Origin of the sequence: Salinicoccus sp. ID82-1 (genome assembly GCF_021991715.1) — a bacterium.
GTDB lineage: Bacteria > Bacillota > Bacilli > Staphylococcales > Salinicoccaceae > Salinicoccus > Salinicoccus cyprini.
The window spans coordinates 576,715-807,400 of record NZ_JAGFLY010000001.1; the positions used below are offsets into that span (position 1 = coordinate 576,715).

Consider the following 230,686-nt stretch of genomic DNA (forward strand, 5'->3'; position numbering starts at 1 on the left):
CCCTGTCGGCAAAATCGATTGTCGAAGCTGGAGAGAAGGATGATGCGCTGGCACTCAAGGTCATCGATGAAGTCGCCCACTATATTGCAGTGGCACTCAGCAGCCTATCAGCGGTGACCAATCCAAAGTACTTTATTCTTGGTGGTGGTGTCAGCCGTGCAGGTCGCATGCTGACAGACAGGATAGAGGCATACTACCGTCCGATTACATTCCCACCAGCCTATGAGAATACTGAAATTGTCATGGCCGAACTTGGTAACGATGCAGGCATCTACGGTGCTGCACGGCTGGTCAAACAGTTTCTGGCATGAAAGAAGGCGTACCTTGAGGTACGCCTTCTTTCTATAGGAAATCGCTGACACTGTAGCTTTCCGAGAAACCGAAGTTGTCCGATATGAGAATGCGTTTGGCGATATAGGCAACAGTCTCAGCCGGATAGAGCCGGTTTGAAGATTTGTAGTCTTTGAACTTGTCGATATCCGGGAAGTCTTCCGGATCAGCTGAGCGTATCTCTCCCTGCATGTCGGTATCAATGACACCCGGACGGTAGGTCGCAGAGAGTATCGGATAGTCCAGCCGGTCCATCTCCTGGCGCAGTACGTCACTGACCATGTTGACAGCGGCCTTCGAACTGCAGTAGGCTGCCCATCCTTCCATCGGGTTGAGGGCCGCACCGCTCGATACGGTCAAAATGCGTTTGGCAGCCTGCAGTTCACCAAAGGCAGCAACAAAACCCTTCATCAGGAGGGCAGGGGCAAGTACGTTGATTTTATAGTTGTCGAGAAATCCTTTTGCGTCCATATTGGCAATCGACTTGACCGGATTGACTGCACCGGCATTATTGATCAGGAAGATTTCATCTCCTTTTTCCGGCCGTATGGAGCTGAATATTTCAGGAACAGCATCTTCCAGAGCCTGCTCATCCAGAAAATCGACATGGAACGTCTTGTACAGTTCAACATCCGTTTCGACTTCGGATCTCGAAATACTGATGATGCGATCTTCCTTGAAAATATCAAGCAGGGCGTTTCCAAGCCCCCGGCTTGTGCCTGTAATGAATACATATCTCATGCTCATCTCTCCTCATGTTTAGTCCATGTACAATTATAATTAAACCTTGAATTACTGTAAAATAAAAAACATGCATAAAAATGAATAAATATACTTGTAATGGACACTTTATAGTGCTATCATTCTAATCATTATAATTATAACATTACAGAGGTGAATGGAATGGAAAAGAAAGAAAAAGTGGTACTTGCCTACTCAGGTGGTCTCGATACAAGCGTAACAATCCAATGGTTCATAGATAAAGGGTATGACGTCGTTGCAGTGTGCCTTGATGTTGGTGAAGGAAAAGATCTGGATATCGTCTATCAGAAGGCGCTCGACATGGGTGCGATCGAATCCCACGTCATCGATACGACAAAAGAGTTTGCAGATGATTTTGTTGCCTATGCAATTTATGGAAATTCCATGTATGAAGGAAAGTACCCACTCGTTTCTGCACTCAGCCGCCCACTCATTTCCAAAAAGCTCGTCGAGATTGCACAGCATTCCAATGCAGACTATGTTGCGCATGGATGCACTGGGAAAGGAAACGACCAGGTGCGTTTCGAAGTTGCAATCCAGGGGCTCGATCCAAGTTTGAAAGTCCTCGCTCCGGTACGTGAATGGACGTGGAGCAGGGAAGAGGAGATCGACTACGCAAAAGAGAAGAACATTCCGATTCCGATCAATCTGGATTCCCCTTATTCAATCGACCAGAACCTCTGGGGCAGAAGTAATGAATGTGGTGTACTGGAAGATCCATGGAATACACCACCTGAAGGTGCATATGATCTGACAGCCAACATAGTGGATGCACCGGATGAGCCGGAAGAACTTGTTCTTTCATTTGAGGCCGGACTGCCTACCGCAATCAATGGCGTCTCCTACGACCTTGATGACCTGATCATCAAGCTGAATGATATCGCAGGTGCACATGGTATCGGCAGAATCGACCATGTTGAAAATAGACTGGTCGGCATCAAATCCCGTGAAGTATACGAAACACCAGGAGCGAAAGTCATTCTTACAGCGAAGCACGACCTTGAAACCATTACACTGACAAAGGATATTGCGCACTTCAAGCCATTCATCGAGCAGCAGTTCACAGAACAGGTCTACAATGGCCTGTGGTTCTCACCACTATCTGATTCCTTGAGAAAGATGCTCAAGGATATGCAGCAGCCGGTCAATGGCGAAGTCCGCCTGCAGCTCTACAAAGGCAATGTTACTGTGACAGGCAGACGTTCAGACAACAGCCTTTATGATGAAAAACTTGCGACATACACGAGCGAGGATGCCTTCAATCAGGACGCTTCAGTCGGTTTCATCGAAATCTTCGGTCTGCCGACGAAAGTCAAATCCATGCTTGAAAGCGGTGTGAAACTCTATGACTAAAAAAGCATGGGGGGGCAGATTTCAGGGAGAAGCAATAGAATGGGTGGATGCGTTCAACGCATCCATCCATTTTGACCAGGTGCTGATTGAAAAGGATATCGCCGGCAGTATTGCCCATGCGACAATGCTTGCAGCAAAGGATATCATTACAGAGGATGAAAAGCAGCAGATGATAGACGGCTTGAGTGCAGTACTCGACGACTACCACGAAGGCAGACTCGAATTTTCTGTACAGCATGAGGATATTCATATGAACGTCGAGCACGCACTCATCGAGAAGATTGGAGATGTCGGCGGAAAACTGCATACCGCCCGCAGCAGAAATGACCAGATTGCGACCGATATGCACCTCTATGTAAAAGAGAAGGCATATGAAATCATCGAAAGTATCGAAACACTGCAGGAAGCCATTCTTGAACTGGCCGAGGAGAACATCCATTGCATCATGCCGGGCTATACACATCTGCAGCGTGCGCAGCCCGTCCTTTTCTCACACCATATCATGGCGTACTTCTGGATGCTGAAGCGCGACAAGGACCGCTTCAATGACGCACTGCCGCGCATCGATATGTCACCGCTTGGGGCAGGAGCCATCAGTGGCACGACTTTCGATATCGACCGTGAAATGACCAAGGAGCTGCTCAACTTCACAGACATCTACCAGAACAGTATGGATGCTGTGAGCGACCGTGACTACATCATAGAGACACTCTCCAACATCAGCCTTGTGATGGTGCATCTTTCCAGGCTCTCTGAAGAAATCATCTTCTGGATGAGCGAGGAGGCGAATTTCGTCCAGCTGTCCGACCAGTTCACGACAGGCAGTTCGATGATGCCGCAGAAGAAGAACCCGGATATGGCGGAACTGATCCGTGGCAAGAGTGCACGTACAACCGGTGCGCTGACAAGCATGCTGATGCTGGTCAAAGGACTGCCACTCACCTATAACAAGGATCTTCAGGAAGATAAGGAAGGCATATTCGATGCGGTGACCACAGTCAAGGGCTCTCTCCGAATCATGACGGGCATGCTTGAGACAATGACCATCAATGAAGCTGTACTTGAAAAGACGGTTCAGAATGATTTCTCGAACGCCACTGAACTGGCCGACTATCTGGTACAGAAGGGCGTACCATTCAGGAAGGCGCATGAGGTGGTGGGTGAGCTTGTATTGAAGTGCATCAATGAAGGCAAGTACTTGAAGGATCTTTCCCTTACGGAGTATAAAGAACATCATGATTCAATAGAAGAGGACATCTACACAGTACTGTCTCCGCAGGTCGTCGTCGACAGGAGAAAGAGTCTCGGTGGTACGGGAACTGAGGCTGTCAGACATCAGCTGCAGATAGCAAGAGAAACGATGAAGAAATAAAAAAAGGCAAACCCTACTCGGGTTTGCCTTTTTCTTTCAGACGGCAGGATCTAGTGGCCTAGCTCCGGATAACCGTATGTAAAGATTGTTGCGATTGCGAAGAATCCAAATGTAGCAACTGTTGCCACACTGAAAAGTACAGCAAGCAGATTTCTGTTTTTAATAGCAGCCACAAGGCCCCATATGCCGACTATAGTTATCATCAGCATGAGCAGGGACAATGCATTGACCCCGATATGGATGGAAATGCCGCCAATTTGAAATAACTCACCAGTATCGATGAATGGCATCTTGCTCAACCTCCCGATAGTTCTCTTTATTCTCATATATATTGTATAATTAAAAAGTAGCTTTGTCGAGGGAATTTTAAGGAGGGCACATAATGGAAATAAAAGTACTCCCACTGGGACCATTGGAAACCAACTGCTACATACTGAAGCAGGAAGACGAAGTACTGATCGTTGATCCTTCAGGGGAAGCGGATAGGATCATTGATACAGTACCAAAAGACAGCAGGGTGAAAGCCATATTGCTGACACATGCACATTTTGATCATATCGGTGCACTGGATAAAGTCGCCAGTCATTTCGGAGTCGATACATGGATTGGCATCGAGGAGGAGGACTGGCTCGGTGATCCATCAAAAAATGGGTCGGCCAAGTACAGCAATATGGGAATCGAAGCAATCGAATCATCGATAACACCTGAAATCATCAAGCCAGGCGAACGCGAGATCGGGAAGTTCCATTTCGAAGCACTGCATACCCCGGGCCACTCCCCAGGCAGCATGAGCTTTCTATTTCAGGATTTCATCATTTCAGGTGATGTGCTGTTCAACGGCGGCATCGGCAGAACGGATCTATACCAGGGAGACCACGAAACACTGATCCGCAGCATCAGGAAAAAGCTCTACACGCAAAGAAATGACTTGACGGTCTATTCGGGTCACGGACCAGAAACGACGATAGGCAGTGAAAAACAGACGAATCCGTTCATCAGAGGATGAATATAAAAAGACCAGGCAGATTGTATCTGCCTGGTCTTTAGTTTCTAGTGGTGACCGCCGAAACTCGGCTCGAGAAGAAATGTTGTGAAGTATGTAAATCCTACAAAGAAAAGGACCAGATACGCAGCAAATACATACATATACATTCTTTCAGTAAGTTTCATATAACCCAACAGAATGAAGAATCCCGTTTGGGCGATGAAGAATAGCGCCATCATCATCATGTCACCGACATAGAAAAGGATTGCAAACATTGCAGTCCAGAATCCAAGTGTTTTGAAAACTTTATCCATAGGAACAGTCCTTTCGTCCTTACTTACCGTATCGTTATCAATTATAAATAATAATCATATCAAAGTAAATACTTATAAAGATAAATGTCTTGGCATCTCTTACCATTAATTCCTATTATACATGAAAATAAACGCCGAAATATAAAAAACGATAATTTATTTCAGAAAAGATCAAAACACCTTTTTTTCACCATATATAGTGTAGGAGGTGAATGATGAAACAGCAAGTAGAAGAAATCATCAAAGATGCCATGCGTCATGATGCAACAGATATACACCTGACGCTTGAGAGTACAAAGGGACTTGTCAGAGTAAGAAGCAGAGGGGAAATGCTCACCCTTAAAGAGATCGGTATGGATGACTATAGGAAAACCGTCAATTTCCTGAAGTTCATTGCCGAACTTGACATCAATGAACATAAGCTGCCGCAGAGTGGCCGAACGATGCTCAGCATCGAAGATCAGAAGTTCAATGTCAGAATCAGTACGCTGCCCATTTCCCTGATGAACGAAATCATTGTGATCCGCATGCTCAACGGCATGGAAGACCGGCCTTCATCATCACTTTTCCACCAGCCTCGGGACTACGATTTTCTTCTGCCTTTCATGGCACGGAAACAGGGATTGATCCTTTTTACCGGGCCGACCGGCTCGGGCAAATCGACGCTCATGTATCGGCTGATACAGGAAAGGATAGCGTCCGGGAGGCAGCAGATCATAAGCATTGAGGATCCGGTGGAATATGAACTGGATGGTCTCGTCCAGGTAGAGATCAATGAAAAGGCGAATATCGACTACGAACCCCTTCTTAAAGGGGTTCTCAGGTGTGACCCGGATATCATCATGTTCGGTGAGATCAGGGATGCAAACATTGCTTCCCAACTACTGAAAGCAAGCCTTTCAGGTCATCTGGTGCTCAGTACATTCCACAGTAAATCCGCTGTCAGCACAGTAAGCCGGCTGAAAGATTACGGACTTTATGACGAGGAGATCATCCAGAGCATTTCACTCATCATCAACCAGCGGATTCTGTACACAAGAAACGGCAGTTTCATCATCTATGAAACACTGGACAACGCTCAGATTGCCTCCTATCTGAAAACCGGTCGTGCCGAACACGGGACACTTGAAGACAAACTGTCGGAACTTTTTCGGACAGGAGGAATTGATGCGGATGAATATGCCATCCATGTGGAGAAATTCAAATAGACTCGGAAAATATGATGCACACTTCCTGGTAAAGATTGCAGACCTGCTGGAAGTCGGGTTCACACTGCAGCAGTCGCTTGTATTTCTGCTGGAACAGTATGATGTTCTGACAGAGAAAGACCGTCTGGTATACCTCAGCATGGTCCAGGAAGGTGCGAGTCTCAGCAGCATACTGAAGGTGATGGGATTCGGGAATGCCATTGTCATCCAGGTCTCGTTTGCAGAAATCCACGGCGAAGTGCTGACAAATCTGAGAGAATCGGCGTCGTATCTGGACAATGTCCGTCAGACTACTTCGAAACTCATCAAATCACTGCAGTATCCACTTCTGCTTGTAGCAATTTTCATCACCATACTGATCACTTTGAACTTTACAGTGATTCCCCAGTTCAAAAGCCTTTATACAGCAATGGGGACAGAATCCAAAGGCATCGTAAGCGTGCTCATTGCCATGCTTGAATCGCTGCCATACGTGCTTGGAGCATCTCTGATGCTTGTTGTCATCTCAGCAGTTGGCATGTTCTGCATCTTCAACATGAAGCACATTGAACAAAAATGCAGCGTGCTGTCCCGCATCCCGATTTTCGGTTTCTTTTTCAGGGGCTATCAGACATACCGCTTCTCGAGGGAATTCGGCTACTTCCTGAATAATGGACTTGAAGTCAAAGAAATACTCGATCTGTTCATTCATCAGGAGATCAATCCCTACCTCAGGCTCGTTTCGCAGAAAATCGAAGTATCCCTGATGAACGGCGACTCGCTATCCGGTGCATTGGCACAAATGGATATGATTGATGAAAAGCTCAGTGTCTTCGTCAGTCATGGAGAACAGAACAGCAGCGTCGGCAAAGAACTGATCATGTTCAGCGAGTATACGCTGGAACGTCTCATCATGCGGCTCGAGAATATGACCAGAAGAATTCAGCCTGTCATATTCCTGATACTCGGCATACTGATCGTCTGCCTGTACTTGATAATAGTTCTACCTATTTTTCAAATGATGTCTGAAATCTAAAAACTCAGGAGGATTCCAAATGAAAAAAATATTCAAGAAGAAGTTGAAGAATAATGATGATGGTTTTACGCTGATAGAAATGCTGCTCGTTCTGCTTGTCATTTCGGTGCTGATCATCCTCATCATACCGAATATCGCCGCACAGAGTGCCAACGTTCAGGACACCGGGTGCGAAGCCCAGGTACGCATGGTGCAGAGCCAGGTCGAAGCCTATACGCTGAATGAAGGGTCACCGCCTGCGACAATCGACGTGCTCGTTCCGGACTACCTCACTTCTGATCAGATATCATGCGCGAATGGCGACACAATCGTCATCACTGATGGCCAGGCGATCCGCACTGAATGATGGCTTCACCATGCTGGAGATGATGCTGACACTGAGCATCATCAGCATTCTTCTGCTGATCAGCGCAGCCAGCATTCCGGTCGATGATGATAGGCGCATCAATCAGGAGATCGATGCAATCGGATATTTCTTTCAGAGTGCGCAGACGGATGCCATGAGCACTGCCACACAGCGGATTGTCAGTATGGACCCGATCAGCCAGCAGATACAGGTGCGCACCCACGAAGGGAAGATCATCAGAACGTATCTGCTGGATACATGTGCATTGAAGCAGGGTGGACTGCAGCGGATCATATTCAAGCCTGATGGTGATACAGATAAGTTCGGTACCATCAGCTTCGACTGCATGGGGTCATCTGTAAGCTTTATTTTTCAAATACAGAGAGGAAGGTTCCGAATTGAAAGATGATGGTTTCATGATGCTTGATAGTGTACTGACGATGCTGATCTTCTCCATCATACTCAGTGTGCTGGTTCCTGCCATGATCATGCTGAACCAGACGGTGTCGGATTCGGCCGGAACTCTTGAATTTACCCGCAGACTCTACATCGACATGCTGGCATATGAAGACTATGAATCCTTCATGCTTGGCAGTCACAACTATCGCATCGAAGCACACCGTATATGCGATAAGAATGATGCAAAGCTGTGTGTCCATATTGAATGATGCAGGGTTCACCTATATTGAAGCACTCATTTCCCTGTCCATCGCAGCGTTCGTGATGTCGCTCATGCCTTCCATTCTGATGCAGTTTGAGGATGCCCATTCACCGCCAGTGGATTTTGAAATTGATTTCTTCATGATCGATATTGCAGAAACATATGAGGAGAGTACGGAAGTCCGGCATGATGCCCGTACGCAGTCGATTGTATTCACCACCGGCAAAGGAGATGTCGAGTACCGGAAGCATGGCACCCGTATTATTAAAAGTATCGAGCAGACCGGCTACGTGACCGTCATGTTCGATGCCGATGTATTTGAACTTGAGGAGACGGCCACCCATGTGCATATTTCGGTATCAGGAGAAGGGGAGGGGAACGATGAAACTGCCGCTTTCGCAAAATGATGGATTTTTCAGCTTTTCTGTATACTTCATATTGCTATATCTGGTGGCCTTATATTACCATTACTATAATAAGGTCTTCATGATACTGGAAATACAATCGAATTTTATAGAAATTTATCAGCTCCGCATCCAGGGGCTGGTGGACTAGGAGTGATGGAATGATTCTGATCGGTTTCATGGGGAGCGGAAAATCCACAGTGGCCCATAGCCTGAGTGACAAAATGAATCTGCCGTTAATCGACCTGGATAAGGAAGTCGTCAGGATGGCCGGCATGGAGATTCGTGAGATTTTTGAAACAGAGGGCGAAGCTGGGTTCAGGAGAAGGGAATTCGAAGCATTGGATCAGGTTGGTGATTCTGAATGCATCGTCGCTACCGGCGGCGGGGTCGTCACATATGCACCCTCACGCAGGCTGCTGCAGAATATGAATGTACCGGTCGTCTACCTTCATGCAGATTTCGATACCCTCTATACCAGGATCAAAGATGACAGCAACCGGCCGCTTGTCAGGAGCCGCGAGCAGGTAAACGCCCTGTATGAACAGAGGCTCCATATATACCGTAGTGCAGCCGACCATGAAATCGACTGCAGTGCATCCGTTGAAGCGGTTGTTTCAAAACTTCTTGCTATTTCTCAAATTCGCAGGGTATAATGAACTCGAATTGATAATTGAAAATTTTGCGAATGAACAATGCTCGAGAGAACGAGTAATCGTCGCCGAAGGAGCAAACCCCCGCCGGGTGAATCTCTCAGGCAAAAGAACGGCATTGGGACGCATTCCTGAAGGCAACTCAACAGGGCAGCTATTACAGCTGTCCTGTTTTTTTTATTATAAGGAGGTAAATCATGTCAGAACTTAAAAAGACACCACTGTATGACTACTACCAGGAAGCCGGAGCAAAGGTCATCGACTTCTCAGGCTGGGCGCTGCCAGTACAGTTCAGCAGTATAAAGGAAGAGCACACTGCGGTCAGGGAAGCTGCAGGAATCTTTGATGTCAGCCATATGGGAGAGCTGCTCGTCGAAGGCAGCGAGGCAGAGGCATTTCTGAACTACGCGCTGACGAATAATGTGTCGAAGCTCACTGAAACAAAAGCCCAGTATACTATGCTGTGCAATGAACAGGGCGGTGTCATCGATGACCTCGTCATATACAGGCTCGGGGAGAACAAATACCTGCTTGTTGTCAATGCCGGCAATACCGATAAGGACTTCGAGTGGCTGAAGAGCATTTCAGGTTTTGATGCGACAATTACCAACATATCTGCAGAATACGGACAGATTGCCGTCCAGGGTCCTAAAGCACGTGAAATCGTTCAGAGTCATGTAGACGAGGATATCAGCGAAATGAAGATGTTCCGGTTCAAACAGAATATAACCATTGCAGGATGCAATGTCATCCTATCCCAGAGCGGCTATACAGGAGAAGATGGTTTTGAAATCTACTGCGATGCTGAGGATACGGAAAAACTGTGGAAGCTTTTCACGGATTTTGGAGTGGCACAGTGCGGACTGGGCGCACGCGATACTCTGAGACTTGAAGCAGCGCTGCCGCTGCACGGACAGGATCTGACAGAAGATATCACACCAGTTGAAGGCAATATGGGCTTTGCTGTCAAGGTCGACAAGGAAAACTTCATCGGCAAGACGGTACTCAAGGATCAGAAGGAGAATGGCGCGCCAAGAAAAATGGCAGGATTCGAGCTTCTCGGCCGTGGTATTGCACGCACAAATTACGAAGTGACTGACAGCGAAGGCAACACGGTCGGCCACGTTACAAGCGGTACGCAGTCACCGCTGACGAAACGGTCCATCGGTCTTGCGCTCATCGACAGCGACTTCCATGAACTTGATAAGGCATTCAATGTCCGTATCAGAAACAAGGATGTAGAAGCAAAGTTCGTCAAAACCCCGTTCCACAAAAACTAACAGTATAAGGGAGTGTATGAATTGAGTCATCGCTATTTGCCATTAACTGAAAAAGATAAGAGGGAAATGCTCGACACCATCGGCGTCGAGAGTATTTCCGAACTGTTCGATGATATTCCAGAGAGTGTCCGGTTCAAAGGGGAACTCGATCTCAAAAAACGTAAGAGCGAAACATCACTGCTGCGTGAACTTGCAAATATTGCAAATAAGAACATCACTTCCGAAACACATGCCTCCTTCCTTGGCGCAGGTGTTTACGATCACTATATTCCGACAGTGGTGGACCATGTCATCTCCCGTTCGGAATTCTATACCGCCTACACCCCTTACCAGCCGGAAATTTCACAAGGAGAACTGCAGGCGATATTCGAGTTCCAGACGCTGATCTCGGAGCTCACTGCAATGGATGTTGCCAATTCCTCGATGTATGACGGTCCCACTGCCTTCGCTGAAGCGGCGACCATGGCATCCGGTCAGACGCGCAAGAAGAAAGTCGTCGTATCGAAAGGTGTCCACTTCCAGGCAATCGAGGTGCTTCGTTCCTACTGCATGGCACAGAACATCGAAGTCGTAGAAGTGGACCTTGACGGCACCTATACCGATCTTGGGAAGCTCGATGCAGCTTCCGACGAAGAAACTGCAGCTGTGATGGTCCAGTATCCGAACTTCCTCGGTTCAGTTGAAGACCTTGAAGCGATTGAAAAGATTGCACATAAGCATAAGGCGCTGTTTGTCGTAAACAGTAATCCGCTCGCGCTCAGCCTGCTGACACCACCGGGCGAATTCGGTGCAGACATCGTTACAGGGGACACGCAAGTGTTCGGCATTCCGGCACAATTCGGCGGTCCGCACTGCGGCTACTTTGCAGCGTCCAAAAAGCTTATGAGAAAAATGCCGGGCAGACTGGTCGGCCAGACGCAGGATGACGAAGGCAACCGTGGATTTGTACTGACACTCCAGGCCCGTGAACAGCACATCAGACGGGACAAGGCGACGAGCAACATCTGTTCAAACCAGGCACTCAATGCACTTGCATCTTCAGTCGCAATGAGCGCACTCGGCAAGAACGGTGCTGTAGAGATGGCGGAACAGAACATCCAGAAGACATTCTATATGAAGAATCAGCTGAAGCATGCAGGTTTTACTGTACTCGATGGACAGTCCTTCAATGAATTTGCTGTAGAACTGTCGAAGGATATCGATGAAATAAACGACGAACTGCTGGATCACGGCTATATCGGTGGATACAATCTCGGCAAAGTGGACCCAGGCTTTGCAAACCATATGCTGATTGCTGTTACAGAACTGCGTACGAAAGAAGAAATTGACGGATTTGTCGAAAGGTTGGGTGACTACAATGCATAAGGGATCCAGTCCTCTGATATTTGAAAGAAGCACAGAAGACCGTTTTGCCTATTCGCTTCCGGAACTTGAAGTGGAACAGCACGATCTTGAAGATATTCTGGACAGCAGGTTCATCCGCAGGACGAAAGCTGAACTGCCGGAAATCAGCGAACTCGATCTGATGCGCCATTACACGGAACTGTCCAATAAGAACCATGGTGTGGACTCCGGATTCTATCCACTGGGCTCATGCACGATGAAGTACAATCCGAAGATCAATGAGAAAGCCGCAAGAATGTCCGGTTTTGCTCTCAGCCACCCGTTGCAGAGCGACCGTACAATCCAAGGGTCGCTTGAAATTGTCCATGACATGCAGGAACATCTGAAGGAGATTACCGGCATGGACGAAATCTCCCTACAGCCTGCTGCAGGTGCACAAGGCGAGTGGACCGCACTGATGATGATCAAAGCATTCCACGAAGATAACGGCGACTACAACCGTACGAAAGTCATCGTTCCGGATTCCGCGCATGGCACAAACCCTGCAAGTGCAGTCGTTGCCGGTTTCGAAGCAGTGACGGTAAAGTCGAACGACAGGGGACTTGTCGATATCGACCATCTGAAAAGTGTAGTAGGGGATGACACGGCGGCCATCATGCTGACCAATCCGAATACGCTTGGTCTCTTTGAAGAGGATATCATCGAAATTCGTGATATCGTCCACGAGGCAGGCGGCAAGCTGTACTACGATGGAGCGAACCTGAATGCGATCATGGCGAAAGTCAGACCGGGTGACATGGGGTTTGATGCCGTCCACCTCAACCTTCATAAGACGTTCACCGGCCCACATGGTGGAGGCGGACCGGGATCCGGACCAATTGGAGTCAAATCCGATCTCGCCAGATTCCTGCCGAAACCACTTGTCGTCAAAGCTGATGACGGCACTTACAAAGTGGAACATGATGTACCGAAAAGCATCGGCCGGGTGAAGCCTTTCTTCGGCAACTTCGGCATCTTCCTCCGTGCCTATACGTATATTCGTACGATGGGGCCGGATGGTCTGAAGGAAGTCTCCGAAATCGCCGTGCTGAATGCAAACTATATGATGAGACGCCTCGAGGGCACATTCGAACTGCCGTACAAGCAGCACTGCAAGCATGAATTCGTCATCAGCGGATCGAGACAGAAGAAGATGGGTGTACGGACTCTGGATATGGCGAAACGTCTGCTCGACTTCGGCTACCACCCGCCGACCATCTACTTTCCGCTGAATGTCGAGGAATGCATGATGATCGAGCCGACGGAAACCGAATCCAAGGAAACACTGGACGGCTTCGTCGATACTTTGATCAGCATCTCGAAAGAGGCGGAGGAGAATCCGGATATCGTCCTGGAAGCACCGCATACGACAGTCATCGGACGTCTGGATGAGACACTGGCCGCGAGAAAGCCGATCCTGAGATTCCAGCGTGAAGATATTCTGGAAGAGAAGTAGACAAAAGGAGATCCGGGTCAAGACCCGGATCTCCTTTTGTCATGCTATTTGTTTTTGGATTTTATTTTACCCGTCCATTTGCTGATACCGTTCTTCAGCATATAGATATCATTATAGCCTGCTTTTTTGAGCATTCTGCCGGCTCTGATGGACAGACGTCCCGTCTGGTCATAGAGGTAGATCGGCTGGTCTTTTCGAAGTGAATTCATCTTCATCGAAAAGTTCATCATCGGAATGTTCCTTGCTCCCATGATATGGCCATATTCATACTTTTCCTTTTCTCTCAGATCTACAAGCTGTACGCGTCTCAAGTCTTTTTTGAACTCTTCCTCAGGCAGCGATTTGACGCTTTTCATATTTCTGAAGCCATTGAGCACCAGAAGAAGAAGGACAACGACTGCAGCCAGTAGAATGATCAACCATGTATCCAATCTGCATCTCTCCTTAAAAATTTCACATAAGTTTATTATAGAGATGTTTGGTATAATTTGAAAGAGAAAAAGACAGGAGTGATCACTATGGTACAAAACAGATGGTTCTATCTGGAAAGCGGCAGAAATGATGCTTTCCATAACATGGCGCTGGATGAACTGCTGATGGAGAAGGTCAGACAGGGGGAGATACCTGCTGCCATAAGACTGTATGAATGGGAGACGCCGACTTTGTCGATCGGCTATTTTCAGAAGATGGAAAAGGAGATCGATATAGACCGCGTGGATGAATACGGCTACGAACTGGTGCGTCGTGCAACAGGCGGCAGGGGCGTACTGCATGATAGGGAGCTGACATACAGTGTCGTACTGCCTGAGAACTATCCCGACATGCCTGATTCGGTCACTGAAAGCTACCGCATTCTATCACAGGGACTGCTTGAAGGGTTCAGAAACCTTAGTCTCGACGCGCACTTCAGCATTCCGCGGACAAAAGAGGAAAAGAAGGAATTGACGAATATCAGAAGCAGCGTGTGCTTTGATACGCCAAGCTGGTATGAGCTGGTCGTCGAAGGCAGGAAGATTGCCGGCAGCGCGCAGACCAGGCAGGGCGGCGTCATCATGCAGCACGGTTCGATCCTTCTTGATGTCGATATCGATCATCTTTTCGACATGTTTACATATACGAACGAAAGATTCAAAGAAAAGATGAAGACCGCCTTCAAGGAGAAGGCAGTCGCAATCAATGAAATCAGCGACAGAAGATTTACAGTGGAGGATCTCTATCCTGCTTTCAAGGAAGGTTTTGAAAAAGGGCTCGATATTACAACCGAGCCCTATGTACTGACGGACAGCGACAGAGTGCGACTTGAAGAAATCAGGAAAAAGTATGCATCCGATGAATGGAACTATAGAAGATGAAAAAAACAGGCCGCACACGCGGCCTGTTTTCTATTTTTTTCTATTTTTGTATTTTCTTTTGGATTTTCGCAATGCCCTCTTATACTTCCTCTGGCTCTCTGTCAGAATGAAGAAATAGTAGATGCCGTATAGAATCAGACCAATCACTACCAGAAATACGAGGGAGTTGACGATCATGTTCAGAAAGTATTCCATGTTGGTGACCAGACCGAGTGCTGCGATGGCGAGCACCAGGTATAGTACAAACTTTTTCATTATCAGACGCTCCTTAATAATTTGTTGAATGATTTGATGGCGACCTCGACCTGATGGCCATCCGGCTGTTTTGTAGTCAGCAGCTGGAGCATAAGCCCCGGAATTCCGAGCCATTTGAGCACCGGTACATTCCTCACCTTGTTGGTGAACTGCAGAAATTCAAACGACAGGCCGATGACCACAGGAATCAATGCGATCCGGTTGAGTATCCTGACGTAGAATGGATCGACCGGAACGAACATGTATACGACAAAACCGACAAGTACGGTAAACAGGATGAACGAGCTTCCGCAACGGTAGTGCAGTCTTGAATGCTTCTGGACATTGCCGACTGTCAGTTCATCTCCATTTTCAAAAGTGTTGATCACCTTATGCTCGGCGCCATGGTACTGGAACAGCCTTTTTATCATGGGGGTCATGGAGATGGCATAGATGTAGACGAGCAGCAGAATCAATTTGAAGACAGATTCCAGAAATACCTGCCCGACATGGGAGGTGACCACACCTGAGAACACTTCGGCAATAAATACCGGAATCAGCGTAAACAGGAATTTACCGACCAGAAAGGAGAGTATGCCGACAATGATGGTGGACATGACAATCCTTGCCGTATTGGCATCCTGCTTTTCCTGCTCGATCTTCACATCGTCTGCCGGATCCCTTTCATAGCGGTCTGTAGCGAACTCCATATGCTTCATGCCATATATACTTGATTCGATGATGGCCACGTTGCCCCTGAGAATCGGAATCTTCTTCAGTTTCTGTACCCATGCCTTCTCCGGACGGTCCATCTCGAAATATTCGATATCGTCATTGCTTCTGCGGATTGCTGTCACCATTTTGTCTTTTGACTGGAACATGACACCTTCGATTACTGCCTGTCCACCGAACTTCGGTTTATCCATTTTTTCGACGCTTCCTTCTTTCAATAGTATTCATGTGCATTTCTCAGCTGTACAAGCCCCTGGTCAAGCAGATTCTGATCCGACGCGGAAATGCCATTTCCGATCGAATCGAGAGCGGCAAGGATATCTTCGTTGGCGAGCTGTATCGCACTGTGCCGACGGACAAGATATTCGTCGAGTTCCACACTCGTGGCACCATCACGGTACGCTTCAATCGCCTCTGCCAGGCTTTTTTCTATCTCCTCGAATGATGCATTCATGGTCGAAAGGTCCTGTGCATCTGCATTATCGGACAGCAGCGTATCCAGATCCGAGAGGCCCTGCTTCATGGCGTCGGAATAGTCTGTGACAATATCGACATAGGCATCTATGTCAGGATTGCTGATGACAGACTGCATTTTGGAAATATCCTCTTCCAGTGCCTCAAGACGCTGGGTGTTCTTCTGGAGTGCGACTTCCTCGGTCTGGAGGATGCTCTGAAGCTCCTCATTGCGGTCATTCGCACTTGCCAGTTCTTCTTCAATTGATGGGTCTCCGCAGGCACTTAGACCAAGTGCAACAAGCGGAATATATATCATACGCTTCATATTCTCATTCTCCTGTATCTCATTGTGTTATTTTATCATGTTATATTAAAAGATGATATTCATTTGCAATACATCAGCTGCTGCGCAGTACTTATTTTCCTATTATCTCAAATTCAAAGCAGGCATTACTGAAATTGCAGTGGATTTAATGTAATATGTATTTGAAAGGTGGAGTAGATGCACATGATAAAATTTGATAAAGTCAACGCTTTGATTGAAAAGAACAACATCGATGCCCTGCTTGTACTGAGTGACTACAACCGTCGCTACCTGACAGGCTTTACAGGTTCGAGCGGTGCAGTGGTCATCACGAAGGACAGCAGATATCTGATATCCGACTTCAGGTACAAGGCCCAGGCAGCAAAACAGGCAGACCAGTTCGAGTTCGTCCTGCAGAATAGAGGACTGCTCGACTTCATAGCTGAATTCCTTGAACAAAAAGGCCTCCGCACTGTGGGCTTTGAAGGACAGCATATAAACTATAATACTTATGAACAGCTGAACAGGCAATTCGACCTTGTACCGCTGACCAATGAAATCGAAACCATCCGCATGTACAAGACGTCAGAGGAAGTTTCACTCATCCGGAAAGCGTGCGACATTGCAGACGAAGCATATGACCACATACTCGGGTATATCAGACCCGGGCAGACGGAACTTGAAGTCAGAAATGAACTTGAAAACCATATGCGCAAGCTTGGTGCCGCAGGCTCAAGCTTCGACATCATCGTAGCCAGCGGGTACCGCGGTGCACTGCCGCACGGTGTCGCATCGGATAAGAAGATCGAGTCCGGTGACATGGTGACACTCGACTTTGGCGCCTACTATAATGGGTATGCGTCCGACATTACGCGCTCGTTCGGGGTCGGGTCGGTAAGTGAAGAGATGGAAAAGGTGCATGCGATTGTGTTAACATCACAATTGGCCGCATTGGAACAGATCAGAAGCGGAATGACCGGCAAGGAGGCGGATGCCATCGCCCGCGATATCATTACAGAGCATGGCTATGGTGAAAATTTCGGCCACTCGCTCGGGCATGGACTCGGACTCGAAGTCCACGAGATGCCGGGACTGTCGAAAGCAAGCGGCATGGTACTCGAGAAGGACATGTGTGTCACAGTCGAACCCGGCATCTATATCGATGGTGTCGGCGGCGTCCGCATCGAGGATGACTGCATTGTTACGGAAAGCGGACTCGAGAAGCTTTCCAACAGCAGCAAGGAACTTTTCATCATCTGAATATATCAGTGGAACAATAGGAGGAATAGTATGATTTCAGTCAATGATTTTAAAACAGGCCTTACAGTGGAAGTGGATGGCGGAATCTGGAGAGTTGTTGAATTCCAGCACGTCAAGCCGGGCAAAGGCGCAGCATTTGTCAGAAGCAAGCTCAGAAACTTGAGGACAGGCGCCATCCAGGAAAAGACATTCCGCGCAGGTGAGAAGGTCGGTCGTGCACAGATCGACAACAGAAAGATGCAGTATCTCTATGCTGATGGTGATACACATGTATTCATGGACAACAACACATTCGACCAGGTGGAACTCGATGCTTCAGCCCTGAAGGACGAACTGAAGTACCTTCAGGAGAACATGAACGTCTCCCTGATCATGTATGAAGGGGAGACGCTCGGTGTTGAACTGCCGAAATCAGTGGAACTGAGAGTTGTTGAGACCGAGCCCGGCATCAAGGGAGATACGGCGAGTGGCGCGACCAAGTCGGCAACACTTGAAACCGGCCTTGTGCTTCAAGTACCGCTTTTCGTCAACCAGGATGACGTACTGGTGATCAGTACGGACGACGGCAGCTACGTATCCAGAGCATAGAAATAAAAAGCAGATTCCGATCTGCTTTTATTTTTTCCTTGAATTGGTATGACCACTTGCGTAGAATATAAGAGAGAAATTTTGAATGTTAAGGAGCAGTAGACATGAAACTGGAGTATATTGATGAACTGATTAGCAAAATGGAAAAGGCATCTTTGACAGAACTGTCATATAAGGACGGGGAAGTGGACATCGTGCTGAAGCGCGACAGCATGAATGTGCCTCAGCAGACAGCTGCACCAGTCCAGGCAGCACCCGAGTTCGCCCAGCCGGTACAGAGTACTGAAGCCGCACCACAGGAGGAAGGCAAGGTCATCAAGGCACCGATGGTCGGCACATTCTATAAAGCCTCTTCCCCGGAAGTGGATCCTTATGTCAAGGTGGGCGACAAGGTGGAAAATTCAAGTGTCGTATGCATTCTGGAAGCAATGAAACTGTTCAACGAAATTCAGGCGGAAACTTCCGGTGAGATCACAGAAATTCTTGTCGAAGATGGAGAAATGGTTGAATACGACCAGCCATTGTTCAGAGTCCGATGATTAAGAAAATACTAGTTGCCAACCGTGGGGAAATTGCCGTTCGAATCATCAGAGCCTGTACTGAACTAGATATAGAGTCGGTCAGCATCTATTCTGAAGCAGATGCTGACAGTCTGCACCGCAGACTTGCGACAGAATCGTACTGTGTCGGCCCCAAACTGTCGAAAGACAGCTATCTTGACATGATCAGCATCATAACAATCGCCAAGAAGACCGGCTGTGATGCCATTCATCCTGGATATGGGTTCCTTGCAGAAAATAGTGACTTCGCCGAAATGTGTGAGGCATCGAACCTCATATTCATTGGACCGATGCACGAGACGATTGCACTCATGGGTGTAAAGGACGTCGCGAAGGATACGATGAAAAAAGCAGGCGTACCGACTGTGCCGGGTAGCGAAGGTGTTGTCGAATCCGTTGAAGACGCGAAGAAGATCTCTGAGGAGATCGGCTATCCGGTCATCATCAAAGCAAGCTATGGTGGCGGCGGAAAAGGCATCCGCGTTGCCCGTGATGAGGAATCCCTCGTCCAGAACTATAAGATGACCGAGCAGGAGGCGGAAAGTGCCTTCGGCAACAAGAGCCTCTATATCGAGAAATACATCGAGAACTTCAGGCACATCGAAATACAGGTTCTCGGAGACTATCATGGCAATGTCGTCCACCTGGGCGAGCGTGATTGTACAATACAGCGCCGCATGCAGAAGCTTGTCGAAGAGGCACCGAGTCCCATCCTGTCGGAGGAGAAACGCAAGGAGATGGGTGATACGGCAGTCACTGCCGCCAAAAGCATCGACTACATCGGCGCCGGCACAATCGAATTCATCTATGACCTGAATGAAGACCACTTCTATTTCATGGAGATGAATACCCGCATCCAGGTCGAGCACCCTGTAACGGAAATGATTACAGGCATCGACCTTGTCAAGATGCAGATCAGAGTGGCCAGAAGAGAAGCGATTCCTTTCAGGCAGGAGGACATTGAATTAAAGGGGCATGCTGTTGAACTTCGCATCAATGCGGAGAACCCCTACAAGAACTTCATGCCATCTGCCGGCAAGATCAAAGAATTCATCACTCCTGGTGGATATGGTGTCAGACTGGATTCCGCCTGCTACTCCGGCTACGTCATTCCACCGTATTACGACTCGATGATCGCCAAGCTCATCACCCATGCAGACACAAGGGAAGAAGCGATCCATACTGCACTCCGTGCGCTTGGAGAATTCAAGATCGGCGGCGTCGATACGACCATTCCGTTCCATACGAATCTGCTCCAGCATGAAGCATTCAGATCGAACGACTATAATACCAACTTCCTGGCGAACAACGACATCATGAACTGATGGTATGAATATGGAAAGGGGACATCTTCACTGATGTCCCCTTTCTATGTGGCTCTCCAGGATTTCCCCGGGGGCCATCCCTATGGTTGACAACGATATTTGCACACCATAATATGATAACTAACGGAATGGTGATTGATGGCCGTCATGCACAGACCTTGGAAAGATCTCCGGAATCGGGGGGTTCATTTCATGCCGGGACTGGCAGAAACGTCATCCAATTTCCTGTCGAATCATGATATAATGAATTGACGAGGTGATGAACATGATAATTCAGGAAGACAAAGCAAATCTTGGACAGATAGAGCTATCACCGGAAGTACTTGAAGTGATCGCGAGCATTGCGGTGACTGAAACTGAAGGTGTGCATGCGCTGCAGAACAACTTTGCCAGCGGCAACTTTGAGAAGATCGGCAAGAAGTACAGGGGCCGGGGTGTCAAAGTGGATGCAAAAGACAACGAAGTAAGGATTTCCATCTATGTTTCTCTTTCCACACGCCGTAATATCCATGAGACCGCAGAACTTATCCAGAAGAATGTCAACCAGGCCATCCGGAATATGACGGATCATGATGTCAAAGAAGTCAATGTGCACATCGTCAATATTAAATAATAGAACAGTAGATGGGTGTTAATAATGAACAGACACGAGCAGCGAAAAAAAATATTCCAGATCATCTTTCAGCAGGATCATGGTCTGGTTGCATTGGAAGAGACTGCGTTTTACGATCTCTACAGGGAGTATGACTATATCAGCCGGATTGTAGACTACTACGGCGGCAACAGCGAGTCGGTGGACGGGGACATCAGAAACCATCTCACCAACTATACGCTTGAAAGGATTCCTAAAGTGGAACGCAACATCCTGAGAACAGCGATTTCTGAACTGCTTCATGGCGATTCCCCACAGCGGGTGGTCATCAATGAAGCGATCCTCCTTGCCAAGCTCTATGGTGAGAAGGACAGCTTCCGATTTGTCAACGGCGTCCTGAAAAACTTCATCACGGAAACGGATGAGCAGCAAGATGGAGAACAGTAGATATCTTTCCGTCGGCGCACTGACCAGATACCTTAAATATAAATTCGACCAGGACCCGTATTTGACACGGGTCTTTCTAAAAGGTGAACTTTCCAATGTGAAGCGTCATACGAGTGGGCATATTTTCTTTGCCATCAAGGACGAGCAGTCGGTCGTACGGGCCATCATGTTCTCAAGGAATGCCGGCAGTCTCAAGTTCAATCCCGAAGAGGGGCAGAGTGTCCTGATCGAAGGCCGGGTCAGCATTTTTGAATCCAGCGGACAGTATCAGGTCTATGTGGAAAAGATGGAGATGGATGGCATCGGCATGCTTTTCGAAAAGCTTGAACAGGACAAGAAGCAGCTTGCTGAAAAAGGCTACTTTGATGTGCAGCATAAGAAAACGCTGCCCCGCTACCCAAGGACCATCACCATCATCAGCTCTGAAACCGGGGCTGCTGTGCGGGATATGATTACGACATTGAGCAGACGCTATCCGCTGGTGTCCGTCACAGTCATCAATACGCTGATGCAGGGGCCGAGGAGCCGGCAGGCCGTGGTTGAAAACCTCGAGTATGCCGATAGGCTGGGCAATGATATCATCATCCTTGCCCGCGGCGGCGGCTCGATAGAGGATCTGTGGACTTTCAATGAAAAGGATGTCGCATTGAAGATTTTTGATATGAAGACACCGGTCATTACAGGCATCGGTCATGAAACCGATACGACACTGGTGGACTTCGTTGCTGACGTGCGCGCAGCGACGCCCACAGCGGCTGCCGAAATGGCAGTGCCCGACCAGCAGGATATATTTGAAAGATTGCGCCAGTTCGAAAACTATGCTTCCCGCAGGGTGGCACAGAAGCTTGAATCGGGCAGAAGCCGACTGGATGCACTTGGTTCCTACTACAAGCTTAGAAATCCGGATCTTCTCTATGACCAGCAGGCAGAAAGGCTCGCCAATCTGAAGGACATACTGGATGATAGAATGCACCATGCAATAAAAGACAGCCACTACCGGCTATCCGTCCTGAAGGAAAGCGTCAGATACAATACTCCAGGACCTGAAATAAAAAGGAGCGCCGGAACACTGATGGAGCGGAAAGGACAGCTTGATCGTGCCATGCGGGTCAGAACAGGCGACTCGAGGAAAAGTCTCGCAAGAGTAATCGAGAGTCTCAATTCGCTGAGTCCGACCAATGTACTGCTGCGCGGCTATTCCTTCACTACGCATCAGGGTGTAATCGTCAAGGATGCGCATCAGCTCGAATTGGGCGATGAAGTCCAGTCGACGTTTGCCGATGGCAGCATCGTATCAAAAGTGACAGAGGTGAATCATGATGGCAGAAACTGAAAATGAAACATTCGAAGAGAAGATGAAACAGCTCGAGCAGATCGTCAAACAGCTGGATGAGGATGAAGTCTCTCTCGAAGCGTCGCTCAAACTCTACCAGAAAGGTGTCGAGTTGACTGCAGAATGCGAAAAGATACTGAAAGATGCAGAACTGAAAGTTGAAACATTAAACCGTAAGGGAGCAGATGATGAACAATAATATGCAGCATTATCTCGAGGCGACCGAATCTTCCATACTTGCGCACCTTGGACAGAATCATGTTTCACCAACAATCAGAAAAGCGAGCAGCTATTCGATAGAGGCGGGGGGAAAGAGATTCCGCCCCTATCTTCTATTTTCAACGCTAGACGCCCTTGGACATGATCCGATGAAGGGTGTACAGGTGGCGGCAGCCATTGAGATGATCCATACATATTCTTTGATCCATGACGATCTGCCGGCAATGGATGATGATGATTATCGCCGGGGGAAACCGACGAACCATAAAGTCTACGGTGAGGCGGCAGCCATTCTGGCAGGGGATACACTATTGACCGAGAGTTTCAGTATTGTGGCCCAGGATGACACGCTGCCTGCTGACAAGCGGGTCGCGCTGATTGGGCATATTGCGGCGAAATCGGGCTTCAACGGCATGATTGGCGGCCAGATGCTCGATATCGAGGCGGAAGGACAGGATATCAGTCTCAGCCAGCTTGAGAATATCCACCAGTACAAGACAGGACAGCTGATTGTACTGCCGGTCCAGTGTGCATGCATTATTGCAGATGCTACAGATGAAGTGACAGCGCAGCTGATCCGCTTTGCCGAGGCGCTCGGCATCCTGTTTCAGATCAGGGATGACATACTCGATGTGGAGGGTGACATTGCTGTAACTGGAAAATCATCAGGCAGTGATGAAAAGAACAATAAGACCACCTATGTGAGCACCTATGGCTTGAGTGGTGCACATGATGAACTCGAGCAGCTCGTCGAAAGTGCAAAACGGATACTCGATGATCTGGCAGCAGATATCGAAACAGAGCAACTGTATAGCGTGCTGCAGAGGTTTGCAGTAAGAAACCAATGATAATTCATAATACGTGGATTATCATTTTTATTTTAGCCTAAATGATAAAAGTGGTATAATTGGCAGTAGAAAATTTGAAGGTGGGTGCTATATGAATCTATATAGTATAGAAGACCCGTCATTTTTGAAGCAGAAAGATGATGAGGAACTGAAGGAACTGGCACAGGATGTAAGGGAGTTTCTGATCCAGTCATGCTCGAGAACAGGCGGCCACATCGGTGCCAACCTCGGCGTAGTGGAACTGACGATCGCCCTGCATAAGCATTTTGATTCACCAGAAGATCGGCTTTTGTTCGATGTTGGACATCAGGCATACATTCATAAGATCCTCACTGGACGCATCAGTGAGTTTGAAACACTCAGACAGTATAAAGGCTTGTGCGGATTTCCCAAGATGCGTGAATCCGAACATGATGTCTGGGAGGCAGGACATTCATCCACCAGTCTATCAGCAGCCATGGGGATTGCCAAGGCACGGGATATCAAAGGCGAGGGTCACCACGTCATCCCGATCATCGGAGATGGCGCGCTGACAGGCGGAATGGCGCTTGAAGCACTGAATCATATCGGCTCCGACAGGACGGATATGACCATCATCCTGAACGATAATGAAATGAGCATAGCACCAAACGTGGGCGCCTTGCACCACATGCTCGGCCGCATGCGGACGAATACGCAGTATAATCGCGTCAAGCACGATATAGAAGACTTTCTGAACCGTCTGCCGCAAGTCGGGTCGAGGCTGCGAGATATGGCGGACAGAATAAAGGACAGCATGAAATACCTCGTTGTGGACGGCGTCTTTTTCGAAGAGCTCGGCATCAAGTATATCGGTCCCGTCGATGGGCATGATTTTGCTGCATTGTCGAACGCCATACAGATTTCAAAAGACTACAAGGGACCGGTCGTCATCCACGTCATTACGAAAAAGGGCAAGGGCTACCATCCGGCAGAGGATGACAAGCTCGGCAAATGGCATGGTCTTGGTCCGTACAAGATGGATACCGGCGAAGTGCTCGGCAGCAAAACCACGCCATCATGGAGTGAATTCATGTCGAATACTGTCCTCGATCGTGCGCTCGAGGATGAACGCATCGTCGCTCTGACACCGGCCATGCCGGTCGGCAGCAAGCTGACAAAATTCCAGAATACACTGCCGGAACGGTTCTTTGACGTCGGTATCGCCGAACAGCACGCGGTCACCATGGCAGGTGGACTTGCTGCAAGCGGCATGAGGCCGTATCTGGCCATCTATTCGACATTTCTGCAAAGGGGCTATGACCAGCTGCTGCATGATGTCGATCGCCAGAACCTGAATGTTTTCCTCGGCATCGACAGGAGCGGACTTGTCGGAGCGGATGGTGAAACACACCAGGGTGTATTCGATATCAGCTTCATCTCCCCGCTGCCGAACATGACTTTGATGATGCCTAAAGACGAGCTTGAAGCAGAGCAGATGATCGATCTTGCATTCAGCCACGAAGGGCCGGTCGCCCTCAGATATCCGCGCGGCAACATCAAAGGAGTGGAGCAGAGTGGAAACGCCAAGCCGCTCAAGTATGGCCAGTGGGAAGAACTGGTCGAAGGGGAAGATATGACGATCATCTCTTTCGGTCCGACACTCGATCTTGCGATCAATGCAGCTGTCGCACTCAAGGAGAATGGTGTCAGCGCCAGAGTCATCAATGCGCGTTTCATCAAGCCGATGGACGAAGCAATGCTCCAGTCTCTCGGGATTGAAGGGAATCCAATCCTTACAGTTGAGGAATCCATGCTCACAGGTGGGCTCGGCAGTATGATTGCAAGTTTCATGACCGACCATGGCTTCACCAATCCTCTCAGAAGAATTGGTATCGACAATGAATATGTCGAACATGGTGACGTCAACAGGCTGCTTGAGGATATCGGCATCACAACCGACAATATCATTCTGCAGTCCCGAATACTACTGGAGCAGAACAATGAAAAAGAAATCAAGAATTGATGAATATCTCCACGACAACTTTAATCTCGGCACGCTGGAAGCGGTCAGGCGGATCATCATGGCCGGAAAAGTACTGAACAGCAACCAGCCGGTATACAAACCTTCTGAGATGATAGATATCTCGAAGGCGGATATCCGTTTCAAAAATATAAAGCCTTATGTTTCAAGGGGCGGCGTCAAGCTCGACTATGCCTTAAAAGCATTCGGGATCGATCTTGACAGCAGTATTGTCACCGATATCGGCAGTTCAACAGGCGGATTTACGGACTGTTCGCTTCAGAAAGGTGCCATACATGTTTATGCAGTGGATGTCGGTACCAACCAGCTCGACTACAGGTTGCGTACAGATGCACGCGTGACGGTGATGGAGCAGACGAATTTCAAGGATACAAAAGTGGCGGATTTTCCCATGCTGCCTGATGTGCTTACCATCGATGTTTCTTTTACCTCCATTGTCCCGATACTGAGGCATATTACCGAACTGTTCGATCATGAGTATGAAGTGATTGCCCTGATCAAACCCCAGTTCGAGTCCTATCTGGAAGAGCGGGAGGAAAGTGGCATCATCACTTCGAAAGCGACGCATGAAAACGTCATCCGCCGTGTACTTGAAGCATGCAGCAGCATCGGCCTGCATGGCACGGGACTCGACAGGTCTCCGATTACGGGTACTAAAGGGAATATCGAGTATCTGCTTCATCTCACATCCTCCGATATTTCAGCTACTGCAGTACAAGAAAAGGACATTCAGCAGATCGTCTATGGCTGATGTCCTTTTTTTCGTGTTGCTGGCATTCATTCTATGATATCATATGTATAAATATACAAAATGCGAAAACGAGGAGGAACATCATGTCGAATAAATCGATACGACAGATCAAAATCAGGGAAATCATCACCAACAGCAAGGTGGAAACACAGGAGGACCTGGTCGAAAGGCTGAATGAATACAACTTCAATGTGACACAGGCCACGGTATCAAGGGATATCAAGGAACTGCAGCTCATCAAAGTGCCTACACCAAGCGGTTCATACGTCTACAGCATGCCGAAAGACCGGAAATTCCATCCACTTGAGAAGCTTGGGAGGTATCTGATGGACAGTTTTGTTAAACTGGACTATACGGACAACCTTCTGGTATTGAAGACACTGCCCGGCAATGCCCAGTCCATCGGCGCAATCATCGACCAGCTGGAATGGGAGGAAGTTGTGGGCACCATATGCGGTGATGATACGTGTCTGATGATATGCCGGAGTGAAGATGCACAGAATGAGATTAGGGACCGGATATTCAATCTGATCTAAATTGGAGTGTTTAATTTGCTGATACGTCTGAAAATCAAGAATCTGGCTGTACTGAAGGATATCGAACTGGATTTCGACAGTGGGCTGACCGTCATTTCCGGTGAATCAGGTGCCGGTAAATCCATGATCATCGAGGCCATAAGATACCTCTACGGGAAACGGGCTTCCATCGAAGATATCAGATATGAAACCGAGGGTGCACTTATCGAAGGCGTCTTCGACTTCCCGCAATCGGATACAATCCGGGAACTGCTTGCTCAGAATGATATCGAAGAGGATGAGCTCTACATTGTGAGAAGGGAAGTCATGCAGAACCGCAAAAGCATCATCAAAATAAACTCCCGCATGATCACCCTCGGTGCACTGAAGGACATCATGGATGAGGTCGTCAGTATCCACTCCCAGTCCTCCCAGTCGGAAGCCCTCGAGCACGGCAAGCATATTCTGTACCTGGACCGCTATATTGACGTAGCGGACAGGGCGTCATTCGGAAAATATCAGGAAAGCTTCGAAGAATTCAGAGCTCTGGAAGCAAAAATCAAGGAGCTTGAATACAAGGATAAGAATCGGGTTCAGCAGCTGCAGATGTACAAGCACCAGTTCGAGGAACTCGAAGCCATGGCGCTCGTTCCTGATGAGGAGGAGAGGCTCGAGGAGGAGATCAGCTACCTCGACAACTTCGAAAAGATCAGCAATACACTCTCATCGATCCAGGCACAGCTCAGTTCCGAGTATGCCCCGCAGAACATGCTCTATGACATCCATAGCCATATCGACACACTGTCGAACTTCGACGAGAACTACAAGCAGTATGGGGATACCGTTCTTGAAGCGTACCATCTGCTCGATGAGCTCGGCAGCAGAGTGGGGAGCGACCTGTCCGCACTCGACTATGATGAGGAAAGCCTGAATGTGAAGCAGTCCCGGCTGTCGGACATCAACTCCCTGAAACGAAAATACAACAAGACGCTCGATGAGCTGATCGAATACAGAGATGCCCTGGCAGAGGACATCGAACAGCTCGGCAACATTGCACAGTCTTTCGAAGCACTGCAGAACAGACGTGCACAGGCTCAAAAGCGGATGGAGCAGTACGCAAAGGACCTGCATACCTTCAGGCTCGAGCAGAAGCACTTTCTTGAGAACAGGATCAAAAAGGAGCTCAACGACCTTGATATGCCAGGGGCCGATTTTGAGATCAGTGTGCGGGAAGGTGCATTTGCCCCGCGCGGCTACTCGGACGTCGAGTTTCTCATCTCCACCAACGCAGGGGAACCGCTGAAGTCGATGAACCGTATTGCCTCAGGGGGTGAAATCGCCCGCGTCATGCTGGCATTGCGGACGATCTTTACGGAATCCGATGCCCAGAGCCTGCTGATTCTCGATGAGATCGATACAGGCGTCAGCGGCCTTGTCGCCACACGCATGGCTGAAAAAATGCAGCTGCTGTCAAAATCACGCCAGGTCATCTCCATATCCCACCTGCCGCAGGCAGCTGCGCTTGCCGATCATCACCTGTATGTATCAAAGAAGACTGCAGACCAGCGCACTGCATCTGTTGCAGCATATCTTGGCGCAGATGATCATGTGTATGAAATCGCCAGAATGCTCAGCGGTTCCGATATTACAGAAGCCGCGCTCGAAAATGCAAAAACACTGATTGAAGCCAAAAATAGAGATACGAACTAGGTTCGTATCTCTATTTTCTATTTTCATCTTCTGTTTTATTCGCCTGCTCAAGAAACTGTGCCTGCATTTTTTTCTGGCGCTGTTCGCGATGCAGTATATAGCCGCCGATGAACCATACACCTGCAGCTGTCAGCAGCAGGCCGACGATGAACTGGACGACGGTGAGGGTGAATGGGTCGTTGACGATGCCGAAAACGCTGTCCCTCATATACTTTATGCCAAGCCCTGCCAGGAAAACCGGTATGACCAGTATGGCGAGTGCAATAATTTTCTTCATAATATCACCTTGAATATCTGGATATGTTCATTATAACCGAAGTGAAAAGAGGAATAAAATATATGTCTTTTGAAAACCTTCAGAATTTTCCAAGTTTGACCAAATTCATGTAATTTAAATTCCGAATATGTATAATAAAAAGCATAGGGGAGGTACACACATGAAATTTGATGAAATTTTCAAAGGGGACAATAATAAAATGATAGCGCTTTCAGTATGCCGGGCGGCTGATCCGGAAGTGCTGGAACCGATTCTTCGCATTATTGATGAAAAAGGCGTAAGATGTCATCTTGTAGATGACAGGGGAACTCTCGAGACCATGCTGGCTTCATATGGAGACGATCATCTCTCTGATGGACGGATCACCATCCATCATGCACAAGATGACCACTCGGCTGCTGCAGTCTCCCTCGAGCTGATCAGTTCGGGACAGGCAAATGTACTGATGAAAGGGCTGATTTCAACATCGGTTCTGCTGAAGGAAGTTCTGAACAGAAAATACGGACTGATACATAACAGCCTGCTCAGTCATGTTGCACTGTTTGATGTGCCGCACTACCATAAGGCCATCATGCTCAGCGATGCCGGAATGAACATTTCACCTTCGATTGAAGACAAAAAGAAAATCATAGACAATACACTCGAATGTGCCAGTCAGCTTTCGGCTGACGAGCCGAAAGTGGCGCTGCTCGCTGCAGTGGAGAAGGTTTCCGAAAAGATGCCTGCCACCGTTGATGCAGATGCACTGGCACGTATGGATGTTAAAAATTTTAAATATAGTTGTACAATAGAAGGACCACTGCAGTATGACCTCGCCATCTCGGAGGCGGCGGCCCGCCACAAAGGACTCCAGTCCACTGTGGCTGGGGATGTGGACATCCTCATCGCCCCTGGCATCGAAGCAGGGAATATACTCTACAAGTCACTGGTCTACTCGGCAGGTGCGCGCGTTGCTTCCATCATCATGGGGGCAAGTGTACCGATCGTACTGACCTCAAGAGCAGACAGCGCCGAAGATAGATATAATTCCATAAACCTGGCAATGAAGATTTCCAAATAACAAGATGGAGTGATGAAAATGATATTTGAAAAAATGGAGAAATACGGATACGAGCAATTGATTTTCTGTCATGATGAAACAAGCGGATTGAAAGCCATCATCTGCATCCATGATACGACACTCGGACCGGCACTCGGTGGCAGCAGAATGTGGCAGTATGATTCGGAGGAAGAGGCGATTGAAGACGTGTTGCGCCTGGCGAAAGGCATGACCTATAAGAATGCTGCAGCCGGACTCAACCTTGGCGGCGGCAAGACTGTCATCATCGGTGATGCTTCCAAAGACAAGTCGGAAGCTTTCTTCAGAGCACTCGGCAGATATGTCCATAGCCTTGGTGGCAGGTACATAACAGCGGAAGATGTCGGCACAACGGTCGAAGACATGGACCTCATCTACCAGGAAACGCCGTACGTATGCGGCATCAGCGAGTCCTACGGTTCAGGCGGCAATCCGAGCCCTATGACTGCCTACGGCGTCTACGTGGCGATGAAGCGTACAGCGAAGGAAGCATTCGGTGATGATTCGCTTAAAGGCAGGACCATTGCCGTACAAGGTGTCGGGAACGTATCCTACAGCCTGTGCAGGCATCTTCACGAAGAAGGTGCCAAACTGATCGTTACAGACATCAACCAGGCGTCCATAGACCGTGCAGTGAACGACTTTGGTGCCGAAGCAGTCGGCATCGAGGAGATCTATTCGGTCGATGCGGATATTTTTGCCCCTTGTGCACTTGGTGGTGTGCTGAATGACGAGACGATTCCGACACTCAAAGTGAAAGCCGTCTGCGGCAGTGCAAACAACCAGCTGCTTGACAGTGACAAGCACGGGACAATGCTTGAAGAGAACGGCATCGTCTATGCACCGGATTATGTCGTCAACTGTGGCGGCGTCATCAATGTTGCAGATGAACTGCAGGGATATAACGCAGATCGTGCGAAGAGCAAAGTGGAGGAGATCTACAAGCAGATGGATAAGATCTTCTCGATTGCGAAGCGTGACGGTGTCACACCTGCTGTTGCTGCCGATCGACTGGCTGAAGAGAGAATCGACAGCATGATGCGCGTCAGAAGCACTTTCTCACAGAATGAAATGACAACGCTCAGCAGGAGGTAGGACGAGCGATGACATATACCATTCTCGTCGTCAATCTTGGTGGAACTTCCACCAAGGTGGCGCTTTATGAAAATGATGAAAGTATTGTCGTTGAGACATTGAGGCATCCGACAGAAATCATCATGCAGCCATTCCATGAACAGATCGAATTCAGGTTCAAGGCGATCATGAGTTTTCTTGAGCAGTGCGATGTGGACCCTCAGGATATCGATATTGTCAGTGCACGCGGTGGCGTGCTGAAGCCGATCCAGGGCGGCACCTATGACATCAGCCGGGAGATGGTCGAAGATCTCAGGGAAAACAGGCATGGCCAGCATGCTTCAAACATGAGCGGTGTAATTGCAGACCGGTTCCGGGCTCGTTACGGTTGCCAGGCGGTCATTACGGATCCGGTCGTGGTGGATGAACTGATCGACGAAGTCCGTCCGACAGGTCTGAGAGGTATAGAAAGACGATCGGTCTTCCATGCACTCAACCAGAAGGCGGTCGCACGTAAATATGCTGAATCCATCAATAAGAGCTATTCCGATATCAACGCCATCGTCTGCCATATGGGGGGCGGCATCACAGTCGGTGCCCATAGGCATGGCAAGGTCATCGATGTCAACGATGGCCTGTCCGGCGAAGGACCGATGAGTCCGACAAGGACGGGTTCACTGCCGAACGATCGTCTTGCACGATACATTCTTGAAAATGATATGGATTATGACAGTGTCTATGACGTGCTCACCAAAGAGGGCGGCTTCATTTCACTCGCCGGCACCCAGGATGCCATCGAACTCGAAGAACGGGCACTGGCCGGGGATGGAGCAATCGAAGCAATATTCAGAGCGCTCGCAGCCCAGGTTGCCAAGGAGATCGGTTCACGTGCAGCAATACTGAAAGGGAACGTCGACCAGATCATCTTTACAGGGGGGCTCGCCTACAGCCAGTATCTCATGGATCTTATCATCCCCTACATCTCCTTCATTGCGCCCGTTGCAGTATATGCGGGTGAAGCGGAAATGCAGGCACTTGCAGAAGGCGCCTATCGTGTACTGACTGGACAAGAAGAAATGAAAACCTATGTGTAGGAGTGGATATAATGGCATACGAATATGATCTGGTCATCCTTGGTGGTGGTACTGCCGGCTATGTGGCAGCCATCAAGGCAAGCCAGCTCGGTTTGAAAACTGCAATCGTGGAGAAGGAGAACCTTGGTGGCACTTGCCTGCATAAGGGCTGCATCCCGACCAAGAGCATGCTCAAATCGGCGGAAGTGGCCTACTCGATGCGTAATGCAGACCTGTATGGCATCAGTTCCGTAGCACCTGAAATCGACATGTCGAAAATACAGGGCCGCAAGCAGGAAGTGGTGGACCGGATGCATGGCGGAGTCAGACACCTCATGAAAAAGTACAAGGTGGATATTTTCCGAGGACACGGACGGATACTCGGTCCTTCCATCTTCTCACCGATGGCCGGTACAGTGGCAGTGGAGCATCCAGAAGACGAAGAGGCGGAAAGTGAAATACTGGTCAACCAGCATGTGCTGATAGCAACAGGTTCACATCCGCGTCCACTTCCGTTCCTGCCATTCGATCATGATGTCGTGCTGTCAAGCGATGACATGATGTCACTCGACCACATACCACCCAGAATGGCGATCATCGGGGGCGGTGTCATCGGCCTCGAGTTTGCCAGCATGCTGACCGATCTCGGGTCTGAAGTGACTGTCATCGAAGCGGGTGACCATATCATTCCGCTTGAAGACAAGGATATCGCCACGCAGCTGAAGAAATCTCTCGAAGCCCGCGGCGTCATCTTCAAAATCGGCAGTGCCCTTGACGAATCACGCATTGATCGACAGGAAGCGTCCATCACGCTGAAGCTCGATGATGGTGATGCATCATTCGACAAAGTGCTTGTCGCAATCGGGCGTGCACCGAATACCGATGATCTTGGGCTCGCAAATACGAAGATCAGACTCGATAACGGCTATATAGAAACCAATGAATATTATCAGACAAAGGATGCACACATGTATGCTGTCGGCGATGTCATCGGCAATCTTCAGCTCGCCCATGTCGCGACAAAGGAAGCTATTGCTGCAGTCGAGCATATGGCAGATGAAAATCCCTATCCGCTGGACTACAATGGTGTACCGAGATGCATCTATACCTATCCTGAGGTTGCTGCCATCGGCATGACTGAACAGGCACTCAAGCAGCAGGGCATCGATCATTCTGCTCATAAGGTGCCTTTCGCAGCTGTCGGCAAGGCAGTAATTTCCCATGGAGACAAAGGGTTTGGTAAAATACTTATAGACCCGAAAACAAAAGATATACTCGGAGTTTCGCTGATCGGCCCTGGCGCAACCGAACTGATCAATGAGGCAGCCCTGGCAAAATTCCTGGATGCTTCAGCACTCGAACTCGGCAGCGCCATCCACGCACACCCTTCAATCGGAGAGGTGCTGATGGAACTCGGCCTTGATGCGGAAGGAAAAGGGATCCATGTATAAGGAGGATACGACATTGTTGGACTATAAAGAAGCAGGCCTCGAGTCAGAGGACCTGAAGAATATGTATCGTACGATGTATCTTGCAAGAAAGCTTGATGAAAGAATGTGGCTGCTCAACCGTGCAGGCAAACTGCCTTTCGTCATTTCCTGCCAGGGACAGGAGGCGACACAGGTGGGTGCCGGATATGCACTTGACCGTGAGGTGGACATCATCAGTCCATACTACAGGGATCTAGCGCTTGTCACCCATTTCGGCATGACAGCAGAGGAGACGATGCTGTCCGCTTTTGCCAAGAAAGGGGATATTTCAAGCGGCGGCAAGCAGATGCCTTCCCATTTCAGTAAGAAATCATGCAACATCATGACACAGGGCTCGAGTGTAACAACCCAGCTGCTGCATGCTGTCGGTGCGAGTTTCAAATTCAAGATGGACGGTGAGAAGCGGGTGGCACTGACAACGCTCGGGGAAGGCTCTTCAAACCAGGGGGACTTCCACGAGGGACTGAATTTCGTCGGTGTCCATGACCTGCCTTTCATCTGCATCATCGAAAACAACAAATACGCCATCAGCGTACCGCGCGAGCTCCAGTATGGTGCAGACAAGTTGTCCGACCGTGCACTCGGATACGGCATGCACGGCGAGCATATCGACGGCAATGATCCGATCGCAGTCTACAAGGCTGTCAAAGAGGCGCGGGAACGTGCAATCAACGGAGAGGGCGGTACACTGATCGAAGCGATGTCCACCCGGCTGACTGCCCATTCATCGGACGATGATGACAGCTACCGTGAGAAGGAAGAACGTGAATCCATGAAGGAGACAGACTGCCTGGTCAATTTCAGAACCTATATTCTGGATAAAGGCGTAGCAGAGGAAGCATGGTTCGAAGAACTGGAAAAAGAAATCAAAGCGATCGTCACCGATGCGACAAAGGCAGCGGAAAAAGCCCCCTATCCGGATGCACGGGAAGCATTGACGCACGTGTACGAGGAGGTTCAGCATGGCTAAAATATCCTATCTGCAGGCAATCCATCAGGCACTCGACTTTGAGATGGGCCAGGATGACAGTGTATTTGTCCTCGGAGAGGACGTAGGCAAGAAGGGCGGCGTCTTCAAAGTGACCGCCGGACTCCAGGAAAAGTACGGAGAAATGCGCTGCCTGGACACCCCTCTGGCAGAATCGAACATTGTCGGCACCAGCATCGGTGCAGCAATGATGGGGAAAAGACCAGTGGCCGAAATCCAGTTTGCGGACTACATTCTGCCCGCAACCAACCAGATACTGAGTGAAGCGGCGAAGATCAGATATCGTTCCAACAATGACTGGAACTGCCCGATCGTCATCCGTGCGCCATTCGGCGGCGGCATTCATGGTGCACTCTACCATTCCCAGTCGGTCGAGACCCTCTTTACGTCGACACCGGGATTGAAAGTTGTCGTACCTTCCACACCTGCCGACGCCAAAGGACTGCTCATTTCAGCAATTCGTGACAATGATCCTGTACTGTTCTTCGAGCACAAGAAGGCCTACCGCCTGCTCAAGGAAGAAGTGCCGGAAGGCGAATATACCGTTCCGATCGGCAAGGCCGACACCAAGCGGGAAGGCGATGACATCACGGTCATTACATATGGCCTCTGCGTCAACTATGCCCTTCAGGCAGCCGAACGTCTGGCGAAGGACGGCTACGAAGCGGAAGTCCTCGACCTCAGAACCATCTATCCTCTGGATAAGGAGAGCATCATCAAAGCGGCTTCAAAAACAGGCAAAGTACTGCTTGTGACGGAAGATAACCTCGAAGGCAGCGTCATCAGTGAAGTTGCTGCGATCGTCGCGGAGAACTGCCTGTATGATCTCGATGCCCCGATCATGAGACTCGCCGGTCCGGATGTACCATCCATGCCGTATGCACCTCCTATGGAGGACTTCTTCATGGTCAATCCGGACAAGATCGAAGCTAAAATGAAAGAGCTTGCTGAACATTAAGGAGGACAAGAGTTATGGAAAAAGTGCTGATGCCGAAGCTCGGTGAGAGTGTAACGGAAGGTACTATTGAAAAATGGCTGGTCCAGCCAGGAGATGCTGTTGAGGAATACGATCCCATATGCGAAGTGATCACCGATAAGGTGACGGCTGAAGTTCCTTCAGTCTTCAATGGCACCATCAAGGAACTGCTTGTCGACGAAGGGGAGACTGTTGAAGTCGGCACACCAATCTGCATGATGGAAACGGAAGACACGGGCGAAGCTGCCCAGACAGATGAGCCTGTAGCAGAAGACGAAGCAGAAAAGCAGGAAGAGGTGCCGGCTGAAAAAGAACCAGCTCCACAGAAATCGAACGCCGGCAAAAGTACAGGCCGCATTTCACCTGTCGTCATGCGTCTTGCTGAAGAGAATGGCATCGACCTGTCGACGGTATCCGGATCCGGTTTCGAAGGTAGAATAACGAAGAAGGATATTCTGCAGACGATTGAAAACGGACCATCGGCACAGAAAGAAGAACAGACCAATCATTCGATGTCAGCAGAACCAGCGAAGACAGAACAATCCACACCGACAGCAGCTCCGGACACTCAGGAAGCAGTCGTTGCTGGAGAAGAGATTCCTGTCAAAGGCGTCAGAAAAGCCATCGCCGACCGCATGGTGCAGTCCAGCCTGGAGATTCCACATGCCTGGCTGATGATGGAAGTGGACGCGACGAACCTTGTCAACGTCAGAAACAGCCACAAATCGGATTTCAAGAAACAGGAAGGATACAACCTTACCTTCTTCAGCTTCTTTGTCAAAGCGGTCGCTGAGACATTGAAGGAATACCCGATGCTGAACAGCTTCTGGCAGGGGGACAGGATCATCGTCAATAAGGATATCAACATCTCCATTGCGGTGGCCGGTGATGATAAACTGTATGTTCCGGTAATCCGCAATGCCGATGAACTTTCCATCAAAGGCATCGCCAGACAAGTCAGTGAACTCGCCGACCTCGGTCGCAGACATAAGCTGACCAGTGCCCATATGGCAGGCGGCACATTCACTGTCAACAACACCGGGGCATTCGGTTCCGTGCAGTCGATGGGGATCATCAACCAGCCGCAGGCAGCCATACTGCAGGTGGAATCCATCGTCAAAAAACCGGTCATCATCGATGACATGATCGCCGTCAGACATATGGTCAATCTATGCCTTTCCATCGATCATCGCATACTCGACGGTCTCATTGCAGGACAGTTCCTGAAGTCGGTCAAAGAGAAAATTGAAGCCTATTCATTGGAGCACACTTCAATCTATTAGACTTTACAAAAATCTTTTCCCGCTATAAACTTAGGTGGACAATAGCAAGTGGCAATGTGATGAACAGTTGCCGCCGAGAAGGAGTTTTTATAATGAATATGGATTTCAATATGTACATGAATGATATTGTCAGCCAGGCAAGAAGTGAAATCAGGGAAGCCGGCTACACGGAACTGACGACACCTGAAGCTGTGGATGAATATTTGAATAAAGAGGGAACCTCCCTTGTCATGATCAATTCGGTCTGTGGTTGTGCCGGCGGCATTGCCCGTCCTGCTGCCAAGCATGCACTGAACTATGACAAGCTGCCCGATCAGCTACTGACGGTTTTTGCCGGCCAGGACAAGGAAGCGACTGAACACGTACGTGAAAAAGCAACGGACTTCCTGCCATCATCACCATCATTTGCTCTATTCAAAGATGGCAAAATTGTCGATATGATCGAGAGGCACGAAATTGAAGGTCACGAGACAATGAGTGTCATTACGAATCTGCAGGCATGGTTCGAGGAGCACGGCAAGGAAATCTAGGAAAAGAAAAAGAGGTCCCGAGGGACCTCTTTAATTTGATTACATCGTTGTCAGCATGCTGACGCCGAACAATACTCCTGAAATGACAATCAGAAATATCATAAACCAGATTACTGCCTTTTGAAATTTTCTATTGTTCATGAAATCATCCTTAAATTATTACTCTTTACATTATAATATACGTCAAAGTGACAATCAACTCAACAACTGGAGGAAATGACCAATGAATCAGGACAGACTTGTCAATCAATTTATGGAAATGGTTAAAATAGATTCCGAAACCGGCTATGAAAGGGACATGGCAGACTACCTCCTTGCAACATTCAAAGAAATGGGCATTGAAGCAAAAGAGGACGATACACAGGAAAAGACCGGCTATGGCGCAGGAAATATACTTGTAAGACTTGAAGGGGATGCTGCCAAGGCACCTGTCTATTTTACCGTCCACATGGATACCGTAGCACCTGGAAAGGGCGTCAGGCCATCCGTTGAAGGAGACTACATCGTCAGCGACGGAACAACCATTCTCGGCGCCGATGACAAGGCCGGCATTGCTGCACTGATAGAGGCTATCCATACATTGAAGGAGTCCGGCATCACACACGGTGATGTGGAAATCGTCATCACTGTAGGAGAGGAGTCCGGACTGGTCGGAGCCAAGGCATTTGATGCCGGACAGCTCAAAAGCAGATTCGGCTATGCCATCGATTCTACCGGAAAGGTCGGCACAGTGGTCACTGCAGCACCGACACAGAGCAGGATTGAAGTGAATATCCATGGCAAGAAGGCTCATGCGGGTGTGGCACCGGAGACAGGTGTCAGCGCCATCAATATCGCAGCACGTGCCATCAGCCAGATGAAGCTCGGACGGATCGATGAAGAGACGACAGCCAACATCGGAAGATTCGAAGGCGGCACTGCAACGAATGTCGTAACAGACCACGTCCATCTGCTCGCTGAAGCCAGAAGCCTGGATAACGCCAAGATGGAAGCCCAGTCCAATCACATGAAGGAAACATTTGAAAATGTTGCCCGCGAGATGGGTGGGCGTGCAGATGTCGATGTCGAGGTCATGTATGCTGCCCTCAGTGCATCCAATGATTCCGAAGTCGTCCGTACTGCCGTCAGAGCGATTGAAAACATCGGCCGGAATGCGGACCTGATCAGCCTTGGCGGAGGCAGTGACGGTAATATCTTCGCAGGCGCGGGCATTGAAACGGCAATACTTGGACTCGGCTATGAAAATATCCATACAACAGAAGAGAAGATGCCGATTGAGGAACTTGCAAAGATTACAGAACTCATTGTTGAAATCATCAGAGTGCAGAATGACAAGGAGGTTGAAGCATGATATACGATATTGGAGTTATCGGACTCGGGGTGATGGGCACGAATATTGCCAAGAATATGTCGCGCAATGGCTTTGAGGTCATCACATTCGATTTTTATGATGACGTCAGGGAAAACCGTATGAATGAACTCAAGGAGGAGAATGTCGACATTGCCTCCTCGCTGGAAGCCTTCATCAACAGTCTCAAAAAACCGAGAAACATCCTTCTTCTCGTCAAGGCTGGTGAAGTGACGGACATGACAATCGAACGGATCACCCCCTACCTTGAAGAAGGCGATACACTGATCGACGGTGGAAACGAGCAGTATGAGAATACACGCCGCCGCAACAAGACACTGACCGAGAAAGGTGTCAATTTCATCGGCATGGGTGTCAGTGGCGGTGAAGAGGGTGCCTTGAATGGGCCTTCACTCATGCCCGGCGGTCAGCGGGAAGCCTACGATAATGTCAGCGATATCCTGGAGAAGATCGCCGCCAAAGCGGATGATGGCAAACCATGCGTCACCTATATCGGCAGTGATGGCAGCGGCCACTACGTAAAAATGATCCATAACGGTATTGAATACGCCGATATGGAGCTGATTGCAGAGAGCTACTATTTCATGAAGCACGGTCTTGATATGTCGAACGATGAAATGAGCAAAGTGTTTGATGAATGGAACAAAGGCGATCTGAACAGCTATCTGATTGAAATCACCGCGCGCATTCTCGAGTTCAAAAATGAGGATGGCAACTATGTGCTTGATCTGATACTTGATAAGGCCGGGCAGAAGGGGACAGGCAAGTGGACAGGCATCGAAGGTCTGAAACTCGGCATCCCTCTATCCCTGATTACGGACAGTGTCTTCGTAAGATGTCTCTCAAGCCTCGTTGAAGAGCGCAGACTTGTCAGCGAAGCCTACAACAGCCCGATGAAATCCATTTCAGCAGATGACAAGGCAACGATTCTTGAAGACTTGAAAAATGCACTCTACATCAGCAAGCTGATGTGCTATTCCCAAGGTTTCAGACTGCTCAGGGAAGCAAGTGAAATCTATGACTGGAATTTGAAACTTGGAGAAATTTCCATGATCTGGAGGAAAGGCTGCATCATCCGAGCCCAGTTCCTTGAAGAGATCAACAGAGCATACGAGAATGCACCGGATCAGAGCAATCTGCTGCTCGACGACTACTTCAGGAACGTTGTGCAGTCGAATCACCCGAGTCTGAGAAAGATCGGCATTCTTGCCATTGAAAATGAAATACCGATGCCTGCATTCCTGAGTGCACTATCCTATTTCGACAGCATGAAGCAGGAGAGGGTTTCAAGCAATATGATCCAGGCTCAGAGAGACTACTTTGGTGCGCACACATATGAACGCATCGATCAGCCCGGCATCTTCCATACTGACTGGCAATAGAAAAAACTGCTCATCATTTCTGATGAGCAGTTTTTTCAGTTTTCTGCATAAAGTGCCTGCCATACCTGGACTCTTGATTCATCCGAAGTGAAGTCACGCTGGCTTTTGAGCACCTCGATGGAGAAGTTGCAGTTGAGATCCCTCGATTCTTTGAGGTGCCATCTGCGGAATATATACTGGTATATTTCCTGTGCTGTTACGGACGGGATACCTTGTGATTCGAAGATGACGAATTCGCTTGATTCCGTGTACGTCTCCTGGAAAGGGGATTCCAGAGATGAGGCCACACCAATCGTCAGTTCCATGTCGCCATCTATATACCGTTCGTGCATGATGATGCCCTTTGTGCTGCCGTTGTTATATCTCAGCAGTTCATCAAGAATATTATTTCTTTCAAGATAGGCAAGAAATTCATATTTCATTCTGCTGTCATAGTCCTGAAGCGAAAAGGTCCGGACAGCACCTGTAATTCTGAAGCTTTCAATACGTGCATATCTGGAGGGGTACTTGGGCCGGTCGACAGGCACCACTTCAAACGAAATGCGTTCGGTCAGGTCCAGTGCATCCATCTGCCGCTCGGTTTCATAAGGCGAAATGCCGAAAGCTTTCTGATAGGCCCGCTTGAAGGCGTCGACATCGTAATAGCCGTAGTACTTGGCAATATCGATCAGTCTTCTATGGCCGGCCTTCAGTTCGTAGGCTATTTCGGTCATTCTCCGCTTCACCTGATACTCATAGGGTGTCATGCCTACAAGGGAGGTGAAAATCGTAATGAATGATTTCGGTTCAACTCCCATATCATCGAGTACTCCATCGTAGTCGATATTGTCACGGATATGATCTTCAATGTAGATGATGAATTTTTCTATGAAATTTACAGTTTCCATGAGTATCCTGCTTCTCCGATCATACGTCCCACCACTTGAAGCCGTCTTTCGACAGCAGCAGGCTGCTTTTGACGGGACCATTGGAGCCGGATCTGTAGTTCGGGAACGATGCAAGGTCATTTTCCCACACTGCGTTTACCGGGTCGACGAATGACCATGCATTCATCAGTTCCTCATAGTGGGTGAAGTTTGTTGCATCACCATCCAGACAGTCGAATATCAAGTTTTCATAGGCATCGACAGTACGGGCGAGATCTGTCGGATCAACCGAGTAGGAGAGTTTGATCTCCTTGGTGTCCTGCTCACCGGCATAATCCTTCACATTCAGGTGCAGCGTGATGCTTTCATTCGGCTGGATGCGGATGACCAGCAGATTTTTGGCAAGACGATCATCGGATTCGTTCTGATAGTACAGATTCATCGGCACTTCCTTGAATTCGACAACAATTTTGGTTTCTTTATTCTTCATGCGCTTTCCTGTACGGACGTAGAAAGGGACGCCAGCCCATCTGAAGTTATCGATGAACAGCCTGGCTGCGATGAAGGTCGGTGTGTTCGAGTTCTCACTGACGTTCTCTTCCTCCCTATAGCTTTTGACATATTCACCATCGGCTGTGCCTTCATCGTACTGTCCGCGTACAAAATACTTTCTGACATCCTCTGCTTCGACTTTTCTCAGGCTTTTCAGCACCTTGATCTTCTCTTCTCGGATGTCGTTGCTGTTCAGGCTGACCGGCGGCTCCATTCCGAGCAGGGAAACGACCTGCAGCATATGGTTCTGGAACATGTCACGTACTGCACCGCTTCTTTCATAGTATTCCGCACGATCGAGCACGCCGAGTGATTCGGAGGAGGTGATCTGGACATTCGATATATAATGATTGTTCCAAAGCGGCTCGAACAGACTGTTGCTGAAACGGATCACTTCTATATTCTGGACCATCTCCTTGCCGAGGTAATGATCGATACGATAGATCTCGTGTTCCTGGAATGATTTGGATATTTCCTCATTGAGCTTGTAGGCACTGTCATAATCCTTGCCGAACGGTTTCTCGATAATCAGCTTTTTGGACCCTTCAGTTTCGGTGATGCCTGATATTCTCAGATTGTCGGTAATATCTGTAAAGTACTGTGGTGGCATGGCCAGGTAGAAAAGTCTGTTGCCGCCTGTATCAAGCGTACGCTCAATATCCTCGAACTTATTCTTCAGTGATGAATAGGTATCACTTTCCGTTATGGACAGTCTCACGTAATGGACGTGCGTAAGAAACAAATCCAGACCTTCCAAAGTTTCAAGCTTGCCATTTTCACTGATGGCGTTTCTGGCGATTTCCCTGAAATCATCATCGGTGATATCGCGTCTTCCGACAGCAATCAGTGCAAAATCATCTTTAAGAGAGCCTTCCTGGAACAGGTGAAAGATGGAAGGCAGGAGTTTTCTTCTTGATAGGTCGCCGGTCGCACCAAACAGGGCGATTGACACTTTAAATGGGTGTGTAGTCATATCCAACAAGTCCTTTAGTCAAAATTTTTCTTTTATCATTATTCCACTGTATTCCTAAAAATACAACTCATTGATATGATATACTGAATCAACATTTAAAAACAGGTGATAGAATGAAATTCAAAGTCCTAGGTTCTGGTGCAGGCATACCTTCCAGAACAAGAAATACACAGAGTTTCGTGCTGGATGTCGTCGAGGAGATCAACCAGTATTTTCTGATTGATGCTTCGGAAGCACTGCAGCATAGAATACTCGACACGACAATCCGTCCATCAAAGATCAAGCACATCTTCATTACCCATCTTCATGGAGATCATATATTCGGCCTGCCCGGATTCCTCTCCTCCCGTGCACATCAGGGCGGAGAAGGCATCCCCCTCGTTGTCCATGGACCGAAAGGACTCGAGGAGTGGGTGGAAGCGACATTCCGTACGAGCAGTTCACATCTCAACTATCCGATCCAGTTCAATGAAGTCGGCCATGGTGATGCATTTGATGTGGAAGGCTTCACAGTAACAGTACGGCTGCTTGATCATGCCATAGACAGTTTCCTGTATGTATTCGAGGAACCGGATAAGCCAGGGGCACTGAAAAGCGAAAAACTGCGCGATATCGGCATCAGACCCGGCCCTGTCTACAAGGAGATCAAAAGTTCGGATACTTTCGAGCATGAAGGCATCATCTATGAAACTGCCGATTTTCTGAATGCTCCATCAGATGGCCGGAAGATTGCAGTCCATGGAGATACACGGGTGATCCGCGACAAGGAGTACCTGGCCCTGCTGGACGGCGCCGACCTTATTGTCCATGAGGCCACATACCTTCACGGTGAACAGGAAAAAGCACACCTCTATTTCCATTCGGAAATAGACGATGTGCTTATGAACCTTTCACAGATATCCTACTGTCAGCTGCTGTTCAGTCATATCAGCAACCGCTATGATGCGGAGATGGTCCAGCAGGTCGAAGGACAGCTTGCGGAAAATATCAGGATTGCCCATGATTTCCTGGAAATTACCATCCCACGTGATTCGCGATGAAACTTGCTACGACCTTGCGGTACTTCTCGGGATTCCTGTTATAGCTCTCAACATGTCCGCCACGTTCAGGATACCAGGCCGCCTTTGGCGGCTTTTTCTTTTTGTACAGCTGGGTGGTCTGTGTGTAGGGGATGAACTTGTCAGGCTTTGAATGGATGAAGAGCACCGGCTGCCTGATCTGATCCACTACACGGATCGGAGAAACTTTGAATAGTGAAAATCTGCTTCTGATACGGAAGAATATATTTGTAAAGAACAGCACGAGCGGAGAACCGATCTTCGTGTACTGGCTGAATATATTCGTCAGCTCATCTCCGAAAGTGGAGAAGGAAGCGTCCGATATATAGAATTTCGCACGGTTGGATAGTTCACCGGCATAAAGCAGCATCGTTGCAGCCCCCATGGACTCACCATGGATGCCGACTTCGATATCCGGGCCATAGTGGTCGAAAAGGTAGTCCACAACAGTCTCGAGATCATACTTTTCATAGAAGCCGTATGTCGAGTGGACCCCCCCGGTGTTGCCGTGGCGTCTGGCATCGTAGATGACACAGTTGTATCCCATGCCAGTGAACATGTTCAAGTATTTGATCGAGCTGATCTTGTTTTCCGTGACGCCATGGCACAGCACCATCCATTTGTCCGTCTCATTCGGGTGGACAAAAATGGCATTGATGCTGTAGTCGAACCTGGAAGGAATGAGGATATCATCCTGGGGCATGCTCTGGAAAACTTCCATGTTGAGCCGCTTGGCACGGGTCTCACGCCTTTTGATGACCTCCACATCCCTCAGCTTGAAGAACAGTATCTGGCTTGATGCATAGTAGCCGAGTGAGATGAACAGTACAATCAGTGAGCCGACCAGCGCAATCATCCATGCAGCAAATGATTTCATGCTCTATGCGCCTCGTATTTCATCAGTCTGACTGCACTCATGATACGGTCATGGTCCTCCTGTGACAGCTCGGGCATGCGGTTGTAGCTGTCGATGTTCGACTCGAGCTGGGAGAGGCTGCTGACACCATTGACGATGGCTGCATCATGGTGGCGCAGGAACGCGTAGGACAGCGCAGTCAGGTCGGAATGGACTTCACGCAGGGCGCCGATCGTCCGCTTCAGCTCGTCATGCGAGTATTCCAGTACGCCATCCGTAAATTTATTTTCCAGCACCTTATCGGCATTGTTGCTGAGGAGCCCCTTCATTACAGGACCACGGGCCAGGACGCGAACGTCACTGTTCAGACCATCCAGTATTTCAAGGGGTCTGTTGTCGATCGGATTGAACTGCATCATCAGTGTCGCGATGCTGCTGTGCTTCATGTAGTAGTCGATGACGTTCGGGCGGATCGAGGAGATGCCGTAGCTTCTGATGAGGCCTTCCTGCTTCAGATCTTCAAATGCCCCGATTGTTTCGTCCTTGTTGTCCTCGATGGTCCCGCCATGCAGTTGGTAGAGGTCGATCGCTTCGACACCAAGCCTTGAGAGCGACTGCTTGATGGATTCTTTTATATGGGATGCCGAAGGGTTCCAGCCGATCTTCTCCTTGCGGGCTGCATCAAATTCATTTCCCGCTTTTGTACCGATGGTAAAGCTGTAGTCGCCCCGGAATTTCCCGAGCGCCTCACCGACAGCTTTTTCATTTTCACCGAACTGGTACAGATCCGCTGTATCGAAATGGGTGATACCCGCTTCGAGTGCACGTCCGATGATCCTTTCCATTTCATCACTGTCATGAAGTGGCAGATTCATGCATCCGAGTGAAAACTCGGACAGGCTGATATCATCTTTCAACTGAATATTTTTCATATATGTCATGCCTCCATTGATTAGTCATTTAGAATTATACCAACCTCGGGCACGTTCTTGCATCAATTTGCTTGTCGGACCACTTCATAATCACTATATGATTGGGCTTTGCTATGTTAATATACTAACAGTAGGAACAAAAGTTCAGTTAAAGGAGCGGGCATATGAATACAGGGAATGATGACTATTCACACCTCAAGGAGGAGATCACTTCTTCCGAGAGGGTATTCGACGGCAAGGTGATCAAGGTCGACAATAGTACGGTACAACTGCCTGACGGCGGGAGCGCCAGCAGGGAAATCGTATACCACAGGGGTGCTGTATCACTCGTTGCAGTTGCAGGTGATGAGATGTATTTCGTCCGCCAGTACAGGGTGGCGACGGATGACTTCCTGCTTGAAATCCCGGCAGGCAAGATCGAAGTGGGGGAGGCGCCCGATGAGACAGCTGAAAAAGAGCTTAAGGAAGAGATCGGCGGCGTCGCGGAATCATTGCGGAAGATTCATGGCTTCTACGTCTCGCCAGGCTTCTCGAACGAGTACGTCCATCTGTATGAAGCGGATAATATGACGATCGACAAGCAGGCACTCGACGATGACGAGTTTCTGGACATCGTCAAGATCAGACTGTCGGAACTTCCTGCACAGCTTGATAATGGCGCCTTCCAGGACGCCAAAACAGTGATTGGTGTACAGTACGTCATCGCAAAGTATAATTTATAATGATTATAAATACCTTTTAATCATGCGCCAAATTAGTTATAATGTTTGTGATTATCAAACAAAGTAGGTGAACACGTGGAAAACAGGATTCAGAGAATCAAAGAAGCACTTCAGGAGGCCCAGTACAAGCTGACACCCCAGCGAGAGGTGACAGTCAAGGTCCTGCTCGAGAATGAACGTGACCATCTGAGTGCAGAAGACGTCTTTCTCAAAGTGAAGGACAAATATCCCGAAATCGGATTGGCTACGGTCTACCGCACACTCGAGCTGCTGAGTGAACTGAAGATTCTCGATAAAATCAACTTCGGCGATGGGGTCAGCCGCTATGATCTCAGAAAAGAAGGCGCCAAACATTTCCACCATCACCTTGTATGCATGGAATGCGGAGCAGTAGAGGAGATTGAAGAAGACCTGCTGGAAGATGTAGAGAAGATTGTAGAAAAGGAATATAACTTCAAGGTAATGGATCACCGTCTTACTTTTCATGGCATATGCGGCGACTGCCAGAGCAAGAAGGACTAGGTCATGAAAATTGAAGATCATACAGAGGAATATCTCCTTTTTCTGAGTGTTGAAAAAGGCCTGAGCCAGTCATCCATCAGTTCCTACCGTCAGGATCTCATGCAGTATGCGGCTTTTCTTTTGGAAAAAGGAATTGCCGATGCCTCCCTTATCGAAACGGAAATACTGATTGACTTCCTGAAGGATATGCGGGAGTCGGGCAAAAGTGCCAAGACCATTTCACGCATGCAGTCCACATTGAAGAACTTTCATCAGTTTCTGGTCAATGACAACATCGTGAATCATAACCCTGCGCTCAGACTCCATTCGATCAAAGAAGCCAAAACGCTGCCTGTATACTTGACGGTGGAGGAGATGGAGCGGCTGCTGTCCACTCCGGATGCTTCGACTGCCGGCGTGAGGGACAAGGCGATGATGGAACTGCTCTATGCTTCAGGGCTGCGCGTCAGTGAACTGATCGACATCAGGATTACGGACCTGAATGCTGAAATGGGCTTCATCCGCATCATGGGCAAAGGGAATAAGGAGCGGATTGTTCCCATCACGGACTATGTTGGAAGACTGCTCAGAGACTATATTTCAGAAGCGCGGATGACGCTGCTCAAGGAAGACAGCACGGATGTCCTTTTCCTTACGAACCGGGGCAGGGGATTCACACGGCAGGGGCTGTGGAAAACAATCAAGAAATACGAGCTGCAGAGCGGCATCGGCAAAAACATCACCCCGCACACATTCAGGCACTCATTCGCCACACACCTTGTGGAGAATGGCGCCGACCTCCGGGCGGTCCAGGAGATGCTTGGCCACTCGGATATCAGCACGACTCAGATCTATACTCAGATTTCTGCTGTCAAGATCAGAGAAATGTATAAAAAATTCCATCCAAGAAAGTAGGAGATTCATATGTTCAAAAGAATACATCTGATTGTGCTCGATTCAGTGGGTATCGGTGCACAGCGTGACGCTGCCGACTTCGGCGATACTGGTGCACATACACTGAAGCACACACTGGAGCACCATCCTGTAGCGCTGCCGAATCTTGAGCGCTTCGGACTCGGCTGCATCGATAAACTGCCGGGTGTCGGATGTCCCGACCAGCCGGAAGCCTTCTACAGCAAGATGAGTGAAATTTCACAGGGCAAGGATACGATGACCGGCCACTGGGAAATTGCCGGACTGAACATCAAAAAGCCATTCAAGGTCTATCCCGACGGCTTCCCGGAAGCACTGCTCGATAGGATCCGTGAAGCGACCGGCCGCAATATTGTCGGCAACAAGCCGGCAAGCGGTACGGAAATCATCAAGGAGTATGGTGAGCATCAGATGAAGACGGGCGATCTGATCGTCTATACATCGAATGACCCAGTGCTCCAGATTGCAGCACACGAAGACATCATCCCTCTGGATGAACTCTATACAATATGCGAGAAAGTCCGTGCAATGACGACGGATCCGGACTTCCTCGTCGGCCGTGTCATCGCAAGACCATATGTCGGGGAGTCGAAAGAGACTTTCGAACGGACGGAAAACAGGCACGACTATGCGCTGGAACCATTCGGAACGACGGTGCTGAACGCACTTCAGGATAATGGCAACGATGTCATCGCCATCGGCAAGATCGATGATATCTTCACAGGATCCGGTGTGACGGACGCTGTACGGACGAAAAACAACAGCGACGGAGTAGACAAGCTTCTTCAGGTGATGGACCGGGAATTTACCGGACTGTCATTCCTGAACCTGGTCGATTTTGATGCGCTCTACGGCCACAGAAGAAACCCGGAAGGCTACAGCGATGCACTGAAAGCATTCGATGACCGTCTGCCTGAGATAGAATCGAAGCTCGCTGAAGATGATCTGCTGATCATTACAGCAGACCATGGCAATGATCCGACATTCGAAGGCACCGACCACACGCGCGAATTTGTACCGCTTCTGATCAGAAGCGGCGGCAGTTCAAATTACGGACCACTCAGGGATTCCGACACATTCAGCGACATTGCAGCAACAATCGCTGATAATTTCAAAATTGAATATGATACACATGGCGAAAGCCTGCTCAGGGACATTACATGAAGAACAGATACTTCACCTTCATTCTGATTGCTGTTCTTGCCATCGTCTGGGGCTTCGCATACTGGATCATTTTTCTATAGAAAACATCATCTCTGATGTTTTCTTTTTTTGATGGCCGCCTCCCGCTCCCGGATGACATCGGATCTGTCCCTCAGACGGTGCTTGTGGACAATTGCCTCATCGGATACAAAACGGTATTCCAAATCTTTTCTGAATGCCTCGTAAGTCATGCCACCGGCATACTCCTGATGCAATGCCCGCCACATCCGGTCGGTCAGCGGGAACGGCATGGGGGTGAATGCAGCATCGGGCATCCGGGCCAGCCGCCTGTGCATCATGCCGATCAGGTCATCCGTCACCCCGAGTGACGCCAGGTCGTAGTCGTTTTCACGATATAGTCTGAGTGCACGTCCGTAGGATTTCACAGCGCCGGTGATGTTTTGCCGGCGGTAATGGTATTCTCCCGTTGCGAGCAGGATGAGAAAGACTTCAGCATCCTTTTTTGTGAACATGGGCTTTGATTTCCATGCTTCCTCCATGATTTCATGGCATTCGAAGTAATCTTGCTTTATAATGAGTTCGTTATAGAAATCCATGAGATGTAGCAGTTGCATACGATCGTCTCCTGATATTGAGGTAATTGGAATGAATGGTTATAAAGTACAGCTTGATGTGTTCGAGGGTCCACTGGATCTGCTCCTGCACCTGATAAAAGAACTTGAGATTGATATTTATGATATCCCGATGAAGACTCTTACCCGTCAGTATATGGAATATATTGATGAAATGAAAGAGCTTGAAATCAATGTGGCAAGCGAGTATCTGGTCATGGCAAGTGAGCTTTTGAAAATCAAGAGCCGCATGCTGCTCCCGGAACCTTCCCATATGGAGGAGGAATATGAAGACCCGCGGGAGTCGCTGATGGAGCAGCTGATCGAATACCAGAACTATAAGCAGTATGCCGAACAGCTGGCCGAGATGAAGATGGAAAACGAAAAACTGTATATCAAAGCACCGCATGAATTCGAGGAGGCGGATACGGACAATACACCACTCGACATTTCCCTTGCCGATCTTGTCGCCGCCTATCAGAAGGTGCGTGCGCGGGTCGCCGTCGATCGCCCGAAAAATATAACCATCAAGAGAGAGCCGGTGTCCCGGGAAGCAGCCGAAACGTTCCTGCGCAGCCGGTTTGCACAGAAGCAGGTGTTGAAGATCGACGAACTGTTCACTTTTACGGAGTCGAGACAGAAGATCGTTGCCGTCTTCATCGTAGTTCTGGAGTACATCAAAGACAGGCAGCTGGCAATACGCACAGATGCCGAAAATGATTTTGAGATTGAAAGGCTGTATGATTAATGGATAAGATCGATATTATAGAAGGGCTTTTGTATATAGCAGGAGATGTAGGGCTCTCGGAAGAGCAGCTCATCATGCATGTCCCGATTACAAAAACCCAGCTCGAAAGTACTTTGGAAAAATATGAAAAGTCCAACTTCACCATCCAGAAGCACGGTGGGAAGTACTTTTTGAAAACAACACAAGGCATGGAGAAGTACATCCAGAGGATCCTCGATGATAGGCCAAGCCAAAAGCTCTCCCAGGCCTCACTCGAGGTGCTGTCGATCATCGCCTATAACCAGCCTGTATCCCGGGGGGATATCGAGGCATTGCGCGGCGTGGCTTCTGATGGGCCGGTGTCCACACTGCTCGGCAAAGGGCTGATCACCAAAAAGAATATGAATGAGGAAAGAGCTGTACACTTTGCAACGACAGACTACTTTCTGCAGCTGTTCGGACTTGCCGGTCTGGACGAGCTGCCATCGCAGAAGGAAATGATGGAACAGGAAGAAATGGATCTATTTTTTGAAAGCATGGAGGAGGAATATTAATATGGAAGAAATACGTCTACAGAAAGCAATTGCAAATAGTGGGGTGGCATCAAGAAGAAAAGCGGAAGTCATGATCACCGAAGGCCGCGTAAAGGTCAATGACAAGACAGTCACGGAACTGGGCACGAAAGTCAAAGAGACGGACAGGGTCGAAGTGGATGGCATACCGCTCAGCCAGGAGGAGAAGGTGCATATCCTGTACTACAAGCCTACGGGTGAGATTTCGGCTGCTGAAGATGATAGGAGCCGTCGCACGGTAGTGGACGCGTTCGAACAGATGGACGTGCGCCTGTATCCTGTCGGCCGTCTCGACTATGATACTTCAGGCATACTGCTCATGACGAATGATGGGGAATTCACCCAGTACATGACCCACCCGAAATACGAGATGAGCAAGACATACCGTGTCAAGATCGATGGCATACTGAAGCGTGAGGAACAAAAGCAGATGCGCAAGGGCATTCCTCTCGAGGATGGCATGACGGCTCCCGCCGGCCTGAAAGTGATCCGCGACAAGAATGATCGCCAGATGATTCTTGAATTGACCATCCATGAAGGGCGCAACCGCCAGGTCAGAAGAATGTTCGAATACTTCGGTCTCAGAGTCGTCAAACTGACGAGAATCAGCTACGACTTCCTGAACCTCAATGGACTGGCTGAAGGCGAGTACAGATTCCTGAAACCGCATGAAGTGAAGAAGTTGATTGCGAATGCCAAGGCGGAATAGCCGTATCCAATTGTCATAATACTGTCATACAGGGCATTTTTATTAGATGCTATAATGTTAGACATGAATAAATGTACAGGTAGGTGAAAAATATGAAGGGACGTACTCGTAATATTCTTAGAGTGAGCATCATCACCACCATTGCGCTGCTCATAGGAATTACAGTGTGGTTCAACCTGACTTCAGGCACCAAAGCTGTCGAAGTGGGGGATGAAGCGGTGGACTTCAGACTGACGACTCTGGACGGCGAAGAAGTCCAGCTGTCCGAACTGACTGAGGATAAGGGCGTCATTCTGAACTTCTGGGGCACATGGTGCAAGCCATGCCGTGAAGAAATGCCCGATATGAACGCAGTATACCTGGAAGGCCACGAGGATTATGAAATTGTCGCCGTCAACGTTGCAGAAAATGCACAGCAGATCGAGCAGTTCATTTCCGGACTTGATGCAGACCTCGAATTCCCGATTGCAATGGACCAGTCGAGAAGCGTAACCGAAGCCTACAACATCGGACCGCTGCCGACCACCATCGCTGTCAGCAAGGAAGGCATCGTCGTCAAAAAGCAGGAATATCAGCTCACTCCCGAGGATATTTCATTATTTATCAGTGAAGCCACAGAATAGGATGAATGAGCAATGCAACCAAATGAAATAAAATGTGAATCGTGTGGTCATGTCAATCCACCGGGCACCCAGCTGTGCCAGTCCTGTGGCAAGATGATCAACAGCGATTATGACAAGGATAAAATAAAGGACCTGATGCGGTATGATGGCAGTGCTGTCAGATCAAAGGTCAGATCAAAAAGCATCTTCGACAAGATCTGGATATTTTTCACTTCCGTCAAAGTCGGCGTGTCGATCATACTGGCCATTGCAGTGGCTGCAGCAATCGGAACCATCTTCCCTCAGGAGTACTTCATCCCGATCGGTGTGGACGCAGCAGAATACTACCAGGAGAACTACGGAAGCCTCGGCTATCTGTACTATTCCCTGGGTTTCCATAACCTCTACTCTTCGTGGTGGTTCCTCATACTGAATGGCCTGCTTGCGCTCTCCATCATTGCAGCAAGCATAGACCGGGGCGTACCGCTTTTCAAATCCCTTCATAAGCAGCGTGTCAAGAAGCACGACAGCTTCTTCAGAAGACAGAGGCTCTACCTTGCAGAAGATGGGCAGCCGGATACCGATGCACTTGTCGGGGCATTCAGCAAAAAGAGATACAAGGTCAAACAGGATGGCGGCAACTTTCTTCTTGAGAAGGGCAGGCTGTCCCGCTACGGACCCTACATCAACCATACCGGTCTGATCATACTGCTCTTCGGCAGCATGCTGAGGTTCTTCCCGGGCATGTATGTGGATGAAATCGTCCACATCAATGAGGGCGAGACCGAAGAACTGCCTACGACAGATGGACAATACTACGTGAAGAACGAAGCATTTACACTCGATACCTACGATGAGAATGCCAATGAAGTATTCGACCAGGCACTGGACAGCAGCAACCAGGTCATCAGCAATTTCCAGACGGATATCACTTTCTATGAAAATAATAGTGCGGACATCGTCGGTGCGTCACCGGAGCTTGAAAAGGTGGATGACTACAGCATACGCGTCAACCATCCGTACCGCTTCGATGATTACGAGCTATACCAGTCCAGCTATGATAATTCCCAACTCAAATCCATGACTTTCAGACTTGAAGATGCCGACGGCAATACGGTGGGTGAGAACTTCACGGTCAATCTGGAGAACCCTGAGGAAAGCTTTGAAGTCAATGATGATATTTCTGTGAACATGCGGGCATACTCTCCGGATTTCCAGGAAATTGCCGAAAATGGTACATTGGTATCAGCAACCCCTGTTCCAAGGAATCCCGCTTTCGTATTTGAAGTGGCCGACGGCGGGGAAAGCGAACTCAGCCTGCTCCAGATCATGAACAGTACGGATATTACACAAGATAACGACTACAGCATCCGTTTCGTTTCTGCCGAGGAGCATATGGCCAGTGTACTGACACTGAAGAAGGATCTGACAATTCCTTTCATCGCTACAGGATTCGTCATTTTCCTGATCGGACTCTTTACCGGATCCTACGTCAACCACCGGAGAATCTGGATCAGATCTGAAGACGGCTTCATGCTGGCAGCACATACCAATAAGAACTACTTCGGCATGAAGAAGGAAATAAACGAAGTTCTTGAATCCAATGGACTCGGCAAAGTCGGGGATAAGCTGGATGATGAGGATAAAGACATAGACAAGGAGTAATAAAATGGCATCTCAACTCGTATCAATCAGCAGTACGCTGCTGTACGTCGCATTCATACTGTATCTTGTCGCAATGCTTCCATTGGCGACCAGTATAAAATCAAAATCAAACAAGCCTGCCAAAATAGGCGTGACAATGGTCATCATCGGATTCATCATGCAGATTTCCTATTTCATTCTCAGATGGATAGCACAGGGCCACGCACCAGTATCGAACATGTATGAATTCATCACCATGTTCGCCATCATGATCGTTGCCGGCTATCTGATCACATACTTCTATTTCAAAACAAACATTTTCGGATTGTTTGCACTGCCGATCTCCATGCTGCTCATGGCATACGGCAGCATGTTCTCAAGAGAAGTGGAGCCGCTGATTCCTGCGCTGCAGAGCAGCTGGCTTGCCATCCATGTCATTACGGTGACGCTTGCTTATGGTATACTGTCAATGAGTGCAGTTGCTGGTCTGATCTACCTGCTGAAGGCAGTTCCAGCGACTGAAAAATCTTGGCGGGCCCGTTTCCTGGAAGCCATCATGGCAGGTATCGTCACTGTCATCGTCTTCATTGGAACAACCATGATCATGGAGAATGTTGTAGGCTATCAGGATGATTTCCTTTATACGGACAAGCAGGGACAGAACCAGGTGGCAGAATACCATCTGCCGAGTCTGATCAACTTCGAAGGCGCAGTTGCGGTCGAGCATACCGGTGACAACAACTACGAGGAAGCACAGCATTTCCATACCGGCATCAACCTGCCGCCACTCATCGACTCCCAGAAGCTCAATACCGTCATCTGGTCGGTCATTCTCGGTGCAATCGTCTATGGCATCATCCGCCTCATACTGAGAAGGCGCATCATTGCAGTACTGAAGCCTTGGTCCAATAAAGCGGATCTCAACCTGATGGATGAAATCGGCTATCGTTCCGTCATCATCGGCTTCCCGATATTCGCACTCGGCGGCATATTCTTTGCTGCCATCTGGGCACAGATTGCCTGGAGCAGATTCTGGGGCTGGGATCCGAAGGAAACATGGGCATTCATCACATTCATGTTCTATACGATATTCCTGCACCTGCGCCTCAATAGAGGGTATGAAGGTGAAAAGTCCGCATGGCTCGCCATCATCGGCTTCCTGCTCATCCTTTTCAACCTGATCGCCATCAACCTGCTCGTTGCAGGCCTGCACTCCTACGCATAATATGAAAAGAGGGTTTATATGTCTGAGAAAATTCTCATAGTGGATGATGAAGATCGCATCAGAAAACTGCTCAACATGTATCTGGTGCGGGAAGGCTACGAAATCACCGAAGCGGATAACGGGGAAGATGCTCTGGAGCTGGCACTGGAACAGGATTTCCACTGCATACTGCTCGATCTGATGATGCCGAAGATGGATGGCATCGAAGTGGCGAAGCGTCTCAGAACCCAGAAATCCACCCCGATCATCATGCTGACTGCAAAAGGTGAGGAAAACAACCGGGTGGAAGGCTTTGAAGTGGGGGCGGATGACTATATTGTCAAACCGTTCTCTCCAAGGGAAGTGGTTCTGCGGGTGAAAGCCATCCTCCGCCGTTCCTCTGAGACGGCATTCATCGAGGCAGATTCATCCACGAAAGATATCATCGTCTATGATCATCTTGTCATCGACAACGATGCCCACAGGGTCCTCGCTGAAGATGTCAAAGTGAATCTGACACCAAAAGAATACGAACTGCTGCTGTTTCTGGCGCGCAGTCCCGACAAGGTATTCGATCGTGAAGAACTGCTCAGGGAAGTCTGGCACTATGATTTCTATGGAGACCTGAGAACTGTGGATACACATGTGAAGCGCCTGCGGGAGAAGCTCAACAAAGTTTCTCCGGAAGCAAGCGAAATGATCCATACTGTTTGGGGCATCGGATACAAGTTCGAGGTCAATGAATAATGCGCGTAATCAACAGCATCGTTACAAAACTGTGGTTGACTATCATTCTGATAGTAACGACAGTTTTAATTATATTATCGGTCATTTTAAGCATGTACTTCCGCAATTACGTGCTCAATTCCACAGAGACACTGCTCGATGAGGAAATCACCCGTCTGGAAGAGATTGTGCTTGCAGAACATGATATGGAAGATATGGATTCGGTTCTGCTCCGCGAAGACAATCTGATCCTCTATACCGAGGGGCAGATGATCTCCCATCAGTCTGCCACCGATGAAGCCATCTATCAGCGGATACTGGACGGGGAAGGCACGGGTCCCACATTCATTCTGGAAGATGTACACAACCATGACTATATGGTCAAAGTGTCGAACTTGAGCAGCTACTTTGATACTGACGTCGCCTTGATCAAGTACAGGGACCTTGAAGATATCAACCAGTCGATGCGGGCTGTCACAATCATCATCATCGGCAGCGCATTCGTGCTGTTTCTGATTACGACTTCATTTGCATTCTTTCTGATCAACAGGATCACAAGGCCGCTGATCAATCTCAGAAGTGCCGCATTCTCCACAGCGAAAGGAAATTATAATACGCTCGAGGTGAAAAGCAGGGACGAGATCGGCGAGCTGACGCTCGCATTCAACAAGATGAACAATGATATCAAGCATAATATTTCGGAAATTACCCATGAACGGAACTTACGCGAACAGATATTCACCTATATGAATGAAGGCGTCCTGTACTATAACAGCGAGGCGGAGCTGATATACAGCAATCAGAAGGGGAGGGAACTCCATGATCTGATTGTCCAGCACCAGGCGGAGCGCACGCGCTTCATCGAGAACATAAGGGAGATTGCCAGAAACCGCGAGTCGGCCATTGAAAGGATGGAGATGGATGAGCGGCATCTGCAGTTCTCCTACACACCGGTTGAAGAAGGGGATGTCGTCTATGGTGTCATCCTCCTCGTCAAGGATATTACTGAAGAGGTCGGAACAGAGAAGATGCGCTCCGAATTCATCGCCAACGTGTCCCACGAACTGAAAACACCGATGGTCATGCTGAGCGGCTATTCCGAAGCACTGCTCGATGATATCGTCACCGACCCCGCCGAAGTCAAAGAGATGATCGGCATCATCAAAGATGAATCCGACCGCATGAATACAATGGTCAATGAACTGATCACCATTGCACGCATGGACAGCCGATCGGACTTCTTCCATATAGAACAGAATGACTTCGGTCAGCTGCTAGATAAGCTGTCAAGCCGTTTCAGACACGAAATGATAGACAACGGCATACAGTTCTCCATCAGTGCCAAGGATGAAGAGATGGTTTTCGACTTCGATTACGACAAGCTGAGCCAGGTTTTCACGAATCTTCTGGACAACGCAATCCGCTATACATCGGAAGGGGATCACATCACCATCAGTGTGGACAGGACGGAGCGCTACTTCATCATCGATGTGGCGGATACCGGCACAGGCATCCGGACAGAGCACCAGAAACGCATATTCGAGCGTTTCTATAAGGTGGATGAATCAAGAACCCGCGGCCAGCACGGCACAGGCCTTGGACTCTATATCGTCAAAAGCATCATCCATCGGCATAATGGCTCGATAGAGCTCGACAGTACATTCAGCAAAGGCACCACTTTCCGGATCACACTACCAAAAAAACATATAGAGGAATGATGTGTATGAAAAGAAAAAGACTGGAAAGATTGATCATCATAAGTATACTGGCCGCATTGTCGTTCATCCTTATGCTTATCCAGTTTCCAATTCCATTTCTGCCTCCCTTCCTGACAGTCGATTTCTCCGATATACCAGCATTCATCGGTTTCATCGTCTTCGGCGGTGGGGCAGGCGCACTCATCATCATCATGAAAATCGTCCTGTATGGACTGCTGATGGCAAGTGAGCCCATCGGCCCGCTGTCCAACATGCTTGCGGCGTTCTCTCTGCTTCTGCCGATCTATTTCATCTACGCAAAGTACCGTACGAAACGTTCGCTGATTGCCGGGTTCATAGCAGGCATCATTGTACTCACAGCCATGATGGCGGTACTGAACTATTTTGTCCTGCTGCCGATGTACGGCATCATCGTCGACCAGTCGGATCTGATTGCGAATATTCGTGCTGTAGTGACAGCAGGCATCATCCCGTTCAATCTGATAAAAGGTACACTCGTATGTCTTGCGGCCTACATTGTCTATGTAAAGGTGATACCGAAACTTGTAAAATAAACAAAGCGTGCCAACAGGAATACAGAGTTCCTGATGGCACGCTTCATATTCATTCGTATTTCAGTGCGTCTCCGTCAAACGGCTGGTCTTCGACTTTGATTGAATCTGTCGGACAGCCATCGAAGGCATCTTCCATATCTTCGAGCAATTCATCCGGAACCGCCATGGTTCCCTGATTATCATCCAGTATGACGTAGGCGATCCCGTCATCATCATAATCATATATATCAGGTGCCGCTGCACCACATGCACCACATGCGATGCAGGTATCCATATCGACAATGGTATATTTCTTTCCGCTCACTATTTTCACCTCTCAACCATTTCTTCCCCTTCATTCTACGGCTATTCAAGTTATAATTCAATTATATTCAGCTCCGGCGGCTACAATACGACCTTAGTCGTAAAGTGGAATCACTGCCTCTTTAAAATAAGAGGGAAACATACTATAATTGAAATGAAATATACAGTTTGAGGAGAATGTCCATGAAAGATGACTTCTATAAAGACATAGAACATAAACGTGCTTCGAAAGAAGAGAAGGATAAAAAAACCAGACAGCAGTCTGAGGAGCAGAAAACACCTGACAGGAACTTCAGCCGGGCTGAGCGCCACAGACCGAAAGAAAAGGACAAAGGCAGACCGAAGAGCCAGCAGAATGAACGCCTCAAGGCATGGCGCCAGAAGATTGATGAGAATGTCAACAAGGAGAAGCTTGAAAAAGGGAAGGCACTTTTTGCAGGCAAACTCTCCGCGTACAGTAGAAGAGTCAAAGATGAACTCAAAGTCTCGAAGGAAAAGCTGTCGGAAGTACGTCCAGCACGCAAGCAAGCCGAAAAGACGGATGACGACGGCGGAAGAAGAGGATTTGCACCGACACTGATTGCAGGTATCCTCATCCTGCCTGTAACCATCATTCTTGGTGTACTCATCATCAGTAATTTCTGGCCGACGGAGGATCCAGGTGCGATGGTGGCGGACAATGCTGAAGAGTCAAACGAAGAAGCATCGGAGGAAACCGTGGAAGAATCTTCAGAGGAAGTGAATGAGGACCTTCAGGACCAGAAGGCGGAGCTGGAGCGTGAGCTTGCCGAATCAAGAGACGAGACAGGTGGCAATGATCTGGCTACAGGATCGGTTGAATTCGAATACAGTGAGGAAGAACAGTCCGAACTGGAAGCTGCAGCATCTACAGCCATAGAAGATAAGGCATCAGGAGAAGCGGCCGATTCAAGTACCAGTGTAGTGGAAGCACCTGAAGAATCAACAGAAGAAGCAGAAGTGGCAACCGAAGAAACGCCGGAAGAATCGACTGAAGAAGCACCTGAAACATCAGGTGGCACCACCCATGTCATACGGGAAGGCGAGAACGTCTATCGAATCGCAATGCGATACTATGGCAGCGGCAGCGCAGAAAACGTCAGTAAGATACTGGAAGCCAATGGTGTCGATGCGAATTCACTATCCGTCGGACAGGAACTGGTCATCCCAGAATAGAAAGGTGTTTGACATGAAGCATATCGAGACAATCATCATAGGGGCAGGACCATGCGGCCTGTCCACAGCGATAGAACTGCAGAACAGGAATATGGACTATCTGGTCATTGAAAAGGGGAATATTGTCGAGGCGATATACAACTATCCGACCCATCAGACCTTCTTCTCCTCAAGCGAGAAGCTGTCCATCGGAGAGTTCCCATTCATTACAGAAGAGCACAAACCGAAAAGAAACCAGGCGCTCGTCTACTATCGGGAAGTCGTCAAGCATTTCAACCTCAATATCAATACCTACGAAGAAGTGACGTCCGGACGCAGGGCAGAGGACAAGTTCATTCTCGAGACTTCAAAGGGCAAGTACAGCTGCAGCCAGCTTGTAATTGCGACCGGCTATTATGGCCAGCCGAATGCGCTCAATGTTCCGGGCGAACATAAAAGCAAAGTCCATCACTATTTCAAGGAAGCCCACCCATTCTTCAATCAAAATGTACTGATCATCGGTGGAAAGAACTCCAGCGTGGATGCGGCCATTGAACTGGAGAAGGCGGGCAGCAATGTGACTGTCGTCTACCGCCAGGGTGCCTATTCCAAAAGCGTAAAGCCGTGGGTGCTGCCGCAATTCGATTCACTGGTTAAAAATGAAAGAGTGGCAATGCATTTCAGTACGGACGTCGTGGACATCAAGGATGACAGTGTGGTACTTGAAAAAGAGGGCGAAACATTCGAAATTCAAAACGATCATGTGTTTGCGATGATCGGGTATCATCCCGACTATCGTCTGCTGACGTCATTCGGTGTCGAACTGAACGAAAACAGCCATGGTGTTGCCCCGCTGCACAGCAAGGAGACGATGGAAACCAATGTGGACGGACTGTACATTGCCGGAGTCATTGCTGCAGGCAATGATGCCAATACCATCTTCATAGAAAATGGCAGATTCCATGGTGGTGCCATTGCAGAGGATATTCAAAAAAGGAAATAGCTGTATATAAAACAGCGCCTGCTGTCACTTCTGACAGCAGGCGCTGTTTGATTCTAGTGCTGGAATACTTCAACCAGTTCTTCGTCCTTTATATCATTGCACAGGGCAAGCAGCAGCTTGATGCGCGCCTTCTGTCCATTCAGGCCATTCGAGAAGATGACACCCCTCTGCTTCAGGTCATAGCCGCCACCTTCATAATCATAGTAGCTGCCTACGATGCCGTTGAATGAACGGGAGACAAGCACTGTACTGATGCCGGCCTCAAGCACACGCCCAAGCCCCTGAAGCGCACTGGGTGGCAGATTACCCTGGCCAAGTCCTTCAATCACCAGGCCATCATAGTCTGCTGCCACCAATGCATCGAAAAATGTATCATCCAGATCGGCATGTGCTTTGATCAGTCCGACTTTCCTGCCGGAGTGTGCAGTATCGAACTGGTCCTGCAGACTGACCTGGTGGTGGAAGTGGATCTCATCCTTTGTCAATATGCCGATAGGTCCATGGTTCGGACTCTGGAAAGTGGCGATATTCGATGTATGTGTTTTGGTGACGTTCCTCGCCGTATGTATTTCATCATTGAAAACGACGAGTACACCTCTTGAATACGACTGGTCGTCCATGGCTGCACGCAGGCTGGAGATGTAGTTGTACATGCCATCGGAGCCGATTTCATTAAAAGACCGCATGGCACCGGTAATGACGACCGGCTGGCCGATGTTCAGTGTGAGATCAAGGAAATAGGCGGTCTCCTCAAGCGTATCCGTGCCGTGTGTGATGACAAATCCGTCATAGTCATCCACACCCGAAAGAATGATATCCCGGATGGCAATCATATCGTCCAGGGTCATATGAGGTGAAGGTTTCCTTACAGGATAGGATTCTTCAAGGTCGATATCAAGGAGATCCGTCTCCTCGAACTTGACCGGATTTTCTCCGGCTGGATTGACCAGTCCTTGTGATGAGGACATGCTGATGGTCCCTCCGGTATGTATTGCCAGTATTTTTTTGTGCATATGACTTCCTCCTAAACGAATCTATAAAACTATGATAGAATAAACTGGAACAATGAACAAGGCGGGTTTATATGAAAAAGAAAATCAATATCGCAATTGATGGTCCTGCTGCAGCAGGCAAGAGTACAATATCCAGACGGATTGCAGAAAGAATGGATTACATATACATCGACACCGGTGCAATGTACCGGGCTGTCACACTGCACGTCATCCGTCATGGCAGGCAGGTTCTGGATGACTTGGATGATCTCGACATCCGTTTCGGTACAGGGGGCACCACACTGTATCTGAACGGGGAGGACGTCTCTGAAGACATCCGTACGCTCGAAGTGACAAGTAATGTAAGCGAAGTTTCAAGTGTGCCCGAGGTGAGGCGCTATCTTGTCTCAATGCAGCAGAAGATTGCAGAGGACAAGGGTGTCGTCATGGACGGCAGGGATATCGGGACAACAGTGCTGCCTGAAGCCGAACTCAAGATCTTCATGAAGGCATCTCCTGAAATACGCGCCAGGCGCAGGCTCAAGGAAGAGGAGGCGCGCGGAGTCGAAATCGACCTCGAAACGCTGACCACCCAGATCATCCGCCGGGATGATCTCGATATGAACAGGGAGATTTCACCGCTCTCGAAGGCTCATGATGCGGTGCTTCTCGATACGAGTCATATGGGCATCACGGAAGTGGAAGACAAAATCATAAAAATGGCTTCAGATCTGCTGAAGGGAGACTAGAAATGCTATACGGCACAGTAAAAGCAATTGTAAAGAAGTACTATCAGGCCAGATTCAAAATCAGGGTGATCGGTGAGGATAGGATCCCGGCAGACGGTCCTGTACTCATCTGCAGCAACCACACCTCACTCTATGACCCACCACTGATTGCTGTCAGTGTGAAGCGTGAGATGTCATTCTTCGCAAAATCGGAACTGTTCAGGATTCCTGTTCTCGGCAATCTTATCAGCCGCTTGAATGCCGTACCTGTCGAACGGGGAAAAGGCGATCGTGCAGCATTGAAGAAATCCATCGAAGTGCTTGAAGGCGGAAGCATGCTGCTCGTCTTCCCGGAAGGCAGCAGAAACAAGTCCGGCACACTCAAGGATCTTCAGCAGGGTGCAAGCTTCATGGCAGTAAAAGCTGAGGCGCAGATTGTACCTGCAGCAATCAAAGGCAGCTATGACAGGAAAAAGGGCATCACCATCGTGTTCGGCAAGCCCATCGATACAAAGTCGCTGATTGAATCTGGGAAAAATCGCAAGGATATTACGGAAAATATTAAAGATGGCATCAACAATCTTCTTATTTCCGGTTAATTACTTGACAAATCAATATATTTATAAGAAGTTAGATGTATACACTTTATAGTAATGTAATTGGAGGCAGGCATATGACGACTGAAAATACTGTGAACGAAGAAAACAATGAAGAACTGAATGAAGAAGTGAACACTTCGGAAGAAACAGGTACAAATACTTCTAGCACATTTGAAATCGGTGATACTGTAAGAGGTACGGTTTACAAGATAGAAGACAAATTTGTAAAAGCCCACATCGAAGATTCCGATTTTGAAGGTATCGTACCAATCAGCCAACTCACCAACAAAAGAATCGAACGTCCTGAAGAGGTTGTTTCCGAAGAAGACACAATCGAAGGCATTGTCATCAAAGTTGAAAATGAAGAAGATCGCAAGAATGTCATCTTCTCCATCAGAAAACTTGATGAGTCGAACGCTTATGACAGCCTGCAATCAGCCAAGGAAAATGACGAAACAATTACAGGAACAGTAATGGAAGTCGTAAAAGCTGGACTTGTTGTCGATGTTGGTGTCAGAGGATTCATCCCTGCATCACTGCTTTCGGATGCCTATATCGAAGATCTTGACCAGTTTGATGGTCAGGAACTCGAAGTCAAGGTTGAAGATATCGAACCTGAAAAGAATCGTGTTATCCTGAACCGCAAGCGGATTGTTGAAGCGGAAAAGACTGAAGAGCGCAAGAAGCAGCTCGAATCTCTTGAAGCAGGCAGCATTGTGGAAGGCGAAGTTGTACGGATCACCACTTTCGGTGCATTCATCAATCTTGGCGAAGTCGATGGTCTGGCCCACATTTCCGAGCTCGATTACAGCCGAGTTGAAAAAGTTGAAGATGCAGTCAGTATCGGTGATAAAGTACAGGTCAAAATTCTTGATGTGGATCCTGAACAGGAAAGAATCAGCCTTTCCCTGAAACAGGCTCAGGCAAGTCCTTTCGATTCATTCCTCAATGCACATTCCGAGGGGGATGTTCTGGAAGGTACAGTGAAAAGACTGGTGGACTTCGGTGCATTCGTCGAAGTGGCATCCGGTGTGGAAGGTCTGGTCCATGTTTCTGAAATCAGCCACGAACACGTAGCAACACCATCCGACGTGCTGAAGGAAGGTCAGACAGTCTCTGTCAAGATCCTGTCACTGAACGAAGACTCCGAGAAAGTTTCACTTTCCATAAAAGAGACTTCAGACAGACCAGCCAGAGAAGAACAGGCTAAAGTATACCGCGATGATACAGAGGATGATGGTCCGACTCTCGGAGATGTATTCGGAGATCGCTTCAGAGACCTGGACATCTAGAACGACTTCAAATTCAATATGTCATCAACCGATAAAGAGCGATATGTATCGCTCTTTATTTTATTTTTGTGTTAAAATGATTTTAAATATAGGAGGTAGTCCATGTATAAACCAACAATAGCCGTGGTAGGGAGACCGAACGTCGGAAAGTCTACTTTGTTCAACCGCATCATCGGTGAAAGAAAAGCAATTGTAGAAGATTCCCCAGGCGTTACGAGAGACCGTCTCTATGCTGCCGGCGACTGGCTCAACCACGAGTTCAACGTCATCGATACTGGTGGAATCGAAATCAAAGATGAACCATTCCAGGAACAGATTAAAATGCAGGCCGAAATAGCCATACTGGAAGCTGACGTCATCATCATGATCACCAACGGCCGGGAAGGCGTGACCGAGGACGATCTATTCGTCGCACGTATTCTCCAGAAATCCAAAAAACCCGTTGTGCTTGCAGTAAATAAAATAGATAACTTTGAAATGCGTAATGACATATATGAATTCTATCAGCTTGGACTTGGAGATCCATTCCCTGTTTCGGGTTCCCACGGGCTCGGACTTGGTGATGTGCTCGATGAAGCAGTCGAACATTTCAAGAATCTTGAGACGGAAGAGGAAGAGGACGACTCGGTCAGAGTTTCGCTGATCGGCCGTCCGAACGTCGGCAAATCAAGCCTTGTCAATGCAATCCTTGGTGAAGAGCGGGTAATCGTATCCGATATCGCCGGAACAACCCGGGATGCAATCGATACCGAGTATTTCTATAATGATGAACACTATACGCTTGTGGACACAGCAGGGATGCGCAAACGCGGTAAAGTATACGAAGCGACAGAGAAATACTCCGTTCTTCGGGCGACACGCGCAATTGAACGCTCCGACGTTGTTCTGGTCGTGCTGAACGGGGAAGAGGGCATCATCGAGCAGGATAAGCGTATTGCCGGTCTGGCTCATGAAGCCGGACGTGCTGTCGTCATCGTCGTCAACAAATGGGATGCAGTGGAGAAAGACGATAAGACGATGAAGAAGTTCGAAGACAAGGTGAGACAGGAATTCCAGTTCCTCGACTACGCGCCGATCACTTTCGTATCAGCATTGAAAAAAACGCGCATGACAACACTTTTTCCGCTGATCAGCCTTGTCAACGAGTCCCATAAGAAGCGTGTACAGTCCAGTACATTGAATGAAGTGCTTGTCGACAGTGTCAGCATGAATCCGACACCTACAGACAATGGACGCAGATTGAGCATCTACTACGGTACCCAGGTCAGTGTCGCGCCTCCGACGTTTGTACTATTCGTCAACGATGTGGAGCTGATGCATTTCAGCTACCGGAGGTATCTGCAGAACCAGCTGAGGAAGGCCTTCGACTTCACCGGTACTCCAATACACATTCTCAGTAGGAAAAGAAATTAGGAGGGTGCAGTCCTTATGAAAATTACAGTGATCGGCACGGGCAGTTTCGGTACCAGTCTTGCCATGGTGCTTGCTGATAATGGTCATGATGTGCGTATTTATGGCAGGAACAGGGCCGTTGTAGATGAAATCAATGAACAGCATACAAACGTCAACTATCTGAAGGACGTTTCAATTCCTGAATCCGTGAAAGCACTATCCAGCATGGAGGAGAGCATCTCGCATGCAGAACTCATCGTACTCGCCGTTCCTGTCAAAGCTATGCGGCAGGTCGCCAGGGAAGTCCATGGGCACCTTCGGGCGATGCACAAGAAGGTGCTGCTTGTCCACGTTGCCAAAGGACTGGAACTCGATACCCACCTGAGAGTATCGGAAATCATTTCGGAAGAGACGGATGACGAAACAGTAGAGGATATCTGTATACTCAGCGGTCCAAGCCACGCCGAAGAGGTTGCCAGAAGGGCGCCTACCACTGTCAGTGCAGCATCCATCGGTCCTGAAGGTGCAAAAATCATACAGGATGTCTTCATGACCCGGTACTTTCGTGTCTACCATAATGATGATATGACGGGCGTGGAGATTGGCGGTGCGCTTAAGAACATCATTGCGCTCGCCATCGGTGTACTGCACGGTCTCAATTTCGGAGACAATGCAAAGGCGGCCATCATTACGCGTGGTCTGCAGGAAATTGCACGGCTCGGCACACGCATGGGTGCAAATCCATTGACGTTTCTCGGACTGACCGGCATGGGTGATCTGGTTGTCACAGCGACAAGCATGCATTCACGAAACTACCGCTGCGGCATCATGCTGGCAGAAGGCAGAAGTGTCGAGGAAGCCCAGCAGGAAATGGGCATGGTGGTTGAAGGCGTCAATACGACGCGTGCAGCCTATGAGCTTGCAACACAGTATGACGTCGAGATGCCCATCACCAAAGTGCTCTATCAGTACCTTTTTGAGGATATCAGCGAGGAGGAGGCTTTCTACGCATTGATGATGCGTGAGAAGACCGGTGAAACGGATGATCTGAAAGAGGCACTGCAGCAACAATATAAAGAATGGACTAGAGAGTGATAAGATGTTTGATATATCAAGAATGAATTTAATGTGGATTTCGTTCTATTCACTGGGCGCAATGGCCCTTGCAGCCGTGCTCATTTATGTTGCACGGTATAAGATTCCTTCACGCCCCATAAGTATCATGGTCTCCCTGATTGCGTGGGCACTGCTGATATTCGCCTTTCTGCTGATGATACCGGTACTTGGAGGCAGCAGTCATGCGTAGCTTCAGACTCCTATTCATCACCTTGATCAGCAGTATACTTCTCGCAGGATGCCTGTACCCGGAATCCGAAAGGGTTCAGAATGCTATTCCGGACGAACTTCAGATTGAAATGGTCCAGAACGCTGTAGACCAGTATAGGGAAGCTTCTGGAGGTCTTCTGCCGATCAAGACGCAGACGGACCAGCGGGAGTACCTGGAATACCAGATCGATTTCGCCAAACTGGTACCCGATTATCTGGATGAGCGTCCTGAAAACGCCTATGAATCTGGTGGCAGCTACCAGTATGTCATCATAGACGCTGAGGAGGATCCGAAAGTCAAGCTCGCAGATCTTCGCATCACTGATGAAATCAGATCCCTTACCATCCGTCTGAATGCACTTGGAGAGAACGTACAGCTCGGGGAACCGATCGGTCCCAATGTCTATCCGCTTGACCTTGATTTCTATAAGCTTGAAGAGAATCCCACCGTGACAAGCCCCTATACAGATTCGGCGCTCAATGTATACTACAATGGAGGACAGCAGTTCATTGTGGACTACAGGGAGGACATCGGCAGAATCATTCGCGAGAATGGTCTGGAATTCGAAACTGGAGAGGACGTAAGACACGTCCTGTATGAATATACACCTATTGTTCCTATCTATTCTCCTGAAATCACAGTGAATGAAGAAAACGAGCCGATCTTCATGACAAACCGCCACAAAAGCGATTAAAACGGCGTTTTTTGGCTATAAAGCGCCTAAATCCGTTGCAGTGCTACATTCACTGTGTTAAAGTCAAAACATAATGATAATCATGTTTATCATTATAGTCATATAAGGAGGTGGATCTGATGAACAAAACAGATTTGATCAATGCTGTCAGCGATCAGGCTGACCTTACTAAAAAAGAAGCAGGTGCTGCTGTTGATGCAGTATTTGACACTATTCAAGAATCACTGAAAAATGGTGAGAAAGTACAGCTTATCGGTTTCGGTAACTTCGAAGTACGTGAGCGTTCAGCAAGAAAAGGACGTAATCCACAATCTGGAGAAGAAATTGAAATCTCAGCATCAAAAGTCCCTGCATTCAAAGCAGGCAAAGCACTTAAAGATGCAGTAAAATAATTTAATTATTTAGGCCTAACGTAATGGTTAGGTCTATTAATTTATAAGGTGATATTTGTCATGAATGCGCTCAGGAAAGAACTTGAATCCGACCTCGGTCCCAACTCATGGATCCTCGATATACATAATGACCCCTTCTTCGACTTTTTCTCGGAAGAGGCGCATATCCTAAGGAGCCCCCATGTCAACCAGGCAGTGCTGCTGTTCAACACCGCCCTCAACTTCCTGGATCGTGTACCTGAAGATGCAGACAGGGAGCTCCACGTACTTGCGGGCGACTACCTGTTCAGCAAATTCTATATGATACTCTCCAGGCATGAAGAGTATGAAGTGCTGCATGATATGATGGAGATGTCCAAATCCCTCAATTCCAGAAAGTCCGAACTGGCGACGGGTAAGGTGCCGCCTGACCCACAGGAGGTGGAATGGCTGCTCTATGGTCCGATGCTCTACCTCATATCCAACCGATATATTGATGGTCGTCTCGGTGAGGTCATAGAGGCAAGCATGAACAACCTGGATATCACTTCACTTCCATACATAAACCAAAAGCAAGGGTGAGTTGAATGGACAAAGAGACAAAAGTTCAAAACATATTTAATTCCATTTCATCAGACTATGACCTGATGAATGATGTTATCAGTCTGAATCAGCACAATATGTGGCGCAGGCGGACGATGAAGGAAATGTTCGTCAAGGACGGGCAGTCTGTACTTGATGTATGCTGCGGAACCGGGGATTGGACCATCCAGCTTTCGGACGAAGCACCAGGAGCCCGGGTCATCGGCATCGACTTCAGCGAGAAGATGCTGGAAGTGGCGGAAAAGAAGACAAGCAGCCATTCCAACATAGAACTGCTGCAGGGAAATGCGATGTCGCTGCCATTTGATGATGGTTCATTCGACTATGTAACGATCGGGTTCGGTTTAAGGAATCTTCCTGATTACAAAAGGGCGATTGATGAATTCCACCGTGTTCTGAAGCCCGGGGGCACGCTTGTAGTCCTTGAGACGTCGATTCCTGAAAACGGACTTGTCAGCCAGGGCTTCGATTTCTATTTCGGTACCATCATGCCGACGCTCGGCGGCCTTATCGCCGACCGCTCGAAAGAGTATGAATGGCTATACGAATCGACGAGTTCGTTCCTGTCCAAAGACGAACTCAAATCCATGATGGCTGAGAGTGGTTTTACAAATCTTAAAGTCATCCCGCATACTTTCGGTACCGCTGCCACCCACATCGGTTACAGACCGCTTGAACGGGTGAATCCCAGTTGAAAACAGTAAAGCAGTATCTTGCTTCGGATTTTGAAGCAGTCGGTGATATCATCAAGGAGAACCTTGATCCAAATGACATTCTCGTGAATGCCAAAAGCTATGAGCTCTTCAGATCAGGGGGGAAGAAAATCCGGCCAACTTTCACACTGCTTGTCGGCAGACTGGGTGAGACCGGCAGATATCCGGATGTACTGAAAGCAAGTGCAAGCCTGGAACTGATTCATATGGCGACACTTGTGCATGATGACATCATTGATAACAGCAGACTGCGCAGAGGCAGATCGACTGTCTACTATGAACATGGCTATCTACAGGCGATCAATACCGGCAACTATCTTCTATCCACTTCGCTCTCCATCGTCAGCACGATAGAGCATAAGGCTCTCCATGAAGCATTCTCCCAGGCCATCAGGGAGATCGTGGATGGAGAGATATTCCAGCTGGACCACCAGTTCAACTCCTCTCAGACGCTTGATGACTACTACACTAAGATATACAGAAAAACAGCACTGCTGATCGAGTTGAGCATCAAGATGGGGGCCTACGCAGCAAATGTAGAAGAACACATTCTGGATGGACTGCTCGTGTATGGCTATCATATCGGAATGAGTTTCCAGATCATCGATGACTGTCTGGATTTCATCGGCAACGAGAAGACACTCGGCAAACCCAAGTTCTCCGATCTGGAAAATGGGCATTATACGCTGCCGGTCCTCATGCTGAGGGATGAGGACCCTGATTTCAGCAGCAAGCTGCATGCATTCGATGGCAGCAGAGAGAAACTCGACGAAATGATAGCGGACCTTCTTGCATCCGATGCAATCGAACGGTCGATTGCAATCAGCAATACTTACATCGACAAGGCGAGGACGGCAATCGAGAATATAGATGAACCGATCCGCACCTATCTGATGGAAATTGCAGAAAAATTATCAAACCGTCTGAATTAAATTGAAAAATCAAAATTAATAATGTTAAAATGATATGGATTGGATTTCAACTTAAGGAGAATGCAAAAATGGAAAAAACATTTCTAATGATCAAACCGGATGGTGTACAGAGAAACCTCGTAGGTGCCATTGTCGGACGTCTCGAGAACAAAGGCTTCAGAATTGCCGGTGCCAAGCTCATGCAGGTATCTGAAGAACTGGCTAAAACACACTATCAGGAACATGAGGAGAAGCCGTTCTTTGGTGAGCTTGTGGATTTCATCACTTCAGGCCCCGTTTTCGCAATGGTACTGGAAGGGGATAACGTCATCGATACAGCGCGTCTTGCTGTAGGTGCAACCAATCCGCAACAGGCAGCTCCTGGAACGATCCGTGGAGACTATGGACTGACGGTCGGAAAGAACATCATTCATGGATCCGACTCGAAGGAAAGCGCCGAGCGTGAAATCTCGCTGTTCTTCAATGAAGATGAGATTCTCGACTATTCACTTTCCAATAGTGCATGGATCTATTAGAACTCAAATAGCAGAAGCTGGGTAAAGTACTCAGCTTTTTTTAGTATCATGAAATAATGAGGAGGACATATGATATGAGATTTTTAACAGCAGGCGAATCGCATGGACCGAAACTTTCGGCCATCGTGGAAGGTTTCCCCGCAAACCTGCCGATAGACAAGGAGAGAATGACCGCTGAACTTCTGAAGAGGCAGGGAGGCTATGGCCGCGGCCGTCGCATGCAGATCGAAAAGGATACTTTCCAGTTCGGCAGTGGTGTCAGACACGGCAAGACGCTCGGCAGTCCGATCATGCTCGAAATCACAAATGATGATTTCAAGCACTGGAGCAAGATCATGGGCAGTGAACCGCTGACTGAAGAAGAGGAAGCGTCCCTGAAAAGGGTGATCACAAAGCCGCGCCCAGGACATGCCGACCTTGTCGGAGGAATGAAATACAATGTCCGTGACCTGCGCAACGTACTGGAGCGCTCCTCTGCACGGGAGACGGCTTCACGCGTCGCTGTCGGTGCACTTTGCAAGGAGCTCCTTCATGCACTGGATATCCGCATTTTCAGCCGGGTCAATCAGATCGGCGAAGTAAAGGATGACGCTGAATACAGCATTGAAGAACGTGCGGATCGTCCCGACCAGTCTTCTGTCCGGATGGTATCGGAGGAGAAGACAAAGCAGGCGGAGGAACTGATTGATGCCACCAAGAAAAAAGGGGACTCGATCGGCGGCATCGTTGAAGTCATCGTAGAGAACCCGATTCCCGGCCTCGGCAGCCATGTGCATTATGACCGCAAGCTCGATGCCAAAATTGCCGGCAGCATCGTCAGCATCAATGCCTTCAAAGGTGTCGAATTCGGCATCGGCTTCAGAGCCGGGGAGACACCAGGCTCAAAAGTACATGATGAGATACTCTACAGTGAAGAATACGGCTACTACCGCCGTACCAACAACCTTGGTGGATTCGAGGGCGGCATGACGACAGGCATGCCGATCATCGTCAAAGCTGTCATGAAGCCGATACCGACGTTGTACAAGCCGCTGTTCAGTGTGGACATCAATACGAAGGAGCCATTCAAGGCTACAATCGAGCGCAGCGATGCATGTGCAGTTCCTGCTGCTTCGGTCGTATGTGAACATATGGTCGCTATTGAAATGGCTGCCGCCATTCTTGACAAGTTCCCTCATGATGATTTTGTGGAACTGGAATCAGCTGTTGCCCAATACAAGCAGAGACTGGCCGAGTACTAGCATGGAAATCAGAACCGGCTATGCTGATTACAACTACACCATCCATGTCGACTACGGTATACTGAAGGATTGCATTTTCCGATATACAGCCAGCTACAACTCTGTACACTTCCTTGTGGATCAGAATGTGCATGCACTGTACAAGGATGGTCTGCTGTCGTTTGTTCAGAATCCCATCATACTGGAAGGTGGGGAGGCATCGAAATCTTTCGATGCCTTCAAGCATATTACAGAAACCCTGCTTGAGCGGGGCATCCAGCGCAATCATCTGGTTGTTGTAATCGGCGGCGGTGCTGCAGGGGATGCGGGCGGCTTTGCTGCTGCAACAGTATTGAGAGGCGTGGATTACATCCAGGTGCCTACAACGCTCCTGGCCCATGATTCTTCGATCGGTGGTAAAACTGCAATCAACAGCACGCACGGCAAGAATCTGATTGGTGTGTTCCATCGTCCGAAGGCTGTCATCTATGACCTGACATTCCTTGAGACATTGCCGCAGCATGAACTGCTCAGCGGTTTCGGAGAAGTGTTCAAACATGCACTCCTAAAAGATGAAAAGACTGTGAAAAGACTGATGGATGCCACCAGCAATGGAGTTTCCCTCGACATGATGAAACCATTCATCATCAGCGGCATAGAAACAAAAATGCATTATGTTACCAGCGATGAGAAGGAGTCCGGCATCCGGAAATATCTTAATCTCGGACATACACTGGGGCATGCGATAGAGTACAAATATAAGATGCCGCACGGAATGGCCGTTGTACTTGGACTTTATTTCATGATGTTTGCATCGAATGAAGAGGCGGACCGCAATATATTCGACCTTGACCTGTTCAGGCAGTATTTCGAACTGCACGGCTACCCGCTCGAGCAGCTCGGGACAATCGATGAGGCCGAAATGATGACACTTATGGGCAAGGATAAGAAAAATCAGAGTACAGACGCCACCGGCTTCGTACTGATGCATGACTTTGGACAGTGCTACTTCACTGAAATTGACAGCAGTCAGCTGAAAAAATATATTTCCCAATTAAAGGAGAGCCTATGAAGCATCTACTAGACAGCAGTTTCAGCGGGACTTTGAAAGTTCCGGGAGATAAATCGATCACCCACCGTGCGCTCATGTTCGGTGCACTCGCTAAAGGAACAACGCACATCCATCTGCCACTTCACAGTGAGGATATACGCCGTACCATGGAATGCATGCGTGCGCTCGGTGCAGAAATTGAGGAGAACGCTGAGGAATGGGTGGTCACCTCTAAAGGGCACAGCAGCCTGCATGCGCCGGATGAAACACTCTATACCGGAAATTCCGGCACGACAACACGTCTGATCACCGGACTGATCGCCGGACTCGGACTACGAGCCGAAATCGAGGGGGATGCCTCCATTGCGAAGCGTCCGATGGACCGCATACAGCGGCCACTTGCCGAAATGGGTGCGGACATCGCACTGAAAGATGAAAAATATCCACCCATCACAATAAAGCCTGCAGCACTTTCACCGATCACCTATACGATGCCGATTGCCAGTGCACAGGTGAAAAGTGCCATACTGCTTGCCTCACTTTTCACTGATGGCGATACGGTCATCCACGAACCTTCTCCATCAAGGAACCATACCGAAATCATGCTCAGGCAGTTCGGGGCAGATATTGCATCTGAAAACGGCATGATCACGCTCGCAGGCGGCAATGAACTGAACGCTTCTGATGTCACTGTACCGGGGGACATTTCTTCAGCAGCCTTCCCGATCGTACTCGCTGTTCTGAAACCCGGCTCCAGCATCACGATAGATAATGTCTCCTTGAATGAAACACGCTCCGGCATCCTGGATGTGCTGGAGATGATGGGCGCAGATGTGACAGTCGAACAGACATCACAGGAGGGTGAGGCACTCGGCAGAATCCATGCAGCCTATACACCTGAACTGAAAGGATTCGAAATATCCGGCGACATCATTCCGCGCCTGATTGATGAGATACCGATTCTTGCGCTGCTCGCCGCCTACAGCAATGAAGCCTGTACCGTAAGAGGGGCTCACGAACTGCGGTTCAAGGAAACAGACCGGATCCGTGCGGTCATCGATGAACTGTCCAGGTTCGGCATCCGGTTTACTGAGTACGATGATGGTTTCACTGTCCACCCGGGTCAGGTCGATGTGATGGAAAATACACCAGTAAAAGGGTATAATGACCATCGAATCATCATGATGCTGATCGTTTTCTCCATAATAAGCAATACACCACTGGAAATAGATGATATATCAGCCATTGATATATCCTACCCTGGATTTATGGAGGATCTTGAAGCACTAAGGAAGGATGCCTAACCATGCAGGATCAGATCTATGAAATTATTGATCAGTTGAGAAAAGGGGAATACCCTGAAAATAAATTGAATAAGGTCGTTTCGAATATCGGCCAGCTTGTGGATGAAATGGACCTTGAAGCCCTCTTCATCCTCGGTGATACACTGGTTGCTTCCGGTCTTCATAAGGAAGCCGAAAACATATTTGTGCACCTCAACAGCCAGACGGACCATGACGATGAAGTCCTATCATATCTGGTCGATATACTGATTACGGACGGACGCCTTGACGAGGCGCTCAGCCACGTCAATGAAGCCGAGAACACACCGGCTGTACTGCTGCTGAAGGCGGAGATCTTCCAGCAGCTCAACATGAGCGACGTCGCAATCAGGTCGCTGCTCGACGCCAAAGCACTGAGCGATGATCCCATCCTGGACTTTGCGCTTGCAGAGATCTACTACCAGGAAGGGGAGTTCCCCGATGCCATCCGCCACTACGAGTCCCTTATTGCCGCGGGGTACGAAGAGGTCAACGGCATAGAACTTAATCTGCGCTTGGCTGAACTGCACATGAACCAGCTCGATCTTGAAAATGCCGGCAGATATTTCGAGATGGCCGATGAGAAGTTCTTCACCAATGACGACTACTACAGGAAAGCACTGCTCGAGTACCAGATGCAGTCCTATGAAGCGGCCAAGAATCTTCTCAATCAGGTCATTGAGAATGAACCGTACTACGTCAATGCCTATATCCTGCTTATGAACGTACATGAAACGGAGCATGACCTCGTGCCCGCAATAGAGCTGATCGAAAGCTATATCAGACAGGATGATACGGAGCCGTTGTTCTTCTTCCATCTTGGCAGGCTCCATTTCAGAAATGGGGCGACGGATAAGGCGATTGATAATTTCGCCAGAGCGATCGCCATCGATCAGGATTACGATGATGCCTACCTCATGCTGTTTGAAACACTGCTCAAGTCGGACAGGACAGAAGAGGTGTCGCAGTTTACAGAAAAGCTTGATACACATGCGCTATCCGGGGAGAGCCTCTATCTTCTGGCCAAGATCGAACAGGAGAATGAAAATGACGAAGCAGCACTCGGCCTCTATCAGGATGCTTCAAAACTGATCGGCGAGTCCATCGAGTTCTACACCGACTACTACGCGTATCTCAACGAGATCCGTCACCCTGATCGAAAGGACATACTGAAAAAACTCATCATCCTGGAACCTGACAATATAGATTGGCAGTATGAAAAGGAGCGTTATGATGAAGAGCATGATGAAATATAGAAAAGATTTCATCGATTATGTCCTGTACAATTATGAATTTGGCGACCGTACGGCGGTATGGATCTTGAATTTCATCAAATCCCATCCAGTCATTTCCAGCAATACTGTTTTCATAGATGATGGTAATGTGGATCGCAAGCTGCGTATTTCCGACAATGGGAGCAGCAGCCCCACACTGCTGTTTGAAAAAGGGAATACCGTCACTGTGGACGGTGAAGTCATCTTCCATGAATTGAACATGAACCAGGAGCAGCCACTGCTCCTCATTTTCAATCTTCATCAGGAAGATCGGAGATATGATAAGCTGAAGTCTCTGGAAACCGATATGGACAGTTCTCTCGAGAAGATCGGACATGAATCCGTCATCTCGCAGATCGACGAAGCGCTGGATTCGAAAGACCATGCCAGGTTCATCCGGCTGACGGACTATCTTAATCGGACAAACAAGTAGAAGAGGTGATGGAATGCTTTACAATCACCAGGACCTGAAGGTTCTGAAAGATGAAATCGAATTTGTGGATACAGCACTTATTCCTTTTGCAAGTGCTGACATGAACGGCAGTGCACGAGATAATGCCAGCGATATGGAAATGATCCAGATGGTGACCATCCAGCTTGAAAAGCAGTTCAAAGGGCGTCTTTTCATCACACCGGCCATGATGACCGTCGAAGGCATGACTGAAGTTCTCGAAACCTATATTGAACAGCTCGAAGCATATGGTTTCAAAAAAGTCATCATTCTGACACATCTCGACAAGTCCTTTGATTCGGCCCATTCGATTGTTGTAAACCGCATCCCGCTTGAGGATATGGATGCAGAGATGAAGATGAGCCTGATCAATGATGAAGTGAAAAATGTGATGAAACAGGTCATCACCATATGGAATCATAGGAATTAAGTATAATTACACGATTATGGTTCACCGGTCTGTCAAAACTTGAGATAGCTTATTGACCGGTTTCAGCTAATAGGCTAAAATTGAACTGTCCTAGTTATATTAATAAATGTAAAAGTACGCGCGTTTGAGGGGGGAAATTTGAATGTCGCAAAAAGTAACAAGACGCCAATTCCTGAACTACTCTCTGATGGGAGTGGGATCATTCATGGCGGCTGGCATCATACTGCCAATGGGTAGATTTGCACTCGATCCGTTGTTCCAGGCTGAAGCGGAAGGGTCCATGATCACTACGAGTGTAAGAGCTGAAGAAATCACCGAAGAACCTGTCAAAGTGGACTTTTCTTTTGAACAGCAGGATGCATGGTATACAAGTGAAGTTACAGACTTTGCTTGGGTATATAGAGATGGCGAAGAGATCATCGCTCTGTCGCCTGTATGCAAACACTTGGGCTGTACCGTAACATGGGCTGGTGATGATGCCAACCCGAACCGATTCTTCTGTCCGTGCCATAATGGCCTTTACGAGAAGAGTGGTCAGAATGTACCAGGTACACCTCCAAGAGGACCATTGGACCAGTTTGAAGTCGGTGTATCCGATGGTTACATCACTATAGGTGAAAGATTCGCCAACGAAATCGTATAGGAGGGAACACTTTGCTTAACAGAATCTATGATTGGATAGACGATCGCATTGATATCACTCCTATATGGAGAGATGTCGCTGATCATGAAGTGCCGGAGCATGTTAACCCTGCCTATCACTTCTCAGCATTCGTATATTGCTTCGGCGGGTTAACGTTTTTCATTACAGTCATCCAGGTACTCTCAGGAATGTTCCTGACAATGTACTACGTACCTGATATCGTCAATGCCTGGAATTCCGTCTATTATCTGCAGCATGACGTTGCAGCAGGACTCATCGTTCGGGGTATGCACCACTGGGGTGCCAGCCTGGTAGTTGTTATGATGTTCCTACATACTCTAAGGGTATTCTTCACAGGCTCATACAAGGCGCCACGTGAACTCAACTGGGTTGTGGGTGTTCTTCTTTTCCTCGTAATGCTTGGTCTTGCCTTCACAGGCTACCTGCTGCCTTGGGATATGAAAGCATTGTTCGCTACAAAAGTAGGATTGGATATTGCAGAGAGTGTACCGTTTGTCGGTGAATGGATCAAGACATTGCTTGCCGGTGATGAAGAGATCATCGGAGCTCAGACATTGACACGTTTCTTTGCCATCCACGTATTCTTCCTGCCTGCTGCTCTATTCGTACTGATGGCTGTCCACTTCATCATGATACGTAGACAAGGCATCTCAGGACCACTATAGGAATGATAAGGGAGGTAAATTGATATGAAACGTGGAAAAGGGCTGACATTTGTCGGCGATTCACGAGTACAGAAATATGACAAACCAAAGCTCAATCGCGACTATTCCGAATTTCCAGGTCGCACAGAGGAATTCTATCCGGATTTCCTTCTGAAAGAGTGGGTAACTGGTGCAGTATTCCTCATCGGTTTCCTCTGTCTGACTGTCGCACACCCTGCACCGCTCGAACGTGTAGCAGATCCGACTGATACAGGATATATACCACTTCCTGACTGGTATTTCCTATTCCTCTATCAGATTCTCAAATACACATATGCATCCGGACCTTTCAATGTCATCGGTGCAATCATCATACCTGGTATTGCTGTTGGTGCATTGATGCTGGCACCTTGGCTGGATAACAGCAAGGAGCGCAAGTGGACGAAGCGTCCGGTTGCTGTTGCCATGATGCTCATTTCATTCGGCATCATCTTCTATACAACATGGGAGTCGGTCGCATACCACGACTGGGAAACCCAGAACCAGCAGGGTCAGATTGTATTCTCGAACCTTGATGCCGAAGATCCTGTCTTCCAGGATATCATCAGATCAAACTGTACAAGCTGCCACGGTGGTGAGCTGACAGGTGGATCCGGGCCGAACCTGATTGAACCTGATCTGAATGCAGAAACAGTACGTGCATTCGTAGAGAATGGTACTGGAGAAATGCCGGCATTCAAAGACCAGCTGACTGACGAGCAGATCCAGCAGGTTTCAGAGTTTGTTGCCAACCTCGAACTGACATCAAGAGATGGCGCTACAAATTCCACCAACGATTCCGACACATCCGAATAATAACAAAAAGCCCTAGCAATAGGGCTTTTTTTAGTAAGGGAATGTACTTATGTATAAACTAATCGACCTGATGTACAACAGATGGTTTCTCATGCTGCTGCTGATTTCAAACGTCATCGGTACTCTTTATGGGTACTGGTGGTATAGAGGACAGCTCGCCGACACGGACTGGTATTTCATCCCGTTCGTTCCGGACAGTCCGACAGCCACATTGTTCCTCTCGATCGTCATCCTTCTTATACTGATGGGGAGGAAGTGGGGGCTGATGGATGCCATGGCATTTACAACACTGATCAAATATGGCGTATGGGCGGTAGTCATGAATCTGCTGACTTTCGTGGAGACAGGATTCATTTCATGGATCGGGCTGATGCTCATTGCATCCCACGGCATAATGGCTGTACAGGCGATTCTTTTTCTGCCTCATCTCGAGATCAGGCCCATCCATCTCTACATTACTGCCATCTGGCTGTTCCATAATGATATCATCGACTATGTATATGGACAGTATCCCGTCTACGGCAATCTGGCACAGTACGAAGCCCATATCGGATACTTCGCCTTCTGGCTGAGCGTCCTTGTACTGGTCCTGCTGCATCAGCTGGTACCGAGCCGTTCTGATTGACGGTTCGGCAAAATTTGAAGTAGAATAAAGTATGAAAAACTTTTGGAGGTTGGAATCCACGTGATTATTATACTGTATTTTGTGATTTTGATGGTTGTTCCAATGCTCGCACAGATGAACGTGAAATCGACATTCAACAAATACTCTAAAGTGCGTTCTACGAGTGGGCTTACAGGCCGTGAGGTAGCAGAGGAAATACTCAGGGAAAACGGCATCTACGATGTTTCCGTAGAAAGAGGCAAAGGCTTCCTGAGTGACTATTATGATCCGAAGAATAAGAAGGTTGTACTGTCCCCGCATAACTACGACACGCCAAGTGTTGCAGGTACGGCAGTTGCGGCCCACGAAGTCGGACATGCCATCCAGCATGCGACAGGCTACGCATTTCTTAACTTCCGTTCTGCACTCTTCCCGCTTGCCCAGCTTGGAAGCAACTTCTCATACATTCTGATTATTGCCGGCATATTCATCACCTATGCGCAGAGCAATGCACAAGGTGGACTGGGAGATATGCTCCTCTGGGGCGGTATCGCTCTTATGGCATTTGCAGTTCTGTTCCAGATTGTTACGCTTCCGGTCGAGTTTGATGCATCCAAGCGTGCGATGAATCAGATCGAATCATTGAACATCGTCAATCAGAAGGAATACCGTCATGCCAAGAAAGTCCTTAACGCAGCAGCAATGACATACGTTGCAGCGACTGCAGTGGCTGTGGCTGAACTGGTCAGATTCATCATGATTGCACGAAGCAACTAGATCGGATCCGAGGAACCCATGAAGGGTTCCTTTTTTTATTTTACCTGTATTCTGTTAATATTATGATGAACATGGAAGGAGAGATATCATGGATTGCAGCTATACCGAGGAGCAGCGCATCTTTCGCTACAGAGCAGTCGGCATCATCATCGAGAATGGCCATATACTGCTTGCGACTAACAGCATGGCGGAGTACTTCTATACAATCGGTGGGGCGGTCAAGCATGGCGAAACAAGTATCGATGCCGTCAGAAGGGAAGTCCTGGAAGAAACCCACCTTGAATATGAAGTAGAGAGGATGCTGACTGTTGTTGAAAACTTCTTCGATTACACGTTCAATAGTACAGAGTATGAGTTCCATGAAGTCGCCATCTACTACATGATGAAACCCCAGGGCATGAAAAGCATCAATAGTGTGCATGATATAGGAGGCGGAAGGAAGGAACATGTCGAATGGATTCCGCTGTCAAAAATCGACAGGGTGGAGATCAGACCGGCAATCGTCAAGGAGATCATAGCCAATATCAATGATCTGCCTTCACCTCTGATACACAAAGATGTAAACCACTAGTGCAAATCAGGTTCACACAGTGACGAAGATTGTCTATAATCAGTAATAGCAACCAAAAGAATGGATGATGATATGAAGATTGCATTAATCGCGCATGATGAAAAGAAGGATGATCTGCTGAGATTCATAGACAAGCACCTGGTATTTTTCAGAAACCAGGAGCTGTATGCGACCGGGACGACCGGTGGCAGAATCATCGAGCATACTGGACTCGATTTGCACCGGTGCAAATCCGGACCGCTCGGTGGCGACCAGGAGATCGGTGCAATGGTCGCAAACAGGGCAATAGACTGCATCATCTTTTTCAGGGATCCGCTTACTGCGCAGCCCCATGAGCCGGATGTCAGTGCGCTGCTGAGATTATCCGATGTATATGATGTACCGCTCGCGACGAATGAAGGCACTGCGGAGGCCATCCTCTACCATCTGAGCCACAAAGACAGGGGGTAGACTGGATGAAAATCGGTATAACCTGCTATCCGAGCGTGGGCGGCAGTGGCATCATCGCCACTGAACTTGGTATACAAATGGCAGAAAAAGGGCATGAGGTGCACTTCATCACTTCAAATGTCCCTTTCAGACTGGATGCGAACCATCCGAACATCTATATACACCAGACGGATATAAACGACTACAGCGTATTTCGCTATCCACCCTACGACATCACCCTGGCAAGCAAGATTTCCGAGGTCATCGTCGAATACGACTTGGAAATCATCCATATGCACTACGCTGTCCCCCATGCTGTATGCGGCATTCTGGCACGGCAGATGGCAGGCCGGAATGTGGGCATCGTCACCACACTCCACGGCACCGACATCACAGTGCTCGGTCATGACATGTCGCTTGTCACTGCAATACGTTTCGGCATCAACGGTTCCGATACTGTCACGGCAGTTTCGGAAAGTCTGAAGGCACAGACGCTGGAACTGATCGGTCCGGACAAGGACATACAGACCGTCTACAACTTTGTTGATGAGAAGCATTTCAATACGATTGAGAGAGAAGAAACAAAACAGCATATGAAGGAAAGATTCGGAATATCCAACAGCACCAGGGTGCTCATGCATACTTCGAACTTCAGAAAAATAAAACGGATCGATGATATCATCCGCACTTTCCATGAAGTGCACCAGTCTGTGGACAGCATTCTTGTACTGGTCGGTGATGGTCCGGAGATGAACAGCATCCGCAGGCTGGTCAAAACTCTCGGGCTGGAAGACGCCGTCATATTTGCCGGGCAGCAGACAGATGTGAAATCATTCTATCAGATGAGTGATATATTCCTGCTCATGAGCGAGAAGGAAAGCTTCGGTCTGGCATTGCTTGAAGCGATGAACTGCGGCGCTGTGCCGGTCGGTTCGACAGCCGGCGGCATAAGTGAAGTCATCCGGCATGAAGAGACCGGCTATCTTGTAGAGGTCGGTGATCATGAAACAGCTGCCAGTCATATCAACCGTATACTTGCGGAGGACACACTCTATGGAAGCATCCAGACCCGGATGCTTGAAGATGTCAAAACCCGTTTCCACTCCGATGTCATTGTGAGTGAGTACGAAACGCTGTACAGACAGCTGATCGAGGAGCAGAACCATGCATGAACTTTTTACAACAGGCAATATCATACTGAAGACATTGGAGTCCCATGGACACAAGGGATACTTCGTCGGAGGCTGTGTACGGGACCATCATATGGGACGGACCATCAATGATGTCGACATCACGACCGATGCGCTGCCGGAGGACATCGAGCGCATATTCGAGCATACAATCGATGTGGGCAAGGAGCATGGTACCATCATCGTCCTGGTGGAGGATACTCCATTTGAAGTGACCACCTTCCGGACCGAATCGGAATACAGTGATTTCCGTCGACCGGATCAGGTCATATTCACCCGGGATCTATACAGCGATCTCGAACGCAGGGACTTCACCATGAACGCCATGGCCATGAACGATGATTTCACCATCATCGATCCCTATGACGGGATGGATGCCATCAGTCACCGCATGATCGCCACTGTCGGCCTGGCATCCGAAAGATTCAACGAGGACGCCCTCAGAATATTGAGAGCTGCCAGGTTCTCCTCACAACTGCAGTTCGAAGTTGCAGAGGAGACGAGACGGGCCATGGCAGAGCATGCAGAGAATCTGCGCCATGTCGCTGTGGAGCGCAGTGTGACGGAACTCACCAAGCTCTATTTGGGGATGGATCCAAAGAGAGGCAAAGTGCTGGTTGTGGATACACGCCTGAATAAGTATCTGCCATTTTTCGATAGGGTGGATGATGCATCATTCCTCAGGACAGACGTCCGATCTTTGGAAGACGAGCTGGCGCTCCAGATCCATCTGTCGCCTGAGCTCGCACAGTCACTGTCCGCATTGAAGCTGTCCAATGCTGTCAAATCGTATATCGGCAATATCATCAGACTCCTGGATATGGTCGATTCCGCTTCCATCAGGGAGCTCGCCTATGGATTTGACACAGGCATACTGGCGAATGCCATAAGTATGATCCAGGCGAATGGCTGGCTTGAAACCGGAGACAGGAGGGCACATCTGCAGTCGGCACTAACCATGAAACCTGCACTTCCCATCGCTGATGCTTCCGAGATCGATCTTGATGGACATGCACTCATGACACTGTTCAATGCACGCGGTGGCCGATGGATCAGGACCGTTCTTACAGCTGTGGAACAGGAGATACTTTACGGCAGGCTGGAAAACGACAGATACAAAATAATTGAATGGGTGAAGGCACATGTCGAATTTGAAGCAGGAGATATTAAAATTACTGAAAAGTGACCAGTTCATTTCCGGACAGGAGATGGCCGACCGTCTGGATGTTTCCAGAACAGCCATCTGGAAGAGCATCAATGCTCTGAAAACCGAAGGATACAGCATCGAATCGGTTACGAGAAAAGGCTATCATCTAAGAGAACATCCCCGTTACATAAGCCCGACAGCACTGGAAGTACTGGTTCAGGATTCCGCTCTTTTCAGTCATATGGAATATTTTGAAACAACAGAATCCACCCAGATCGAAGCATTCCAGAAGCTTGAGAGCCGGGATGGTGCCTATATCGTTGTGGCACTCGAGCAGACGAAGGGCAGGGGACGGTTCAGCCGCGAGTGGTTCTCACCAAAGAACAGGGGACTCTATCTCTCCATCGTGCTGCGACCGAATATACCGATCACAGAAATCATACGCTTCAACCTTTTTATTTCACTGGCCCTCTCGAAGACACTGGATCAGGCCTTTGGTGTCAAGAGCGGCATCAAATGGCCGAACGATATATACATCAGCAATCGGAAAGTATCCGGTTTTCTGACGGAAGTCGTCAGCGAAAGCAATGTGATCAATGCTATAATCTGTGGTATCGGCATCAACATATTCAAAGATGAAGGTGTCAGTGCGCTCGGTACCGCAACTGACATTGAATCGGAGATGGAACCCGGAAGAAAAGTGGATCTGGATGATTTCATGAAAAAGCTGATCCACAATATGGAAGTGTACTATGACCGTTTCATCAATGAACCATTCAGCTGCATCCGCGATGAATGGAAATCGCGGGCGATCGTCTTCAACAAAGATCTGAGAATCACCGAAACCGGGGAAAGCTACATGGCCAAGGCTCTGGATATCGATTCCGATGGATTTTTGGAAGTGCTGGATGAAACAGGTGAAATCAGAAGAGTGGTCAGTGCGGATATTGAACTCTAGTAGGAACTGGTGATGAGATGCTGAATGAAAAATTTGCGGTGGTCGACCTGGAAACCGCCGGAAATAACAAAAATAAGGATAGTATCATCCAATTGGGCATTGTAATTGTCCAGAATTTCAAAGTCGTTGATAAATATACGACTTTCCTGTCGGATGAAACAGAATTGACCCCCTTTATAAAAGAGCTGACAAGCATTGAGACATCCATGCTCGAAAATGCACCCCGGTTCAAAGATGTCGCCCACGAAATAGCGGCTCTTCTTGACGGCTGCGTCTTTACAGCCCACAATGTCGAATTCGATTACGGGTTCCTCCAGTCTGCCTTCAGGAAGTGCGGCATCAGATACAGCCCGAACCATCTGCTCGATACTGTGGAGCTGGCGAAAATATTTCTGCCGACACTGGAACGTCTACAGCTCAATGAGATTGCACAGACACTCGGCTTACGTCTGTCAAATGCACACCGTGCAGACGAAGATGCACTGGCGACTGCAGAGCTGCTCATCCATCTGCTCGGCAAGATCTCTGCGCTGAATACTGACACCCAGAAGCAGCTGTATCATCTGTCGAAATCCCTGAAATACAGCTTGTCCGATGTGCTCTTCTCCGTTATTGCACAATCCGGGGAAAGGTCACCTCTCGGTCTTGAACACTATGGATCATTCTTCATGAAACAGGAGCCGCATATGAATAGGCACCTCGAGCCCGTTACGGTCAGGGAACTGTATGACGGCTATGTGGCATATTCGGGCAATGAGTACCGTGAGGAGCAGCTGCGTCTTGCCAATGAGATATTCGAAGCACTTGAACAGGGTGACAATCTCGTTGTGGAGGCATATACCGGCGTCGGCAAGACACTTGCCTTCCTGATTGCCGCAGTCAGTTTCCACTCGCTTTTCGGCCGGAAAGTGCTTGTCAGTACATCGAAGAAGATTCTGCAGAATCAGATTCTTGCAGATGAGCTCAAAGTACTCGAGCAGGCTTCAGGCCTGTCAATCGGTGCAGCCAGTCTGAAAGGGAAAGAGAACTATATGAACCTTGATGCGTTCGAACTGCTCCTGTCCCTTGAGGAAAACAATACCGAAATCGTACAGCTGAAAATGAAACTGCTCGTATGGCTCCTTGAAACAGACACGGGCGACCTGGCTGAAATCCATCTTAAAGGACCGGAGCGTGCCTACTATAGAACAGCATCCATCCAGGCTGGGGAATCAAGCAATCACCTGTTCTTCGAACGTGCCCTGTCTGAAGCAGAGCAGTCGGCATTTACAGTGACGAACCATTATTTTCTGATGGAATGCCTTGACCATCTGCCTGATGTAGCAAGCGTCATCGTGGATGAGGCCCATCAGCTCAAACGGTCGCTCGAGGAAAGGATGCGGACGACCTTCAGCTACCAGGCGATGAAGTTCTTCATCGGACAGATCGGCACTGCAGGCCAGGAACGGCTTCTGACCACCTATATCAACCATAATGAAATGTCGGTATATCTGCTTGAGGATATACTCAAGCACCTCAATCAGAGCATCGACAGGATATTCGGTGCGGCGGCAGCCGGCAATATGGAAGATATGCGGCACCATATCGAAGTCAGCATCCATCATGCTTCCATATTCCTCGGCACCATACGCGGTACGCAGAACTACCAGGTCCTCTACAATCATATGCACCACTATCAAAGAATGCTCGGAAGTCTTGAACGTGGAATAAGGACAGGCAGCTATACCCTCGATGCGGATAGGAACCCGCAGAAGATCAAGGTGCACATTCATGAAGCGGATATGGCCTCACTGCACAAGAAAACAAGCCATCTGGCTGCAACCATCATGCTGTCGGGCACATTGGAAGTGAACGGAAGCTTCGATCATCTCGACTACTGGTATGGGGAAGCGGATTTCAAGACGCTTGTCATACGCAACGAAGCGCTCTTCAGGCAGACGAAGATATTTGTGCCGGAGGATATTCCCGCCTATGATGTACAGGATGACGACTTCATCGCAACGATTGTCGAATACATCGCCATCTATCTGAGCGAGACGGACCAGAAGCTGATGGTCCTGTTCTCGAACTTCGAGCTGCTGGACAAGGTCTACGAGTATACGGAGGATATACAGACTTTCGAGGACTATGTAATACTGAGGCAGTCGCGGGCGACTACAAGCGAAAAGCTGCTGGCCCAGTTCAACCAGCTGGACAGATGCGTACTCCTCGGTACGTCGAGCTTCAATGAAGGTATCAATATACAGAGTACAGGCACAAAATGCCTGATGCTGACAAAGCTGCCCTTCCCTGTGCCGAAGGAAGCGGATTTCAGAAGCTTCTACCGGACCGACCTGCCGGAAGCAGTATTCCAGTTCAGGCAGATTGCCGGCAGGATCCACCGCCGTCCGGAGGAGAAGGGACTGCTGCTGCTGTTCGACAGACGCATTCTCAGCCGCAGGTACAGTGACGCATTCCTCAAGTATTTCCCCCCTGAAAATATCATCGAGGGGGACGGAGAGTCTTTCAAAGCACTGCTCCGTGATTTATAATGACTATATCAACCCTAAAGGAGACGAAATATGCAACTCTCTCAACGAATCAGGAATATAACACCAAGTCAGACATTGGCAATCACAGCCAAATCAAGGGAATTGAAAGCTCAAGGTGTCGATGTAATCAGCCTCAGCGCAGGAGAGCCCGATTTCAATACACCTGAGGAGATTATAGAAAAGACCTACAAGGCACTGAATGAAGGACAGACAAAATATACGTCGGCTTCCGGCATCAACGAACTGAAGGAAGCCATCGTCCGGAAAATGAAGGACGACAACGGCCTCGACTATGATGCTTCCGAAATTTTTGTCGGCAGCGGGGCAAAGCATGTACTGTACAACCTGTTCCAGGCAACACTCGATGCAGGTGACGAAGTATTGATACCGACGCCATACTGGGTAAGCTATACAGAACAGGTCAAACTGGCCGAGGGCAAGCCTGTCATCATGCATACCGATGAATCAACATCATTCAAGATGACGCCTGAGATCATCGAGGCGCATAGAACGGATAAGACACGCATGCTCCTGCTGAATTCACCGAGCAATCCGAGCGGTATGGTCTATACGGAGGAAGAACTGAAAAATCTGGCAGAATATCTGGAAAAGACGGATATCGTCGTGGTCGCCGATGAAATATATGAAACACTCGTATACGACAGACCGCACATCTCGATTGCATCATTCAGCGATAAGATGAAGCAGAACACGATCGTCATAAACGGTGTCAGCAAGTCCCATGCCATGACGGGATGGCGCATCGGCTACGCATGTGGTGACCGCGACGTCATGAAGGCGATGACCGATCTGACAAGCCATTCCACATCCAACCCTGCGACACCGTCTCAGTGGGCAGCTGTCGCTGCCTATGAAATGGATCCGTCCTATCTTGAGGAGTACAACAGAACCTTCAACGAAAGAAGGGACAGGGCGTATGAGAAGCTGATGGAGATTCCATACATCGACTGCATCAAGCCGGAAGGCGCATTCTACCTGTTCCCGAACTTCAAGGAATGTGCACAGAAATGCGGTTTCCAGGATGTCGACCAGTTCGTCACCGCGCTTCTTGAAGAACAGTATGTCGCTGTTGTGCCGGGATCAGGATTCGGTTCGCCCGACAATATAAGGCTCAGCTATTCACTGAGCATCGAAGATATGGCCGAAGCACTCGACCGTATCAGAAAATTTGTAGAACAACACACTAAAGGAGCATAGTTCGACATGAAGATATCAATTAACCAGGCATCTAAATACGAAGGGCAGCAGGTGACAATCGGATGCTGGCTGCTGCAGAAGCGGGGCAGCGGCAAGATCCAGTTCCTGCAGCTCCGGGACGGCACAGGCTTCATGCAGGGTGTCGTCGTCAAAGCGAACGACGAAGCACTGTTCGAGACAGCCAAAGGGCTCACTCAGGAGACATCCATGTACGTCACGGGCACAATCAAAGCGGACGAGCGCTCACAGTTCGGTTATGAAATGGAAGTGGACGGCATAGAAGTCATCCATACTTCGGAAGGCTATCCGATCACACCGAAAGCCCACGGCCCTGAATTTCTGATGGACAACAGGCACCTATGGCTGCGTTCAAAGAAACAGCATGCCGTCATGAACATCCGCAACCAGATCATCAAAAGCACCCACGACTTCTTCTTCGAGAACGGCTATAAGAAGATCGATCCACCGATTCTGACAAGCAGTTCGCCTGAGGGGACGACAGAGCTGTTCCATACAAAATACTTCGATGAGGATGCATACCTCTCCCAGAGTGGCCAGCTGTACGCTGAAGCAGCTGCAATGGCACACGGCAAAGTATTCTCATTCGGTCCGACATTCAGGGCGGAAAAGTCCAAGACGAGAAGGCATCTGATCGAATTCTGGATGATAGAGCCGGAGATGGCATTCTACAAGCATGAGGACAGTCTAAAAGTGCAGGAGCAGTATGTCGAATACCTTGTACAGCAGGTACTCGCGCACTGCAGTCTTGACCTTGGCATTCTGGAGCGCGATACGAGCGTCCTCGAGAAGATCAAGGCACCATTCCCACGCATCACCTATACCGATGCAGTCGAACTGCTGAAGGATAAAGGGTTTGATGATATCGAGTGGGGCGAGGATTTCGGTGCACCGCATGAAACCGAAATCGCAAACCACTTCGACAAACCGGTCTTCATCACGAACTACCCGAAAGCGATCAAATCCTTCTATATGGAGGAGAACCCTGAAGATCCGCGCACCGTACTTTGTGCTGACATGATTGCACCGGAAGGATATGGAGAAATCATCGGGGGCAGTGAGAGGATCCATGACTATGCCACGCTTGAGCAGAAGATCACCGACAGCGGTCTCGATCTTGATGCCTACCAGTGGTACCTCGACCTCAGAAGATACGGCAGTGTGCCGCATTCCGGATTCGGTCTTGGTCTTGAACGTACCGTTGCATGGCTGAGCGGCGTCCAGCACGTCAGGGAGACCGCTCCATTCCCACGGCTGCTCAACCGTCTTTACCCATAGGTCGAATATCGCCGCCAGGCGATATTTTTATAAGGAGTCGTATTATGATTGATGATTATATAAGATATATGAATGTACCTGTCAACAAAGTGCTGCTCGACAACTATGGCGCACTCGATATCGATGAGCGTGCCATGATTGTCATCATCAGGCTCGTTGATATCCATCAGCATTCGTCTCAGCTGCCGGAATTCACATCGCTTTCGAAAGGCACGACGATGTCTGAAGGTGATATTTCCAAAGTAATCCAGGAGCTGATGCAAAAAGGCCTGATGGAAGTGGAGACGATCAGGGAGTCCGGAAAATATATAGAACGGTTCAATCTTGAGCCGCTCTATTCGAGACTCGTCCAGATCTTCGAAACAAGAGAACCTGCGAAACCTGAACCGACCGAGATACGGTCACTGTTCGAGTACGTCGAAGGATTATACGGCCGTGTCATCAGCCCGAACGAATTCGAGCGGATCAACAGCTGGCTCGAAGACTCGAAATATAGTCCCGAGGCCATCCGGAACGCCGTGGACCTGGCATATCAGAACCAGATCAAATCGCTCCAGTATGTGGAACGGATACTTGGCCAGACAGGCAGGGAGAAGACAGAGGCCAGAGTGGAGCGGATGCCTGTGCGTTCATGGCTGGAAGGAGAAGATGTCTATGATCAGTAGAAAAAAGACGATCGAAATGATCGACAAGATCGATACGATGTTCCCGGACGCGGAATGCGAACTGGTACATGACAATCCATTCGAGCTGACCATTGCGGTCCTGCTGTCTGCACAGTGCACCGACAATCTTGTAAACCGGGTGACGAAAGACCTGTTCAAAAAGTACAGGACACCAGAAGACTATCTCTCAGTTTCACAGTCGGAACTGGAAAATGACATCCGCTCCATCGGACTCTTCCGCAACAAGGCAAAGAACATCCAGAAGCTGTGCGGGGATGTCATCGACCGGTTTGACGGCACTATACCCGGCAACCATGACGACCTAGTCAGCCTGGCTGGAGTCGGGCGTAAAACGGCCAATGTCGTCCTGGCAGTGGCGTTCGGTGTGCCGAGGATTGCTGTCGATACCCACGTCGAGCGTGTAACGAAACGTCTTGGCATTACGCGGTATAAGGATTCCGTGCTCGAAGTCGAAAAGACACTGATGCTGAAAGTGCCGGAAGAGCGCTGGAGCAAGACCCACCACCAGCTCATCTTCTTCGGCCGCTACCACTGCACGGCGAGAAGTCCGAAATGTGAAACATGCCCGCTGCTCGAGGACTGCCGGGAAGGGCAGAAGCGCATGAAGAGAAAAGACGCATGATGACGATTGAAGCAATGCATGAGCTGCTGCTGGAGAACGCCAGAAAACCGGATAGGGCTCTCTACGATGATTATGAGCGTGCCATCCTGATGCATATCGACGGTGTGCTCCAGGACATGCCGCCTGATGATCATGACCTTGTGCTGCCGTTCAACTACCATGAACGCATGGCGTATATAAAGTCGAGACCCTACCAGTACCATAGCATCATCCAGCTGAAGGGCATCCATGAGGAATTCACCAAGAAGGCTGCATCATACCGGATCAGAAAAAATAGATCATAAAAAACAACCTATGAAATCCGAGATTTCATAGGTTGTTTTCCTATTTATGCTGCGTCATCTTCAGTTGTCTCTTCTTCAGTCGGCTCTTCGACAGGTTCCGATTCTTCAACCGTTTCTTCCATTCCACCTTCAGCAGTAGCTTCCTCTGTGACCTGTTCGGTCGTCTCTTCCTCGGTTGCTTCTTCTGTCTCTTCCTCCGTCGGCTGCTCCGTCGTCTCTTCTTCAGTCGGTTCGACTGTAACCTGTTCTGTTGTTTCCTCATCTGTTTCTTCAGGTTCAATGATGACCTGTTCCGGTTCTTCCGTCACTTCAACCTGCTCTTCTGGCTGTGTATTTCTGGATTCCCCGGTAGTGACAGGGTCATTGGACCGGGCTTCCTCACTGCCTTCGACGGCCAGTGCGTTGCCACCCACCTGTACGACGCTGTCGGGTCTATCGAAATCCTGGCCATTGTACGTACTTATCGACTGCATGACGTCCCTGAAGAACCATTGCGGCGTAATATGCTCATCAGCACCGACGAATGACGACTCGCCATTCTCTCTGTTCTCCATGAATCCTGTCCAGAGGCTCATCGTATACTCCGGCGTATAGCCGACAATCCAGGCGTCTTTTGCAGAGCCTTCGGGCAGATTGTACTGTTCCATGAGCTCGCTGCCGTAGGAAGTCGTTCCTGTCTTGGCAGCGATGTTCAATCCATTCATCGGAATATAGTCGGCACTGCCATAAGGCTCGAATGTCCCTTTCAGCATATCGGTCAGCATGTAGGCGGTATAGTCCTCCATTGCTTTTTCGGATTCATTTTCAAATTCGACGGTCTCGCCTTCGTCCGTCACGACATGACGGATGGACTGTGCAGTATTGTACGTCCCGCCATTGCCGAGTGTTGCATAGGCTTCCGCCATCTGGAGTGGTGTGAATCGGGAGTTATCCCCGCCACCAAGTACATCATTGAAAGTCAATTCCACATCTTCCTCCTCCTCAGTACTGTAATCCAGACCGGCGCTCTCAGCAAAATTCTCCGGCGCATCTTCCCCGGCTTCTTCCTGCACCGTTTCAAATGTTTTGATAGCCGGTATATTCAGACTCTGTCTCAGAGCGTCACGCATGGTGACAGTTCCGTGGTCCTGCATATCATAATTGTAGATGGTATTTCCATGCCCAATCGGCTGGTAGCCCTCTTCATCTTCTATCATATGATCCGTCCGCCACTGCATATGCTCGATGGCGGGGCCATAGGCGAGGAAAGGCTTCATCGTTGAACCGACGTTTTTCTCGACCAGTGCCTGGTTGTGCATGACCACTTCGCGGTAGTCCCGGCCACCTGATATGGCGACAAGATTACCGGTCTCGGTATCCAGTATGGTGGATGCCATATTGAAGTTATCATCCTGGAATTTCGGATTATAGTAGTAGTCCTTATTGTTGACCATCGTCTGCAGTTGGCGCTGGACGTTGCTGTCCATATTCGTATAGATGGATATGCCGCTTGCAAGTGCTTCTGCGAGCTCCATGTTCCTGAATCTGTCATTGGTCTGGAGCTCCTGCTTCACAACATTGATGTAGGAGGCATATTCCGGATTTTCCGGTTCACTTGATGCGCGTTCTGCTTCGGTACGAGGAATCAGATTGGCTGTAAGATCTGTATTGATCGCCTCATTGTATTCAGCTTCCGTAATGCGTCCGTGGTGCAGCATCAGACTGAGCACGGTATTGGCACGGTCGGTACCGAGTTCCTGATCGACATAGAGATTATATCTGTTCGGCAGCTGCGGCAGTCCGGCGAGATACGCCGTCTCCTTCAGGTTCAGCTCGCTGAGATCCTTGCCGAAGTAGTAGTCTGCTGCCGTCCGGATGCCGTATATGCCATCCGAGTAGTAGATTTTATTCAGATACATCTCAAGGATGTCATCTTTTGAGTATTCCTGCTCGAGCCGGTAGGCGAGATATGCTTCCTGTGCTTTTCTTTCCAGTGATTTCTCTGCAGTCAGGAAGACACGCTTGACCACCTGCTGGGTAATCGTACTGGCACCCTGGCTGCCGAAGCCGTCGGTCACGTTGTTCAGCACTGCTGCGCCGAGTCTGACAAAGTCGATGGCCCCGTGTTCATAAAAACGGTTGTCCTCGACGGACAGCACAGCATCCGTTACATGGGCCGGCGTCTCCTCTATATCGAGGAGCAGCCTTTCCTGTCCCTGGTAGAGGGTGGTGACAAGTTCATCGTTCCTGTCATATATTTTGGCCGGTATCGGATCCTGCAATTTCTCCTCGCTGAATGCCGGAGCTCTTGAAGCGTAATAGGCAAACAGGAATGAGCCTGCCACAAGCATGACCAGTCCGACAAGCACGAGCCACAGCACAATACGCTTGACCAGTGAAGCTTTGGAACGACGGGCTCCTTTCTTTTTTGCAGGCGTACCGTTCTTCGCGGGAGGTTTCTTCCCGCTTCTCTTAAAGTTCTGATCCATATACTATTCTCCATTCTCGAAATAAAATTCGTCGACTGCGTCAAGATAGCTGATCCTCGGGTTCATACCCTGTTTCAACAGCAGGCCTGCGTCTTTTATGTCCTGATACCTGATGGATTTCCGGCCACCGTCCTGGAATGCATCCCAGAAGGGAAGAAAGTGCTCTATCGGCATCAGGTATGATTCATCGTACAATGAGAACCGGATGATGATGAAGACCATGCCCCCCTGATCATAGCACTGTTTCATATGATTGACCTGGTGTGCGTGGATATTGATGAAGGGGAACCGCTGATCATTCCTGGTCTCTTTTGCTTCAAAATCTATATACCTTCCCCTGTACACACCATTATAGTCGCTGGTGGAGGGAACTTTGAAATATGCTTCATCAATCTTGGCCTTGTTTCTGGATGGATAGTCGACGTTTACAATCTGGACCGGAGTCGGCTTCTTATGTATGACCGCGCGACCGGTTTCCAGATAGTACTGGTTTGTCTGGTCGAGATCCTTCTCAAGCGTCATGCCTCTCTGACCATACTTGATTCTACCATCGAATGAGCGGCTTTTCGAAGCAGGCTTCTTTGGCCTCGGTTTGATGCCCTTCGGATATTTCATATGCATCGCCTTTCATTATTCTGTATGATGATAATATAATATTATACAATATAATGGTGGAATTAAACCATTGATAATTATAGGGAGTGTGGCATTTTTGTCAAGAAATGCATCTTTTGAATCATTGCGCGGGCTGCTCGACGAAGTGGATCGCAGATACAGCATGGCCAGGGACGGCTATGAATTCGACTTCAGGACGGAGATCGAACCGTTCCTCGAGGAAAATAAAGGGCTCGTTAATCAGATCGGCAGCATCCACACCGACTTCAGGTTCAATCCGGTCACACGGGAGAAGGTGGTCGAGGAGTTCATGGAGCTCCTGATGGCCTGTCACGAAAAGCGTTTTGGCATGAAGCTCTACAAGGAGAAGTACAAATTCGTCAACATGTGGCTTGCCCATGCAGGAAGGGAAGGGCTATTCCGATGAAGACACTGATTACCGGGTACCGGCCCCATGAGCTCGGCATCTTCAAGGATTCGCAGCCGGAAGCGGATGTTTTGCGGGATTTCATGAAGGAGAAGGTGCGGGCCTATGCCGAGACCGGCACCGAATGGTTCATCATCCAGGGGTATACCGGCATTGAACTGTATGCAGCCGAAGCGCTGATTGCACTGCGGGAAGAGTACGGCTTCAAGTTCTGTGTACTGAAACCATTCCACAAGTTCGATGACAGGTACAAGGAGGACGACCAGGCGAAGCTCCGCCATATTCTGGAAGAAAGCGACTTCCACCGGTTCATCTATGACCGGGAGTACGAGTCCCCGAAAATGTTCAGAATCATCAGCCGGTTCCTCATCGAACACTCGGACCAGGCGATTGTCGTCTATGACGAGGAGGTTCCGTCAAAAACCCGTTTTATATACGATCAAATGCTTGAATTCCAGGTGGATAATCCGTATAATATTGAAAGAATACAATTTGACGAAATCAATGCTTTCATAGATTCCGCTTATGAGAGGTGAAAGAATGAGCGAATATACGTTGAAATTATCAGCAAAAGATATATTCGAGAAGGAATTTGAAAAGTCCGTAAGAGGGTTCAAGCCGATAGAAGTAGATAGTTTCCTTGATGATGTCATCAGCGACTATCAAAAAATGGCGGACATGAACAACAGCCTCAAACGACTTGAAGATGAGAATGCACGCTTGAAGAAGGAAGTAGAGGAACTAAGAATCCGCGTCGCCACCAAGGCGAGGTCAGCCGACAACCAGACACAGAACCACCAGATAGATATTCTGAAGCGACTCAGCAACCTGGAGAAGAAAGTGTTTGGCCAGTCCAAGGTGAATTGATTTGAAGCGGTATCTCGGATAATCGCTATGCACGCATGTGCATAGAGGAAAGTCCATGCTCACACGATTCTGAGATGATCGTAGTGTTCGTGCTTGACGAAGAAATAAGTCAAGGCAGTACGTTTTAAGACGGCTGACGGCTGTGAACGGTCCTAAGTGCTTATGCATATGGATCCAGTAGCTATAAAAGTGCCACAGTGACGTAGCTTCTGTAGAAATGCAGAAGGTGGAACGCGGTAAACCCCTCGAGTGAGCAATCCAAATTTGGTAGGAGCACTTTCCAATGGGAATTCAACCTGCGGAAGGATACTACATTGTAGTATAGACAGATGATTATCACCAATGTGCGAGTGTAACTAGTACACGCCTCAGCACAGCGGTACAGAACATGGCTTATAGAGATACCGGACTAGATACGCTCTCCATTACGAATGGAGAGCTTTTATTTTATAATGATATTGAACTACATATAAACTTCCATAAAAGAGAGAGGGTTTTTTGATGCAATTCAAACTGCTGGCAAATACACCGATGGGGATCGAGCGGGTCGTGGCCAATGAAATCGAGGCGCTCGGCTATGAAACACGGCTTGAGAATGGACGGGTCTATTTCGAAGGGGACGAAATGGCCATCATACGGACGAATCTGATGATGCGTACGGCCGACAGGATCCGCATCATCATCGGCGACTTCGACGTGTCGACGTTCGACGAGCTGTTCGAGAAGACAAAAGCACTGCCATGGTCCGACATACTCGGTCCATCTGCAGAGTTTCCGGTGACGGGACGCTCCCACAAGTCCACGCTCTACAGTGTGCCGGACGTGCAGCGCATCGTCAAAAAGGCGATTGTCGAACACCTTAAAGATGCGTTCAGCATCAAGACCAAACTGCCTGAAACAGGTCCGCGCTACAAGGTGGATATTGCAATACTGAAGGACCGTGCCGTACTGACGATCGACACGAGCGGGGATGCACTCCATAAGCGCGGCTACCGTACCGCACAGGGTGAGGCGCCGATCAAGGAGACACTCGCTGCAACGATGCTCGGCCTGGCAAATTATGATGGCTCAAGTACACTTATCGATCCTTTTACAGGCTCAGGCACCATTGCGATCGAAGCAGCGATGATGGCATTGAATATTGCGCCCGGCTCCAATCGGACGTTCGATGCAGAGAAATGGGATATCATCCCGGAATCGGACTGGGTCAAGGTGCGCATGGAACTCGAAGAAGCGGCGCACTATGACCGGGAAGTTAGAATATACGCATCCGACAACGATCCGGAAATGATTCGTATCGCAAAGGACAACGCCGAGGAAGTCGGACTGCTTGATAACATCGAATTCAAGGTGCTTGATGTCCATGACCTTGAGATCGATGAAGAAAATGTGCAGATCGTCACCAACCCGCCATACGGCGAGCGCATCGGGGAAGCAAAAGCGGTGGAGGAGATGTACCGCAAACTCGGCGAACTGATGGATGCACACCCTTCACTGAGCGTCTACCTGATGACATCGAACAAGATGTTCGAACATATTGTCAACAGGAAGGCGACGAAACGCCGCAAGCTTTTCAACGGCTATATTGAAACGACATACTTCCAATACTGGGGAAAACGGGAGGAATGACCAATTGGCAGCGACAGGAACACTCGACACATTATATAAGCTGAAAAAGGAAATACTGAAGTCCGATAATGATGTGCTTGTTTCGCAGATCGACCATGCCATCATGAAGACATACAAGGATCAGCTCGTCTTTTCATTCATCGGCCACTATTCGGCCGGCAAGTCTAGTCTGATCAATCATCTGCTCGACCAGGACATCCTGCCATCGTCACCGGTGCCGACGACAAGCAATACGGTTGCGGTGGAGATCGGGGAGTCAAGTGAGATCCAGGCTTTCGTCGACCAGTACAGATATATTCCGCTCGAGAGCTATGAAGCACTCAGAAGCCTGAACACGAGGGACCTTGATATCACATCCATCTCGATGAACGTCCCCCACAAGCAGTTCAAGGAACGTACCGTCTTCCAGGATACGCCGGGTGTCGACTCGAATACACAGAGTCATGAGGACAGTGCCAACCGCTTCCTGCTGAACAGCGACTATATCTTCTTCACAGTCGAATACAACCACGTCGAGAGTGAACACAATATGAAACTGCTCAAGGAGATATCAGAGCTTGAAATTCCATTTTCACTGATCATCAACCAGATCGATAAGCATGATGATGCAGAACTTTCGATGGACACTTTCATGTCGCGCATCAAAAAGACGCTCGGCCACTGGAATATTGAACCTGCTCATATTTTTACAACATCCATATATGAATCCCCCTACAATGAAGTGGTACAGGTTGCTGCGGAGATCTCAAGGATGGAAGAAAACAGATCTGTTTATGAAGTGCAGTATCATGAGCGCATTGTCCACAATATAGAACACAGGCAGCTCCAGTACCTGGAGGATGCTGCCGAAGATATGAAGAGCAGGCTGGACCTCTCCGAAACACCCACGAAGAAGGCTGTGGAAGGACAGATCACCTATCTGGAGCAGGCACTCGGCAATAGCGAGATTTCCTGCCTTCACAGAGACCCCGAAGCACTCCGTTCCCACGTCCAGTCTTCATTGAAGGACATCGTCACCAACAGCTACCTGTACCCGCACCAGGTGAAGTCCGCAATAGAAGCATACTTGAAGGTGCGTGCCGGTGAAATACAGCCTGGTGGTCTGTTCGGCAAGAAGAAGAAGATGCAGGCACTCATTGAAGAGCATAGAAATAAAATAGGCAGTGAAATCGATCCTGTCATACAGACCGAGATCAATGCACCGGTGAATGGCCTCTTCGACAAGCTTGGACTGGAAGGTGCACCATTCAGATACCGCTGGAATAGAGATGTGCTGATCGAGGAGGAGATTACGACACTGTCGTCCGCCTATATCATGAACTATCTGGACAAGCTGAAGCGGGCCATCGGATCCGATATTACCAGCAGTGCAATGGAGCATATGCAGCATCTTGAAATACGGGAGCAGCCACAGTCTGCCACGTCATCGGAACTGGCAGAGACGCTTCGATCATACCAGTCGCTGAAGAAGACGCTCGAACTGGTCGAATCCATCGAGACGGCGAACTACAGGCACTTCTATATCCATCTCGATGACGAAATGGATAAGCTCGACCTGACCGAGGCGATCAGCCGGGACTTCGAAGAAGAAGCATCCGATACACATGACTATAAGGATAGCATGGCCGATGGGCGTATCGAAGAGATGGATACCGCCTACTACCGGCAGCTCGTCGATATACTCAAAGATCACCCGAGATACAGCGACTATCGCAGCATCATCACGGATAAGCTTGAACGTATCGACCAGGGCGCAGTCAACATAAGTGTGTTCGGCGGATTCAGTGCCGGCAAGACGACCTTCATCAATGCATTGATGGGGGGTGCCCACTTGACGACAAGCCCGAACCCGACGACCGCAACCATCACTGAAATCACCGGGAGTGGCGGGAGTCATGCACGGTATAAGACAGAAGCGGATCTCGTCCAGTCCCTTCAGGTGATCACCAACCATGAAGGCAGCACAGTCGCCGACTTCCTTCCCTGGATCCGGCGCAGCCGCAGTAAGGTGAAGGAAGCCCATATTCCGTTCATTGATGGCATCCTGTCCCACTTCGATACGCATCAGGTGCATCTCGGGCAGGATATTGAAATGGAGACCGGTGCACTCATCGATATGATCAGTACGGATGAGGAGGCCATATTCATCCATAAGGCATTCCTGTCTATGGATACACCATTTACGGACAGGTTCACGATCACGGACTCCCCGGGCATCAATTCGATCAATGATCGCCATACGAAGGAGACGCACAGTATTATTGCCGGCAGTGACATGATCATCTATGTGTCATACTACAATCATGTATTCAGCCGTTCCGATGAGCAGTTCCTGCAGTACATCAAGTCGATCAAAGGGCCGGATTTCCCGATCATCTTCATCGTCAATGCTGTCGATCTGATGCAGTCGGAGGACGATCTCAAAAAAGTCATGGACTATATCAATTCATCACTCGAACAGCTCGAAATCGAGCATCGGATATTCCCGGTATCAAGCAGGCAGGCACTTGAAGATGGTGAAGCGGGATTCGAAACAGCCAAGGATGAAATTACAGCGCTTGCCAGCCATAATGCCTCAAGCATCCAGTACCGGTCCATGAAGGAAACTGCAGAACAGCTGAAGCGTGCCATCGCCAGCAACCGTGAACGGTATCATGACCGTCATGCACTGCAGGCGGAAATAGAAGCGGCCAGAAGCCGGGTGAGCGACATGATCGACCGCTTCACAGTAATCTCCGTTGCACCCACACTCCATCAGGAGCTCGGCATCATACTGTCCCATACGAAGAAGCAGCTGACACTGAAGCTCTATGATCAGCTGAAAAGTTTGATTTCACCGGTGGATATGAAGAATGGCCATTTCCTTTCGGATAATCGTGCCTATCTGACGAACGTCATCGACCAGCACCTCGGCCTTGAAACCGCAACGAGTTTCAATGCGGTCTACCATAAGGCGGAGCGGGAGATCGCACAGATGATCAGCCAGCTGAATGATGATCTGAAGGAAACACAGACTGCTCATCATATCGACAGCGTATATGCTGAGCATGCGCAGCCGACTGTTGCAATCGATGGGTCCCGTCTCACCGGATACGAAAGGCCGCTTGCACGTGCCAGAAATAAAGCAAGGGAATTCCGCAGCCTGCTGCTTGAACTCGCAGAAGCCATTATCGACTCCATCGATGAGGAAACAATGCAGGGTGAGATGACAAATATGATCGACACCTATCTGGCCGATGTGGATGAGAAAATGAAGAAGCAGCTTGTGCCCATCCGGCAGTCACTGTCCGAACCGCTCCCTGAGATCAGTGAGGAAGTCTACCGGGCGGATACAGCGCTTGCTGCGACAATAGAAAATCTTGAGGTGGTGAATGCATGACCATTATGGATAGGACGACTGTAGACGAACATAATTTCAATACGCTCATTCCGGTGGATTGCCGCAATGTCATGGATGATATGACAGCATCACTGGATAAGATATCCGAATACCCGGTAGCGGGCGCCGTGCACATTCCACAACACCCGTGGACATTTGATGGTGATGGACTGAATCACGGAAGACATCCGATACCGGTTCAGAGTGTTGTGGAAACACTTTATTCATCACTGGCACAAGCCCCAGGGGAGATACCGCTTCTATTCGACGGTGAGCAGCAGTTCTTCCATACACGCCTATACTACCTGTTCAGGCTTTATGGTCTGGATGCCATGCTGTGGAATGACTCGATGGAGAGCCTCGCAGAGCTATCTTCATACTTCAATGCCAGTACACCTGTACTGCCTGTCGAAAATATTGCACGTACCGGCGACTACTCAGATGTCGAAACCGGACTGCTCGTGCTGATGGAGGATGTAAAAGAAGCGGTGCATGATGAGGATGTCCTGCTGATTGACGTCCGCAGCAGGGAACGGTATCTCGGCCTCGAAGAACCGATCGACCGCAAGATGGGGCATATTCCGGGCGCTGTGAACATCCCCTATGGCAGTTTCTTCACAGCAGGCAGGATGGACTTCGGATCCTATGAGCACATGCGCCATTTTCTTGACAGTTTCAAGGAAATCATCGTATATTGCGGTTCGGGCATGAGTGCAACACCACCATTTCTCGTACTCCATGAAATGGGGCTGCCGGTGCGCCTTTATGGCGGCAGCTTCTCGGAATGGATAACGGATGATGAAAATAGTATCGAAACCGGGGATGCCCCGCTGAATGAAAGGATCCTGTCACTGAATGAATAACAATATACTTGTAGTGGATGGCATGGCACTGCTTTTCCGTCATTTCTACGCAACAAGCTTCCGGCAGCAGTTCATGTACAACGTCTACGACAGACCAACCAATGGTGTCCAGGGTGTCGTCCGACATGTACTGAAGCTGGTCGAGACGCTGAAACCGGAGCAACTTATCATCACATGGGACATGGGGTCGAAAACTGTCAGGAACGACTGGTATGCGGATTACAAGAAGGACAGGGTCGCACCACCTGATGAACTGATTCCGCAGTTCGATCATGTCAAGGAAGTGCTGGATGCGCTCGGCATGTTCCAGATCGGCATGAAAGGATATGAAGCGGATGACATCATCGGTACTCTGTCGAAGCGGTATGATGATATCATCATCGTCAGTGGAGACAAGGATCTCCTGCAGCTGCTTGATGACAGAAATGAGCTGTGGCTGACAAAGAAAGGCTATACTGTGTACGATCAGTATACGAGAGCCCGCTTTGAAGCGGAGCATGGCATCACACCCGCGCAGTTCATCGATGTCAAAGCGCTGATGGGGGATGCGAGCGACGGCTACAAGGGCGTAAAAGGCATTGGAGAAAAGACGGCTTTCAAGCTGATCCGCGAATTTGAGAGCGTTGAAAACATTCTTATGAGTCTCGATACGCTCACACCTGCCATCCGCAGCAAAATAGAAAGTGATGTGGAGTCGCTGAAAATTTCACAGAGGCTGGCCCGCATCATCACTGATGTACCTGTTGATTTCGATTATATCGAGCACAGCAGTGTACTGAACATCTCAAAAACACAGATCCAGACCATACTTGATGACCATGATCTCAAGATCAGCAGCAAGTTCGTCGGGACACTGGATCTCTAGGAGGCGACCGCATGACACGTGCGTATATAGACGCAGCTGCTTCAATGCAGCCGAAGCTCGCTGCCGGTGCAGTCGTCTTCAAAGATGAGGGGATGAATCTCGAATTCACGAAGTTTTTTGGAGAGATGGACAACCATGAAGCAGAATGGGCGACACTCGAATTTGCTGTTGAAAAAGCGATCGAGCATTCCATCACTTCTCTTATTGTCTATACGGATTCCAAAATCATATCCGACAGCTTTGACAAGGAATATGTGAAGCATCCTGTTTTCAGGAAGTACTTCAACAGCATTTCAGCCGATCTCGGCAAGTTCGATCTTTTCCTCATCAGCTGGACACCGAGAGAGAAGAACCGTCGGGCTGATGAACGTGCAAAGGAACTGCTCTACAGACATAAGAAAGGCAGATCTTGATGATCTGCCTTTTTTTATACGCCAAATTTCGGTATAATTGCTTAAGGAGGTTGAAAAGTGAATATCGAAGTATTGGATAAGATCAACGCCCTTGAAGAAAAATACTGCCAGGGTTGCCTTCTGAAGGAGCTTAACCGCGCAGATGGCAGCAAAACGGCTGCACATAATTTTTGCATACACGAGTGTTCGGTAGGCATAGCCATACGATCACACGGAAATGAACTGCAATAGGAGGATTACCATGGAAATCGTTAAAATTGAACCGACACCAAGCCCGAATACTATGAAAATCACTGTAAGTGAAGAAAAACAGGAAATGAAATCATCAACATATCGTGAAGTATCCGATGATGCACCTGCATTCATCAACAGAGTACTCGAACTTGAGGATGTAACCAGTGTGTTCCACGCGCTGAACTTCATTTCGGTCGACAAGTCACCAAAAGCCGACTGGGACACACTGATACCGGAAATCGAGAACACATTCTCTTCCGATGATCAGGACGTAAAAAAAAACCTCAGTTAGCGGATGATTTCGGTGCCGTCTCCACCCAGGTGCTCACATTCAAAAACATTCCGTATCAGATCAAACTGAATGACGGAGAAGAGCACCGGAAACAGCTGCCCGAAAGATTCATGGAGGCTGTCGATGCAGCCACCCTCAAAGAGGACAATATCATCCTGCTCAGAAGATGGGAGGATCATGGCACGCGCTACGGGACCCCGGATGAAGTATTCCAGGAAGTCATGGAGGAGCTCGATGCATTGTATGATGCAAAGAGTCTCGAGCGGCTCATCGAAGAAGCGAAGGACAGGACGACGCCGGAACCGAAACGCTACTACAGATGGAGCGTTGCAGACTTTGAATCCAAGCAGGACTGGAAAGACCGGCTGTGGATGCTGAACCACATGGAGACACCGACCCAGGATGATTATGAACTGCTTTCCCTTGCACTCTCGGATGATAAGATGCAGGTAAGAAGGGAAGCTGTCAGCCTGCTGGCAATGATAGAGGACAAGAAGACTCTGGCATATCTGAAACGCGCACTGGAGGATCGCTCGATACCTGTAAGGCGGACGGCAGGAGATGCCTATAGTGACCTAGGGTATGAAGAGGGCCTGGAAGATATCTATCCACTGCTTGGAGACAAAAGTCCGATTGTACGCTGGCGCGCTGCCATGTTCGTCTACGAAGTGGGGGACGAGAGCAGTCTGCCGCATCTGAATGCCCATAAAGACGATGCCCAGTATGATGTGCGGCTCCAGATGGAGATGGCCATCGCCAGAATCGAGCAGGGAGAGGCTGCACTCGGCAGCGTCTGGAAACAGATTCAGGAAAGGAAGCGATAGAATGAACCCATACGAAGCATATATGAAAGAAATTGCACAACCGATGCGTGACGAACTGACACAGAGGTCTTTCGAAGATCTGACAACGGCTCGGGACGTGGATCAGTTCATGTCCGGCCTCGGTGCAGAAGAAACCGCATTTGTCGTCGTCAACAGTGTATGCGGCTGTGCTGCGGGACTGGCGAGACCGGCTGCAGTCACCGTCGCCGAGCAGAATCCGATCCGTCCGGACAGAAGAGCGACCGTGTTCGCAGGTCAGGACAAGGAGGCCACAGAGCGCATGCGTGAATATGTCGGCCAGGCGCCTTCCAGCCCTTCGATGGCATTGTTCAAAGGCGATGCACTTGTCCACTTCATTCCACGTGAACATATTGAAGGCCGCGACATCAATGACATCATGATGGACATAAAAGAAGCCTTTGATACGCATTGTGCATAATAAAAAAACAGGAAAGGCCCAAGCCTTTCCTGTTTTTATTGATGATTGCGGTATTATTCGAAAATGCTCATGGACGTCATATATAAAGCGAGCAGCGTCAGACCGATTGTCATAAGTACTTCCATTGGCTACACCTCAAAGAATTAGATTTAATCGATACGTACATACGTACATTCATGTATTATTATATATAAATAATACAAAAAAGAAAAGGGGAGGATAATATGAATCCTTTTGATAGGGAATACCACGAACTGATGAAAAAAATCATGGATGATGGAAAATACAAAGGGGACCGCACGGGCACCGGAACGTATTCCATATTCGGCCATCAGATGAGATTCGATATGCAGCATGGCTTTCCGCTTCTGACCACTAAGAAAGTGCTGTTCCGGATGCTGGCGACAGAGCTGATCTGGTTTATCCGTGGAGATACAAACATTCGTTTCCTGCTGCAGTACAACAATAATATCTGGAACGAGTGGGCATTCAAGAACTGGGTGGAGTCTGAGGAATACAGCGGACCGGATATGACCAACTTCGGCATCCGCGCACAGCAGGATGATGCATTCAAGGAAACATATAAGGAAGAGATGGAATCATTCAAGCAGCGAATCCTTGAGGATGATGCATTTGCCGACAAGTATGGAGATCTCGGCAACGTGTACGGCAGGCAGTGGCGTGCCTGGGAAGGGCCGGATGGCAGCTTCACAGATCAGCTGAAGGATGTTGTCGAAAGCATCAGAAGCAATCCGGATTCAAGAAGGCACATCGTCACAGCCTGGAATCCGGCTGAAATCGATACGATGGCACTCCCCCCATGCCATGCCTTCTTCCAGTTCTACGTCAACGACGGAAAGCTCAGTCTCCAGCTCTACCAGAGAAGTGGCGATGTCTTCCTCGGTGTACCTTTCAATATTGCCAGCTATGCACTGCTGCTGCACCTTGTCGCACGGGAATGCAACCTCGAAGCGCATGAATTTATCCATACTCTGGGTGACGCGCACATATACAGCAATCATCTGGAAGCTGTAGAGACACAGCTCGCACGAGACGGCTTCACACCACCGCGGATAAAGATCAACAGTGACCGTTCCATGTTTGAGCTGGAATATGAAGACTTTGAAGTGGTGGACTACGAATCGCATTCTTATATAAAAGCCCCGATTGCGGTATAGGAGGATAAAAATGATATCTCTGATCGTATGTCACTCGGCACAGAACGTCATCGGTTTTAAAAACAGCATGCCGTGGCACTTGCCGAATGATCTGAAACATGTCAAAAAGCTTACAGAAGGCAACACCATCGTCATGGGCAGGAAAACTTTCGAATCAATAGGACGTCCATTGCCCAATCGCCGCAATGTCGTACTGACCCGGAATGAAGACTTCTCGCATGAGGGCGTCGATGTCATCTCAAGCATCGATGAGATAGAAGTACTGGATGGCAAAGTATTCATCTTCGGTGGGAGTGGTGTCTACAATCAGGCGATGCATCTCGTTGATGAAATGCATGTAACACGCATTCATGAAACATTCGGCGGAGATACCTTCTTCCCGGACTACGACAGTTCCGAGTGGGAACTGCTGTCGAAGGTGGAAGGGACTGTGGACGAAAAGAACAGGTACCCGCACGAGTTTCTGCACTATAGACGCAGAAACCTATAAAGGAGGGGTATATTCTTGAATATCTGGAAATGGCTGTTCATTATCCTGCTGCTTGTGAATGTAGGCATCGGCATCTGGCTGTTCACCATTCTGGACGGAAGCTACGAAGCACCTTCTTCTGAAAATGATAATTATGTTTCTTCGGAATCGGGTATAGAAATAAAGATGAACAACGACGCTGTCGAATCCGTACTGAACGAATCCATAAATGATGACAGCCTGTCGATTTCGGTGGATGAAACAGGTATAATGCTCGATGCCGTCCAGGAAGCATATGGTTTCACCATCGATACTTCAATCGAGCTTGATCCCGTATCCACCGGAGACGAAGTGGTCTTTGAAATCAGCAACATCAACATTTCAGATCTTCCACTGACGCAGGACATGCTGTATTCACTGATCAGAACACAGGCTGACCTGCCGGAAGGCATCAGGTTCAGTGACGTTGAGAGGGCATTAATTGTTGATTCCGCAGTGCTGACAGAGCAGCTCGAGTGGGATGTGAAAGTCGATTCAATTGATTATGAGAATGATGAGTGGTATTTTTCTATAACAAGATAAAAGAAATCAAGAGGTGAGTATTTTGGCAATAGCAACATTAGCAGGTGGATGTTTTTGGTGTCTCGTAAAACCATTTGACCAGTTTGATGGAGTGAACTCGGTCGTTTCCGGCTACTCCAATGGTCATGTTGAAAATCCGACATACCAGGAAGTATCAACAGGAACAACAGGACATGTCGAGGCGGTACAGATTGATTTTGATGAATCGGTGATGTCATACGAATACATGCTTGATATATTCTTCAAGACATTCGATCCGACAGATACAAACGGACAATTCGGCGATCGTGGACCACAGTATGCCCCGGCGATCTTCTATCATGATGATGCGCAGAAGCGTACCGCGGAAGCAGTCATCGAGAAGCTCGATGCACAGAATGTGTTCAATGGTCCGATCCGTACACCGGTACTGCCGTACAAGAACTTCTACAGGGCGGAAGAAGAACACCAGGACTTCTATAAGACGAACAGTGCACACTATAATGCCTACTTCAAGGGATCAGGCAGAAAATCATTCATAGAAGAGCATTGGGGGAAAGAATAATGGCAATCGAAAGAAGTGAATCCGAACTGACAGCTGCCGAATACAATGTCATGAAGGAAAACGGTACAGAACCACCGTTCCAGAATGAATACTGGAATCATTACGAAGATGGACTGTATGTTGATAAGATCAAAGGCACGCCACTTTTCACTTCACGTGACAAGTTTGCATCCGACTGCGGATGGCCAAGCTTTGCAAAGTCGATTTCGGAAGATGTTTCAGAGCACTTCGATGATTCATTCGGTATGCGCCGTACGGAGGTCAGAAGCGAAACTTCGGACAGCCATCTTGGCCACGTGTTTGAAGATGGTCCGAAGGAACTCGGCGGACTGCGCTACTGCATCAACTCGGCAGCACTCGAGTTTGTACCGAAAGATGATCTTGAAGAAAAAGGGTACGGCGAATACTTGAAGTACTTCAACTAGGCATCATAAAAATTAATATGGACAGGGGAGAGAACACATGTTTAAAAATTTATTCGGCAAAAAGAACGATGCAGATAAAGAGCTCAAAATCACAAGTCCTTTGAATGGAAAATATGTTAAACTGGAAGACATTCCAGATCCTGTTTTTGCTGAGAAGATGATGGGGGAAGGGTTCGGTGTCGAGCCGACGGATGGCGAAGTGGTCGCTCCTGTCTCCGGTACCATCATGCAGGTCTTCCCAACGAACCATGCAATCGGCATCAAGACAGACAATGATATTGAACTGCTCATCCACATCGGACTCGAAACTGTTGCAATGGAAGGCAAAGGGTTTGAAGGCCATGTTTCTGAAGGAGACAAAGTTGAACAGGGGGACAAGCTTGTCACATTCGATATGGATCTGGTCAAGTCGGAAGCGAACAGCACAATTTCCCCTGTCATCATAACCAACAGTGACACGCTCGAATCTTTCAATATTGAGGAAGTCAGCAGCCTGAATCGGGCAGATACGGTTGTTGCAATTGCGTCTGTAAAATAATGAAGAACTATTCTTTCTACCAGTATATCAAGACAAGAAGAGGGGAAGCTTCGCCGACCGGCCGGTTGGCGGGCTTCATCATGGAGGATCCCATGTTTCCCAAGTATTCCGGCGACTACCTTGAAATTTCGGAATACCTTGAGGAGAACCCTTATGAAGACATGCCGCTTTCCCATTATGATTCAGCTTTTGATGACTATCAGAACTGGCTGGCGCACTAGCCCGACATTCATACCAACTAAAGGAGATTATTATTCATGAGTATCCACATCAATGCAAACAAGGGCGATATCGCAGAAACGATTCTGCTGCCTGGAGATCCACTAAGAGCCAAATATATTGCAGAAACTTTTCTTGATGACGTTGTCTGCTACAATGAAGTCCGTAATATGCTTGGTTTCACAGGCTATTACAAAGGCAAGCGCATCTCTGTACAGGGGACCGGCATGGGTGTTCCATCCATCTCCATCTACATTCACGAACTCATGGCTGAATATGGTGTCAAAAACCTGATCCGCGTCGGCACATGCGGTGCCATACAGAAAGATGTGGAAGTCAGGGACGTCATTCTGGCACAGAGCGCGTCCAGCGACTCATATCAGAACAGAAAACTATTCAACAATATCGAATACGCACCAACTTCAGACTTCGAGCTGCTGCTTTCAAGCTATAATGAAGCGAAGAAAAAAGGATTGAACGTCAAAGTCGGCAACGTATTCACAGCGGACTCCTTCTACGATGAAAATGGCAACATCGAGCAGCTTGCAGAGTACGGTGTCCTGGCTCTGGAAATGGAGTCCAGTGCACTCTTTACAATCAGCAAAAAGTTTGATGCAAGAGCACTCTCCATCCTTACCGTGTCGGACCACGTCCTTACCGGAGAAGCCACTTCAAGCGAAGAACGTCAGACCACTTTCAATGAAATGATTGAAGTGGCGCTCGATGCAAGCCTCCCATTTGCAGAAGAAACTGAATAGTATACAGCAGGAACAGTGCCCGGCACTGTTCTTTTTCTTTAATTTTCAAGCTTAAACTGGTAAACTGAAACTTAATTATCCAAGCAGAAATTAGGTGTATGTTTTGAGCGAAGAAAACGAGCGTCATGAGTCCAGGTTTGGAGAGGGACGACGTATCAATATCAATTTTTTTTGGTTTATAGTAATCATATTGACATCAATCATTGCCACAGCTGTCATTACAGCACTCAGCCTCGAAGCCGGGTCCGAGAAGGCTGTCAATGTCGGAACGGATACGCGGAGCGAGTTTGCCAAACTCTATAACGTGTATGACACGATCAATGCCAACTATTATGAAGAAGTCGATCGTGAGGCGCTGATCGAATCTTCAATACAGGGCATGGTCGAAGGGCTCGATGATCCATACAGCGAATACATGAACAACGAAGAGCTGGCACAATTCCAGGAATCTGTAACCGGCGATTTCGAAGGCATTGGGGCCGAAGTGATGCAGGAAGGCAACCGTGTCATCATCACATCCCCGATGCGCGGCTCTCCAGCTGAGGAAGCCGGGCTTGAACCGGGAGATGAGATCATTGCAGTGGATGGCGAATCCATTGAAGGATGGACTACCCAGGAAGCTGTCCAGCTGATACGTGGAGAAAAAGGTACGGACGTTGTCCTGACCATTGTCAGAGGTGAAGGCGATCCGATGGAAGTGACGATTACAAGAGATACGATACACCTCGACAGTGTGACTTATGAAGAAGTGGAAGGTGTCGGCCATATCAGCATCAACCGCTTCCAGGAAGGAACGACTGAGGAGTTCGAGAACATGCTCAATACGGCATCTGAAGATGGCGTAGAGGATATCATCATCGATTTCAGGTACAATCCGGGCGGACTTCTGGATGAAGCTGTCAGCATGATCAACCAGTTCATCGGGCAGAATGAAACGGTACTCTATCTGGAAGAGAATGGTGGAGAACGCACTGAAATAAAGACAAGTAATGAGAAGAATCCGAACACTGACGACTTTAACGTCCATATCCTGATCAATGAAGGCTCTGCAAGCGCCTCTGAAGTATTTGCAGGCGCGCTGGATGATCTGACGGATGCCACCATTGCAGGCACACAGTCCTTCGGTAAGGGTGTTGTACAGCGCACAGTCGAACTTGGTGATGACTCCCTTCTGAAGTATACGAATACGAAATGGCTGACACCGGATGGCAGCTGGGTGCATGGCGAAGGTATCACGCCGGATGTGCAGCTTGTGAACCCGGACTACTACAGGGTGGAAATGCTGAACCCTGAAGAAGTGTATACTGAAGATGTCAGCAACGAAACAGTACCATCCATCAAAGTGGCGCTGGACACGCTCGGTTATGAAGTTGATGATTTCAACGAAACATTCGATGCATCATTGACCGAAGCAGTAGAATCGTTCCAGGCAGATCATGATCTTGAGCAGAGTGGCGATGTCACTGGTGAAACTTCCACTGCATTGATGAGTGACCTCAGGGACTACATCAACAGCAATGATGCCCAGCTCAACTATCTGATCGACTATATCAATGGCGACTATACTGAAAAAGAAATAGAAGCATACGCAGATGAACGTGCACAGCATCTGGAGATCGAGGAACGTGAAAATCACGCAGAGCAGGATGCAGGCAATGAAGAGGAATCGACAGAAGAATAGCACTCAGGCCGTATGGACATCATGTTTATACGGCTTTATATTGTATCAATGGCAAAAATAGTTTAAAGTAATTAGCATAAAAGAGTTTTGGAGGAAAGTATGGAACCAAAGAAAAGAAAAGTTGTCCTCACGGGTGGGGGCACAGTCGGTCATGTAATGCTCAATAAACTGCTCATACCGGGTTTTATAAATAGAGGGATAGAACCTGTCTATCTGGGGTCGAAGAAGGGGATCGAAAAAGAAATTATCGGTGCGACTTCCATAAAGTACTATAATATTTCGAGCGGGAAACTGAGACGCTACCTTTCCTCGGAAAACTTCAAAGATGTCTTTAAAGTCATGAAGGGCATCAGCGATGCCCGCAAGGTGCTCAAAAAGGAGAATGTCGAGTTCGTATTCTCAAAGGGCGGATTTGTCAGTGTACCTGTTGTACTTGCTGCTAAATCGCTCGGCATCCCCGTCTATATTCATGAATCCGATATTACACCAGGACTTGCGAACAGGATAGCAGGCAAATTTGCCACAAAAATATTCGTCACCTTCAAAAGAACACTTGAATATATTCCTTCAGACAAGGCTGAATATATCGGGCCGGTCATACGTGATGAACTGAAACGCGGGTACAGCAAGATCGGCTACGAACTGACCGGTTTTACACCTGACAAGCCTGTCATGATTGTAATGGGTGGGTCTCTCGGTGCCCGTTCCATCAACCAGTTCATCAGGAACAACCTGGATGAACTGACCCAAGAATGGCAAATCATCCATCTATGCGGCCGGGGCAACTACCAGGAGGGGCTCGACAGGGACAACTACAAACAGTTCGAGTTTGTGAAAAAGGAACTCCCGCACCTCATCACTATTTCCGATATCGCCGTCGGCCGTAGTGGCTCGAACGCCATCTACGAATTCCTCCTCAACGAAAAGCCGATGATACTCATACCGCTGCCGCGCTCCCAGAGCAGAGGGGACCAGGTGGAGAATGCAGAGTATTTCAAAGAGAAAGGCTATGCAGAAGTCATACAGGATGAAGCACTTGATATGGAAATCTTCCAGGAGACGCTTGCCCGGATCGATTCCAATAAGGAAGCCATCGTGGACTGCATGTGCAAGTTCGAAGGAGGCTTCAAACCTCAGGAGCTCGTCGATTTCCTGATCAGCAAGGAGGCACATCAATGAGTCGACTGAAAAAATTATCCCTGTTTCTCGTTTTTACACTGATTTTCGGCGTCATCGCCTTTTTCCATGAATCCCGCCTCGGACGCTGGATCGATACTGAAGTGTATGAATTCATCTACGCATCGGAAAGTTTCATCACCACGGCACTCATGCTCGGTTTCACCCAGGTCGGGGAAGTGCTGTCGATGATTATTCTGTCACTCATCATGATTACGATACTGATGCTGTATCGTCTCAAGTTCGAAACACTTTTTCTGATCATATCGATGCTGACGAGCAGTGTACTCGTACCTGTATTGAAAAATACCTTCGACAGGCAACGACCTTCTCTTCTCAGACTAATCGATATTACCGGGTTCAGCTTCCCGAGTGGCCATGCAACGGGATCGTCCATTTTCTTCGGATCATTGATGGCGCTTATCAAAAACAGTGAACTGAACAACAAGGGGATACTTTATGGTGTATGCGCCACATTCATATTGATGATATCTTCTTCGAGAGTCTATCTGGGTGTACATTATCCGACCGATGTCATTGCCGGAATTGTCGCCGGAACCGCTGTGGTCATCGGAACAAGCTTCATCATGCACAAAAAGCTTGACAAGCTTCCAACGCCTGTTTAGAATGTAATTGAAAATGATTATCAATGATAATGAATAAGCCCCCCTTATTTAACAGATCATTTTCAAGACAAAGAAATATATCCATAAACATATGGCAGCGTCCTTCTGGGCGTTGCCAATTTTTTTGTATGCACTTATAATTATCTTGTCAATCAATATTAGTGAGGTGAGATCAGATGGTCGTCAATCTGTATGAGTCCATAACCCTGGAAAATGAAAGAATAAGGCTCATCCCCATGCAGCCGGGCCATGCCCGGGAGCTGCACGAAATCAATCACGAATCCATCTGGTCCTATATGCTGTTCCAGGCAACAAACGAAGACCTCATGCAGGAGTGGGTAAAGAGCGCCATAGAACTCAGAAACCAGCTTACGGACATCCCATTTGTCGTCGTATTGAAAACGACAGATGAAGTGCTCGGCAGTACGAGGATCCAGCATATCGACTACGAAAGACAGAGCTGCGAAATCGGCGCGTCATGGTTCGGTACGCGTGCCCAGCGTACTTTCGTCAATTCCGACAGCAAGTTTCTGCTGCTCGAGTACTGCTTCGAAGTGCTGAATATGATGCGTGTCCAGATCCGTGCGGATGAGAGAAACATCAGAAGCAACCGTGCAATCGAACGGATCGGTTTTACGAAAGAAGGCATCATCCGCAAGGAAAGGAACCTTCGCGGTGTTGCCCGCAACATCATCATTTATTCCATAATCGATGACGAATGGCCGGAAGTCAAAAAGAACCTGCTGATCAAACAGCAGAGCTATATGATGGATCTGCCCATGGAAACAGTGAGCTGACGCATGATATTCATCATGCGTTTTTTTTAGTGCCGCCGGCATGATATGATGACAAAAACAGAAGATAGGAAGATTATGATGAAACATATTCTAGTTGTGGAAGATGAGATGAACCTTGCCCGCTTCATCGAGCTGGAGCTCGTTCATGAAGGGTATCAGGTCACTTTATCCTCGGATGGCGGAGATGGCTTGGATAAAGCGTATGCATTCGACTATGACTGCATACTGCTCGATCTGATGCTGCCTGAGCTGAATGGGCTCGAAGTATGCAGACGGCTGCGCAAGGAGAAGGATACACCGATCATCATCATTACCGCCAAAGGCGAGACATACGACAAGGTGATTGGACTCGACTATGGTGCAGATGACTATATTGTCAAACCATTTGAAATAGAAGAACTGCTGGCAAGAATACGCGTCATCATGAGACGCTCCACTTCAAAGGACCAGAAGCATGAAGTGCTTTCCATGCACGGCATCGTCATGGACGCCCAGGCGCATCACGTCGCAATAGATGACGTCAATATCGATCTGACCAAGACGGAATATGATCTGCTTCATCTGCTGATGAAAAATGCGGGTGTCGTCCTTCAGAGGGAGACCATACTTGATCATGTATGGGGGTATGATAGCGAAGTCGAGACAAATGTCGTCGATGTCTACATCAGATATCTGCGCAATAAGCTCAAGCCATTCGACAGGCATAAGCTGATAGAGACCGTCAGAGGTGTCGGGTATGTGATCCGGCCATGAACAGACAATCATTGAAATACAGATGGCTGCGTCTGTCCACACTGATCATCTCCATCACATATCTGATATTCAGTTCCCTGCTCATCTATCTGACCAGTCTCTACCTGGAAAATCAGGAGTACCGCTCGATAGATCGAAGTCTTGAGGAGCTCGAGAGCATATACGAGAGCAACCCGATCAACACCATCAATGAAAATGAAATCTATTCGAGTCTCTATGATGGTCAGAAGATGGTCCTCTATACACAGAGTGGGGAGGAGGTCTTCAGTGCCACTGCCGGCATTCCGCTCGTTTATGATAACGAATTCGAACCTGTATACGGAAAAGAAATCACTTCCATGGATACAGAAGATGGCAGCTTCTTCAAAGGGAGCATCAGGCTGGATTCGGAGTACTGGAATGGCTATCTTTCAGTCATCCACCCACTCGACTACTACCATTCGGTCATCCGGATGATGGTCTTCATCGCCATCATTGTCGGATTCGTCTCCATTCTTTTCACCTCGATCATCAGCTACTTCTTTTCCACACAGATGGTCAAGCCGATACGGAACATTGCCAACCAGCTGAAGAGAATTGAAGATGAAGGATTCTCGGAACGTCTACAGATACAGACCAATACTGAAGAAACCGACTATATGGTCGAGTCGTTCAACCATATGATGGATTCGCTGGAGCGATCCTACAACCAGCAGAAGCAGTTTGTTGAAGATGCCTCCCATGAACTCAGAACACCGCTCCAGATCATCCAGGGGCACCTGAAGCTGATCAACAGATGGGGGCGGCATAAGCCTGAAGTTCTGGATGAATCATTGAATATATCCATAGACGAACTCCAGCGGATCAATAAGCTTGTCGAAGAACTCCTTCTTCTGACAAAGAATGAGGGCAGAACAAAAGAAGTCATGGAGGAAGTCGATATCAGCAAGGAAGTGGAGAGCAAGGTGGAGGCATTCAAGCAGCTGCATCCGGACTACACTTTCACGCTCGACCTCGATGACAGGAATATCAGATTCCTCATCAACCCATATCACTTTGAGCAGATGCTGGTCATTTTTCTGGATAATGCAATCAAATATGACCACGAACAGAAACGCATCAATGTTACAACAAAAAAACGCGAGGACCATTTCGATATTTCAATCACCGACCACGGCATCGGCATTCCTGAAAACGAAATCGAAGCCATCTTCGACCGGTTCTACAGAGTCGATAAATCAAGGAGCAGGGAGCTCGGCGGCAACGGTCTCGGACTCTCCATCGCACAAAAACTTATCGATAACTATAAGGGCAGGGTATGGATAGAAAGCGATGAGGGAGCGTTTACAAAAGTGACGATAAGATTCCCACTAAAAAAATAGACAATTGTAATAATTACAGCAATTATTGGCTTTAAAACAAAATACCATAGTGCTAGAATGGAACTGTATAAGATAAAAAGAATCTAAAGAGGGTGGCAAAATGCAAGAGAAAGAACTTGAGAATGCCCCGGTTCGTTTCGGTACCAATCTGGGGATGATTCTCGAGCTTCACGATATGTACCAAGAAAATCCAGACAGTGTAAGTGATGAAATGCGCTTCCTGTTTGAAAATATCAGTTCTGGACAGGCAGGTACTGCTCAATCGGATATTGATCACAGCAAAGTAAAAAGTCTATTGCGTCTGATAGATAATATCAGACTGTTCGGTCATCTGGAGTCGGATATCTATCCCGTTTACACACCGGATGTGAAGAATGTACCAAGCCTGGACTTTGAAGACTACAATCTGACTGAGGATGATCTGAAAAGACTGCCTGCTTCACTTGTAAGTGTTCACCTTGGTGACTACTATGATAATGCTTTCGAAGCAGTCACCCAGCTCCATTCACTCTATACGGGACCGCTCGCATACGAGTACATGCACATCAATGACACGGAAGAACGCCAATGGCTGAAGGAGACAATTGAAACACAGGAAGAGATTTCACTTTCCGATGAAGAAAAGAAGCATCTGTTCAAAACACTGGCGAAAGTGGAAGGGTTTGAAAAGTATCTGCACAAGAACTTTGTAGGGGCCAAACGATTCTCCATCGAAGGGGTCGACGCCATAGTGCCACTGCTTGACCATATGCTCGAACTGATGGCGGATGAAGGCATTCCCAACCTGCAGATCGGCATGGCACACCGTGGCCGATTGAATGTGCTGACACATGTCCTCGAAAAGCCATATGAAATGATGATCAGTGAATTCATGCATACCGATCCTATGAAATTTCTTCCGGAGGACGGTTCACTTGAGATCACCCAAGGCTGGATGAAGGATGTAAAGTATCATCTGGGTGGATCGAAGACGCGGGAAGACAAAGGACTCAAACAGCGCATCAGTCTGGCAAACAATCCAAGCCACCTGGAAGTCGTCGGTCCGATTGTCCTCGGCAAGACCCGCGCACAGCAGGAGACGACCGACCACGCAGGACATCCGGACCAGGATTTCAATAAGGCGATTGCCGCCATTGTACATGGCGATGCCGCATTCCCGGGACAGGGCATTGTATATGAAACTCTGAACCTCGGCAAACTGAATGGATATAGTGTTGGAGGTTCCGTCCATATCATTGCGAACAACCGTATCGGCTTCACTACCGAAGAGACGGATGCACGATCGACAGTATATGCTTCCGATGCAGCGCTCGGCTTTGATCTGCCTATTCTCCACGTCAATGCGGATCGTCCGGAGCACGTACTCAGAACAATAGAAATTGCGCTTAAATACAGACAGAAATTCAACAAGGACATCGTCATCGATGTGCTCGGCTACAGAAGGTATGGCCATAATGAAATGGACGAACCGACAACGACCAATCCACTTCTGTACAAAGAAGTGAAATCCCATGATACGATCGATGAGATCTATGGTGCCAAACTCGTTGAAGAGAACGTCATTTCAGAAGATGAGAAGAAGGAGACCATCCAGAGTGTACTGGACGAAATGAGAGCCGCCCATGACAAGATCGATAAGGGTGACACGAATGTGGATGGACAGCTTGAAACTCCGGAAGTCATACTGGAAGGGCAGGATAACCCTGAAGATGGCATATCACGCGAACGCCTTGAACAGATAAATGAAGATCTATTCCAATATCCTGATTCCTTCACGGTATTCAAAAAGCTTTCCAATGTTCTCGAAAGAAGGAAAAAGCCGTTTGAAGACGATGAGGAGCTGATCGACTGGGCACACGCGGAAGCGCTTGCTTTCGCTTCGATCAACCAGGATGGCACTCCGATCCGGCTGACCGGACAGGATTCCGAAAGGGGCACATTCGCACAGAGGCATGCGGTGCTGCATGATCCGGAGACCGGGGAGGAACACATACCACTCCATGTAGTCAGGGATTCAAATGCAACGTTCGATGTCCACAATTCACCACTGTCGGAAGCCGCAGTCGTCGGCTTCGACTATGGATATAATGTGGAACAAAAGTCTGTCATGGCAATATGGGAAGCACAATACGGCGACTTCTCGAACATGGCGCAGGTCATCTTCGACAACTTCATGGCTGCAGGCAATGCCAAGTGGGGTGAAACATCCGGCATGACGCTGTTCCTTCCTCACGCACAGGAAGGACAGGGCGCCGAACACTCCTCAGCCCGCCTGGAACGCTACCTCCAGCTTGCTGCTGAAAATAATATGACAGTTGCCAATCTGTCCAGTGCGTCGAACTATTTCCATCTGCTCCGCAAGCAGGCGAAATATCTTGATACTGAAAAAATGAGGCCACTGGTCCTCATGACACCGAAAAGTCTGCTCCGCAACCAGATTGTCAGTGAACCTGTAAGTGCTTTTACAGACAGCACCTTCAAGGAGATCATACTGCCCGAGTACAAGCGGACAAAAGTCAAAAAGGTATTGATAGCGAGTGGCAAGATGGCTGTGGATCTGCTGACAGAGCAGAGGAAGAACCCGGATGATGAAGTGATGATCATCCGATTGGAGCAGATCTATCCATTCCCTTCGGATAAGATCCAGGAAGTGCTGAAAGGTCTCAAAAGTCTGGATGAAGTCAGATTTGTCCAGGAGGAGCCTGAGAACATGGGAACGTACAATTACGCCCTGCCGTTCCTTCTTGAGATGGTACCTGAGAAAGTGGAAGTGAACTATGTAGGCAGAATCAGACGTGCATCCCCTGCAGAAGGCGATGGGGAATCCTATAAACTGATCCAACAGAATATTATTGAAACTGCTCTAAAATCATAGGAGGTAGAATAATGGCTGAAGTTAAAGTCCCGGAATTGGCTGAATCAATTACAGAAGGAACAATTGCAAGCTGGCTGAAACAAAAAGGTGACCAGGTCGAAAAAGGGGAAAACATCCTTGAACTCGAAACCGATAAGGTCAACGTCGAAGTGATCAGCGAAGAGGCCGGTGTCATCACCGAGCTCAAGGCTGAAGAAGGCGACACGGTCGAAGTTGGACAGGTCATCGCCATCGTCGAAGAAAGTGGTGGATCAGGCGGTGCGTCCGAAAAGTCCGATGCTGATTCCGGCAAGGAAGAGGAAGATGATAAAGAAGAGAAGGATTCCAAGGAATCCGAGAGCAGTTCAGAACAGAAAGAACCCGAAAAAGCTGAAGCGAAGGAAGAACCATCCAATGGTGAGCGTATTGTCGCCACACCTTCCGCAAGACGCTTGGCACGCGAGAAAGGCATCGACATCAATGATATCAATGCGTCGGACCCAAGAGGCCTTGTAAGAAGCCAGGATGTTGAGAATCATGGCAAGCAGCCTGAGAAATCCGCAGCACCAAAGAAGCAGGAACAGCCGCAGAAGCAGGATTCCGGCAAGCCGGATAAGCCTGTAGTCAGGGAAAAGATGTCCCGCAGAAGACAGACCATTGCCAAGCGTCTTCTTGAAGTTTCACAGAATACCGCAATGCTGACGACTTTCAATGAAGTCGATATGACAAACCTCATGGAACTCAGAAAGCGCAAGAAGGAACAGTTCCAGGAACGTCATGATGGCACACGTCTCGGGTTCATGTCCTTCTTTACGAAAGCATCCGTCGCGGCACTCAGAAAGTATCCTGCTGTCAATGCTGAAATCGATGGGGAAGATCTTGTTCTGAAGCAGTTCTATGATATTGGTGTCGCAGTGTCGACCGATGAAGGGCTCGTTGTACCGGTCGTCAGGGATTGTGACCGTAAGACATTTGCAGACATTGAAAATGATATTGTCGACATGGCCAAGAAGGCCCAGAATAAAAAGCTCGGTCTTGATGACATGACTGGCGGTTCATTCACCATTACAAACGGTGGGGTATTCGGCTCACTGATGTCCACACCGATCATCAATGGTACACAGGCAGCCATCCTCGGCATGCATACCATCCAGAAACGTCCCGTGGCAGTCGATGATGAAACGATGGAGATCCGTCCGATGATGTACATTGCCCTAAGCTATGACCACAGGGTCATCGATGGCAAAGAGGCAGTAGGATTCCTTAAAACCATCAAAGATCTCGTTGAAAATCCTGAAGATCTTCTGCTTGAAGGATAAAACAGTGATATTTATGACAGACGTCCGTGGGACGTCTGTCTTTTTTATGTTAGAATCATAATAAAATCAAATGTCTGGAGAGATGAACATGCTTCATGAAACATGGAACGATAACAACTTGAGAACGGTTAAGGTAAAACATACAGATGCAAAGAAATACAAAGTATCGGAGATGCTGACAGCCGGGAAGCAGTACACGGTCGTCAATGAAACTGAAGAATATATTTTTGTCAAAGATAATTCGGGTAAAGTCGGCGGCTACTATAAGACATACTTCGAAGAAGCTGAATAGATATGGCGATACAATTTTTTCACAACGATGAAACAATCAGAGGGGATGCGATGATCATCCTCTCCCTCGGCAAGAATCTTCTGCTCAAAGGACCTACGGGAGCAGGAAAGACCCGTCTTGCAGAAGATATGTCCCGGGCGCTTGATCAGCCGATTCACAGCATCAACTGCTCTGTGGATGTGGATATCGAATCTCTGCTTGGTTTCAAGACGATCGAATATATGGAAGGCCGGCAGGAAATCACTTTCATAGATGGTCCGGTCATACGTGCAATGAAGGAAGGTGCTATTCTATACATTGACGAGATCAACATGGCCAGGCCTGAAGTGCTGCCGATATTGAATGCGGCGCTCGACTACCGGAGAACGATCACCAACCCGCTGACCGGCGATGTCATTACGGCAGAACAGGGTTTCAGAGTCATTGCAGCGATCAATGTCGGTTATGTGGGAACCATGCCGATGAATGAAGCACTGCTCAACCGCTTCAATGTGATCGAACTTGGATATGTGTCGAAAGAAGCACTTGCAGAGATACTGAAAACACAGAGCATACAAAAAGATGAAAGTATCATTGATGAAATTGCGCAGTTCCACAGCGATCTCGTCACGATGACGGAACAGGGCCAGATCTCCCAGGAAGCTTCAAGTGTCAGAAGTCTGATCGATCTGGCAGATCTGAGCACGAAGATGCCGATCAGCCGTGCCTGCTATCGGGCAATCATCGACAAGCTGGATAGTGAACAGGAGAAAAAGGCGATACTGAACGCGGCAGAACTTCAATTTGGGATGGGATGACCATGAGCTATTCATTCATAAAGTTCAATGATGAAATCGTCGACTCCAAAATCATGATGGAATTGACCGACCTTGCGCGTCTGCTCATGAAAAAAAGGGAAGTGACCGTTTCCGTACGGAAGTACAGCTACTACGATCCCGTAGAGAATACTTTCAACCTGAGCTTCTTCTGGAAGCATCGAACCGATATTACAGAGAGGGAAGGGTTCAGGTACGACCTTTTGACCCGTTATCCTTCGGCTTTCATCAATGACTACAGCCAATATGGCAGCATGAAGGACAAGGGAGTGCTGGCCCAGCAGATCTTCCTGTCCCTCGAATACTATAGGAACCGTCGGGCCGCTTTCAATTCCCGGCCGCTGATCAGCAGTTTTGTCGAGAAGGGCGATGCCATAAGAGTGAGGGAGTACAGCAGAAATGCTGCTTCTGATGCCGAGGCATTTATCAGATCATTCAATATTGCCATCCTAGAGCGCAGTGAATCCATGCATGCATTTGATGCAGATTTCCCTCTGGTCAGCACCAGTACAAAAGACAGCATCCGCATGACCAGTGACATCATATCGACGCTCTCACCCCGAATTTCCCTCAACACCACATTCCAGATCCATGACATGCCTTTCAACGAAATCAGTGCATTCAATAAAACGACACCATTCAGAAAAGATGCGGCGTCGCTTGAAGAGCACATAGAAAACGAAGAAGAAGCAACGCATAGTGTCGATACGAAGACGGATCGGGATGCAGAGGATGCGAACGTCCTTGGCGAAACGGGTGACAATGCGTCACGTAAAAGTGCGCATGGCAGACAGAATGATCATAATGATGATGTATCCGACTACTACGAAGGGTTCGGTAGAAATGCAGGAGATAATCAATTTGAGGACAGGGGACGCATCAACCAGCATGCAACCTTGAATGTACTGCGTCCAAAGATAAAACTTTCCCAGTACAAGGACTACCAGAACATATATGAGTCCTATAATTACGTCGCCCAGAAAGTCATCGGCGACATTACACAGATTCTCAACTATAAGATGAATGCATACCAGACTCGCCGGACTTCAGGAAAACTGATGAAAAATCCAGCCGGGCCGCTTATGGAGAACAGTCACAAGCTGTTCGTCAAAAAGAATACCGAATCGAAGGAGATCGATGCTGTATTCACCATCATCATCGACCAGTCATTCTCCATGACGGAGCATCTTGCAGGGTGCCGGAATGGTGCCATCATCCTGAACAATATACTTCGATCACTGCATATACCACACCGTATCATTTCATATCATGAAGATACTTTTGAAGTGATTAAGAACCATTATCCCAATAATATTTATGAACATATGGATTTTGACAGATCCCGATACTATTACCCTGTTTCACTCATGGACCTTGAAGCTTCCGGTGATAATAGGGATGGGCTCATCATCAGAAACGAAATGGAGAACCTCGTGCAGCGCAGCGAAAAAGACAAGTTCATCATCATGTTCTCCGATGGACTGCCAAGTGCAGAGCAGTATAACCAGAGCGGCATCATCGATACGCATGAAGCAGTCCAGGAAGCCAGAAGATCAGGGATACAGGTCATCAACATGTTCATTGATCAGGATAATGAAGAAAATACATTGGCAGCCATCAGAAATATATATGATACAGACACGGTCATCGTCCACAGTGCAGAAGAAATTGCTTTTGCATTGCCGAACCTGCTGAAGAGGGTCCTGACAAAAGTGCTGATGTAATGTCGATTCGTGATATCTGATAATTAAGAATCTTATGGACTTGATCATATTTGTGTTGTACACTAGGGAATGTCATTTTATTAATTTTTCGTATCAGGAGGTCAAATAATGAGCTTAAAAAACAACATCATTGTCGGTTTCATGCTGTTTGCCATGTTCTTTGGCGCAGGAAACCTGATTTTCCCACCAGGGCTCGGCTTCGAGAGTGGGCAGCATTTCTGGGTGGCAATCATCGGATTTGTCATTACCGGGGTAGGGCTGCCGCTGATCGGTGTCATCGCCGGCTCAATTTCAAAAGGCGGCTACCGGGAATCGCTGAAAGTGGTCCATCCGGCTTTTGCCATCATCTTCATGGTGATCATCTATCTTGCAATCGGCCCATTCTTCGCTATTCCAAGAACAGCAACGACAGCATATGAGATGTCGATGGTGCCGTTCATCAACGGTACAGGCTGGGTGAGCCTGCTCATTTTCACACTCATCTTCTTCGGCATCGTATTTGCACTGAGCTATAACCCGAGCAGAATGGTCGACAACATCGGTCGCTTTCTTACGCCGGTCCTGCTGGTGACCATCATTGCACTGATCGTCAAAGCCATCATGATGTACATGGGCAATGATTCAGGTACTGCGGCTGAAAGCTTCGATGCAGCATCTCCATTCTCCGTCGGCTTTACTGAAGGCTATCTGACAATGGATGCGATTGCGGCCATTGCATTTTCAGTCATCGTTCTGAACTCGATACGCAACCTTGGGGTGACGAAAAGAAAAGATCTGCTCATCGAGACGATCAAATCCGCCTCCATTGCAGCATTTCTTCTGGGTGTCATCTACATTTCACTTGGATGGATCGGCAATCATGTGAGTCCGACTGTTGCCCAGCCGGAAGACCAGAACCTGGGGACGTTCCTGCTGACATTTGTCGCTGATGATTCCTTCGGACAATTTGGAGCAATTCTGCTGGGTGTCATCGTGGCAGTGGCCTGTCTGACGACAGCAACTGGTCTTGTTGTGGCTGTCAGCGAGTACTTCAATAGTATCCTTCCAAAAATATCATATGAAACTTTTGTCATCATATTCACTCTGATTTCACTTGTACTGGCCAACCAGGGACTGACTCAGGTCATTCAGACGAGTGTGCCGGTACTTTCCATCATCTATCCGATTGCGATGGCGTCCGTTGCACTGCTGTTTTTGACTTACTTCATCCCATCGCCAAGATTGAGTTTCCAGATTCCGATCTTCCTGATCATCATCACGAGTATTCTGGCAGTCGTTCACAGAAACGGATGGCTTGATCTTGGATGGATTGAATCCATGCCTCTGTTTGCGAACTCGTTCGAATGGATTCCTGTCATGATCATCGGCTATATCATCGGCTATCTGATCGGAATGAAACAGGAAAGAGTCAAATACTCATAAAAAAGAAGCGCAGATGCGCTTCTTTTTTAGTATCTATGCTCCTGCTTGAGTTCGAGCAGCCTTGTTTTGAGCTCTTCTTCCATGTGTACAAGTTCACGCTCGGCAGCCTGCCTTTTCTGTGAACCTTCCTGCTGTATTCTCAATGTTTCCTCGATGGTCGTCACCAGGTTATCCTGGGTTGTCTTCAATGTCTCGATATCAACAATGCCTCTTTCATTCTCCTGGGCAGTCCGGATGGAATTCTGCTTGAGCATCTCGGAGTTTTTGGTCAGCAGATCATTGGTCGTATTTGTGACAGCCTGCTGTGCCTGGGAAGCCGATTCCTGACGAAGCAGGGTGAGGGCGATCGCCATCTGGTTTTTCCACAGCGGTATGCTGGTCAGTATGGAGCTTTGGATCTTTTCGGCCAGTGTCTGGTTGATATTCTGAATCATCCTGATCTGTGGTGCAGACTGGAGTGTAATCTGTCTGGAAAGTTTAAGATCGTGCACTCTTTTTTCCAGACGGTTGATATACTGCATCATATCGTTGACTTCCTGCACATGCATCTGGTTGCTGGATTGTTCAGCCTTGCTTCTCAATTGTGGCAAAGTCTCATTTTCAAGCTCCTGTTTTTTCATTTCAGCAGCAGCAATGTAGATATTGATTGCATCGAAGTAGTCTTTGTTCTGATCGTACAGCTTATCGAGCAGATGCACATCCTTGACAAGCACTTCCTTGGCATGCTCGAGCTGGATGCTGATGCGATCCACTTGTGAAGCGACACTCTGGTGTTTCGAAATCAGTTCATTCACCGATTTTTTGACCCTTCTGAACAGACGGTTGAATATATTCTTCTTCTCCTTGGAAAGTTCATCCGGATCGATTTCCTTCAACTTCTTCATCAGGCTCTCCAATGTATCCCCGATTGGACCTACATCCTTCGACTGTACTTCATTCAGCATCTGATGGGAAAATTTCGAGAGTGCCTGCTGGGCGTTGGCCCCGTATTGTATCAGAGCATCGTTATTCAGAGGTTCTATCTTATCTTTGATTTCTGTAATCCTTTTCAGATCCTCTTCGCTGAACCGCTCCTGATAGGTCGTCAGTGCATCCTGCTGCTGACTCTCGGCCATGGCCACTTCCGGCTCGGGAATCAGTTCATTCTTTTCATCCACGGAAGAAAATGGATCTGACAGAAGCTGTTCTTTCAACTTATTTTCCTCTTTCATCATCTTCACCTCTGTTTTGGTATACGGGTTCTTTCTCTTTTTTACGGAGCTTCACTTTCTGTTCATCCAGCGTGTTGTCGAGTTTCATGGTGGATGTGCTGAGCTTCCTGTTCAGCTTTATGAAGTCCTTTTCAACTTCCAGTGCCTGATAGCTGTTCTTGTTCATGGATGACAGGTTGCTCTGTATCGTCCGTTTCAATTCGAGCAGTGAAATTCTCGTTTCATGCAGTTTGACCTTCTCCTCCTTGGTCTTGCCGGGCATCTTATAGAGGAACAGGTACTGCTCAATCGTATTTACTGCAGAATCAAGATTCGAGTGGAAAAACTGCTGGATATTGAAAAACAGTTTAGGATCATTCTCAACTGTCTGATACACAGTCCGGACAAGGCGGTTGATATCATATATCAGACGCGCGTCCTTCAACGTTCTTACATTCTTGTAACTCTGCCTCAGCCGCTTTATTTTCTCTCTTGCTTCCGCCAGCTGGGCTTTGACGTAGCGATATTCACTTTTGGTGATTCCCATCTTCTGCAGCTGGGAATTGAGAGTGATCGACTGGGTAGGGAAGTAGGCCGCAAAAAAACCACCTGCTGCAATCATCGTATCGAACACCAGATGAATATCGAAAGCAATCATTGAGAACATGCCGGCCACGACGGCAACCGGAACGGAAACTAATGATGCAAACCAGTGTGATATATTATTCTTCATATTTGAATTACACCTTCAGTCAGTACTATTTGGTGACAAATCTGCCATTGCCATCTTCAAGAGGGATATTTTCGACGGTATAGTCGTCAACTCTTGAAGCAGGGGAGACACCTTGGATGATTTCCTGTACAAATTGATCGAGATCGGATGTTTCCCCGGTCGCCAGTATTTCCACGTGGTCCTTTACGTTTGCTGCATATCCGGTAATGTTCAGTCTGTCTGCCAAAGCTTTGGTCGAATATCTGAAACCGACGCCCTGGACATGACCAGAAACGCTTATCATTCTAGATTCCATCTGCAACACCTCTTATACATATTATAGGATTTTTAACTTGATAATGCGAATTATACGCGTATATAATACTTATATTATCAAAAGCGAATGGAGTTTTTAAAATGCTTAGTATTGTCATACTCAAAGCGGATTATGAAGGCTGGTGGCTTTTTGAGGGTTGGCAAGATAATATCATCAGACAGTACAGCTACGACTCGGAAAAAGACATGCGCGAGGCGTATGCCGAGGTGAAGCAGCAGATGGGGGAGAAGTTTCATTCTTCCAAAGATGGAAAATACAGACTTACTGCCTACTTCAATGGCTGCGAACTTGAATACTGTGATGACTGTGATGAAGATCTTCAGATATACTATACACCGATGATGATTAAAAATGATGAATTATTTGTATAATATTATTAGAATATTCATAAAAAATTTACAAAACTTACAAAGAATCGTTTGCAAATGCAGTAATTTTGCAGTATAATTGACGTATCAATAAGTATTCTCTATTTAAGCAATTGTATGTACCATACAGTTCTTATCCATGTAGTTTATGCATATTGAATTATCGTCTTTGGAGGATTTAATTAATGAAACAAGGTACAGTAAAATGGTTCAATGCAGAAAAAGGTTTTGGCTTCATCGAAATCGAGGGTGAAAACGACGTATTCGTACACTTCTCCGCGATCAACCAAGAAGGTTACAAATCTCTTGAAGAAGGTCAATCAGTAGAATTCGAAGTAGTTGAAGGCGACCGCGGCCCACAAGCTGCAAACGTTGTTAAACTATAATATAAATCTATTTATGGGTTAAATCGATTTGTATCATAAAAACCTGGGTCTCGGCCCAGGTTTTTTAAGTGCAATTATAAAAGGAGCGCCTTATGGCGCTCCTTTTTTATTTAATATCATTCTGAATCAGCTGTTCGAGGCTCTGCCTTCTGATGATTTCCCTGACATTGTCCCTGCTCGTGAAGATGACAGCCGGTTTCATCATCTGGTTGTAGTTTGATGCCATCGAATAATGGTAGGCACCTGTTGTTTTCACAGCAACGAGATCACCTCGGCGGATATCTTCAGGCAGGGCGGCATTTTTTCGTACAATGTCGCCGGATTCGCACAGCTTGCCGACAACATTGGCATTCATGGACTGATTTTTATTTTCTTTTGCAGTCACCACTTCATATTCAGCGCCGTAGAGTGGGGTGCGGATATGATCGCTCATGCCGCCATCGACCGATACATAGCGTGAAACGCCGGGGATATCCTTCACAACGCCGACTTCATACAGCGTAATACCTGCTTCTGCGACGATGGAACGTCCAGGTTCTATCATGATGTGTGGGAAGGGGATGTCGTATTCGGCGGATAGTGTCTTCAGCCTGCTGATGATGTTGGCAAAGCCTTTTTCAATCGGATAGCGTGTGTCCGCTTCCGTATATCGGACACCGTAGCCTCCGCCCATATTCAGAATCTCTATGTCGATGCCGGACTTGGAAAGCCATTCGAATACCACATCAAGCGCCTTCAGGAACGGGCCTTCCTCATCAATCTGTGACCCAAGGTGGTAATGCACACCTTTGAAATTCAGATTTCGGCTGTTCTTTATTGCTGTAATTGCTTCAAGCGCCGTACCGTTATGAATGGACAGACCGAATTTGCTGTCCTCCTGGCCAGTCTGTATGTATGAATGCGTATTGACGTCAATTCCTGGATTGATGCGCAGCAGAACATCCACAGGCTGATCTGCCAGCTGGTCGAGCAGTGCCACTTCGTCCATGGCATCAACGACAAAAAGACCGATGCCCATATCAAGCGCGTAACTGATTTCCTCTGCCGTCTTATTGTTGCCGTGGAAATGGATATGGGAAGCCGGAAAGCCTGCCTGGATCGCTGTATACAGCTCGCCTCGGGATACGACATCAAGTTTCATATCTTCTTCCTGCAGCAGTTTGACCATCTGTACGGAGGTGAAGGCTTTAGATGCATAGGAGATGGAGTAGTCGAGTGATTCCTGTTCGAATACACTGTGATATTTGCGGCATTGGCTGCGGATCGCATCTTCGTCATACACAAACAGTGGCGTGCCATACTGCTCTGCAAGTTGATTCAGAGCATGTCCATTCATATGAAGTTCATTATTGATATATTCGAGTGTCATTTAAAATCACCTTTTTTAGAGAATTATAGTTCAGCGCACCCAGCTGCTCGGAGTTTGCCCCGACACCCAAAGCAGTAAATTTGTCGATTCTGAGATCACTGCCATATAGGATGACTTCATCTTCCATAGTCACTTCGTCATCCACTTCCACAATCATATGGCTCATCATCAGTGCCTTTATCGGATAGCGCCTGCCATTGATCAGGCAGTCGAATGCAGCACGTTTTCTTAATATGCCGTCCCCATATCCTATATCCACCACCGCAATCATTGTGTCGCGCTCCGGACAGTAGCTGCCGCCGTAACCGCACTTTTGACTGGCGGAAAGATTCCTCAGCTGGACGATTGACGCTTTCAGCGTCATGCTCTGTACATAGTCTGAAGCAGGCAGGCTGGCATAGGGGCGGGAACCGTATAGTGCGATGCCGAGCCTGAGATGCGTATGTCCTCCGAGCAGGCCATCACGTGCGAAGCTGGCACTGTTCTGCGCATGGATATATTTGAAATGGCGACCCGTAGCCATGACTTCCGAAAGGAGATCGAGCCACATTTTTCTTTCCACTTCGTACTCTTCCATATCCAGCTCATCGGCATAGCCGAAGTGTGTCCATACCCCGGCCATATCGGCTCTGTTATAAGGCGGCAGGGCGCAGTTGTCATTGATCACTTCCACCATTTCAGAGGCATCTTCAAAGCCGGATCGGTTGAAAAGTCCGGCATATTCCAAATGAACGCTGATACCGGTGAGTTCTTCTCTGTATTTATAGTAGTATTCGAGAGAGGGGAGTGTGATATGGAAATCGTTGCTTCTGACCGACTCGAAATCATATGTCGGGTTCATCAGAAAAATCATTGCATCGGGTGCCATTTCCCTGATGGTGCGTGCCTCATCCATCGATGTGGTCGCGAATGAATGGATGCCGGCCTCAAGAAATGCACTGACGGAAAACTCCAGACCATGATTGTATGCATTGTTTTTGACAACCGCGATGACATCCTCGCCGCCGGTGGATGCTTTTGCTGTCTGTATGAATTGTGCTCTGTCAATAATGAGTGTACCGCCCATTCCATTCACTTCCTTTTTATATTTCGTTCATCAGTGCTTCGTAGTAATCGGCTACATCCATGAGTACTTTTTCGTCAAGATCGAATGCTGGTGTATGGAGACTGCTTGTAAACCCTTTTTCTTCATTCCGGCTTCCAAAGAAGACGAAATAGGATGGGGCCAGCCGGCTGTAGAAACTGAAGTCTTCACCAAATAGGTAGGGCTTGTCATTCTCCACTACATCGAGTTCCAATGAGGAGAGTGCCGTTTCGACAGGACGCCTCAGTGCCTGGACATTCATGACCGGCGGGTAGCCTTCGTTGAAGGTGACTTCGACTTCCGATCCGAACAGCTCGGTGGCTGTCCTGGCCAGTGTGGACATTCTTGATTTGATGGTATCCAGGTCGCTCATTTCATATGTCCGTATCGTCCCCTCAAGGTAGCCGCGGCTTGCCACTGTATTGATGGCTTCACCGGCATTCAGGTTGCCGATATGGATGATGTTGCGGTTCAGTCCATTCAGATGGAAATGCTGCAGCTGCGTGAGCTGTGTTGCAATATGCAGCAGGGTTTCTATTGAAGATACGCCTTCATGCTTTGCTACGACATGTGCGGACGCGCCATTGATATGGAAACGGAATTCTGTGGCACTTGCAGTAATCTCATCATCGCGGAGCACTACTTTGCCTTCATCCTCATTCGGCATCATATGAACACCGAATACAGCTTCAATATCCATTTCAGGCTGCCAGGCATCAATCAGCTGGCTGGCACCAGCCGCTGTTTCCTCGGAAGGCTGGAACATGAATATGACGTTGTGCGCAAGTTTCCCTTCATCAGCAAGCACTTTGCACCGTTTTGCGAAAAGCATGAGCGCAGTTGTGTGGCCATCATGCCCGCATGCATGCATGACGCCGTCGACTGTACTGCGATAGGGTACATCATTCTCCTCATGGATCGGCAGGGCATCGATATCCGCCCTGTACGCGACCGTTCTTCCTGAATTGCCTTTTAGAAAGGCAACGGCCCCTGTTTTTAGAGGCCGTTCAAAAGGAATATCCATCTGTTTGAGAAAATCTATGATGTGTTCAGTCGTTTTGAATTCCTGCATGCTCAGTTCAGGATGCTGATGAAGTATCCGTCTGTGATGCGTGGCGAATTCCAGATCAGTCATTCAATCTCCTCAGTGCAGCAACAATCTCCTTCTTGGAGTTTTCGACGTCCTGCGCCTGTTTGATGACTTTGGCTGGTGTGCCTGCGACGACAGCGCCTGCCGGTACATCTTCCGTGACAATGGCACCTGCAGCAACAATGGCACCTTTGCCGACAGTTATCCCTTCCAGAATGACAGCATTGGCACCAATCAGTACGTCATCTTCAATGACGACAGGGGATGCACTCGGTGGCTCTATGACACCGGCAAGTACTGAACCCGCACCGACATGGACGTTCTTGCCTGTCACTGCACGGCCACCGAGAGATGCGTTCATGTCGATCATGGTTCCTTCCCCGACGACTGCACCGATGTTGATTGTTGCGCCCATCATGACGACGGCGCCGTCTTCGATGACCGCATTTTCACGGATGAATGCGCCCGGCTCGATGCGTGCGTTGGTTTCCGACAGATCCTTCAATGGAATGGCGGAATTTCTCCTGTCCATTTCGATCTCGATGTCTGTGATGATCTCGGCATTTTCTGCTTCGAATGCTTTCCAATCAGCAAGATCTGCAAAAATCGTCTTTGAAGTTTCACTGCCGAAAACTTTGAGTGTTTCAGGGAACTGGACATTTTCAAAGTTGCCGTTGACGTACACCTTGACAGGTGTCACCTTGTGCGCGTCGCTGATGTATTGAATGATTTCTTCTGCTGTAAAATTTTCCATGAACTTATCTCTCCTCGAATAGATTATTATAGTCGTAGAATCCGTCCGGCCGGTTGACCAGAACTGCTGCTGCTTTCAGTGCACCATTGGCGAAGATCTCCTTAGATTGCGCCTGGTGGCTGATTTCGATGACCTCGTCATCCTTGGCGAAAATGCAATCGTGCGTACCGACGATGGAGCCGCCTCTGATGGCGCTGACACCGATTTCTTCTTTTCTACGTTTCTCATGCATACTGGACCGGTCGTACACCGGATAGCTGCCTTCCCGATGATCGAGGGCAGTATCCAGTAATTTTACCAGAGTCCCACTTGGCGCATCCACTTTTCTGTTGTGATGGCGTTCAACCATCTCAAGGTCGAAGTCCTCCAGCATGGTCAGCGCTTTTTTGAGCAGGCTGTTCATGACATGCACACCGTAGCTCATATTGGCACTGAAAAATACAGGCAGCGATGCACTCTTTTCTTTCAGAACAGCGACAAGTTCTTCTTTTCTGCCTGTCGTTGCAATGACAAGGGGTGTTTTCACTCCACCTTCCAGAAGAGGCAGTATGAGATCCGGATGCGAAAAGTCGATGGCGACATCCGCCCCGGCTGCATCGATTGAATCGAATGCAGGATAGGGGGCAGTTGTATTGTCCCCAGCGATGACTCCGGCAATTTCATGTCCCGCTTCTTCAGCCAGTCTTGCTGTAATTCTATTCATTGTGCCGTAGCCGATAAGCAGTATTCTCATACGAACGAGCCCTCCCTGAATCTTCTCAGTGTCTCGACCACTTTATCATGCATTTCCGCTTCAAGTGGCACAAGGGGCAGTCTCAGTTCATATTTGCCGAAACCGAGTGCACTCGTCATCGCTTTTACGGGGATCGGATTGACATCCACCTGTACCGCTTCAATCATCGGCATCAGTCTGCTGAACTGTTCCGCAGCATCACTATTTCCTGCTTTGATGCTGTCATAGACACCCTGCAGTTCACCAGGGATGATGTTGCCGACTACGGAAATCAATCCTTTGCCGCCCAATCGGCAGAAGTCGTGCATATTGTCATCGTTTCCGCTGTATAGGGTGAAATTCTGACCTTTTGTCAGTTCAAGTACTTCCTTTGTATATTCCAGATCGCCTACAGCATCTTTCAATCCGACGATGTTTTCATGACGGCTCAGCTTCTCAACGGTTCCAGGTTCTATCGTCATGCCTGTACGTCCAGGTACGTTATACAGGATAACCGGAAGATCTGTACTTTCTGCTGCCTTTACAAAATGCTCATACAGGCCACGCTGGCTGCTTTTATTGTAGTATGGGGTGATCAGCATCAGACCGTCCGCACCGACCTCGGCAGCATACTGCGAATGTGTAATGGTTGTCCGTGTCGAATTGGTGCCGGTTCCTGCAATGACAGGTACACGGCCTGCAACTGTCTCCACTGCCGTTTTCAGCAGGCCACGCATCTCTTCCCCGTCCAGAGTAGGGGATTCTCCTGTTGTACCATTGATGATCAGCGCCTGAGCATTGTTTTCAATCAGGTATTCGATGTGCGTTCTGAATGCTGCATAATCCACCGCATCATCTGTAAATGGTGTGGTCATGGCTACACCGATGCCTTCAAAAATCAAAATGTCATCCATTCTGAACCCTCTCCGTTTCCATCATCATTTTTAATATCTGTACCGTGTTCTGCGCTGCACCTTTCAGCAGGTTGTCTGCTGTGCACCATATATGGAATGTGTTCTCAAGCGAATCATCCCTGCGTATGCGGCCGACGGATACTTCCTGTTCCCCTGTGCTTTCAAGTGGTGTCGGATAGACATTGTTCGCCGGATCATCCAGCAGTTTGATGTAGGGGATATCCCTGAATGCTTCCCGTACTTCCTCAACCGTTGCCTCCTGATCCAGAGTGACGTTGATGTGTACGCTGTGGCTGTTCGATACCGGTACTCTGACACAGGTTGCTGTCACCCGCAGGTCGGGCTGGTCGAGTATCTTCTTCGTTTCATCCATCATCTTGATTTCTTCTTTCGTATAGCCGTCTGCCATGAAGACATCGATGTGGGGCAGTACATTATCATAGATCGGGTGGGGATAGGTCGTCGGTGCTTCTCCTTTTGCTCCCGCTTCAAGGTCTCTCAGACCGCCTGAACCGGAACCGGATACCGCCTGGTAGGTCGTGTAGTGCACTCTTTTCAGTCCGTATTTTTCTTTCAGCGGCTGGAGGGCAACGACGGACTGTATGGTCGAGCAGTTGGGATTTGCGATGATGCCGCGTTCAAGTTTCGGTGTATTGATTTCCGGCACGATCAGGTCGATATCCTCATGCATCCGCCATTGGCTGGAGTTGTCTATGACGATGGCGCCGTTCTCTTCAAAAATCGGTGCAAACTCCTTGCTTGTTCCGCCGCCGGCACTCATGACGACGTAGTCGAAAGGCTCCTTCGCCGATTCCTCATTCAGTTCCCTGACTGTAAGTGTCCGGCCAAGCACTTCAATTTCCTTACCTGCAGAACGTGGGGAAGAGAAGAGTACAAGCTCATCCGCCTCTATCTCATACTGCTCGAACATCTCGATCATCTTGTTTCCGACAACACCTGTCGCTCCAACTATTGCTACTTTGACCATATCAATTTCCTCCTAGTTTTATAATCCGAATGCACTTGCCAGTACTTCGACTGCCTGCCTGTCATTTTCACTGTCTACGACATAGGAGATACTGATCTCCGAAGTCGTCGTCTGGTAGAACGGAATGCCTGATGTCTGCAGGGCCATGAATGCCTTCGATGCCACGCCTGTCATATCCCGCATGCCGGAACCGATTATGGACACCTTCGAGCGGCCGGTTCTTGCATCGAGCACCATTTCCGGGTGCATATGGCCGACCGCTTCAAATATCTGCTCCAGCCGGTGTGAATCTGTGCCCTTGACTGTAAAGGACAGCTGGAACCCTTCGCTGTTGACAACCTGCGAAATCATATCGATGTTGACATCGTGCTGTTCGAATTTCTCGAAAAGATCGAATATCAACGTCGACTCCCGCTGGGGTTCATAGAGTGTGACATGGATGATATCATCATCAAGTGCAGCTCCGGTGACCGCTTTCTTTTCAAGTACTTGTGTATCCTGCATGATCCATGTTCCTTTCTCTTCGGATAATGTCCGTCCCAGGTAGAGTGGGATGGCATGATTTTTCGCAATTTCTATGCATCTTGTTTCAAGCACTCCCGCACCGAGTGCACTCATCTCCATCATTTCATCATATGTGATCTCGTATATTCTATGAGCCTCGCTGTAGACTCTCGGGTCTGTAGCATATACGCCATCCACATCCGTATAGATTTCACATGGCATACTGCAGCGTGCCGCAATGGCTACTGCAGTCGTGTCGGAGCCGCCCCGGCCGAGTGTTGTGACCTCCAGATCATCGTTGATGCCCTGAAACCCTGCAATGACGATGATATCATGTGTCTTTAGTACCGCTTTCAGCCGATCCTGATCTATATCTGCAATTCTGCTTTTCATATGACCGCCGAATGTCCGTATGCCGGCCTGGTAACCCGTCATGGCCTTTGTCCTGACGCCGAGATCCTCAAGCACAATCGACAGATAGGAGATGGTCTGCTGTTCACCAGTCGTCAGCAGCAGGGCGACGTGGTCCTCTTTCGGAGCGTGGGAGAGGCTGCTTGCATTTCGCAGCAGTTCGTCTGTCGTGCCACCCATTGCACTGACAACCACAACCAGTTTTTCACCGCGGGAGACCCGCAACTGCAGTTCCCCGGCAATATCTCTTATCTTGTCGAAATCACCGACGGATGTTCCACCAAATTTCAATACACTTGTTTCCATACGACCTCCTGAAAGGGGAAGTACTTACTTAAACAAAAAAAACAAGCCCGGAATGCCGGACTTGTTATATTTATACACAAGCGATGCACTCCATTATTTTTTAAAATAATGACAGATCTGTAGCTCTTAACCTCAAGATCCAATAGCAGACCGCTGCAACGGCCAGCTATTTCGGCATCTCACCCTTTTACACACTTAAAGCTCGCAGGCTTTGATAAGTGGCTACTCATGATTGATGCGCCTCATCCAACTGATTATTAAATTTTATAAATGTCATTATACATACATAACGGATGCATGTAAACCACTTTTTTAAAAATAGACAATTGCAACACAATTACGACTTGATGAGTCCTTTATCTTTCAAGTACTCTTCATACGTCGATTCCTTGACCATTGCACCTGTCTTCTCGAGTTCGAGCACCTTGTTTGCAATGGTATTGATGAATTCGAAGTCATGGGATGCAAAGATGATGGATCCTTTGAATTTCTTCAATCCATCGTTGACGGAAGTAATGCTTTCCAGATCCAGGTGGTTGGTCGGCTCATCCAGAATGAGTACATTGGATTTCGACAGCATCATTTTCGACAGCATGGCACGCACTTTCTCTCCACCGGACAGCACATTCGCCTTTTTCTTCGCTTCTTCACCGCTGAAGAGCATGCGGCCGAGGAACCCTCTCAGGAATGTCTCGGTCTGTTCTTCAGGTGGGGCATACTGGCGCAGCCAGTCGACCAGATTGAGGTTGACACCTTCGAAATACTCCGAGTTGTCTTTTGGCAGGAAACTATGGCTTGTCGTCACGCCCCATTTGACTTCTCCTTCATCCGGTGTGATCTCACCAGCAAGAATGCGCAGCAGGGTAGTGCGGGCAATTTCCGAGTAGCTGATCAGTACTGTCTTGTCATATGGATCCAGTGTGAAATTCACATTATCCAGAACCTTCTGTCCGTCGACCGTGTGGGAAAGGTTCTTGACCTGAAGCAGATCGTTGCCGATTTCGCGCTCAGGCGTGAAGTGGACGAATGGATATTTTCTTGAAGACGGTTTGATATCATCAAGTTCAATCTTCTCAAGGGTCTTCTTACGGCTTGTCGCCTGTTTGGATTTGGATGCATTCGCACTGAAGCGTGCCACGAAATCCTTCAGTTCCTTGATCTTCTCTTCCTTTTTCTTGTTCTGTTCCTGTGCCATCTGCAAGGCGAGCTGGCTGGACTGGTACCAGAAGTCATAGTTGCCGACATAGACCTGGATCTTGCCGAAGTCGAGGTCCGCGATATGCGTACAGACGTTGTTCAGGAAGTGCCGGTCGTGGGAGACGACGATGACAGTGTTGTCGAAGTTCATGAGAAACTCTTCGAGCCACTGTATCGCTTCGATATCGAGACCGTTGGTCGGCTCATCGAGCAGCAGGACGTCCGGGTTGCCGAACAGGCTCTGTGCCAGCAGGACTTTCACTTTCTGATTGTTTTCAAGCTCGGACATGTTCCTGTCAATCAGATCTGAACCGATTCCGAGACCATGGAGGAGGCTTTCAGCGTCCGCTTCAGCAGTCCAGCCACCCATCTCACCATATTCGCCTTCCAGTTCGGCAGCACGCATGCCGTCCTCATCGGAGAAGTCCGGTTTCATATATATTTCATTCTTTTCATTCATGATATCCCATAGCTTCGCATGACCCATCATGACAACATCGAGTACGCGCTGATCTTCATATCCGAACTGGTTCTGCTTCAGCACGGCCAGTCTCTCGTCTTTCCCCATGCTCACATGACCTGTCTGTGCTTCCAGTTCTCCTGAAAGTATTTTAAGAAACGTCGATTTGCCGGCACCATTCGCCCCGATCAGACCATAGCAGTTTCCGGGTGTGAACTTTATATTTACATCTTCAAACAGTTTGCGGTCGCCAAACCTCAGACTGATATCTGTAACCTGTAGCATAGGCACTCTCCTTTAGTATATTCTTAAGCGATGATACCACATTTATGGTACCATTGAAATATAATTCTAGGAGGTCAGTGACCGATGGAACATGAATCAAGCCGATTTTCGGACATCATCAGGAGCAGCCGACGCAGTGTATTTTTCACTGGTGCAGGAGTGTCTGTCGCAAGTGGGATTCCCGACTTCAGAAGCATGGGAGGGTTGTTTGACGAGATCAGCAGGCAGGGCCATTCGCCCGAATATCTGCTGAGCCGGTCGCATCTTGTAAATGAACCCGAAAGCTTCGTCCGGTTCTACCGGAAACGGCTGATGTATCTCGATAAAGCACCGAACATCGTGCATGACTTCATTGCAGCTGAAGAAAAGAATGGCCGCTCACTCGGCGTCATCACCCAGAATATAGATGGTCTGCACACAGAAGCAGGCAGCCGCAATGTGGATGAGCTTCACGGAACGATCAACCACTTCCATTGCACCGTCTGCCACAGGCAGTTTGCCAAGCAGACGATCATCGAACAGGATATGACGCAATGCGATTGCGGGGGTGTGGTAAGACCGGACATCGTACTATATGAAGAAATGCTGGACGAATCGGTAATCCGCTCGGCCATGGACAAGCTTGAACGTGCCGACACACTTATCGTTATGGGCACATCACTTGTCGTAAATCCGGCGGCGTTCCTCATCAACTATTTCAACGGCAATCATTTCGTCATCATCAATAAGGATGAAACACCATTCGATCGTGCAGCAGACCTCACCATCAATCAGGATATGACGGACGTCATTGCGCACATCTACAATAGCTAAGGAGAAATTATATGGAACCCATATCAGGAACAGTACAATTTTTGGAAGTCATCAAGAAGGAAGGATCGACATATCATCTGAAGACAGAAGATGCACAGTATATCAGAATGAACGCTTCTGCATCCGAAAACGAATTTGACATCGGCGATGAGGTCAGTGCATTCATCTACCCGAACAGAACCGGGGAACTCTTTGCAGCACCCATCGTACCGACAGCATCCGTAGGCCAGTACGGCTATGCCACTGTCACGGAAGTGAACAGGGACGGCGCATACGTCAATGTCGGCGCACCGAGAGATATTCTCATACCCTGGATCGATCTTCCGAAAGTCAAAGACGTCTGGCCGAAAGAGGGCGACGAGCTGTATCTCACTTTGAGGGCAGAGCATGATAACCAGCTCTACGGCAGGCTCATCAGTGAAAATGAGGCGGCAGAACGCTTCACACCGATCGATCAGGAGAAATTCAAAGAAATGAAGAATAAATGGCTCGAAGGCCGTCCGTACCGTCTGCTCAGAGTAGGCACATTCATGCTGACCGGTGACGGACACAAGGTTTTTGTACATGAGAGTGAGCGCGAAGCAGAGCCGCGCCTTGGTGAGCTGAAGAAATTCAGAGTCATCGGCATCAATGAAAAAGGCGAAATCAATGGTTCCTTCATCCAGCAGGCATACAAAAAGATGGATGCCGACAGTGAAAAGCTGATGGACTACATTACGAAAAATGGCGGCAGCATGCCGCTGACCGATAAAAGCTCTCCTGAAGATATCAGAGAAGCATTCAACATGTCGAAAGCTTCGTTCAAACGTGCGCTCGGCCGCCTGATGAAAGAAGGCAAAGTCGAACAGACGAGCATGGAGACAGTAGCGAAAAACCAATAGATATTGCTGATGACCCTCCAGTTATTGCTGGAGGGTCATTTATATTGAGCAGGCATCATCAATTGGGGTATCCTTGGAATGAATATGAAAAGAATCAGGAAAAGAGGGTTTAGATGATCAGATTTGACAGTGACTACATAGAAGGCGCACATGAATCGATTCTGAAGCGTCTGTCGGAAACCAATAATGAACAGCTGCCGGGCTATGGTACGGATCATCACACGGACACTGCCAAGGCGTATATCCGCGAGCTTTGCGACAGTGACGTCGATGTCCACTTCATGGTCGGTGGCACACAGGCCAATATGACCATCATTGCATCCATGCTCAGACCTCATCAGGGGGTCATTGCGCCTGACAGTGGCCATATTTCAGGTCATGAAACAGGTGCCATCGAATCGACGGGGCATAAGGTTCTGGAAATTGCAAACGAGCATGGCAAAATAAATGCCGAACAGGCCAGACATTTTGTAGAGGGCCACTGGAACGACCCGACGCATGAACATATGCCGCAGCCGAAGATGGTCTATATTTCACAGCCGACCGAATCCGGGACTTTATACTCGAGGCAGGAACTCGAACAGCTCAGGGCAGCGTGTACTGAAAACAATCTGTATCTGATGGTTGATGGTGCCAGACTGGGATATGCACTTGCATCCCGGGATAATGATACAAGCATCCGCGATCTGGCCGGCCTATGTGATGTATTCTATATCGGCGGCACAAAAGTCGGCGCACTGTTCGGTGAAGCCATCGTCATCACCAATGATGATATCAAGCCGGATTTCCGCTATATCATGAAACAGAAAGGCGGTATGCTTGCCAAAGGCAGACTGCTCGGGATTCAATTCGAAGTACTTTTTGAAGATGGACTGTACTTTGAAATATCAAAGCACGCCATAGAGATGGCCCACCGTCTGACGGAAGCTTTCGAAAAGAAGCATATCGAAATGTACGCGCCCGCATCAACGAATCAGATCTTTCCCATACTGACCAGTGCACAGATTGACGCTCTGAAATCAAAGTATGCATTCCATATCTGGGAAGAAATTGATGGAACACGGAAAGCCATCCGGCTCTGTACGAGCTGGTCGACTACCATGGAAGATGTCGATGCACTGATTGCAGACATCAAAAAACTATAAAGAATTATCATGTAATGCAAAAAACCAGTCATCGGCGCTGCCAATGACTGGTTTTTTCTATCCTTCTATTTCTTCTGTCAGTTTCTCTAGTTGATCGACCAGCTCACCGATGTAGTCGATTGTATCACGCAGCGGCTGCTCCGTCGTGATGTCGACACCACCCATGCGCGCGAGTTCAACAGGATCTTCCGTACCGCCTGCATTCAGAACTTTGAGCCAGTCGTCGACTGCCGTCTGTCCTTCGTTCAGCACTCTTTTGCTCATCGCTGTCGCGATGGTGAGTCCTGCTGAGTACGTGTAAGGGTAGAGGCCCATGTAGTAGTGCGGCTGTCTCATCCATGTCAGCTCGGCACCTTCTGTAATCGACACGTCGTCTCCCCAGAACTGCTCGATCACTTCACGCTTCAGCTGGTTCAGTACAGGGGCGGAGACGCTCTCGTTCTGATCCACCTTCTTGTACACTTCACGCTGGTATGCCGCCTCAAGCAGATGCGTCACACAGTTGTGGTAGTACGTTCTGGAAATGATGGAGCTGATGACCCAGCGCTTGAACTTCGGATCGTCCGAATTCTCGAGCAGGTGGTTTGCCATGAGCATCTCGTTCATTGTACTTGGTGCCTCGACGAAGTACATGGAACTCCTTGCGTCGAATACGTTCTGGGAACGGTTGGCGTTGTAGAAGTGTCCGGCATGTCCGAGCTCATGTGCCAGTACGAACACTTCCGTCATGAGTGACGTCCATGAGATCAGAATGAACGGATGGGATCCATATGGACTCGAGCAGAATGCGCCAGTGGATTTCCCTTTATTTTTGACGAAGTCGATCCAGCGCTCATCGTAGGCACGGTTGACCATGTTGACGTAGTCGTCTCCCATGATGGCGAGTGCGTCATTGATGTACTTTCTGGATTCCTCGATGCTGATTTCGGGCTCCGATGATGGATCGAGTGAAATCTTAAGATCTTCATACTTCATTTCATCAAGGCCATGCACACGCTTCAGCAGTTTGGCATAGCGTCTCATATGCGGCGCAAGATCGCTCATGATCATATCAATCTGACGATTGTAGAGCGTCCGGTCCACATCCTGGCGATGGAGGAGGTAGTCGAATACGGAATCAAATCCACGGAGGTCTGATGTCGTCTTCTCCTGTTTGAGCTGGAGATCGTATGTTGCCGCTGTCGTATGCTGATATTGGGCAAGCTTATCGCTGAAGGCGCGGAATGCACTGCGTCTGACTTCCGTATTCTCATGACTTTCGAGCTCGCCTTCGAAAGCGAGGTAGGATAGGGGAATTTCCTGTCCATCCGCCTTGAATGTGCCAAAATCGATATCAAGCAGTTTCGTTCTCTGATAGAGGCTGTATGGTCCTTCGAAGACAGTGGAGTAGGAGGCAAGCGCTTTTTCCACATTGGCATCGAGCTGATACGGCTTGTTTTTCAGCAGCTCATCCACAAAATTGTCGAACCCGGGCGCCTGACTCTTGATTTCTTCAAGGAAGGATTCATCCTTCTGCAGCAGCTCACTTGTCAGAAAGCTCGTTTCACTGCCGAAATATGTACTGATGTTGCTCGCAAGACCGCTCAGTTTCTGCGCAGAAGCATCTCCCTGGTCGGAAGCCATTCTCAGATTGGCGTATGTACCGATCGGGACGAGTGATTCCATAAGGCGCTTATAGTTTTCAAGTGCTTCCACAGCAGTCTTTGCATCTGACAGGCTGCCTGAAAATTTATCGCTGAACGCCTGTATTTCAGGCCGCACATCCTGTACAGCTGTTTCAAACGCTTCGTCGGAAGCGAAAAGATCTGTCAGATCCCAAGTGTACTTTTCTTCAACTTCATTTCTGGACTTGAGTTGTTCCATTATCATTGACACTCCTTTAATTTCGGAAACCGAAGTAATGACACCATTATACATGAAAATTCAAAAAATTAAAATCATTACGGCAAGAAAATTGAAGAAAGTTTCAAAGGTCTCGAAACCGAGAATAAGATACATATAACCATTTTGGAGGTGAAAGGATGATACAGAGTCCAAGTTTCTACATTTTCAGCATACTTGCCGTCATTGTCATAAGCGCAATTGCAGGCCTTGCTCTAAGGAAATATATCATTGTACCGATCATCGTTTTCATAATCATGGCTCTGGCAGCATTCATCATACCGAACTTCATCGAAAGCGCAGACTGGCAGCCACTGATGGGCTATGCTGTATTCCTTGGAATACTGTCGCTCATCGTGAGCGTACTGACATGGCTGTATGTCAGAGGACGAAGAAGGAAGAAGGAGATCACGTCGGAACACGCGACGACGTCGGAACTCAATGATCCGGACACAGCACATGACAGTAAAAGATAGCACATGACGGCAGCTGCCTGAGGGCAGCTGTTTTTTAATGGATATATATGAACCAGGATCACACATATGAATATGTATATTAAATATAGACAAGTTGATGGTGAACAGCAGAAATATTGCAATCAGCCGCATGACAGCTCAAATCATGGGACATACTGGATATCGCAGCATAAGGTGCGATGAGCGAAGAAGCAGCTTGAGGGTTGCAGGAACTTATGGCCAATAGAATAATAAACAGTAGTTTATAGACAAGTGGTAAAAAAGGGTGCTCCATTTCTATATATGTATAACTTCCTATAATATATATTATGTAAACTTTATAATAATGAAAACAAGGCATTGTAAAATTACCATATATTTGGACATTAAAAAGCCCGGCTTGGATCATGCTCCGCAACCAGGCTTTTCTGTTCATATGTTTTTGTATAGTATGTTTACGTCATGTTTTCATTCTTCTTTTGATTCATTTACAACTTTATATACTGTTGCTCTGGATACGCCAACCATGTCTGCAATCTGTTTTCCTGTGTATTTCTGTGTATCGTACAACGACTGTATCATTGCTTTCTTGTCGTCTGCTATTCCAGGTCTGCCGCCATTTCTGCCACGTGCACGCGCTGATTCAAGTCCTTTTTTCGTACGTTCACTGAGCAAGCTTGCTTCAAGTTCTGCGAATGCCGACATCATCGTAAAGAACATTTTACCCATCGGATCTTTCGTCGTGACGTTCATATTGATGATTTCAAGGTCTATCCCGCGCTTTTCCAGTGCTGTCGACAGCTCTATGAGCTGTTTTGTCGTGCGTCCCAGCCTATCCAGCTTGGTGATCACCATCGTATCCCCTTCCCGCATGTAGTCCATACATTTCTCAAGCTCTGTGCGTTCAGGCTTTCTGCCGCTTACTTTTTCCGAGAAAATTTTAATGCATCCTGCTTCTTCAAGCATATCCATCTGACTTTCGAGGTTCTGACCTTTGGTGCTTACTCTTGCATAGCCTATTTTACTCATTTTTACATCTTTCCCTTATAATGTATTTTAAACGGTGTACTAACAGTATAAGTGTACAGTGAATAAAAAACAAGTAAATAAACAACATTTATTAACATTTTTAATGTTTTTGTTCTTTCATTGTTAATGTAAATAAAACCCTCGTTAAATAGACAGTTAAAATCATGCTCTTTTTCATGATAACCTTTTACAATTTATGTTTAATATCTGATAATTAGTACATATATTATATAGATGATAATCTCATATTTGTTCTGGAGCTGATAAAATGACTTTCACTATTATTACCTGCATCCTATTTATGGCTTTTGTGGCCTGGTACTCCTATCGTAAAACGAGAAACACCATCGGCGACAGCGATGGCTACTTTCTCGCCGGACGTGGTCTTACAGGCGGCTTCATCGCCGGTTCCCTCGTTCTGACGAATCTATCTGCAGAACAGCTGGTCGGACTGAATGGCCAGGCCTACAGCGCAAACATGTCCAATATGGCTTGGGAAGTAACTGCCGGCATATCCGTCATCATTCTCGCGCTGATCCTGCTCCCGAGATACATAGGTGGTGCCTTCACCACCCTGCCGGGGTTCGTAAACAGCCGGTTCGATGAAGGGACCCGGATGATGGTCACCCTCCTGTTCATGATGGGGTATACATTCGTAACCATCCCTTCTGTACTCTACTCGGGTGCCATCGCTGTGCTGCAGCTGTTCGATGTACCTGAACTGCTGGGTCTATCACTGGAGCAGTCCATGTGGATCGTTATCTGGATTGTCGGCATCATCGGTGCCTGCTATGCCATTTTCGGAGGACTGAGAGCGGTTGCCATATCGGATACACTGAACGGAATCGGACTGCTCATCATCGGGCTGATCGTTCCGATCATCGGTTTCTACGCCCTCGGCAGCGGCAACATTCTAGAAGGCATGAAGACGATTGCTACCGAAAATCCCGAGAAGCTGAATTCAATCGGTTCACGCGATGACGCCGTACCATTCGGCACCATCTTCACTGGTATGATTTTTGCCAATCTATTCTATTGGGGAACCAACCAGTATGTCATCCAGCGGACACTTGGTGCCAAAAGCCTTGCTGAAGGTCAGAAAGGCACGCTGTTCACGGGATTCCTGAAAATACTTGTCCCCTTCATGATGATGGTTCCTGGTATCATCGCCTTTCATCTCTACGGACCGGATCTTCAGAATATAGATCTCGCCTATCCGGCCCTGATCAATCAGCTGCTGCCGCCTATATTGAGTGGATTCTTCCTGGCAGTGCTTCTGGGCGCGGTACTTTCAAGTTTCAACTCGCTGCTCAATAGTGCAGCGACCATGTTTGCCTATGACATCTACAAAGTGAAGTTCAAAAAGAATGCATCGGATAGGGAAATGATTGCAATCAGCAAATGGTTTGGTACACTCCTGGCGCTGGTTTCATTCTTCATCGCCCCACTGCTGCTCCGTGCACCGGATGGTCTATGGAACATCATCAGGGAATTTACCGGATTCTTCAACATACCAGTCATTGCAATCATACTTGTCGGCATATTCTCGAAAAGAGTACCACCGATCGGTCCGAAAATTGCCATCATCGTCCACGTCTTCCTGTATTACATGCTGATATGGGGACTGCCGACATTCTTCGGCATCACCTTCGACATCAGCTTCATCCATATCCAGGGCATGCTGTTTGTGCTCGCTGTAGCAATCATGATGGTGGCGGGAATCGTCAAACCACTGGCGAGGCCGCATGACTTCACCTACAATCCCAAAGTGGACATGGTACCTTGGAAATTTGCGCTGCCCATGACTGTGCTGCTCATCGGCGCCATGGTATTCTGCTTCATTCTGTTTTCAAATGTCGGACTGGCCTATCCGGATGGCATCGTTTCAGGATGGTTCTGGCCGGTAGTCGGCATACTTGCTGCTGTCACAGCCATCTTCTACTTCATTTCATTTAAGAGATGGAATGACAAATACGGCACCCTTCTGCACAATACCTACAATGAAAAAAAGCTATAGCGATATGCTATAGCTTTTTTTCATTTCTAGACTTTATTCAGTTTCTGGGCCAGCTTGTGCACCGGCCTGTTATATACCTTTTCAAATGTTCCTGGCAGTTCCTCGATCAGGGGATCATAGCCCTTTTTGAATTTATAGACACCATAATCCTTTGAGGCTTCTGTGAAGTCCCCTGTCAGACCGAAGAAATTGAATCGTCCGAGACCGAGTTTTTTCGCCTCTTTGATCATATGCCATGTTGTGAAGTTGGTCCCCATGAACATGGAGTGCTCCGGATAGCTTCCGCTGAAAAGGTAGACCATCTCATGATTGTTGTAGTAGTACATGCCGGCAGAAAGTTCGATTACACTGCCGTATTCAGCCTGCACACCACGGATTTTCTCCAGACGCTTCTCCTTATTGCCGACCAGGTCGTGAAGTTCGTTGAGCCGGCCCTTCATACGCTTCGTGCCTTCCCCCTTGTCGAACTTGCTCTGCATGTCCTTCTGATCGGAAACCAGCGCTTCAAGCTCCTCGCTGAGCTTCGCCAGGTATTCCTCGAGATCGATATAGCTCAGAGTCAGGTATGTCCGGTCCTTCAGTGTCCTGAGCAGATTTTTGATCTTCTGGCTGCTCACCGGATCAAAACCGATGCGCTCTTCCGTATCCTTGTATATTTCGATGAACTTGTCATATTCATCCTCTTCCAGATACCTGACACGTACACCCATCTGCTCACTCGCCCGTGTGTTATAACGGGTTTTCTGATCCATGCTTTTCATAAGCTCTGCTTCATCCCGGCTGATATCGAGCACTGCCTGGTATCTGAGCATTTCACTGGTCACAAGTTGCTTTGTAAACCCATTGTGGCTATAGCCGAGCCTGCTGTAGACTTCCATGATTCCATGGTTGTTGAGGACACTGTCGATCGCCTCCCCATCGCTATTGCGCATCTGATAGATGTGGTACGGAGAATGGATCATCTTTATTCCCCCATGCTTTTTTGCATATGCATCTATTTCACGAAGGAAGAACTGCAGTCTGTCATTTGTAAACGGCCTGATGAGCGGACCGGCATGTGAAGTGAATATTCTGTAGCGTTTCAGGACAGAACGGCCACTGAGCATGGAGACCCCGATCAGTGCATCGTCTTCATACAGTCCAAGCAGATGGGTTTCCTGGATGCCTGATATATAGTCATAGTACAGCGGGTCGTGCATATAATGGCAGTAGCTGTCGTAATCGGCCAAGAACGCTTTGAAAGTCTCGGCCTGGATTGGTGATGTTCTCATATTTGGGACAACCTTTCCTCTACTGGTCAATTGGATCTTGCAGCTTTTCTCTGTTCAAGTTTCCGTTTCACCTTATAGACATTGTACGGCATTTTGCTGATGACTTTTACGAAGTCACCGACAAGTTCCTCGATTTCGGCATTGAAGCCGCGCTTGAAGCGGTAGACACCATAATCCTCGCCGTTCTCCGAGAAATCTCCGCTTACACCGTAGAAATTGTACCGGCTGATGCCTTTGTCCATGCAGTACTTCATCATTTCAAAGTGCATCATATAAGGGCCGACAAACTGGGAGAACTGGGTGGAGCTTGCACCGGAATGGTAGACCATTTCATAAGGTGTTTCAAAATAGATGCCGGAAGCAAGGTTCAGTATATTGCCTTCGTTCTTCTGAAGTTCGCTCGCCTGCATCCGGTCCTCACTCATCTTGTCAATCTGCTTGTCGAGTTCGCCGATCTTGTTGAGCGTCTTTTCATTCTTATTCTCTTTCTCCATCATCTGGTTTCTCTTCGTCTCGGCATCTTCAATCTGATCCGATAGATTGCTGATGTACTTGTCCAGTTCCATATAGGCAAGCGGAATGAGTATTTTGTCGCCGTATGCCTTTTTCAGATTCGAATAGTATTTTTTTGGATCCGGTGGTGTGAAGAAATCCTGACGCTCGCTTGTATCCAGATACAGTTCAAGAAAGAGGTCGATTTCATCGAGCTCAAGGAACCGGATTTCGACACCATATTTCTGGGCTTTCTTGATATTCCGCTTCCTCTGGGAATCGAAGGACTTCAACAAGGTGCTTTCATCATATCCCGAAAGATCCAGTACACTCATCCAGCGGGCCTGCGAAGTTCTGGAGTAGCCGCGTGTAAAGCCCTGGTGGACGTATCCTTCCTCTTCCATGATTGTGACCAGTGCATGCTGCTCCGGGTAGCCCGCCTTCTCGTTGACGTCCTTGTCATACTTTCTGTAGATCCAGTTCGGATCGAGTTTGACATACAGGCCATTGTTCTTTTTCAAGTACTGTGTGAGTCCCTGTAAAAAGAATCGGACGTGCTCATGATTGTGGTAATCAAGAACCGGCCCACGGTTGGAATAGTAGAAATACTTGCCCATTACGGTCTTTTTCAGTGTGAACAGGCAGGCGGCGATGACCGTATTATCCTCATCCTTGACACCAAGCAGGCGCACCTTGTCCTTATCGAGTTCACGGTTTCTTTTATTTTCTATCATCTGGAAGAAGGCGGATTCCTCCCCCTTTTCGATATAGTCCCTATACTCTCTTTCGGTCAGCTCAGCAAATTTCATCTGTCTGCTACCTCCCTATTCTATCCCTTAGTTTCGTCAGCGCCTGATAGGCTCTATATGCCGGAACATTAACCGGCCTGGTGAAATCACCGGCATATTCGAATACTTTCGCATTGAACCCACGTTTGAACTGGATGACACCATAATCCTCCGCTTCTTCGGTGAAATCTCCGCTGATGCCATAGAAGTTGTACAGATCGATGCCCTGTTCGAGTGCATAGTTGATCATATGCCACTGGATCAGATAGCTGCCTGCAAAATGCCTGAATTCATTGTCACTGCCACCGGCAAGGTATACGACCTCGTGCGGTGTGATGAAATAGTAGGCGCTCGCAATCGGCAGTTCCTCGCCATGCGTCTCCCGCAGTGCCTCTCCTTCGGCAAGCTTGTCTTCAATATTCTTCAGCTGATCGCCGAGATTGGCGATTTTTTTGGCGGCCTTCTGGTTCTCGGGGTCCTTTTCCAGATCCTTGTTTGCCTTCTCCATGTTTTTGAGCAGTGCATCACGGTCTTTCGCGATGGACGCTGTATATTCATCCAGATTGACATATACGAGCGGAATGATGACATTATCGCCAAAGTGCTGCTTCCTGCTGATGTAATAGGCGTCATCTCGGTCGACGAACGCCTTCTTCTCCGAAGTATCCCGCATGAACTTCCTGAATATGTCGATTTCATCAAGCTCCAGATAGCGTACGTGAAGACCGTGCTTCTGTGCTTTCTTTATATTCCGCTTCCTCAGGCTGTCCATATCATCCAGTATCGTTTTCGGGTCCTTGCCTTTCAGATCGAGTACCGAATGCCAGCGGATCTGTATGACCGGATCAAATCCTGTAGTAAAGCCATCGTGCCGGAAGCCCTGATCTTTGAAGTAGTCGAAGATATAGCGGTTGCCTCTGTCCTTTATCACTTCACCATCATGATTTCTCTCCTTGATGACTTCATAGGGATCGATTCTGACATGCATGACTTTCTTCGGTTTCAGAAACTGGTGCAGGCCATGGAAAAATACATCAAACACCTGCTTGTCCGAATAATCCATCACCGGCCCACGATTGCCGTAGGCATACTTGAACACTTTCATCATCGGAGTCAGTGTCACGAGACATGCCGCCCTGACCGATCCGTCATCCTTCACACCGACGAGATACGTCTCGACACCTTGGGCCACCTTCAGCAGGTAGTTCTCTTTCGTCTGGGTGAAATGACTGAAGTGGTCTCTGGTGAACTGATCGAATTCCTCTATGGTCAACTCTGTAAATTGCATAATGGCACTCCTGTCAACTAATTTTCATACTTTGATTATATTATCAGATTTACCGAACCATCTCCATGATTTTCAAAAGATATACGGCAAATTCGTTTTTATAAACGAATTTTATAAAATTCGCCTATATACACGAATTGTTATATAATATAGACATAGTCCTATGTATTATACCATTCAGGAGGTGGTCTGCCATCGTTTCCATACTGATTATGGATGTATCCGGAAGTTCCAAGGCAACTGAAGATATTTTTGAAAATCTGAAATGGCTAGAAAAGGAGATCGGCACATGGCTTGCCGGGGACGCTTTTTCGCATGTCGACTACCGCATGGGGGATGAGCTCTTCATCCTGTCGTCCCGTGAAAACTATACCCAATTCATCGCCATCTATGCGAAGCTGCTGTGGGAGTCGGGCGACTTCCCCCTCAAGTGCAGCTTCCATTCTGCCGACATGAAAATACCAGAGGGCGATCCGGAGCAATGGAGCCATGAAGCAATCAAAGATACACGGAATGCTCTCGATCAGGTGAAGAAGTCATATATCCAGGACTTCGCCTCTCCCGGGATGAGCCAGGAAGTCGATATCGGCCTCATGTATGCGACGGATATACTGAACCATATGACGGACATCCAGCGCCAGGTCGCCTGTCTGAAACTCGGCGGCATGCTGCAGAAGGATATTTCGGCACAGCTCGGCAAATATGAATCCACCATTTCGGCACACTACAGCAAGTCGCGCGGCCGACAGCTCGCATCCATCCTCTCATTCCTGTCCGAATACTATCACGTGGATGATGGACCGATCCGGGAAGCATTCAGAAACTCTTTTGAAAGGCGGATGACATCATGAAGATGCTGCTGATCATCCTCTCCATCCTGCTTTACGCATCAAGCGGCTATATACTGAGAGCCCTGCTCGGCTTTCTTTCAGGCATGCGGCATACGCGTACCGACTTCATCGGATTGACCATCGGGTACAGCGAACGCTTTCTGATCATCATATTCGTGCTGTTCGACCAGTATACGGCAATGGGGCTGATCATTGCAGCGAAATCCATATTGAGGTTCCCGAGCGCCAGTGATGATGAAGGTCATAAGGAGAGCGAGTATGTCCTTGTCGGTACCATGCTCTCCCTCGTCATCGGCATCCTGAACGGACTCCTCTTCATGTATGCACTTGCCCTATAGGACAGCCTCGGCTGTCCTATCTTTTATGTCCGGCGATCAGCCCTTCCCGCAGTTTGAGTGTCGACGGTTCCGTACAGCTGAGCGCACGCATGACAGAGAGCTGGCCATACTTCACTTTGAGGCGGTCCACAGTCTTCATCAGCCGGTCCCTGCGTTCTGCAGCCTCCACATCCTCAAAAAGTGAAATCTGCCGGACGTGATCAGGGATGAAATTCGTCAGTGAAATGCTGAGCGTCCGGTACATGGCATATGGATCCGCTATTCCACTGAGCAATTCCCATACCCGCTTCATGATGGCATTGCTGTCGTTCGTACCCTCGCGGATGGTGAACTGCTTGCGGTAGATCTTCCCTTCCGCCGTCCCGACGGCAAACTGTACAGTCCTTGCCATTCTGCCTGATATTCTGAGCCGGTGGGTGACTTCATCCACATGCTCGAGCAGGACGACATAGGTCTCGTCGAATCGATAGTCCCGCATCAGTATCTGGCTCTTTACAATCGACGGGGAATGCACCACATGCTTCTCCCGGATGGTGCTGAAGTCGATGCCATTGGCATGAAGATGCCAGTCGACACCGATGATGCCGAAGTCCCGCTTCAGATGCACCGGAGAATACTTTGCCAGATCCCCGATCGAGAATATGCCCCGTTCATTCAGTTTGATCTCACTTCTCCTGTTTATGCCCCAGAAATTCCTCAGCGGTTTGATTTTCCACAGCTTCTCAGGGACATCTTCATACCGCCATTCCGCAATGCCACCCACCGTCTTCTTCGCCTCGATGTCCAGGGACAGCTTGCTGAGCAGAATATTTTCACCGATGCCGATGGCACAGTCGATCCGGGTCTCCCGATAGACTTCAGCCCGGATTCTTTCAGCAAGTGCATACGGCGTCTCTTCATAGATATGATAACTTCCGGTCACATCCATGAAGAACTCATCCACCGAATACTGGTGGAAATCCTCGGGCGCCACATATTTCAGCGCAATCTCGGTAATTCTCGCAGAATAGTCGAGGTATGTCTTCATGGACGGGTTGATGATGTAGATGTCGTTTCGACTTGGTATTTCAAACAGTCTGGACCCCGTTCTGATGCCGATCTTCTTGAGTTCGGGCGTCGCCGCAAGGACTACAGAGCCGAGGTTTTTCGTATCTGCGACAACTGCCAGCTTGGTCGTCATGGGATCGAGCCCCTTCAATATGCAGGAGACACTGGCAAAAAAGCTTTTCTGGTCGACACAGAAGACATGCCGGTGCGGACAGATATGATAATTATACATGGAATCCCTCCATACGGAACATATGTTCGTAATCCCGTATAATCATCATATCACAAAAATACAACCCCGAAACATAAATGATGATTAATCGCAGATAATCAGGGAAAGACGGGGTATGGTATATTATACAATTTCAAAAGGAGGAAACCATATTGAAAGATATTTTCAATCTGCTCAAGCAGGGCAGCAAATCATCGCTCATTGCATCCATTGTCAACTTCATCATTGCAGGCCTTAAAGGAGTCGCATTCATCTTTACTGCCAATGTTGCAATGTTTGCAGAAATGATGCACTCCCTCGGGGATGCCATCAACCAGCTTTTTGTATACATCGGTTCAAGCCTGTCGAAGAAAGCACCGACAGAAAGATTCCCATTCGGCTTCGGGCGACTTGTAAATCTTGTCTGTCTGTTCGCCATCATTGTCGTTGCGATATTATCATATGAAACCATACGCGAAGGCATACATCATATTGTAGAGCCGCTTCCGACCGAAACGGATACCACGATGCTGCTGATCAATATCGGTGTCCTTGCAATTGCCGCAATTCTTGAAAGTTTTGTACTGTACAAGGCAGGCAAGGAGGTTCTCGAGCAGGCGGGACAGCCATATGGAGGACTGAAGCCGCTGACTTCAAGCTTCGTGCACCTGAGCCGGGCCAAGCCGGCGACAAAGCTCGTATTCATGGAGGACACCGTCGCAACAGCCGGCGCCCTCCTCGCAATCATTGCCATACTGATCGCCCGTTTCACAGGGTTTGCACCGAGTGAAGGGATTGCATCCGTCATCATCGGTCTGATGATGTTCTATATCGTATACAGGGTATTCATGGAAAATGCAGCCGGTGTACTCGGTGAACACGACCCGCACATGGAGGAGCGCATTTCACAGATTGTGCTCCGCCACGACGCGATAGAGGATATCAGAAAACTGTTTGTTCTGAAGGAAGGGGACAACCTCCACGTCGAAGTGGTCGCAGAAATCGATCCGGACCTCACTTCAAGGGAAGTAAATGACATCCGCAACGAAATAGAAAAAATCATCATGGAACAGAAGCACGTCACGGATGTGAACATGGAATTCGAATTGAATGACGGCAAAAGGACATGGCCGGAAACGCAGAATGAAATGGATCAGAAACCAGGACAGGATGCATAATAAAAAGGATGGCGATTACGCCATCCTTTTTTTATTCGCCAGCCGGGTCTTCTGCACTCGGTTCAAGCGCCTCTGCGTCCTCTACATTTCCTTCGAGGAAATCATGGAGATACTGGCTGTTGGTCTCGAAGTCAAGATCGATGACATTTCCAGCGTGCGGAATATCAACGAACTGGTAGGTATTCTCCACCGGCAGCGTGAGGGTCTCGATGTTCTTGTCACTTCTTACGAGGAATGACGCCATCATCCTGTACATCTCCCCATTGCTCATGCTGGTATTGACGTGTCCCATGGCCGTTCCTGCAATTTTGGGCAGTTTGAAAATGTTGCCAACACTGAGGGCCTCATCCTTCAGTGCATTGATCACCTGCTGCTGGCGTCTGACACGGCCGAAGTCGCCTTCTGCGTCATGACGGAAGCGGGCATAGGCCAGAAGGTCCTGACCACCAAGCTGCTGCTCTCCCTGCTTCAGCTCCGTATCGATCTTTGCAGACATGTCCTTCTCGACATCTATGGTGATACCATTTCTATTGATGACATCAACGACCGATTCGAATGCCTGGTAGTCCACCACTGCATACTCCTCCACTTCAATGCCGAAGTTCTGCTCGATGGTCTGCCTGAGCAGCTCCACCCCGCCAAGCGAATAGACCGAATTGATCTTATAGCTCTGGTAGCCGGGGATATCCACATAAATATCGCGCATGAGAGATACCAGTTTCATCTCCTTGTTCATGAAGTCGTACTGGGCAAGCATGATGACGTCCGTCCGCTGGGTGCCATCCACCTCACGGTCTGCACCAAGCAGCAGAATATTCTTCTTGCCATCATTATTGTCATCCCCGTTGAATTCGAACGTCTCCTGTTCCACACCATTCTCCTCGGCAATCTTCAATCCCGACTGGTATGAGAAGAACACGTAGAGGACCAGAGCGATGAGCACCGCCAGCAGTATGAGCGGAATGAGCGTCCGCTTCCTCATACGCTTCTTCTTTTTTATATTATTATGCTCCGGTCTTCCGGAACGTCTGTATTCATTTTCCATAATCATGCTCCTGTCATCTATATACCCAATCATTCTAACTGTTTTCCGCCGAATAATAAAGAAATTATATTGTCTTCATCCGGACAAGCATATAATAAATTGTTATGGACAGGCTCCATATAGTAGAATATCCATAAGAAAAGAGGGATTGATATGATCAGAAAACTACTACCGCTCGCGATGGCACTGCTGCTGCTTGCACCGGGCCGGGCCGAAGCCGCTACAGAGTGGAATGAAGCGGTCACCGTATATGGTGCGGCGCTCGAAAATGATCCACAGCTCCAGGAATCCACACGTGAAATACTGGGCGCTGCAGAAAGTGATAAGGTCGCCTATGTCTACAGCGAAGACGTGCAGGAATATATCGGCATGAACTACAGCGATGATGTACTGAAGTCGAGCATACGCATCATCCAGCAGGACCAGGGATATGGACTCGATATCACCGTGGATGAAAGCATGGGGCAGATCACCCAGATCACTGAAGAGACATACAAGAACGCACTGCTCACTTCAGGCATTACGGACGCACAGGTCGTGATTGGTGCTGCGCAGGACGTCACCGGCGAGAGTGCCCTTGCAGGCATCTACAAGGCCTATGAGGCCCAGGGCGAGGCCATAGATACCGAGCGTACACAGAATGCCCAGGAGGAGCTCGGCACCATCACGGAGATTACAGAAGAGAACAGCAGTGTTGCAGGATTCTCCCAGGAACAGCTCAACAAGATGATCACCGACATCAAAATCGAGGTCATCAATCAGGGCGGGAACCTGGCGGAATCGGAGATACGGAATATCGTCGATGAACAGATGGCGGCCAATGGTCTGGACGGCATTCTGACACAGGCGCAGATCGACAGGATCGTCGCTCTCATCGAACAGATACAGAATTCCGGACTCTTCCAGAGCGAAGAAGCGCAGGTACTGAAAGATAGCGCCCAGAATCTGATCGATCAGATCACTTCGAGCGATTCATTCAAAAATGCAGTCGACCAGGCGGAATCGCTGGGACAGGAAATCCAGGAATCGAGCGCCTGGGAATCATTCAGGACAGCCGTATCGAACTTCTTCGACCGCGTCGTCTCATTCTTCAGATCACTATTCAACTAGAAAAAGGGCAGACCTCATGGTCTGCCCTTTCATTTATGCAATCATCTTTCATTATCCCTGTAGGCGTATCTGTTTTCGCCCCATTCATCGACAGAAGTGAGGTCTGCTCTGATGTTGTTCGTCTGGAATACCGGATTTTCGCCACGTTTGAGCTGCTTCTTGTAGTCGGCTGCGACTTGCCAGACGACGTTGCTCAGACCGAATACGGCGACCAGGTTGGTCACGGCCATCAGCGCCATGAACAGATCAGCTGTCGCCCATGCCGTATCGAGATCCATGACGGAACCGACGAAGATCATGACGACCACGAGTATTTTGAATACGAACAGTAGCACACGGTTCTCCTTGATGTAGTATAGATTGCTCTGCCCATAGAAATAGTTGCCAAGAATGGAACTGTAGGCAAACAGCAGGATGACAATCGCAATGAATGTGGCACCGAATGAACCGATCTGCTCGGTCATTGCCATCTGTGTGACTTCGATTCCCTGCACAGCATCTGCACCAAAACTCAAATCGGTATACATGAGGATAAGGATTGCTGTCGCAGTACATACGATCATCGTATCGAAGAAGACACCAAGCGATTGTATGAGACCCTGTTTGACCGGGTGGCTGACTGCTGAGGATGCTGCTGCGTTCGGTGCAGAACCCATACCCGCTTCATTGGAGAAAAGTCCCCGCTGGAAGCCGTTGAGTATCGCAGCACCGACAGCACCACCGAATACTTCACGAATGCCGAAAGCATTTGTAAAGATTCTTCCAAGCATCGGTATGATCTGGTCGTAATTGATGATCAGAATGACGAAGACCACACCCAGATAGATGATGGCCATCACCGGCACAATATATCCGGTAACGTTCGCAATCCATTTCGCACCACCAAAGATGACCAGTCCGGCAAGGGCGGCAACGATGAGGCCGATGATCCACCGGTCCACATTGAAGGCCTGTTCATAGGCATGCGCAATCGTATTTGCCTGCAATCCATTGAACACAAAACCAAAAGTGATGGTGATCAGAACGGCGAAAAGCAACCCCAGCCATTTCTGGTTGAGTCCCTTCTCCATGTAGTAGGCCGGCCCCCCGCGGAACCCGCCTTCAGCATCCTTCACCTTATAGACCTGCGCGAGTGTGGATTCGAAAAACGCAGTGGCTGCACCAAAGAATGCAACAATCCACATCCAGAAGATGGCACCCGGGCCACCGAGTACAATCGCAGTGGCTACCCCTGCGATATTTCCAGTCCCGACACGGGAAGCTGCACTGATAGTAAATGCCTGGAACGGGGAAATCCCCTTCCGGCCATCCGGCAGTGCTTCTCCCTTTTCCGTCAGCACATGGAACATTTCCTTGAACCATCTGAACTGGACGAACTTGGAACTGATTGAAAAATAAAGACCTGCGACGATCAGCAGTCCTATGAGGAAGTCTCCCCATAGAAGCGAGTTGCCGACTTCGACAAAAGTTTTAAACCATTCGGGTATTATCCCTTCAAAATCCATATTGCACCTCCTGAGATAATTTCCATTATATCATTGACGAAAGTGCTATGAAGAAAGAAATTGATTTTACTGGTTTCCAAGTACCGGATTTTCAAAAACGACACTTTCCACTTCACCGAATTCATTCTCATCGACAACAAAGGAACCATTGGCATATTTGCCGCTGACACGGATGGATCTGGCATCAATATCAAAGCTTGATCCAGCCGAGAAGAGTGTCATGTCTATATTGTTTTCGATGAGGCGTGCGCCGATGATACGGTGCGGCTTCGATTTGATTTCCTTGAGCAGCGTACTCCCGACCTGTGCCCGGCCGCCCGCTTCAAACGTATCGATGGCTGTGCGCTTCACTGCCCCCCGCTGGGTGACGGTCACAAGAAACTTCTCATTTGTGATGAGACCGGAAAATGCCAGGCTATCATCCGCCTTGAGCTGTATTGCTCTCACGCCCTGGGCCTTCAGTCCCGTCGCATTGACATCGGACAGCGGGTATCTGAGGGAAATCCCTTTTTCCGTAACCAGCAGTACATCTGCTGCCGCATCGGCAAGCTCGACACTGATGACAGCATCGTCCTTCTTGAGGTTGATGCCCGAGATTGGACGTCTGATGCGGGTTGCTTCATAGGCTTTCAGCCCGGTCTTTTTGATCTGCCCCTGTCTGGTCGTCGTCACAACGGAGACATCATCCCCGTATCCTTCAACGACGAAGGCCGCAACAGGCACTTCCTTCGCTCCGAGTCTGAAGCGGTTCGAAAGATGCTGGCCGTTATCCTTCCAGCGGATATCCGGCAGTTCATGCACCGGAATGATCATGTAGTTGCCGTGGTTCGTGAACACAAGCATATGTTCAAGCGTATGGGCCTGACAGACAAGCAGCACCTGATCGTCTTCCTTCATTCCGATCTCCTCCGGTGTGCTCGCATTATAGCTTCTCTGGCTCGTCCGCTTCACATAGCCTTCACGCGTCAGCGAAACGACCACTTCCTCTTTTGCGATGAGGACTTCCTTTTCGAGTTCGATGGTCTCTATCTCGTCCTCCACCATACTTTTACGTGGTGTCGCATATTTCTTCCTGATATCCCTGAGTTCCTTTTTAATCACCTTCGCCAGCTGCTTCTCATTAGAGAGGATGTCACGCAGCTGGTTGATGGTATAGTCCAGTTCATTGTGCTCCGTCTCAAGTTCCACGATGTCCGTATTCGTCAGACGGTACAGCTGGAGCATGACGATGGCTTCGGCCTGGGCTTCTGTGAAGCTGAAGGCCTCCACCAGATTCTCCTTGGCATTGCGCTTGTTGTCCGACTCCCTGATGACCCGGATGACCTCATCCAGGATGGACAGTGCCTTCATCAGACCCTCGATGATATGCATCCGGCGTTCGGCTTCCGAAAGTTCATGCCGTGAGCGGTTGAGGATGACCGCCTTCTGGTGGGCGATGTAGCTCGTCAGTATCTCTTTCAGTCCGAGCTGCTTCGGCGCCCGGTCGCTGATCGCCACCATGTTGAAGGAATATGACACCTGCAGATCGGTCTTCTTGTAGAAGTAGTTGATGATGCCTTCGACATTCGCTTCCTTCTTCACTTCAACAACGATGCGCAGTCCTTCACGGTCCGTCTCATCCCGGACTTCGAGTATGCCGTCGACATTGCGGTCCGCACGAATTTCATCCATCTTTTTGACAAGGTTGGCCTTGTTCACTTCAAAGGGCAGCTCCTCGATGATGATGAGCGTCTTGCTGCCTCTTGTATCCTCGGTGCGCACCTTGCTGCGTACGATGATCTTGCCGCGTCCCGTCTCATAGGCTTTCCTGATCTGGTCCACACCCTGGATGGTGCCACCGGTCGGAAAGTCAGGACCTTTGACGACTTCCATCAATTCCTCGACGCTTGTATTCGGCTTGTCGATCATCTTCAGTGTGGCATCGATGACCTCACCAAGATTGTGCGGCGGAATATCCGTCGCATAACCGGCGGATATTCCGGTCGAACCGTTCACCAGCAGATTCGGAAATTTGGACGGAAGTACAGTCGGCTCCATTTCCGTATCATCGAAGTTGTTGATGAACTGGACCGTATTCTTATTGATGTCCCTGAGCATCTCATTCGATATTTCGGACAGCCTTGCTTCTGTATATCGCATGGCAGCAGGCGGGTCGCCGTCGACACTGCCCTTGTTGCCGTGGATATCGATCAGCCCTTCGCGCATCTTCCATTCCTGCGACAGCCGGATCATCGCTTCATAAACACTGGAATCCCCGTGCGGATGATAGTTGCCGATGACGTTGCCGACTGTCTTGGCGCTTTTCCGGAACCCTTTCTCATACGTGTTGCCTTCCTTGTACATGGCGTACAGAATGCGCCGCTGTACCGGTTTCAGACCATCTCTGACGTCAGGGATGGCACGATCCTGGATGACATACTTGCTGTAGCGGCCGAAACGGTCGCCGATGACATCTTCAAGCTGCATCCGCTGGACTTGTTCAGTCATTCATTTCACCACTTTCTGCAAATTTCGTGACGTCGTCCTTGCCCAGTATGCTGTCTGCATCCTCGAGCGTGAAACTGACATTGGATTCGATCCACTTTCTGCGCATCTGGACATTATCGCCCATCAGCGTCGTCACACGCTTCAGCGACAGTGCTTCATCTTCCACCTGTACCTGGATGAGCGTACGTGTTTCGGGATCCATGGTCGTTTCCCACAGCTGGTCCGGCATCATTTCACCTAACCCCTTGTAGCGCTGCAGGTCGATATTTTTCCCCATTTCCTTCTGTGCCTGGACCAGTTCGTCTTCGGTCCACACATATCTGACGTCGGCTTTCTTCTTGCCGCGCGTCTTCAGCTGGAAGAGCGGCGGCATTGCAATATAGATCTTTCCTGCATCAAAGAGCGGACGCATATAATTGAAGAAGAACGTCAGCAGAAGCACCTGGATGTGGGCGCCGTCCGTATCCGCATCGGTCATGATGACGATCTTGTCGTAGTTCGAATCCTCCACATTGAATTCGGTACCGACACCGGCACCGATCGTATGAATGATGGTATTGATTTCTTCATTCTTGAATATATCTTCGAATCTTGCCTTCTCCGTATTGATGACCTTGCCGCGCAGCGGCAGGATGGCCTGGAATCTTCTGTCCCGGCCCTGCTTGGCGGAGCCCCCTGCCGAGTCACCCTCGACAAGATACAGTTCATTCTTTTTGGAGTTGCGGCTCTGGGCAGGTGTCAGTTTGCCGGACAGCAGCGTATCCTTGCGGCGTTTCTTGCCGTTCCTTGCCTCTTCACGCGCTTTTCTTGCGGTCTCCCTGACATTCCTTGCCTTGAGTGCCTTCTTGACGAGCTGGGTGCTGAGTGGCCCATTCTCCTCGAGGAAGTATGGCAGATGCTCACTCATCAGCGACTCCATGACATTACGGGCTTCACTGGTACCGAGTTTGCTCTTCGTCTGCCCCTCGAACTGGAGCAGGTTCTCAGGAATCTTCACTGAAATGACCGCCGTCAACCCTTCGCGGATGTCATTGCCTTCAAGATTCTTATCTTTGTCCTTCAGTTCATTGATCTTGCGTGCATACTCATTGAAGACACGCGTAAAGCCGGTCTTGAAGCCGATCTCATGTGTGCCGCCATCTTTCGTCCGTACGTTATTGACGAACGAAATCAGCGTTTCCGTGTACTGGTCGTTATACTGGAAGCTCACTTCAGCCACAATATCATTATATTCACCCGAAAACATGACGACATCACCGATGGCATCCTTGCCTTCATTCAGAAAATTGATGAAAGCCTTCAGTCCATCATCGTACTTGAAAGTTTCCTCAAGCGGCGCTTCCGGGCGTCTGTCGGTGATGGAGATCTTCAGCCCCTTCTGAAGAAAGGCCGATTCGCGCATGCGCTCCATGATTGTCTCAAAATTGAATACTGTGCCGGACTTGAAGATTTCCCCATCCGGTCTGAAAGTCACTTCCGTCCCTGTCTCCCTTGTCTTGCCTGTCACTTCGAGAGGCCGGTCCAGCTTGCCGCCGTCCTTGAATGACATTTCATGAATCTTCCCATCCCGGAAGATCCTGATTTTCACCCATTCGCTCAGGGCATTCACCACCGAGGCACCGACACCGTGCAGCCCGCCCGATGTCTTGTAGCCGCCGGCGCCGAACTTGCCGCCCGCATGAAGCACAGTGAAGATGACTTCAGGTGTTGGTTTCCCTGAAGTATGCATGCCTGTCGGCATGCCGCGTCCATTATCCCGGACAGTGATGCTTTCATCCGGGTTGATTGTAATGCTGATCTCGTCCCCATGGCCATTGATGACCTCATCCACCGAGTTGTCGGTGATTTCATACACCAGATGGTGAAGCCCCCTATGGTCGGTCGAGCCGATATACATTCCCGGTCTTTTCCTTACGGCATCCAGACCTTCCAGTATTTGAATCGAATCATCATTATAAGTATTCTGTCCTGCCAAATCTGATATCCTCCTACAAACATACGTTCGTTATTTTTATCTCATGTTCTATTTTTATACAAAACCTCCATGATTGCAACCATAATCGTTTCAAATACTGAAACTAGTTTACATAATAATATTATTGTAAACTATGTTTTGTTATGCCTCATCAAAATTTTATGGTAAACTGTTAGTACCTGATAATAAAGGGGTTTTAAAATGGAAATGATCATAATACTCCTGGTGTTGAGCTATCTTCTAGGGTCCGTGCCTTTCAGTCTGCTTATCGGCAAATGGTTTTATAAAATTGATATTCGGCAGCATGGCAGCGGGAACATCGGAACAACCAATACTTTCAGGATTCTCGGAAAGAAAGCGGGTATTGTTGTTCTTCTGCTCGATATGCTCAAAGGTGCCATCCCGGTGCTTGCTGCAATGCTACTGGATCCGGATATGCATATTTTCATCCCTGGACTTGTCGCAGCCCTTGGTCATGTGTATTCGATCTTTCTTAAGTTCAAAGGGGGAAAGGCTGTGGCAACAAGTGGGGGTGCTGTACTTGCATACAACCCCATTCTTTTCATCCTGCTGCTGGCGGCTTTCCTGATCACATTGAAAATCAGCAAATATGTATCCCTTTCCAGCATGGTCAGTGCAGTGCTCTTCTTCATACTTTCGCTGATCTTCAGAGATCCTCTACTCATCGCTTTTTCTTTTATCATCGCTGTAGTAATTGTTGTTAGACATATCTCCAACATTAGACGTATAATAGACGGGACAGAAAGCAAGATTACATTCATGTAGCAGAAGGGATGATGAAAATGCTAGAAGTTACAGATCGTGCACTTGATTGGATGAAGGAAGAACTGGAACCAAACGCAGGACAGGGCGTCAACATCTATGTAAGATACGGTGGAGAGACACAGCTGAAACAAGGATTTTCCCCGGCACTGACGGTAGAGCGCATCCCCTCTGACAGTAAAGTATATGAATTTGAAGGACTTCAGATTTTCATCAAGGAATCCGACCTCTGGTATTTTGAAGATACAGAGCTGATCATTGATTCGGATGAAGATGAAATCATATTCAACAGCAAATAAGCAAAAGGCGCATCTCCTGATCAGGAGATGCGCCTTTTTAAGTTTCTATGCTTTGAGTTTGTTTCTGAGGACAAGCTGCAGGATACCACCATTGCGGTAGTAGTCGACCTCGACTTCGGAGTCGAAGCGTGCTTTGACTTTGAAGTCAGTCTTTTCTCCTGCTTCGTTCGTTGCGACAGCATCAAGGATATGTCCAGGCATGACATTTTCATCCACTTTGATATCAAATGTTTCACTGCCATCGAACCCGAGGGAGTCTGCGTCTTCGCCATCGACAAACTGCAATGGCAGTACGCCCATCATGACGAGATTCGAGCGGTGGATACGCTCATAGCTTGCAGCAATGACCGCTTTTACGCCAAGGAGATTTGTCCCTTTCGCAGCCCAGTCACGGCTTGAGCCCATGCCGTAGTCGTCACCGGCGAGGACGACAAGACCTGTTCCATCCTCCTGGTATTTCATGGCTGCATCATAGATGCTCATCACTTCGCCGGTCGGCCAGTACGTTGTGAATCCGCCTTCCTTGCCGTCCGCTATCTTGTTGCGGATGCGGATGTTGGCGAACGTACCACGCAGCATGACTTCATGGTTGCCACGACGGGAACCGTAGGAGTTGAAGTTCCTCGGTGATACACCTTGTTCGATCAGCCATTTGCCGGCTGGTGTATCCTTGCCGATTGCGCCTGCAGGTGAGATGTGGTCGGTTGTGACCGAGTCTCCGAATTTGCCGAGAACACGGAGTCCATTGAGTGACTCGACCGTTCCCGCTTCCGCTGAAAGGTTCTGGAAGAATGATGGATTCTGGATATACGTGGAATCCGGGTCGAAATCATAAAGTGGGGCATCTGTCGTTTCGATATTATTCCAGATTTCATTGGCATCGAATACCTGCTCATACTCTTTTCTGAACAGCTCAGGGCTGACGTTGCCCATTACAGCATCTTTGACTTCCTGAGTGGAAGGCCAGATATCCTTCATGAAGACATCATTGCCCTCCTTGTCCTTGCCAAGCGGTTCATTCTTCAGGTCGATGTCCACTGTACCTGCCAGTGCATATGCCACAACAAGCGGTGGAGATGCCAGATAGTTCGCTTTGACAAGCGGGTGGATTCTGCCTTCGAAGTTACGGTTTCCGGAAAGTACGGAGCTCACGAGCAGATCATTTTCAGTGATTGCATCCGTAATTTCCGGGAGCAGTGGACCGGAGTTTCCGATACATGTTGTACAGCCGTAGCCGACAAGGTTGAAGCCGAGCTGGTCGAGGTATTCCTGCAGTCCGGAATCATCCAGATAACCGGTAACGACTTTGGAACCCGGGGCCAGTGAAGTCTTTACATATGCAGGGACTTCCAGACCTTTTTCCACAGCCTTCTTGGCGACGAGACCCGCACCGAGCATGACGTATGGGTTGGATGTGTTGGTACATGATGTGATGGCTGCGATGACAAGGTCGCCGGTCTTCATTTCAACGTCTTTGCCGTCTTTGAAGTTGACTGTCGCCGTCTTATCGAACTCGGCTTCATCAAGACCATGGCCATGATTGCCGCTTTCCGCTGTGACGGATTTCCTGTACTCTGCCTTCATGTCGGACAGTGTAATCAGATCCTGCGGACGCTTCGGTCCAGCCAGGGAAGGTTCGACAGTGGAAAGGTCCAGATCGACCACTTCGCTGTATACAGGTTCGTTTGCCGGGTCGAAGTACATATCATTTTCCTTGAGGTATGCTTTGACGACATCACAGTGCTCTTCACTGCGGCCCGTCAGTTTCATGTATTCAAGTGTTTCATCGTCAACCGGGAAGAAACCGCATGTTGCACCATATTCAGGTGCCATGTTCGCGATGGTTGCACGGTCGGCAAGTGGCAGTTCTGTTACGCCCTGGCCGAAGAATTCGACGAATTTGCCGACAACACCCTGTTTTCTGAGCAGCTCAGTGACACGGAGCGCCAGATCGGTTGCTGTTGCGCCTTCAGGCAGTGCATTGGTCATGCGTACGCCGACAACTTTAGGCACCGGGAAATAGGAAGGCTGGCCGAGCATGCCGGCTTCAGCTTCAATACCACCTACACCCCATCCGAGTACACCGAGACCGTTGATCATCGTTGTATGGGAGTCTGTTCCGACAAGTGTATCGGGGAATGTAACGCGTGCATCGCCCTCTTCTTTCACATGGACTACATTGGCCAGGTACTCGAGGTTGACCTGGTGGACAATGCCTGTTGCCGGTGGAACGGCCTTATAGTTGTCGAATGCTTTTGTTGCCCAGTGCAGAAACTCGTAGCGCTCCTGGTTTCTTTCGAACTCGAGCTCCATGTTCTGTCTGAGTGCATCGTCGGTACCATAGGCATCGACCTGAACGGAGTGGTCGATGACGAGATCCACAGGTACTTCCGGGTTGATCTTCTGTACGTCGCCTCCGACATCATCCATTGCTTTTCTCAGAGATGCGAGGTCGACAACTGCCGGTACACCGGTGAAATCCTGAAGGATGACACGTGACGGTTTGAATGGCACTTCTTTTCCTTCGTTATCACCCTGATCCCACGTTGCCAGGGATTCGATGTGCTCGTCCTTGATGACACTGCCATCATACTGGCGAAGTACTGATTCAAGAAGTACTCTGACGGAGTATGGCAGCTTGTGCGTTTCGGACATGCCGCGTTCAGTCAAAGTCTTCAGACTGTAGTAGTCGTAGTCCTTGCCATTGACGCTGAACGACTTTCTGGCCGCTTCACTAACATTTTGACTCATTTCTAATAGCCCCCTATCAATATTCCAGTCATATGACCGTTCATTTCAATTGTATATCTTTACAATAGGGATGTAAACGAAACGCGACACGATTCGGACATGATTACGATACAAAAAAATGACCTATAATGATAAGCATAACTTATCTTTATAGGCCGTTTTCATAACTATATATTAATCTATGCGTCTACTGGTTCTTCTGCGCCTGTTCCTTTTCGTGATCTTTCATCAGCTTCTCATACTCTGTGCCTTCATAGTCAGGCTCGTGAAGGAGATTCAATGACCTTTGCTCTTTGGCTATGTCCTTATAGGTCGAAACCATCATGAGTATCAGAATGATCGAGAACGGGAATGCCGAAATGATTGATGATGCCTGCAGTGCGGTCAATCCCCCGCCCATCAGCAGCACGACTGCAATCAGCACCTGGGCAACACCCCAGATCATCTTGACCTTGTTTGGTGGTGTCAGTGAACCATTTGTCGTCTGCATACCGAGTACAAACGTTGCCGAGTCTGCAGATGTGATGAAGAATGTACCGATCAGAAGCACTGCAACAATCGAGACAATCAGACCCATAGGCAAATTGCTGAATACTTCAAACAGCACGACTTCGGTCGCAAGATCTGCGTACCCGCCGTTTGTCATCTGGGAATCGATGGCAGTCACACCGAAGATGCTGAACCATAGGAAGCTGACAGCAGCCGGTCCAAGCATTACAGCAAGAACGAATTCACGGATGGTGCGACCCTTCGATACGCGGGCGATGAATATGCCGACGAATGGGCTCCACGCCATCCACCAGCCCCAGTAGTAGATTGTCCAGGAACCGAGCCAGGCACTCTTATCCTCATTCAACGGTGCCACATCATAGCTCATGCCGATGAAGTTGGTCGCCATGGAACCGAAAGTATCCGTCCACATGTTCAGAATCAGGACAGTCGGCCCAAGGACGAGTGTGAAGATCATCAGCAGTCCTGCCAGTATCATATTGGCGTTACTCAAATACTGGATTCCTTTTGACAGGCCGGACCAAGCACTGGCCATGAACAGCACTGTAATTATAGTGATGATGATGATCTGTACATAAATATTATTAGGGATATTGAACAGATAGTTCAGTCCGCCATTGATCTGTCTGACACCAAGTCCAAGGGAAGTTGCAACACCAGCAATTGTGGCGAATACCGCAATGACATCGACTGTTGTACCAATCGGACCGTCAACGTGCTTCCCAAGAATCGGTCTCAGAGTGCTTGAGATCAATCCCGGCTGGTTACGTCTGAACTGTGCAAAGGCAAGTGCCAGTCCTACAACTGCGTACACTGCCCAAGCATGGAAGCCCCAGTGGAAGAATGATCTTCTGAGAGACTCTTTCATTGCTTCGTCTGTTTCAGGTGCTGCTGTCGGTGGTGTAAAATAGTGGCTGATCGGTTCGGCAGCTCCCCAGAATACAAGACCGATACCCATGCCGGCACTGAAAAGCATCGCAAACCATGACAGGGTTTTGAACTCCGGTTTATCTGTCGGCTTGCCGAGACGAATCTGCCCCATCGGTGTAAATACAAAAATCAGACAGAAAGCGATGAAGATGGTTGTCAGCGATACATAGTACCAGCTGAAGTTGTTCGTAATGAATGCCTGCATGCTGCTTGTCACACTTTCGAAGCTGTCCGAGAAGAAAACCCCGTACAGCACAAGTGCTGAAACAATGGCAAGCGCAATCCAGAAAACTGGAGTCAGCTTTGTTTTGCTGTTCTCATTCATGATATTCCTCCTTTTGGTTTATGTGATTATCAATTTACTATTTGTAATGAACCTTACAAAACAATTACTCATGTTAGCATATTACACATGGTCTGGCAAATTGAATTCCCGACTGTAACCGCTTAACCAGAATGAATTAATAATTTTACAGGAATATTACATTCATGATTGTGCCTATATCCATATGTTATGATAATATGATATCTCACTTCAAAATCACTATATGACTACAGGAGGAAACCGACCATGTGGCAGGAATTCAAAAGTTTCATATTGAGAGGCAACGTCATCGATCTGGCTGTCGCTGTCGTAATAGGTGCAGCATTCAGCAAGATTGTCACTGCACTCGTTGAAAATATAATCATGCCGTCCATCGCCCTCATTTTCGGCAATACCGACTTTACGTCGGAATGGGCATACAGAGGCATTACATACGGTGTGTTCATCCAGGCAATTATCGACTTTCTCATCATCGGTGTCGCCGTATTCGCATTCGTCAAGGCAGTCAACGTGCTGACACAAAACAGACTCGTCAAGAAAGAAGAAGAAGTCGAGGTGGCAGAAGACGAGCAGGTTGTTCTGCTGAGGGAGATTAGGGACGCCTTGAAAAAAGATCAGACTGGGGCATAAAATTAAAAAAACGTTCAGTCCAAAATTTTGATGGATGAAACGTTTTAGGGTGTCGACTGATGCTGGACGCCGTCGAAGCAGCTATAGATGGAGACGAAGCCGCCCCCGGCAGACTGGATTTGTTCCAGTGTGTACGGAGGGGCGGCTTTTTGTGCTGTTTTCATCAGATTTGTTTGGGGATGGACGAGCGGAGTTGAAGTTTACTCGCTAACTTGCCATGGCAACGCCCACGATGGTGAATTGGCGCCATTACCATACCACACCCAATCCCATCTCCCAAAAAAAGACTGCAGACATGTCATTCTACAACGACTTTGTCTACAATCTGACACGTTCCATCCAAAATTGTGGACTGAACGTGCTTTTTTCACGAAATGCCGAGGATGGTGGCGACTACCAGAGCCGCTGCAGCGATGACAAGCCACAGCACAGTCACTTTCCATACGAACCGCACCCATTTGATATATGGGATTCCGGATACAGCGAGTACTCCCATCAGCGAAGCGGATGTCGGTATGATCGTGTTGGTGATGCCGTCCCCATACTGGTATGCCAGCACTGCAACCTGCCTTGATACATTCTGCAGGTCTGCAATCGGCGTCATGATCGGCATTGTCGTCATGGCCTGGCCTGAACCGGATGGAATGAAGAAGTTGATGATGACCTGTATGACCAGCATGCCGAGTGCTGTAATGGATGGTGGCAGGAAATCTAGAATGCTGCTCATGCCGTGGATGACCGAGTCTATGATGACACCGGATTCGAGTACGACGACAATGGCACGTGCAAATCCGACAATGATTGCGCCATAGACGACAAGCTTCATGCCATCAATGAATGCATCAAAAATGTCATTGATCCTCATTCCGCCCACCAGTCCCGCAATCAGTCCGATCAGGAAGAAGTTGGCGGACAGTTCCGTAAGGAACCAGCCATACTGGAAGATGCCGTAGACATTGATGATGATGCCGAGAACGAATGTGGCAAGAATCATTATGTGCCGCTTCCTGAGTGCTTCGAAATCCATGACATCGTCTGTAAAGTTGACCATGCCCTTTTTCGATTCTTCATATACAAGACTCGATTCCGGATTCTTCTGCACCTTCTTGGCGTAATGCATCACATAGAGGATGCCTGTTCCGAGTACCGCCAGATAGACGATGGTTCTGAAGCCCCATCCTGAAAAGATCGTCAGCTCAGCGATCTGCTGGGCAATGCCGACGGTAAATGGGTTGAGCATGCCGCCGATGAATCCAGCAGCCGCACCGAGCGTCACCATCGCCGTCCCGACTATCGCATCATAGCCGAGTGCTGTAGCCAGTACGATGCCGATCGGAACGAATATGATTGCTTCCTCGGACATGCCAGTCGTAAAGCCGAGAATTGAAAATACAAGCATGATCACCGGAATCATCAGCTTCTCCCTGCCCTTCACCGCAACCATCACCTTCTGGATGGCGGCTTCGATGGCACCTGTCGCCCGGATGATGCCGAACGCGCCCCCTACAAGAAAAATATAGAAAATAATACTGGCACCATCTATCAGACCCGTCGGAATGGCCTTGAAAAGCTCGAAGAAGGATACAGGACTCTGCTCGACATTCGTATAGCTGCCCGGTACAACTTCCGTCCTGTCCCCCACTTCCACTCTTTCGAATTCCCCGGCCGGTATGACATAGCTCAGTGCCGCAGCGATGATGACCACCGCGAAAAGAATCGCATACGTATGCGGGAACCTGAACCCCGGTGCAGGTTCTTTCCTGGTATCTCCTTTATTCATAGTATCTCTCCTAAAGAATTGATATTTCCATTATACAGATATTTCGAAACATGAAAAGACTGTATTATTTGAACTCTCCAATTATTTGGGTAATTGCGGTTGCCATCATCGAATCGTGAAGTATAATTGAATAGAGATCTATTGAAAGGGGATTCAGAATGAAATACATAAAAATACCCCATGCATTCGTGCTGATATATGCCATCATCATTCTGGCGATGGTCATGAGCTATATCATTCCGGCTGGGGAATATGAAAGATACGAGAATGAAAACGGCACGCTTGTCGTTGATGAAACTTCATTCCAGTATACGGAACAGACACCTGTACACTGGACCGAAATCTTCCGCAGTGTTCCTGAAGGCATGACGGATGCCGCAGGTATCATCTTCCTTATATTCATCATCGGCGGCGCCTTCGGCATGATCAACGGAACAGGCGCCATCGAGGCGGGCATCAACAAGGTCGTCTCTCTGCTCAAAGATCGCGAAGTCATTCTGATTCCGCTGACGATGCTGATCTTTTCGTTCGGCGGTGCGACTTTCGGAATGGCTGAATCGACACTGATCTTCATTCCGATGGGCATCATGCTTGCACGCTCGCTCGGCATGGACGCCATGACCGGCATGGCCATGGTGGCGCTTGGTGCCGCTGCCGGCTTCTCGGGGGGATTCATGAACATCTTCACCGTCGGCGTGGCGCAGCAGATCGCTGAACTGCCGCTTTTTTCCGGCATGTTCTATAGGATCATCGTGCAGCTGGTGTTCGTGCTCATCGCGGCATTCTTCGTCTATCGTTACGGCAGGCGTGTCCAGAAGGACATGAACAACAGCTATGTCTATGGACTGGAAAGGACTGCACAGAACGAAACGTATGAATTCAAAGAGCTGACCATGAGGCATATTCTTGTACTTCTGATTACATTCTCGGGATTCGGTCTGATCATATACGGTGTTGTGCAGGGCTGGTCCACCGGCACCGACCTGGCGGCCATATTCCTGGCCATGGGAATCATATCGGGACTTGTCGGCGGCAATTCGCCGAACGGCATCGCCGAAGATTTCATCAGAGGTGCAAAGGAAGTGACATTCGGTGCTCTGATCGTCGGACTTGCGCGATGCATCCTGCTCATACTGGAGGATGGCACCATCATCGATACGATCATCTTCTCCATCAGTACGATTCTTGAAGGCCTGCCCGCCTCAGTTGCCGCAGTCGGCATGTTCCTGACCCAGTTCATGATCAACTTCTTCATTCCGTCGGGATCCGGACAGGCGGCAACCACCATACCGCTCTTGGCACCGATCGGAGACATTGTCGGTGTCTCCCGCCAGTCCGTGGTGCTTGCCTTCCAGATGGGGGATGGACTTGCGAACTACCTTTTCCCGACATCAGCCATTCTGATGGCCGGGCTCAGCATTGCCAACATCCCTTATGAGAAGTGGTTGCGCTTCGTCTGGCCGATCATGCTTGTGTGGGTGATTGCAGGCGGTGCTTTCATGGTGATCAGCCTGTGGATCAATTACGGTCCCTTCTAGCATGAATAAAGACACTGGATCCTTCAGGATCCAGTGTCTTTATTGTTGTAGTATTGTTTGATTTCACTGATGAAGTAGAGACTGCCCGTCACAAGCAGCAGATCCCCTTCAAATGCTTCGATGAATGAGATATAGTCGGCCACCATCGACTTGTCGGGATGGTTCACTTTTTCAAATATATGCTCCTTGGACAGCGATTTTTGGAAATCGAAGTCCGTCACATGGAACGATGCTGCAATCTCTCCGAGCATATCCACCATATCGGACAGCGGTTTACCTTCGATGGCTGAGAACAGCACTGTAATTTTTTTATCACTGTACTGCCTTTCCATCGTTTCCACAAGTGCTCTCATCGATTCCCTGTTGTGTGCCCCATCGATGATGACAAGTGGATCGGTGCTCACAGTCTCGATGCGTCCGGGCCAGGATGTCTCCTCGATGCCATGGATCATCTTATTGAAATCAAGCACAGCTTTTCCTCGCTCATGAAGCTCGAGCAGCGCAGCAATGGCAAGGGAGGCATTCTCCTTCTGGTGTCTGCCCACCATGCCGAGCTTTATATCCTGAAAATCATAGTGCGCATACTGGAACTGGAATTCGCCGTTATTCGGCATGAGGATAATATCCCGATCGAGTTCTATGCCTTTCGCATCATTATCTTCAAGCACCTTATGGATATATTCGCGCGATACCTGATCCTTTACGCTGAAGACGAGTGGAATGCCGGGTTTGATGACTCCGCTCTTATCCTTCGTAATATCAAGCAGCGTATCCCCAAGAATACTCGTATGATCGAGTCCGATGCTTGTCAGCACCGTCATGATGGGCATGAAGACATTGGTCGAGTCGTGTTTTGCTCCAAGACCCGCCTCCACGATGACATAGTCGACCGGCTTCAGCGCACCGAAGTGGACAAACATCATCATGGTGATGATTTCAAATTCCGTTGCGGTTCCGAGCTCCGTTTCAAGCTCCATTGCTTCGCTTGCCGGCTTGACGATCTCGATCAGCTCGATGAGCTCACCATCCGATATCGGGCTGCCATCCACCGAGATGCGTTCATTGAACGTCTCGATGTATGGTGAAGTGAATGTGCCGACAGTATAGTCATTCCGGTTCAGTGCATTTCTCATATAGGACACCGTAGAGCCCTTGCCGTTTGTACCGACGACATGGATGCCGTTGATGTTCCGCTCAGGATTGCCGAGCCGCTCGAGCATCCATTCCATCCGTCTGACACCGGGTTTGATGCCGAATTTGATTCTTTCGTGGATCCAATCCAATCCTTCCTGGTAGTTCATGGCCTATCCCTTTCTTTTCAAGCTGTCAAGCCGTTCTGTGACCTCATTGTACTGGGCCTGATAGCCAAGCTGCTTCTCTCTTTCCTTTTCCACTACGTCCGCTGGTGCATTGGCGACAAACCGGTCATTGCCAAGTTTCCCTGCGACACGCTTCAGTTCGCCATCGAGACGTTTCTGTTCGTTCTCAAGGCGTGCAATCTCCTCCTGCATATCGATCAGGCCGGAAAGCGGCAGGATGACGGTTGCGCCATTGACCACATCCGCCTTGACATCCTCTTCGGTCGAAATTTCAGAAGCGATTTCTAGTGCACTCGGGTTGCAGAAGCGTTCGATATAGTGGCGGTTCGTCTCTATGATTTCACGTCTCGTAACATCTTTCACTTCAATGAATATATCGATTGGTTTCGACAGTGGTGCATTCACTTCGTTTCTCGTCTGTCGTACCGACTTGATGATGTCCACAAGCAGTGCCATGCCATCTTTTGAAGTCGGATTGCTGAGGTGCGTATGCGCCTTCGCCCATTCGCTCGTGACAATCGTACGGTCTGCTTCAATCGCCTGGTATATCTCCTCAGTCACAAACGGCATGAACGGGTGCAGCATCTTCAGGATGCTGTCCAGTGTATGCAGCAGAACAGAGCGCGTCATCGCCTTCTCCGCTTCAGTACCTTCGGTCATCGGCACTTTGGCCATCTCGATGTACCAGTCGCAGAAGTCATCCCAGATGAAGTTGTACAGCAGACGCCCCACTTCACCAAATTCGTAGTGTTCGGAGAGCTGTGTCACGTTGCCGATGGTTTCATTCAGACGGGTCAGAATCCACTCGTCAGCGAGCGACTTCTCCCCTTCGAGATCGATATCGTCCATGCCGAAGTCCTCACCGATATTCATCATGCTGAATCTGGATGCATTCCAGATCTTGTTGATGAAGTTCCAGACCGATTCCACCTTCTCGTCGGAATATCTGAGATCCTGTCCCGGTGTCGATCCTGTCGCCAGGAAGTACCTCAGCGCATCTGCACCGTACTTCTCGATGACATCCATCGGGTCGACGCCATTGCCGAGGGATTTAGACATCTTGCGGTTCTGTTCATCCCTGACCAGACCATGGAGCAGCACATCGTCAAACGGCTTCTCGCCGGTATGCTCGAGGGAGGAGAAGATCATTCTGGCCACCCAGAAGAAGATGATGTCATATCCTGTAACAAGGACATTCGTCGGGAAGAATTTCTTCAAGTCCTCAGTCTCTTCCGGCCAGCCCATCGTGGAGAACGGCCATAGGGCACTTGAGAACCACGTATCGAGGACATCCTCGTCCTGAACCCAGTTGTCGGCATCCGTCGGCGGCTCCATGCCGACATATATTTCGCCGGAGTCCTTATGATACCAGGCCGGAATCTGATGACCCCACCAGAGCTGGCGGGAGATGACCCAGTCGCGGATATCGCCCATCCAGCGGCGGAAAGTGGAGTCGAAGCGTTCAGGGACAAAATTGACTGCGTTATCGGAGTCCTGGTTGTCCAGACTCTTCTTCGCCAGTTCATCCATTTTTACGAACCACTGCGTCGACAGGTAAGGTTCGACGACGGCACCACTGCGCTCCGAATGGCCGACGGAGTGGACGTGCGGTTCCACTTTGATAAGGTATCCTTCCGATTCCAGATCTTTGACCAGTGCCTTGCGGCAGTCGAAACGGTCCATGCCTGCATATTTGCCGGCCAGCTCATTCATTGAGCCGTCTTCATTCATTACGTTGATGCGCTCGAGGTCATGACGCTCGCCGAGGACGAAGTCGTTCGGATCGTGTGCCGGTGTCACCTTCATGACACCCGTACCGAATTCCATATCGACATAAGGGTCCGAGATGATCGGCAGCTCGCGCTCCATGATCGGCAGTGTGACCGTCTTGCCGATATACTGCTTGTAGCGATCGTCTTCGGGGTGGACGACGATGGCCGTATCCCCGAGCATTGTTTCAGGGCGTGTTGTTGCCACTTCCAGATGATTGCCATCCGGCAGCGGGTATCTGACATGATAGAAGTTGCCTTCAATCTCCTTATGGATGACCTCGATATCACTGAGTGCCGTCCGGGTTTCCGGATCCCAGTTGATGATATACTCGCCGCGATAGATCAGATCCTTATTGTACATGTCGACAAATACTTTTCTGACCGCCTTCGACAAACCCTCATCCAGAGTGAAGCGCTCCTTGTCATAGTCGAGGCCAAGGCCAAGCTTCTGCCACTGGCTGCGGATGAAGTCGGCATACTCCTCTTTCCAGTCCCATGCCTGTTCGAGGAACTTCTCACGCCCGATATCGTGGCGGGAGAGGCCTTCTTCACGCATGCGCGCCTCCACTTTGGCCTGGGTCGCAATGCCGGCATGGTCCATGCCCGGCAGATAGAGTACTTCATACCCCTGCATCCGCTTCATCCGTGTAATGATATCCTGCAATGTTGTATCCCACGCATGGCCGAGATGAAGTTTGCCCGTCACATTCGGGGGCGGGATGACGATGGAGAACGGCGGCTTGTCAGACTGTGCATCGGATTTGAAATAGCCTGACTCGACCCACTTCTCATATTTACCTTCTTCTACAGATCTCGGATCGTACTTTTTGGACATTTCCATATAAATCTCTCCTTTTTTGGACAAAATAAAAAGCTTCCAGTCCATAAAACATAGGACGGAAGCTCCGCGGTACCACCTAAATTCAGCACGAATGCTGCACTTGGGATGATTAACGCTCATCAGACGTCAGCTCCTACTCGAATGTTCAGAACCGATCTCTGCAGACTACATTCGTGATATACTTCGGCATGTTCACAGCCCCCACATGCTCTCTGTCACCCGTATACCACTACTCTTCTGCCATTCATCTATTTGCCTTGATTTCAATATTATGCGAACGTCTCGATGGTGTCAAGTCCCATCATGTGCATGCTGGCGCCGCTTCCTGTTTTTTCTGAGCAGCATATTGATCAGTGGTGCCACAATGAGAAGGATGAAAAAGATGCGGAAAATGTGGTAGCTTGAAATCATGGCGATATTGGCACCCATTTCAACAGCCACAATGATGATCTGACCGATACCACCGGGCGCTGCACTCAAGAACAGATCCGTAAAGTCATGTTCCGAAATGAGCAGAAATACCATGACCAGTCCCAATGTACCGATGATGAGCAGCATGTTCTGGATCAGCATGGACAGGATCAGCCGCTTGTTGAGCTGGTTGACAAGTGTCGATATCTGAAGGCCGATCCTTATGCCGAAGAACAGCTGGGCGGCATACATGAATGAAACATCGACCGAAAAAGTATAGTCCGTCACCACATTCCATGTGAGAACGACAAGCATTGGTCCGATCATATACGGTACCGGAAACTTCATCAGCGTCATGATGTAGATGACAGCGGGAATACCGAGCAGCATCCACAGCATGTCAACGGTTGCGACCGATGTAAGCGAAGAGGCGACTTCGTTTGTGCCCGTCAGATTACTGCCTGCAGTGAAACTCGCAATCAAAGGAACGAATATGACTACAAGTACAATGCGCGACATCTGGGTCAGTGTCACAAGCAGCAGATCCGCCCGTTTCTCCTCCTCAGCCATGACGATCATCTGGGACAGTGCGCCTGGAATCGAAGCAAGTACTGCGGTTTCCAGTGTACATCCGGTCATTCTCATGAAAAACCCGGCAAGAAGGAGGCTCAGTCCGATGATCAGGAGGGACAGCATGATGATCGTAATATAGTCTTCCGCCATATCTGCAAGCGTTTCGAGCGTGAACGTCGAGCCGATTTCAACTCCAATAATGATCAGCCCCAGATTGCCGAACCACTTCGGATAATGAAAATGGGTAGTCACCATCCTGTAGAAGACGACCGTCGCAATCATGGCGCCGAACAGCCATGGCATGACCATCCCTGCCCATTGAAGCAGAGCCGACAGGATGATTGCCGACAGAAACAGCAGGAACAGGTTGAGATATTTCATGGACGTCCTCCTTTCATACTGATTATTTCGGAATCCTAAATAATAAAATGCCATAGAACAACCCCGCCGAGTAGACTGCAGCGGGGTTGGTGTACATCATACTAGTTGGAGCTTTCTTCTTCTGTGGATTCTTCTTCAGTAGATTCCTCAGTTGATTCTTCAGTGGATTCTTCGGACGCTCCACCTTCTTCTGCCTCTCCGCCATCTGCACCGTCCGGCTGGGCATCGTCACTGCCTGAGTTGATATCCGCTTCTTCCTGATCGGCGCTACTGCCTTCCTCTTCAGTAGAACCTTCTTCGGTCGAATCCTCCTCGGTCAGTCCTTCGTCCAATGCTTCAGTCTCGCCTCCGGAACCATCTGATTCCTCGCCGGATGAAGTGGACGTGGAACCGCCCTCTTCTCCCTGACCGCCACTTACCTGCTGGATGATGAGCGGTACAATCAGCAGAACGAGAATGATGGGAATGATCCAGACAAGCGGATTCTTCTTGCTGATTTTCTTCTGCTCGATCATTTCTCTGTTCTGACCTTCGATGTAGACTTTATCTTCTTCTCTCTTGCCCTTGATGTTGCTGTCGTTGTGGGTTAATCGCTTATCTTTGTCATTCGCCATTCAAACTACCTCCAATTATCTGTTATCTTCAATTATACACTTTATTCTGTGAAAATAAACCGTATTTGGCAAGCTACCGCTGTACAGCACGCTCCAGTGCTTTTTCAAAAGCATCGAGTGTCTTCTGGATGTCCGCTTCAGTGTGGCTCGTCGACAGGAACATGCCTTCAAACTGGGAAGGTGGCAGATAGACGCCTTCTTTGAGCAGTTCCTGATACAGGTGTTTGAACAGTTCAAGATCGCTTGTATTTGCACTGTCGAAATCCACGACCGGTCCTTCCGTCAGGAAGAATCCGATCATCGAACCGGCACGGTTCACTGTGATCGGCTGCCCTTTCTTTGCAAAGATGTCCTTCAGGCCGACTTCGAGCATATCACCGAGCTTGTTGAAGTGGTCATAGCTCTCAGGTGTCAACTGTCTGAGCGTCTCAAGCCCGGCTGTCATCGCCAGCGGATTACCGGATAGTGTCCCCGCCTGGTAGATGTCGCCGACAGGTGCGATATACTCCATGATGTCACGTCTGCCGCCGTAGGCACCGACAGGCAGGCCGCCACCAATCACCTTGCCGAGGCAGGTAAGATCAGGTGTGATGCCGTAATGGCCCTGTGCACAGTTGTAGCCGACACGGAATCCGGTCATGACTTCATCGAAGATGAGCAGTGTGCCGCTTTTCTCCGTAATGTCACGTACGAATTGAAGGTAGCCTTCACGCGGCGGGACGACCCCCATATTGCCGGCAACAGGCTCCATGATCACTGCAGCAATATCGTCACCGAATTTGTCGAAAGCCTCGGTCAGGCTCTCTTCGTCATTGTAGGGTACTGTGATGGTATTTGCAGCTGTACCTTCAGGTACACCTGGAGAATCCGGAAGTCCAAGTGTCGCCACACCACTGCCGGCTTTGATCAGTAGGGAGTCGCTGTGGCCGTGATAGCATCCTTCGAATTTCAGAATCTTGTTCCTTCCGGTGAATCCGCGCGCAAGACGCAGTGCGGCCAGTGTCGCTTCCGTGCCGGAAGAGACCATGCGGATCATTTCCACAGAAGGCACACGTTCGATGACGAGTTCCGCCAGTTCATTTTCAAGCTCTGTCGGGGCACCGAAGCTTGTCCCCTTCTGTGCGACTGCAGTCAGTGCATTGACCACCCTGTCATCACTATGGCCGAGGATCAGAGGGCCGAAGCTCAAAACATAGTCGATATATGAATTGCCATCGACATCATACGTTCTCGACCCTTTGGCACGGTCGATGAATACCGGAGTCATATCGACGGATTTGAATGCTCTGACTGGGCTGTTGACACCCCCAGGCATGAGTGTTTTTGCTTTTTTATAGAGTGCTTCTGATTTTTCGTACATGATCATTCCATCCCTTCATCAAGCATTCTGCATATATCTTTTGCAAAATAAGTGATAATCATATTCGCACCTGCACGTTTCATGGAAACCATCTGCTCCATGATGACAGCTTCATCCAGCAGTCCCATGTCGACAGCCGTGCGTGTCATCGCATATTCCCCGCTGACATTGTAGGCGACGACAGGTACATTCGTTTCATTTCTGACATCCCGAATGATATCGAGATACGACAGCGCCGGTTTGACGATCATCATATCACAGCCCTCTTCAAGGTCGCTTGCCAGCTCACGCTGTGCTTCGAGACGGTTCGCCGGATCCATCTGGTACGTCCTGCGGTCACCGAATGATGGCGTCGAATCCGCCGCGTCCCGGAATGGACCATAGAATTTCGATGCATACTTGATGCCGTAGCTCATGATCGGAATATGGCTGAAGCCATTATCGTCGAGCCCTTTTCTGATTTCGGCAACAAAGCCATCCATCATATTGCTCGGCGCGATGATGTCCGCCCCTGCCTTCGCCTGGGAGACTGCCGTCCTGACCAGCAGTGGCAGCGAGCTGTCATTGTCGACATCCTGTGTATCCGGATCGATGAGGCCGCAGTGGCCGTGGTCCGTATATTCGCACAGGCATGTATCGAGAATGACCAGGATTTCCGGATACAGTTTCTTTGAGATCCTGCACGCTTCCTGGACGACGCCGTGGTCGTGGTAGGCACCGCAGCCTTCCGGGTCTTTTTCATCCGGTATGCCGAAAAAGATGACCGATTTGATACCTTTGGCCTTCACTTCTTCCAGCTCCTCATGAAGACGGTTCAGGGAAATCTGAAAAACGCCCTTCATGGATGGCACTTCCTTTTTTATATCGTCGGATTCCACAACAAAAATCGGATAGATGAGGTCATCCTTTGTGACTTTCGTCTCCCTGACCATATCCCTCATGAATTCTGTTCTTCTAAGACGCCGATGTCTCTCGAAATTCATCTTAAACTCCTCCATCTATTCTATCTTCAAGCAGTTCTACCATTTCTTCCAATGTTTCCTTCCCGGGCTGTATGGACGCTACGCCATACAATCCGAGTGCATCTGCAGTCACCTGTCCGATGGCAACTACGGTAATATTCCCAAGATCTTGGGGAGTGAACCATTTCATGAATGCCCTGACTCCGGAAGGACTTGAAAATGTAATGCCGTACGGAGATTGTGCGAGCAGTGCCTGGATTTCTTCACGATACGCCTCATTGGCCACCGGCCGATACAGATCGAGCCGCTCCACAGCACACCCTGCCGCCACAAGATGGTCATGCAGCAGCGGGCGGGCCTCTCTACTTGCCGGGTACAGTATGCGCGTACCGTGCCAGGCAGGAAAGTCTGCAAGGAACCCCTCCTGAGAGTAGTCCCCGGGCTCAAAATCAATTTTCAGCCCCTCCTGCTCAAGACGCTCACTCGTCTTTCTGCCGATCGTCGCCACCCTATCGAATCGGGCTTTCTTCATATGAGGCAGGAAATGCTGTACTGCATTGCGGCTCGTCAGAACCAGCCAGTCATAATGGCACCGGAACACCGTCTCATCAAAAGGGAGCGCCTCTGTCGTGATGAGCGGCGTGTGGACAAGTGACAATACACTTGAATCCCTTTCGAATGCCCTGCTCTGGGTCATGATGACGATAGGTCTATAGTGTTTCATTGATGCGATCGATGATGTCCTTTGCGCCGATGCGCTCCATTTCATCTGCAACCAGATTGCCGAGTGCTTTCGGATCCTGATGGGATTTCTTTACGATGTACTGCTCGCTGCCATCTTCAGGCATGATCAGTCCGGTAAGGTAGAGTTCCCCATCTTCATAAGTGGCATATCCGCCGATCGGCACCTGGCAGCTGCCGTCCATGCGTCTCAGGAAAGTCCGCTCTGCTGTCGTGCAGGTTGCATCATCATCCGAGTGCACCGTTTTCAGCATGTCGATCAGTTCCTTGTCGTCAGAGCGGCATTCTATGCCGAGCGCGCCCTGTGCAATTGCCGGGATGAAGGACTCGGGATCAAAGTATTCTGCAACAATATCGTCGGACCAGCCCATGCGCTTCAGTCCTGCTGCGGCAAGAACAATTGCATCGTATTCTCCGGATTCCATCTTCTTGATGCGGGTGTCAATGTTGCCGCGCACCCATTTCACTTCCACGTCGTCACGCATCGCAAGAAGCTGTGCACTGCGCCTCAGGCTGCTCGTACCGATGACACTGCCGGCAGGCAGATCCTTGAAGGCCACATTGCCATTCGACAGGAAAGCATCCCGCTTGTCTTCACGTTCAGGCACGCAGGCGATGGTGAATTCCGGATCCAGCGCACTTGGGACATCCTTCAGGCTATGGATGGCCATATCGATCTCCTTATTGGCAAGCGCCTGTTCAATCTCTTTTACAAACAGCCCTTTGCCGCCGACTTTGGAGAGCTGCACATCGACAATCCTGTCCCCTTTTGTGACAATCTCCTTGATGTCGATCTCAACGTCGGGAAATTGTGCTTTCAGACTGCTGATGAACTGCTTGGACTGGGTCATCGCCAGATCGCTACGTCTTGAACCTACGGTAAATTTTCTCATATTACTTCTCCTTTAGTAGCTCCAGAAATGAAAACTGGAAAGTTGTGTGATGAATAGGTAGTTCAGCATGCAGATGATGAAGATCACGATGTTGAACCAGGCGAAACGGTAGATGCTGCGTTTTATTTTCAGATGGACGAACAGTGCTGTATACAGCAGAATGACGAACAGTGTGCCGAGCACTTTGAAGTCCTTGAATATTTCGACGCCGTATATATACATGCCCCACTGGATGCCGAGGAAAATGCTGATCAGCATGGAGAACACACCAAGTATCAGTGTACGGATCATCGTCTTTTTGGCCGTCTCTATGCTGAAGAGTGAAAAGAACACGCGGTTGAAACGCTTCTTTTTCAGGTTATCATACTGGATGATATATATCACGGCATGCATCACCGAGATGAAATAGAGTACATAGGCAATCAGCGCAAGTACAATATGGATGATCAGCAGCTCGTTCATGATCGCCGACACTTCCGTCACCCTGTCGTAGGAGACAGGTGCAAATGTATAGACGGAGAAGAGTACAAATGCACAGAACACATAGAGTGCAAATGCAATTTCCGAATCGCTCCACCGGTAATGGATCAGCCCCGTAATGATGACGAGGGTCGAGAAGACATATATGCCCTCGAAAGTCGTCTGTATTGGAATGCGGCCCAGCGCCACACCGATATACACGAAAGTGGCGACCTGGAGCACCGCTGCAATGATGACAAGATAAAAGGAAACCTTTCTGGCAAGCCGATTCCTGAAAAACAGATCGTAGCTTAGCACAGAAAGGCTCAAAAAGTATAATAGTAAAATAAATTCGTGACTGCGGAACATCATATCCATATGGTTTCCACCCTATTCGATTGCCAGCTCCTGCTTTCGTGCCGACAGTTTCTCCTGCTGTTTGGCTTTCTCCTGCTGCTTGACTGCATCGACTTCCTCTTCAATGCCGAAGAGCTGCATTATTTCGTCGAGTTTTTCACCGGCTTTTCTGTCTCCGGAAATTTCTTTAGTATAGATGATCGGATCCTTCAGCATCTGGTTGATGATGCTCTTCATATGCTTGGAGACGATTGTGCGCTCACGCTCCGTCATTTCCGGCATCTTTCTTTCAACACTCTGGAATGTCTCTTCATGGATGGACAGTGCTTTCGAACGCAGCGCCTGGATGACCGGTACGACACCGAGCATATTGACCCATTCTGTAAACTTGTCCATGCTCTCTGCGATCATGCCTTCAATCTTGGCTGCCTCTTCCTGCCTGGTCGACAGGTTGGCATCCACAAGTCCCTGCAGATCATCGACATTGTACATGTAGACGCTGTCCATTCTGCCTATTGACGGATCGATGTCACGCGGCAGTGCGATGTCCATCATGATCAGCGGCTTGCCATTGCGTTTTGCCATCGCCACATCCATCACTTCTTCTGTAATGATGTAGTTGCGTGACGCTGTACTGGATATGACGATATCCGTATCCGCAATTTCTGCTTCCAGCTGGTCCATGGACGCACTTTTCCCATTGAACTGGCCTGCAAGGCGTGCTGCATTCTCTTCAGAACGATTCAAAACCGTCACATTCCTGATTCCGTTGGAAGTCAGGTTCAAAAGCGACTGCTCTGCCATTTCTCCAGCACCGATGACAAGCACCTTGCGGTTATCGACACGTGAAAATATCTTCTTCGCAAGCTCCACTGCAGCATAGGAGATGGAAATCGCATTCTTCGAAATATCCGTCTCATTATGTCCGCGCTTCGCTACCGTAATCGCTTCTTTGAACAATTTATTGAAGATGGTACCTGTCGTATGCTCGGTCTGCGCCGTAAAGAAGGCGTCTCTGATCTGACCGAGGATCTGGGTTTCTCCGAGAACCATCGATTCCAGACCGGATGCGACACGGTAAAGATGCTCCACCGCTTCGTCACCGACTTTGATATCCGTAATTCTTTTTACGGATGCCAGATCCAGGCTGAACCAGTCCGCAAGGAACATCTGCGAATAGTATTTGCCTGTATGCACCTGATCACTGACTACATAGACTTCCGTTCTGTTGCATGTGGACAGAAGTACCGCTTCAAGTACGCTTTTCTGTTCTCTCAATCTATGCAGCGCCGGAATGATCTCCTCATCCTGGAACGCCACTTTCTCTCTCTCTTCCACACTTGCCTTTCTGTAATTCAGACTTAATGCAATGACATGCATCCGAATTGCCCCCCACTATCCTATTATGCCTCGTCTCTGGACACTTTCAATACTCTTATTTTAACAGATTATACATTCATAATCCATGTTGTGTTCTTATTTATACTAATTATTATTAAGAACTTTTTGTGAACAAACTACACAAATTTTGAGATGGCATCCATCACTTTCGGCATATTATTCTTATCCATGGATGAGAAGGGAATAATGATATCGTCCGGGTCGAAGTCGATTGCTTCACGTACGATCTTAAGGTGCTTTTCGACTTTGCTTTTCGATATCTTGTCCATCTTTGTACATATGATGATCACCGGTATTTCAAAGTGCTTCAGGTAGTTGTACATCAGTACGTCGTCTTCCGTCGGCTTATGCCTCAGGTCGATGAGCTGGATGACAGCAGAGAGCGGTTCCCTTTCGGCCAGATAGCTCTCGATCATTCTGCCCCACTGTTCGCGTGACTTCTTGGACTGCTTGGCATAACCGTATCCCGGTACATCGACGAATATGAACTGGTCGTCCATATTGTAGAAATTGAGCGTCTGTGTCTTGCCGGGCTTCGATGAAGTCCGGGCCATGTTCCTACGGCCTGCCACAGCATTGATGAATGAGGACTTCCCTACATTGGAACGGCCGCTCAAGGCGATTTCGGAAAGTCCGGTATTCGGATACTGCTCACTGCTGACAGCCGAGATGATGATGTCTATATTATTCGGATTGATTTTCATCGCTATCTTCCTTTCAGTAAAAAGAGCTGTCCAGAAATCAGACAGCTCTTTCATATATTATGCACTTTTACGGTTCAGGTGGATCTCTTCACCATTTTCATTGAAGAGCAATGGATCTGCTTCCTCTTCAATTGTTGCTCTTGTAATCTTCACCTTACGGATCTCATCGTTCGACGGCACGTTGAACATGATGTCCACCATGCGTTCCTCGATGATGGAGCGAAGGCCACGCGCACCGGTCTTTCTTTCGATTGCAAGTTCACTGATGGCATTCAGTGCATCCGGATCAAATTCCAGTTCCACGTTATCGATTTCGAGCATTTTCTGGTACTGTTTGACGAGTGCGTTCTTCGGCTCTGTCAAAATGGAGTTAAGTGCTGTTACATCAAGCTCTTCAAGATAGCTGATGATCGGCACACGGCCGATGAACTCAGGAATGAGTCCGTAGCTCTGAAGGTCATCCGGGCGGACTTTCGACATCAGTTCATCCTTGTCATTCGCCTTGCCGGATGCACCACCGAATCCGATGACCTTCTCGCCGATACGTCTCTTGATGATTTCGTCCATGCCATCGAATGCACCACCGAGAACGAAGAGGATGTTCTTCGTATCGATCTGGATGGATTCCTGGTTCGGATGCTTTCTGCCACCTTGAGGCGGTACGCTTGCTGTTGTACCTTCAAGGATCTTGAGGAGTGCCTGCTGGACACCTTCACCGGAGACATCTCTTGTGATGGAAGTATTTTCGCTCTTTCTGGCAATCTTGTCGATTTCATCGACATATATGATACCCTGCTCTGCACGTTCAACGTCGAAGTCCGCTGCCTGGATCAGACGAAGCAGGATGTTTTCGACATCGTCACCGACGTAGCCCGCTTCAGTCAGGCTTGTTGCATCCGCAATTGCGAAAGGCACGTTCAATGTTCTTGCCAATGTCTGCGCGAGAAGTGTTTTACCACTACCTGTCGGACCGATCAGAGCAATGTTGCTTTTGGAGATTTCCACGCCATCTTCCTGGTTCTGGTTGATTCGCTTGTAGTGGTTGTAGACTGCTACACTAAGCGCACGCTTGGCATTTTCCTGCCCGATGACATAGTCATTCAGCGCATCCAGGATTTCCTGTGGCTTCGGAATTTCCGTAAAGACCTGTGTCTTTTCGGATTTCAGTTCTTCTTCGATGATTTCATGGCAGAGCTCGATACATTCGTTACAGATGTAGACACCGCTGCCAGCGATCAATTTCTTCACCTGTTCCTGATCCTTACCACAGAAGGAACAAGTTAGATTTGTGTCGTCTTCATTAAATTTAAACATATTCAACACCTCTTTTTTCATTCCTGTAAAATATACTAGATATCATCATCAAAATCAAATCTCCAGTTTATAATCGTTATAAACGAGGAGCTCTGCAGCATATCACCACAGAGCCCCTCGATATTGGAGTTCAGATTACTTCTGTTTTCTGTTGTCTACAAGTACATCGATCGCCTTCTGTACTTTCAGGTCTTCCTGGAGCATGGAGAGGTCGCCGAGTGTGGATTTGATGTCTTCCACGCTGATGCCGAACTGCCCACTCATCTTTTCGAGTTCCTTGTCGACATCTTCATCTGCCACTTCGATATTCTCATCGATTGCGATCTGCTTGAGAACAAGGTTTGTGCGTACGCGTTTTGATGCGTCGTCCTTCATCTGCTCACGCAGTGCATTTTCATCCTGGCCGGACAGTTGCTGGTACATTTCCATGTTGATGCCCTGCTGGGATAGACGCTGTTCAAATTCCTGAAGCATTCTGTCTGTTTCAGTTTTGATCATTGCATCCGGTACATCGATTTCAGCATTGTCGGAAGCCTGCTCGATGAGCTGTTCCTTCATTGTAACATCCGCTTCGTTCTCTTTTGCTTCCTTGAGGTCTTTTTCAAGCTTTTCTTTCAGTGCGTCTACGGAATCAACGTCCTGATCGAGTTCTTTTACGAGATCTTCGTCAAGTTCAGGAACCTCTTTGGATTTGATGCTGTTGACTTTGACTTTGAAAGTCGCTTCTTTACCCGCAAGCTCCTCGGCGTGATACTCTTCAGGGAAAGTGACCTTGATGTCTTTTTCCTCTTCGATGTTCATGCCGACAACCTGCTCTTCGAAACCTGGGATGAAGTTGCCGGAGCCGATTTCAAGCTCATAGCCTTCAGCCTGTCCGCCTTCGAACTGCTCATCACCAAGATAGCCATCGAAGTCGAGGTTCACAAGGTCGCCCTCTTCAACACTGCCCTCTTCCTTCACTACCATGTCGGCGTGTGATTCAAGCAGGCTGTCGATTTCCTTCTGAACGTCTTCTTCAGTTACTTCAGTGTCCAGTTCTTCTGCTTCAAGACCTTTGTATTCGCCGAGTTTGACTTCAGGCTCAACAGTCACTTTCGCAGTGAAGATGAGGTCTTTGCCTTTTTCCATCTGCTCGATATCAACTTCCGGCTGGTCGACCGGGTTGATGTCAGCTTCAGTCACTGCTTCTGTGTATGCTTTAGGAAGCAGGATATCAAGTGCATCCTGATAAAGTGATTCTACACCGAAACGCTTTTCGAACATCTGGCGCGGTACTTTACCTTTTCTGAATCCAGGAATGCTGACTTCTTTAGATACTTTTGCGAATGCTTCGTTCAGGGCGCCATCTACTTCCTTGGCTGGTACTGTTACTGTCAGTACTCCTTCGTTACCCTCTTGTTTTTCCCACTTTTGAGACATAATCTAATTCCTCCGTAAATACGTAATTTCAATTAACCAATATAGTATAACATATCACTTTTTTATATCCAACATTTGATTTCCGCGACAATGCTACATCATCGACCCTTCGACCTTGCGGATCCACTCGATTACCGATGCATCCGCTTCAAAGTCATGGTCCAGATTGAGCATGCTGAACAGTTCGCTCATATAGCCAAGATACAGTGTTTCATCATCAAATGGCGGGAAGATCGGATAGCAGTGGACCGCGTGCGACATCAGCATGCCCTCTGCCGCTTCTCTGAATTCAGGCATCCGGTTCTCCACCTCGTCCATAACAAGCGGCCTTACACCGCTGAGCAGCGGACTCTCTTCAAGTGTCGGCAGTTCGGCCGGCACCACTTCAAGCTGCGCATCCATCTTTTCAGCAACTACCGGTTGCCGGTCCTCAATGGTTCTCAGATAAAGCAGCATGAAAGTAAGGCATGTGTAATCCATCTCAGTGTTCATTTCTCCACGTACCAGATCCCTATGCCTGATATCCTCATTCTCAATGAGACCTCTGAGAAGTTCAATTTTCTCAAAGGATTGCATTGCCCTGTAAGCTTCAGAAGAGACAACAGGCTTCTCAACCTCCGGCGCATGCAGCCCCTCCATCTTTTCATCCATCGCACGCTTCGCCTCATGCCTGAATGCAGCGACATCAATCCGGAAACGCTGTGGAATATCCTCCTCCATGAGGTGGTCCGAGAACTCGATCACTTCAAAGTAGCGCTCCTGCTTGAGCAGCGACTTCAGAAGATGGTGCATGTGGACGTCGTAATTACCGGCACCCTCATTCATCTGCAGCAGTGCATACTCCATCACTTCATCGTGCCTGTCCTCATAGGACAGCGCTTCGTAGAACTTTTCCATGAAGGAGATCTCCGGTACCTGCTGATCGGAGTACATCCTGAATTTACTGATGAAACTGGCATAATCGCCATTGCGGTAGTCAAGATCCAGATCCCGCTCCATCTTCTGCAGAAACCTGCGGTGTGAGACGACCTTATCTTTCATAGGCATCCCTGATGATCAGTTCACTCCATGATTCATAAGGCGACCTTTCAGAGAGCTGACCATCTTTCTCCCAGATCAGTTCGAGCGTATCCTCTTCGTGGGACGCCACATCATTCTCATCGACCGTCACCTTGAACACCACACCGATATGGACCTTTCCAACTTCGTTGTCGTCATCATTGATCAAACCGACGATTTCGATGTCCTCGAGCTGCTCCTGGGAGAGGCCGACCTCTTCGGACAGTTCCCTCGCCGCATTGATGTAGAGCTTCTCTTCGATATTTGATGCTTCCGGCACATCATTCATATGACCACCGACACCGATCGACAGCATGCCATGCAGACGTGCCTCGCCGCCACCCGCCAGACGTTTGTATACGAGTGTCTTGCCATTATCGGATGAAATGATGACATAGCCGACCAGCTGCTTATACGAAGGATCCTCCTCCATGTCACCCCGGCGTTTGACTTCGAACTCGGAAAAAGTCGAAAGAATACTTTCATACCTTCTATCATTCATACCGACAAAACCATGGAAGGCATCTGCCTCATTATTAAAAAGAACATCCCTCGGTACTACGAGAATAGGTTCATCAAATTTACTCATGCGTATTCTCCTTTTTATAAATTCATTACAAGTTTATAGAAGGGAGCGGAGTTTGTAAAATGAAAAAGAGACAGCAAAGGGTAATTACTGACTCGATCTGATCAGATTGGTATCCACCTCAATCAGCTGCAGCTGTTCATCTCGTTTCAAGCTTGGTGATAGATCATGATGTTCGGAAGGACGAGGTATATCGTCGCCATCATCTTCCATGACAAGCAAATGACCTTCCAGGGCATCCTGTGCCATGAATATTGCATCTTCAAGTCCCTCACCGAAAGTGATTGCACCTGGCAGATCCGGAAACTTTACATTATAGGCATTCTATTCTTTTTCCAGTACAGCATAGAAATGATACTTCATATTAATCGCTCCTTAACTCCCTATCAACATAAAAAACTGAAACTCTGCAGTTATATTAGTTGCAGAGTTCCAGAACAATAATCTGACTATATAACATTTTTGACGGAGCCGTTTCATCGCTGCGGTATATACGGCTGGATTGGTGTGTTGATTACGGATGCCGGCACTTCGATTGTCGTTCCCATCTCTATTTCATAAGGTGCGGACAGATTGTTGGCTGCTCTCAGTTCTTTTGCTGTCATGCCATAGTGTGAGGCGATCTCTTCCAGAGATTCGTCCGCTTTCACCTCGTGCGCATTCCTTATCTTCTCGATTTTGCACGCTGACTGCTTGTAGGTCGGCTGCTTCGAGATCGGGTCGACGAAGTCGTTGGTCAGGTTGTTCGCAGATTCCTTCTTCTCCAGGTTGCCGAAGTGGAAAGGTACGAACAGCAGTCCTTTCTGAACTGTCTCGCCAATCCGGGCGGGCACTTCTATTTCGCCGCGCGGAGAGGAAATGCGTATGACTTCGCCCTGGACAATTCCGAGTTCCCTGGCGTCTTCCGTATGAATCTCGACATAGTTGTTCGGCGCTGCCATATGGAGCATCGGCGCGCGTGCCGTCTTGGTTCTTGTATGCCAGTGCCACACGGAGCGGCCTGTCGTCAGCCACATCGGATACTGGTCATTCGGCTGCTCGAACGGTGGCAGATGATAGGTTTCCTGAAGCAGCGCACGACCTTCTGCTCCGATTTCCTGGAATTCTTCTTTCGACAGTGCGCGACCGGTAAACTGGTCCTTGCCGAAAACTTGCGCATCATCCACTTTTGTATGGAACTTGAAGTCGGAATAGAGTCTCGGTGTCCCTGTAGATTTCTCATCCGGTACAGGCCAGCGCATGCCGTTCAATTTTTCCAGACGTTCATAGGTGATACCCGTCATATCACATGGACGTCCTTTTGTGATGCCTTTGAATTCTTCAAAGCATTCTTCAGGCGTCGAATAGTCGACTAGCGGCTGTCCGTCCCTATCCTTGAATTCCATCCGCCTTGCAAAGTCCACCAGTATTTCAAAATCAGACCGCACACCTTCTGGTGGTTCGACTGCCTTTCTCGAGATGGTGACAGTCCGGTCGGCATTTTCCATCGTCCCTTCCTTTTCACCCCACATGGCGGCAGGAAGAATGACATCAGCGACTGCCGATGTTTCTGTCAGGAATGGGTCCTGTACGACGACAAATACATTGTCGAGTGCTTTCTTGATACGATTGCGATTCGGAAGCGAAACGAGAGGGTTCGTCCCGATATTCCAGAAGAAGCCGACTTCCTCCTTTTCAATATGGGTGATGATTTCCTCAATCCCTTTTTCCGGTCCGGCAGGGAGTGAATCCTGATCCACATTCCACAGTTGTGCCATTTCCTTCATGTGGACAGGATTGGTCGGATTCCGGTGCGCCGGATAAGTACCGACGCCACCTGCAGTACGGTTAGCGGATGAGCTTGGCTGCCCGGCTGTATGGAGCGGACCACAGCCCGGCTTGCCGATCAGACCCCGGATCAGATGGAAGTTGTTGATGGCAACACAGGCTTTTGTCGCCTCTGCGCTCTGGAAAGCACCCTGAAGTGTTGTGGAAACGAGTGAAGGCGTATCACACATCACTCTATAGAATTCCTTGAGCTGGTCTTCCGGTATGCCGGTGCTCTCGGACGTCTTCTCGAGTGTCCAGCCTTTGACTGATTCCTTCATCTTCTCGTACCCGACTGTATGTGCCTGGACAAAGTCCTTGTCTACCTTGTCCTGCTCGATCAGTTCATTGATCAGGCCGTTCATCAGTGGCAGGTTTGACCCTGGTTTCAGCTGCAGGTGCAGATCCGCTTCCCTTGCCGTCAGTGTCTTTCGCGGATCCACCGCAATGATGTATGGTTTTCCCGTTCTTACTTTACGTTCCATGATGCGTTCAAAAAGTACCGTCCCGGACTCCGCGACATTGTGGCCGAACAACATTAACGTATCCGCTTCATCGATATCGTCGAAGGAAGCCGGTGTACCGTCAGCCCCGAATGACTGCAGCAGCGCAAACTCGACCGTCGCAGTACATAGCCTCGTATTCGCATCCAGCAGGTGGGTCTGCAGTCCAGCCCTGCCCACTTTGGCGATCGTATAATAGTCTTCAAAGAACCCCTGCCCTGTGGAATAGATGCTGACACTGTTCCTGCCCTTCTCTTCAAGTGACTGCTTCGCCTTGTCCACGACCAGCTGCATCGCATCCTCCCAGCTCGCAGGCTCAAGTTCGCCGGACGCATTTCGAATCATAGGCGTCTTGAGACGATCCGGGGCATTATTGGCATGCCACTGGTTTTCACCCTTCGGTCCCAGTCTGCCCCGGTTGATCGGGTCATCACCATTCCCTTTTACACCTACAACCTTGTCATCCTTTACAGCAACATAGAGACCACAGCCGACCGAGCAGAGCCCGCAGGTACTGTATACCCATTTGTCCACTTCACCCTGGCTATACAAATTCTGATCGATACGTTCATTTTTAAATGTCATCAGTTAACCCTCTCTTCCGGTAAGTAGAATGTCGGTATGAAATATTTCGTTGTCGACTCTCCATATTCTTCGTCCAACTTAGCCGCAATCTCGATCAGATCATCCTGCATTTCGTCCAGTCTTTCCTCCAATGATTTCATCAGCTCTTCTGAAGGCGTGTCATCTTTGTAGCCGATCCATCCCGTCGCACGTTTCCACTCCGCAAAATAAGGATTCACTTTCTGGTTCGCATGGAACAGGGCAGAACAGTTGGTCTTGATATCCTTAAGCTCGGTTTTCCCTTCCTCGAATTCCTCTATAAGCCTATCCAGCATGTATTCCTGTTCTTCAAGACACTTACGAAGCAGCACGACCAGTGGGTGCTCGAACGGTTCAATGTTATCAAGAACCTTCCGATTATCTTTTTGGATGTCCGCAAATAGTTCCTCAAATTGATAACTCATCAGCCACGTCCCCTTTCCACAGTTTACTAGAAGATTCCCTCCATCTGAAAAGGCCAAACACTCCTTTGTATATACGAAGAAAGCTTCATGTGCCTTTCTTATTATCAAAGCGCCTGCAATACATGAATTATTTCAATATGCTACCTGAAATAACGTGATACTCCAAAGGTATTCAATGTTTTCAAGTCTGTACATATATATAAAAATATAATTTCATTAAGCATGTAAGCACCCATAAGCAGGTGAGCAATCTGAATTGTGAGCTGAAGGTTGATCCATGGCTCTTTATGCTTGATCAATGTTATTATATGAAGAACTTTTTACCGTGTTATAACTGTGTCAATAATCAAATCAACTGATCACCAGTAATTCTGGTGGTCATTTTTTTATGTATGGGGATCGGTTGAAATTATAAAAGATGGAACCTTCTAAGACACATCGTTTATAGGGTCCCATAAGTCAAGCAAGAAATTGATAGTAGAAATTCGTACATTATAGATAGTTTTGTGTGGATTAAAGTAGTACATTAGCAAACAAAAGTATTTTTTCATAAAATGTCCACCCTACTTTATAAATAGGGTGGACGTTTATTATATTCTATTCACATGCATATCCATCTTTATCTCTATCCATCTTGCCTTGATATGCAGCATGTCCCTGGGCGACGCCATCTGGATACACCGTCTTGAGCTCAGTACAATTCTGGAAAAATTCAGTTGTTTGAGCAGGTTCGCTTGTTGCCGGCTCTGATGTCGCTGGTTCACTTGTGGCCGGTTCGCTTGTCGGTTCCGGTTCTTCGCTATTGAAGCCTTCCCCATCAGTGTTTACATAACCCGGTATGGACCATACACCAATCTGCTGATCTTTTGCTTTCTGTTCCGCTGCACGGAATTCTGACAGGTACCTTTGCTGCTCGTAGATGTATCCGACGCGTGCCAGACCTTCTTCGAGAAGTACCTCATGGACACTTGCATCATCTGCATACAGATACACAAGCTGTCTGTCATAATGGTCTGTCTTTGCTCCATCATCGTACTCGATGTATAGCTGATCTGCAGCATTCAGTAATTGTGTCAGCCGATCGGAAGCATCATGGCCATAGGGTTGAACTGGCTTGTTCGGGTGTACCGTTTCAGGCGTATCAATTAGAAGCAGTCTGAGTTTCAGTTCATTACCCTCATCATCAAGTACGTTCACTGTATCCCCATCAACAATCCTGTATAGGCTGACTGGGATAAGTCCTTCTTTTGGCGCAGCTTCTTTCTTCGCTTCTTCTTCAGCCTTCGCCGCTGCTGCCTGCTCTTCTTCGATCGACTTCTCTTTTGCAGCTTCCGCTTTTTCTATCGATTCTTCCTTGGCTTTGGCAGCTTCAATCGACTCTTCTTTCTCTTTTTCCTTCTTGGCTGCCTCTATGGACTCTTCTTTCTTCTTGGCTGCTTCGATGGATGCCTCTTTTTCTTCAGCTTCCTTAGCGGCTTTTTCTTCTGCTGCTTTTTTCTCTGCAGCTTTTTTCTCTGCAGCATCCTTTTCTTCTTCTGTTGTCGTTTCTTCTGTTGTCTCTTCTGTCACTTCTTCAGTCAGCTCTTCACTTTCCTCATCCGCCAAAGCAGTCTGATTGGCAGGCTCTTCAACCTCATTTGGAACCAAAGTAAACATGAAGAACAGGGCAAGACCGGTCGCAAATGCAATGCCTGCTCTTCGGAAATGTCTGCGGGGGCTCTGATTTTTAAACCTGGACCTCAATGCCAAAGCAATGAATACAAACATCGCAATGGATATAAAGATCCATAGCATCAACACCATGTCCACCAGGGCAAAGCCACTGCTCACCAGCCCCAGGAGGACGACAAGCAGGCAAGTCGCCGCGAAGGAATAAAGTGACGCTTTCCATGTACTATGATATGCCTCCCCTTTGTTCTCCCGGATGAATCCAAGCACGAAAAGAGCGATGGTTGCGACCACACCTAGAAATATTAATACTCCTACAAAAGTTCCCATTGCTTCCCCTCCAATATATGCAATTTACATCATTTTACACCATTTAAAGCAAATTTGACATGGTTTTCTGATAATTTTACCAAATATAAGGAAATATTCTAAATTTAATTCTCTTGCTACGATTAACATTTCATCAATCTTTGAAGAAAAATAAAAACCCCGCAACCTTATGGTTGCAGAGTTTCAAAAAGCTACTTCTTAAGTTTTTACGTCCCAGGAGGGAGTCCTCAACCTTATTAAATGGGTATATACGATGCGATATTGACCAAATATTGACCATCCCTCATTTTTTATCCCAGTAGTTAGTTCCGTGAGAAGATCCATTCTTTTTTAAGATGAACATTTATATAGTAGAAACTCGACCTTACAGATGGTTTTATCTAATGGATAGTTTAGATTAAACTACCTGAGAAGGGAGGAAGGAATGTGACACGCGGCGAATGGTTTATCGACAAGGAAACGATTTGTAATAAGATGTGTGTGAGTAGGACTTACTTTGAAAAGTACTTTATGAAGGACACACGAATGATATCTTGCGAATATCGAAAAGGACGTAAGGTTCTCTGGGAAACGGAAAAAGCCAAGAAGTTTGTAACGCAGATAATGGGAGAAATCACTGAATAAATGAATCTCGGGCAAGAGTGCCTCTCATAAAATATCCACCCCACTTTTATATATGAGGTGGATTATTATTGTGCTCTACGTCATTGTCTGAATCCATCTTATATTGATACGCAATATAATCCAAAGATCCATTTTCTAGGTGTTTTATCTCTAACACAGTGCAAATCTGAAAAAAGACTCAAGAAATACTTCTTGTTCTCTTATTTATAAAATATAGATTAATCCTGAAGGACTTCTTCTACTTCAAATGAAAAGCGTTTCTTTTTTACTAAGTAACTTCCCGTTAATCCAAGATTTTTCTTTGTTCTGACTTTCAGTTTTTTATTGATTGGACCTTCGTAAATTTTTGCTTCATATACTGTGTAGCCACCATTTTTATCATCAGGAAATTCAAGCACATCACTAATCATCACTATTTGCTCTGTCCTAAGGCTTAACCTTATTATCCATAGGATTATCCTTATTAATGATATAAATCTATCTAATAGTTCGAATCTCACTACTATAATATGTAATAAATAAATTAAAAATAAGAATATTATTGTAATGAAGAGTATCAACCAAATATTATTTCTCATGAAATCAGGAAAATAATTAGGAGGTCTATAACTGAATAAATGAGCAATGGCAACAACTGTAGTTAATAGAATTAGAAATAAAGGATAAAACATTTGAGGATACTTTCTATGCATATAATCTGTATTATCATTAGAAAAAATATCTTTTTCTGCTAACTTTGCTACCCCATAAATTAATACAAATATTAAAAGCAACAATCCCATCAAGCCCAAGCAAGATATAATAATCACTTCGGTTAATGAATAATTATTTTCATTTTGATAAATTGCTGTAAAGCCTTGTATTCCCCCGAAGGTGGTCATCATGATGGCAGCGAATATACCGAGAATAGATATGTAGTTACCTATCATATTATTATATCTTCTATTTGATTTATCAATTTCAGCAGAAATATAATCTATTTGATCGCGTTGTATATTGATGTCTTCTTTTTGATTAATATATAGAGAGTTCCTCTGAGCTAATGCTAACTGAGTATGTTGAATAATTTTATAAAAAACTTTCAACCCGTTTTTATTACTGTCATTCAGTTCTATTAAGACATTATCATTATATCTTTCTACATCGATGTATTGCTTCCCTGTTTCTTCATCTTTATTTCTACCAATACCATAATCTCTGATAATGAAAGCTTCCATTGCAGCTTGAAGTTCTTCAGAGAATGAATTATCCGCATAGTTGAAGTACATAGCATTATTGTAACCAACACTAAAAATTGTATTCGTAAAATTTGCATATGGAATTAATGTTTCTGAAGTTTTGCTTGCTCTATCAAACAAAGTTCTCAAATCTTCATCTTGAAATTTGTTATACGGGTCAAAAGTTTCCCTATCATATGAGCTTTTCTCATAATAATTTCTATATATTTTTTCATAAATCATTGACAGCTCATAATTGGATTCATCATCAATACTATGTTGCTTTTTGAAGCTATATAAAGTTAACTTTTCCTCACTACTCAATTCTGAAATCCCTCTTTAGATCAGTAAAAGTGTATTCTGGTCTTAGATTTCTTCGAACACGATTACTATTCTCTTTCCAAAAGTAATTAGAATGACTTAACTTTACTAATTCGAAAATATTTCTTCTAATATATTTTATGATTAGTTCATTGAAGTTTGGTATTTGTGATAATTGTATTGAATTCTCGCCAACATCCAGTATTGGAGTAGATTTGAAACGATTAAATCTTTCATATGTTTTTGGCAAAACTGGACCGTAAGACCATGCTTGAAAATGTTCATCTTTATATAACTGTCTGGCCTTCTCTTCTTCTCCTATTTTGAGAAGGTACCCCAAAGCGAAATATGAAATTTTGTGAAGTTGCAGTTGAGTAACACTTTTCCTGTTTACAGAAGCTACAAATAAAATATGATCGACTAATTCCTTCATTATATTCACCTCTTTAGTTAATTATATTTTTGTTCACATATAATGTAAACTCTTATTATGTATATACCCTGCGAACCCTTTTTATAGATCAATTTTTTTAAAATTTTACATACAAATAAACCACCTTGATGTGGCTTTTATTGTGTCTTCACCCATAAAGCCACATCTCTCAAACTTCGTCTATTTAGGCGTTTTTCTTTAGAAATGTAAATGCATCTTCCACAGTCATGATTTCATAGTCTGCAGTTACTGGAAGATCTATTGAGTAAATGATAAAAGTGCTTCCGTAAATTTCTGCGAATATGTAATCCTTTAAAGAGAGCTTCTCTTCCTTGATGTCCTGTCTCAGCTGCTTGTAAATCCCGTAGTTCTTATGATCATATAGTTTTATCATGGCGTCTCCTCCTACTAAAGAAGTTATGCCATGCCGGTGGATAAGTACATACTTCTACTCAAAATATTCTGGGGAGAATAATATTTCGTAAATATGCGCAAATTGGATGGCGATCACTTCACGGTTTTTGAGCACAACAACTGTACGTGAATGATTATCGATATAATTAATCTCACACTCGAGCTGTACCTCGAAGCCCTCAGACCAATACCGAAGCACGACCATCTCCCCTATCTGTCGGCGGATCTGCTCTTCAAGTCTGACGAGCGTTTCATCGTCGAAAGAAGGAGGTTCGCACTTTGCCTGGTCCTCAATCATGCGCGCAATACGCTCATATTGCTCAGGCATAGTGGCAAACGGCTGCCACTTGATCATGCCCCTGCCTTGCGGGATGTTGGAATCTAATTGTCCGACTGGTATCTTTCTGTAGTCCGTTTCTTGATTGACCTTCGTGTTCATCGCCATCACCTCTTGAGACGATTATATCGAACACTTGTTCGTATTGTAAAGTCAGAATATATGATAAACTATAACTATAACATGAGAGGGTGTTGATAAAATGGAGGCACCGAAGGGTTTTGATTTCAATGAATGGTCTTACTCAAATAATTCCATAATAAGACTATACGACGTTTTATCTGTTATTGAGTTTAGCTTGGAGTTAATCAAACAATATGGAAGACACGAGTTTCAGCCTGTAATCATGCAACAGTTACGAATGATTTATACTAAAGGAAACGATTATTATGAGAAGGACACACACAAGAGAAGAGGATTGAACAAAGAAGAAAATTCTTTTGCTTTGTTTGACATAATAGGAAATTTAGTTTTTAAAGATATAAACAACAACGAGATTCTCTTAAGAGATTTAAAAATTTTTCCGGAAATCACTTTAAAAAGACGCAACTATGAAGATTTGCTTAAGTCTCAGCGATTCTATTATTTTACTCAGGATAGCATTGTTCAAAGAGAAAAGTATACTTTTCAAGAGTTCTTAGAACAAGATCTTGTTGAAGTAAAAGATGCTGACGACAACAGGTCATTTAAAAACGTTGAACAATGTATTAAGTTATTAGCCAATAAGAGTCAAGGCGCCCATTATCAAGTATATATAAAGAAATGGCAACTTGATGTGATTGGAGAATTGGATATCGTATCTCAAACTTTAGGAGAAGTTACCGTAGAAATCATAATGCGCTTAGTTAGGGATTTGATGTTAAGAGAAGATCAGGAATTAGGCGATGCTGGTAATTCTGAGTATATGAAACGGGAGACCTTTGTAAGTTTTAGTGTGCATAGTGCTACGCCAATATATGATGAAAAATAGTTAAAACGTTACTCAACTTCTTTATATCTTCTTAGACGCACTGGACTCAAAATCCAGTGCGTTTCTCTAGTTTTAAACATAAAAAAGACCACCTACTGTGAGGTGGTTAATATTTATACTAAGAGGATTTCAACAAATCTTTCTCGTAAGAAGTCAAGCTATATTTTTTAAGAGTACTATCCTTAAAAATGGACTTATTAATCGTCCTCTCAATATTTTTTTCTATTGCGATATATTTTTTCTCTTTAAGTGCTAACTTCCCATTTCTGATTGGAATTTCAATAAATCTATAGGTTCCGATACCTTTAACTAACATTGTATCAAATATTACTGAGTCAACACCTTGAGGAGGGGCGTACAACTTTATAGCAGAAGAAACTTTTTCGTTGCTTTCAATAATAACAAATAATTGATTCTTTATCTTCAAGTTTTTCATTGTGCCCCTCCTTTTATTTAAAAGTTTTTATAGTACCCATTTATTTTTGAAAGTCCAACTTTGATTATACTTTTTGCATTGTTAATATCAGATATCATTTGAGTATCCAATGAATCTTTTGACCAATGGCTATACGAGTGACGATTATTGCTATAGTAATTAAAAAGATCTTCTAAGTAAACCAATTGCACTTGACTTAATTTTTTCCTCTTCTTATTCATGCATCGGAAATATCCATTCTCATCTTCCTGGAAATTTTTTGAGAATGTATTTCTCCCCTTTTCATCCTCAGTTTCCACCTCCATACTCTCGTTCAAAACTCTATGGAAAATAAATTCAAAAGATCGGAACACTGGGTAGACTAAGAATGAATAGTCTGGTCGGTAGCCTGTAAGCATTAAATTATAAATAGCAGACTGCAAATTATTATAATGGGGTAAATCATTTTCTTCGTAATCGTAATCTGGCAAACGTCTATTAAACTCTAAAAGGACTGCTTCCTCGCTCATTTCTGCCCCGTAATATCTATTTAAAACTTCGCGTGTCTCTTCTTTCTCAGTTCTTTCAAGAATTAGAGTAAGCAATTTATTGAACAACTCACTATCATTTCCTTGAATATAAAGCGTGTTGTTTTTGTTATAAAGAGTAACGGTAACTTTTTGACCATCGTAAGATAATTTAATTATTTTTCTATAACTTTTATCATCCTCAGCTACTCTGATATTTATGTTGCCTTCGTACTCTAAGTTCAAATCATTTACTATCTTATTAAATTCGTCTTCCGTTTTTTTATTAATACGTACTGAACCATCTTTATGGGTTCTGTAGCCTTCTTTCAGTAGAGAATATTTAGCTAGCTTGTCCGCTTTTTCATTATATTCAACCCCTTGATGAGCCGGCACCTTGAAAAAGTTGATAGCAATTTTAGATTTATTGGCTTTTATAAATGTGGTGTATCTTTTTGCAATATCAGACTTAGCTCGCCATTTTTCAGTAGCCCATTTTTCAATACCCTCATAATCGTAATATAATGACACATTAGTTATGTTGTTGTCAATACAATACTCAATACTGTCAATAACGCCCAATATTTCTCCCGCAACGTTTTGACTAGGTAATAAATCTTCTTCCGCTCCGCTTTTATAAAGACTCTCTTCATGGTCTTTAATGATAATGATAGAACCATAGCCATATCTTTTTTCATTAGAAGAAAAAGACCCATCTACAAAGATAACCGCTTCACCACCGCTCAAAGCTTTAATCTTATCTTCAACCGAGTCATTAATTTCTGCAGCACTTGTTTTTAGTCCTACTTGGGTAGGCTCTTCTTCACTCGACATATATGTATCTGCTTCCTCTAATGTATCAAAACCTTTATACTTTGCCTTAGGATATCCCTTAGTGGCTTCTTGAGCTTCAGACCAGTTGTCGAAAATCCCTGTTTTATGACCTTTTTTAACAGCATAAAAATTTTTTGCCACGATCTTCCCTCCTAATTATTAATATAATTTAATAATATCAGAGGTCTTATTAAGTTAATAGGCAATTTTGATTTTATGTATCCTCCCTCAATCGAGGGAGGCATTTTTAATTCTTAATCTTTAAATATACGTACCGGAATCATGCGATTGAGATGAATCCACTCATTAGAGCCGGCACCTGTTGAAGCTCCAGTGAAAATTCGTCCCCATCCAAGGTGCGTTTCAAAGATGAACACTACAGCGCCAGGCTTAAGATCGTACCCGGCTTCTTCCTCGAAACGAAAACCAGCCGCTTGACTGCCACGGCGTTTCATTACTGTCGCTCCCAGACCATCTACAATACCCTCTACATAGGCACCTTCTTCAGAACGGCTTCTGTAGTCATTACGGTCATAATCAACATAGAGGAACTGGTTGGCATCCAGGTGATTTGAATCCATTCCATTGCGCTGCTTGAGATATTCCACTGTCAGCCCATATTTATCTGCAAGACTCCACAGTGTTTCGCCTGCGGGCACACGGATACTATTTGGCACTTTTGTGTGATCATAGCGATTGAATGGAGACGGAATTGCGCCTGTCACATCTTCCACCGGTGCTGGTGCTGCACTCTTTTCAAGAGAGAAGTATTCAGCTACACCCAGAGCGACGGCTTCACCTTGCGCTTTAAGTTTATTAGAATCCCTCATTGCTACGATATCTTGCTTGGAATCCATAAATCCGCCTTCAATTAGAATAGCGAGTTGATTCGGCTCTCTGGTTTCATGAAGGTTTGTTACTTTAACTCCACGATTAGTAATCCCCATTGCTTTAGAAATCAACGGCGCAATGATGGATGCCAGTGCATGAGATTGAGAAGCATACGGTCTTACATGGACTTCTGAGCCGCCTCCGTTGAACCATACACCTTGGTAGGCATTATGGTGGAATGCGATATATACATCAACGCCATGATAATCTGCGAGGTCTGTACGAGTAACCAGGGGGGTATCCTCTTCTCCAGTTGGGTCTGATACTTCTATAATTTCAATATCATCGTACTGCTTCATCAGTCTGATGAATGCTTCCGCTACTGCATCATTAAAATACCATTCTCTTTCGCCAGCTGGTGAACGCTTTCCTGCTGTGTACTTACCATGTCCTCTTGAAACACCAATTTTTAATGTCATTATTCAAACATCTCCTTAAATTTTTGTACTAAAAAAGACACCCAGTCTACTGGATGTCTTACTTCAATCCTTGCTTCTTCAGTTCTTCTTCTTGCGCCTTTGCTTTTTTAGTCACAATGTATTGATTCTTCCACACGCCGTAAAATACGAACACTAATGGAATACCTGTTAAAAGCACTTGTTGCCACAATTCGATTGTCTCCTGGTTGAACCAAGCGAACTCGATACCACTGCCTTTAAGTGCCAGGAACAGCGTACCGAGGAAACCGCCAATCATTGCGACGAGCTGCTTTGCTTTATCTTGGGTCATCTACTCACCTCCCTTCGTTGGTTCGTTTAGTATCTTATCTTTCTTCAAATCCTCGGAAACATCTATCAGATCCAGTATCTCTTTGAATAGAGCGACTGAGACCAATGACATGATTCCGAATGCAATGTTCGGATAGTTCAACAGGAAAGATGCTGTGATAAAAAAGTAGTATGCCAATCCCATGATGTGAATCGTAATCAGTACTGCGAATCGTCTGGTGAATAGAATCAGGAAAAAGAGTGTGGCAACCGTGATGCTGATCCATGCCAGGTTCCTCTGGCTGCCGACCATCGCGATATAGGTGGCATATACACTGTCGGCTTTGGCAGTGCCTCCATCAAAAAAGAGCGCGGGTTCAACCGTCAATGTGAACCACATATACAGGCTGAACAGCATCAAACCCAGTTCGTTCCACTTTGGTTTTCTCATCATCTTCACCCCCCTACGATTCCGATTTGGAATAGAATATAGCCGACAATACCTGTGACAATAGCGCCGACTGCCGTCTTTTTTATTAGTTTTCGCGTCTCTGTATCACTTTCCACAATCTTTTTGACATCCTTGAAGTCGGCATATTTATCTTTTAGCTCCTGGATATCCTCGTCATGTTCCTGCAGTTTCTCTTTATGACTGTCCAGTTTGCCATCGATGTACTTCAACATGGCTTTCATAGCTGCATCCTGGACCGTATCGATAAATTGCTTAATCACATCAGCACCACCCCATTTCAATATATAAAAAAGCCAGACATTATTCGGTCGGCCCTGTCGTATCATCCTGCGTCTCATCCGTCGGCACTTCCGACTCGATCTCATCGCCCAATTCATCTTCCAGCAACTCAGTCTTATCTAGCGTCCGTTTCACCACAACAAACTCGTAATTAGAACCTGTGATTCTTGCAATCATATTCAGTGGCTCGATCAGCTGTTGTGCAGTGCTCAGTTCAGCGGCCTCATATACCTTTACGCGATCCTCATCTGAAAAGTTTACGTTCAGGTTGTCGTATACCGTAACGGCGCGCATATCTCCAGCTGTCTTGTTCCGTTGTGCAATGAAATAATCTGTGTGTGTTCCCAACATTCAAATCCTCTCCTTGATAAAATTTTGTATGCAAAAAGGACACCCGTTGGATGTCCTTGGATTGCTAGTCTTCATAAGTTACTTCCACTTTAATTTCTTTCATCATGGCCATGTACTCATAGTTCGATGTGCTACTGGTTTTTACGCCGAAGCCGTACCAGCCACCCGTGTTGATATAATCTTTAAATGCACTGGTCACATCGAACCACCTGCGTTCACCCATAGACAGATTCCCGGTATAAGTGCCGGCAGTAAAGGTCGGTGCACCTGAAGGTTTTGATGCATGCTGATGCATCCGCAGAGTAAACTTGCGCCTGCCTGTATAGCCTTGAGCATTGTAAGAAGAGCGCCCAAGTGAAACACGAACCTTTATGATTTTCTTAGCTTGAAGCGCGGTCCGCATCGCGCTGCCGAAGAACCATAAACCATCTTTCATCGAAACACTGCCCCACTTGCCCTGCATCGCGAAACTGGCCATATAGTTGGTATTCCATCCAATGGAGGAATTGTAATAATGACCGGCAGTGGAAGAGGTAAATGTTCGCGTTTTCCGTGTGACGACAGGTGCCGGCGCTGGCTTGCTGACACTTGGATACGTCCATTCCCCAAAGAATTGACCGCCTTCGGTAGTATGCTGATTCCGCGTGTTGCCCAACGGCGCTTTACCTGCGCCCTGGATTATTCCACCACGTGCAGCCCACATGCCATAGACGCTAGCATTACCCGTACAGTCAACAATACTTGCCCGTGAGGACTGCCAGACGATGAAACCAAAGTCCACATTGTCCGTTTTACAGTCCTTGAAGTCGATTGTACTGCCATTTATTGCATTGACTGCCTGACGTGTAGTACCGTCGCCGTTCATACGCATCCGAGTACCATTGACATAGGTACATGCCGAAATGAAAAAGACAGACGCTGCAACACTTTCGAGTGTGACCTGATTGTTCGGATCATCAAACTTTATAACGACCGAATTACTGTTAAGATTGAAACTGATTGGTAGCGTGCCACTCGAGCTGGAAAAGTCGAAAGTGATCGATCCTGCACCAGTGAAACCGGATATATCCACCGTCTCTTTCATGTCGTAAGTGCCATACATATTGAACTTAACATTGCCATTGATGAACTTGGGTAACTGGTCCACTAGGCGCTGAATCGACGCGCTGGCACTGTATAAGCCCAATCCATCATTGTCATCAGATCCATATGAAGACCCCCGTACATAGAAAGTAATATCTTCGTTTAGTGTTTTCACCACATCCTCATTATGGATATTCTCCACATAGAGGTCTGCGATGGATAACTCGGATGATGCGGCTTGGTTCCCGTCCAAAAGGAAAAGGGGGTTATCATTCCCATCCAGTAATCTAAGTGAACCATTCTGCCCACTGCCACCGAGGATTGCCTCACCACCCATAAGCTTCTCGAAAGATACGCTGACCAGGTGACCATTCGTGATTGTCGCATCTTTGATGTAGACTTTATTGTCCCTGACTACAAGGTCGCCATTCCCCAGTTCGATTCTTTCGGCGACTATCTTGGCCTGTTCTTCGGTAAGATTGATTTCAATGATGATCTTGTCTGGAGACACTTTCGAGTTAGCAATACTCTGCGCGGTTTCTGCTTTGCTATTGGCGGAATTGGCATTGGATAGTGCCGTATTTGCTGTGCCTTGTGCAGAACCCGCATTACTTAAAGCAGTGTTTGCTGTGCCCTGTGCATCAGTCCCTGCTTTCTTTGCTGCATCGACTGACAACTTGAGGCTTGAATTCGCAGTAAGAAGAATATGGCTCGCATCCAGCTTGAAACCGTCCGGGCCGATATTGTACCCCGTCATTGTCCCGTTCTCATTGAAGAGGTAAGTAAGCCCATTTTCGGTATCCACTGTCAGTTCACTGATGACCTCGGCCAGTGTCTTCTGCGACTGGTTCATCTCAGTTGTCTTGGCACGGAGGGAAATATCATCTTTATTTACATTAATGGCATTGTCATGTTGCGTGAGCTTGGCATCGATGTCTTCGGGTGCTTTGGAGTGGGGAGTAGCGCGTGTGCCACATTCAAGTTTCACTCTTTTTAGATATCCACCATTACCTCTAGTTGTTCCTGAACTGCCCATATAAATATAGAATCTCGCCATTTTGTAATCAGTATTATATTGATGCTCAAAGTATCCATTTTCGTCAATAGGTAAATCAAAACGATGTGTATTATGCCATGTACCATCATCTCTTTGTCTGTAAGCCAGTGCTGTTATGCTATCAGAGTTACCTTCTTCTAACACTAAATAACCACTTATAGTCAATAGACCATTTACACCTTCTGATGTGTAATATGTTTGGAAGTTGAAGTTATCACTTGCATTCCCAGTGTCTCTAGCCTTTCTATAGTGCTCCTCACTATCTAAAATAAAATTTTTCCCGACTAATCCTGCTGTTCCATTCTCGTATTCCGTTTTTAGCACTCGTAAATCAAGTTCGTCTCCAAGATTTTTTACGCTTCCTTCAACGCCAGTAAACCTTTGAACCACGCCCGCTTGATCTATTTCATAATCTGCGATACCAACTTTGTTCGATATCTCCGTAGCATTTTCTATTACGCCGGATTCAGCACGTGCCAGCCCACTCTCGGTATCAGTCACACGAGTTTTAGTACGTTCTAACTCTTCAGCAGTACTTGCTACTTCGCTACTCCATTTAGTGATATCTTCACCATGAACTTCAGTCTTGTCTTGCAGTAGAGATATACTATCGGCTTGTGCCTTGATAGCAGTGTCATGAGTTGTAATCATGTCTTTCATTGGCTGGATGTCAGTCTGCTCGAGTTTGGCTTTAAGTTGACCATCGATGTTGGTTAATTCCTGATTAATTGTGGTGATTTTCTGCTCGGTTTCTTCAGGCGGTCGTGAGTATGGCAGTGCCTTTGTACCACGATTAAGCATAACTTTACGTAGATACCCACCATTCCCCCTAGTTGATCCGCTTGCGCCGATGTATACAAAAAGTCGGTCTACCGATGGCGTAATAGTTTCGGTTACATTGAAATATCCATTTTCATCTAATCCAGGATATCGGTGCGACAAAGTAGCGTTATCAGTTCTCCTGAACAAAACTGAAACTACGTCAGCGCTACCCTCTTCTAAATCTAAATATCCACTGACAGCTACTTGTTCGTCTAAAGATTCTGATAGATGAATGGTTGCATAGTTATAATTATCACCAGGTTCTCCTGAATCTCTTGCTTCTTTATATATTTCTTCACTGTCCAACAGGAAATTCCGACCTTCTACTCCAGCCGTTTGGTTTGCAAAATTAACTTTTGCCTGTTCCAACTGATCCTGAAGATCTTTCTTGGTATCTGCAAGCTGCTGAATGAGTGCCATATTGCCGATCAATTGACCATCAACATATTCGACACCTTCGATTTTTTCGGCAATTTTGTTCATGACATCATTGAATTTCTCATCGGTATATTGAGATTGCAGTAGCTTGAACCTGGCATCAATGCTCTGATTCGCTTCTCTTACGGCCACACTCAAATAATGTACAGAATCCCGGTAATCGACAATCAAAGTCTGTACGCCAATCAACCGTCCGATCGTCGCAGTATCGATGGACATGGCTTCCAACTCATTTTGGATATTTAGGAATATGTTATTGACTATGTCCAGTCTGTTACTGAGGTCAGACTTGATGCTGTTATCTACCAGGTACTCACTGCTTAAAACTTGCCCCACTTCGTTCTGCAGTTCTGTATGGCGGACTGCTAATGTTTTATAGGTCATGGTGAGTGTTTCATACAGCGCCTGTTCCCGAGTGATCGCTCCAATCTCTGAGGCTTCAGAGACCGAGGACTTCACCCATATACCATTTTCATAGCGATAAAGGACACCCGCATTACCGGAAGTGTCGAGCCATAAGTCACCCTCTTTCGGTTCAGATGGTGGAGTATCACCTTTCTCAATTTTACGCTCGTACTCTTTCAATACTTTATCGGTGATTTCCTTACGAATATTGTCTGCATTGGCAACTGCCTCATCCAAGCGCTGTCTGAGCGAACCGACGATGTTATTAAACTCGGCGCGTAGATCTTCTCGACTGAATTCGACAATATCTCCAAACACAAAAACACGATCCGTTTCATCCAGAAGATTCCGGGTGATCCGTTTCGTGTTCGCTTCGGCATATCTATTCATTTCTTCATCTTTAACCCTGACCCTGTCGTACTGCCGGACTTTCTCATGACCATAGAGATGACCGAAGTTGATGGCAGTGATCTCGTAATCAACACTTGGTTCTTTCCGCTTATCCAGTTCAGTGCGACCAAGTGACCGGAGCCTATCCCGTGTCATATCCTGGTTGTCCGTCTGCGGCTCATATACCTTCCAGATATACTGTCCGGGCTTGTTGTATTTCTCGTTGGCTTCGTCATCGTAGACCAGCTCAATCAGACGTTCCTCATCCTCTTCCTGTGGTTCAGGACCGAGACAGATCAGCGCAGTGGCCATGTCTTCCGTGTTTACTGTGCGTTTGAAAACGTCCAGGTCTTTCCCCCTGACAATCTCCTTGCCGTTGAATAGATGATTGATCTTGACCAGGTCCACATAACGGCCGACAACCCGGTTGTATTCCACCTCCACTCTAAACCGTAAAGACATGTCAAAGCGATTCGCAATGATGTTGAGCAGTTCATAAGGTGTATTGTATCCGGTCCATGAGATGCTGCGGAAGCCCTCATACTCGACGATGCCTGGTTGCCATCCAGTGTCCTCTAGAGCAAAACCGAGCCATTGCTTCGTAGTGTATTGCTCTTTGCCACCAGGCGCAATTGGCTTGGCGTTACCCAGGTCTTCCAAATAGGAACCGTTGGCATAGACCATACGCTCGGCATTGGAATCTTCGATGTTCTCGATGATGACTTCTCGGAAGTTGTCGTCATCATCCTTGAAGATGGCTCGATTACGTTCAGACAGCCCTTTGATTTTTTCACCTTCGATGAGGGTTAGAAAATCCAGTGTCTCACTCTTGGCATCCGCATCATATACATGGGTCCCTCTAAGAAGCCTGTCTTCAGCAATGTATCCGAGGACTTCATCGGTACGATTATCTATCAAATGAATCAATGATTATCACATCCTTTCTGGTATAATTTGGTTTAGATGGGAGGTGAAGAATAATGTCTGATGAATTCTATAGGCGTATAGGAAATGAACTGCAAACAAAAGGGATAGATACTCAATGCCCTAAATGTAGCGGTGAAAAATCATTTATCGCCCAGACTTATCGAATACTCTTCGATGATGGCGAAGAATTAATTTCTAAACCGTTAAATGAGCAAAATCCTTTTGTAGCTCTTGCTTGCAACAATTGTGGTCATTCCGATTTTTACTCTCTAGAAAAACTTGGAGTATTTAATTAACAATTAACGGAGGGCGGTTCGCCCTCCGTGCATTTTTTCGAACCTGAGTTCTTCTTTTCTCTTTTTAAATATCTTCCTAAATTTACGAAACACATCAATCATCTCCTCATATTTTATAAATACCTGTCATACCATTTAACCGTGGTATCGAATTTTCCTTGGGGCTCAATCAATAACCGATTGAGTCCTTTATCTATTTTGAAATAGTTACTCCCGAAATCCTTCTTGCTCGTCATCGGTTCATCATTCAGTAGCACCAGTGACTGCTTTGTATCAATGACTATCTCGTCGCCTGTCTTGATTAGATAAGGCACGACATCCTCTATGTCCAGGTCATCCTCAATTCGACACCAGGACATCGCCTGGTCTGCAGCTGGGTACTTGGAGTGTCGGGCCATCGCAATTTCACCAATCGCAATCGGTCGTGCAAACAACCCTTCTCCGTCGTTGTAGGACACCTGCGCTCTTGCCGTGACCTTCTTGATGCCATTCTCCGTGTAGTTGTGCCAGGTCTTTACGACATAACGCCTACCAATACGGTCGACGGATATCCATATGCTACGATCGGCATATACATTGTCATATCTGTAGCCTTGACTTGAATAGATCTCCTCATAACCCCCATCGGTTGTATAGAGCCGGACGACCACTTTGACATTCCTGCCCCGGTTGGTCGGGTCAATCAAGCCGTAGGACAGCACCCGATTACCAGCATCATCATAGAGATGGATAAAAGATTTACCGACACCATGACCGTTGACCTGGTTAATCCTGAAACTACTTCGTGAGTGGAAGTCATCGACCAGGCTACTCAGTGACTTCCGATACACAGGACCATGCCAGATACCACTCATTGAAGTGGTGCCATAATTTGCTCTCAGTACGTTACCAGACAATGAGATGCTGCCTGTTGCAAATTGACCAGTTAAGTTTCTATCTCCAACGAGTGTATTATCCGGTCTCTTAGTAAATGTCTGAAATGTGTTATTTTTCGCGGCCCATACCGTTGGGGTCGTATCCGCCTCACCTTTAAATGCATCCGTCGGCTTGCCCAGCATAAAGTAGTCACTATCACCTTTTGTGATCATGAACATCGTCGAGTCTTCCAGCGCGGTGGCTTCGACAATCATATCTGTATCAGCTGTGCCTTCATTAACGACATCGACGACGTCTGAGATAGCAGTGTTGGTGTATCGTGTCGTCGAGTGACCCTTACCATCTAAGGACACAAACTTTATCGTGCATCGTGCAAAGGAAATAATCTCGTCTTTTGATATACCACCATCAACCATAACCTCGTAGTACCTACCAGGTTCGTCTGGAAACACTACTCTTTTAGGTTCACCATGGTATAGCCATTCGACCATATCGTCAGCAACGTCTTGGATAGTCAGGTTACCTATCGCTCGAACAACTATCGTGACATCCCAAACCTTTTCTCCATCCGTCACTGATCGTTTTACAGCGCCTTGACGACCAGGTATATTCGTGCGGTCTATACTACGGTTGGGGCCATAGTGACGTTCAATCGCTTCAACAGATGCTATATACTCTTTTGTTATACCGTCAAACTTCAAAGTCATTTCTGACCCCCTCCTTTAAATCTGCTATTCCTTCTTTCGGCGTAATCATTATGCTTTTTAACTACAGGTGCAACCTTCTTACTTACCTTTTCAAGATCCAGGTAAGTGTCGCCCGCTTCAGTTTCATAAATGGCATCGATCACACCTTCGAGTAATTGGTTAGTGCGATCAATACGTTTAATCGTTTCTGTACTGTTATCAAACCCAAGTTGCTGTCCAGTCGTTCTCCAGATGTCCTCAGAACGTTCCTTACGCGCCGGATTCCAAGAGATGACACTTTCCTTGAACCCTTCCTCGTTAAGCCATGCAAGCTCAGGAATACCATCTGTGATGCCACCTTTGAAGTAGCCACCAATCTTCTGCAGCAATGGTAGTGGATTGATAGCGAATCGATTGCCAATACCGCCTTTCATAGCTTGCGTGTGTAGGTGATAGCCGGTCGTGCGTAATCCTGTATTACCTGTCACACCTAAATTGGTTGCACCCGCCTTGACCATGTCACCCACTTTTCGAGCAATGGACTGCATGTGCATGAACCACCAGGTCAGATCGCCTGCAGAAATCTGAATCGCATTCCCGCCGAACTTATCATGCCAAACCCTGCTGACCTTACCGGATACAGGAGATGTCAATCTTTCATACTTATGCGCTGTATCCAGACCGTAGTGCCTAGTGACACCAAGCTGTCTTGCAATATTCGCCGGATAGCTACCAAACTTAGCTGTGATCCTTCTGTTAAGGATGCTGCCGCCATCGACATCGCCGCCTGAACTCTCGAACCACTTGCCGAAGAAGTCTCCGATACCAGACGTCAGTTTCTTAACGCCACCCTTCGCCAAGTCCAGGGGCACCTGAGGCAGATCAAAACCAAGGTCAAGATTACTAACCAGTTTGCTTGCCAGCTCCCCTGGATTACTCATGTAGTCCCATATATCAGATACGAAATCAGATACCTTACTGAAAGTGCCAGATACGCCTCCAATGAGGCTAGAAGCTGCATTCTTACCCCAATCGACTACGCTGGACGCCCAGCTACTCTGGTTGTCCTTATCGGTACCTGAACCTGCACCGAATTTCTTTTCAGTTAGCTTGTTGTTCAGGACTTTAGCGCCGGTTGGTAGATCATCGATCAAAGTTTCTTTATTGAATAGCCAGTTGCGACCATTTGGTAATGAGACAATCTCTCTGGTGCCGTCACCGTTACCTGGCCCTTTATCTCCAACGATGGCCGCGCCACCGCTGTGATAGCCAGTACCTGTGGAGTATCGAGCTGGAGAGTATCCACTGCTGCCCCTGCGACTACCGCTACCACCGGAGCCGACTAGCGGAATCTTACTCAGCAGTTCGTCGATGCCGATCATCGCGCCGACTTTATTAATGCCACCGATTAGTTTGTTAAAGCCGCCAATGGCCGCGTTAGCAATGCCAGTGCCGAGAGAGGTTGCCTTTTTAATGACCGCCTGTTTCTTGGTGTCTATCCAGTCGCCGATTTTTGTCATCATGTCGCGCGCACCATTTGATAGTGCTTTGAACTGATCAACGGCCCCATCTTTCATGCCTTTTGCGAAATTCACTGCTTTGTCCTTAGCGTTGCGCATTCTAGTTGTCACGTTATTATAGATGCTCTGGAACCATGACTTCACGGAGTTATATAGAGCCTTGATACTATTGATTGAACCGTCTTTCAGTTGCACAAAACGATTGACCACTGCATCCTTCATACTAATAACGCGATTGGTTACGCCTGTGTAGAGATTTTTGAAGAAACGACCGATAGATTGAACCATGCCTGACACTGCACTGCCAGCACGACTGGCTAGGTTAACGATGAATTTGACCACTGCATCTCGCATATACATCACTCGAAGTGCGGCATCTTCTCCCATACCTTTGAAGAAGTTGACTACTCTGGTCCAGAGACTCCTGATTGAGCCAGCGAAGAGCTTTACCAAGGATGCGACACCTTTAATGATCCGGCCATAAAACATCAGCTGGAAGAGATTCCACACAAATTGGATGGCGCCGGTGAAAATATTTTTCACGCCCTGCCACATTTTGGAAAAATCACCGGTGAAAATTCCAGAGAAAACTTGTATGAGGCCTTGGATGAATTTTAGACCGCCATTTATGACTCCTTTGATGTTACCCCAGACCATTTTTATCAGTCTGAGGATGGCCGGCCACACGAATTTAAAGATGGACCATGCCGCATTTAGCCCCGTGCGTATGATTGGGACGATGAAACTGATGGCTCCGCTTATTGCGCTGGAAATACCCGAGAAAATATTCTTCGTCGCCTGTAAGATCTGCTGACCGTCAGACTGCCAGAATGCGATGATCTCCGCTATTTTGGCACGTAGGAATATGCCGACCGCCGAGAGTGCATTTGTCACGTATTCTTTCGTGGTGCGGAATGCTGACTTGATGCGCGCTACCGCAAGGAATATCGAATTGATAGTTTCCTCGCTCAATCCTATGGATCGAAGCAACTCATTCGCCGTTGTATGATCACGCTGAAATATGGCGAAAATGCCCTTGGCAGCAGTTTTGACATCATTGATGACGCCTTCAACTTTCCATTTAAATTCGAAGAATTTCCCGACCATATCATTCAGACGGGTTGCCATGGCCTCTGATATGCCGATGGATGTGAGTATGTCCACTCCGCCGGTACCGTCATCCTGAAACAATCCTGCAATGCCATTCTTAAAATCATGTAGCCATCCAATAGCGCCTTTTATACGACCGCCGATGCTACCGATGAAATTGCGAAAGCTTTCCGATTTGTTGTAGGCCGTCACAAAGGCGATGCCGAGCGTCGTAATGATGCCAATTGCAATGCCGATTGGTCCCATAAGGAAACTAAAACGGGAAGCGAGCGTTTTCAACGCACCCTTCAACCCTTTCTCCCCAAGATCAGGGAGGAGTGTCGTAACCGCTTTTCCAAGACCACCCAACCATATTGCCAATTGGCCTATCACCATGAGGACTGGGCCAATGGCTGCACCAATTAATCCGAGGATGACAAGCCATTCGCGTTGTTGCTTCGAGAGTTCACCGAACCAGTTGGAAACGGCTTGAATAGCACTGGTCACTTTCGGTATCCAGTCTTCCGCCATTTCGAGTAATGTGATGCCGATTGGGGCTAACGCACCTTTCAATTCTCGCCACATGGCAGTCATACGCTGAAGGGGGGATTCTTCCAAGTTGTCGCTCATTTTCTGCATAGAGCCGTCGACATCTTTCAACCCGCCTTCTATATCACCCATGGCATATAACGCATCTGCACCGAGGTCTTCCCATTTCGTTTTAAATATATCGACACCGATCTCATTGGCCTTGACTTGGTTGTCCATGCCGGCAAGTTCATTTGTAACTGCTGTAAACACTTCGCTCGCAGTTGCTTCTCCGTTTTGGAACTCTTTCCATAACGCCTGTGTCTCACTACTCAATTTTCCGAAAGCATCAGCTGCCGGCCCCTCAGATTCCTGGACTGAAACTGAAAATTCCTTCATGACATCATTTAAAAAATCGAGGTTGTATGCTCCTTCTTCCACTCCATTGATAAGCAATTGAAAATATTCATCTGCGTCAAATCCCATAGAACTGAAAAAACCCGAGTATTCAGATAGATTGTCAAACATCTCGTTGGAGAAGTTCAACCCGTTTTGTGCACCGTGGGCCATAAGGTCAAACGCTTCGTCCGCTCCGACGCCAAACTCGTTAATTAAACGATTTCCAGCCCGCGTCACTTCGTTGACATCTGCGTCAAATGCGTCGGCCAATACAAGGGCGTTCCGCGTGACTTTTTCGAGTTCTTGATCATTCAGGTCCTTGATATTTTGCTTCACTTGCAGGATTGCGTTATCAACTTCTTCTACACTGTTGCCAAAGCCATCCTTATAAATGCGTCGAGATGTTTCAGTCAATTTTTTGGCTTCTTCTTCAGTGAGTCCTAGAGCATTCTGAATACGCGTGGCAGATTGTTCGAAACTGGAACCGGAAGCGATCGCGGCCGCTCCAGCAGCCACAATTGGTGTTGTCAGGTATTTCGACACACCTCCGCCGACGCTCTTGATTTTCTCGCCGCCACGCTGCATTTTATCGAAACCGGCATACATCTTTTCTCCGATAGCTTTGGAAGTCTCATCGGTCTTCTTCTTCAATCCTTCAAAGTCGTCTTTGAGCTTCTGGACCCCTGCGCGCATGTTACTGGCGGAAGCCTTGAAGACCGCCTGCATTTCGCGTAATGTTGCCATAGTTTACCTCCCTTCTTTAAGTTTTTGTTTCTCCTCCATCGCCTTCTGGACGTGCTCAGGCCACGCGAGTTCTTCGACATCCTGTTTGCCGAGGGATTCAGCCATCTTTCCAACGAAGGTTGTCAGACGCTTCCTGTGGCTCTCTCGTTGCTGTTGGAACTCGTTTCCATCACTACCCGCGTTCGATGGATCGGCCAGCACCATGCTTTCGTATGCGATGAGCTGATCGAGCTTCTTTTCATTCGTATCGTTTTCTTCTTTTTCGCGCAGCATGATGAGGTGCTCCAACGCTTCGATGACTGGCATGTCCAATACTTCGGACCTCGCGCCCATGACAGGAGATAATTTGAATATGATTCGTGAGTCGAGCGGGATGTCTACTCCGTCACGCTGCGAAGATTCGCCTGGCTGTCCTCTTGCTTCTTCTGTTTCTCCCACGCTTTGGTGAGGTTGGAAGAAAAATTTTTGACCAGATCCGCCAGCCGGTTGATATCGTTCACTTCAATGACAGCTTCAATAAGATCGAAAAAGCTTTCGTCCGTCAGCATCTCGACTTCACTTTTTTTAATGTTCGCTGCTGCAGACACCAGTTGGATGAGCTCATCCGGCAGGTGCTCCAGCGCAAAACCGAATGCCCCCATCGTGTCGCCTTCAATCTTCTTTTTGAATGTTTCGAGCAGCTCGCCACTGTCCTTGTCCATCCAGTTCTCGTCGACGTTGCCGAAGAAATGGTACTGGACTGCATCCATAATGGCCGGGTCCTGTTTAATTTTCGTGATGATGCCGCCAATCGTTTTGGAAAGTATTGCGTACTGGAATACACGGGCGCGGATGACGTTGAACGGTTGCCCCTCCTCCTCGCCGGTACGTTGGTTGATGGTTGTCAGTTGTACTTCTTTAATCATTCAAAAAATCTCCTCTCATGAGTGTAATAAGTAAAAAAGAGCGCTGTTTCAGCGCCCTTATGGTGTCACTTCTGCGTTTGGATCGACAGCACCGGTGTAATAGAAGTTGGCGCCCTTGGATGCATCTGCTCCGTCTCTCGGGTAGGCCTTCAGCTGGATATTGACTGTGCCCTGCTCCAGGGAGAATGGACGCTCATAGTTCTCGACCGGAGACATCTTGTACACGACATAGTCGAGAGACTTGTCGTCACCCATATTGCGTGGGTGGATGCGTACCGGTACACCCTTCTCACGGTTGGATTGACCCACTGGGGCATCCGTCAAGCCTGTCACCTCGCTTGTCGTGGCATCGGTCACTTCCTGCGTGCTTGCGATTGCAAGCTTCAAGGTCTTAACGCTTTCTTTAAGCGCAACGATATTCACCGTCACATTGACGCCAGTCGTGTATTGGTCGTAGTCACCTTCGCCATAGTCGATGGATGTGATGGATGCGAAAGTCGGTTCGATATTGATGGAACCCCCTTCTGCCTGAAGCTGAGAAGTGCCCTGTTCACCGCTTGTCGCTTTACCATCGAAATTGATGGCGTCTGCACCTTCGCCGACCATGATATCGGCCGGACCAAATGGAATCTTTTCAGTCATCTATAATTCCTCCTCTTTCAAAATGTGTAGTGTCGCATCGAAATTGATGCTGTATTCATGCGTTTTGTCTTCCGAGACGCCCAAAAAATTAATGCCACCCACGCTTTCTAGGAGCATGACTTCAACAGTCACCCGCTTGAACGGAGCAGCATTCTTATAAAAATAGGCATCCATAATCTCGTTTTGTCGCTTATGCAGTAGCTTCTGGACTTTGTAGGCGTATAGCTCAGCCTTGTCCCAATCACTCGATCGGATCAACACCTGGTAAAGCGGGCGGTGGATCTCACCTTCCCCGTTGGACGGCCCCCTGCCCGCACGGTTGTATACCGCTCCGATATTATCTACCGCCCGGAAATTGTTGATGGACCAGGAGAGGTCCGGCATTTCCGCCTTCAACAGGTTCATCAGTGGTTCATGAATCATATGCGTCCACCCCCCAACACTTTATTCAGTACATTGTCCATCGCCTGGTTCCATTCCTTCTCGGAACCGAGGACCGCATTATCGAGGTATTTTTCTCCAGGTTGGTATCCGCGCCACGGGCCCTTGTTTCGCGTCTTCTCGCCCCAATTTAGTGGATTTTCATGCACCTTCAAGGCATAGGTCAGATTGGTCCCCAATGAGAACTCGTAGTCCCGGCCAACCTTGCGGACTTCGGAGGCAGTGATGCTGTCCCGAAGGTCTCCAGTATCCTGGGGCGCCAGTTGCTTTGCGCCGCGCTCCGGCACCTTACTGAACCGATTCATTTCATTGATGATCTCCCGTTCCACTGCCAAATCCATTTCTCCAAGCAGCGCAATCATCTGATCGAGGCCTTGCCAGGAGATATCAAATTCATCACGTGCCATCGACCATCAACACCTTAAAGTAGATTTTTGTGGCTGAGAGATTGGTCGACTCTTTTATATCTTCAATCTGGCCCGCACCCTCATTGCCTTCGACATCCACATACTCGATATCCTGTCCGGCTTTGACATTTGCCTCAGCGGGAACATCAATCTCTAGGTTCGTATCAATCGTTGTGCCATCCGGTTTCTGAATCACATTGGATTCTCGTCTGACACGCGCGTCATAACCTAATGTCTTTTCAGTCATTATTGGGTTGCCATAGCGATCCGTTTCGCCGTTATCCGCTTCAGTCTCGTACCAGATTTTCTGATGCATTGGAGGTCTCATACCAGCCTCCCCACCCTTCCACGCCGTACAAGCGATGGATTCAGTCTTTCGATAATCTGCACCGCTTCAATGGATAACGACGCTTGTGCGCCTTCCTGGAAGCTGACAGATACATCTTTGACTGAGTACGACTGCACGCCGTGCTCTTTGAGCTTGGAGTACTCTTCCGCATCGCCATCGATTTGATGAAGCACCTGGAGCGCAACGGCACGCTCTGAGAGGTTCGGATTGACTGCCGGGAGGAAATGCCCCTTCAACAACTCGCGCGCCTTGAATACCTGCTTGTCTTGAATGCTAGGGGCCATCCCCTCGAAACCTTCACTATTCGGCAGTTGCACAATATATGCTTTGACTGCATCTGTATTCGGCATAGCATTCACCTACTTTTCTAGAGCTGTGATGTAGTCCTCTTTCTTGAACGCACCATTCTTGCCAGTAGCAACCACTTCGATTGTTTCATCGGCATCAGTGAGTGCTTTCAGTTGCTCCATAGTCATGTCTTTGTAAGACGTTTCATTGTTTGCAACAGCAGCCTCTGTTTCTTTTACTTCAGCCTTCTTAATGCGTCCTTTAAGACCTTCAGCTTGCTTGTCAGTCAGTTCGATTGTTTCGCCCTTCTTGTAGCCCTTTCCTGCCTTAACAATCACACCAGATTCAACAGTATACTTTTCCATTGTTATGCCTCCTTTGATTTATAAAAAATAGACTGCACTGGATTACAGTACAGTCATGATGACGTTGTTATTCACTGCTTTGAGTGCCGGGATTGCCGCTTCCATTACGATGATCTTCTCATGTACTGGATCCGGAACAACGATTGGATCAGTAGCAATGCCGAACTGGTAGGTACCATCCGACGTTTTGACTTGTCCACGCGCTGTTGAACCCATGATGTTGTCATAGAGCACAACCTTACCGGAGTCCAATAGATCACGTGTCACGGTTGTACGCTCGCCATCAACGATGTCCTCGAATGTAACAGAGTCTTCATTGACGAAGTACTGTGGCAACTTATGGCGTCTGAATAGCGCTTGCAGCTGTTCGGAATCGACCATACGCGCGTCATCAGGCTTACCATAAACCGCAAGCTTAACTGATGGGGATTCGAGCATTGCATCCTCAACATCCTGAGCAATGTCGATACGTTCCGGCTTCTTCTTGGAGTTAGTCGCTGTTTGATACTGCTTAACAGCGGCCTTGAGGTCTGCAAATGGGTTCGCCGTTGGGTCGTCCCACTTCGTCGCAACAGCAACGTTGTTCCCTTCCGGACGGTCCACCTCAAAGGAAACCTTCGTTTCACTGAACGGATCCACATACTCAAGTGCACCATCATACACAAGCTTGGCTCTGAGGTATTCTATCGTTTCTTGTACACCTAGCTTGAGGTTGCCAACGTCTTTCAATGCATTCCTGATGGCGTTCCGATCTTCATCTGTTCCTCTTCTCGGCATCGCAATCGCACGGTCTGTAGATTCATCAATGAAGTAAGCATCCTGAATCTTCGTAAGTCGACCGAGCGCCTGCTCTGCTTGCGCCATACCACGAATTGGTGCAGAGGAATCGAATCCTGTCACCTTCGCTGCAATAACTGGTGTACGCTTGATGATGTCGTAGATGAACTTGTCATCGTACACTCTTTCATCCGGAAAAGCAGAAGCAAGGCGGTATTGATTGTTGTTCGGCACTGCTTCAATGAATGCCTGTAGGTTCGGTCTTTGAAATTGTTCTAGCTCTAGTACCATATATTATTTCCTCCTTATCTGTTATCTGGTTTTAATACCAGAAGAAATTACTTGAGTTCTTAAACTGATCAGTCGCGCCTGTAGTGAGCGCTTCGATGACGTTGCCTTTCGTGAGCGCGGCAACATGAACGTTCTTCGACGTGTCTTCTACTGTGACAGTGTGACGTGTCAGCATTGGAGCATTGAGTCGAGCACTCTCTTCTCCTTCTGCCGGCGCCGTCACGAGCTCATAGAGGCCCGTGCTCGTATTCTTGCTGACTGCAGTGCCTCCTTTAACAACAGTACCTGCAGTAAACTTTGAAGCATCGAGCGTGATGTTTCCGGTAGAAAACTCGACACCAACGCCATTGCGGAGAAACTCGTGACCAGACTTTGCTGTGACGCGTTTTTGTTCAAACATTTAACCTTCCTCCTTCTGTGTTCCATAGATTTCTGATGCCATTTGACGACCGAGATCGCCTGCTTTCGGTTCCTTGCCGCCATTGCCTTGCTTGTTACTCCCTGGAACATAATCACTTGATCCAGCGGGCGGTGTCTGTGTGCCTCCACCGTTGCCGCCTCCATCACCAGGGTTCGTCTCTTCAATATCGAACATGTAGCCATCAGACTCAATTACGTTGTCCAGCTGCTCTTTCAAGCCTGTCACCTTGCCATTTTCGTCGAGCTTGACGGTATCCATATCAAGTAGTGACTTCACCGCTTTCGGATTCTTCGCTTTCGCATCTCTAACAGCAAGTAGCACCTCATACTCAAGCTTCTGATCATCCAGCAACTTCTTACGCTCTGTGTCTTTTGTCGCATTTGCAGTTTTCAGGGTTTGAATTTCGCCCTTCAGCGTTTCGACATCATCCGTGCTATTGCCGAGTTTTTCAATCTGACTGTCACGATCAGCCAGGTCTGTTTTAAGGCCATCACGTTCCGTAGTCAGTGTCGCAACCTGTTGATTCAACGGATTAACTGTTTTGCCATGTTCAGTCATGATCGCATCGATTACTTCTTTTTCGAGACCCTGATCTTCTAGAAACTTTCTATTCATAATTTATTGCTCCTCTACATTTTGTTTACGAGGGAATGGCCCCCGATTGAGTTGCTCAATAACGTGTGAGCTCACGAAAAATAGACCTTTTAACGACGTGTCTAGGTCGAGTAAATCACATATGTTATGTGTGTTCGCCGTGGTGTAAGACGGCTATGGTCGCAGTATCTTTATACTCTGACTGCCACCAGGCAAGAGTAGCCAGTGTATGACCATCAAGATATTCCCACTCGTATCATCATGGGTGACCACCTCCATCAATGAGTTTTGACTTTCATACCAATGATGCTCACCCCCTTTAATAATGCGATTGATTATTTGTTGCTATACATCTTACTCAACGCATTGATATTATCCTGGAGAAAACCATGCATCACTTTAGAGATACGCTCAACGTGTTCTTCATTCTGTTCGACAGATGCTTCATGGAATATGCCGTGTACAATTTCATGCATCAGTATTTCTTTCTGCATTCCTTCATTCGTGATTTTTTCGCTCACTAAGATCTCTTTTGTTTCAGGTAAGCACAACCCTCTTGCTATATCCCCTTCATATTCCAAACTTTTCGCGTTCAGTAGGACTGCATAATTGTGATGACCAATCTTGATTTTATCCATCCAATCACTCCTTTAATAATTAGGTGTGCTATAACACAGAATGTGTAGCACTCAGGTAGTTGGAATAAAGTTCCTGGTACTTCAACGTATTCGCCCGCTTCATGCGCCGGAAGGCACCCAGATCTTTCGGCGCGTCTGCACCAAGTAGTGCCTGCATGCGCGCGTACATCTTTTTCTCGGCGTTCTCCTGACGTTTCTCAGCCATCATCGACTCGTAGCGCGACTTCTCGTAATCAGAGCGTCTGTCGTCAGCGGGCGCAAACTCGGTATTGCGATCCTGCATGGCTTTGATCTCATTGCTTGACATATATTGAATCGGCACAGGAAGTAAGCCGCATTGACAGTGTGGATGTAATGGCAGCAAGTCAGCCGGATACTTCGGATAACCTGGTGTCTTCCCAGATAAACTGAACACCATGCCTTGATACCTGGCACATGTTTCGCATGTTGGATTGTTTCCCGTTATCTCTACCAAGTCAGTGCCTTCTTCTGTGTATCGGTTGATATGCCCATTCACGGATGCTTGTCTGGACTTCGTAGCAGTCACTGTCGCAGCGTAAAAGTCGAGCGGTAGCTTCTTACCATCCTTGGTAATAAAAGATGTCATGCCGTCTTTTAGGAACGCATCAGACACCCTTTGAGTGACTTGCTTTCGCGCGGCGCCTGTTACTGCACCAGCTGTTAATTCCTCTTTGACACTTGAAACTGTGCGCTTGATTGTACTGAGCGTGTTCGCTTCTGCCGTTCGATACGCAGCAAGTAGATCACTCATCGTATCGTTCACCACTTCAGAGACGGCGTTGAGATGTATCTGAGTCTTGAACCGCTCTGTGATTTTGCCATTCTCAGCAATGAACCGTATCTGATCTCCGGAAATATTAAACTGTGCGCTCTCCATGCCATTGTAGTACTCTACGAGCAAGGCCTGAGGTATCACTTCCTCCATCCGGACATGCAGCCGTCTAAAGGCATCTTCAATAGCTGAGGCGACTCTCCGGGCTTCTCTGTCTTTTGTCAGGTCATGCGACTGAATGAGTGTGATAATGTGGCTGCGAAGTTCAGCAGTGACCTGGTCGAGGTTTTCGATGGTCATGGGTTATCACCCTTCTCTTCTCGAGCCGTCTTCATTGAGCGGCGTACCATCTATATCTCGGTTATTGAAGAACCCTTGTACCGTCTGCTGTCCGCGACTCATTGCCATCGTATCTGCATTATTTGCCTCACTCTGGATCTCCAGAACCTCTTCATCCACCCAAGCATCCGATTTATTTGGATGTAGTTCTCTAACAGTCTGTCTGAGAGACTGCGCTTTCGCATCCCGCTTCTTAACGGTGCCTTCATCTCGCTCAGCCTTCGGTACCGGAATCATGTCACTGACTGTAATGTCTGGTCGCTCAATGATGACGTTGGCATTGTCTTCATTCGCCAACCATAAAGCCGACTCCATCAGGTTCTGCAGGAAGTCGATATATTCATCGAGCAGGTGCTGCGCCTTAATGATTGAGCTGAGTAAGTCATAGAACTTAGCGACCCCAGACTGGGCGGAACTTGTTGAGCCATCACGCATCATCTCAACTGCTTCAAGGGAAGTATTGGTTTCAGCAAGCATCGCACTGACAATATCTTTGATGTGTTTGAAATCACCAATCTGTGAGATATCAATCTGGTGCGTCTTGATGGAGTTACCGTTCTCGTCCATTTCAATCAGTTCCAGGTCACGGTGATCAATTTTAGTCGCACCTGGACCGTCAACGTCATCGGCACGCTCTTTCGCCAAGTCCTCCAGTCGATCCCATGTCTCACTGGTGATTGAGATACGCGGTCGGCCATTACGTTCCAATGTGATTCCGGCACGGGTCAGTGTCCAGTTGATCTCTTCCTGTTTCCCTTCCTGACCAAAGAGGGCGCTTGTGCCGAGCGGTGTAGTGAGCGTTGGATTATTTGCCCAGTAGTCTATGAACGGACGATGACGGCCTTTATATTCACGCTCCAACTGGTCCATCTTCAGTATGTCCTTAACTACCGCTTCATCTTCCACCTGCTCCAGGTCACTGCCAGTCATTGCGCGCTTGTACAATCGATTGTATGTCTTTAATACGCCGTTCTCCTGACGTTCAGTGTATACCTGGACGTAGTCCTGACCGTTATCATCTTTAATATCCAATTCATAGACGAGATCCGCACCCAGGTCGTCATCATGCGGATAGTAGACATTGCGTTCCTTGAACTGAATGGTAATCTGTCCATTGCGTTTGATCGGCACACCAACAATGCCGCCATCCATCTGATGCTGCACAATGATCTGTTTATGCTTACGCTTCAGCTTTGAGTTGCGCACAATCTGATTGATCGTTTCCTGCTGCAGATCGTCGACCGCTTCGTTATAGGAACCATCCTGTGTGCCCTCGAGCATCTTCGTTTCTTCTTCCGTGCTCTTTTGCTTAGTCGCGACCTGGTCCTTATGATTGGATTCAATACTACCGACCGCACCCGAGATGAAGTATGCAGGCACGTCACAGATGATCTTGGATATATTAATCATCAAGTAAGGTGTCCGCACATTGCGCGCTTCCTTGTGTCCCTGAGTTAGGATATCGATGATCTCACCATTCTCTATCAGGTTCTTCGCCCGGGAAGAATGATTGGCATGTCGATAAAAATAAAAATCACGGTACATATACATGTCCCCGTGAGTGTTGATGATGGTCTGCTTATCAAATTTACTCCACTCCATTGTTTCCCTCCTTTACCAGACGTTCACGTTGGATACGCGCGTCTTTTTCTTACCTTCAAATCTATTCAATGCCTGAGAACTCGCATCGACCATGTCATCATTTTTAGCATTCGGGAATCCGGCTAACTCTTCAACGTAGTCCCCTGTGTATGCAGCATCTTCTGGAATATAGACATTGCCGGCTTCAAACTGTGGCGCAACCGCTTCAGTACGTGCGATCTTACTGCCAATGGGTTCAATAGGAATAATGCCTGATATCTCTCGTTTGAGCGCATCAATAATTGCAGTTCCGTTGGCCTTATCTTCCACAAGAATCTCCCGAGCTTTCGGATGCTTATTCTTGAATGCACGTACAGCCTTTAATGTGTCAGTGAATCCCATCTTCGCGCGAACCTGGTCAATAAGGTACTTATCAGCGCCTTTCTGACCCCAACATTGGCCAACAACATAGTCACTGTCCTTTTTGTCTTTGAATGTCATGTCCCAACTAATCAATATGCGATCCAAACGAGCCGGGAGTGCTTTGTAGTATTGAATCCATTCACGTTTAATGACGTCTCCACTTTCAGGTGTTGGTCGTTGTTGATAGAGAGAAGCCCATACCTTTGAACCGACCTCTTTCTTCTTTTCAATCGCCCAATCTTCGTCATACCCCAGTCCAGCAGCCAATGGTTCACCGACTTTACGTTCAAGCAAGTCATTCTCTTCGGCAATAGCCGGAAGCCTTAAACGTATCCACTTCTTTGGAGACCGTTCAAGCAGTCTGCCGATGAAGTCGTCTTCATGCCACCTAGTTTGGATTGCGATAATCGAGGCACCCTTATGGAGGCGTGTCGACAAGGTCGATTCCCATTCATCCCATATCTTGTTTCTGATCGTTACGGATTGTGCTTCTTCGTTGTTTTTAATTGGATCATCGACAAGCATCAGGTCTGCACCTTCACCTGTAATGGAACCGCCGATGCCTGTTGCAATCATGCCACCTGTATATTTAGCGATGCCCCAGTTACCAGCGGCGTTCTTATCTTCTGCGATCGTCAGTCCAAAGAGATGACTGAACTCATTGAACTTGTTCCGGTTCAGGCGACCGAATTTCTTGGCTAGGTTATCCGAATAGGCAGCCGCAATGGCACGCTTATTTGGATTTTTAGCCAAATAAAAAGACGGGAACGTTTCCGTCACCGTCATTGACTTCCCATGCCTTGGGGGCATCTCTATCATGATATTTAATGTTTCTCCATCTGCAATGCGTTGGAGGTATTTACATATGAGTTCTGTATGCGGATAATGTTCGTAATTGCCATGATGCGCAGTAACAATATAGTCTCGATAATATCGCTTGGAAAGCTCCGCCTTCGCTTGCGCAGCGACTGTCTGCCGTTGTTCCTTGGTGAGTTGCACATTAGTCACCCTCCAATTCTGAAAGCTTCCTGAGTTGTTCTTCGGTGAGGTTACTCATGTTGTTTACGTTCTGCGTCATTTCACCAGAGTGTTCGACATCGCGTTTATCACGCCATTTGATTGGATCTCTATTCTTCAACCAGAAGATCATTGCTGTAGTGTCTGGTGGAATCTCCTCTTCGACTTCGACGACTTCAACATACTCTTCTGTCAGTACATAACCATCTTTAATGTAAGACCGTTTCAACTTAATCGGAACCTGTTTCATAATGATTTTAGATGTCGCTTTATCGAACAAAGAATTCTCGACAGTAATATCAGCTATGGCCTTACTCTTTTTTAAGGCAGCCGATAAGTCCGATTTAGTCTTCTTATATTCTTTGAATGTAGAATAAGCAACACCCAACAACTTAGATATGTCTTCATCCGTATATCCATCTCGACACCATGCTTCTATTTCTAAGAGCCTCGGTGCCACATGTGTATCATATTTGGTCCGTCTTGCCATTAACCTCACCACCTTCCAGTCATTTATGTATTTGTATTACTCAAAACCTGTGCTGATTGCCACCTTTTCTGTAAGGGAATATATTTTATGTGGATCAGCACCAGTTTTCAGCAAACAAAAAAGACACTCAATCGAGTGTCTTACATATATAAAATATCATTCTTGTAAGCTTCTTCTCTAGCTTTATTATCGGATGTAGGTTGAAATAAATAAGTAGAGGCAGGTCTACTCATAGACTTTATGCCGAAGTAATATTTTTCCGGAGTGGTCAATAAACTTATATAGATTTCTTCTAATTGTTTCTTTAAGTTTACATATCCCAAATTCTGCAGAAATGCTATAACAGTTAAATGATAACCATAATATTTGTTATTTACTTTCTTAACACTTTCAACAAACAGAATTGATTTTTCTAAAAGCATTTTATCTATATCTTCACTGTCTACAAACAATTTAAAACTCTTTATAAACTCTTTTCCGTTTTCCTCATCCACGCCATTTATTTCTTCACGTTTCTTAAAGTGATCCAGATAAGGGTCGTAGTAGTCTATTAAATAAGATAAGACTGTCATCAATTCTTCTTCATTTGCATTGCTGTCAGTAAACTGATTATGATAATTTTTTATTTTCTCATCATCTAAATGATTTATAAATCTCCTTAGCATTTTAGCTCTATAGTGTCTTGAGATACTCTGATACAAATATGAAATATCATCAGATCTTTCTAGTGGCACATCATTTACTGTATAAGTTTCATTAACATATCGTTCTCTTAGGCCTATTAATTGAAAAAATTGATTATTGATTTGATGCTTATCATTAATTTCCTTAGTTTCATTCAATTCTTTTTGTTGGCCTTGGAGAGCCTCAGTTGATTCCTTTAACTCTTTTCTTTGATATCCCAATTCAACATGCTGAGCAACTGTCGTATATAGGAGTGGAATAATTGCAGCTGCCGTTATTAAGTATTCACTCTTGATTAAATCTGCGAGCTTAGGCAAGAAAGCTGCGCCAAATAACGCGAGCGTTATAACTACTACTGCAATAACCAACAATGGATTATGCATTTTATTGTTAGATTTGTCTCTATTCAACGATTTAGCCTCCTGTTATTTAGTAAATAAATTATACCAAAAAACCCACCCGATATGGATGGGTTTCTAACTTAGGAGGTCTACCATGGAATCAAATCAATAGAGAAGTCGTACACGGCGTGTGTCTGCCTCACCTGCCGCCCTTCCAGTGTACAACAGGTTTATTTAATATCCCAAACACTGTCACGTGTGTCATTAATATGTGTGGATAACCCACCTTTTAACAAGGAACCGCCTCTTTCTCCTTTATGTTCCTCTGCATGACATTCATGACATAGCAATATCAGGTTATCGACTGAATGTTCCCCGCCATCAGCAAATCTCACGATGTGATGAAAGTGTAGATTATTTTTAGATTTACATGCAGCACATTGATTTTTATACCTCTTTTTAACAGCTTTTTTAACAACAGTAGGAATAGACCTTCTTGCTTTACGAACTTCTTCAAAGTAGTCGTGTTTTTCCAATATTTTCTCTTGAATCCGGTAACAACGATCTTTCTGCTCTTCTGTACTTCTTTTACTTATCATCATGATTGTTAACTGTTCTAACCAACGAGAAGCAATCATATTTTGGGTTTCGCTCTCAGGGTCATACCCTCTTAAAAACCATTCACTTTTTAGTATCTCTTCTTCGATGTCCTCTATATGGCTGTCGTCGATCAAAACTTCCAGATACGATCTCTTAAAACTCATTTATTATCTTCTCCAATCAGTACTTCTGAAATGTCTCTCAGTATATTTTGTACACCTGTACGTGAAATGCCTAATCTTTCTGCGATCATCTGGCTGGTATAACCTCTAGATCTTAAACTGAATACGATGCCATGCCTTTCTTTCTTTATTCTGTGCATACGGTTCTCAATATATTTTATCTTATAATCTATGTTATTTATCACACCTGTCTCATAATTAAGTATGATATTAACTTCTCTATATACAGGATCACCGTTTCCACCGATTGCCTTAGGCATTACTGATTCCTCACCGTATTGAGCGGTAGCACCACCGCCCCTGATGGCATTTTGATAATCTTTTTCTAGCTTTATTAAGGTTAAGCGGTTCCTTTGATAGTCCCTTATCCATTCCAAGACCATATCAGGCGTAGGTTTAATTTCGTTAATCAGTCGCATAAATGAAACTCGCTCCCCTTTTTAAATCATTTCTTTTACTTGTATGAGCACATGGTCAGTGTCCCCATACTGTTTCTTTACATTCAACTCCACGATCTGGGAGTCGTCTTTGTATACTGTTTGGTTCAAGGCATCCAGTATGCCTTTGGCCAGATTGTCGAGATCCGGCTTCTTCTGATATCTCAAAGCGCCTTCCTGTATCGCCTTTAACTTCTTCTTGGTGTATGACTTCGGTGGAGTAAAAACGAACGTCAGGTGGACGGCTATGGGGCACTCAGCAATGGTCAGTCGCTGTTTGTTCATGTTGCTCTTTGCCGTCAGCTTCACCAGACGCTTGTAGGTGACACTCTGTCTGGAGTTCACTGCTTTGGACTTGCCTTCTTTCGTCTGGTAAACACGGGGTCTGGGTTGCGGAACAGGCTTGCCTTCTACTTTAAATTCAATCAATCCTTACCACTCCTATATTCCGAAGATCCATAAGATGCCTCTGACAGTTGCTGCTACAACTATGAGCGTTATGCATGCAATGATGTTCGCAGTCAAATCAGTAAATTTATTTTTCATCTTCACCCTCCATTTGATTAGTTATTCTTTGTAGAAACTTCACATGCTTCTTCAACTCGCATATCTCGATGCCGTACTTAATCATTGCCATGACACATGTGAAGATCAGCAGAATAAATGCTGTATAGATTAATATGCCGAGTCCAATCATTCCATCACCCCCAGTGTCCATTCCGTTTTAATATCTCGATCACTTCATCCGCATAAGGTTCGTCCTGGTTGATTACAATATAACTATTAGAAGGATTTTTACCCTCCGAAATTCTACCCATTTGAATCTTATGAGCTATCAGTTCTAGATTCTCTAAATCTGTGCCATCACAGTATTTTTTGAAATCAGGATGCTTTATAACAGTGAATTCATTATTGCCTTTACTCATTCCAAATCACTCCTTAAATTGTTTAATCGCCTGCGATACAGCAGCACACATAAATGCTGCCCATGCAACTTGGTCACCTAAATTATTGAATTCTTCGGGAATGAATGTCGACCAAGCAAATGCGGTTGCGAGGGCAGCGATAACTCCACAGAAGAACATCCTCACTCCGACACCTCAATTCTTCCTAGCCAATTCGCATCAGAACGATTGCAAATCTGCTTACGCCCTATTTCATCATTCAAGCGCCTATTCTCTTCCTTCAACTTTACGTTCTCCTGGAACAACTTACGCTTTTCCGCACGTTCTGATTTGATCGTCTCCGCCTGCTGCTCTATACGTTCCTCACAAGTACCATTGCATCGATGAGGATATTTCGCTGTTTCTAACATGGCCATCACCCTTTTCAATTAATCAGTCGCATAATCAATTCTCGATAAATTTGAATATATCCATCTGGTCAGGACGGTCTATTGATCGGTTACTCTCTACTTGCTCTGATGCCAGGTATTCATCTATCAATGGTCTGACTTCGCCTTTAGATGTCTTCTCAACATAGCCACATTCATCAAGCCATAGCGCATAGTCTGGATAGGTCATATCTGGTGGACTGTTGTGCATGATGTCTTGGTAGACATGTCTGCTGATTGATACAGTGTGCTGACGTGGCATGACAGAAGCGAAGGCTGTACCATTGCTGTGGATATGACGTAGGTTAAGAATTCCTGTTTTCATATGATTTCCTCCAAAGTCATTTGTCCTTTGAATATCTGTTCTTTTCTCGGGAAGAGCAGCTCTTTGAATATCGCTTCGAGTACATCTACGACGATGCTATTGCCGGCTTGCTGATATAAGATGCCGTTGGTCATACCTTTCCGTGTCGGATGTTCTTTTAATGCATTTTCATAATCTTCTTCATCGAAACCTTGCAGCAGCCAACACTCTTTTTCAGTGAGCAGACGATATTTGTTATTGCCTATTGGTACGATTCCGCTATTTGGACACCTGTTTTGTTTGGTGGTTATGGTCCATGTGTAATTCTCAATGGGCGTAAGCCTGCCTCCATAGGAACTTTTTCGATCACTATCTCCGATCCGATTTAGCATGGAAGGCGTTTTGATTGTGTACTTCTCATCTACAGCTGATTCTATAAACTCACTGAGGTCCCGCATTGGCTTTCCTTCCAGGTTGTTAAAGTTGAATGTCCGGTTGCCGAGTATCGATACAACGAAGACGCGCAATCTCTTTTGAGGAATACCAAAGTCCATAGCATTCAGGACCTCATAACTATTCGTGTAGCCAAGCTTCTCCATCTTCATCAGGTACTTGCTGAAGGAATGAATCATATCCTTATCCAGGACACCTTTCACGTTCTCCCAGACAACATACTTTGGTTTCCATGGCCCCAGGTTCTCCACGATTTTCAATGTCTCCCACATGAGTGAAGAACGTGTTTTATCTTCATCATTGCCACCCAATCGCTTGCCTGCTCTACTGAAATCTTGGCATGGGCTGCCATGGACAAGAATGTATGGCATGAGATTGTAGCCTCTAACTGATTGCGGTTGATGTGCATGATCATAAAGTGCGTTGTAGGTGCGAACTGCTTTTTCATCGATCTCTACATAGTCAATTGCTTTGTGCTCAATTCCGAGGTTGATCAATGCTTTTCGAGGCGCACCGATACCTCCGAATAACTCCAATATCTTAATCACTGATAAGTCATTCCTCCTCTAGATATCAAATATCGAAAGCTGATTAAGCTCTTCTTCAAACTGGAAACCAAAGTTCTTTTTGTACTGTTCAAACTCGTCGTACTCGAGCATGACATTGGCATAGTGATTATCGGGCTTGAACGATACGTAAGCCTTTGATGTTCGTTTTAGGTACTCGACTCGGCCAACGTGTTGCTTGTTGTGGTCGTATAGATCTTTTGACTTCACTCCACTTCCTCCTCGTTAGTTTCTCCTGATTCGACCACTCGGTAGAAAACGTCTTTCACTAACAACGATGCAACGGAATAATAGAATCCACCATTACCAGCATCTGCGGTTGCTTCTGCTTGAGCGATCTCATTCTGATTGTGATACAGCTTGATAACTGCACTTGATTCATAAGTGTCGCCATCGTATAGATCATGGCGTTTCTTATCTCCAATCGTTATATCTGTAATCGCAGCATCCAACTCAACATTTGTGAATCGACCACCAGCTGATGCACAGCAATCCCATTCACTCATTTCGATTGTCACTACTGTACCGTCGTCCAATACGATTTTATCCTCTGTCCACTCGACAACTTTTCGGTAAAGCAATTGTTCCTTCAATTCATCGAAAGTACCATATTTTGAGTCCTCTCCATAAAAGCCAGTCAGGTCTTCTGTATTCATCCAATCTCCTCCTCGTCATCATCCAGAGGCACTAGGACAGCTTTGTGCCCCCGTTTCTGCGCCGCCGGTGTTCGATACCAGCGTAGCGACTCACGTTTAATGCCAAGCGTGTCTGCAATCTCCGTCATTGTCCCCATGGCAATTAGATCTTCATCTTTATACAATGCGTATTCGGACTCCGAAGCCTTGATACTGTCTACATAAACCAGGTGGTGTTTGCCGACTTCCGGGTCCAGCCTCTCATTCGGTTGCAGTCTTGGCATGCGTTGGAATGTTTTGACTGCCAACCCCACCTTTTGCGATAATTCCTGCGCTGTGCCGGTATACTGATAGGTGTTATAGCGGTAGTAGTCATAAACCTTTCGCGGTCTGCCCATCCAGATGCACCTCCAGTGGCTCAATATCTTCCAGCGATAGGCCCAGCTTCTGTATCTTTTTCAGCATCGGCTTCGGGAATGGCAGTGGATAGTCCATCCTGTGCTGTCTCATGTACTTGATGCGGCCGAGACAAGCAACCACTTCTTCATCGGTCATGGGTGTTTCCGGCGTTGCTTTCGGTTTTTGGTATGGCGGTGTATTGATCGCCTCTTCCGGTGTCCATCTTGCATCCATCCGTTTATAGAACAGTTTCTTATTGATGCCCTTCGCCGCAGCCTGAGCCACCCATTCTTTGGGATACTTGCACTCTCCGCCAGGCTTACCGACGGGGCGTATCTGCGCTTCAGTAATCGGCATGCCACGATTTACTCGATCGACGAAGTTTCGTTTCGGTACACCGTTCTTAATGGCAGTCGCAATGTCTGCTTCGGTATAGCGTTTGGTACTTCTGATCATCACTCGTCACCCTTTCCTAAAATCTGCGATCATTTTTTGAATCTCCGGATCATCAGCAGCAGTCTTCACTGGACCAGAGGGTTTATCCTGTTTCGGCTTGTCTTCATCCTTCAACCAAGAAGGTGCGACTTCTCCCGGTTGTTCTCGTCGCCTTTGTTGGAAGGACGGTTTCAGTTGTTCAAGCTGTTTACGCTTCTCCTCAGCTTCGACTTTATCGAGAGTTGTAAGTCCTCTCTGCTTCCAGTTGTTTAAGATACCGTTGACGTAGTTCATAGTGGCCTTATTGTTATTGGAAGCCACCTCAAGAGATTTAATAACGACTTCCGGTTCGAAAATCTTCAACCATTCAGTAATCTGTTCAGCTTTAAAGGCATTAATGGTTCCGAAACCTAATTCCACATACTTATCGAAGACGACACCGACACGCTCTTTCTCTGTGTCTGTCTCTTTGTCTTTCTCTGTATCTATATCTTTCTCTAGTTCTAACTCTGTCTCTTTCTCTGTGTAACGGTCGGGTAACTGCGGGGTAACAGTGTTACTATCTGCTAATTTCTTTTGCTCCTTATCCCGTGCTCTTTTTCTTCTCATCATTGCAGCTTTATCTGTTTCAGAGCCTATCATAGAGGCAATGTTAGACATTTCTATTTCATCATCAGAAAACTCAATTAAGCCCTTCTGTTTCAAGTAGTTGAACGTAATTTGGGTATTTTCAACTTCTTCATCAATATCTAAAGCGATCTCTTCTACGAAGTCACTTGCAATACCATCGAAGTAGATCTTGCCATCATTCTTTAAGCTTAGAAGCAGCATCTTAAGATAGATGATTGTGTACGTGTCGCCACCCGCAATTTTGCGTAACATCTTTATCTCTTTTTGGCTGAAAAAGTCGTCTTTCAACTTCAACCAGAAATAGCGTTTATTCTGTGCTGACATGCAATTACTCCTTTCTCCTCCCCTGG

Annotated in this window: 240 protein-coding genes, 1 other RNA gene, 3 pseudogenes, 2 riboswitches and 1 other annotated feature (2 of these 247 running past the window's edge); of the genes and pseudogenes, 139 read left to right on the top strand and 105 right to left on the bottom strand. The window is 47.7% G+C overall.

The features are described from left to right. A protein-coding gene (locus J4760_RS02960) for an ROK family glucokinase (RefSeq protein WP_145286119.1) crosses the window boundary here: on the top strand, positions 1 to 311 show its final stretch. The gene continues 652 nt to the left of window position 1, outside the view; 311 of the gene's 963 nt are visible here — the last part of the coding sequence; the start codon falls outside the window, past its left edge; its stop codon occupies positions 309 to 311. A 31-nt stretch (positions 312 to 342) separates the two neighbouring features. On the opposite strand, the gene J4760_RS02965 is transcribed toward J4760_RS02960, so the two are convergent. Next, on the bottom strand, positions 343 to 1,071 hold the full coding sequence (locus J4760_RS02965; protein WP_237604741.1) for an SDR family NAD(P)-dependent oxidoreductase: 729 nt from the start codon (positions 1,069 to 1,071) through the stop codon (positions 343 to 345). A 162-nt stretch (positions 1,072 to 1,233) separates the two neighbouring features. On the opposite strand from J4760_RS02965, the gene J4760_RS02970 reads away from it, so the two are divergent. Together J4760_RS02970 and argH are read left to right on the top strand one after the other, a co-directional pair. Continuing rightward, a complete protein-coding gene (locus J4760_RS02970; RefSeq protein ID WP_145286124.1) occupies positions 1,234 to 2,445 on the top strand; it encodes an argininosuccinate synthase in 1,212 nt (403 codons plus the stop codon). After that, complete coding sequence (gene argH / locus J4760_RS02975; protein WP_237604742.1) at positions 2,438 to 3,817, top strand: argininosuccinate lyase; 1,380 nt, start codon at positions 2,438 to 2,440, stop codon at positions 3,815 to 3,817. The genes J4760_RS02970 and argH overlap by 8 nt, the downstream gene beginning before the upstream one ends. A 50-nt stretch (positions 3,818 to 3,867) precedes the next feature. On the opposite strand, the gene J4760_RS02980 is transcribed toward argH, so the two are convergent. Next, entirely contained in the window at positions 3,868 to 4,107 is a 240-nt protein-coding gene (locus tag J4760_RS02980) for a DUF2759 domain-containing protein (protein WP_145286129.1), read from the bottom strand. Between the two features lie 92 nt (positions 4,108 to 4,199). Between J4760_RS02980 and J4760_RS02985 the strand changes: the two genes are divergently transcribed. Further along, entirely contained in the window at positions 4,200 to 4,823 is a 624-nt protein-coding gene (locus tag J4760_RS02985) for an MBL fold metallo-hydrolase (RefSeq protein ID WP_145286132.1), read from the top strand. Between the two features lie 44 nt (positions 4,824 to 4,867). On the opposite strand, the gene J4760_RS02990 is transcribed toward J4760_RS02985, so the two are convergent. After that, positions 4,868 to 5,116: a DUF2626 family protein gene (locus J4760_RS02990; RefSeq protein ID WP_145286135.1), complete on the bottom strand. Its 249-nt coding sequence runs from the start codon at positions 5,114 to 5,116 to the stop codon at positions 4,868 to 4,870. Between the two features lie 215 nt (positions 5,117 to 5,331). On the opposite strand from J4760_RS02990, the gene J4760_RS02995 reads away from it, so the two are divergent. From J4760_RS02995 to gcvPB, 10 genes are all read left to right on the top strand, one after another. Beyond that, positions 5,332 to 6,324 carry an ATPase, T2SS/T4P/T4SS family gene (locus tag J4760_RS02995; RefSeq protein WP_237604743.1) on the top strand — a complete coding sequence of 331 codons (993 nt, stop codon included), beginning with the start codon at positions 5,332 to 5,334 and terminating at the stop codon, positions 6,322 to 6,324. Next, positions 6,284 to 7,339, top strand: coding sequence for a competence type IV pilus assembly protein ComGB (gene comGB / locus J4760_RS03000; RefSeq protein WP_237604744.1), 1,056 nt, complete (start codon positions 6,284 to 6,286; stop codon positions 7,337 to 7,339). Before J4760_RS02995 ends, comGB begins: the two co-directional genes overlap by 41 nt. 19 nt (positions 7,340 to 7,358) lie before the next feature. After that, on the top strand, positions 7,359 to 7,685 hold the full coding sequence (comGC, locus tag J4760_RS03005) for a competence type IV pilus major pilin ComGC (protein WP_237604745.1): 327 nt from the start codon (positions 7,359 to 7,361) through the stop codon (positions 7,683 to 7,685). After that, on the top strand, positions 7,636 to 8,094 hold the full coding sequence (locus J4760_RS03010; RefSeq protein WP_237604746.1) for a prepilin-type N-terminal cleavage/methylation domain-containing protein: 459 nt from the start codon (positions 7,636 to 7,638) through the stop codon (positions 8,092 to 8,094). Before comGC ends, J4760_RS03010 begins: the two co-directional genes overlap by 50 nt. After that, on the top strand, positions 8,084 to 8,353 hold the full coding sequence (locus tag J4760_RS03015) for a hypothetical protein (RefSeq protein WP_145286145.1): 270 nt from the start codon (positions 8,084 to 8,086) through the stop codon (positions 8,351 to 8,353). Before J4760_RS03010 ends, J4760_RS03015 begins: the two co-directional genes overlap by 11 nt. Beyond that, positions 8,337 to 8,753, top strand: a complete 417-nt coding sequence (locus tag J4760_RS03020) for a hypothetical protein (protein WP_237604747.1) — start codon at positions 8,337 to 8,339, stop codon at positions 8,751 to 8,753. Before J4760_RS03015 ends, J4760_RS03020 begins: the two co-directional genes overlap by 17 nt. A gap of 158 nt (positions 8,754 to 8,911) precedes the next feature. Then, complete coding sequence (locus tag J4760_RS03025) at positions 8,912 to 9,406, top strand: shikimate kinase (RefSeq protein ID WP_237604748.1); 495 nt, start codon at positions 8,912 to 8,914, stop codon at positions 9,404 to 9,406. 32 nt (positions 9,407 to 9,438) lie between these two features. Next, a riboswitch (glycine riboswitch) is annotated at positions 9,439 to 9,529 on the top strand. A gap of 68 nt (positions 9,530 to 9,597) precedes the next feature. Then, on the top strand, positions 9,598 to 10,683 hold the full coding sequence (gene gcvT / locus J4760_RS03030; protein ID WP_237605037.1) for a glycine cleavage system aminomethyltransferase GcvT: 1,086 nt from the start codon (positions 9,598 to 9,600) through the stop codon (positions 10,681 to 10,683). 21 nt (positions 10,684 to 10,704) lie between these two features. Then, positions 10,705 to 12,048: an aminomethyl-transferring glycine dehydrogenase subunit GcvPA gene (gene gcvPA / locus J4760_RS03035; protein WP_237604749.1), complete on the top strand. Its 1,344-nt coding sequence runs from the start codon at positions 10,705 to 10,707 to the stop codon at positions 12,046 to 12,048. Then, positions 12,041 to 13,522 carry an aminomethyl-transferring glycine dehydrogenase subunit GcvPB gene (gcvPB, locus tag J4760_RS03040; RefSeq protein WP_237604750.1) on the top strand — a complete coding sequence of 494 codons (1,482 nt, stop codon included), beginning with the start codon at positions 12,041 to 12,043 and terminating at the stop codon, positions 13,520 to 13,522. Before gcvPA ends, gcvPB begins: the two co-directional genes overlap by 8 nt. A gap of 44 nt (positions 13,523 to 13,566) precedes the next feature. Here gcvPB and J4760_RS03045 read toward each other — a convergent pair whose 3' ends face one another. Continuing rightward, positions 13,567 to 13,953 carry a rhodanese-like domain-containing protein gene (locus J4760_RS03045; protein WP_145286161.1) on the bottom strand — a complete coding sequence of 129 codons (387 nt, stop codon included), beginning with the start codon at positions 13,951 to 13,953 and terminating at the stop codon, positions 13,567 to 13,569. An 87-nt stretch (positions 13,954 to 14,040) separates the two neighbouring features. Here J4760_RS03045 and J4760_RS03050 point away from each other — a divergent pair, with 87 nt between their 5' ends. Then, positions 14,041 to 14,874: a lipoate--protein ligase family protein gene (locus tag J4760_RS03050; RefSeq protein WP_237604751.1), complete on the top strand. Its 834-nt coding sequence runs from the start codon at positions 14,041 to 14,043 to the stop codon at positions 14,872 to 14,874. Between the two features lie 30 nt (positions 14,875 to 14,904). On the opposite strand, the gene J4760_RS03055 is transcribed toward J4760_RS03050, so the two are convergent. From J4760_RS03055 to J4760_RS03065, 3 genes are read right to left on the bottom strand one after another with little or no spacing between them, the layout of a single operon-like run. Beyond that, entirely contained in the window at positions 14,905 to 15,129 is a 225-nt protein-coding gene (locus J4760_RS03055; protein ID WP_145286166.1) for an SA1362 family protein, read from the bottom strand. 2 nt (positions 15,130 to 15,131) lie between these two features. Next, complete coding sequence (locus J4760_RS03060) at positions 15,132 to 16,034, bottom strand: DUF1385 domain-containing protein (RefSeq protein ID WP_237604752.1); 903 nt, start codon at positions 16,032 to 16,034, stop codon at positions 15,132 to 15,134. Positions 16,035 to 16,054: 20 nt separating this feature from the next. Then, complete coding sequence (locus J4760_RS03065; protein WP_237604753.1) at positions 16,055 to 16,621, bottom strand: hypothetical protein; 567 nt, start codon at positions 16,619 to 16,621, stop codon at positions 16,055 to 16,057. Positions 16,622 to 16,804: 183 nt separating this feature from the next. On the opposite strand from J4760_RS03065, the gene J4760_RS03070 reads away from it, so the two are divergent. From J4760_RS03070 to recN, 13 genes are all read left to right on the top strand, one after another. Beyond that, positions 16,805 to 17,860, top strand: coding sequence for a M24 family metallopeptidase (locus J4760_RS03070; protein ID WP_237604754.1), 1,056 nt, complete (start codon positions 16,805 to 16,807; stop codon positions 17,858 to 17,860). A gap of 30 nt (positions 17,861 to 17,890) precedes the next feature. After that, positions 17,891 to 18,448, top strand: coding sequence for an elongation factor P (gene efp, locus J4760_RS03075; protein WP_145286177.1), 558 nt, complete (start codon positions 17,891 to 17,893; stop codon positions 18,446 to 18,448). A gap of 104 nt (positions 18,449 to 18,552) precedes the next feature. Beyond that, complete coding sequence (accB, locus tag J4760_RS03080; protein ID WP_145286180.1) at positions 18,553 to 18,987, top strand: acetyl-CoA carboxylase biotin carboxyl carrier protein; 435 nt, start codon at positions 18,553 to 18,555, stop codon at positions 18,985 to 18,987. Further along, the gene (accC, locus tag J4760_RS03085; RefSeq protein ID WP_237605038.1) at positions 18,987 to 20,333 is read left to right on the top strand and encodes an acetyl-CoA carboxylase biotin carboxylase subunit; all 1,347 of its coding nucleotides are present in this window, start codon (positions 18,987 to 18,989) and stop codon (positions 20,331 to 20,333) included. The genes accB and accC overlap by 1 nt, the downstream gene beginning before the upstream one ends. Before the next feature lie 265 nt (positions 20,334 to 20,598). Further along, positions 20,599 to 20,946 carry an Asp23/Gls24 family envelope stress response protein gene (locus J4760_RS03090; RefSeq protein ID WP_145286182.1) on the top strand — a complete coding sequence of 116 codons (348 nt, stop codon included), beginning with the start codon at positions 20,599 to 20,601 and terminating at the stop codon, positions 20,944 to 20,946. Positions 20,947 to 20,970: 24 nt separating this feature from the next. Continuing rightward, positions 20,971 to 21,372, top strand: coding sequence for a transcription antitermination factor NusB (gene nusB / locus J4760_RS03095; protein ID WP_237604755.1), 402 nt, complete (start codon positions 20,971 to 20,973; stop codon positions 21,370 to 21,372). Then, a complete protein-coding gene (gene xseA, locus J4760_RS03100; protein ID WP_237604756.1) occupies positions 21,359 to 22,705 on the top strand; it encodes an exodeoxyribonuclease VII large subunit in 1,347 nt (448 codons plus the stop codon). The genes nusB and xseA overlap by 14 nt, the downstream gene beginning before the upstream one ends. Next, a complete protein-coding gene (locus J4760_RS03105) occupies positions 22,692 to 22,904 on the top strand; it encodes an exodeoxyribonuclease VII small subunit (RefSeq protein ID WP_160652345.1) in 213 nt (70 codons plus the stop codon). Before xseA ends, J4760_RS03105 begins: the two co-directional genes overlap by 14 nt. Next, positions 22,894 to 23,772, top strand: a complete 879-nt coding sequence (locus tag J4760_RS03110) for a polyprenyl synthetase family protein (protein ID WP_145286193.1) — start codon at positions 22,894 to 22,896, stop codon at positions 23,770 to 23,772. Before J4760_RS03105 ends, J4760_RS03110 begins: the two co-directional genes overlap by 11 nt. A 91-nt stretch (positions 23,773 to 23,863) precedes the next feature. After that, on the top strand, positions 23,864 to 25,756 hold the full coding sequence (gene dxs, locus J4760_RS03115) for a 1-deoxy-D-xylulose-5-phosphate synthase (RefSeq protein WP_145286196.1): 1,893 nt from the start codon (positions 23,864 to 23,866) through the stop codon (positions 25,754 to 25,756). Next, positions 25,734 to 26,525 carry a TlyA family RNA methyltransferase gene (locus J4760_RS03120; RefSeq protein WP_145286199.1) on the top strand — a complete coding sequence of 264 codons (792 nt, stop codon included), beginning with the start codon at positions 25,734 to 25,736 and terminating at the stop codon, positions 26,523 to 26,525. Before dxs ends, J4760_RS03120 begins: the two co-directional genes overlap by 23 nt. An 83-nt stretch (positions 26,526 to 26,608) precedes the next feature. Beyond that, positions 26,609 to 27,061, top strand: a complete 453-nt coding sequence (gene ahrC, locus J4760_RS03125) for a transcriptional regulator AhrC/ArgR (RefSeq protein WP_145286201.1) — start codon at positions 26,609 to 26,611, stop codon at positions 27,059 to 27,061. A gap of 15 nt (positions 27,062 to 27,076) precedes the next feature. After that, positions 27,077 to 28,750 (top strand): DNA repair protein RecN, encoded by a 1,674-nt coding sequence (gene recN / locus J4760_RS03130; protein ID WP_237604757.1) that lies wholly within the window; start codon positions 27,077 to 27,079, stop codon positions 28,748 to 28,750. A 10-nt stretch (positions 28,751 to 28,760) separates the two neighbouring features. Here the strand turns inward: recN and J4760_RS03135 are convergent, their stop codons facing one another. Further along, entirely contained in the window at positions 28,761 to 29,027 is a 267-nt protein-coding gene (locus J4760_RS03135; protein ID WP_145287357.1) for a DUF2627 domain-containing protein, read from the bottom strand. Positions 29,028 to 29,187: 160 nt separating this feature from the next. Between J4760_RS03135 and J4760_RS03140 the strand changes: the two genes are divergently transcribed. The 9 genes and pseudogenes from J4760_RS03140 to J4760_RS03175 all read left to right on the top strand — a co-directional run bounded on the left by J4760_RS03140 (position 29,188) and on the right by J4760_RS03175 (position 37,519). Then, positions 29,188 to 30,087 carry a phosphate acyltransferase gene (locus J4760_RS03140; protein WP_237604758.1) on the top strand — a complete coding sequence of 300 codons (900 nt, stop codon included), beginning with the start codon at positions 29,188 to 29,190 and terminating at the stop codon, positions 30,085 to 30,087. An 18-nt stretch (positions 30,088 to 30,105) separates the two neighbouring features. Further along, on the top strand, positions 30,106 to 31,200 hold the full coding sequence (locus J4760_RS03145; RefSeq protein WP_145286209.1) for a Leu/Phe/Val dehydrogenase: 1,095 nt from the start codon (positions 30,106 to 30,108) through the stop codon (positions 31,198 to 31,200). Positions 31,201 to 31,208: 8 nt separating this feature from the next. After that, the gene (buk, locus tag J4760_RS03150; RefSeq protein WP_237604759.1) at positions 31,209 to 32,273 is read left to right on the top strand and encodes a butyrate kinase; all 1,065 of its coding nucleotides are present in this window, start codon (positions 31,209 to 31,211) and stop codon (positions 32,271 to 32,273) included. An 11-nt stretch (positions 32,274 to 32,284) separates the two neighbouring features. After that, a complete protein-coding gene (gene lpdA / locus J4760_RS03155) occupies positions 32,285 to 33,703 on the top strand; it encodes a dihydrolipoyl dehydrogenase (RefSeq protein WP_145286215.1) in 1,419 nt (472 codons plus the stop codon). A 13-nt stretch (positions 33,704 to 33,716) separates the two neighbouring features. After that, positions 33,717 to 34,712, top strand: a complete 996-nt coding sequence (locus J4760_RS03160) for a thiamine pyrophosphate-dependent dehydrogenase E1 component subunit alpha (protein ID WP_304621185.1) — start codon at positions 33,717 to 33,719, stop codon at positions 34,710 to 34,712. Next, positions 34,705 to 35,688: an alpha-ketoacid dehydrogenase subunit beta gene (locus tag J4760_RS03165; RefSeq protein WP_145286221.1), complete on the top strand. Its 984-nt coding sequence runs from the start codon at positions 34,705 to 34,707 to the stop codon at positions 35,686 to 35,688. Before J4760_RS03160 ends, J4760_RS03165 begins: the two co-directional genes overlap by 8 nt. Before the next feature lie 29 nt (positions 35,689 to 35,717). Continuing rightward, positions 35,718 to 35,864: pseudogene (locus J4760_RS13295) on the top strand (biotin/lipoyl-containing protein); the annotation flags it as partial. A 192-nt stretch (positions 35,865 to 36,056) separates the two neighbouring features. Beyond that, positions 36,057 to 36,989, top strand: a pseudogene (locus J4760_RS03170) (dihydrolipoamide acetyltransferase family protein); the annotation flags it as partial. 92 nt (positions 36,990 to 37,081) lie between these two features. After that, positions 37,082 to 37,519: a BrxA/BrxB family bacilliredoxin gene (locus J4760_RS03175; RefSeq protein ID WP_145286226.1), complete on the top strand. Its 438-nt coding sequence runs from the start codon at positions 37,082 to 37,084 to the stop codon at positions 37,517 to 37,519. Between the two features lie 39 nt (positions 37,520 to 37,558). Here the strand turns inward: J4760_RS03175 and prli42 are convergent, their stop codons facing one another. Further along, positions 37,559 to 37,660 carry a stressosome-associated protein Prli42 gene (gene prli42, locus J4760_RS03180; protein ID WP_186365461.1) on the bottom strand — a complete coding sequence of 34 codons (102 nt, stop codon included), beginning with the start codon at positions 37,658 to 37,660 and terminating at the stop codon, positions 37,559 to 37,561. Between the two features lie 82 nt (positions 37,661 to 37,742). Between prli42 and J4760_RS03185 the strand changes: the two genes are divergently transcribed. Together J4760_RS03185 and gndA are read left to right on the top strand one after the other, a co-directional pair. After that, on the top strand, positions 37,743 to 38,870 hold the full coding sequence (locus J4760_RS03185) for a M20/M25/M40 family metallo-hydrolase (protein WP_145286229.1): 1,128 nt from the start codon (positions 37,743 to 37,745) through the stop codon (positions 38,868 to 38,870). Next, the gene (gene gndA / locus J4760_RS03190; protein ID WP_145286231.1) at positions 38,867 to 40,270 is read left to right on the top strand and encodes an NADP-dependent phosphogluconate dehydrogenase; all 1,404 of its coding nucleotides are present in this window, start codon (positions 38,867 to 38,869) and stop codon (positions 40,268 to 40,270) included. The genes J4760_RS03185 and gndA overlap by 4 nt, the downstream gene beginning before the upstream one ends. 35 nt (positions 40,271 to 40,305) lie before the next feature. On the opposite strand, the gene J4760_RS03195 is transcribed toward gndA, so the two are convergent. Continuing rightward, positions 40,306 to 41,157, bottom strand: a complete 852-nt coding sequence (locus J4760_RS03195; protein WP_145286234.1) for a helix-turn-helix domain-containing protein — start codon at positions 41,155 to 41,157, stop codon at positions 40,306 to 40,308. A 19-nt stretch (positions 41,158 to 41,176) separates the two neighbouring features. Then, a complete protein-coding gene (gene zwf / locus J4760_RS03200; protein ID WP_237604761.1) occupies positions 41,177 to 42,661 on the bottom strand; it encodes a glucose-6-phosphate dehydrogenase in 1,485 nt (494 codons plus the stop codon). A 113-nt stretch (positions 42,662 to 42,774) separates the two neighbouring features. Here zwf and J4760_RS03205 point away from each other — a divergent pair, with 113 nt between their 5' ends. Next, complete coding sequence (locus J4760_RS03205; protein ID WP_237604762.1) at positions 42,775 to 43,701, top strand: MBL fold metallo-hydrolase; 927 nt, start codon at positions 42,775 to 42,777, stop codon at positions 43,699 to 43,701. On the opposite strand, the gene J4760_RS03210 is transcribed toward J4760_RS03205, so the two are convergent. Together J4760_RS03210 and J4760_RS03215 are read right to left on the bottom strand one after the other, a co-directional pair. Further along, the gene (locus tag J4760_RS03210) at positions 43,676 to 44,596 is read right to left on the bottom strand and encodes an alpha/beta hydrolase (protein ID WP_237604763.1); all 921 of its coding nucleotides are present in this window, start codon (positions 44,594 to 44,596) and stop codon (positions 43,676 to 43,678) included. The genes J4760_RS03205 and J4760_RS03210 overlap by 26 nt on opposite strands. After that, complete coding sequence (locus tag J4760_RS03215; protein WP_237604764.1) at positions 44,593 to 45,507, bottom strand: aldo/keto reductase; 915 nt, start codon at positions 45,505 to 45,507, stop codon at positions 44,593 to 44,595. Before J4760_RS03215 ends, J4760_RS03210 begins: the two co-directional genes overlap by 4 nt. Before the next feature lie 164 nt (positions 45,508 to 45,671). Here J4760_RS03215 and J4760_RS03220 point away from each other — a divergent pair, with 164 nt between their 5' ends. From J4760_RS03220 to deoB, 4 genes are all read left to right on the top strand, one after another. Then, positions 45,672 to 46,229 (top strand): NUDIX hydrolase, encoded by a 558-nt coding sequence (locus J4760_RS03220; RefSeq protein ID WP_237604765.1) that lies wholly within the window; start codon positions 45,672 to 45,674, stop codon positions 46,227 to 46,229. A 75-nt stretch (positions 46,230 to 46,304) separates the two neighbouring features. Beyond that, positions 46,305 to 46,751: a ferric iron uptake transcriptional regulator gene (gene fur, locus J4760_RS03225; protein WP_145286247.1), complete on the top strand. Its 447-nt coding sequence runs from the start codon at positions 46,305 to 46,307 to the stop codon at positions 46,749 to 46,751. 9 nt (positions 46,752 to 46,760) lie between these two features. Further along, positions 46,761 to 47,645, top strand: a complete 885-nt coding sequence (gene xerD, locus J4760_RS03230) for a site-specific tyrosine recombinase XerD (protein WP_186365488.1) — start codon at positions 46,761 to 46,763, stop codon at positions 47,643 to 47,645. Between the two features lie 9 nt (positions 47,646 to 47,654). After that, the gene (gene deoB, locus J4760_RS03235; RefSeq protein WP_237604766.1) at positions 47,655 to 48,827 is read left to right on the top strand and encodes a phosphopentomutase; all 1,173 of its coding nucleotides are present in this window, start codon (positions 47,655 to 47,657) and stop codon (positions 48,825 to 48,827) included. Between the two features lie 86 nt (positions 48,828 to 48,913). Here deoB and J4760_RS03240 read toward each other — a convergent pair whose 3' ends face one another. Continuing rightward, complete coding sequence (locus tag J4760_RS03240) at positions 48,914 to 49,441, bottom strand: DUF309 domain-containing protein (protein WP_237604767.1); 528 nt, start codon at positions 49,439 to 49,441, stop codon at positions 48,914 to 48,916. A 31-nt stretch (positions 49,442 to 49,472) separates the two neighbouring features. Between J4760_RS03240 and J4760_RS03245 the strand changes: the two genes are divergently transcribed. The 9 genes from J4760_RS03245 to J4760_RS03285 all read left to right on the top strand — a co-directional run bounded on the left by J4760_RS03245 (position 49,473) and on the right by J4760_RS03285 (position 57,894). Continuing rightward, complete coding sequence (locus J4760_RS03245; protein ID WP_145286258.1) at positions 49,473 to 50,186, top strand: segregation and condensation protein A; 714 nt, start codon at positions 49,473 to 49,475, stop codon at positions 50,184 to 50,186. Beyond that, the gene (gene scpB, locus J4760_RS03250) at positions 50,186 to 50,719 is read left to right on the top strand and encodes an SMC-Scp complex subunit ScpB (protein WP_145286260.1); all 534 of its coding nucleotides are present in this window, start codon (positions 50,186 to 50,188) and stop codon (positions 50,717 to 50,719) included. Before J4760_RS03245 ends, scpB begins: the two co-directional genes overlap by 1 nt. Continuing rightward, positions 50,715 to 51,446, top strand: coding sequence for a pseudouridine synthase (locus tag J4760_RS03255; protein WP_370637543.1), 732 nt, complete (start codon positions 50,715 to 50,717; stop codon positions 51,444 to 51,446). The genes scpB and J4760_RS03255 overlap by 5 nt, the downstream gene beginning before the upstream one ends. Positions 51,447 to 51,538: 92 nt before the next feature. Further along, on the top strand, positions 51,539 to 52,069 hold the full coding sequence (locus J4760_RS03260) for a redoxin domain-containing protein (RefSeq protein WP_145286266.1): 531 nt from the start codon (positions 51,539 to 51,541) through the stop codon (positions 52,067 to 52,069). A 12-nt stretch (positions 52,070 to 52,081) separates the two neighbouring features. Then, on the top strand, positions 52,082 to 53,713 hold the full coding sequence (locus J4760_RS03265) for a cytochrome c biogenesis ResB family protein (protein WP_237604769.1): 1,632 nt from the start codon (positions 52,082 to 52,084) through the stop codon (positions 53,711 to 53,713). A gap of 4 nt (positions 53,714 to 53,717) precedes the next feature. Beyond that, entirely contained in the window at positions 53,718 to 54,917 is a 1,200-nt protein-coding gene (gene ccsB, locus J4760_RS03270; RefSeq protein WP_145286273.1) for a c-type cytochrome biogenesis protein CcsB, read from the top strand. 18 nt (positions 54,918 to 54,935) lie between these two features. Then, the gene (locus tag J4760_RS03275) at positions 54,936 to 55,643 is read left to right on the top strand and encodes a response regulator transcription factor (protein ID WP_145286275.1); all 708 of its coding nucleotides are present in this window, start codon (positions 54,936 to 54,938) and stop codon (positions 55,641 to 55,643) included. Beyond that, the gene (locus J4760_RS03280; RefSeq protein ID WP_237604770.1) at positions 55,643 to 57,340 is read left to right on the top strand and encodes a HAMP domain-containing sensor histidine kinase; all 1,698 of its coding nucleotides are present in this window, start codon (positions 55,643 to 55,645) and stop codon (positions 57,338 to 57,340) included. The genes J4760_RS03275 and J4760_RS03280 overlap by 1 nt, the downstream gene beginning before the upstream one ends. Positions 57,341 to 57,345: 5 nt before the next feature. Further along, entirely contained in the window at positions 57,346 to 57,894 is a 549-nt protein-coding gene (locus tag J4760_RS03285) for an ECF transporter S component (protein ID WP_145286281.1), read from the top strand. 49 nt (positions 57,895 to 57,943) lie between these two features. Here J4760_RS03285 and J4760_RS03290 read toward each other — a convergent pair whose 3' ends face one another. Further along, positions 57,944 to 58,168: a 4Fe-4S domain-containing protein gene (locus J4760_RS03290; RefSeq protein WP_145287363.1), complete on the bottom strand. Its 225-nt coding sequence runs from the start codon at positions 58,166 to 58,168 to the stop codon at positions 57,944 to 57,946. Positions 58,169 to 58,380: 212 nt separating this feature from the next. Here J4760_RS03290 and J4760_RS03295 point away from each other — a divergent pair, with 212 nt between their 5' ends. Together J4760_RS03295 and J4760_RS03300 are read left to right on the top strand one after the other, a co-directional pair. Then, a complete protein-coding gene (locus J4760_RS03295) occupies positions 58,381 to 59,391 on the top strand; it encodes a LysM peptidoglycan-binding domain-containing protein (protein ID WP_237604771.1) in 1,011 nt (336 codons plus the stop codon). A gap of 13 nt (positions 59,392 to 59,404) precedes the next feature. Next, entirely contained in the window at positions 59,405 to 60,373 is a 969-nt protein-coding gene (locus J4760_RS03300) for a YpdA family putative bacillithiol disulfide reductase (RefSeq protein ID WP_145286286.1), read from the top strand. Between the two features lie 53 nt (positions 60,374 to 60,426). Here J4760_RS03300 and J4760_RS03305 read toward each other — a convergent pair whose 3' ends face one another. Beyond that, entirely contained in the window at positions 60,427 to 61,386 is a 960-nt protein-coding gene (locus J4760_RS03305) for an asparaginase (protein WP_237604772.1), read from the bottom strand. A gap of 71 nt (positions 61,387 to 61,457) precedes the next feature. Between J4760_RS03305 and cmk the strand changes: the two genes are divergently transcribed. From cmk to J4760_RS03475, 34 genes are all read left to right on the top strand, one after another. Next, positions 61,458 to 62,114 carry a (d)CMP kinase gene (gene cmk, locus J4760_RS03310; RefSeq protein ID WP_145286292.1) on the top strand — a complete coding sequence of 219 codons (657 nt, stop codon included), beginning with the start codon at positions 61,458 to 61,460 and terminating at the stop codon, positions 62,112 to 62,114. A gap of 2 nt (positions 62,115 to 62,116) precedes the next feature. Continuing rightward, complete coding sequence (locus J4760_RS03315; RefSeq protein ID WP_145286318.1) at positions 62,117 to 62,692, top strand: lysophospholipid acyltransferase family protein; 576 nt, start codon at positions 62,117 to 62,119, stop codon at positions 62,690 to 62,692. Between the two features lie 74 nt (positions 62,693 to 62,766). After that, the gene (gene rpsA / locus J4760_RS03320; RefSeq protein WP_145286321.1) at positions 62,767 to 63,984 is read left to right on the top strand and encodes a 30S ribosomal protein S1; all 1,218 of its coding nucleotides are present in this window, start codon (positions 62,767 to 62,769) and stop codon (positions 63,982 to 63,984) included. A gap of 102 nt (positions 63,985 to 64,086) precedes the next feature. Then, complete coding sequence (gene der, locus J4760_RS03325) at positions 64,087 to 65,397, top strand: ribosome biogenesis GTPase Der (RefSeq protein WP_145286324.1); 1,311 nt, start codon at positions 64,087 to 64,089, stop codon at positions 65,395 to 65,397. Between the two features lie 15 nt (positions 65,398 to 65,412). Continuing rightward, entirely contained in the window at positions 65,413 to 66,471 is a 1,059-nt protein-coding gene (locus J4760_RS03330; RefSeq protein WP_237604773.1) for an NAD(P)H-dependent glycerol-3-phosphate dehydrogenase, read from the top strand. A gap of 4 nt (positions 66,472 to 66,475) precedes the next feature. Next, complete coding sequence (locus tag J4760_RS03335) at positions 66,476 to 66,682, top strand: DUF2768 domain-containing protein (protein WP_145286330.1); 207 nt, start codon at positions 66,476 to 66,478, stop codon at positions 66,680 to 66,682. After that, a complete protein-coding gene (locus J4760_RS03340; RefSeq protein WP_145286333.1) occupies positions 66,675 to 67,397 on the top strand; it encodes a hypothetical protein in 723 nt (240 codons plus the stop codon). The genes J4760_RS03335 and J4760_RS03340 overlap by 8 nt, the downstream gene beginning before the upstream one ends. Before the next feature lie 119 nt (positions 67,398 to 67,516). Next, the gene (locus J4760_RS03345; RefSeq protein ID WP_145286336.1) at positions 67,517 to 67,789 is read left to right on the top strand and encodes an HU family DNA-binding protein; all 273 of its coding nucleotides are present in this window, start codon (positions 67,517 to 67,519) and stop codon (positions 67,787 to 67,789) included. 60 nt (positions 67,790 to 67,849) lie between these two features. Continuing rightward, positions 67,850 to 68,350 (top strand): hypothetical protein, encoded by a 501-nt coding sequence (locus tag J4760_RS03350; protein WP_237604774.1) that lies wholly within the window; start codon positions 67,850 to 67,852, stop codon positions 68,348 to 68,350. Positions 68,351 to 68,355: 5 nt separating this feature from the next. Further along, positions 68,356 to 69,066, top strand: coding sequence for a demethylmenaquinone methyltransferase (locus J4760_RS03355; protein WP_145286341.1), 711 nt, complete (start codon positions 68,356 to 68,358; stop codon positions 69,064 to 69,066). Then, positions 69,063 to 70,016, top strand: coding sequence for a polyprenyl synthetase family protein (locus J4760_RS03360; RefSeq protein WP_145286344.1), 954 nt, complete (start codon positions 69,063 to 69,065; stop codon positions 70,014 to 70,016). The genes J4760_RS03355 and J4760_RS03360 overlap by 4 nt, the downstream gene beginning before the upstream one ends. Before the next feature lie 68 nt (positions 70,017 to 70,084). Then, positions 70,085 to 70,531, top strand: a complete 447-nt coding sequence (gene ndk, locus J4760_RS03365) for a nucleoside-diphosphate kinase (RefSeq protein ID WP_145286347.1) — start codon at positions 70,085 to 70,087, stop codon at positions 70,529 to 70,531. A 74-nt stretch (positions 70,532 to 70,605) separates the two neighbouring features. Next, a complete protein-coding gene (gene aroC / locus J4760_RS03370) occupies positions 70,606 to 71,772 on the top strand; it encodes a chorismate synthase (RefSeq protein WP_145286349.1) in 1,167 nt (388 codons plus the stop codon). Between the two features lies 1 nt (position 71,773). Continuing rightward, a complete protein-coding gene (aroB, locus tag J4760_RS03375; protein ID WP_237604775.1) occupies positions 71,774 to 72,823 on the top strand; it encodes a 3-dehydroquinate synthase in 1,050 nt (349 codons plus the stop codon). After that, positions 72,820 to 74,106 (top strand): 3-phosphoshikimate 1-carboxyvinyltransferase, encoded by a 1,287-nt coding sequence (gene aroA / locus J4760_RS03380; protein ID WP_237604776.1) that lies wholly within the window; start codon positions 72,820 to 72,822, stop codon positions 74,104 to 74,106. Before aroB ends, aroA begins: the two co-directional genes overlap by 4 nt. Before the next feature lie 2 nt (positions 74,107 to 74,108). Continuing rightward, positions 74,109 to 75,380 (top strand): tetratricopeptide repeat protein, encoded by a 1,272-nt coding sequence (locus J4760_RS03385; protein ID WP_145286357.1) that lies wholly within the window; start codon positions 74,109 to 74,111, stop codon positions 75,378 to 75,380. Further along, positions 75,358 to 75,831, top strand: coding sequence for a YpiB family protein (locus J4760_RS03390; protein WP_237604777.1), 474 nt, complete (start codon positions 75,358 to 75,360; stop codon positions 75,829 to 75,831). Before J4760_RS03385 ends, J4760_RS03390 begins: the two co-directional genes overlap by 23 nt. Before the next feature lie 13 nt (positions 75,832 to 75,844). Beyond that, complete coding sequence (locus tag J4760_RS03395; protein WP_145286358.1) at positions 75,845 to 76,279, top strand: DUF2487 family protein; 435 nt, start codon at positions 75,845 to 75,847, stop codon at positions 76,277 to 76,279. A 142-nt stretch (positions 76,280 to 76,421) separates the two neighbouring features. Further along, the gene (locus tag J4760_RS03400; RefSeq protein WP_145286361.1) at positions 76,422 to 76,922 is read left to right on the top strand and encodes a Rieske (2Fe-2S) protein; all 501 of its coding nucleotides are present in this window, start codon (positions 76,422 to 76,424) and stop codon (positions 76,920 to 76,922) included. A gap of 11 nt (positions 76,923 to 76,933) precedes the next feature. After that, entirely contained in the window at positions 76,934 to 77,608 is a 675-nt protein-coding gene (gene qcrB, locus J4760_RS03405) for a menaquinol-cytochrome c reductase cytochrome b subunit (protein ID WP_145286363.1), read from the top strand. A 24-nt stretch (positions 77,609 to 77,632) separates the two neighbouring features. Continuing rightward, a complete protein-coding gene (locus J4760_RS03410; RefSeq protein WP_145286367.1) occupies positions 77,633 to 78,442 on the top strand; it encodes a cytochrome c in 810 nt (269 codons plus the stop codon). 49 nt (positions 78,443 to 78,491) lie between these two features. Continuing rightward, the gene (locus tag J4760_RS03415; RefSeq protein WP_145286369.1) at positions 78,492 to 79,067 is read left to right on the top strand and encodes a DUF1405 domain-containing protein; all 576 of its coding nucleotides are present in this window, start codon (positions 78,492 to 78,494) and stop codon (positions 79,065 to 79,067) included. A 60-nt stretch (positions 79,068 to 79,127) separates the two neighbouring features. Further along, positions 79,128 to 79,823: a zinc metallopeptidase gene (locus tag J4760_RS03420; RefSeq protein ID WP_145286372.1), complete on the top strand. Its 696-nt coding sequence runs from the start codon at positions 79,128 to 79,130 to the stop codon at positions 79,821 to 79,823. Positions 79,824 to 79,911: 88 nt separating this feature from the next. Beyond that, positions 79,912 to 80,394: an NUDIX hydrolase gene (locus J4760_RS03425; protein ID WP_237604778.1), complete on the top strand. Its 483-nt coding sequence runs from the start codon at positions 79,912 to 79,914 to the stop codon at positions 80,392 to 80,394. 72 nt (positions 80,395 to 80,466) lie between these two features. After that, positions 80,467 to 80,844 (top strand): methylglyoxal synthase, encoded by a 378-nt coding sequence (locus J4760_RS03430; RefSeq protein ID WP_237604779.1) that lies wholly within the window; start codon positions 80,467 to 80,469, stop codon positions 80,842 to 80,844. Between the two features lie 5 nt (positions 80,845 to 80,849). Next, the gene (gene bshA, locus J4760_RS03435) at positions 80,850 to 81,995 is read left to right on the top strand and encodes an N-acetyl-alpha-D-glucosaminyl L-malate synthase BshA (RefSeq protein ID WP_237604780.1); all 1,146 of its coding nucleotides are present in this window, start codon (positions 80,850 to 80,852) and stop codon (positions 81,993 to 81,995) included. Continuing rightward, positions 81,988 to 83,199, top strand: coding sequence for a CCA tRNA nucleotidyltransferase (locus J4760_RS03440; protein ID WP_237604781.1), 1,212 nt, complete (start codon positions 81,988 to 81,990; stop codon positions 83,197 to 83,199). The genes bshA and J4760_RS03440 overlap by 8 nt, the downstream gene beginning before the upstream one ends. Next, a complete protein-coding gene (locus tag J4760_RS03445; RefSeq protein ID WP_237604782.1) occupies positions 83,156 to 84,118 on the top strand; it encodes a biotin--[acetyl-CoA-carboxylase] ligase in 963 nt (320 codons plus the stop codon). The genes J4760_RS03440 and J4760_RS03445 overlap by 44 nt, the downstream gene beginning before the upstream one ends. A 17-nt stretch (positions 84,119 to 84,135) precedes the next feature. Beyond that, positions 84,136 to 86,649: an exonuclease domain-containing protein gene (locus J4760_RS03450; protein WP_237604783.1), complete on the top strand. Its 2,514-nt coding sequence runs from the start codon at positions 84,136 to 84,138 to the stop codon at positions 86,647 to 86,649. A 30-nt stretch (positions 86,650 to 86,679) separates the two neighbouring features. Next, the gene (locus J4760_RS03455; protein ID WP_237604784.1) at positions 86,680 to 87,867 is read left to right on the top strand and encodes a pyridoxal phosphate-dependent aminotransferase; all 1,188 of its coding nucleotides are present in this window, start codon (positions 86,680 to 86,682) and stop codon (positions 87,865 to 87,867) included. A 6-nt stretch (positions 87,868 to 87,873) separates the two neighbouring features. After that, positions 87,874 to 89,163, top strand: a complete 1,290-nt coding sequence (gene asnS / locus J4760_RS03460) for an asparagine--tRNA ligase (protein WP_237604785.1) — start codon at positions 87,874 to 87,876, stop codon at positions 89,161 to 89,163. Positions 89,164 to 89,207: 44 nt separating this feature from the next. Beyond that, positions 89,208 to 89,828: a DnaD domain-containing protein gene (locus J4760_RS03465; protein ID WP_145286397.1), complete on the top strand. Its 621-nt coding sequence runs from the start codon at positions 89,208 to 89,210 to the stop codon at positions 89,826 to 89,828. Further along, complete coding sequence (nth, locus tag J4760_RS03470; RefSeq protein ID WP_237604786.1) at positions 89,818 to 90,471, top strand: endonuclease III; 654 nt, start codon at positions 89,818 to 89,820, stop codon at positions 90,469 to 90,471. Before J4760_RS03465 ends, nth begins: the two co-directional genes overlap by 11 nt. Next, a complete protein-coding gene (locus J4760_RS03475) occupies positions 90,468 to 90,755 on the top strand; it encodes a YpoC family protein (RefSeq protein ID WP_237604787.1) in 288 nt (95 codons plus the stop codon). The genes nth and J4760_RS03475 overlap by 4 nt, the downstream gene beginning before the upstream one ends. Positions 90,756 to 90,799: 44 nt before the next feature. Here the strand turns inward: J4760_RS03475 and J4760_RS03480 are convergent, their stop codons facing one another. Continuing rightward, on the bottom strand, positions 90,800 to 93,223 hold the full coding sequence (locus J4760_RS03480) for a transglycosylase domain-containing protein (protein WP_237604788.1): 2,424 nt from the start codon (positions 93,221 to 93,223) through the stop codon (positions 90,800 to 90,802). A gap of 3 nt (positions 93,224 to 93,226) precedes the next feature. Beyond that, positions 93,227 to 93,838 carry a Holliday junction resolvase RecU gene (gene recU, locus J4760_RS03485; protein WP_145286410.1) on the bottom strand — a complete coding sequence of 204 codons (612 nt, stop codon included), beginning with the start codon at positions 93,836 to 93,838 and terminating at the stop codon, positions 93,227 to 93,229. Between the two features lie 97 nt (positions 93,839 to 93,935). Between recU and J4760_RS03490 the strand changes: the two genes are divergently transcribed. The 33 genes from J4760_RS03490 to brnQ all read left to right on the top strand — a co-directional run bounded on the left by J4760_RS03490 (position 93,936) and on the right by brnQ (position 123,603). Further along, a complete protein-coding gene (locus tag J4760_RS03490; RefSeq protein ID WP_145286413.1) occupies positions 93,936 to 94,265 on the top strand; it encodes a DUF1798 family protein in 330 nt (109 codons plus the stop codon). Beyond that, positions 94,262 to 94,801: an SLOG family protein gene (locus tag J4760_RS03495; RefSeq protein WP_145286416.1), complete on the top strand. Its 540-nt coding sequence runs from the start codon at positions 94,262 to 94,264 to the stop codon at positions 94,799 to 94,801. The genes J4760_RS03490 and J4760_RS03495 overlap by 4 nt, the downstream gene beginning before the upstream one ends. A gap of 4 nt (positions 94,802 to 94,805) precedes the next feature. After that, the gene (gene gpsB, locus J4760_RS03500) at positions 94,806 to 95,132 is read left to right on the top strand and encodes a cell division regulator GpsB (RefSeq protein ID WP_145286419.1); all 327 of its coding nucleotides are present in this window, start codon (positions 94,806 to 94,808) and stop codon (positions 95,130 to 95,132) included. Positions 95,133 to 95,142: 10 nt separating this feature from the next. Beyond that, positions 95,143 to 95,533, top strand: an RNA gene (rnpB, locus tag J4760_RS03505) — RNase P RNA component class B. A gap of 100 nt (positions 95,534 to 95,633) precedes the next feature. Then, positions 95,634 to 96,761, top strand: a complete 1,128-nt coding sequence (locus tag J4760_RS03510) for a THUMP domain-containing class I SAM-dependent RNA methyltransferase (protein WP_145286422.1) — start codon at positions 95,634 to 95,636, stop codon at positions 96,759 to 96,761. 4 nt (positions 96,762 to 96,765) lie between these two features. After that, complete coding sequence (locus J4760_RS03515; RefSeq protein WP_237604789.1) at positions 96,766 to 100,140, top strand: dynamin family protein; 3,375 nt, start codon at positions 96,766 to 96,768, stop codon at positions 100,138 to 100,140. Then, entirely contained in the window at positions 100,137 to 101,003 is an 867-nt protein-coding gene (locus J4760_RS03520; RefSeq protein ID WP_237604790.1) for a sulfurtransferase, read from the top strand. The genes J4760_RS03515 and J4760_RS03520 overlap by 4 nt, the downstream gene beginning before the upstream one ends. Further along, positions 100,996 to 101,868 (top strand): 5'-3' exonuclease, encoded by an 873-nt coding sequence (locus J4760_RS03525; protein ID WP_145286429.1) that lies wholly within the window; start codon positions 100,996 to 100,998, stop codon positions 101,866 to 101,868. The genes J4760_RS03520 and J4760_RS03525 overlap by 8 nt, the downstream gene beginning before the upstream one ends. A gap of 11 nt (positions 101,869 to 101,879) precedes the next feature. Next, the gene (locus J4760_RS03530; protein WP_145286432.1) at positions 101,880 to 102,281 is read left to right on the top strand and encodes a ribonuclease HI family protein; all 402 of its coding nucleotides are present in this window, start codon (positions 101,880 to 101,882) and stop codon (positions 102,279 to 102,281) included. Positions 102,282 to 102,338: 57 nt separating this feature from the next. Continuing rightward, positions 102,339 to 102,512 carry a zinc-finger domain-containing protein gene (locus J4760_RS03535; protein ID WP_145286435.1) on the top strand — a complete coding sequence of 58 codons (174 nt, stop codon included), beginning with the start codon at positions 102,339 to 102,341 and terminating at the stop codon, positions 102,510 to 102,512. A gap of 10 nt (positions 102,513 to 102,522) precedes the next feature. Then, positions 102,523 to 102,807 carry a NifU N-terminal domain-containing protein gene (locus J4760_RS03540; protein ID WP_237604791.1) on the top strand — a complete coding sequence of 95 codons (285 nt, stop codon included), beginning with the start codon at positions 102,523 to 102,525 and terminating at the stop codon, positions 102,805 to 102,807. A 29-nt stretch (positions 102,808 to 102,836) separates the two neighbouring features. Beyond that, positions 102,837 to 103,631, top strand: coding sequence for a virulence factor (locus J4760_RS03545; protein WP_237604792.1), 795 nt, complete (start codon positions 102,837 to 102,839; stop codon positions 103,629 to 103,631). A gap of 1 nt (position 103,632) precedes the next feature. Further along, a complete protein-coding gene (locus J4760_RS03550; RefSeq protein ID WP_145286438.1) occupies positions 103,633 to 104,070 on the top strand; it encodes a BrxA/BrxB family bacilliredoxin in 438 nt (145 codons plus the stop codon). Positions 104,071 to 104,294: 224 nt separating this feature from the next. After that, a complete protein-coding gene (locus tag J4760_RS03555) occupies positions 104,295 to 105,248 on the top strand; it encodes a thymidylate synthase (protein ID WP_237604793.1) in 954 nt (317 codons plus the stop codon). Positions 105,249 to 105,258: 10 nt separating this feature from the next. Then, positions 105,259 to 105,738, top strand: coding sequence for a dihydrofolate reductase (locus J4760_RS03560; RefSeq protein ID WP_237604794.1), 480 nt, complete (start codon positions 105,259 to 105,261; stop codon positions 105,736 to 105,738). Positions 105,739 to 105,753: 15 nt separating this feature from the next. Next, entirely contained in the window at positions 105,754 to 106,299 is a 546-nt protein-coding gene (locus tag J4760_RS03565) for a DUF2140 family protein (protein WP_237604795.1), read from the top strand. A gap of 22 nt (positions 106,300 to 106,321) precedes the next feature. Further along, on the top strand, positions 106,322 to 106,843 hold the full coding sequence (gene msrA, locus J4760_RS03570) for a peptide-methionine (S)-S-oxide reductase MsrA (protein ID WP_145286450.1): 522 nt from the start codon (positions 106,322 to 106,324) through the stop codon (positions 106,841 to 106,843). After that, positions 106,843 to 107,268 (top strand): peptide-methionine (R)-S-oxide reductase MsrB, encoded by a 426-nt coding sequence (msrB, locus tag J4760_RS03575; protein ID WP_145286453.1) that lies wholly within the window; start codon positions 106,843 to 106,845, stop codon positions 107,266 to 107,268. The genes msrA and msrB overlap by 1 nt, the downstream gene beginning before the upstream one ends. A 37-nt stretch (positions 107,269 to 107,305) precedes the next feature. After that, a complete protein-coding gene (locus tag J4760_RS03580) occupies positions 107,306 to 107,806 on the top strand; it encodes a PTS sugar transporter subunit IIA (RefSeq protein WP_145286456.1) in 501 nt (166 codons plus the stop codon). Beyond that, positions 107,806 to 108,027, top strand: a complete 222-nt coding sequence (locus tag J4760_RS03585; protein ID WP_145286459.1) for a YozE family protein — start codon at positions 107,806 to 107,808, stop codon at positions 108,025 to 108,027. The genes J4760_RS03580 and J4760_RS03585 overlap by 1 nt, the downstream gene beginning before the upstream one ends. Positions 108,028 to 108,063: 36 nt before the next feature. Then, a complete protein-coding gene (gene deoD / locus J4760_RS03590) occupies positions 108,064 to 108,783 on the top strand; it encodes a purine-nucleoside phosphorylase (RefSeq protein WP_145286462.1) in 720 nt (239 codons plus the stop codon). Positions 108,784 to 108,973: 190 nt separating this feature from the next. Next, positions 108,974 to 110,464, top strand: coding sequence for a S41 family peptidase (locus J4760_RS03595; protein WP_237604796.1), 1,491 nt, complete (start codon positions 108,974 to 108,976; stop codon positions 110,462 to 110,464). Positions 110,465 to 110,563: 99 nt separating this feature from the next. Continuing rightward, positions 110,564 to 111,643, top strand: coding sequence for an undecaprenyldiphospho-muramoylpentapeptide beta-N-acetylglucosaminyltransferase (locus tag J4760_RS03600; RefSeq protein ID WP_145286468.1), 1,080 nt, complete (start codon positions 110,564 to 110,566; stop codon positions 111,641 to 111,643). Beyond that, positions 111,640 to 112,266 (top strand): phosphatase PAP2 family protein, encoded by a 627-nt coding sequence (locus J4760_RS03605; RefSeq protein ID WP_145286471.1) that lies wholly within the window; start codon positions 111,640 to 111,642, stop codon positions 112,264 to 112,266. Before J4760_RS03600 ends, J4760_RS03605 begins: the two co-directional genes overlap by 4 nt. Before the next feature lie 176 nt (positions 112,267 to 112,442). Continuing rightward, on the top strand, positions 112,443 to 113,063 hold the full coding sequence (locus J4760_RS03610) for a GNAT family N-acetyltransferase (RefSeq protein ID WP_145286474.1): 621 nt from the start codon (positions 112,443 to 112,445) through the stop codon (positions 113,061 to 113,063). Positions 113,064 to 113,141: 78 nt separating this feature from the next. Next, the gene (locus tag J4760_RS03615) at positions 113,142 to 113,816 is read left to right on the top strand and encodes a response regulator transcription factor (protein WP_145286477.1); all 675 of its coding nucleotides are present in this window, start codon (positions 113,142 to 113,144) and stop codon (positions 113,814 to 113,816) included. Continuing rightward, positions 113,813 to 115,177, top strand: a complete 1,365-nt coding sequence (locus J4760_RS03620) for a HAMP domain-containing sensor histidine kinase (RefSeq protein WP_145286480.1) — start codon at positions 113,813 to 113,815, stop codon at positions 115,175 to 115,177. The genes J4760_RS03615 and J4760_RS03620 overlap by 4 nt, the downstream gene beginning before the upstream one ends. 100 nt (positions 115,178 to 115,277) lie before the next feature. After that, on the top strand, positions 115,278 to 118,052 hold the full coding sequence (locus J4760_RS03625) for a 2-oxoglutarate dehydrogenase E1 component (protein WP_145286483.1): 2,775 nt from the start codon (positions 115,278 to 115,280) through the stop codon (positions 118,050 to 118,052). Positions 118,053 to 118,063: 11 nt separating this feature from the next. After that, complete coding sequence (gene odhB / locus J4760_RS03630) at positions 118,064 to 119,350, top strand: 2-oxoglutarate dehydrogenase complex dihydrolipoyllysine-residue succinyltransferase (RefSeq protein WP_145286486.1); 1,287 nt, start codon at positions 118,064 to 118,066, stop codon at positions 119,348 to 119,350. Between the two features lie 88 nt (positions 119,351 to 119,438). Next, on the top strand, positions 119,439 to 119,642 hold the full coding sequence (locus J4760_RS03635; RefSeq protein WP_145286489.1) for a DUF6501 family protein: 204 nt from the start codon (positions 119,439 to 119,441) through the stop codon (positions 119,640 to 119,642). 2 nt (positions 119,643 to 119,644) lie between these two features. Further along, positions 119,645 to 120,439, top strand: a complete 795-nt coding sequence (locus J4760_RS03640) for an ATP-binding protein (RefSeq protein ID WP_237604797.1) — start codon at positions 119,645 to 119,647, stop codon at positions 120,437 to 120,439. A 2-nt stretch (positions 120,440 to 120,441) separates the two neighbouring features. Continuing rightward, entirely contained in the window at positions 120,442 to 122,181 is a 1,740-nt protein-coding gene (locus J4760_RS03645; protein ID WP_237604798.1) for a vWA domain-containing protein, read from the top strand. A gap of 108 nt (positions 122,182 to 122,289) precedes the next feature. Then, a complete protein-coding gene (gene brnQ, locus J4760_RS03650; protein ID WP_237604799.1) occupies positions 122,290 to 123,603 on the top strand; it encodes a branched-chain amino acid transport system II carrier protein in 1,314 nt (437 codons plus the stop codon). Between the two features lie 26 nt (positions 123,604 to 123,629). On the opposite strand, the gene J4760_RS03655 is transcribed toward brnQ, so the two are convergent. The 3 genes from J4760_RS03655 to J4760_RS03665 are packed head-to-tail and all read right to left on the bottom strand — an operon-like array spanning position 123,630 to position 125,821. Beyond that, positions 123,630 to 124,814, bottom strand: coding sequence for a toxic anion resistance protein (locus J4760_RS03655; protein WP_145286501.1), 1,185 nt, complete (start codon positions 124,812 to 124,814; stop codon positions 123,630 to 123,632). Next, positions 124,798 to 125,526: a 5-bromo-4-chloroindolyl phosphate hydrolysis family protein gene (locus tag J4760_RS03660; RefSeq protein ID WP_237604800.1), complete on the bottom strand. Its 729-nt coding sequence runs from the start codon at positions 125,524 to 125,526 to the stop codon at positions 124,798 to 124,800. Before J4760_RS03660 ends, J4760_RS03655 begins: the two co-directional genes overlap by 17 nt. 25 nt (positions 125,527 to 125,551) lie before the next feature. Then, positions 125,552 to 125,821 carry an acylphosphatase gene (locus tag J4760_RS03665; RefSeq protein WP_145286507.1) on the bottom strand — a complete coding sequence of 90 codons (270 nt, stop codon included), beginning with the start codon at positions 125,819 to 125,821 and terminating at the stop codon, positions 125,552 to 125,554. A 101-nt stretch (positions 125,822 to 125,922) separates the two neighbouring features. Here J4760_RS03665 and J4760_RS03670 point away from each other — a divergent pair, with 101 nt between their 5' ends. Further along, positions 125,923 to 126,213: a DUF1033 family protein gene (locus J4760_RS03670; RefSeq protein WP_145286510.1), complete on the top strand. Its 291-nt coding sequence runs from the start codon at positions 125,923 to 125,925 to the stop codon at positions 126,211 to 126,213. 182 nt (positions 126,214 to 126,395) lie between these two features. Further along, positions 126,396 to 126,596, top strand: a complete 201-nt coding sequence (cspA, locus tag J4760_RS03675) for a cold shock protein CspA (protein ID WP_017548994.1) — start codon at positions 126,396 to 126,398, stop codon at positions 126,594 to 126,596. 106 nt (positions 126,597 to 126,702) lie between these two features. Here the strand turns inward: cspA and lysA are convergent, their stop codons facing one another. From lysA to J4760_RS03720, 9 genes are all read right to left on the bottom strand, one after another. Next, positions 126,703 to 127,965 (bottom strand): diaminopimelate decarboxylase, encoded by a 1,263-nt coding sequence (gene lysA / locus J4760_RS03680; RefSeq protein WP_237604801.1) that lies wholly within the window; start codon positions 127,963 to 127,965, stop codon positions 126,703 to 126,705. After that, the gene (locus tag J4760_RS03685) at positions 127,943 to 129,031 is read right to left on the bottom strand and encodes an alanine racemase (RefSeq protein ID WP_145286515.1); all 1,089 of its coding nucleotides are present in this window, start codon (positions 129,029 to 129,031) and stop codon (positions 127,943 to 127,945) included. Before J4760_RS03685 ends, lysA begins: the two co-directional genes overlap by 23 nt. Positions 129,032 to 129,047: 16 nt before the next feature. Beyond that, positions 129,048 to 130,184, bottom strand: coding sequence for a M20 metallopeptidase family protein (locus J4760_RS03690; protein WP_237604802.1), 1,137 nt, complete (start codon positions 130,182 to 130,184; stop codon positions 129,048 to 129,050). Beyond that, on the bottom strand, positions 130,177 to 130,893 hold the full coding sequence (dapD, locus tag J4760_RS03695) for a 2,3,4,5-tetrahydropyridine-2,6-dicarboxylate N-acetyltransferase (protein WP_237604803.1): 717 nt from the start codon (positions 130,891 to 130,893) through the stop codon (positions 130,177 to 130,179). The genes J4760_RS03690 and dapD overlap by 8 nt, the downstream gene beginning before the upstream one ends. Before the next feature lie 4 nt (positions 130,894 to 130,897). Beyond that, complete coding sequence (gene dapB, locus J4760_RS03700) at positions 130,898 to 131,626, bottom strand: 4-hydroxy-tetrahydrodipicolinate reductase (RefSeq protein ID WP_237604804.1); 729 nt, start codon at positions 131,624 to 131,626, stop codon at positions 130,898 to 130,900. Further along, positions 131,623 to 132,519: a 4-hydroxy-tetrahydrodipicolinate synthase gene (gene dapA / locus J4760_RS03705; protein ID WP_237604805.1), complete on the bottom strand. Its 897-nt coding sequence runs from the start codon at positions 132,517 to 132,519 to the stop codon at positions 131,623 to 131,625. Before dapA ends, dapB begins: the two co-directional genes overlap by 4 nt. Further along, the gene (locus J4760_RS03710) at positions 132,512 to 133,507 is read right to left on the bottom strand and encodes an aspartate-semialdehyde dehydrogenase (protein WP_237604806.1); all 996 of its coding nucleotides are present in this window, start codon (positions 133,505 to 133,507) and stop codon (positions 132,512 to 132,514) included. The genes dapA and J4760_RS03710 overlap by 8 nt, the downstream gene beginning before the upstream one ends. A gap of 18 nt (positions 133,508 to 133,525) precedes the next feature. Beyond that, complete coding sequence (locus J4760_RS03715) at positions 133,526 to 134,728, bottom strand: aspartate kinase (RefSeq protein ID WP_237604807.1); 1,203 nt, start codon at positions 134,726 to 134,728, stop codon at positions 133,526 to 133,528. 75 nt (positions 134,729 to 134,803) lie between these two features. Further along, positions 134,804 to 134,982: riboswitch (Lysine riboswitch) on the bottom strand. An 83-nt stretch (positions 134,983 to 135,065) separates the two neighbouring features. Continuing rightward, on the bottom strand, positions 135,066 to 136,670 hold the full coding sequence (locus tag J4760_RS03720; RefSeq protein ID WP_145286536.1) for an ABC-F family ATP-binding cassette domain-containing protein: 1,605 nt from the start codon (positions 136,668 to 136,670) through the stop codon (positions 135,066 to 135,068). 84 nt (positions 136,671 to 136,754) lie between these two features. Here J4760_RS03720 and J4760_RS03725 point away from each other — a divergent pair, with 84 nt between their 5' ends. From J4760_RS03725 to J4760_RS03735, 3 genes are all read left to right on the top strand, one after another. Continuing rightward, entirely contained in the window at positions 136,755 to 137,483 is a 729-nt protein-coding gene (locus tag J4760_RS03725) for an NAD-dependent protein deacylase (RefSeq protein ID WP_145286539.1), read from the top strand. Between the two features lie 11 nt (positions 137,484 to 137,494). Then, on the top strand, positions 137,495 to 138,364 hold the full coding sequence (locus J4760_RS03730; protein WP_237604808.1) for a CvfB family protein: 870 nt from the start codon (positions 137,495 to 137,497) through the stop codon (positions 138,362 to 138,364). Positions 138,365 to 138,477: 113 nt separating this feature from the next. Then, complete coding sequence (locus J4760_RS03735) at positions 138,478 to 139,509, top strand: threonine aldolase family protein (protein WP_237604809.1); 1,032 nt, start codon at positions 138,478 to 138,480, stop codon at positions 139,507 to 139,509. 57 nt (positions 139,510 to 139,566) lie between these two features. Here the strand turns inward: J4760_RS03735 and pepF are convergent, their stop codons facing one another. Next, positions 139,567 to 141,372: an oligoendopeptidase F gene (pepF, locus tag J4760_RS03740; RefSeq protein WP_237604810.1), complete on the bottom strand. Its 1,806-nt coding sequence runs from the start codon at positions 141,370 to 141,372 to the stop codon at positions 139,567 to 139,569. Positions 141,373 to 141,530: 158 nt separating this feature from the next. Here pepF and J4760_RS03745 point away from each other — a divergent pair, with 158 nt between their 5' ends. Next, the gene (locus tag J4760_RS03745) at positions 141,531 to 141,866 is read left to right on the top strand and encodes a hypothetical protein (protein WP_237604811.1); all 336 of its coding nucleotides are present in this window, start codon (positions 141,531 to 141,533) and stop codon (positions 141,864 to 141,866) included. Positions 141,867 to 142,313: 447 nt separating this feature from the next. Here the strand turns inward: J4760_RS03745 and J4760_RS03750 are convergent, their stop codons facing one another. Further along, complete coding sequence (locus tag J4760_RS03750; protein ID WP_145286550.1) at positions 142,314 to 142,874, bottom strand: recombinase family protein; 561 nt, start codon at positions 142,872 to 142,874, stop codon at positions 142,314 to 142,316. Between the two features lie 268 nt (positions 142,875 to 143,142). Here J4760_RS03750 and J4760_RS03755 point away from each other — a divergent pair, with 268 nt between their 5' ends. After that, positions 143,143 to 144,891, top strand: a complete 1,749-nt coding sequence (locus J4760_RS03755; protein ID WP_237604812.1) for a solute:sodium symporter family transporter — start codon at positions 143,143 to 143,145, stop codon at positions 144,889 to 144,891. Positions 144,892 to 144,917: 26 nt separating this feature from the next. On the opposite strand, the gene J4760_RS03760 is transcribed toward J4760_RS03755, so the two are convergent. The 3 genes from J4760_RS03760 to J4760_RS03770 are packed head-to-tail and all read right to left on the bottom strand — an operon-like array spanning position 144,918 to position 148,730. Then, positions 144,918 to 146,162, bottom strand: a complete 1,245-nt coding sequence (locus tag J4760_RS03760) for a peptidoglycan bridge formation glycyltransferase FemA/FemB family protein (protein WP_145286556.1) — start codon at positions 146,160 to 146,162, stop codon at positions 144,918 to 144,920. 26 nt (positions 146,163 to 146,188) lie between these two features. Beyond that, on the bottom strand, positions 146,189 to 147,463 hold the full coding sequence (locus J4760_RS03765; RefSeq protein ID WP_237604813.1) for an aminoacyltransferase: 1,275 nt from the start codon (positions 147,461 to 147,463) through the stop codon (positions 146,189 to 146,191). A 7-nt stretch (positions 147,464 to 147,470) separates the two neighbouring features. Further along, on the bottom strand, positions 147,471 to 148,730 hold the full coding sequence (locus J4760_RS03770) for an aminoacyltransferase (protein ID WP_237604814.1): 1,260 nt from the start codon (positions 148,728 to 148,730) through the stop codon (positions 147,471 to 147,473). A 212-nt stretch (positions 148,731 to 148,942) separates the two neighbouring features. On the opposite strand from J4760_RS03770, the gene J4760_RS03775 reads away from it, so the two are divergent. Continuing rightward, a complete protein-coding gene (locus J4760_RS03775; RefSeq protein WP_237604815.1) occupies positions 148,943 to 149,581 on the top strand; it encodes a sigma-70 family RNA polymerase sigma factor in 639 nt (212 codons plus the stop codon). Beyond that, a complete protein-coding gene (locus J4760_RS03780) occupies positions 149,578 to 149,919 on the top strand; it encodes a hypothetical protein (protein WP_237604816.1) in 342 nt (113 codons plus the stop codon). The genes J4760_RS03775 and J4760_RS03780 overlap by 4 nt, the downstream gene beginning before the upstream one ends. A 16-nt stretch (positions 149,920 to 149,935) precedes the next feature. Here the strand turns inward: J4760_RS03780 and J4760_RS03785 are convergent, their stop codons facing one another. Then, entirely contained in the window at positions 149,936 to 151,198 is a 1,263-nt protein-coding gene (locus tag J4760_RS03785; RefSeq protein WP_237604817.1) for a Y-family DNA polymerase, read from the bottom strand. 152 nt (positions 151,199 to 151,350) lie between these two features. Between J4760_RS03785 and J4760_RS03790 the strand changes: the two genes are divergently transcribed. Further along, positions 151,351 to 152,355 (top strand): cation diffusion facilitator family transporter, encoded by a 1,005-nt coding sequence (locus J4760_RS03790; RefSeq protein ID WP_145286571.1) that lies wholly within the window; start codon positions 151,351 to 151,353, stop codon positions 152,353 to 152,355. 31 nt (positions 152,356 to 152,386) lie between these two features. Here J4760_RS03790 and J4760_RS03795 read toward each other — a convergent pair whose 3' ends face one another. After that, complete coding sequence (locus J4760_RS03795; protein WP_237604818.1) at positions 152,387 to 153,400, bottom strand: LCP family protein; 1,014 nt, start codon at positions 153,398 to 153,400, stop codon at positions 152,387 to 152,389. Positions 153,401 to 153,553: 153 nt separating this feature from the next. On the opposite strand from J4760_RS03795, the gene J4760_RS03800 reads away from it, so the two are divergent. Further along, positions 153,554 to 154,510 carry a DUF1002 domain-containing protein gene (locus J4760_RS03800; protein WP_237604819.1) on the top strand — a complete coding sequence of 319 codons (957 nt, stop codon included), beginning with the start codon at positions 153,554 to 153,556 and terminating at the stop codon, positions 154,508 to 154,510. A 41-nt stretch (positions 154,511 to 154,551) separates the two neighbouring features. On the opposite strand, the gene J4760_RS03805 is transcribed toward J4760_RS03800, so the two are convergent. From J4760_RS03805 to parE, 3 genes are all read right to left on the bottom strand, one after another. Next, the gene (locus J4760_RS03805; RefSeq protein ID WP_145286578.1) at positions 154,552 to 156,015 is read right to left on the bottom strand and encodes an alanine/glycine:cation symporter family protein; all 1,464 of its coding nucleotides are present in this window, start codon (positions 156,013 to 156,015) and stop codon (positions 154,552 to 154,554) included. A gap of 66 nt (positions 156,016 to 156,081) precedes the next feature. Next, positions 156,082 to 158,502 carry a DNA topoisomerase IV subunit A gene (parC, locus tag J4760_RS03810; RefSeq protein WP_237604820.1) on the bottom strand — a complete coding sequence of 807 codons (2,421 nt, stop codon included), beginning with the start codon at positions 158,500 to 158,502 and terminating at the stop codon, positions 156,082 to 156,084. Further along, on the bottom strand, positions 158,495 to 160,477 hold the full coding sequence (gene parE / locus J4760_RS03815) for a DNA topoisomerase IV subunit B (RefSeq protein ID WP_145286582.1): 1,983 nt from the start codon (positions 160,475 to 160,477) through the stop codon (positions 158,495 to 158,497). The genes parC and parE overlap by 8 nt, the downstream gene beginning before the upstream one ends. Positions 160,478 to 160,678: 201 nt before the next feature. Here parE and plsY point away from each other — a divergent pair, with 201 nt between their 5' ends. Together plsY and J4760_RS03825 are read left to right on the top strand one after the other, a co-directional pair. Next, complete coding sequence (plsY, locus tag J4760_RS03820) at positions 160,679 to 161,263, top strand: glycerol-3-phosphate 1-O-acyltransferase PlsY (RefSeq protein WP_145286585.1); 585 nt, start codon at positions 160,679 to 160,681, stop codon at positions 161,261 to 161,263. Positions 161,264 to 161,280: 17 nt separating this feature from the next. Beyond that, entirely contained in the window at positions 161,281 to 161,559 is a 279-nt protein-coding gene (locus J4760_RS03825; protein WP_342782177.1) for a HesB/YadR/YfhF family protein, read from the top strand. Between the two features lie 45 nt (positions 161,560 to 161,604). Here J4760_RS03825 and acnA read toward each other — a convergent pair whose 3' ends face one another. Beyond that, positions 161,605 to 164,310 carry an aconitate hydratase AcnA gene (acnA, locus tag J4760_RS03830; protein WP_237604821.1) on the bottom strand — a complete coding sequence of 902 codons (2,706 nt, stop codon included), beginning with the start codon at positions 164,308 to 164,310 and terminating at the stop codon, positions 161,605 to 161,607. Between the two features lie 187 nt (positions 164,311 to 164,497). After that, positions 164,498 to 166,075 carry a glycine betaine uptake BCCT transporter gene (locus tag J4760_RS03835; protein ID WP_237604822.1) on the bottom strand — a complete coding sequence of 526 codons (1,578 nt, stop codon included), beginning with the start codon at positions 166,073 to 166,075 and terminating at the stop codon, positions 164,498 to 164,500. A gap of 246 nt (positions 166,076 to 166,321) precedes the next feature. Between J4760_RS03835 and mscL the strand changes: the two genes are divergently transcribed. Next, on the top strand, positions 166,322 to 166,705 hold the full coding sequence (gene mscL, locus J4760_RS03840) for a large conductance mechanosensitive channel protein MscL (RefSeq protein ID WP_145286596.1): 384 nt from the start codon (positions 166,322 to 166,324) through the stop codon (positions 166,703 to 166,705). A gap of 367 nt (positions 166,706 to 167,072) precedes the next feature. On the opposite strand, the gene J4760_RS03845 is transcribed toward mscL, so the two are convergent. Further along, positions 167,073 to 168,485, bottom strand: a complete 1,413-nt coding sequence (locus J4760_RS03845; RefSeq protein WP_237604823.1) for a YfcC family protein — start codon at positions 168,483 to 168,485, stop codon at positions 167,073 to 167,075. A gap of 158 nt (positions 168,486 to 168,643) precedes the next feature. Between J4760_RS03845 and J4760_RS03850 the strand changes: the two genes are divergently transcribed. After that, entirely contained in the window at positions 168,644 to 170,023 is a 1,380-nt protein-coding gene (locus J4760_RS03850) for a YfcC family protein (RefSeq protein ID WP_237604824.1), read from the top strand. Between the two features lie 23 nt (positions 170,024 to 170,046). On the opposite strand, the gene J4760_RS03855 is transcribed toward J4760_RS03850, so the two are convergent. The 23 genes and pseudogenes from J4760_RS03855 to J4760_RS03965 all read right to left on the bottom strand — a co-directional run bounded on the left by J4760_RS03855 (position 170,047) and on the right by J4760_RS03965 (position 195,972). Then, positions 170,047 to 171,324 carry a bifunctional folylpolyglutamate synthase/dihydrofolate synthase gene (locus tag J4760_RS03855; RefSeq protein WP_145286604.1) on the bottom strand — a complete coding sequence of 426 codons (1,278 nt, stop codon included), beginning with the start codon at positions 171,322 to 171,324 and terminating at the stop codon, positions 170,047 to 170,049. Positions 171,325 to 171,327: 3 nt separating this feature from the next. Then, entirely contained in the window at positions 171,328 to 173,955 is a 2,628-nt protein-coding gene (locus J4760_RS03860) for a valine--tRNA ligase (RefSeq protein ID WP_237604825.1), read from the bottom strand. A 48-nt stretch (positions 173,956 to 174,003) separates the two neighbouring features. Beyond that, positions 174,004 to 174,212, bottom strand: a binding site (T-box leader). Between the two features lie 34 nt (positions 174,213 to 174,246). Then, positions 174,247 to 175,320 carry an AbrB family transcriptional regulator gene (locus J4760_RS03865; RefSeq protein ID WP_237604826.1) on the bottom strand — a complete coding sequence of 358 codons (1,074 nt, stop codon included), beginning with the start codon at positions 175,318 to 175,320 and terminating at the stop codon, positions 174,247 to 174,249. 101 nt (positions 175,321 to 175,421) lie between these two features. Next, positions 175,422 to 175,934, bottom strand: a complete 513-nt coding sequence (locus J4760_RS03870; protein WP_237604827.1) for a hypothetical protein — start codon at positions 175,932 to 175,934, stop codon at positions 175,422 to 175,424. Between the two features lie 73 nt (positions 175,935 to 176,007). Beyond that, complete coding sequence (hemL, locus tag J4760_RS03875; protein WP_237605042.1) at positions 176,008 to 177,297, bottom strand: glutamate-1-semialdehyde 2,1-aminomutase; 1,290 nt, start codon at positions 177,295 to 177,297, stop codon at positions 176,008 to 176,010. Beyond that, positions 177,297 to 178,277 (bottom strand): porphobilinogen synthase, encoded by a 981-nt coding sequence (gene hemB, locus J4760_RS03880; RefSeq protein ID WP_145286616.1) that lies wholly within the window; start codon positions 178,275 to 178,277, stop codon positions 177,297 to 177,299. The genes hemL and hemB overlap by 1 nt, the downstream gene beginning before the upstream one ends. 1 nt (position 178,278) lies before the next feature. Beyond that, on the bottom strand, positions 178,279 to 178,980 hold the full coding sequence (locus tag J4760_RS03885; RefSeq protein ID WP_237604828.1) for a uroporphyrinogen-III synthase: 702 nt from the start codon (positions 178,978 to 178,980) through the stop codon (positions 178,279 to 178,281). Beyond that, complete coding sequence (hemC, locus tag J4760_RS03890; protein ID WP_145286622.1) at positions 178,967 to 179,890, bottom strand: hydroxymethylbilane synthase; 924 nt, start codon at positions 179,888 to 179,890, stop codon at positions 178,967 to 178,969. The genes J4760_RS03885 and hemC overlap by 14 nt, the downstream gene beginning before the upstream one ends. A 12-nt stretch (positions 179,891 to 179,902) precedes the next feature. Next, positions 179,903 to 180,667, bottom strand: coding sequence for a cytochrome c biogenesis protein CcsA (gene ccsA / locus J4760_RS03895; protein ID WP_237604829.1), 765 nt, complete (start codon positions 180,665 to 180,667; stop codon positions 179,903 to 179,905). 72 nt (positions 180,668 to 180,739) lie between these two features. Further along, positions 180,740 to 182,086, bottom strand: coding sequence for a glutamyl-tRNA reductase (hemA, locus tag J4760_RS03900; RefSeq protein WP_237604830.1), 1,347 nt, complete (start codon positions 182,084 to 182,086; stop codon positions 180,740 to 180,742). Between the two features lie 137 nt (positions 182,087 to 182,223). Further along, positions 182,224 to 182,811: a ribosome biogenesis GTP-binding protein YihA/YsxC gene (yihA, locus tag J4760_RS03905; protein WP_145286631.1), complete on the bottom strand. Its 588-nt coding sequence runs from the start codon at positions 182,809 to 182,811 to the stop codon at positions 182,224 to 182,226. Positions 182,812 to 182,868: 57 nt separating this feature from the next. Then, positions 182,869 to 184,125, bottom strand: coding sequence for an ATP-dependent Clp protease ATP-binding subunit ClpX (gene clpX, locus J4760_RS03910; protein WP_145286634.1), 1,257 nt, complete (start codon positions 184,123 to 184,125; stop codon positions 182,869 to 182,871). 135 nt (positions 184,126 to 184,260) lie between these two features. Beyond that, positions 184,261 to 185,544 (bottom strand): trigger factor, encoded by a 1,284-nt coding sequence (tig, locus tag J4760_RS03915; protein WP_237604831.1) that lies wholly within the window; start codon positions 185,542 to 185,544, stop codon positions 184,261 to 184,263. Between the two features lie 93 nt (positions 185,545 to 185,637). Next, the gene (locus tag J4760_RS03920; protein ID WP_186365464.1) at positions 185,638 to 186,585 is read right to left on the bottom strand and encodes a hypothetical protein; all 948 of its coding nucleotides are present in this window, start codon (positions 186,583 to 186,585) and stop codon (positions 185,638 to 185,640) included. Next, entirely contained in the window at positions 186,575 to 187,192 is a 618-nt protein-coding gene (locus J4760_RS03925) for an NUDIX domain-containing protein (RefSeq protein WP_145286643.1), read from the bottom strand. Before J4760_RS03925 ends, J4760_RS03920 begins: the two co-directional genes overlap by 11 nt. 84 nt (positions 187,193 to 187,276) lie before the next feature. Next, positions 187,277 to 187,498, bottom strand: a pseudogene (locus J4760_RS03930) (type II toxin-antitoxin system HicB family antitoxin); the annotation flags it as partial. Positions 187,499 to 187,665: 167 nt separating this feature from the next. Continuing rightward, complete coding sequence (locus tag J4760_RS03935; RefSeq protein WP_237604832.1) at positions 187,666 to 190,083, bottom strand: molybdopterin-dependent oxidoreductase; 2,418 nt, start codon at positions 190,081 to 190,083, stop codon at positions 187,666 to 187,668. Further along, on the bottom strand, positions 190,083 to 190,526 hold the full coding sequence (locus tag J4760_RS03940) for a hypothetical protein (protein WP_237604833.1): 444 nt from the start codon (positions 190,524 to 190,526) through the stop codon (positions 190,083 to 190,085). The genes J4760_RS03935 and J4760_RS03940 overlap by 1 nt, the downstream gene beginning before the upstream one ends. Positions 190,527 to 191,123: 597 nt before the next feature. Then, entirely contained in the window at positions 191,124 to 192,524 is a 1,401-nt protein-coding gene (locus J4760_RS03945; RefSeq protein ID WP_237604834.1) for a thermonuclease family protein, read from the bottom strand. Between the two features lie 842 nt (positions 192,525 to 193,366). Further along, entirely contained in the window at positions 193,367 to 194,689 is a 1,323-nt protein-coding gene (locus J4760_RS03950; RefSeq protein ID WP_237604835.1) for a hypothetical protein, read from the bottom strand. After that, positions 194,682 to 195,119 (bottom strand): Panacea domain-containing protein, encoded by a 438-nt coding sequence (locus J4760_RS03955; protein ID WP_237604836.1) that lies wholly within the window; start codon positions 195,117 to 195,119, stop codon positions 194,682 to 194,684. Before J4760_RS03955 ends, J4760_RS03950 begins: the two co-directional genes overlap by 8 nt. Positions 195,120 to 195,303: 184 nt before the next feature. Next, a complete protein-coding gene (locus J4760_RS03960) occupies positions 195,304 to 195,513 on the bottom strand; it encodes a hypothetical protein (RefSeq protein ID WP_237604837.1) in 210 nt (69 codons plus the stop codon). Between the two features lie 54 nt (positions 195,514 to 195,567). After that, the gene (locus J4760_RS03965; RefSeq protein WP_237604838.1) at positions 195,568 to 195,972 is read right to left on the bottom strand and encodes a YolD-like family protein; all 405 of its coding nucleotides are present in this window, start codon (positions 195,970 to 195,972) and stop codon (positions 195,568 to 195,570) included. Between the two features lie 100 nt (positions 195,973 to 196,072). On the opposite strand from J4760_RS03965, the gene J4760_RS03970 reads away from it, so the two are divergent. After that, complete coding sequence (locus J4760_RS03970; protein WP_237604839.1) at positions 196,073 to 196,840, top strand: hypothetical protein; 768 nt, start codon at positions 196,073 to 196,075, stop codon at positions 196,838 to 196,840. A gap of 118 nt (positions 196,841 to 196,958) precedes the next feature. On the opposite strand, the gene J4760_RS03975 is transcribed toward J4760_RS03970, so the two are convergent. The 8 genes from J4760_RS03975 to J4760_RS04010 all read right to left on the bottom strand — a co-directional run bounded on the left by J4760_RS03975 (position 196,959) and on the right by J4760_RS04010 (position 206,438). Continuing rightward, positions 196,959 to 197,276 (bottom strand): type II toxin-antitoxin system RnlB family antitoxin, encoded by a 318-nt coding sequence (locus J4760_RS03975; protein ID WP_237604840.1) that lies wholly within the window; start codon positions 197,274 to 197,276, stop codon positions 196,959 to 196,961. Positions 197,277 to 197,293: 17 nt separating this feature from the next. Then, entirely contained in the window at positions 197,294 to 198,757 is a 1,464-nt protein-coding gene (locus J4760_RS03980; protein ID WP_237604841.1) for a ribonuclease H1 domain-containing protein, read from the bottom strand. 113 nt (positions 198,758 to 198,870) lie between these two features. Continuing rightward, positions 198,871 to 199,926, bottom strand: a complete 1,056-nt coding sequence (locus J4760_RS03985) for an N-acetylmuramoyl-L-alanine amidase (RefSeq protein WP_237604842.1) — start codon at positions 199,924 to 199,926, stop codon at positions 198,871 to 198,873. Between the two features lie 58 nt (positions 199,927 to 199,984). Next, complete coding sequence (locus J4760_RS03990) at positions 199,985 to 200,236, bottom strand: phage holin (RefSeq protein WP_237604843.1); 252 nt, start codon at positions 200,234 to 200,236, stop codon at positions 199,985 to 199,987. Further along, complete coding sequence (locus tag J4760_RS03995) at positions 200,237 to 200,668, bottom strand: hypothetical protein (protein WP_237604844.1); 432 nt, start codon at positions 200,666 to 200,668, stop codon at positions 200,237 to 200,239. Positions 200,669 to 200,670: 2 nt separating this feature from the next. After that, positions 200,671 to 200,946, bottom strand: a complete 276-nt coding sequence (locus tag J4760_RS04000; RefSeq protein ID WP_237604845.1) for a hypothetical protein — start codon at positions 200,944 to 200,946, stop codon at positions 200,671 to 200,673. A 40-nt stretch (positions 200,947 to 200,986) separates the two neighbouring features. Then, positions 200,987 to 201,316 carry a hypothetical protein gene (locus J4760_RS04005; protein ID WP_237604846.1) on the bottom strand — a complete coding sequence of 110 codons (330 nt, stop codon included), beginning with the start codon at positions 201,314 to 201,316 and terminating at the stop codon, positions 200,987 to 200,989. A gap of 64 nt (positions 201,317 to 201,380) precedes the next feature. After that, complete coding sequence (locus J4760_RS04010; RefSeq protein WP_237604847.1) at positions 201,381 to 206,438, bottom strand: phage tail spike protein; 5,058 nt, start codon at positions 206,436 to 206,438, stop codon at positions 201,381 to 201,383. A gap of 53 nt (positions 206,439 to 206,491) precedes the next feature. On the opposite strand from J4760_RS04010, the gene J4760_RS04015 reads away from it, so the two are divergent. Beyond that, positions 206,492 to 206,734 carry a hypothetical protein gene (locus J4760_RS04015; RefSeq protein ID WP_237604848.1) on the top strand — a complete coding sequence of 81 codons (243 nt, stop codon included), beginning with the start codon at positions 206,492 to 206,494 and terminating at the stop codon, positions 206,732 to 206,734. A 113-nt stretch (positions 206,735 to 206,847) separates the two neighbouring features. Here the strand turns inward: J4760_RS04015 and J4760_RS04020 are convergent, their stop codons facing one another. The 31 genes from J4760_RS04020 to J4760_RS04170 all read right to left on the bottom strand — a co-directional run. After that, positions 206,848 to 208,317: a distal tail protein Dit gene (locus J4760_RS04020; RefSeq protein ID WP_237604849.1), complete on the bottom strand. Its 1,470-nt coding sequence runs from the start codon at positions 208,315 to 208,317 to the stop codon at positions 206,848 to 206,850. Further along, the gene (locus tag J4760_RS04025) at positions 208,314 to 212,576 is read right to left on the bottom strand and encodes a phage tail tape measure protein (protein ID WP_237604850.1); all 4,263 of its coding nucleotides are present in this window, start codon (positions 212,574 to 212,576) and stop codon (positions 208,314 to 208,316) included. The genes J4760_RS04020 and J4760_RS04025 overlap by 4 nt, the downstream gene beginning before the upstream one ends. 3 nt (positions 212,577 to 212,579) lie before the next feature. Continuing rightward, on the bottom strand, positions 212,580 to 212,888 hold the full coding sequence (locus J4760_RS04030; RefSeq protein WP_237604851.1) for a hypothetical protein: 309 nt from the start codon (positions 212,886 to 212,888) through the stop codon (positions 212,580 to 212,582). 65 nt (positions 212,889 to 212,953) lie between these two features. Continuing rightward, complete coding sequence (locus tag J4760_RS04035; protein ID WP_237604852.1) at positions 212,954 to 213,481, bottom strand: hypothetical protein; 528 nt, start codon at positions 213,479 to 213,481, stop codon at positions 212,954 to 212,956. Positions 213,482 to 213,538: 57 nt separating this feature from the next. Continuing rightward, on the bottom strand, positions 213,539 to 214,123 hold the full coding sequence (locus tag J4760_RS04040) for a hypothetical protein (protein WP_237604853.1): 585 nt from the start codon (positions 214,121 to 214,123) through the stop codon (positions 213,539 to 213,541). Beyond that, positions 214,124 to 214,546, bottom strand: a complete 423-nt coding sequence (locus J4760_RS04045) for a minor capsid protein (RefSeq protein ID WP_237604854.1) — start codon at positions 214,544 to 214,546, stop codon at positions 214,124 to 214,126. Continuing rightward, positions 214,543 to 214,971 (bottom strand): HK97 gp10 family phage protein, encoded by a 429-nt coding sequence (locus J4760_RS04050; RefSeq protein ID WP_237604855.1) that lies wholly within the window; start codon positions 214,969 to 214,971, stop codon positions 214,543 to 214,545. The genes J4760_RS04045 and J4760_RS04050 overlap by 4 nt, the downstream gene beginning before the upstream one ends. Continuing rightward, entirely contained in the window at positions 214,961 to 215,287 is a 327-nt protein-coding gene (locus J4760_RS04055; protein WP_237604856.1) for a hypothetical protein, read from the bottom strand. The genes J4760_RS04050 and J4760_RS04055 overlap by 11 nt, the downstream gene beginning before the upstream one ends. An 8-nt stretch (positions 215,288 to 215,295) precedes the next feature. After that, a complete protein-coding gene (locus J4760_RS04060) occupies positions 215,296 to 215,670 on the bottom strand; it encodes a hypothetical protein (protein WP_237604857.1) in 375 nt (124 codons plus the stop codon). Between the two features lie 9 nt (positions 215,671 to 215,679). After that, entirely contained in the window at positions 215,680 to 215,973 is a 294-nt protein-coding gene (locus tag J4760_RS04065; RefSeq protein ID WP_237604858.1) for a hypothetical protein, read from the bottom strand. Positions 215,974 to 216,015: 42 nt separating this feature from the next. Then, entirely contained in the window at positions 216,016 to 217,041 is a 1,026-nt protein-coding gene (locus J4760_RS04070; protein WP_237604859.1) for a major capsid protein, read from the bottom strand. A gap of 31 nt (positions 217,042 to 217,072) precedes the next feature. Next, positions 217,073 to 217,441: a hypothetical protein gene (locus J4760_RS04075; protein ID WP_237604860.1), complete on the bottom strand. Its 369-nt coding sequence runs from the start codon at positions 217,439 to 217,441 to the stop codon at positions 217,073 to 217,075. Further along, positions 217,442 to 218,077, bottom strand: a complete 636-nt coding sequence (locus J4760_RS04080; RefSeq protein ID WP_237604861.1) for a phage scaffolding protein — start codon at positions 218,075 to 218,077, stop codon at positions 217,442 to 217,444. 314 nt (positions 218,078 to 218,391) lie between these two features. Further along, positions 218,392 to 218,694, bottom strand: a complete 303-nt coding sequence (locus J4760_RS04085; RefSeq protein WP_237604862.1) for a hypothetical protein — start codon at positions 218,692 to 218,694, stop codon at positions 218,392 to 218,394. A gap of 28 nt (positions 218,695 to 218,722) precedes the next feature. After that, positions 218,723 to 219,787: a phage minor capsid protein gene (locus J4760_RS04090; protein WP_237604863.1), complete on the bottom strand. Its 1,065-nt coding sequence runs from the start codon at positions 219,785 to 219,787 to the stop codon at positions 218,723 to 218,725. A 6-nt stretch (positions 219,788 to 219,793) separates the two neighbouring features. Next, a complete protein-coding gene (locus J4760_RS04095) occupies positions 219,794 to 221,428 on the bottom strand; it encodes a hypothetical protein (protein ID WP_237604864.1) in 1,635 nt (544 codons plus the stop codon). 12 nt (positions 221,429 to 221,440) lie between these two features. After that, a complete protein-coding gene (gene terL / locus J4760_RS04100; protein ID WP_370637535.1) occupies positions 221,441 to 222,838 on the bottom strand; it encodes a phage terminase large subunit in 1,398 nt (465 codons plus the stop codon). Next, positions 222,831 to 223,337 carry a transposase gene (locus tag J4760_RS04105; protein ID WP_237604866.1) on the bottom strand — a complete coding sequence of 169 codons (507 nt, stop codon included), beginning with the start codon at positions 223,335 to 223,337 and terminating at the stop codon, positions 222,831 to 222,833. Before J4760_RS04105 ends, terL begins: the two co-directional genes overlap by 8 nt. A 140-nt stretch (positions 223,338 to 223,477) precedes the next feature. Beyond that, complete coding sequence (locus J4760_RS04110; RefSeq protein ID WP_237604867.1) at positions 223,478 to 224,431, bottom strand: hypothetical protein; 954 nt, start codon at positions 224,429 to 224,431, stop codon at positions 223,478 to 223,480. Positions 224,432 to 224,592: 161 nt separating this feature from the next. Further along, entirely contained in the window at positions 224,593 to 225,126 is a 534-nt protein-coding gene (locus J4760_RS04115; protein WP_237604868.1) for an HNH endonuclease, read from the bottom strand. After that, the gene (locus tag J4760_RS04120; protein WP_237604869.1) at positions 225,123 to 225,563 is read right to left on the bottom strand and encodes a hypothetical protein; all 441 of its coding nucleotides are present in this window, start codon (positions 225,561 to 225,563) and stop codon (positions 225,123 to 225,125) included. The genes J4760_RS04115 and J4760_RS04120 overlap by 4 nt, the downstream gene beginning before the upstream one ends. Positions 225,564 to 225,584: 21 nt before the next feature. Beyond that, the gene (locus J4760_RS04125) at positions 225,585 to 226,010 is read right to left on the bottom strand and encodes a RusA family crossover junction endodeoxyribonuclease (RefSeq protein ID WP_237604870.1); all 426 of its coding nucleotides are present in this window, start codon (positions 226,008 to 226,010) and stop codon (positions 225,585 to 225,587) included. 272 nt (positions 226,011 to 226,282) lie between these two features. Continuing rightward, entirely contained in the window at positions 226,283 to 226,507 is a 225-nt protein-coding gene (locus J4760_RS04130; protein ID WP_237604871.1) for a hypothetical protein, read from the bottom strand. Between the two features lie 423 nt (positions 226,508 to 226,930). After that, entirely contained in the window at positions 226,931 to 227,239 is a 309-nt protein-coding gene (locus tag J4760_RS04135) for a hypothetical protein (RefSeq protein ID WP_237604872.1), read from the bottom strand. Beyond that, entirely contained in the window at positions 227,236 to 228,219 is a 984-nt protein-coding gene (locus J4760_RS04140) for a DNA cytosine methyltransferase (RefSeq protein WP_237604873.1), read from the bottom strand. Before J4760_RS04140 ends, J4760_RS04135 begins: the two co-directional genes overlap by 4 nt. Positions 228,220 to 228,237: 18 nt before the next feature. Continuing rightward, a complete protein-coding gene (locus J4760_RS04145) occupies positions 228,238 to 228,447 on the bottom strand; it encodes a hypothetical protein (RefSeq protein WP_237604874.1) in 210 nt (69 codons plus the stop codon). Further along, positions 228,444 to 228,893: a DUF7448 domain-containing protein gene (locus tag J4760_RS04150; RefSeq protein WP_237604875.1), complete on the bottom strand. Its 450-nt coding sequence runs from the start codon at positions 228,891 to 228,893 to the stop codon at positions 228,444 to 228,446. Before J4760_RS04150 ends, J4760_RS04145 begins: the two co-directional genes overlap by 4 nt. Then, positions 228,890 to 229,270, bottom strand: a complete 381-nt coding sequence (locus tag J4760_RS04155; protein ID WP_237604876.1) for a hypothetical protein — start codon at positions 229,268 to 229,270, stop codon at positions 228,890 to 228,892. Before J4760_RS04155 ends, J4760_RS04150 begins: the two co-directional genes overlap by 4 nt. Beyond that, positions 229,245 to 229,727, bottom strand: coding sequence for a hypothetical protein (locus J4760_RS04160; protein WP_237604877.1), 483 nt, complete (start codon positions 229,725 to 229,727; stop codon positions 229,245 to 229,247). The genes J4760_RS04155 and J4760_RS04160 overlap by 26 nt, the downstream gene beginning before the upstream one ends. Positions 229,728 to 229,733: 6 nt before the next feature. Continuing rightward, positions 229,734 to 230,660, bottom strand: coding sequence for a phage replisome organizer N-terminal domain-containing protein (locus J4760_RS04165; RefSeq protein ID WP_237604878.1), 927 nt, complete (start codon positions 230,658 to 230,660; stop codon positions 229,734 to 229,736). Continuing rightward, positions 230,627 to 230,686 carry the 3' end of an NUMOD4 domain-containing protein gene (locus tag J4760_RS04170; RefSeq protein ID WP_237604879.1) on the bottom strand. It continues 534 nt past the right edge of the window, so 60 of the gene's 594 nt are visible here — the last part of the coding sequence; its start codon lies beyond the right edge, outside the window; the stop codon is at positions 230,627 to 230,629. The genes J4760_RS04165 and J4760_RS04170 overlap by 34 nt, the downstream gene beginning before the upstream one ends.

Coding starts and splice junctions, on each gene's coding strand:
- J4760_RS02965 (WP_237604741.1), bottom strand. CDS start 1,071: ATGAGATATGTATTCATTACAGGCACAAGCCGGGGGCTTGGAAACGCC.
- J4760_RS02970 (WP_145286124.1), top strand. CDS start 1,234: ATGGAAAAGAAAGAAAAAGTGGTACTTGCCTACTCAGGTGGTCTCGAT.
- argH (WP_237604742.1), top strand. CDS start 2,438: ATGACTAAAAAAGCATGGGGGGGCAGATTTCAGGGAGAAGCAATAGAA.
- J4760_RS02980 (WP_145286129.1), bottom strand. CDS start 4,107: ATGCCATTCATCGATACTGGTGAGTTATTTCAAATTGGCGGCATTTCC.
- J4760_RS02985 (WP_145286132.1), top strand. CDS start 4,200: ATGGAAATAAAAGTACTCCCACTGGGACCATTGGAAACCAACTGCTAC.
- J4760_RS02990 (WP_145286135.1), bottom strand. CDS start 5,116: ATGGATAAAGTTTTCAAAACACTTGGATTCTGGACTGCAATGTTTGCA.
- J4760_RS02995 (WP_237604743.1), top strand. CDS start 5,332: ATGAAACAGCAAGTAGAAGAAATCATCAAAGATGCCATGCGTCATGAT.
- comGB (WP_237604744.1), top strand. CDS start 6,284: ATGCGGATGAATATGCCATCCATGTGGAGAAATTCAAATAGACTCGGA.
- comGC (WP_237604745.1), top strand. CDS start 7,359: ATGAAAAAAATATTCAAGAAGAAGTTGAAGAATAATGATGATGGTTTT.
- J4760_RS03010 (WP_237604746.1), top strand. CDS start 7,636: ATGGCGACACAATCGTCATCACTGATGGCCAGGCGATCCGCACTGAAT.
- J4760_RS03025 (WP_237604748.1), top strand. CDS start 8,912: ATGATTCTGATCGGTTTCATGGGGAGCGGAAAATCCACAGTGGCCCAT.
- gcvPB (WP_237604750.1), top strand. CDS start 12,041: ATGCATAAGGGATCCAGTCCTCTGATATTTGAAAGAAGCACAGAAGAC.
- J4760_RS03050 (WP_237604751.1), top strand. CDS start 14,041: ATGGTACAAAACAGATGGTTCTATCTGGAAAGCGGCAGAAATGATGCT.
- J4760_RS03055 (WP_145286166.1), bottom strand. CDS start 15,129: ATGAAAAAGTTTGTACTATACCTGGTGCTCGCCATCGCAGCACTCGGT.
- J4760_RS03060 (WP_237604752.1), bottom strand. CDS start 16,034: ATGGATAAACCGAAGTTCGGTGGACAGGCAGTAATCGAAGGTGTCATG.
- J4760_RS03065 (WP_237604753.1), bottom strand. CDS start 16,621: ATGAAGCGTATGATATATATTCCGCTTGTTGCACTTGGTCTAAGTGCC.
- J4760_RS03070 (WP_237604754.1), top strand. CDS start 16,805: ATGATAAAATTTGATAAAGTCAACGCTTTGATTGAAAAGAACAACATC.
- efp (WP_145286177.1), top strand. CDS start 17,891: ATGATTTCAGTCAATGATTTTAAAACAGGCCTTACAGTGGAAGTGGAT.
- accB (WP_145286180.1), top strand. CDS start 18,553: ATGAAACTGGAGTATATTGATGAACTGATTAGCAAAATGGAAAAGGCA.
- J4760_RS03090 (WP_145286182.1), top strand. CDS start 20,599: ATGATAATTCAGGAAGACAAAGCAAATCTTGGACAGATAGAGCTATCA.
- nusB (WP_237604755.1), top strand. CDS start 20,971: ATGAACAGACACGAGCAGCGAAAAAAAATATTCCAGATCATCTTTCAG.
- xseA (WP_237604756.1), top strand. CDS start 21,359: ATGGAGAACAGTAGATATCTTTCCGTCGGCGCACTGACCAGATACCTT.
- J4760_RS03105 (WP_160652345.1), top strand. CDS start 22,692: ATGGCAGAAACTGAAAATGAAACATTCGAAGAGAAGATGAAACAGCTC.
- J4760_RS03110 (WP_145286193.1), top strand. CDS start 22,894: ATGAACAATAATATGCAGCATTATCTCGAGGCGACCGAATCTTCCATA.
- dxs (WP_145286196.1), top strand. CDS start 23,864: ATGAATCTATATAGTATAGAAGACCCGTCATTTTTGAAGCAGAAAGAT.
- J4760_RS03120 (WP_145286199.1), top strand. CDS start 25,734: ATGAAAAAGAAATCAAGAATTGATGAATATCTCCACGACAACTTTAAT.
- ahrC (WP_145286201.1), top strand. CDS start 26,609: ATGTCGAATAAATCGATACGACAGATCAAAATCAGGGAAATCATCACC.
- J4760_RS03135 (WP_145287357.1), bottom strand. CDS start 29,027: ATGAAGAAAATTATTGCACTCGCCATACTGGTCATACCGGTTTTCCTG.
- J4760_RS03140 (WP_237604758.1), top strand. CDS start 29,188: ATGAAATTTGATGAAATTTTCAAAGGGGACAATAATAAAATGATAGCG.
- J4760_RS03145 (WP_145286209.1), top strand. CDS start 30,106: ATGATATTTGAAAAAATGGAGAAATACGGATACGAGCAATTGATTTTC.
- buk (WP_237604759.1), top strand. CDS start 31,209: ATGACATATACCATTCTCGTCGTCAATCTTGGTGGAACTTCCACCAAG.
- lpdA (WP_145286215.1), top strand. CDS start 32,285: ATGGCATACGAATATGATCTGGTCATCCTTGGTGGTGGTACTGCCGGC.
- J4760_RS03165 (WP_145286221.1), top strand. CDS start 34,705: ATGGCTAAAATATCCTATCTGCAGGCAATCCATCAGGCACTCGACTTT.
- J4760_RS03175 (WP_145286226.1), top strand. CDS start 37,082: ATGAATATGGATTTCAATATGTACATGAATGATATTGTCAGCCAGGCA.
- prli42 (WP_186365461.1), bottom strand. CDS start 37,660: ATGAACAATAGAAAATTTCAAAAGGCAGTAATCTGGTTTATGATATTT.
- J4760_RS03185 (WP_145286229.1), top strand. CDS start 37,743: ATGAATCAGGACAGACTTGTCAATCAATTTATGGAAATGGTTAAAATA.
- gndA (WP_145286231.1), top strand. CDS start 38,867: ATGATATACGATATTGGAGTTATCGGACTCGGGGTGATGGGCACGAAT.
- J4760_RS03195 (WP_145286234.1), bottom strand. CDS start 41,157: ATGGAAACTGTAAATTTCATAGAAAAATTCATCATCTACATTGAAGAT.
- zwf (WP_237604761.1), bottom strand. CDS start 42,661: ATGACTACACACCCATTTAAAGTGTCAATCGCCCTGTTTGGTGCGACC.
- J4760_RS03205 (WP_237604762.1), top strand. CDS start 42,775: ATGAAATTCAAAGTCCTAGGTTCTGGTGCAGGCATACCTTCCAGAACA.
- J4760_RS03210 (WP_237604763.1), bottom strand. CDS start 44,596: ATGAAATCATTTGCTGCATGGATGATTGCGCTGGTCGGCTCACTGATT.
- J4760_RS03215 (WP_237604764.1), bottom strand. CDS start 45,507: ATGAAAAATATTCAGTTGAAAGATGATATCAGCCTGTCCGAGTTTTCA.
- J4760_RS03220 (WP_237604765.1), top strand. CDS start 45,672: ATGAATACAGGGAATGATGACTATTCACACCTCAAGGAGGAGATCACT.
- deoB (WP_237604766.1), top strand. CDS start 47,655: ATGTTCAAAAGAATACATCTGATTGTGCTCGATTCAGTGGGTATCGGT.
- J4760_RS03240 (WP_237604767.1), bottom strand. CDS start 49,441: ATGCAACTGCTACATCTCATGGATTTCTATAACGAACTCATTATAAAG.
- J4760_RS03245 (WP_145286258.1), top strand. CDS start 49,473: ATGAATGGTTATAAAGTACAGCTTGATGTGTTCGAGGGTCCACTGGAT.
- scpB (WP_145286260.1), top strand. CDS start 50,186: ATGGATAAGATCGATATTATAGAAGGGCTTTTGTATATAGCAGGAGAT.
- J4760_RS03260 (WP_145286266.1), top strand. CDS start 51,539: ATGAAGGGACGTACTCGTAATATTCTTAGAGTGAGCATCATCACCACC.
- J4760_RS03265 (WP_237604769.1), top strand. CDS start 52,082: ATGCAACCAAATGAAATAAAATGTGAATCGTGTGGTCATGTCAATCCA.
- ccsB (WP_145286273.1), top strand. CDS start 53,718: ATGGCATCTCAACTCGTATCAATCAGCAGTACGCTGCTGTACGTCGCA.
- J4760_RS03275 (WP_145286275.1), top strand. CDS start 54,936: ATGTCTGAGAAAATTCTCATAGTGGATGATGAAGATCGCATCAGAAAA.
- J4760_RS03280 (WP_237604770.1), top strand. CDS start 55,643: ATGCGCGTAATCAACAGCATCGTTACAAAACTGTGGTTGACTATCATT.
- J4760_RS03285 (WP_145286281.1), top strand. CDS start 57,346: ATGAAAAGAAAAAGACTGGAAAGATTGATCATCATAAGTATACTGGCC.
- J4760_RS03290 (WP_145287363.1), bottom strand. CDS start 58,168: ATGGATACCTGCATCGCATGTGGTGCATGTGGTGCAGCGGCACCTGAT.
- J4760_RS03295 (WP_237604771.1), top strand. CDS start 58,381: ATGAAAGATGACTTCTATAAAGACATAGAACATAAACGTGCTTCGAAA.
- J4760_RS03300 (WP_145286286.1), top strand. CDS start 59,405: ATGAAGCATATCGAGACAATCATCATAGGGGCAGGACCATGCGGCCTG.
- J4760_RS03305 (WP_237604772.1), bottom strand. CDS start 61,386: ATGCACAAAAAAATACTGGCAATACATACCGGAGGGACCATCAGCATG.
- cmk (WP_145286292.1), top strand. CDS start 61,458: ATGAAAAAGAAAATCAATATCGCAATTGATGGTCCTGCTGCAGCAGGC.
- J4760_RS03315 (WP_145286318.1), top strand. CDS start 62,117: ATGCTATACGGCACAGTAAAAGCAATTGTAAAGAAGTACTATCAGGCC.
- rpsA (WP_145286321.1), top strand. CDS start 62,767: ATGACGACTGAAAATACTGTGAACGAAGAAAACAATGAAGAACTGAAT.
- der (WP_145286324.1), top strand. CDS start 64,087: ATGTATAAACCAACAATAGCCGTGGTAGGGAGACCGAACGTCGGAAAG.
- J4760_RS03330 (WP_237604773.1), top strand. CDS start 65,413: ATGAAAATTACAGTGATCGGCACGGGCAGTTTCGGTACCAGTCTTGCC.
- J4760_RS03335 (WP_145286330.1), top strand. CDS start 66,476: ATGTTTGATATATCAAGAATGAATTTAATGTGGATTTCGTTCTATTCA.
- J4760_RS03340 (WP_145286333.1), top strand. CDS start 66,675: ATGCGTAGCTTCAGACTCCTATTCATCACCTTGATCAGCAGTATACTT.
- J4760_RS03345 (WP_145286336.1), top strand. CDS start 67,517: ATGAACAAAACAGATTTGATCAATGCTGTCAGCGATCAGGCTGACCTT.
- J4760_RS03350 (WP_237604774.1), top strand. CDS start 67,850: ATGAATGCGCTCAGGAAAGAACTTGAATCCGACCTCGGTCCCAACTCA.
- J4760_RS03355 (WP_145286341.1), top strand. CDS start 68,356: ATGGACAAAGAGACAAAAGTTCAAAACATATTTAATTCCATTTCATCA.
- ndk (WP_145286347.1), top strand. CDS start 70,085: ATGGAAAAAACATTTCTAATGATCAAACCGGATGGTGTACAGAGAAAC.
- aroC (WP_145286349.1), top strand. CDS start 70,606: ATGAGATTTTTAACAGCAGGCGAATCGCATGGACCGAAACTTTCGGCC.
- aroB (WP_237604775.1), top strand. CDS start 71,774: ATGGAAATCAGAACCGGCTATGCTGATTACAACTACACCATCCATGTC.
- aroA (WP_237604776.1), top strand. CDS start 72,820: ATGAAGCATCTACTAGACAGCAGTTTCAGCGGGACTTTGAAAGTTCCG.
- J4760_RS03385 (WP_145286357.1), top strand. CDS start 74,109: ATGCAGGATCAGATCTATGAAATTATTGATCAGTTGAGAAAAGGGGAA.
- J4760_RS03390 (WP_237604777.1), top strand. CDS start 75,358: ATGAAGAGCATGATGAAATATAGAAAAGATTTCATCGATTATGTCCTG.
- J4760_RS03395 (WP_145286358.1), top strand. CDS start 75,845: ATGCTTTACAATCACCAGGACCTGAAGGTTCTGAAAGATGAAATCGAA.
- J4760_RS03400 (WP_145286361.1), top strand. CDS start 76,422: ATGTCGCAAAAAGTAACAAGACGCCAATTCCTGAACTACTCTCTGATG.
- J4760_RS03410 (WP_145286367.1), top strand. CDS start 77,633: ATGAAACGTGGAAAAGGGCTGACATTTGTCGGCGATTCACGAGTACAG.
- J4760_RS03415 (WP_145286369.1), top strand. CDS start 78,492: ATGTATAAACTAATCGACCTGATGTACAACAGATGGTTTCTCATGCTG.
- J4760_RS03425 (WP_237604778.1), top strand. CDS start 79,912: ATGGATTGCAGCTATACCGAGGAGCAGCGCATCTTTCGCTACAGAGCA.
- J4760_RS03430 (WP_237604779.1), top strand. CDS start 80,467: ATGAAGATTGCATTAATCGCGCATGATGAAAAGAAGGATGATCTGCTG.
- bshA (WP_237604780.1), top strand. CDS start 80,850: ATGAAAATCGGTATAACCTGCTATCCGAGCGTGGGCGGCAGTGGCATC.
- J4760_RS03440 (WP_237604781.1), top strand. CDS start 81,988: ATGCATGAACTTTTTACAACAGGCAATATCATACTGAAGACATTGGAG.
- J4760_RS03445 (WP_237604782.1), top strand. CDS start 83,156: ATGTCGAATTTGAAGCAGGAGATATTAAAATTACTGAAAAGTGACCAG.
- J4760_RS03450 (WP_237604783.1), top strand. CDS start 84,136: ATGCTGAATGAAAAATTTGCGGTGGTCGACCTGGAAACCGCCGGAAAT.
- J4760_RS03455 (WP_237604784.1), top strand. CDS start 86,680: ATGCAACTCTCTCAACGAATCAGGAATATAACACCAAGTCAGACATTG.
- asnS (WP_237604785.1), top strand. CDS start 87,874: ATGAAGATATCAATTAACCAGGCATCTAAATACGAAGGGCAGCAGGTG.
- J4760_RS03465 (WP_145286397.1), top strand. CDS start 89,208: ATGATTGATGATTATATAAGATATATGAATGTACCTGTCAACAAAGTG.
- nth (WP_237604786.1), top strand. CDS start 89,818: ATGATCAGTAGAAAAAAGACGATCGAAATGATCGACAAGATCGATACG.
- J4760_RS03475 (WP_237604787.1), top strand. CDS start 90,468: ATGATGACGATTGAAGCAATGCATGAGCTGCTGCTGGAGAACGCCAGA.
- J4760_RS03480 (WP_237604788.1), bottom strand. CDS start 93,223: ATGGATCAGAACTTTAAGAGAAGCGGGAAGAAACCTCCCGCGAAGAAC.
- recU (WP_145286410.1), bottom strand. CDS start 93,838: ATGAAATATCCGAAGGGCATCAAACCGAGGCCAAAGAAGCCTGCTTCG.
- J4760_RS03495 (WP_145286416.1), top strand. CDS start 94,262: ATGAAGACACTGATTACCGGGTACCGGCCCCATGAGCTCGGCATCTTC.
- gpsB (WP_145286419.1), top strand. CDS start 94,806: ATGAGCGAATATACGTTGAAATTATCAGCAAAAGATATATTCGAGAAG.
- J4760_RS03510 (WP_145286422.1), top strand. CDS start 95,634: ATGCAATTCAAACTGCTGGCAAATACACCGATGGGGATCGAGCGGGTC.
- J4760_RS03520 (WP_237604790.1), top strand. CDS start 100,137: ATGACCATTATGGATAGGACGACTGTAGACGAACATAATTTCAATACG.
- J4760_RS03525 (WP_145286429.1), top strand. CDS start 100,996: ATGAATAACAATATACTTGTAGTGGATGGCATGGCACTGCTTTTCCGT.
- J4760_RS03530 (WP_145286432.1), top strand. CDS start 101,880: ATGACACGTGCGTATATAGACGCAGCTGCTTCAATGCAGCCGAAGCTC.
- J4760_RS03540 (WP_237604791.1), top strand. CDS start 102,523: ATGGAAATCGTTAAAATTGAACCGACACCAAGCCCGAATACTATGAAA.
- J4760_RS03550 (WP_145286438.1), top strand. CDS start 103,633: ATGAACCCATACGAAGCATATATGAAAGAAATTGCACAACCGATGCGT.
- J4760_RS03555 (WP_237604793.1), top strand. CDS start 104,295: ATGAATCCTTTTGATAGGGAATACCACGAACTGATGAAAAAAATCATG.
- J4760_RS03560 (WP_237604794.1), top strand. CDS start 105,259: ATGATATCTCTGATCGTATGTCACTCGGCACAGAACGTCATCGGTTTT.
- msrB (WP_145286453.1), top strand. CDS start 106,843: ATGGCAATCGAAAGAAGTGAATCCGAACTGACAGCTGCCGAATACAAT.
- J4760_RS03580 (WP_145286456.1), top strand. CDS start 107,306: ATGTTTAAAAATTTATTCGGCAAAAAGAACGATGCAGATAAAGAGCTC.
- J4760_RS03585 (WP_145286459.1), top strand. CDS start 107,806: ATGAAGAACTATTCTTTCTACCAGTATATCAAGACAAGAAGAGGGGAA.
- deoD (WP_145286462.1), top strand. CDS start 108,064: ATGAGTATCCACATCAATGCAAACAAGGGCGATATCGCAGAAACGATT.
- J4760_RS03600 (WP_145286468.1), top strand. CDS start 110,564: ATGGAACCAAAGAAAAGAAAAGTTGTCCTCACGGGTGGGGGCACAGTC.
- J4760_RS03605 (WP_145286471.1), top strand. CDS start 111,640: ATGAGTCGACTGAAAAAATTATCCCTGTTTCTCGTTTTTACACTGATT.
- J4760_RS03610 (WP_145286474.1), top strand. CDS start 112,443: ATGGTCGTCAATCTGTATGAGTCCATAACCCTGGAAAATGAAAGAATA.
- J4760_RS03615 (WP_145286477.1), top strand. CDS start 113,142: ATGAAACATATTCTAGTTGTGGAAGATGAGATGAACCTTGCCCGCTTC.
- J4760_RS03620 (WP_145286480.1), top strand. CDS start 113,813: ATGAACAGACAATCATTGAAATACAGATGGCTGCGTCTGTCCACACTG.
- J4760_RS03625 (WP_145286483.1), top strand. CDS start 115,278: ATGCAAGAGAAAGAACTTGAGAATGCCCCGGTTCGTTTCGGTACCAAT.
- odhB (WP_145286486.1), top strand. CDS start 118,064: ATGGCTGAAGTTAAAGTCCCGGAATTGGCTGAATCAATTACAGAAGGA.
- J4760_RS03635 (WP_145286489.1), top strand. CDS start 119,439: ATGCTTCATGAAACATGGAACGATAACAACTTGAGAACGGTTAAGGTA.
- J4760_RS03640 (WP_237604797.1), top strand. CDS start 119,645: ATGGCGATACAATTTTTTCACAACGATGAAACAATCAGAGGGGATGCG.
- J4760_RS03645 (WP_237604798.1), top strand. CDS start 120,442: ATGAGCTATTCATTCATAAAGTTCAATGATGAAATCGTCGACTCCAAA.
- brnQ (WP_237604799.1), top strand. CDS start 122,290: ATGAGCTTAAAAAACAACATCATTGTCGGTTTCATGCTGTTTGCCATG.
- J4760_RS03655 (WP_145286501.1), bottom strand. CDS start 124,814: ATGAAAGAGGAAAATAAGTTGAAAGAACAGCTTCTGTCAGATCCATTT.
- J4760_RS03660 (WP_237604800.1), bottom strand. CDS start 125,526: ATGAAGAATAATATATCACACTGGTTTGCATCATTAGTTTCCGTTCCG.
- J4760_RS03665 (WP_145286507.1), bottom strand. CDS start 125,821: ATGGAATCTAGAATGATAAGCGTTTCTGGTCATGTCCAGGGCGTCGGT.
- J4760_RS03670 (WP_145286510.1), top strand. CDS start 125,923: ATGCTTAGTATTGTCATACTCAAAGCGGATTATGAAGGCTGGTGGCTT.
- cspA (WP_017548994.1), top strand. CDS start 126,396: ATGAAACAAGGTACAGTAAAATGGTTCAATGCAGAAAAAGGTTTTGGC.
- lysA (WP_237604801.1), bottom strand. CDS start 127,965: ATGACACTCGAATATATCAATAATGAACTTCATATGAATGGACATGCT.
- J4760_RS03685 (WP_145286515.1), bottom strand. CDS start 129,031: ATGGGCGGTACACTCATTATTGACAGAGCACAATTCATACAGACAGCA.
- J4760_RS03690 (WP_237604802.1), bottom strand. CDS start 130,184: ATGACTGATCTGGAATTCGCCACGCATCACAGACGGATACTTCATCAG.
- dapD (WP_237604803.1), bottom strand. CDS start 130,893: ATGGAAAATTTTACAGCAGAAGAAATCATTCAATACATCAGCGACGCG.
- dapB (WP_237604804.1), bottom strand. CDS start 131,626: ATGAGAATACTGCTTATCGGCTACGGCACAATGAATAGAATTACAGCA.
- dapA (WP_237604805.1), bottom strand. CDS start 132,519: ATGGATGACATTTTGATTTTTGAAGGCATCGGTGTAGCCATGACCACA.
- J4760_RS03710 (WP_237604806.1), bottom strand. CDS start 133,507: ATGGTCAAAGTAGCAATAGTTGGAGCGACAGGTGTTGTCGGAAACAAG.
- J4760_RS03715 (WP_237604807.1), bottom strand. CDS start 134,728: ATGGAAACAAGTGTATTGAAATTTGGTGGAACATCCGTCGGTGATTTC.
- J4760_RS03720 (WP_145286536.1), bottom strand. CDS start 136,670: ATGCTACAGGTTACAGATATCAGTCTGAGGTTTGGCGACCGCAAACTG.
- J4760_RS03725 (WP_145286539.1), top strand. CDS start 136,755: ATGGAACATGAATCAAGCCGATTTTCGGACATCATCAGGAGCAGCCGA.
- J4760_RS03730 (WP_237604808.1), top strand. CDS start 137,495: ATGGAACCCATATCAGGAACAGTACAATTTTTGGAAGTCATCAAGAAG.
- J4760_RS03735 (WP_237604809.1), top strand. CDS start 138,478: ATGATCAGATTTGACAGTGACTACATAGAAGGCGCACATGAATCGATT.
- pepF (WP_237604810.1), bottom strand. CDS start 141,372: ATGGAACAACTCAAGTCCAGAAATGAAGTTGAAGAAAAGTACACTTGG.
- J4760_RS03745 (WP_237604811.1), top strand. CDS start 141,531: ATGATACAGAGTCCAAGTTTCTACATTTTCAGCATACTTGCCGTCATT.
- J4760_RS03750 (WP_145286550.1), bottom strand. CDS start 142,874: ATGAGTAAAATAGGCTATGCAAGAGTAAGCACCAAAGGTCAGAACCTC.
- J4760_RS03755 (WP_237604812.1), top strand. CDS start 143,143: ATGACTTTCACTATTATTACCTGCATCCTATTTATGGCTTTTGTGGCC.
- J4760_RS03760 (WP_145286556.1), bottom strand. CDS start 146,162: ATGAGAACATCACCAATCCAGGCCGAGACTTTCAAAGCGTTCTTGGCC.
- J4760_RS03765 (WP_237604813.1), bottom strand. CDS start 147,463: ATGAAATTTGCTGAGCTGACCGAAAGAGAGTATAGGGACTATATCGAA.
- J4760_RS03770 (WP_237604814.1), bottom strand. CDS start 148,730: ATGCAATTTACAGAGTTGACCATAGAGGAATTCGATCAGTTCACCAGA.
- J4760_RS03775 (WP_237604815.1), top strand. CDS start 148,943: ATGGATGTATCCGGAAGTTCCAAGGCAACTGAAGATATTTTTGAAAAT.
- J4760_RS03780 (WP_237604816.1), top strand. CDS start 149,578: ATGAAGATGCTGCTGATCATCCTCTCCATCCTGCTTTACGCATCAAGC.
- J4760_RS03785 (WP_237604817.1), bottom strand. CDS start 151,198: ATGTATAATTATCATATCTGTCCGCACCGGCATGTCTTCTGTGTCGAC.
- J4760_RS03795 (WP_237604818.1), bottom strand. CDS start 153,400: ATGGAAAATGAATACAGACGTTCCGGAAGACCGGAGCATAATAATATA.
- J4760_RS03800 (WP_237604819.1), top strand. CDS start 153,554: ATGATCAGAAAACTACTACCGCTCGCGATGGCACTGCTGCTGCTTGCA.
- J4760_RS03805 (WP_145286578.1), bottom strand. CDS start 156,015: ATGGATTTTGAAGGGATAATACCCGAATGGTTTAAAACTTTTGTCGAA.
- parC (WP_237604820.1), bottom strand. CDS start 158,502: ATGACTGAACAAGTCCAGCGGATGCAGCTTGAAGATGTCATCGGCGAC.
- plsY (WP_145286585.1), top strand. CDS start 160,679: ATGGAAATGATCATAATACTCCTGGTGTTGAGCTATCTTCTAGGGTCC.
- J4760_RS03825 (WP_342782177.1), top strand. CDS start 161,281: ATGCTAGAAGTTACAGATCGTGCACTTGATTGGATGAAGGAAGAACTG.
- acnA (WP_237604821.1), bottom strand. CDS start 164,310: ATGAGTCAAAATGTTAGTGAAGCGGCCAGAAAGTCGTTCAGCGTCAAT.
- J4760_RS03835 (WP_237604822.1), bottom strand. CDS start 166,075: ATGAATGAGAACAGCAAAACAAAGCTGACTCCAGTTTTCTGGATTGCG.
- mscL (WP_145286596.1), top strand. CDS start 166,322: ATGTGGCAGGAATTCAAAAGTTTCATATTGAGAGGCAACGTCATCGAT.
- J4760_RS03845 (WP_237604823.1), bottom strand. CDS start 168,485: ATGAATAAAGGAGATACCAGGAAAGAACCTGCACCGGGGTTCAGGTTC.
- J4760_RS03850 (WP_237604824.1), top strand. CDS start 168,644: ATGAAATACATAAAAATACCCCATGCATTCGTGCTGATATATGCCATC.
- J4760_RS03855 (WP_145286604.1), bottom strand. CDS start 171,324: ATGAACTACCAGGAAGGATTGGATTGGATCCACGAAAGAATCAAATTC.
- J4760_RS03860 (WP_237604825.1), bottom strand. CDS start 173,955: ATGGAAATGTCCAAAAAGTACGATCCGAGATCTGTAGAAGAAGGTAAA.
- J4760_RS03865 (WP_237604826.1), bottom strand. CDS start 175,320: ATGAAATATCTCAACCTGTTCCTGCTGTTTCTGTCGGCAATCATCCTG.
- J4760_RS03870 (WP_237604827.1), bottom strand. CDS start 175,934: ATGGCGAATGACAAAGATAAGCGATTAACCCACAACGACAGCAACATC.
- hemB (WP_145286616.1), bottom strand. CDS start 178,277: ATGAATTTCGAGAGACATCGGCGTCTTAGAAGAACAGAATTCATGAGG.
- J4760_RS03885 (WP_237604828.1), bottom strand. CDS start 178,980: ATGAAACACTATAGACCTATCGTCATCATGACCCAGAGCAGGGCATTC.
- hemC (WP_145286622.1), bottom strand. CDS start 179,890: ATGAGAAAATTTACCGTAGGTTCAAGACGTAGCGATCTGGCGATGACC.
- hemA (WP_237604830.1), bottom strand. CDS start 182,086: ATGCATGTCATTGCATTAAGTCTGAATTACAGAAAGGCAAGTGTGGAA.
- yihA (WP_145286631.1), bottom strand. CDS start 182,811: ATGAAAATCAATCCGAATAATATAGACATCATCATCTCGGCTGTCAGC.
- clpX (WP_145286634.1), bottom strand. CDS start 184,125: ATGTTTAAATTTAATGAAGACGACACAAATCTAACTTGTTCCTTCTGT.
- tig (WP_237604831.1), bottom strand. CDS start 185,544: ATGTCTCAAAAGTGGGAAAAACAAGAGGGTAACGAAGGAGTACTGACA.
- J4760_RS03920 (WP_186365464.1), bottom strand. CDS start 186,585: ATGAAAGATAAGGTCGTCTCACACCGCAGGTTTCTGCAGAAGATGGAG.
- J4760_RS03925 (WP_145286643.1), bottom strand. CDS start 187,192: ATGAGTAAATTTGATGAACCTATTCTCGTAGTACCGAGGGATGTTCTT.
- J4760_RS03935 (WP_237604832.1), bottom strand. CDS start 190,083: ATGACATTTAAAAATGAACGTATCGATCAGAATTTGTATAGCCAGGGT.
- J4760_RS03940 (WP_237604833.1), bottom strand. CDS start 190,526: ATGAGTTATCAATTTGAGGAACTATTTGCGGACATCCAAAAAGATAAT.
- J4760_RS03945 (WP_237604834.1), bottom strand. CDS start 192,524: ATGGGAACTTTTGTAGGAGTATTAATATTTCTAGGTGTGGTCGCAACC.
- J4760_RS03955 (WP_237604836.1), bottom strand. CDS start 195,119: ATGAAGGAATTAGTCGATCATATTTTATTTGTAGCTTCTGTAAACAGG.
- J4760_RS03960 (WP_237604837.1), bottom strand. CDS start 195,513: ATGATAAAACTATATGATCATAAGAACTACGGGATTTACAAGCAGCTG.
- J4760_RS03965 (WP_237604838.1), bottom strand. CDS start 195,972: ATGAACACGAAGGTCAATCAAGAAACGGACTACAGAAAGATACCAGTC.
- J4760_RS03970 (WP_237604839.1), top strand. CDS start 196,073: ATGGAGGCACCGAAGGGTTTTGATTTCAATGAATGGTCTTACTCAAAT.
- J4760_RS03975 (WP_237604840.1), bottom strand. CDS start 197,276: ATGAAAAACTTGAAGATAAAGAATCAATTATTTGTTATTATTGAAAGC.
- J4760_RS03985 (WP_237604842.1), bottom strand. CDS start 199,926: ATGACATTAAAAATTGGTGTTTCAAGAGGACATGGTAAGTACACAGCA.
- J4760_RS03990 (WP_237604843.1), bottom strand. CDS start 200,236: ATGACCCAAGATAAAGCAAAGCAGCTCGTCGCAATGATTGGCGGTTTC.
- J4760_RS03995 (WP_237604844.1), bottom strand. CDS start 200,668: ATGATGAGAAAACCAAAGTGGAACGAACTGGGTTTGATGCTGTTCAGC.
- J4760_RS04005 (WP_237604846.1), bottom strand. CDS start 201,316: ATGTTGGGAACACACACAGATTATTTCATTGCACAACGGAACAAGACA.
- J4760_RS04015 (WP_237604848.1), top strand. CDS start 206,492: ATGTCTGATGAATTCTATAGGCGTATAGGAAATGAACTGCAAACAAAA.
- J4760_RS04020 (WP_237604849.1), bottom strand. CDS start 208,317: ATGACTTTGAAGTTTGACGGTATAACAAAAGAGTATATAGCATCTGTT.
- J4760_RS04025 (WP_237604850.1), bottom strand. CDS start 212,576: ATGGCAACATTACGCGAAATGCAGGCGGTCTTCAAGGCTTCCGCCAGT.
- J4760_RS04035 (WP_237604852.1), bottom strand. CDS start 213,481: ATGATTAAAGAAGTACAACTGACAACCATCAACCAACGTACCGGCGAG.
- J4760_RS04040 (WP_237604853.1), bottom strand. CDS start 214,123: ATGACTGAAAAGATTCCATTTGGTCCGGCCGATATCATGGTCGGCGAA.
- J4760_RS04045 (WP_237604854.1), bottom strand. CDS start 214,546: ATGATTCATGAACCACTGATGAACCTGTTGAAGGCGGAAATGCCGGAC.
- J4760_RS04050 (WP_237604855.1), bottom strand. CDS start 214,971: ATGGCACGTGATGAATTTGATATCTCCTGGCAAGGCCTCGATCAGATG.
- J4760_RS04055 (WP_237604856.1), bottom strand. CDS start 215,287: ATGCATCAGAAAATCTGGTACGAGACTGAAGCGGATAACGGCGAAACG.
- J4760_RS04060 (WP_237604857.1), bottom strand. CDS start 215,670: ATGCCGAATACAGATGCAGTCAAAGCATATATTGTGCAACTGCCGAAT.
- J4760_RS04065 (WP_237604858.1), bottom strand. CDS start 215,973: ATGGAAAAGTATACTGTTGAATCTGGTGTGATTGTTAAGGCAGGAAAG.
- J4760_RS04070 (WP_237604859.1), bottom strand. CDS start 217,041: ATGGTACTAGAGCTAGAACAATTTCAAAGACCGAACCTACAGGCATTC.
- J4760_RS04075 (WP_237604860.1), bottom strand. CDS start 217,441: ATGTTTGAACAAAAACGCGTCACAGCAAAGTCTGGTCACGAGTTTCTC.
- J4760_RS04080 (WP_237604861.1), bottom strand. CDS start 218,077: ATGAATAGAAAGTTTCTAGAAGATCAGGGTCTCGAAAAAGAAGTAATC.
- J4760_RS04085 (WP_237604862.1), bottom strand. CDS start 218,694: ATGGATAAAATCAAGATTGGTCATCACAATTATGCAGTCCTACTGAAC.
- J4760_RS04090 (WP_237604863.1), bottom strand. CDS start 219,787: ATGACCATCGAAAACCTCGACCAGGTCACTGCTGAACTTCGCAGCCAC.
- J4760_RS04095 (WP_237604864.1), bottom strand. CDS start 221,428: ATGGAGTGGAGTAAATTTGATAAGCAGACCATCATCAACACTCACGGG.
- J4760_RS04105 (WP_237604866.1), bottom strand. CDS start 223,337: ATGGCAAGACGGACCAAATATGATACACATGTGGCACCGAGGCTCTTA.
- J4760_RS04115 (WP_237604868.1), bottom strand. CDS start 225,126: ATGAGTTTTAAGAGATCGTATCTGGAAGTTTTGATCGACGACAGCCAT.
- J4760_RS04120 (WP_237604869.1), bottom strand. CDS start 225,563: ATGCGACTGATTAACGAAATTAAACCTACGCCTGATATGGTCTTGGAA.
- J4760_RS04130 (WP_237604871.1), bottom strand. CDS start 226,507: ATGAGTAAAGGCAATAATGAATTCACTGTTATAAAGCATCCTGATTTC.
- J4760_RS04135 (WP_237604872.1), bottom strand. CDS start 227,239: ATGAAAACAGGAATTCTTAACCTACGTCATATCCACAGCAATGGTACA.
- J4760_RS04150 (WP_237604875.1), bottom strand. CDS start 228,893: ATGAATACAGAAGACCTGACTGGCTTTTATGGAGAGGACTCAAAATAT.
- J4760_RS04155 (WP_237604876.1), bottom strand. CDS start 229,270: ATGGGCAGACCGCGAAAGGTTTATGACTACTACCGCTATAACACCTAT.
- J4760_RS04160 (WP_237604877.1), bottom strand. CDS start 229,727: ATGATCAGAAGTACCAAACGCTATACCGAAGCAGACATTGCGACTGCC.
- J4760_RS04165 (WP_237604878.1), bottom strand. CDS start 230,660: ATGTCAGCACAGAATAAACGCTATTTCTGGTTGAAGTTGAAAGACGAC.